This is a genomic window from Oceanimonas sp. AH20CE76, assembly GCF_039654065.1.
GTDB classification, from domain to species: Bacteria; Pseudomonadota; Gammaproteobacteria; order Enterobacterales; family Aeromonadaceae; genus Oceanimonas; species Oceanimonas smirnovii.
Genome location: NZ_CP155481.1, coordinates 1,107,107 through 1,332,165, shown reverse-complemented (window position 1 = coordinate 1,332,165; position 225,059 = coordinate 1,107,107). Strand labels below are relative to the sequence as shown.

221 protein-coding genes, 4 tRNA genes and 2 pseudogenes (2 of these 227 running past the window's edge) are annotated in these 225,059 nt (G+C 56.8%); 124 read left to right on the top strand and 103 right to left on the bottom strand.

What is annotated here, in order from left to right; genetic code table 11:
- Positions 1-300: the beginning of a diaminobutyrate--2-oxoglutarate transaminase gene (gene ectB / locus N2M06_RS06530; RefSeq protein ID WP_346351984.1), read on the bottom strand. 972 nt of this gene lie to the left of the window's left edge; 300 of the gene's 1,272 nt are visible here — the first part of the coding sequence; the start codon lies at positions 298-300; its stop codon lies off the left edge, out of view.
- A 61-nt stretch (positions 301-361) separates the two neighbouring features.
- Positions 362-868 (bottom strand): diaminobutyrate acetyltransferase, encoded by a 507-nt coding sequence (gene ectA / locus N2M06_RS06525; protein WP_019933957.1) that lies wholly within the window; start codon positions 866-868, stop codon positions 362-364.
- Positions 869-1,456: 588 nt separating this feature from the next.
- Here ectA and N2M06_RS06520 point away from each other — a divergent pair.
- The 7 genes from N2M06_RS06520 (at position 1,457) to N2M06_RS06490 (ending at position 6,459) form a co-directional block, all read left to right on the top strand.
- Entirely contained in the window at positions 1,457-2,323 is an 867-nt protein-coding gene (locus N2M06_RS06520; protein WP_019933958.1) for a hypothetical protein, read from the top strand.
- A 100-nt stretch (positions 2,324-2,423) separates the two neighbouring features.
- A complete protein-coding gene (locus N2M06_RS06515; protein WP_019933959.1) occupies positions 2,424-2,759 on the top strand; it encodes a DUF413 domain-containing protein in 336 nt (111 codons plus the stop codon).
- A gap of 97 nt (positions 2,760-2,856) precedes the next feature.
- Positions 2,857-4,272: an exodeoxyribonuclease I gene (sbcB, locus tag N2M06_RS06510; RefSeq protein WP_346351983.1), complete on the top strand. Its 1,416-nt coding sequence runs from the start codon at positions 2,857-2,859 to the stop codon at positions 4,270-4,272.
- 9 nt (positions 4,273-4,281) lie between these two features.
- Complete coding sequence (locus N2M06_RS06505; protein ID WP_317074671.1) at positions 4,282-4,620, top strand: CidA/LrgA family protein; 339 nt, start codon at positions 4,282-4,284, stop codon at positions 4,618-4,620.
- Complete coding sequence (locus N2M06_RS06500) at positions 4,617-5,306, top strand: LrgB family protein (protein ID WP_019933962.1); 690 nt, start codon at positions 4,617-4,619, stop codon at positions 5,304-5,306. The genes N2M06_RS06505 and N2M06_RS06500 overlap by 4 nt, the downstream gene beginning before the upstream one ends.
- Positions 5,307-5,321: 15 nt before the next feature.
- Positions 5,322-6,143 carry a cytidine deaminase gene (cdd, locus tag N2M06_RS06495; protein ID WP_317074672.1) on the top strand — a complete coding sequence of 274 codons (822 nt, stop codon included), beginning with the start codon at positions 5,322-5,324 and terminating at the stop codon, positions 6,141-6,143.
- A 79-nt stretch (positions 6,144-6,222) separates the two neighbouring features.
- Positions 6,223-6,459: a hypothetical protein gene (locus tag N2M06_RS06490; protein WP_019933964.1), complete on the top strand. Its 237-nt coding sequence runs from the start codon at positions 6,223-6,225 to the stop codon at positions 6,457-6,459.
- Positions 6,460-6,475: 16 nt separating this feature from the next.
- Here the strand turns inward: N2M06_RS06490 and recR are convergent, their stop codons facing one another.
- The 5 genes from recR to N2M06_RS06465 all read right to left on the bottom strand — a co-directional run bounded on the left by recR (position 6,476) and on the right by N2M06_RS06465 (position 10,781).
- Complete coding sequence (gene recR / locus N2M06_RS06485) at positions 6,476-7,081, bottom strand: recombination mediator RecR (protein WP_019933965.1); 606 nt, start codon at positions 7,079-7,081, stop codon at positions 6,476-6,478.
- 114 nt (positions 7,082-7,195) lie between these two features.
- Positions 7,196-7,525 (bottom strand): YbaB/EbfC family nucleoid-associated protein, encoded by a 330-nt coding sequence (locus N2M06_RS06480; protein WP_019933966.1) that lies wholly within the window; start codon positions 7,523-7,525, stop codon positions 7,196-7,198.
- Between the two features lie 38 nt (positions 7,526-7,563).
- Positions 7,564-9,774: a DNA polymerase III subunit gamma/tau gene (dnaX, locus tag N2M06_RS06475; RefSeq protein WP_346351982.1), complete on the bottom strand. Its 2,211-nt coding sequence runs from the start codon at positions 9,772-9,774 to the stop codon at positions 7,564-7,566.
- Positions 9,775-9,778: 4 nt separating this feature from the next.
- Entirely contained in the window at positions 9,779-10,324 is a 546-nt protein-coding gene (gene apt, locus N2M06_RS06470) for an adenine phosphoribosyltransferase (RefSeq protein WP_019933968.1), read from the bottom strand.
- Between the two features lie 64 nt (positions 10,325-10,388).
- Positions 10,389-10,781 carry a YbaN family protein gene (locus N2M06_RS06465; RefSeq protein ID WP_346351981.1) on the bottom strand — a complete coding sequence of 131 codons (393 nt, stop codon included), beginning with the start codon at positions 10,779-10,781 and terminating at the stop codon, positions 10,389-10,391.
- A gap of 132 nt (positions 10,782-10,913) precedes the next feature.
- On the opposite strand from N2M06_RS06465, the gene dusC reads away from it, so the two are divergent.
- The 3 genes from dusC (at position 10,914) to N2M06_RS06450 (ending at position 13,745) form a co-directional block, all read left to right on the top strand.
- A complete protein-coding gene (gene dusC, locus N2M06_RS06460; protein ID WP_346351980.1) occupies positions 10,914-11,861 on the top strand; it encodes a tRNA dihydrouridine(16) synthase DusC in 948 nt (315 codons plus the stop codon).
- 164 nt (positions 11,862-12,025) lie between these two features.
- A protein-coding gene (locus tag N2M06_RS06455) for an IS3 family transposase (protein WP_346351979.1) occupies positions 12,026-13,203 on the top strand; the annotation gives its coding sequence in 2 pieces (ribosomal slippage) (positions 12,026-12,317 and positions 12,317-13,203; 1,179 coding nt in all).
- 170 nt (positions 13,204-13,373) lie between these two features.
- Positions 13,374-13,745: a transcriptional regulator, TraR/DksA family protein gene (locus tag N2M06_RS06450; protein WP_346351978.1), complete on the top strand. Its 372-nt coding sequence runs from the start codon at positions 13,374-13,376 to the stop codon at positions 13,743-13,745.
- Between the two features lie 212 nt (positions 13,746-13,957).
- Here N2M06_RS06450 and N2M06_RS06445 read toward each other — a convergent pair whose 3' ends face one another.
- Complete coding sequence (locus tag N2M06_RS06445) at positions 13,958-14,995, bottom strand: porin (protein WP_346351977.1); 1,038 nt, start codon at positions 14,993-14,995, stop codon at positions 13,958-13,960.
- A gap of 276 nt (positions 14,996-15,271) precedes the next feature.
- On the opposite strand from N2M06_RS06445, the gene dinG reads away from it, so the two are divergent.
- Together dinG and N2M06_RS06435 are read left to right on the top strand one after the other, a co-directional pair.
- A complete protein-coding gene (gene dinG / locus N2M06_RS06440) occupies positions 15,272-17,326 on the top strand; it encodes an ATP-dependent DNA helicase DinG (protein WP_346351976.1) in 2,055 nt (684 codons plus the stop codon).
- Between the two features lie 119 nt (positions 17,327-17,445).
- Positions 17,446-18,081, top strand: coding sequence for a DUF2057 domain-containing protein (locus N2M06_RS06435; protein ID WP_346351975.1), 636 nt, complete (start codon positions 17,446-17,448; stop codon positions 18,079-18,081).
- 77 nt (positions 18,082-18,158) lie between these two features.
- Here N2M06_RS06435 and N2M06_RS06430 read toward each other — a convergent pair.
- The 4 genes and pseudogenes from N2M06_RS06430 to N2M06_RS06415 all read right to left on the bottom strand — a co-directional run.
- A pseudogene (locus N2M06_RS06430) lies at positions 18,159-18,254 on the bottom strand (DUF924 family protein); the annotation flags it as partial.
- A 143-nt stretch (positions 18,255-18,397) separates the two neighbouring features.
- On the bottom strand, positions 18,398-19,762 hold the full coding sequence (locus tag N2M06_RS06425; protein ID WP_346351974.1) for a YjiH family protein: 1,365 nt from the start codon (positions 19,760-19,762) through the stop codon (positions 18,398-18,400).
- A gap of 221 nt (positions 19,763-19,983) precedes the next feature.
- The gene (locus N2M06_RS06420; RefSeq protein ID WP_346351973.1) at positions 19,984-20,637 is read right to left on the bottom strand and encodes a thiopurine S-methyltransferase; all 654 of its coding nucleotides are present in this window, start codon (positions 20,635-20,637) and stop codon (positions 19,984-19,986) included.
- Between the two features lie 67 nt (positions 20,638-20,704).
- Positions 20,705-20,905, bottom strand: coding sequence for a DUF4250 domain-containing protein (locus tag N2M06_RS06415; protein WP_317074682.1), 201 nt, complete (start codon positions 20,903-20,905; stop codon positions 20,705-20,707).
- Positions 20,906-21,007: 102 nt separating this feature from the next.
- Between N2M06_RS06415 and N2M06_RS06410 the strand changes: the two genes are divergently transcribed.
- Positions 21,008-21,391: a cell division inhibitor gene (locus N2M06_RS06410; protein WP_346351972.1), complete on the top strand. Its 384-nt coding sequence runs from the start codon at positions 21,008-21,010 to the stop codon at positions 21,389-21,391.
- Positions 21,392-21,580: 189 nt separating this feature from the next.
- Here the strand turns inward: N2M06_RS06410 and hemH are convergent, their stop codons facing one another.
- From hemH to N2M06_RS06390, 4 genes are all read right to left on the bottom strand, one after another.
- Positions 21,581-22,549 (bottom strand): ferrochelatase, encoded by a 969-nt coding sequence (gene hemH, locus N2M06_RS06405; protein ID WP_346351971.1) that lies wholly within the window; start codon positions 22,547-22,549, stop codon positions 21,581-21,583.
- A gap of 69 nt (positions 22,550-22,618) precedes the next feature.
- Positions 22,619-23,263 carry an adenylate kinase gene (gene adk / locus N2M06_RS06400; protein ID WP_346351970.1) on the bottom strand — a complete coding sequence of 215 codons (645 nt, stop codon included), beginning with the start codon at positions 23,261-23,263 and terminating at the stop codon, positions 22,619-22,621.
- Positions 23,264-23,440: 177 nt separating this feature from the next.
- On the bottom strand, positions 23,441-25,357 hold the full coding sequence (gene htpG, locus N2M06_RS06395; RefSeq protein ID WP_346351969.1) for a molecular chaperone HtpG: 1,917 nt from the start codon (positions 25,355-25,357) through the stop codon (positions 23,441-23,443).
- Between the two features lie 168 nt (positions 25,358-25,525).
- On the bottom strand, positions 25,526-26,818 hold the full coding sequence (locus tag N2M06_RS06390) for an NCS2 family permease (RefSeq protein WP_346351968.1): 1,293 nt from the start codon (positions 26,816-26,818) through the stop codon (positions 25,526-25,528).
- Positions 26,819-27,115: 297 nt separating this feature from the next.
- On the opposite strand from N2M06_RS06390, the gene N2M06_RS06385 reads away from it, so the two are divergent.
- Genes N2M06_RS06385 through torD form a run of 4 tightly spaced genes read left to right on the top strand, consistent with a single transcriptional unit; the run spans position 27,116 to position 31,673 of the window.
- Entirely contained in the window at positions 27,116-27,283 is a 168-nt protein-coding gene (locus N2M06_RS06385) for a periplasmic nitrate reductase, NapE protein (protein ID WP_317074687.1), read from the top strand.
- Positions 27,284-27,329: 46 nt separating this feature from the next.
- Entirely contained in the window at positions 27,330-28,517 is a 1,188-nt protein-coding gene (torC, locus tag N2M06_RS06380; protein WP_346351967.1) for a pentaheme c-type cytochrome TorC, read from the top strand.
- Between the two features lie 10 nt (positions 28,518-28,527).
- Positions 28,528-30,999 (top strand): trimethylamine-N-oxide reductase TorA, encoded by a 2,472-nt coding sequence (gene torA / locus N2M06_RS06375; RefSeq protein ID WP_317074808.1) that lies wholly within the window; start codon positions 28,528-28,530, stop codon positions 30,997-30,999.
- Complete coding sequence (torD, locus tag N2M06_RS06370; RefSeq protein WP_317074689.1) at positions 30,999-31,673, top strand: molecular chaperone TorD; 675 nt, start codon at positions 30,999-31,001, stop codon at positions 31,671-31,673. Before torA ends, torD begins: the two co-directional genes overlap by 1 nt.
- 2 nt (positions 31,674-31,675) lie before the next feature.
- Here the strand turns inward: torD and N2M06_RS06365 are convergent, their stop codons facing one another.
- The 6 genes from N2M06_RS06365 to N2M06_RS06340 all read right to left on the bottom strand — a co-directional run bounded on the left by N2M06_RS06365 (position 31,676) and on the right by N2M06_RS06340 (position 37,836).
- The gene (locus N2M06_RS06365) at positions 31,676-33,583 is read right to left on the bottom strand and encodes an EAL domain-containing protein (RefSeq protein WP_346351966.1); all 1,908 of its coding nucleotides are present in this window, start codon (positions 33,581-33,583) and stop codon (positions 31,676-31,678) included.
- Positions 33,580-34,098, bottom strand: a complete 519-nt coding sequence (locus N2M06_RS06360; RefSeq protein ID WP_317074691.1) for a hypothetical protein — start codon at positions 34,096-34,098, stop codon at positions 33,580-33,582. The genes N2M06_RS06365 and N2M06_RS06360 overlap by 4 nt, the downstream gene beginning before the upstream one ends.
- A 140-nt stretch (positions 34,099-34,238) precedes the next feature.
- A complete protein-coding gene (locus N2M06_RS06355; protein WP_317074692.1) occupies positions 34,239-34,418 on the bottom strand; it encodes a DUF2256 domain-containing protein in 180 nt (59 codons plus the stop codon).
- A gap of 2 nt (positions 34,419-34,420) precedes the next feature.
- A complete protein-coding gene (locus N2M06_RS06350) occupies positions 34,421-36,364 on the bottom strand; it encodes a bifunctional metallophosphatase/5'-nucleotidase (protein ID WP_317074693.1) in 1,944 nt (647 codons plus the stop codon).
- A 38-nt stretch (positions 36,365-36,402) separates the two neighbouring features.
- Complete coding sequence (gene purU / locus N2M06_RS06345) at positions 36,403-37,272, bottom strand: formyltetrahydrofolate deformylase (protein ID WP_317074694.1); 870 nt, start codon at positions 37,270-37,272, stop codon at positions 36,403-36,405.
- A gap of 93 nt (positions 37,273-37,365) precedes the next feature.
- Positions 37,366-37,836, bottom strand: coding sequence for a GNAT family N-acetyltransferase (locus N2M06_RS06340; RefSeq protein ID WP_019933993.1), 471 nt, complete (start codon positions 37,834-37,836; stop codon positions 37,366-37,368).
- 158 nt (positions 37,837-37,994) lie between these two features.
- On the opposite strand from N2M06_RS06340, the gene N2M06_RS06335 reads away from it, so the two are divergent.
- Positions 37,995-39,245, top strand: a complete 1,251-nt coding sequence (locus N2M06_RS06335; protein ID WP_346351965.1) for a lytic murein transglycosylase — start codon at positions 37,995-37,997, stop codon at positions 39,243-39,245.
- Positions 39,246-39,419: 174 nt separating this feature from the next.
- Complete coding sequence (locus N2M06_RS06330; protein WP_346351964.1) at positions 39,420-40,805, top strand: L-cystine transporter; 1,386 nt, start codon at positions 39,420-39,422, stop codon at positions 40,803-40,805.
- A 38-nt stretch (positions 40,806-40,843) separates the two neighbouring features.
- Here N2M06_RS06330 and rarD read toward each other — a convergent pair whose 3' ends face one another.
- Positions 40,844-41,755 carry an EamA family transporter RarD gene (gene rarD, locus N2M06_RS06325; protein WP_019933996.1) on the bottom strand — a complete coding sequence of 304 codons (912 nt, stop codon included), beginning with the start codon at positions 41,753-41,755 and terminating at the stop codon, positions 40,844-40,846.
- A gap of 200 nt (positions 41,756-41,955) precedes the next feature.
- On the opposite strand from rarD, the gene N2M06_RS06320 reads away from it, so the two are divergent.
- The gene (locus tag N2M06_RS06320) at positions 41,956-42,801 is read left to right on the top strand and encodes a hypothetical protein (protein ID WP_346351963.1); all 846 of its coding nucleotides are present in this window, start codon (positions 41,956-41,958) and stop codon (positions 42,799-42,801) included.
- 49 nt (positions 42,802-42,850) lie between these two features.
- Positions 42,851-44,149 carry an EAL domain-containing protein gene (locus N2M06_RS06315; RefSeq protein ID WP_346351962.1) on the top strand — a complete coding sequence of 433 codons (1,299 nt, stop codon included), beginning with the start codon at positions 42,851-42,853 and terminating at the stop codon, positions 44,147-44,149.
- A gap of 76 nt (positions 44,150-44,225) precedes the next feature.
- Here N2M06_RS06315 and yiaY read toward each other — a convergent pair whose 3' ends face one another.
- Positions 44,226-45,377 carry an L-threonine dehydrogenase gene (gene yiaY, locus N2M06_RS06310; RefSeq protein WP_317074698.1) on the bottom strand — a complete coding sequence of 384 codons (1,152 nt, stop codon included), beginning with the start codon at positions 45,375-45,377 and terminating at the stop codon, positions 44,226-44,228.
- A 91-nt stretch (positions 45,378-45,468) separates the two neighbouring features.
- Positions 45,469-46,986 carry an aldehyde dehydrogenase family protein gene (locus N2M06_RS06305; RefSeq protein WP_019934000.1) on the bottom strand — a complete coding sequence of 506 codons (1,518 nt, stop codon included), beginning with the start codon at positions 46,984-46,986 and terminating at the stop codon, positions 45,469-45,471.
- Between the two features lie 214 nt (positions 46,987-47,200).
- Here N2M06_RS06305 and N2M06_RS06300 point away from each other — a divergent pair, with 214 nt between their 5' ends.
- Positions 47,201-48,904 (top strand): sigma-54-dependent Fis family transcriptional regulator, encoded by a 1,704-nt coding sequence (locus N2M06_RS06300; protein ID WP_346351961.1) that lies wholly within the window; start codon positions 47,201-47,203, stop codon positions 48,902-48,904.
- Here the strand turns inward: N2M06_RS06300 and N2M06_RS06295 are convergent.
- Positions 48,891-49,979: a methyl-accepting chemotaxis protein gene (locus N2M06_RS06295; protein ID WP_019934002.1), complete on the bottom strand. Its 1,089-nt coding sequence runs from the start codon at positions 49,977-49,979 to the stop codon at positions 48,891-48,893. The genes N2M06_RS06300 and N2M06_RS06295 overlap by 14 nt on opposite strands.
- Before the next feature lie 125 nt (positions 49,980-50,104).
- Positions 50,105-50,659 carry a L,D-transpeptidase family protein gene (locus tag N2M06_RS06290; RefSeq protein WP_019934003.1) on the bottom strand — a complete coding sequence of 185 codons (555 nt, stop codon included), beginning with the start codon at positions 50,657-50,659 and terminating at the stop codon, positions 50,105-50,107.
- A 318-nt stretch (positions 50,660-50,977) separates the two neighbouring features.
- Between N2M06_RS06290 and N2M06_RS06285 the strand changes: the two genes are divergently transcribed.
- Positions 50,978-51,529, top strand: a complete 552-nt coding sequence (locus N2M06_RS06285) for a hypothetical protein (RefSeq protein ID WP_317074701.1) — start codon at positions 50,978-50,980, stop codon at positions 51,527-51,529.
- Here the strand turns inward: N2M06_RS06285 and N2M06_RS06280 are convergent.
- Both N2M06_RS06280 and N2M06_RS06275 read right to left on the bottom strand, forming a co-directional pair.
- Entirely contained in the window at positions 51,526-52,596 is a 1,071-nt protein-coding gene (locus N2M06_RS06280; protein WP_019934005.1) for a hypothetical protein, read from the bottom strand. The two genes, N2M06_RS06285 and N2M06_RS06280, sit on opposite strands and share 4 nt — an antisense overlap.
- Before the next feature lie 538 nt (positions 52,597-53,134).
- Positions 53,135-54,136, bottom strand: coding sequence for a site-specific integrase (locus tag N2M06_RS06275; protein ID WP_346351960.1), 1,002 nt, complete (start codon positions 54,134-54,136; stop codon positions 53,135-53,137).
- A gap of 213 nt (positions 54,137-54,349) precedes the next feature.
- Between N2M06_RS06275 and N2M06_RS06270 the strand changes: the two genes are divergently transcribed.
- The gene (locus tag N2M06_RS06270; protein WP_346351959.1) at positions 54,350-55,621 is read left to right on the top strand and encodes an N-6 DNA methylase; all 1,272 of its coding nucleotides are present in this window, start codon (positions 54,350-54,352) and stop codon (positions 55,619-55,621) included.
- 30 nt (positions 55,622-55,651) lie between these two features.
- Here N2M06_RS06270 and N2M06_RS06265 read toward each other — a convergent pair whose 3' ends face one another.
- The 5 genes and pseudogenes from N2M06_RS06265 to N2M06_RS06245 all read right to left on the bottom strand — a co-directional run.
- Positions 55,652-56,311 carry an MAE_28990/MAE_18760 family HEPN-like nuclease gene (locus N2M06_RS06265; protein WP_346351958.1) on the bottom strand — a complete coding sequence of 220 codons (660 nt, stop codon included), beginning with the start codon at positions 56,309-56,311 and terminating at the stop codon, positions 55,652-55,654.
- Positions 56,308-57,432: a DUF262 domain-containing protein gene (locus N2M06_RS06260; RefSeq protein ID WP_346351957.1), complete on the bottom strand. Its 1,125-nt coding sequence runs from the start codon at positions 57,430-57,432 to the stop codon at positions 56,308-56,310. The genes N2M06_RS06265 and N2M06_RS06260 overlap by 4 nt, the downstream gene beginning before the upstream one ends.
- A 376-nt stretch (positions 57,433-57,808) precedes the next feature.
- On the bottom strand, positions 57,809-58,693 hold the full coding sequence (locus N2M06_RS06255; RefSeq protein ID WP_346351956.1) for a BRCT domain-containing protein: 885 nt from the start codon (positions 58,691-58,693) through the stop codon (positions 57,809-57,811).
- A gap of 64 nt (positions 58,694-58,757) precedes the next feature.
- Positions 58,758-59,225: a S24 family peptidase gene (locus N2M06_RS06250; protein ID WP_346352157.1), complete on the bottom strand. Its 468-nt coding sequence runs from the start codon at positions 59,223-59,225 to the stop codon at positions 58,758-58,760.
- Positions 59,226-59,237: 12 nt separating this feature from the next.
- Positions 59,238-59,471: pseudogene (locus N2M06_RS06245) on the bottom strand (helix-turn-helix transcriptional regulator); the annotation flags it as partial.
- Positions 59,472-59,631: 160 nt separating this feature from the next.
- On the opposite strand from N2M06_RS06245, the gene N2M06_RS06240 reads away from it, so the two are divergent.
- The 14 genes from N2M06_RS06240 to N2M06_RS06175 all read left to right on the top strand — a co-directional run bounded on the left by N2M06_RS06240 (position 59,632) and on the right by N2M06_RS06175 (position 68,290).
- Positions 59,632-59,883, top strand: a complete 252-nt coding sequence (locus N2M06_RS06240) for a hypothetical protein (protein ID WP_346351955.1) — start codon at positions 59,632-59,634, stop codon at positions 59,881-59,883.
- Between the two features lie 38 nt (positions 59,884-59,921).
- Entirely contained in the window at positions 59,922-60,458 is a 537-nt protein-coding gene (locus N2M06_RS06235) for a phage regulatory CII family protein (protein WP_346351954.1), read from the top strand.
- Positions 60,459-60,469: 11 nt separating this feature from the next.
- Positions 60,470-60,709: a hypothetical protein gene (locus tag N2M06_RS06230; protein WP_019934013.1), complete on the top strand. Its 240-nt coding sequence runs from the start codon at positions 60,470-60,472 to the stop codon at positions 60,707-60,709.
- Positions 60,706-61,128, top strand: a complete 423-nt coding sequence (locus N2M06_RS06225; RefSeq protein WP_346351953.1) for a hypothetical protein — start codon at positions 60,706-60,708, stop codon at positions 61,126-61,128. Before N2M06_RS06230 ends, N2M06_RS06225 begins: the two co-directional genes overlap by 4 nt.
- 55 nt (positions 61,129-61,183) lie before the next feature.
- Positions 61,184-61,423: a hypothetical protein gene (locus tag N2M06_RS06220; RefSeq protein WP_346351952.1), complete on the top strand. Its 240-nt coding sequence runs from the start codon at positions 61,184-61,186 to the stop codon at positions 61,421-61,423.
- Entirely contained in the window at positions 61,420-61,674 is a 255-nt protein-coding gene (locus tag N2M06_RS06215) for a hypothetical protein (protein WP_019934016.1), read from the top strand. Before N2M06_RS06220 ends, N2M06_RS06215 begins: the two co-directional genes overlap by 4 nt.
- Positions 61,667-61,936, top strand: coding sequence for a hypothetical protein (locus N2M06_RS06210; protein ID WP_346351951.1), 270 nt, complete (start codon positions 61,667-61,669; stop codon positions 61,934-61,936). Before N2M06_RS06215 ends, N2M06_RS06210 begins: the two co-directional genes overlap by 8 nt.
- Positions 61,933-62,193, top strand: a complete 261-nt coding sequence (locus N2M06_RS06205; RefSeq protein WP_346351950.1) for a hypothetical protein — start codon at positions 61,933-61,935, stop codon at positions 62,191-62,193. The genes N2M06_RS06210 and N2M06_RS06205 overlap by 4 nt, the downstream gene beginning before the upstream one ends.
- Positions 62,193-64,457 (top strand): replication endonuclease, encoded by a 2,265-nt coding sequence (locus N2M06_RS06200; RefSeq protein WP_346351949.1) that lies wholly within the window; start codon positions 62,193-62,195, stop codon positions 64,455-64,457. The genes N2M06_RS06205 and N2M06_RS06200 overlap by 1 nt, the downstream gene beginning before the upstream one ends.
- Before the next feature lie 32 nt (positions 64,458-64,489).
- On the top strand, positions 64,490-64,723 hold the full coding sequence (locus N2M06_RS06195) for a hypothetical protein (RefSeq protein ID WP_346351948.1): 234 nt from the start codon (positions 64,490-64,492) through the stop codon (positions 64,721-64,723).
- 44 nt (positions 64,724-64,767) lie between these two features.
- The gene (locus N2M06_RS06190) at positions 64,768-65,295 is read left to right on the top strand and encodes a DNA methyltransferase (protein WP_346351947.1); all 528 of its coding nucleotides are present in this window, start codon (positions 64,768-64,770) and stop codon (positions 65,293-65,295) included.
- Positions 65,296-66,120: 825 nt separating this feature from the next.
- On the top strand, positions 66,121-66,525 hold the full coding sequence (locus tag N2M06_RS06185) for an MbcA/ParS/Xre antitoxin family protein (RefSeq protein WP_346351946.1): 405 nt from the start codon (positions 66,121-66,123) through the stop codon (positions 66,523-66,525).
- Positions 66,522-67,211 (top strand): RES family NAD+ phosphorylase, encoded by a 690-nt coding sequence (locus tag N2M06_RS06180; RefSeq protein WP_346351945.1) that lies wholly within the window; start codon positions 66,522-66,524, stop codon positions 67,209-67,211. Before N2M06_RS06185 ends, N2M06_RS06180 begins: the two co-directional genes overlap by 4 nt.
- Before the next feature lie 14 nt (positions 67,212-67,225).
- Positions 67,226-68,290: a hypothetical protein gene (locus tag N2M06_RS06175; RefSeq protein WP_346351944.1), complete on the top strand. Its 1,065-nt coding sequence runs from the start codon at positions 67,226-67,228 to the stop codon at positions 68,288-68,290.
- A 19-nt stretch (positions 68,291-68,309) separates the two neighbouring features.
- Here the strand turns inward: N2M06_RS06175 and N2M06_RS06170 are convergent, their stop codons facing one another.
- From N2M06_RS06170 to N2M06_RS06160, 3 genes are all read right to left on the bottom strand, one after another.
- Positions 68,310-68,564 (bottom strand): ogr/Delta-like zinc finger family protein, encoded by a 255-nt coding sequence (locus N2M06_RS06170; RefSeq protein WP_346351943.1) that lies wholly within the window; start codon positions 68,562-68,564, stop codon positions 68,310-68,312.
- Positions 68,565-68,648: 84 nt separating this feature from the next.
- Complete coding sequence (locus N2M06_RS06165; protein WP_346351942.1) at positions 68,649-69,638, bottom strand: phage portal protein; 990 nt, start codon at positions 69,636-69,638, stop codon at positions 68,649-68,651.
- Positions 69,635-71,458 carry a terminase family protein gene (locus tag N2M06_RS06160; protein WP_346351941.1) on the bottom strand — a complete coding sequence of 608 codons (1,824 nt, stop codon included), beginning with the start codon at positions 71,456-71,458 and terminating at the stop codon, positions 69,635-69,637. The genes N2M06_RS06165 and N2M06_RS06160 overlap by 4 nt, the downstream gene beginning before the upstream one ends.
- A 176-nt stretch (positions 71,459-71,634) precedes the next feature.
- Here N2M06_RS06160 and N2M06_RS06155 point away from each other — a divergent pair, with 176 nt between their 5' ends.
- From N2M06_RS06155 to N2M06_RS06040, 24 genes are all read left to right on the top strand, one after another.
- The gene (locus N2M06_RS06155) at positions 71,635-72,525 is read left to right on the top strand and encodes a GPO family capsid scaffolding protein (protein WP_346351940.1); all 891 of its coding nucleotides are present in this window, start codon (positions 71,635-71,637) and stop codon (positions 72,523-72,525) included.
- Positions 72,526-72,534: 9 nt separating this feature from the next.
- The gene (locus tag N2M06_RS06150) at positions 72,535-73,590 is read left to right on the top strand and encodes a phage major capsid protein, P2 family (protein ID WP_346351939.1); all 1,056 of its coding nucleotides are present in this window, start codon (positions 72,535-72,537) and stop codon (positions 73,588-73,590) included.
- A 4-nt stretch (positions 73,591-73,594) separates the two neighbouring features.
- Positions 73,595-74,308: a phage terminase small subunit gene (gene gpM / locus N2M06_RS06145; RefSeq protein WP_346351938.1), complete on the top strand. Its 714-nt coding sequence runs from the start codon at positions 73,595-73,597 to the stop codon at positions 74,306-74,308.
- A 107-nt stretch (positions 74,309-74,415) separates the two neighbouring features.
- A complete protein-coding gene (locus tag N2M06_RS06140; protein ID WP_019934029.1) occupies positions 74,416-74,874 on the top strand; it encodes a head completion/stabilization protein in 459 nt (152 codons plus the stop codon).
- Positions 74,871-75,368: a phage tail protein gene (locus N2M06_RS06135; RefSeq protein ID WP_346351937.1), complete on the top strand. Its 498-nt coding sequence runs from the start codon at positions 74,871-74,873 to the stop codon at positions 75,366-75,368. The genes N2M06_RS06140 and N2M06_RS06135 overlap by 4 nt, the downstream gene beginning before the upstream one ends.
- Positions 75,365-76,072: a phage virion morphogenesis protein gene (locus N2M06_RS06130; protein WP_346351936.1), complete on the top strand. Its 708-nt coding sequence runs from the start codon at positions 75,365-75,367 to the stop codon at positions 76,070-76,072. The genes N2M06_RS06135 and N2M06_RS06130 overlap by 4 nt, the downstream gene beginning before the upstream one ends.
- A complete protein-coding gene (locus N2M06_RS06125) occupies positions 76,069-77,193 on the top strand; it encodes a DUF2586 domain-containing protein (protein WP_346351935.1) in 1,125 nt (374 codons plus the stop codon). Before N2M06_RS06130 ends, N2M06_RS06125 begins: the two co-directional genes overlap by 4 nt.
- Positions 77,190-77,645, top strand: a complete 456-nt coding sequence (locus N2M06_RS06120) for a DUF2597 family protein (RefSeq protein WP_346351934.1) — start codon at positions 77,190-77,192, stop codon at positions 77,643-77,645. Before N2M06_RS06125 ends, N2M06_RS06120 begins: the two co-directional genes overlap by 4 nt.
- Before the next feature lie 5 nt (positions 77,646-77,650).
- A complete protein-coding gene (locus N2M06_RS06115) occupies positions 77,651-77,854 on the top strand; it encodes a TraR/DksA family transcriptional regulator (protein WP_346351038.1) in 204 nt (67 codons plus the stop codon).
- Complete coding sequence (locus N2M06_RS06110) at positions 77,851-78,222, top strand: D-Ala-D-Ala carboxypeptidase family metallohydrolase (RefSeq protein WP_346351933.1); 372 nt, start codon at positions 77,851-77,853, stop codon at positions 78,220-78,222. The genes N2M06_RS06115 and N2M06_RS06110 overlap by 4 nt, the downstream gene beginning before the upstream one ends.
- A 9-nt stretch (positions 78,223-78,231) precedes the next feature.
- On the top strand, positions 78,232-78,852 hold the full coding sequence (locus N2M06_RS06105; RefSeq protein ID WP_346351040.1) for a hypothetical protein: 621 nt from the start codon (positions 78,232-78,234) through the stop codon (positions 78,850-78,852).
- Positions 78,770-79,021, top strand: coding sequence for a hypothetical protein (locus N2M06_RS06100; protein ID WP_346351041.1), 252 nt, complete (start codon positions 78,770-78,772; stop codon positions 79,019-79,021). Before N2M06_RS06105 ends, N2M06_RS06100 begins: the two co-directional genes overlap by 83 nt.
- Positions 79,018-79,281 carry a putative phage tail assembly chaperone gene (locus N2M06_RS06095; protein ID WP_346351042.1) on the top strand — a complete coding sequence of 88 codons (264 nt, stop codon included), beginning with the start codon at positions 79,018-79,020 and terminating at the stop codon, positions 79,279-79,281. The genes N2M06_RS06100 and N2M06_RS06095 overlap by 4 nt, the downstream gene beginning before the upstream one ends.
- A gap of 41 nt (positions 79,282-79,322) precedes the next feature.
- Positions 79,323-79,469: a hypothetical protein gene (locus N2M06_RS06090; RefSeq protein ID WP_166670299.1), complete on the top strand. Its 147-nt coding sequence runs from the start codon at positions 79,323-79,325 to the stop codon at positions 79,467-79,469.
- On the top strand, positions 79,466-81,607 hold the full coding sequence (locus N2M06_RS06085; protein ID WP_346351932.1) for a phage tail tape measure protein: 2,142 nt from the start codon (positions 79,466-79,468) through the stop codon (positions 81,605-81,607). Before N2M06_RS06090 ends, N2M06_RS06085 begins: the two co-directional genes overlap by 4 nt.
- Positions 81,597-81,923 (top strand): DUF2590 family protein, encoded by a 327-nt coding sequence (locus tag N2M06_RS06080; RefSeq protein ID WP_346351044.1) that lies wholly within the window; start codon positions 81,597-81,599, stop codon positions 81,921-81,923. Before N2M06_RS06085 ends, N2M06_RS06080 begins: the two co-directional genes overlap by 11 nt.
- Positions 81,920-83,104 (top strand): baseplate J/gp47 family protein, encoded by a 1,185-nt coding sequence (locus tag N2M06_RS06075; protein ID WP_346351931.1) that lies wholly within the window; start codon positions 81,920-81,922, stop codon positions 83,102-83,104. Before N2M06_RS06080 ends, N2M06_RS06075 begins: the two co-directional genes overlap by 4 nt.
- Positions 83,097-83,663, top strand: a complete 567-nt coding sequence (locus tag N2M06_RS06070) for a phage tail protein (RefSeq protein WP_346351930.1) — start codon at positions 83,097-83,099, stop codon at positions 83,661-83,663. Before N2M06_RS06075 ends, N2M06_RS06070 begins: the two co-directional genes overlap by 8 nt.
- Complete coding sequence (locus N2M06_RS06065; protein WP_346351929.1) at positions 83,660-85,621, top strand: phage tail protein; 1,962 nt, start codon at positions 83,660-83,662, stop codon at positions 85,619-85,621. Before N2M06_RS06070 ends, N2M06_RS06065 begins: the two co-directional genes overlap by 4 nt.
- Before the next feature lie 10 nt (positions 85,622-85,631).
- The gene (locus N2M06_RS06060; protein ID WP_346351928.1) at positions 85,632-86,183 is read left to right on the top strand and encodes a DUF4376 domain-containing protein; all 552 of its coding nucleotides are present in this window, start codon (positions 85,632-85,634) and stop codon (positions 86,181-86,183) included.
- Positions 86,180-87,070, top strand: a complete 891-nt coding sequence (locus tag N2M06_RS06055; RefSeq protein ID WP_346351927.1) for a hypothetical protein — start codon at positions 86,180-86,182, stop codon at positions 87,068-87,070. The genes N2M06_RS06060 and N2M06_RS06055 overlap by 4 nt, the downstream gene beginning before the upstream one ends.
- On the top strand, positions 87,067-87,633 hold the full coding sequence (locus tag N2M06_RS06050; protein ID WP_346351926.1) for a hypothetical protein: 567 nt from the start codon (positions 87,067-87,069) through the stop codon (positions 87,631-87,633). The genes N2M06_RS06055 and N2M06_RS06050 overlap by 4 nt, the downstream gene beginning before the upstream one ends.
- Positions 87,620-89,320 carry a hypothetical protein gene (locus N2M06_RS06045; protein ID WP_346351925.1) on the top strand — a complete coding sequence of 567 codons (1,701 nt, stop codon included), beginning with the start codon at positions 87,620-87,622 and terminating at the stop codon, positions 89,318-89,320. Before N2M06_RS06050 ends, N2M06_RS06045 begins: the two co-directional genes overlap by 14 nt.
- Positions 89,321-89,573: 253 nt before the next feature.
- Positions 89,574-89,903 (top strand): hypothetical protein, encoded by a 330-nt coding sequence (locus N2M06_RS06040; RefSeq protein ID WP_346351924.1) that lies wholly within the window; start codon positions 89,574-89,576, stop codon positions 89,901-89,903.
- A 15-nt stretch (positions 89,904-89,918) separates the two neighbouring features.
- On the opposite strand, the gene N2M06_RS06035 is transcribed toward N2M06_RS06040, so the two are convergent.
- The 18 genes from N2M06_RS06035 to N2M06_RS05950 all read right to left on the bottom strand — a co-directional run bounded on the left by N2M06_RS06035 (position 89,919) and on the right by N2M06_RS05950 (position 110,652).
- Positions 89,919-90,005: transfer RNA gene (locus tag N2M06_RS06035), tRNA-Leu, on the bottom strand.
- Positions 90,006-90,028: 23 nt separating this feature from the next.
- Positions 90,029-90,102: transfer RNA gene (locus N2M06_RS06030), tRNA-Cys, on the bottom strand.
- Between the two features lie 123 nt (positions 90,103-90,225).
- Complete coding sequence (gene pgsA, locus N2M06_RS06025) at positions 90,226-90,774, bottom strand: CDP-diacylglycerol--glycerol-3-phosphate 3-phosphatidyltransferase (RefSeq protein WP_026344700.1); 549 nt, start codon at positions 90,772-90,774, stop codon at positions 90,226-90,228.
- 47 nt (positions 90,775-90,821) lie between these two features.
- The gene (gene uvrC, locus N2M06_RS06020) at positions 90,822-92,651 is read right to left on the bottom strand and encodes an excinuclease ABC subunit UvrC (protein ID WP_317074703.1); all 1,830 of its coding nucleotides are present in this window, start codon (positions 92,649-92,651) and stop codon (positions 90,822-90,824) included.
- A 4-nt stretch (positions 92,652-92,655) separates the two neighbouring features.
- The gene (uvrY, locus tag N2M06_RS06015) at positions 92,656-93,297 is read right to left on the bottom strand and encodes a UvrY/SirA/GacA family response regulator transcription factor (RefSeq protein WP_026344701.1); all 642 of its coding nucleotides are present in this window, start codon (positions 93,295-93,297) and stop codon (positions 92,656-92,658) included.
- Positions 93,298-93,517: 220 nt separating this feature from the next.
- The gene (locus N2M06_RS06010) at positions 93,518-95,416 is read right to left on the bottom strand and encodes a SurA N-terminal domain-containing protein (protein WP_317074704.1); all 1,899 of its coding nucleotides are present in this window, start codon (positions 95,414-95,416) and stop codon (positions 93,518-93,520) included.
- Positions 95,417-95,529: 113 nt separating this feature from the next.
- Complete coding sequence (locus N2M06_RS06005) at positions 95,530-95,802, bottom strand: HU family DNA-binding protein (protein WP_026344702.1); 273 nt, start codon at positions 95,800-95,802, stop codon at positions 95,530-95,532.
- 165 nt (positions 95,803-95,967) lie between these two features.
- Complete coding sequence (lon, locus tag N2M06_RS06000; protein ID WP_346351923.1) at positions 95,968-98,319, bottom strand: endopeptidase La; 2,352 nt, start codon at positions 98,317-98,319, stop codon at positions 95,968-95,970.
- Positions 98,320-98,456: 137 nt separating this feature from the next.
- The gene (clpX, locus tag N2M06_RS05995; RefSeq protein WP_019934057.1) at positions 98,457-99,737 is read right to left on the bottom strand and encodes an ATP-dependent protease ATP-binding subunit ClpX; all 1,281 of its coding nucleotides are present in this window, start codon (positions 99,735-99,737) and stop codon (positions 98,457-98,459) included.
- A gap of 85 nt (positions 99,738-99,822) precedes the next feature.
- A complete protein-coding gene (gene clpP, locus N2M06_RS05990; protein ID WP_051089261.1) occupies positions 99,823-100,446 on the bottom strand; it encodes an ATP-dependent Clp endopeptidase proteolytic subunit ClpP in 624 nt (207 codons plus the stop codon).
- Positions 100,447-100,534: 88 nt separating this feature from the next.
- Entirely contained in the window at positions 100,535-101,845 is a 1,311-nt protein-coding gene (tig, locus tag N2M06_RS05985) for a trigger factor (protein ID WP_346351922.1), read from the bottom strand.
- A 220-nt stretch (positions 101,846-102,065) separates the two neighbouring features.
- Positions 102,066-103,046: a murein tripeptide/oligopeptide ABC transporter ATP binding protein OppF gene (gene oppF / locus N2M06_RS05980; RefSeq protein WP_019934060.1), complete on the bottom strand. Its 981-nt coding sequence runs from the start codon at positions 103,044-103,046 to the stop codon at positions 102,066-102,068.
- Entirely contained in the window at positions 103,039-104,004 is a 966-nt protein-coding gene (gene oppD / locus N2M06_RS05975; RefSeq protein WP_317074707.1) for an oligopeptide ABC transporter ATP-binding protein OppD, read from the bottom strand. Before oppD ends, oppF begins: the two co-directional genes overlap by 8 nt.
- 11 nt (positions 104,005-104,015) lie before the next feature.
- Positions 104,016-104,924: an oligopeptide ABC transporter permease OppC gene (oppC, locus tag N2M06_RS05970; protein ID WP_346351921.1), complete on the bottom strand. Its 909-nt coding sequence runs from the start codon at positions 104,922-104,924 to the stop codon at positions 104,016-104,018.
- A 7-nt stretch (positions 104,925-104,931) separates the two neighbouring features.
- Positions 104,932-105,852, bottom strand: a complete 921-nt coding sequence (gene oppB / locus N2M06_RS05965; protein ID WP_019934063.1) for an oligopeptide ABC transporter permease OppB — start codon at positions 105,850-105,852, stop codon at positions 104,932-104,934.
- Positions 105,853-105,933: 81 nt separating this feature from the next.
- Complete coding sequence (locus N2M06_RS05960) at positions 105,934-107,547, bottom strand: ABC transporter substrate-binding protein (RefSeq protein ID WP_346351920.1); 1,614 nt, start codon at positions 107,545-107,547, stop codon at positions 105,934-105,936.
- A 204-nt stretch (positions 107,548-107,751) separates the two neighbouring features.
- Positions 107,752-109,449, bottom strand: coding sequence for an NAD-dependent malic enzyme (locus N2M06_RS05955; RefSeq protein WP_019934065.1), 1,698 nt, complete (start codon positions 109,447-109,449; stop codon positions 107,752-107,754).
- Positions 109,450-109,569: 120 nt separating this feature from the next.
- Positions 109,570-110,652 (bottom strand): GGDEF domain-containing protein, encoded by a 1,083-nt coding sequence (locus N2M06_RS05950; RefSeq protein ID WP_019934066.1) that lies wholly within the window; start codon positions 110,650-110,652, stop codon positions 109,570-109,572.
- A gap of 41 nt (positions 110,653-110,693) precedes the next feature.
- Here N2M06_RS05950 and N2M06_RS05945 point away from each other — a divergent pair, with 41 nt between their 5' ends.
- Genes N2M06_RS05945 through N2M06_RS05925 form a run of 5 tightly spaced genes read left to right on the top strand, consistent with a single transcriptional unit; the run spans position 110,694 to position 113,250 of the window.
- Positions 110,694-110,831, top strand: coding sequence for a hypothetical protein (locus N2M06_RS05945; RefSeq protein ID WP_019934067.1), 138 nt, complete (start codon positions 110,694-110,696; stop codon positions 110,829-110,831).
- Positions 110,832-110,870: 39 nt separating this feature from the next.
- Positions 110,871-111,221 (top strand): ArsC family reductase, encoded by a 351-nt coding sequence (locus N2M06_RS05940; RefSeq protein WP_317074710.1) that lies wholly within the window; start codon positions 110,871-110,873, stop codon positions 111,219-111,221.
- Positions 111,222-111,237: 16 nt separating this feature from the next.
- The gene (dapE, locus tag N2M06_RS05935) at positions 111,238-112,371 is read left to right on the top strand and encodes a succinyl-diaminopimelate desuccinylase (protein ID WP_019934069.1); all 1,134 of its coding nucleotides are present in this window, start codon (positions 111,238-111,240) and stop codon (positions 112,369-112,371) included.
- Entirely contained in the window at positions 112,368-113,027 is a 660-nt protein-coding gene (locus N2M06_RS05930) for a M15 family metallopeptidase (protein ID WP_346351919.1), read from the top strand. The genes dapE and N2M06_RS05930 overlap by 4 nt, the downstream gene beginning before the upstream one ends.
- A gap of 10 nt (positions 113,028-113,037) precedes the next feature.
- Complete coding sequence (locus tag N2M06_RS05925; protein WP_317074713.1) at positions 113,038-113,250, top strand: hypothetical protein; 213 nt, start codon at positions 113,038-113,040, stop codon at positions 113,248-113,250.
- Between the two features lie 25 nt (positions 113,251-113,275).
- On the opposite strand, the gene N2M06_RS05920 is transcribed toward N2M06_RS05925, so the two are convergent.
- Both N2M06_RS05920 and bamC read right to left on the bottom strand, forming a co-directional pair.
- On the bottom strand, positions 113,276-115,630 hold the full coding sequence (locus N2M06_RS05920) for a DNA polymerase II (RefSeq protein ID WP_346351918.1): 2,355 nt from the start codon (positions 115,628-115,630) through the stop codon (positions 113,276-113,278).
- 144 nt (positions 115,631-115,774) lie between these two features.
- Positions 115,775-116,761: an outer membrane protein assembly factor BamC gene (gene bamC, locus N2M06_RS05915; RefSeq protein ID WP_346351917.1), complete on the bottom strand. Its 987-nt coding sequence runs from the start codon at positions 116,759-116,761 to the stop codon at positions 115,775-115,777.
- Positions 116,762-116,885: 124 nt separating this feature from the next.
- Here bamC and N2M06_RS05910 point away from each other — a divergent pair, with 124 nt between their 5' ends.
- Together N2M06_RS05910 and bcp are read left to right on the top strand one after the other, a co-directional pair.
- On the top strand, positions 116,886-117,434 hold the full coding sequence (locus N2M06_RS05910) for an ACT domain-containing protein (protein WP_346351916.1): 549 nt from the start codon (positions 116,886-116,888) through the stop codon (positions 117,432-117,434).
- On the top strand, positions 117,431-117,898 hold the full coding sequence (bcp, locus tag N2M06_RS05905) for a thioredoxin-dependent thiol peroxidase (protein ID WP_019934075.1): 468 nt from the start codon (positions 117,431-117,433) through the stop codon (positions 117,896-117,898). The genes N2M06_RS05910 and bcp overlap by 4 nt, the downstream gene beginning before the upstream one ends.
- Positions 117,899-118,180: 282 nt before the next feature.
- Here bcp and N2M06_RS05900 read toward each other — a convergent pair whose 3' ends face one another.
- Both N2M06_RS05900 and N2M06_RS05895 read right to left on the bottom strand, forming a co-directional pair.
- A complete protein-coding gene (locus tag N2M06_RS05900) occupies positions 118,181-118,597 on the bottom strand; it encodes a DUF6691 family protein (RefSeq protein ID WP_346351915.1) in 417 nt (138 codons plus the stop codon).
- Between the two features lie 2 nt (positions 118,598-118,599).
- The gene (locus tag N2M06_RS05895) at positions 118,600-119,019 is read right to left on the bottom strand and encodes a YeeE/YedE family protein (protein WP_346351914.1); all 420 of its coding nucleotides are present in this window, start codon (positions 119,017-119,019) and stop codon (positions 118,600-118,602) included.
- A 167-nt stretch (positions 119,020-119,186) separates the two neighbouring features.
- Here N2M06_RS05895 and N2M06_RS05890 point away from each other — a divergent pair, with 167 nt between their 5' ends.
- Complete coding sequence (locus N2M06_RS05890) at positions 119,187-122,132, top strand: EAL domain-containing protein (RefSeq protein WP_346351913.1); 2,946 nt, start codon at positions 119,187-119,189, stop codon at positions 122,130-122,132.
- A 50-nt stretch (positions 122,133-122,182) separates the two neighbouring features.
- Here N2M06_RS05890 and tkt read toward each other — a convergent pair whose 3' ends face one another.
- Positions 122,183-124,180 (bottom strand): transketolase, encoded by a 1,998-nt coding sequence (tkt, locus tag N2M06_RS05885; RefSeq protein ID WP_346351912.1) that lies wholly within the window; start codon positions 124,178-124,180, stop codon positions 122,183-122,185.
- Between the two features lie 224 nt (positions 124,181-124,404).
- On the opposite strand from tkt, the gene metK reads away from it, so the two are divergent.
- The 8 genes from metK to ruvX all read left to right on the top strand — a co-directional run bounded on the left by metK (position 124,405) and on the right by ruvX (position 130,398).
- Complete coding sequence (gene metK, locus N2M06_RS05880) at positions 124,405-125,562, top strand: methionine adenosyltransferase (protein ID WP_317074721.1); 1,158 nt, start codon at positions 124,405-124,407, stop codon at positions 125,560-125,562.
- Between the two features lie 380 nt (positions 125,563-125,942).
- Positions 125,943-126,479, top strand: coding sequence for a SprT family zinc-dependent metalloprotease (locus tag N2M06_RS05875; protein ID WP_346351911.1), 537 nt, complete (start codon positions 125,943-125,945; stop codon positions 126,477-126,479).
- Positions 126,472-126,942 carry a peroxiredoxin gene (locus N2M06_RS05870; protein ID WP_317074723.1) on the top strand — a complete coding sequence of 157 codons (471 nt, stop codon included), beginning with the start codon at positions 126,472-126,474 and terminating at the stop codon, positions 126,940-126,942. Before N2M06_RS05875 ends, N2M06_RS05870 begins: the two co-directional genes overlap by 8 nt.
- 67 nt (positions 126,943-127,009) lie before the next feature.
- Positions 127,010-127,717 (top strand): endonuclease, encoded by a 708-nt coding sequence (locus N2M06_RS05865; protein ID WP_346351910.1) that lies wholly within the window; start codon positions 127,010-127,012, stop codon positions 127,715-127,717.
- Positions 127,695-128,426: a 16S rRNA (uracil(1498)-N(3))-methyltransferase gene (gene rsmE / locus N2M06_RS05860; protein ID WP_346351909.1), complete on the top strand. Its 732-nt coding sequence runs from the start codon at positions 127,695-127,697 to the stop codon at positions 128,424-128,426. The genes N2M06_RS05865 and rsmE overlap by 23 nt, the downstream gene beginning before the upstream one ends.
- On the top strand, positions 128,423-129,370 hold the full coding sequence (gshB, locus tag N2M06_RS05855; RefSeq protein ID WP_019934084.1) for a glutathione synthase: 948 nt from the start codon (positions 128,423-128,425) through the stop codon (positions 129,368-129,370). Before rsmE ends, gshB begins: the two co-directional genes overlap by 4 nt.
- A 60-nt stretch (positions 129,371-129,430) precedes the next feature.
- Positions 129,431-129,985 (top strand): YqgE/AlgH family protein, encoded by a 555-nt coding sequence (locus N2M06_RS05850; RefSeq protein WP_346351908.1) that lies wholly within the window; start codon positions 129,431-129,433, stop codon positions 129,983-129,985.
- The gene (gene ruvX, locus N2M06_RS05845; protein ID WP_346351907.1) at positions 129,982-130,398 is read left to right on the top strand and encodes a Holliday junction resolvase RuvX; all 417 of its coding nucleotides are present in this window, start codon (positions 129,982-129,984) and stop codon (positions 130,396-130,398) included. The genes N2M06_RS05850 and ruvX overlap by 4 nt, the downstream gene beginning before the upstream one ends.
- Before the next feature lie 190 nt (positions 130,399-130,588).
- On the opposite strand, the gene N2M06_RS05840 is transcribed toward ruvX, so the two are convergent.
- Positions 130,589-131,179 carry a response regulator gene (locus N2M06_RS05840; protein ID WP_346351906.1) on the bottom strand — a complete coding sequence of 197 codons (591 nt, stop codon included), beginning with the start codon at positions 131,177-131,179 and terminating at the stop codon, positions 130,589-130,591.
- Positions 131,179-132,876: a PhnD/SsuA/transferrin family substrate-binding protein gene (locus tag N2M06_RS05835; RefSeq protein ID WP_346351905.1), complete on the bottom strand. Its 1,698-nt coding sequence runs from the start codon at positions 132,874-132,876 to the stop codon at positions 131,179-131,181. Before N2M06_RS05835 ends, N2M06_RS05840 begins: the two co-directional genes overlap by 1 nt.
- Before the next feature lie 138 nt (positions 132,877-133,014).
- Between N2M06_RS05835 and dsrO the strand changes: the two genes are divergently transcribed.
- The 3 genes from dsrO to N2M06_RS05820 are packed head-to-tail and all read left to right on the top strand — an operon-like array spanning position 133,015 to position 137,864.
- Complete coding sequence (gene dsrO, locus N2M06_RS05830; RefSeq protein ID WP_346351904.1) at positions 133,015-133,731, top strand: sulfate reduction electron transfer complex DsrMKJOP subunit DsrO; 717 nt, start codon at positions 133,015-133,017, stop codon at positions 133,729-133,731.
- Positions 133,732-133,747: 16 nt separating this feature from the next.
- A complete protein-coding gene (gene nrfD / locus N2M06_RS05825) occupies positions 133,748-134,803 on the top strand; it encodes an NrfD/PsrC family molybdoenzyme membrane anchor subunit (protein WP_346351903.1) in 1,056 nt (351 codons plus the stop codon).
- Positions 134,796-137,864 (top strand): molybdopterin dinucleotide binding domain-containing protein, encoded by a 3,069-nt coding sequence (locus N2M06_RS05820; protein ID WP_346351902.1) that lies wholly within the window; start codon positions 134,796-134,798, stop codon positions 137,862-137,864. Before nrfD ends, N2M06_RS05820 begins: the two co-directional genes overlap by 8 nt.
- A 335-nt stretch (positions 137,865-138,199) precedes the next feature.
- Here the strand turns inward: N2M06_RS05820 and N2M06_RS05815 are convergent, their stop codons facing one another.
- From N2M06_RS05815 to N2M06_RS05805, 3 genes are all read right to left on the bottom strand, one after another.
- Positions 138,200-139,231, bottom strand: coding sequence for an IS110 family transposase (locus N2M06_RS05815; protein WP_346350728.1), 1,032 nt, complete (start codon positions 139,229-139,231; stop codon positions 138,200-138,202).
- A 286-nt stretch (positions 139,232-139,517) separates the two neighbouring features.
- Positions 139,518-140,003, bottom strand: a complete 486-nt coding sequence (locus N2M06_RS05810) for a prolyl-tRNA synthetase associated domain-containing protein (protein WP_346351901.1) — start codon at positions 140,001-140,003, stop codon at positions 139,518-139,520.
- 4 nt (positions 140,004-140,007) lie between these two features.
- Positions 140,008-140,310, bottom strand: a complete 303-nt coding sequence (locus tag N2M06_RS05805; protein ID WP_346351900.1) for a putative quinol monooxygenase — start codon at positions 140,308-140,310, stop codon at positions 140,008-140,010.
- A gap of 74 nt (positions 140,311-140,384) precedes the next feature.
- Between N2M06_RS05805 and N2M06_RS05800 the strand changes: the two genes are divergently transcribed.
- Together N2M06_RS05800 and N2M06_RS05795 are read left to right on the top strand one after the other, a co-directional pair.
- Positions 140,385-140,786 carry a VOC family protein gene (locus N2M06_RS05800; protein ID WP_019934094.1) on the top strand — a complete coding sequence of 134 codons (402 nt, stop codon included), beginning with the start codon at positions 140,385-140,387 and terminating at the stop codon, positions 140,784-140,786.
- Positions 140,787-140,901: 115 nt separating this feature from the next.
- Positions 140,902-141,951, top strand: a complete 1,050-nt coding sequence (locus N2M06_RS05795; RefSeq protein ID WP_346351899.1) for a 3-deoxy-7-phosphoheptulonate synthase — start codon at positions 140,902-140,904, stop codon at positions 141,949-141,951.
- A 92-nt stretch (positions 141,952-142,043) separates the two neighbouring features.
- Here N2M06_RS05795 and N2M06_RS05790 read toward each other — a convergent pair whose 3' ends face one another.
- From N2M06_RS05790 to N2M06_RS05780, 3 genes are read right to left on the bottom strand one after another with little or no spacing between them, the layout of a single operon-like run.
- Positions 142,044-142,823: an ATP-binding cassette domain-containing protein gene (locus N2M06_RS05790; RefSeq protein ID WP_346351898.1), complete on the bottom strand. Its 780-nt coding sequence runs from the start codon at positions 142,821-142,823 to the stop codon at positions 142,044-142,046.
- Positions 142,810-143,826: a vitamin B12 ABC transporter permease BtuC gene (gene btuC / locus N2M06_RS05785; protein WP_346351897.1), complete on the bottom strand. Its 1,017-nt coding sequence runs from the start codon at positions 143,824-143,826 to the stop codon at positions 142,810-142,812. Before btuC ends, N2M06_RS05790 begins: the two co-directional genes overlap by 14 nt.
- Position 143,827: 1 nt before the next feature.
- Positions 143,828-144,607: a TSUP family transporter gene (locus N2M06_RS05780; RefSeq protein WP_346351896.1), complete on the bottom strand. Its 780-nt coding sequence runs from the start codon at positions 144,605-144,607 to the stop codon at positions 143,828-143,830.
- 123 nt (positions 144,608-144,730) lie between these two features.
- On the opposite strand from N2M06_RS05780, the gene msrA reads away from it, so the two are divergent.
- Together msrA and msrB are read left to right on the top strand one after the other, a co-directional pair.
- The gene (gene msrA, locus N2M06_RS05775) at positions 144,731-145,345 is read left to right on the top strand and encodes a peptide-methionine (S)-S-oxide reductase MsrA (RefSeq protein WP_317074740.1); all 615 of its coding nucleotides are present in this window, start codon (positions 144,731-144,733) and stop codon (positions 145,343-145,345) included.
- 2 nt (positions 145,346-145,347) lie between these two features.
- Positions 145,348-145,818, top strand: a complete 471-nt coding sequence (gene msrB / locus N2M06_RS05770) for a peptide-methionine (R)-S-oxide reductase MsrB (protein ID WP_317074741.1) — start codon at positions 145,348-145,350, stop codon at positions 145,816-145,818.
- Between the two features lie 2 nt (positions 145,819-145,820).
- On the opposite strand, the gene N2M06_RS05765 is transcribed toward msrB, so the two are convergent.
- Positions 145,821-147,326, bottom strand: a complete 1,506-nt coding sequence (locus N2M06_RS05765) for a RimK family protein (protein ID WP_317074742.1) — start codon at positions 147,324-147,326, stop codon at positions 145,821-145,823.
- A 138-nt stretch (positions 147,327-147,464) separates the two neighbouring features.
- Between N2M06_RS05765 and N2M06_RS05760 the strand changes: the two genes are divergently transcribed.
- The 5 genes from N2M06_RS05760 to N2M06_RS05740 all read left to right on the top strand — a co-directional run bounded on the left by N2M06_RS05760 (position 147,465) and on the right by N2M06_RS05740 (position 156,214).
- Positions 147,465-148,571, top strand: coding sequence for a GNAT family N-acetyltransferase/peptidase C39 family protein (locus N2M06_RS05760; RefSeq protein ID WP_346351895.1), 1,107 nt, complete (start codon positions 147,465-147,467; stop codon positions 148,569-148,571).
- Between the two features lie 216 nt (positions 148,572-148,787).
- Positions 148,788-149,228, top strand: a complete 441-nt coding sequence (locus N2M06_RS05755; RefSeq protein ID WP_346352156.1) for a hypothetical protein — start codon at positions 148,788-148,790, stop codon at positions 149,226-149,228.
- A 143-nt stretch (positions 149,229-149,371) separates the two neighbouring features.
- Positions 149,372-151,255, top strand: coding sequence for a PhoX family phosphatase (locus N2M06_RS05750; protein WP_346351894.1), 1,884 nt, complete (start codon positions 149,372-149,374; stop codon positions 151,253-151,255).
- Between the two features lie 288 nt (positions 151,256-151,543).
- The gene (locus tag N2M06_RS05745) at positions 151,544-152,599 is read left to right on the top strand and encodes an NADP(H)-dependent aldo-keto reductase (protein WP_317074744.1); all 1,056 of its coding nucleotides are present in this window, start codon (positions 151,544-151,546) and stop codon (positions 152,597-152,599) included.
- A gap of 126 nt (positions 152,600-152,725) precedes the next feature.
- Positions 152,726-156,214: an EAL domain-containing protein gene (locus N2M06_RS05740; RefSeq protein ID WP_346351893.1), complete on the top strand. Its 3,489-nt coding sequence runs from the start codon at positions 152,726-152,728 to the stop codon at positions 156,212-156,214.
- 9 nt (positions 156,215-156,223) lie between these two features.
- Here the strand turns inward: N2M06_RS05740 and N2M06_RS05735 are convergent, their stop codons facing one another.
- From N2M06_RS05735 to N2M06_RS05720, 4 genes are all read right to left on the bottom strand, one after another.
- Positions 156,224-156,964 (bottom strand): 4Fe-4S dicluster domain-containing protein, encoded by a 741-nt coding sequence (locus N2M06_RS05735; protein WP_346351892.1) that lies wholly within the window; start codon positions 156,962-156,964, stop codon positions 156,224-156,226.
- A 54-nt stretch (positions 156,965-157,018) separates the two neighbouring features.
- Positions 157,019-157,612, bottom strand: a complete 594-nt coding sequence (locus N2M06_RS05730) for a 4Fe-4S binding protein (RefSeq protein WP_346351891.1) — start codon at positions 157,610-157,612, stop codon at positions 157,019-157,021.
- A gap of 152 nt (positions 157,613-157,764) precedes the next feature.
- Positions 157,765-159,201: a PLP-dependent aminotransferase family protein gene (locus tag N2M06_RS05725; protein ID WP_346351890.1), complete on the bottom strand. Its 1,437-nt coding sequence runs from the start codon at positions 159,199-159,201 to the stop codon at positions 157,765-157,767.
- Entirely contained in the window at positions 159,176-159,733 is a 558-nt protein-coding gene (locus N2M06_RS05720; RefSeq protein WP_026344709.1) for an acyl-CoA thioesterase, read from the bottom strand. Before N2M06_RS05720 ends, N2M06_RS05725 begins: the two co-directional genes overlap by 26 nt.
- Before the next feature lie 205 nt (positions 159,734-159,938).
- Here N2M06_RS05720 and tyrR point away from each other — a divergent pair, with 205 nt between their 5' ends.
- Both tyrR and N2M06_RS05710 read left to right on the top strand, forming a co-directional pair.
- Positions 159,939-161,489 (top strand): transcriptional regulator TyrR, encoded by a 1,551-nt coding sequence (gene tyrR, locus N2M06_RS05715; RefSeq protein WP_019934110.1) that lies wholly within the window; start codon positions 159,939-159,941, stop codon positions 161,487-161,489.
- A 14-nt stretch (positions 161,490-161,503) separates the two neighbouring features.
- On the top strand, positions 161,504-162,307 hold the full coding sequence (locus tag N2M06_RS05710; protein WP_346351889.1) for an MliC family protein: 804 nt from the start codon (positions 161,504-161,506) through the stop codon (positions 162,305-162,307).
- Between the two features lie 33 nt (positions 162,308-162,340).
- Here the strand turns inward: N2M06_RS05710 and purU (N2M06_RS05705) are convergent, their stop codons facing one another.
- From purU (N2M06_RS05705) to N2M06_RS05685, 5 genes are read right to left on the bottom strand one after another with little or no spacing between them, the layout of a single operon-like run.
- The gene (gene purU, locus N2M06_RS05705; protein ID WP_317074749.1) at positions 162,341-163,207 is read right to left on the bottom strand and encodes a formyltetrahydrofolate deformylase; all 867 of its coding nucleotides are present in this window, start codon (positions 163,205-163,207) and stop codon (positions 162,341-162,343) included.
- A gap of 25 nt (positions 163,208-163,232) precedes the next feature.
- Entirely contained in the window at positions 163,233-163,862 is a 630-nt protein-coding gene (locus tag N2M06_RS05700) for a sarcosine oxidase subunit gamma (protein WP_317074750.1), read from the bottom strand.
- A complete protein-coding gene (locus N2M06_RS05695; RefSeq protein ID WP_346351888.1) occupies positions 163,852-166,884 on the bottom strand; it encodes a sarcosine oxidase subunit alpha family protein in 3,033 nt (1,010 codons plus the stop codon). The genes N2M06_RS05700 and N2M06_RS05695 overlap by 11 nt, the downstream gene beginning before the upstream one ends.
- On the bottom strand, positions 166,881-167,159 hold the full coding sequence (locus N2M06_RS05690) for a sarcosine oxidase subunit delta (RefSeq protein ID WP_346351887.1): 279 nt from the start codon (positions 167,157-167,159) through the stop codon (positions 166,881-166,883). The genes N2M06_RS05695 and N2M06_RS05690 overlap by 4 nt, the downstream gene beginning before the upstream one ends.
- Before the next feature lie 23 nt (positions 167,160-167,182).
- Entirely contained in the window at positions 167,183-168,442 is a 1,260-nt protein-coding gene (locus N2M06_RS05685; protein ID WP_346351886.1) for a sarcosine oxidase subunit beta family protein, read from the bottom strand.
- Positions 168,443-168,704: 262 nt separating this feature from the next.
- Between N2M06_RS05685 and N2M06_RS05680 the strand changes: the two genes are divergently transcribed.
- The 3 genes from N2M06_RS05680 to N2M06_RS05670 all read left to right on the top strand — a co-directional run bounded on the left by N2M06_RS05680 (position 168,705) and on the right by N2M06_RS05670 (position 172,853).
- Positions 168,705-169,754: a helix-turn-helix domain-containing protein gene (locus N2M06_RS05680; protein WP_346351885.1), complete on the top strand. Its 1,050-nt coding sequence runs from the start codon at positions 168,705-168,707 to the stop codon at positions 169,752-169,754.
- Between the two features lie 91 nt (positions 169,755-169,845).
- Complete coding sequence (locus tag N2M06_RS05675) at positions 169,846-170,595, top strand: transporter substrate-binding domain-containing protein (protein ID WP_346351884.1); 750 nt, start codon at positions 169,846-169,848, stop codon at positions 170,593-170,595.
- Positions 170,595-172,853 (top strand): ATP-binding protein, encoded by a 2,259-nt coding sequence (locus N2M06_RS05670; protein WP_346351883.1) that lies wholly within the window; start codon positions 170,595-170,597, stop codon positions 172,851-172,853. The genes N2M06_RS05675 and N2M06_RS05670 overlap by 1 nt, the downstream gene beginning before the upstream one ends.
- A gap of 127 nt (positions 172,854-172,980) precedes the next feature.
- Here the strand turns inward: N2M06_RS05670 and N2M06_RS05665 are convergent, their stop codons facing one another.
- Positions 172,981-173,868 (bottom strand): MBL fold metallo-hydrolase, encoded by an 888-nt coding sequence (locus N2M06_RS05665; protein WP_346351882.1) that lies wholly within the window; start codon positions 173,866-173,868, stop codon positions 172,981-172,983.
- 149 nt (positions 173,869-174,017) lie between these two features.
- On the opposite strand from N2M06_RS05665, the gene N2M06_RS05660 reads away from it, so the two are divergent.
- The 3 genes from N2M06_RS05660 to N2M06_RS05650 all read left to right on the top strand — a co-directional run bounded on the left by N2M06_RS05660 (position 174,018) and on the right by N2M06_RS05650 (position 176,662).
- Positions 174,018-175,007, top strand: coding sequence for a helix-turn-helix domain-containing protein (locus N2M06_RS05660; RefSeq protein ID WP_346351881.1), 990 nt, complete (start codon positions 174,018-174,020; stop codon positions 175,005-175,007).
- Positions 175,004-176,011 (top strand): GlxA family transcriptional regulator, encoded by a 1,008-nt coding sequence (locus tag N2M06_RS05655; protein WP_346351880.1) that lies wholly within the window; start codon positions 175,004-175,006, stop codon positions 176,009-176,011. The genes N2M06_RS05660 and N2M06_RS05655 overlap by 4 nt, the downstream gene beginning before the upstream one ends.
- A 99-nt stretch (positions 176,012-176,110) precedes the next feature.
- Entirely contained in the window at positions 176,111-176,662 is a 552-nt protein-coding gene (locus tag N2M06_RS05650; protein ID WP_317074761.1) for a cysteine hydrolase family protein, read from the top strand.
- Positions 176,663-176,827: 165 nt separating this feature from the next.
- Here the strand turns inward: N2M06_RS05650 and N2M06_RS05645 are convergent, their stop codons facing one another.
- A complete protein-coding gene (locus tag N2M06_RS05645) occupies positions 176,828-177,880 on the bottom strand; it encodes a diguanylate cyclase (RefSeq protein WP_346351879.1) in 1,053 nt (350 codons plus the stop codon).
- Between the two features lie 397 nt (positions 177,881-178,277).
- On the opposite strand from N2M06_RS05645, the gene N2M06_RS05640 reads away from it, so the two are divergent.
- The 5 genes from N2M06_RS05640 to N2M06_RS05620 all read left to right on the top strand — a co-directional run bounded on the left by N2M06_RS05640 (position 178,278) and on the right by N2M06_RS05620 (position 184,593).
- Entirely contained in the window at positions 178,278-179,657 is a 1,380-nt protein-coding gene (locus N2M06_RS05640) for a DEAD/DEAH box helicase (RefSeq protein WP_346351878.1), read from the top strand.
- A 572-nt stretch (positions 179,658-180,229) separates the two neighbouring features.
- Positions 180,230-181,057 (top strand): hypothetical protein, encoded by an 828-nt coding sequence (locus tag N2M06_RS05635; protein WP_346351877.1) that lies wholly within the window; start codon positions 180,230-180,232, stop codon positions 181,055-181,057.
- Positions 181,058-181,221: 164 nt separating this feature from the next.
- A complete protein-coding gene (locus N2M06_RS05630) occupies positions 181,222-183,681 on the top strand; it encodes a TIR domain-containing protein (RefSeq protein ID WP_346351876.1) in 2,460 nt (819 codons plus the stop codon).
- A 133-nt stretch (positions 183,682-183,814) separates the two neighbouring features.
- The gene (locus N2M06_RS05625) at positions 183,815-184,120 is read left to right on the top strand and encodes a chorismate mutase (RefSeq protein ID WP_125867756.1); all 306 of its coding nucleotides are present in this window, start codon (positions 183,815-183,817) and stop codon (positions 184,118-184,120) included.
- Positions 184,121-184,242: 122 nt separating this feature from the next.
- Positions 184,243-184,593 (top strand): DOPA 4,5-dioxygenase family protein, encoded by a 351-nt coding sequence (locus tag N2M06_RS05620; protein ID WP_346351875.1) that lies wholly within the window; start codon positions 184,243-184,245, stop codon positions 184,591-184,593.
- On the opposite strand, the gene N2M06_RS05615 is transcribed toward N2M06_RS05620, so the two are convergent.
- Both N2M06_RS05615 and N2M06_RS05610 read right to left on the bottom strand, forming a co-directional pair.
- A complete protein-coding gene (locus N2M06_RS05615) occupies positions 184,586-184,927 on the bottom strand; it encodes a DUF4112 domain-containing protein (protein ID WP_346351874.1) in 342 nt (113 codons plus the stop codon). The genes N2M06_RS05620 and N2M06_RS05615 overlap by 8 nt on opposite strands.
- Positions 184,927-185,085 (bottom strand): YqaE/Pmp3 family membrane protein, encoded by a 159-nt coding sequence (locus tag N2M06_RS05610; protein WP_019934131.1) that lies wholly within the window; start codon positions 185,083-185,085, stop codon positions 184,927-184,929. The genes N2M06_RS05615 and N2M06_RS05610 overlap by 1 nt, the downstream gene beginning before the upstream one ends.
- A gap of 233 nt (positions 185,086-185,318) precedes the next feature.
- Between N2M06_RS05610 and N2M06_RS05605 the strand changes: the two genes are divergently transcribed.
- The gene (locus N2M06_RS05605; protein ID WP_346351873.1) at positions 185,319-185,582 is read left to right on the top strand and encodes a DksA/TraR family C4-type zinc finger protein; all 264 of its coding nucleotides are present in this window, start codon (positions 185,319-185,321) and stop codon (positions 185,580-185,582) included.
- A gap of 178 nt (positions 185,583-185,760) precedes the next feature.
- On the opposite strand, the gene N2M06_RS05600 is transcribed toward N2M06_RS05605, so the two are convergent.
- Positions 185,761-187,752 (bottom strand): acetoacetate--CoA ligase, encoded by a 1,992-nt coding sequence (locus tag N2M06_RS05600; protein ID WP_346351872.1) that lies wholly within the window; start codon positions 187,750-187,752, stop codon positions 185,761-185,763.
- A 144-nt stretch (positions 187,753-187,896) separates the two neighbouring features.
- Between N2M06_RS05600 and N2M06_RS05595 the strand changes: the two genes are divergently transcribed.
- Together N2M06_RS05595 and N2M06_RS05590 are read left to right on the top strand one after the other, a co-directional pair.
- The gene (locus N2M06_RS05595; protein WP_346351871.1) at positions 187,897-189,264 is read left to right on the top strand and encodes a DEAD/DEAH box helicase; all 1,368 of its coding nucleotides are present in this window, start codon (positions 187,897-187,899) and stop codon (positions 189,262-189,264) included.
- A 111-nt stretch (positions 189,265-189,375) separates the two neighbouring features.
- Complete coding sequence (locus N2M06_RS05590; protein WP_346351870.1) at positions 189,376-190,233, top strand: LysR family transcriptional regulator; 858 nt, start codon at positions 189,376-189,378, stop codon at positions 190,231-190,233.
- Positions 190,234-190,263: 30 nt separating this feature from the next.
- Here the strand turns inward: N2M06_RS05590 and N2M06_RS05585 are convergent, their stop codons facing one another.
- The 6 genes from N2M06_RS05585 to N2M06_RS05560 all read right to left on the bottom strand — a co-directional run bounded on the left by N2M06_RS05585 (position 190,264) and on the right by N2M06_RS05560 (position 196,030).
- The gene (locus N2M06_RS05585) at positions 190,264-191,727 is read right to left on the bottom strand and encodes a sodium:solute symporter family protein (protein ID WP_346351869.1); all 1,464 of its coding nucleotides are present in this window, start codon (positions 191,725-191,727) and stop codon (positions 190,264-190,266) included.
- 197 nt (positions 191,728-191,924) lie between these two features.
- Complete coding sequence (locus tag N2M06_RS05580; RefSeq protein WP_019934137.1) at positions 191,925-193,136, bottom strand: M24 family metallopeptidase; 1,212 nt, start codon at positions 193,134-193,136, stop codon at positions 191,925-191,927.
- 200 nt (positions 193,137-193,336) lie between these two features.
- Positions 193,337-193,705: a diacylglycerol kinase gene (locus tag N2M06_RS05575; protein WP_317074774.1), complete on the bottom strand. Its 369-nt coding sequence runs from the start codon at positions 193,703-193,705 to the stop codon at positions 193,337-193,339.
- Between the two features lie 9 nt (positions 193,706-193,714).
- Positions 193,715-194,740: a PDDEXK nuclease domain-containing protein gene (locus N2M06_RS05570; protein WP_346351868.1), complete on the bottom strand. Its 1,026-nt coding sequence runs from the start codon at positions 194,738-194,740 to the stop codon at positions 193,715-193,717.
- Complete coding sequence (gene lpxH, locus N2M06_RS05565; RefSeq protein WP_346351867.1) at positions 194,737-195,465, bottom strand: UDP-2,3-diacylglucosamine diphosphatase; 729 nt, start codon at positions 195,463-195,465, stop codon at positions 194,737-194,739. The genes N2M06_RS05570 and lpxH overlap by 4 nt, the downstream gene beginning before the upstream one ends.
- Before the next feature lie 67 nt (positions 195,466-195,532).
- Positions 195,533-196,030 (bottom strand): peptidylprolyl isomerase, encoded by a 498-nt coding sequence (locus N2M06_RS05560; RefSeq protein WP_346351866.1) that lies wholly within the window; start codon positions 196,028-196,030, stop codon positions 195,533-195,535.
- Positions 196,031-196,185: 155 nt separating this feature from the next.
- Between N2M06_RS05560 and cysS the strand changes: the two genes are divergently transcribed.
- The 3 genes from cysS (at position 196,186) to N2M06_RS05545 (ending at position 198,501) form a co-directional block, all read left to right on the top strand.
- Complete coding sequence (gene cysS / locus N2M06_RS05555; RefSeq protein ID WP_346351865.1) at positions 196,186-197,565, top strand: cysteine--tRNA ligase; 1,380 nt, start codon at positions 196,186-196,188, stop codon at positions 197,563-197,565.
- A gap of 78 nt (positions 197,566-197,643) precedes the next feature.
- Positions 197,644-197,928 (top strand): hypothetical protein, encoded by a 285-nt coding sequence (locus tag N2M06_RS05550; RefSeq protein WP_019934145.1) that lies wholly within the window; start codon positions 197,644-197,646, stop codon positions 197,926-197,928.
- Between the two features lie 228 nt (positions 197,929-198,156).
- On the top strand, positions 198,157-198,501 hold the full coding sequence (locus N2M06_RS05545) for a hypothetical protein (RefSeq protein ID WP_346351864.1): 345 nt from the start codon (positions 198,157-198,159) through the stop codon (positions 198,499-198,501).
- Positions 198,502-198,560: 59 nt separating this feature from the next.
- Here N2M06_RS05545 and N2M06_RS05540 read toward each other — a convergent pair whose 3' ends face one another.
- Positions 198,561-199,388, bottom strand: a complete 828-nt coding sequence (locus N2M06_RS05540) for an ion transporter (RefSeq protein ID WP_317074784.1) — start codon at positions 199,386-199,388, stop codon at positions 198,561-198,563.
- Positions 199,389-199,403: 15 nt separating this feature from the next.
- Entirely contained in the window at positions 199,404-200,261 is an 858-nt protein-coding gene (gene folD / locus N2M06_RS05535; RefSeq protein WP_317074785.1) for a bifunctional methylenetetrahydrofolate dehydrogenase/methenyltetrahydrofolate cyclohydrolase FolD, read from the bottom strand.
- A gap of 147 nt (positions 200,262-200,408) precedes the next feature.
- On the opposite strand from folD, the gene N2M06_RS05530 reads away from it, so the two are divergent.
- Both N2M06_RS05530 and N2M06_RS05525 read left to right on the top strand, forming a co-directional pair.
- A tRNA-Arg gene (locus N2M06_RS05530) sits at positions 200,409-200,485 on the top strand.
- Between the two features lie 7 nt (positions 200,486-200,492).
- Positions 200,493-200,568, top strand: a tRNA-His gene (locus N2M06_RS05525).
- On the opposite strand, the gene N2M06_RS05520 is transcribed toward N2M06_RS05525, so the two are convergent.
- Genes N2M06_RS05520 through pspA form a run of 6 tightly spaced genes read right to left on the bottom strand, consistent with a single transcriptional unit; the run spans position 200,561 to position 204,938 of the window.
- Positions 200,561-201,202, bottom strand: a complete 642-nt coding sequence (locus N2M06_RS05520) for a tellurite resistance TerB family protein (RefSeq protein WP_026344717.1) — start codon at positions 201,200-201,202, stop codon at positions 200,561-200,563. The two genes, N2M06_RS05525 and N2M06_RS05520, sit on opposite strands and share 8 nt — an antisense overlap.
- A 53-nt stretch (positions 201,203-201,255) precedes the next feature.
- Positions 201,256-202,263 (bottom strand): TIGR01620 family protein, encoded by a 1,008-nt coding sequence (locus N2M06_RS05515; protein ID WP_346351863.1) that lies wholly within the window; start codon positions 202,261-202,263, stop codon positions 201,256-201,258.
- On the bottom strand, positions 202,260-203,663 hold the full coding sequence (locus N2M06_RS05510) for a YcjX family protein (RefSeq protein ID WP_346351862.1): 1,404 nt from the start codon (positions 203,661-203,663) through the stop codon (positions 202,260-202,262). The genes N2M06_RS05515 and N2M06_RS05510 overlap by 4 nt, the downstream gene beginning before the upstream one ends.
- Positions 203,660-204,055: an envelope stress response membrane protein PspC gene (gene pspC / locus N2M06_RS05505; RefSeq protein ID WP_317074789.1), complete on the bottom strand. Its 396-nt coding sequence runs from the start codon at positions 204,053-204,055 to the stop codon at positions 203,660-203,662. Before pspC ends, N2M06_RS05510 begins: the two co-directional genes overlap by 4 nt.
- Positions 204,040-204,273 (bottom strand): envelope stress response membrane protein PspB, encoded by a 234-nt coding sequence (pspB, locus tag N2M06_RS05500; protein ID WP_019934152.1) that lies wholly within the window; start codon positions 204,271-204,273, stop codon positions 204,040-204,042. Before pspB ends, pspC begins: the two co-directional genes overlap by 16 nt.
- Positions 204,273-204,938 (bottom strand): phage shock protein PspA, encoded by a 666-nt coding sequence (pspA, locus tag N2M06_RS05495; RefSeq protein WP_346351861.1) that lies wholly within the window; start codon positions 204,936-204,938, stop codon positions 204,273-204,275. The genes pspB and pspA overlap by 1 nt, the downstream gene beginning before the upstream one ends.
- A gap of 290 nt (positions 204,939-205,228) precedes the next feature.
- Between pspA and pspF the strand changes: the two genes are divergently transcribed.
- The 6 genes from pspF to N2M06_RS05465 are packed head-to-tail and all read left to right on the top strand — an operon-like array spanning position 205,229 to position 211,462.
- The gene (pspF, locus tag N2M06_RS05490; protein WP_346351860.1) at positions 205,229-206,221 is read left to right on the top strand and encodes a phage shock protein operon transcriptional activator; all 993 of its coding nucleotides are present in this window, start codon (positions 205,229-205,231) and stop codon (positions 206,219-206,221) included.
- 2 nt (positions 206,222-206,223) lie between these two features.
- Positions 206,224-207,822, top strand: coding sequence for an ABC transporter substrate-binding protein (locus N2M06_RS05485; protein WP_346351859.1), 1,599 nt, complete (start codon positions 206,224-206,226; stop codon positions 207,820-207,822).
- A gap of 2 nt (positions 207,823-207,824) precedes the next feature.
- On the top strand, positions 207,825-208,787 hold the full coding sequence (locus N2M06_RS05480; RefSeq protein WP_346351858.1) for an ABC transporter permease subunit: 963 nt from the start codon (positions 207,825-207,827) through the stop codon (positions 208,785-208,787).
- Positions 208,771-209,664 (top strand): putrescine export ABC transporter permease SapC, encoded by an 894-nt coding sequence (gene sapC / locus N2M06_RS05475; RefSeq protein WP_346351857.1) that lies wholly within the window; start codon positions 208,771-208,773, stop codon positions 209,662-209,664. Before N2M06_RS05480 ends, sapC begins: the two co-directional genes overlap by 17 nt.
- Positions 209,664-210,665 (top strand): oligopeptide/dipeptide ABC transporter ATP-binding protein, encoded by a 1,002-nt coding sequence (locus N2M06_RS05470; RefSeq protein ID WP_317074793.1) that lies wholly within the window; start codon positions 209,664-209,666, stop codon positions 210,663-210,665. The genes sapC and N2M06_RS05470 overlap by 1 nt, the downstream gene beginning before the upstream one ends.
- Positions 210,662-211,462 carry an ATP-binding cassette domain-containing protein gene (locus tag N2M06_RS05465; RefSeq protein ID WP_346351856.1) on the top strand — a complete coding sequence of 267 codons (801 nt, stop codon included), beginning with the start codon at positions 210,662-210,664 and terminating at the stop codon, positions 211,460-211,462. Before N2M06_RS05470 ends, N2M06_RS05465 begins: the two co-directional genes overlap by 4 nt.
- On the opposite strand, the gene N2M06_RS05460 is transcribed toward N2M06_RS05465, so the two are convergent.
- Positions 211,459-212,235, bottom strand: coding sequence for a glucose 1-dehydrogenase (locus tag N2M06_RS05460; RefSeq protein ID WP_019934160.1), 777 nt, complete (start codon positions 212,233-212,235; stop codon positions 211,459-211,461). The genes N2M06_RS05465 and N2M06_RS05460 overlap by 4 nt on opposite strands.
- Positions 212,236-212,246: 11 nt before the next feature.
- The gene (locus tag N2M06_RS05455; protein ID WP_346351855.1) at positions 212,247-213,560 is read right to left on the bottom strand and encodes a serine hydrolase; all 1,314 of its coding nucleotides are present in this window, start codon (positions 213,558-213,560) and stop codon (positions 212,247-212,249) included.
- A gap of 417 nt (positions 213,561-213,977) precedes the next feature.
- Here N2M06_RS05455 and N2M06_RS05450 point away from each other — a divergent pair, with 417 nt between their 5' ends.
- Positions 213,978-214,952 carry a calcium/sodium antiporter gene (locus N2M06_RS05450; protein ID WP_019934162.1) on the top strand — a complete coding sequence of 325 codons (975 nt, stop codon included), beginning with the start codon at positions 213,978-213,980 and terminating at the stop codon, positions 214,950-214,952.
- A gap of 158 nt (positions 214,953-215,110) precedes the next feature.
- Here N2M06_RS05450 and N2M06_RS05445 read toward each other — a convergent pair whose 3' ends face one another.
- On the bottom strand, positions 215,111-216,601 hold the full coding sequence (locus N2M06_RS05445; protein ID WP_346351854.1) for a CoA-acylating methylmalonate-semialdehyde dehydrogenase: 1,491 nt from the start codon (positions 216,599-216,601) through the stop codon (positions 215,111-215,113).
- 25 nt (positions 216,602-216,626) lie between these two features.
- Complete coding sequence (locus N2M06_RS05440) at positions 216,627-217,967, bottom strand: aspartate aminotransferase family protein (protein WP_346351853.1); 1,341 nt, start codon at positions 217,965-217,967, stop codon at positions 216,627-216,629.
- Between the two features lie 356 nt (positions 217,968-218,323).
- Here N2M06_RS05440 and N2M06_RS05435 point away from each other — a divergent pair, with 356 nt between their 5' ends.
- From N2M06_RS05435 to N2M06_RS05415, 5 genes are all read left to right on the top strand, one after another.
- Positions 218,324-219,202 (top strand): LysR family transcriptional regulator, encoded by an 879-nt coding sequence (locus tag N2M06_RS05435; protein WP_346351852.1) that lies wholly within the window; start codon positions 218,324-218,326, stop codon positions 219,200-219,202.
- Positions 219,203-219,364: 162 nt separating this feature from the next.
- Positions 219,365-220,786 (top strand): copper-containing nitrite reductase, encoded by a 1,422-nt coding sequence (nirK, locus tag N2M06_RS05430; protein ID WP_346351851.1) that lies wholly within the window; start codon positions 219,365-219,367, stop codon positions 220,784-220,786.
- The gene (locus N2M06_RS05425) at positions 220,786-221,562 is read left to right on the top strand and encodes a formylglycine-generating enzyme family protein (RefSeq protein WP_346351850.1); all 777 of its coding nucleotides are present in this window, start codon (positions 220,786-220,788) and stop codon (positions 221,560-221,562) included. The genes nirK and N2M06_RS05425 overlap by 1 nt, the downstream gene beginning before the upstream one ends.
- Entirely contained in the window at positions 221,522-222,058 is a 537-nt protein-coding gene (locus N2M06_RS05420; protein WP_346351849.1) for an SCO family protein, read from the top strand. Before N2M06_RS05425 ends, N2M06_RS05420 begins: the two co-directional genes overlap by 41 nt.
- A 150-nt stretch (positions 222,059-222,208) precedes the next feature.
- Positions 222,209-223,336, top strand: coding sequence for a methyl-accepting chemotaxis protein (locus N2M06_RS05415; RefSeq protein ID WP_346351848.1), 1,128 nt, complete (start codon positions 222,209-222,211; stop codon positions 223,334-223,336).
- An 80-nt stretch (positions 223,337-223,416) separates the two neighbouring features.
- On the opposite strand, the gene N2M06_RS05410 is transcribed toward N2M06_RS05415, so the two are convergent.
- Positions 223,417-224,043 (bottom strand): DUF480 domain-containing protein, encoded by a 627-nt coding sequence (locus N2M06_RS05410; protein ID WP_346351847.1) that lies wholly within the window; start codon positions 224,041-224,043, stop codon positions 223,417-223,419.
- Positions 224,044-224,224: 181 nt separating this feature from the next.
- Here N2M06_RS05410 and N2M06_RS05405 point away from each other — a divergent pair, with 181 nt between their 5' ends.
- On the top strand, positions 224,225-224,776 hold the full coding sequence (locus tag N2M06_RS05405; RefSeq protein ID WP_346351846.1) for a hydrolase: 552 nt from the start codon (positions 224,225-224,227) through the stop codon (positions 224,774-224,776).
- A gap of 191 nt (positions 224,777-224,967) precedes the next feature.
- Here N2M06_RS05405 and N2M06_RS05400 read toward each other — a convergent pair whose 3' ends face one another.
- Positions 224,968-225,059: the end of a sodium:alanine symporter family protein gene (locus N2M06_RS05400; protein ID WP_346351845.1), read on the bottom strand. Its footprint extends 1,330 nt past the window's final position; the window shows 92 of its 1,422 coding nt (coding positions 1,331-1,422); the start codon falls outside the window, past its right edge; its stop codon occupies positions 224,968-224,970.

Genomic DNA, 225,059 nt, shown 5'->3' with positions numbered 1-225,059 from the left:
ATGATCAAGGTCACGGGGCTTGAGAATAATGTCCTGCAGCGCACTCAGGAATTTGGCCTTGGCATCAGTATGCATATCCAGACCATGGGCAATGCCGTCATGCTGAATGTACTCGATCAGCGCTTCCTTCAGAGCCGGGTGGTTATGACCATAGTTGAGGGTGCCGGCACCGGCCAGAAAGTCCAGATAACGCTTGCCGCTGCTGTCGTGCAGCCAGACGCCTTTGGCCTGGTCAAACACCACCGGAAACGAACGGGCATAGGTTTGTACACTGGATTCCATTACATCAAAAATACTCATCACAACTCCTTAAAGTGCGATTTAAATCATTAAAAGCGAAAAATTCGAAGAAAAGTCAGGCTCAGGCCAGGGGAATGCGATAAAGGATCTCGCTCTTGCTCTCACCGCCAAAGTGGCGTTCCTGATCGAACAGCACATGGCGCACACCCTGATTGGCACCGCGTTCTCGGGCAACGCTCTCGAACAAGCCCCAGGAAGCGGCATTGTCGGGCGTAATGGTGGTTTCAATGCGGCGTACCCCCTTGCAGGCGTCGGCGTCGAGCAGATTTTCAAGCAGGCGACGGGCCAGGCCCTCTCCGCGGGCGCGTTTATCTATGGCTACCTGCCAGACGAACAGGGTGTCCGGTTCAGAAGGCTTGCGGTAGCCAGAGATAAACCCCAGCAGGGTGCCGTCATCCTCGTCTTCTGCCAGCATGCAGGTGTCGGCAAAATGCGAACACTGCAGCAGGTTGCAGTAAGTCGAGTTGGTATCCAGGGGCTTGCATCGGTCAATCAGGCGATTGACTTCACGACCGTCCGTGGCATTGGGGTGTCGCAGCACAAGTTGTAAGTCAACGGTTGTATCCATAATGATTGGCTTCAATCCCTTTTGGTTAGTGGGCTAATCAAAAAATTCCTTATTAACCTAACAAACCATCAAGCAATTGCAAGGCGAACTATATGAATTTAATTTGAATCGCATGCATTTTTAACGGCAGCAACAGTCCATGAAACAAACCTTTGCCAGCCGGTAAAAACGGCCTTATCCCCCGCCCTTAAAGGCCTGAACGGCACTTATTAAAACCATGAAACAAGCCTCTTTACGGACTTTACAAAAAAGTATAGAAATCACCAAAACACCGGCATGAGCGCCTATCATGAGGAACTTGCCACACTAAAAATTCATCTTCGCCCTCTGAAACAGACACGATTTCCCTGATCACCTTCCCATAAGACGCACCGATCACCAACCCAGCCTCATCAACGCCCGAAGCGTCACTTTTACTCACAGATCAAATTAAACAGCAGCTAAATTAGCCAAGCAGAAAACTCATTAGATCCCTAAGTGATACTCGCCAGATGCCGTCAGACCGATAATTTGAAAGCAAACCTTCATAACGTTAATCTTTAGCCTTGCTTCACATGCCATTCACACCGCCGGAATCATGAGTTACCCATGCTGAGATCATTGCTTGCCTTGCTGTTCGTCTGTTTCTCCTTGTCATCCTTTGCCGCCGACACGCCTGCGGAGGGTGAGGCCACCGAAGAAGTGCGTACCCGGCTTACCCCTTTTATGGAGCGCTATATGCTGGATGAGCTGAAAGCACTGCGTACCGAAATGGCCCAGTTCAAGGTCAACGTCAAAGAAGAAGTGGTACAAAAGGAGCTGAGCGTGGCCGACAAGGCCATGAGCTACGCCAACATCACAGTGACCTATTTCTTCTATCTGCTGGCCGGTGCCGCCTCTGTGCTGGCCATAGTGGGCTGGCAGTCTTTACGGGAACTAAAGAAGTCGGCACGAGATTATGTGGAAACCCAGATGAAACAGATCACTGACACGTATGAACGCAAACTTCGGCAGATTGAACGCGAACTGCAGCGAAAAACCAAAGTTATTGCAGAGAATTATCGGGAAATTGAACGCTTCCAGGAGGTGCACGGTCTCTGGTTGCGGGCCAGCCAGGAGCAAAGCCCCCAGGCCAAGATGGACATTTACGATCAGATACTGCACATCAAGCCCGGAGATCTCGACGCTCTCACCCATAAGGCTGATGCCGCACTGATGATGGACGAACGTCAGTGGGCACTGAGTCTGTGTAACCGTGTGATGCAGGTGGATCCGCAAAATGCTCATGCTCTCTATCAGCGTGCCTGTGCCCATGCCGGCATGGGGCATGAAGAGCAGGCCCTCAGCGATCTTGAACTGGCTGTGGAAAACAATCTGCACCTGCGTCATGTGGCAGCGGAAGACGAAGAATTTGAGCCACTGCGACAGCATCCGCGCTTTATCGAACTGACCAGCGACGCGACCGAAAACACATAAAACAAAATTGCACGAAACGTGAAAAAAATTGATTTTGCGTACTAGGCCTGAGTGCCATACTTTCCGCGATCATTAATGCCACGTTAGAGTGAGAGTGACCATGAGCTTTGAGTCAGCCAAGCCTTTTCAGGACTTTACCCACTTCCCCCGGGGGCTTCGCCGCTGCGGTGAATTTACCGTGACTGAAGCCCAGCTGCTGGAACAATGCGGCCATGCCATGCTGAGCCTTTATACCGGCCAGCGTGCGCCCATGACCGACGATGAGCAGCGCTTTGTAGAGCAGGTGCAGCAACAGGCAACCCCCGAGCTGCGCCACGCCAGAGTATGGATGAAATACCTTAAGGTGATCGGTCCGCGCCGGGTGCACCGCCTGTGCTCGCCCATGAGCACCGGCAACGACGATGACTATGAGCCGGCAGAAGACAGCGCCGACTGATGCTCTTCCCTCCCCTTGCCAAGGGGAGGTGTAACCCCTTGGGTTCCTGCTCAGAGTCACGCATAATGTCAGCAAATACAGCTACGTGCATATCACCATGAGCGAGCAGGTAAAGCCCACTTTCTACTTTTACGACTTTGAGACCGCCGGCATCAGCCCGGCCAAAGACAGACCGGTGCAGTTTGCCGGCATTCGTACCGATGCCGACTTTAACGAAATTGGTGAGCCGCAAATGTTTTATTGCCGGCTGCCTGCCGACTATCTACCCTCACCCGAAGCCACCCTGATCACCGGTATTACACCGCAAAAAGCCCAGCAGGACGGTCTGTGTGAGGCCGACTTTATTGCCCGCATTCATGAGCAGTTCAGCCAGCCGCAGACCTGCGTGCTGGGTTACAACAATATTCGCTTTGACGACGAAGTAACCCGTTACACTCTGTATCGCAACTTTTATGATCCCTACGCCTGGAGCTGGCAGCAGGGTAACTCCCGCTGGGATCTGCTGGATGTGGTACGCGCCTTTTATGCTCTGCGCCCCGATGGTATTCACTGGCCGGAAGACCAGGACGGCAAACCCAGCTTTAAACTGGAGCGCCTGACACAGGCCAACGGCATAGAGCATGGTCAGGCCCACGATGCGCTGGCAGACGTGCGTGCCACCATAGCGCTGGCCAGATTACTTAAACGAGCCCAGCCAAGGCTGTTCGATTACCTGTATGAGCTGCGCAACAAGCACAAGGTCAAGTCGCTGATTGACATTATCAGCAGCAAGCCGCTGGTGCATGTGTCGGGTATGTTTTCTGCCTGGCAGGGCTGTGCTACCTGGATTGCGCCACTGGCCTGGCATGCCAATAATGCCAATGCAGTCATTTGTGTGGATCTGGCCAGGGATCTGTCGCCGCTGGTTGACCTGAGCCCTGATGAATTGCGCCAGCGTCTGTATACACCCAACAACGAGCTGGGTGAGCTGCCACCGGTGCCGCTCAAGCTGGTGCATATCAACAAGTGTCCGGTGCTGGCCAAAGCGGCAGCACTGACCGAGCAACGCGCCGATGAGCTGGGCATAGACAGAACCCAGTGCCGAAAAAGCCTGGATTTACTACGACAGCACCCGGAAATAAGGGAAAAAGCCGAAGCCGTGTTTGCTGAAGGCAAGGAGTTTGAGCCGACGGACGACGTTGACACAGCCCTGTATCAGGGCTTTTTCAGTGATGCCGACAAGGCCGCCATGGCCATGGTGCGCAACGCCGCCCCTGACATGCTGGGCGAACTGCCGCTGTCGTTCAGTGACGAGCGTTTGCCCGAGCTGCTGTTTCGTTATCGGGCGCGCAACTATCCTCACACCCTGAGCGAGCAGGAATGGCAGCGCTGGCGGCTGCACTGTCAGGACAAGCTTTCGGCCCATGCCGAGGTCTATATGCACCGTCTGGAGCAGCTGGTGCTGGAGCATCAGGAAGATGAACATCAACTGGGTCTGCTGCAGGCAGTGGCCCGCTATGTACAATCCCTTTAAGATTTTACCATGACGCTTATTCGTGACTTTGCAGTCATCTTTGTTTGCCTGTTGATGGGCAAAGCCATTGCAGCCGTGCTGCCGTTTGCCTTTCCGGCCAGCATTATTGGCCTGCTGCTGCTGTTTGCGTTACTCAGCAGCAACTTGGTGCGCCTTGAATGGGTGCAGGCTGGCGGCCAGCTTATTTTGCGGCATATGGCGCTGTTGTTTATTCCGGTGGCAGCGGGTCTGCTCAGCTACGCCGATGTATTAAGCAAAGGCCTTGGCTTTATTCTGCTGGCAGCAGTGACCGGCCTGGTGCTTATTCTGCTGGCGGTGGGCTGGCTCTATCAGAGGCTGGCATCATGATGTTCTGGCTGGCCATTCCCGTTACCGTGCTGTGTTATCTGCTCACCCGCAAGCTGGCACGTCGTTTTAATAATCTGCTGATCAACCCCATCATGATACCGGCGCTGCTGATTATTGCGCTGCTGCTGGCCACCGACACCAGTCCGGCTGAATATGACGCCGGCACCAGACCGCTGGCGCTCTTGCTGGAGCTGGCAGTGGTGGCGTTTGCTCTGCCCTTATATCAGCAGGCAGCCAAAATTCGTAGCCGGCTGATGCCGATTTTGCTGTGCTGCAGCCTGTCGGTAGTGATTTCTGTGGGCACCACCTTACTGATTGGCGGTATTATTCATCAAAGTCCTGAACTGCTGGCCTCGGTACTTACCAAGTCCATAACCACGCCCCTGGCCATGAGCGTGAGTGAGTCCATGGGTGGCATTCCGGCCATTGCGGCAGGACTGGTAATTATTGTGGGCATGATGGGGGCTATTATCGGCTTTCCGCTGCTGCGGCTGGCAGGCGTTAACCATCCGGAAGCACAGGGGCTGGCCATGGGGGCCAGTGCTCATGCCATAGGCACCGGTGCCGCCGCCGAAGTAGGCAATACTCAAGGGGCCTTTGCGTCCCTCGCCATGGTAGTGTGCGGTATTGTCACCGCCTTGCTGGCCCCGCCGCTGTTTCACCTCTACCTTTGGTTCACAGGCTGACACCAGGAGGCGCAAATGATACAGATCGCATTGCAGCAAATGAGCATTATTGCCCAGCCCCGGCTGACGCCGGAGCAAGTAAAAGCCCTTGAGCATGCCACCGGCCTTGCAGGCGCAAGACTTGCACTGGCACTGCTGCCACAGGCCCGGCAACTGAGCCTGGCACCAGTATCGAATTTTGCGGTGGGTGCGATCGCCATGGCAGATTCAGGATACTGGTATTTGGGTGCCAATCTGGAGTTTGCCGGTCTTGCACTGCATTATTCCGTGCATGCGGAGCAGTCGGCCATTGGTCATGCGGCGCTGCATAATGAGCAACACATTCAGGCTGTAGTGGTCAGCGCCAGCCCCTGCGGCCATTGCCGGCAGTTTATGCAGGAGCTGAATCAGCCAGTCACCATTACTCTGCCCGAGGCCGAACACGCATTAAGCGAGCTTCTGCCTTATGCCTTTGGCCCGGCTGATCTGGGTATTGACGGCGGCATGCTCAGCCCAGAGCCGGGCACGCTGCACCACGCCAGTGACGACACACTCTTAAAGGCTGCCCTGCAGCAGGCCAACCTGAGCTATGCCCCCTATAGCCACAATCGTGCCGGCGTAGCCCTGCAACTGGCGGACGGACGCATTATCACCGGTCGCTATCTGGAAAATGCCGCCTTTAATCCGGGACTTGGCCCCATGCAGCTGGCACTGAGCCAGTTACAACTGCAGGGCGGCCAGCCCGAACACATTACTCGCGCCGTATTGGTGGAAAGCGCCGCTGGCATCAGTCAGTACCCGGGCGCGGCTCAGCTGCTGGCCGCCAGCAGTGCCGTTACCCTGGAACACGTTTCATAGACCAATGGCTAATGGCCGGCATCAGTATGGCCGGCCATACTCAGGCAACAAATCATTAACATCGGAGTGTAAGGGAATCATGCTCTGGCTGAAACTGGCTGAGCCGGCATTGCTGCTGGCAGGATTATTACTGGTATTGATTGGCACATGGCGCTATGGCCGGCGCAAGAAAGACTGGCTGGCATTGCCGCGTATTGTATTTAACCGCGCCAAGGATCTGACGCTGCAGGAATATCGCTGGCTGCGCTATGGCGGCATGCTGCTGTTTGCCGGCGTGTTGGTGCGCATTGCCAGCCTGACGTTTTATCCGATATAACACCCCCACCCGGCCTTCAGTCACTAAACGCCTTACGGCCCATAAAGGAGTGGCTGAGGGTGTTGCCGTCCACCAGCTCCAGCTCGCCGCCGATGGGCACACCGTGAGCAATGCGACTGACCGACACTCCGCGGCTGCGGGCAATATCGGCAATAAAATAGGCGGTGGCTTCCCCTTCCACCGTGGGGTTGGTGGCAAGAATAAGCTCGCTGAACGGCTCGGTGTCCAGCCAGGTTTCCAGTATATTCAGGCCCAGCTCTTCCGGGCCTACTCCGTCGAGCGGCGATAAATGGCCCATCAGCACAAAATAACGCCCCTGATATTGACCGGTCTGCTCTATGGCCACCACGTCTGCCGGACTTTCTACCACGCATAACTGACCACTCACCGCCCGCTTGGGGCTGGCGCAGATGGCGCAGACGGCTTCTTCGGTAAAAGTGCGGCACTGACGGCAATGGCCGATATTATCCAGTGCCTGCTCCAGCACATGGGACAGCTTGCGGCCGCCGGCACGCTGACGCTCCAGCAGGGCAAAGGCCATGCGCTGTGCCGATTTGGGCCCCACACCGGGCAACACCTGCAGGCTTTTGATTAATTCATCCAGTAACGGGCTGAAACGCATGGAAGACTCTTGAAAGATATTTGGAAGGGGAAAGGAAAGCTAGAAGCTGAAAAAATAAAACAGCGTGTTGAGACATCAGTGCTTTTCTTCCAGCTTCCGGCTTCAAGCTTTGTTTTAGAACGGCATTTTAAAACCCGGGGGCAGCTGCATGCCGCCGGTGAGCTCGCCCATACGCGCTTTGTTCTGCTCTTCCACCCGGCGCACGGCGTCGTTTACCGCGGCTGCCAGCAGATCTTCCACCAGCTCCTTGTCGTCTTCCAGCAGGCTGTCGTCCAGCTCTACCCGGCGCACAGAGTGACTGCCGGTCATGGTGACTTTTACCAGGCCGGCACCGGCCTCACCCACCACTTCCATCTGGGCCAGCTCTTCCTGCAGCTTCTGCATTTTATCCTGCATCTGCTGCGCCTGTTTCATGATATTGCCAAGTCCGCCTTTACCAAACATAGGTTGTTACTCTTTATTGATGGTGAATACAGTCACGCTTACTGCGCCATGGGCTCAATGCTGTCTGCATCCAGCTCGGCGGCAAAGCGCGAGATAAGGAATTGTACCGCATCATCGGCTTCAATTTCATCTCTGGCGCGCGCCCGGGCCGCCTGATATAACTGCAGCTCCACATCAGACGGCGTTTGTCCTTCTCCTCCCAGACTCACGCGAACGCTGATGCTGCGACCAAGATGCTGACTGACCAGCGCTTCAAGCTCGGCGCGGGTTTTATCATTAAGCAGATGCTTATGTTCAGGTCTTAACCATAACTGCCACTGATCACCCTGCTGCTCCAGCGTGCTGTGCATGGCCAGCTGGCGTAGCAGGCCGCCCAAAGGCAGTTCAGACACCAGTCTGGCCCAGGGATCGGTTGCCTGAGAAAGCAGCTCGGAGGGCTTCAGTGGCTCAGCTGCTTCTTTCCAGCTGGCCCTGGGTACAGATGGAGCCACCGCCTCGGGCTGAGCCGGAGCCGACGGTCTGGCGGCTGCGGGTACAGGTCTGGCCGCTGTTGCAGGCACCGGCCCTGAGACAGGCTCAGGCTCATCGCTCCAGGGCGGTGCGTCGTTATCGTCCCAGCTTATGTCTTGATAGGCATCCAGCGGCGGCAGCTCATTCCGGGGCTCGGGTACCACTTTTGCAGTCTGAGCCTGCACCGGCTTTTCTGTTGTTACCGGCGCTGGCCGCTCGGGTTTGGCCACCACTCGCGGGGCCGGCTTTTGCTCCGCTGCCGCTTCGCTGCGTTCCTGGCTCAGCAGCCGGTTACGGGTTTGCAGCAGACGACGAATGCGCGCCGCCTGCTCGGCAGCTTCATCCACCAGCGGCTCGGGCTCTACTGCAGGCAGCGGTGCCGACGCTGGTATTGGAGCAGACTCAGGTTTGACCGGATCTGGCTGTGCTTGCGCAACCGGCTGGCGCTCTTGTGGCGCAGCAGGCTGTTCCACCACTGTCTCAGACTGAGTGTCGGGCTGAATGGCAACTGGGCTGGTCACCTGTCCCATTTGCTCGGCCTGTTGCCAGATTTGTGCCTGCTCCTGTTCCAGCCGGCGGCTGATGGCCTCATCTTCGCTTGCCGGCAAGGCCGCCGGCTCAGGCTTTTTTAGCGGGGCCGGCTCCGCCTGAATGCCGGCGGCATCCTTGGGCACAAAGGCCAGAGTGCGCAGCAGTGTCATTTCCAGCGCCGAACGGCCATCCGGCGCAAAGGGCAAGTCTTTGCGGCCCTGCAGGCAAATCTGATAATAGAGCTGTATTTGATCCGGACTTACCAGCGGGGCAAGCCGGTTCAGCTCATCGGCATAAGGCACCCCTTGAGCCGGCACCACCTGGGCCAGTGCCAGCTGATGCCAGAAAGCAATCAGCTCCTTGTGCACATGGTCATAATCCGGCCCCAGAGTGGCCAGCTCGGCTACTCTGGCCAGCAAAGCGGCACCGTCGCCGGCTAATAATGCCTCCACCAGCGCCAGCAGCTGCTCCCGGTTAAGGTTGCCGAGCATGCGCTCCACTTCTGCCAGCTGCAGCCGGCCGTTGCCAAAGGCCAGAGCCTGATCGGTCAGACTTAATGCATCCCGCAAGCTGCCGTCGGCGGCGCGGGCCAGCGCGGCGGTGGCTTCTGGCTCAAAGTTCAGTTGCTCCTGCTGCAGAATATGCTGCAGCTGGCCGTCTATCTGACCGGGCTCCAGACTTTTAAGATGAAACTGCAAACAGCGGGACAAAATGGTAATGGGCAGCTTTTGCGGATCCGTGGTGGCCAGCAAAAACTTCACATGAGGCGGTGGCTCTTCCAGGGTTTTCAGCAGGGCATTAAAGCTGTGCCGGGAGAGCATGTGCACCTCGTCAATCAGGTACACCTTGAACCGGCCCCGGGCCGGCTGATATTGCACATTGTCGAGCAGCTCGCGGGTGTCTTCCACCTTGGTGCGGCTGGCAGCGTCTATCTCAAGCAGGTCAACAAAGCGCCCTTCTTCTATCTCCCGGCAACTGTCACAGCGGCCACAAGGATCAGCAGACACGCCGGTTTCACAGTTAAGCGCCTTGGCCAGCAGGCGGGCAATGGAGGTTTTGCCCACGCCACGGGTGCCGCTGAACAGATAGGCATGATGCAACCGCCCCTGCTCCAGGGCATTGATCAGCGCTGTCAGCACATGCTGTTGTCCCACCACGTCGCCAAACCGGCGTGGCCGCCATTTGCGGGCCAGTACCTGATAGCTCATGGGCTTAATGACCGTCAAACTCAACCAGACTGGTCACCCGCACACCCAGCTTGTTCAGCCGTTGCATGCCGCCCAGTGCAGGCAGACCAATCACAAAGGCGGCTTCCTGTACCTCACCGCCGCAGCTGCGCACCAGCTTAACCGCCGCTTCCACTGTACCACCGGTGGCCAACAGATCATCTATGATCAACACTTTTTCACCCGGCACAATAGAGTCAGCATGAATTTGCAGCGTGTCGGTGCCGTATTCCAGCTGATAAGACGCTTCTACGGTTTCCCGGGGCAGCTTGCCGGGCTTGCGGGCAGGAATAAAGCCCACACCCAGCGCCGCTGCCACCGGAGCGCCGAAAATAAAGCCACGGGCTTCGGTGCCAAGCACCTTGCGCACACCAGAATGGCGGTAGTGCTCTACCAGGGTGTCTATGGTCAGGCGAAAAGCTTCGCCGTCTTCCAGCAAACCGGTTATATCACGAAATATAATGCCGGGCTTGGGGTAATCGGGAATGGAGACAATACTGTTCGCGATAAGCTTAAGGGTGTCTTGTTTCATGGCGTATGGCTGCCTCATTAAACCCGGTTAACGCGGGCATGGCATGGAATGAAGGAGTGAAATCTTAGGGCCTCGTCTGATCCATTGCAACCATGCCAGGCGCGGGCACTGCCGGCAATCGCCACATCCAGCAGGCCAGTATCAGAAAGATGAGCACCAGCACCCCCCGCACCCACCACAAGGGGACCATATACACAGAAAAGGAAAAACTGATTGCCATTAACAGCAAAGCGCGACGTTTCACCTGAGGCCGCAGCCCTCTGTGTGTCTGCCAGTCGTGGATCAGGCTGCCAAACCAGGGGTGATTCACCAGCCAGGCATGCATTCGAGCAGAAGACTTACCAAAGCAACAGGCAGACAATAAAATAAACGGCGTGGTGGGCAACACCGGCAAAAAGGCACCTAATATTCCCAGCCCCAGAGCAATGGTGCCAAGCAGGGCAAATAAAAGTCGCATTGTGCTCTCCTGCCAGTTAAAACCCGTGTTTACTATAGCAAAAGTCGTTTTCAAACTCTCGCCTCACTGTCCGTCATGGCGCTTTTATCATGCCGGGGTTACACTGCCCGCTTTTGCCGGTAACTGAATAACATGCGTTTGATCCTGGCTCCGATGGAAGGGGTGCTCGACCATTTGATGCGGGACCTGCTCACCCGCCTTAACCCTTATGATTTATGCGTGACCGAGTTTGTACGGGTAGTGGACATGTGTCTGCCGGCGCGGGTTTTTCATCGGTTATGCCCCGAGCTGCATCATGGCTGCAAAACACCGTCGGGCACGCCGGTGCGTATTCAGTTACTGGGCCAGGACGCCAACTGGCTGGCAGAAAACGCTGCTCAGGCGATAAATCTGGGAGCCGGTGGTATTGATCTTAACTTTGGCTGTCCCGCCAAAACCGTCAACAAGCACAGAGGCGGTGCTGCCCTGCTGGCCGACAGCGAGCAGCTGTATCGCATTGGCCGGGCAGTGCGCGCCGCCGTGCCGGCCCATTTGCCGGTCAGTGCCAAAATTCGGCTGGGGCTGGAGCAGCGCGACCGTTATCTGGAAAACAGCCGGGCACTGGCAGAAGCCGGCATTACCGAGCTGGCAGTGCATGCCCGCAGCAAAAAGGACGGCTATCGCCCGCCGGCGTACTGGCCACTGGTGGCGGAGATTAGGCAGCAGCTGACTATTCCGGTGATTGTAAACGGCGAAATCTGGAACGCCGCTCATGCCCTGCAGGCGCAGGCAGAAAGCCAATGCAGCGATATCATGCTGGGCCGGGGTGCCCTTGCCCTGCCTAACCTGGCCGACATCATTAAAACCGGCACGGCTCCCCTGCCATGGAATGAAGTGATTGACCTGCTGCTCGACTACTCGGCACTGGAAGTGGAAGGTAACAAGGCCGTTTATTATCCCAACCGCATCAAGCAATGGCTGAATTATCTTAAGTTACAGTACCCGGAAGCACAGGAATTATTTACCACCATACGCACCCTCAAGCATACGGAAGAAATCCGGCGAGAGCTTGCGCAGCAAGCGCCCCTTCGGGAGCTATAAGCTGTCAGCTGTCAGTGGTGGAGTCTGAACGTTTTCGGGAGTGTCTGATACCAGGGCTTAGCCTGAAGTAAAACCACCAAATTTACAGGCACCATACAGTAACCTTCGTCTACGCCTGGACTGGCCCGAGAAAAGTAGACACCTTCATTTAATGAGAAGGTGTTATGAAATACAAACCCCGCCGTCGCTTTAGCGACACATTCAAACGTGAGGCCGTCGAGGCCTCGCTGTCTACCACCGAGACACAAGCTCAGTTTGCTGACAAACTTGGTGTTCATCCATCCCAATTACAGCGCTGGCGTAGAGAGTGGATCATGGCCAAAAAAGCATCTGATAAAGCAGTTGAAAACACCGGACCAGAAAAAAGCTTGCAGGAGCTGGAGCGTGAAAATGCTCGACTGAAGAAGCTGCTTGAACGAAAAGAGCTGGAGAACGAAATCCTAAAAAAGGCGCAAGAGTACTTCGCCAAGCACAGCAAGTAAGGTTTGCCTTTATCGAGGCCCAACGAAGTCAACGCTGGCGGGTCTCGATAATGTGTGAAGTACTCAATGTGTCACGAGCGGGATATTATCGTTGGCGAGCACGTCAGCATACTCCGGGAGAGCGTGCCATCAAGCGACAAACTCTGAAAACCTTCCTGCTCGAGCGAGCCAGGCAACTGAAGAATGTGCCGGGATATCGGAAGCTATGGCTGGACGCGCGGGATGCCGGATTCTGTTGTGGTAAAAATCAGGTGCAGCGGTTGCTACGAGACGCTGGTTATCGTTCATGCACGGCTCCTAAAGCAGGATATCAAAAGCCAGCATCATCCTTGCCTGTGTTGCCGAATCTGCTGAATCGCCAGTTCTCGGTGGGGTCAGCGAACCGAGTTTGGGTATCAGATATCACCCAAATCCGGTGCAGTGAAGGCTGGCTCTACATTGCTGCAGTCCTGGACCTGGGCACACGCCGCGTGGTGGGCCGAGCCATGGGTGCGATCAATAGCGCTCAGCTGGTGCTGGAGGCCCTTGAGCAGGCGTGGCAACAACAGCAGCCAGATGGGAAACAGCTGCTGTTTCACTCAGACCAAGGCAGCCAGTATCGGAGCGAAGAGGTGATGCGTTGGCTCAATAAACGGGGAATTACCATCAGCATGTCACGCCGAGGTAACTGCTGGGACAACGCCTGTTCGGAAAGCTTCTTCGCGCTGCTCAAGAAGGAGTGGACTCGCCCTCTGGGAATGCTCGGAAGAGACGAAATGGCAGATGAAGTCCGGTATTATACGGACGAGTATTACCCGAAAGTGCGGCGCCACATGGCGCTGGGAGGAATAACTCCCAATGCCTACGCAGCTGCCGCTTAACTTAAGTGTCTACTTTATCGGGGCCACTCCAGCCGATCTACTTACAGCTTAAAGCTGACAGCTTACAGCTCCCCGAAGGGGGCTGGCTTACGGCTTTCTGTTGATTTGCATCATGATGTTAACAAGTAGGCAGCCATATACTGACCGGCATATTCCACTGAATGGAAATCATGATGAGCAGCAAAACACAAAACGAACTGGAGCAACGGCTGCTGGCGGTGGCGGAAGACTGCCGCCAGCGCTTTTTGCATTCGGTAAACACGCTGGATGCCACTCTGGCCGCCAGGCTGGCTACTTTGCCCCCTGATGAATGGGCCGACGACGCCGCGCTGAGCGCCTGGCCCCAGCTGCAACCTCAACTCAAAAATCTGCGCCGGGTTGATGCCGCCCTGTGCCAATGGCAGCTGGGGCTTTATGGACTGTGCAGCGACTGCGAAGCGGAACTCACGCCGGCACAACTGATGGATGACCCATGCCGGCAACGCTGTGACAGCTGCGAACAGAAATATCAGAAAGCACAACATACCAGCTGGACGCTGTAAACCGCTGGGGACTGGGGACTGGGGACTGGGGACTGGGGAAATGGTAGGCGCCGCTTTAGCTGGTGCCCCTGCAGGCCACTGTATTTCAGGCCCGCTGCGCGGTCTTTTGCCGGCTAAAGCGGCAGCTACAGTTAGCGTTCCTGCCTGGTAAACAGGCATTAAAAAAGCCGGCTTTCGCCGGCTTTTTGCTTCTTTATCAACTAGTTAGCTGATTAGAAGTTATACTGAATACCCAGACCGTAGCGGTCATCACGACTAGTTCCGTCGTTTTTGAATTCATCGTCGTTGATTTCATATTCAGCATACAGCTTGGCTTTGGCAGTCAGGTCATACTGAACACCCAGAGTCCAGGCATCAATGCTGTCGAAGTCACGAACGTTGCTATCAGTTTCTTCATAAGAATACTGAGCCAGCAGGGTCCAGGCATCAACATTATAGGTACCGGTCAGTTCGAAACCTTTGGTATCTACATCGCCCTGCTCACGCTGGGTGTACAGACCGGAGAGGAAGAAACCGTCTACGGTGTAGCTGGCACCGGCAAACCAGGCATCGATAGAGTCATAGCTACGACCAGTATCAGCATCTCGACCACGTACATTTTGCTGTTCATAAGCGGCGTACACGCCCACACCTACCGGGAAGGTGTAGCCAGCAGACAGAGACCACTGGTTATCCAGTTCTTTACCATCTCCGCCTTTTTCGAGCTTGTAACCGTCAGAGAAAGCATAAGCACCACGCAGATCCAGACCGTTGGCAGCGTAAGAAACGCGAACCTGATCGTCTACCTTGTCGCTCAGCTCAAAAGTTTCACCGTAACCAGCGCGACCACCAAAGATGTTAAAGATATCACTCAGATACAGTACCTGAGCAATCGGATCCTGGCTGCGACCAAAGGTCAGCTCGGTAGTGTCCTGAAAACGGTAACCAGCCCAGGCGTAGCGGGTAGAGAGGCTGTCGGAGCCGGTGCCGGTGGCGTCATCGCCTTCAGCAACAACCTGCCATTCCAGCTTACCAATCAGGTCGATATCGTTGTTCAGTGCATACTCAACGTTAACACCCAGGCGTGCTTCACCTTCGCCACCGAAGTTATTCGCGGTTGCATCATCTTTTTTGAAACCCATCTCACCGGCTTCATACTGGATGCGGCCGTAGATATCTACCTTGGCACCTTCGTCGGAGTAAACGGTTACAGCGCTGGCAGAGGTCGCGAACAGCGCAGGAATGGTCAGTGCAAGAATCGTTTTTTTCATGATTTTATATGCCTACTGTAATTAAACACTAAGTCCTTGTTATTCCCTGTGTTAGCAACGCTGGCGTTACTATGGGCAGCAGACTATCACTGGTATTTTGACCTTGCAACAAAATCGCGGGAACTTTTTATGACAATCACACTCTTGTGCGCGCCAAAAAGTGTGATGCCAAGCACTTTTCAACAATTAACCACCACAGTCCGATATATCAGTGAAAACTGGTATATAAATACACAGGCCATATAATTGCCGCCGTGTTTTATACCGGAACTTTTCATGTCCAGCGTCCAATACCGCGCCCTTGTGCGGGCTAATTACCGTCAGTTAAGCCAATCCATTCAGGGATTTAAACCAAGACGCGAGCAAAACTTTCTGGTGGCGGAAATAGGCAAGGTACTGCTTGGCCATTACGACGCTGCCCGTCGTATTCTGGTGGCCGAGGCCGGCACCGGAATAGGCAAATCTCTTGCTTATTTACAGGCGGGCATTCCCTGGGCACGGCTCAATAATAAAACCCTGATCATTTCCACGGCGACCCTGGCCTTGCAGGAGCAACTGATCAACAAGGATCTGCCGCTTTTTCAGCCACACTGTCAGCCAGCATTTACCTTTACCCTGGCCAAGGGGCGTGCTCGTTATTGCTGCCGGCAGCGACTGCAGGACCTGGTGCAGGGCAAAAGCCAAATCAGCATGTTTGAGGCCGCCGACACCCTCACACCTGCCCAGCAAACCCAGCTGGCCGTGCTGTGGCAGGCACTGCAGACGGGTGACTGGGCCGGTGACCGGGACAGCTGGCCCGAGCCCGTGGAGAATGCGCTCTGGACCCAGATTCAGACCGAGCGCCACAGCTGCCAGCCTCAGCTGGGCCATAGCCAGTGTCCGTTTCACCTTGCGCGGGCCGAACTGGACAAAGCCGATGTCATTGTAGTGAATCATGCGTTGCTGCTGGCAGACTTGTCCATGGGGGGCGGCATTATTCTGCCCGAGCCGGAAAACTGCCTTTATGTATTGGATGAAGCCCACCATATTGCTCACATTGCCCGGGAGCAGGGCTCGGCCCGGCTGGGGCTGCGCAGCGCCCGGCGCAATCTGGAGCAGTTCAACAAGCAGGTGCCGCAACTGGCCGCCGCCCTTAACGACGACGGTCAAAACGCCGTTAACCGCACTCAGCAGGCGCTGCAGCAGCTTATTCCGTCGTTAACCGAGTTATATAAACAGCTGCAGTCGGCCCAGCGTGCCGGCGACTTAACCCCGGATGAACAGGGCTGCCTGCGTTTTGCCGCCGGCGAGCTGCCCGGGCTGCTGACACATGCCCTTACTGCCCTTAAGGATGAGCATAAACAACTGGCGCAGGGATTAAGCCGGCTGCAGAACGAGCTGGCCGAGGCACTTAAGCGGCAGCCCGGTAACAGTGCCGTATCTGCCGCCATGGCGGCGGTCAGCCTGCAGCAACTGCACACCGACGAGGCCGGCAGTCTGTGCGAGCTGATGCTGAAAGCCGTGGGCCCCAAACACACACCGCCGGCGCGCTGGCTGGAGCAAAGCAAGACCGACATTGTGTTGTGTGCCACCCCGCTGGCAGTGGGGCATCTGCTGGAGCAGTGGTGCTGGTCCCGGGCGGCAGCCGTGGTGATGGTCTCAGCTACCTTTACCGCACTGAACGATTTCAGCTATTTCCGCCGTTCTGTGGGCCTGCGTGCCGACGACGGCAGCCAATATCTCAGGCTGAACTCCCCTTTTGACTACGCTGGCTCAAGACTGATTATTCCTGCCCTTGGCTGCGAGCCGCAGGATGCAGGCTTTGATGCGTTGCTGAGTGAGGAAATTCCCCGCTGGATCAAAGGTGAAACCGCTACGCTGGTGCTGTTTTCTTCTTACCGGCAGATGAACGCGCTGGCAAAGACCCTGCGCGACAAGGGACACTCACTGCTGGTGCAGGGAGAAGCCGGCCGTCAGGCGCTGCTGGAGCTGCACCGCATGAAGTGCGATGGCGGTCAGCCCAGTGTGCTGTTTGGCACCGGCAGCTTTGCCGAAGGGCTGGACTTGCCCGGCCATTACCTGACCAATCTGATTATTACCAAGCTGCCCTTTGCGGTGCCCACCTCGCCGGTGGAAGAAGCCATGGCAGAATGGATAAGCTTAAGCGGCGGCAATGCCTTTATGCAGCTCACCGTGCCCGAAGCATCCCGCAAGCTGATCCAGGCCTGCGGCCGGCTGCTGCGTACCGAAACCGACCAAGGCCGCATTATTATTCTGGACCGGCGCTTGCTTACCCGCCGTTACGGCCCGGCACTGCTGAATGCCCTGCCGCCCTTCAGCCGGGAAACGTGAAGCCGGCGGTGCTTGCCAATTGCGTCCGGTATGAATTGTTGTCACAATTTACCGGTTTACTTAAGTGAAGATTCATTGATGAAACGCCCTCGCGGGCAAAGGCTCAGGAGCCCTGATTTATGACACTGCGTATTACCCTTGCCGCCCTGGCAACCGCCAGTCTGTGTTTTGGTGCCAATGCGGCCACCTTCAAGGCTGAGCAGCCTTATCAGATTTATCTGATTAACGGTGAAAAAACCGCCAACACCATTACCAAAGATATTCATGAAGTCACTTTGGCTGAAGGTAAAAATCAGATAGCCATTGGTTATACCAATGATTATTCCAACCGCTCTGAAGTACGGGTGCTGAACGGCGATCCCGTAATTATCGAGCTGGATAATGTGGCTGCCGATGCCGAGCTGACCATCGATTTCAACAAACCGCTGAACTATCAGCTGGCCCGCCAGTTCCTGCGTGAGCAACCCGAGCAGCTGACCGTCATCGACCAGCGCACCGGCCAGCCGGTTGAAGCAGACATTTCTACTATCCCCATGCCTGCCGGCCTGGACACTGCCGGTGGCATTCAGGAGCACCTGCGCCAAACCCGCCAGGCTTTTAACGGCCGCACCGAAGCTGCCGTGGCTGCCGCTCAGCAAAAGTTCGGTGATGCCGTGGTGGATGCCGATGCCATGGAAATGCTGCAACACTGGTGGAACGCCGCCGACGCCGACACCCGTCGTGCCTTTCAAATCTGGATGATCCAGCAGCAGTAATCGTTACCCCCTCCCCGCCTTTCCTTGGTCTTGGCTCCCTCCCCTTTTCAAGGGGAGGGTCGGGGTGGGGTTTGCAGTTAAAACCCCGATCCCGGCTGTTTGAGAAACGCCTGCTCGTCCGGGGTAGACTCGCGCCCGAGAATGACATTGCGGTGAGGGTATCGCCCAAAGCGCCGGGCAATGTCTTCATCCAGCGCCTTGCTCTTTTGCCACCACTGGGCCGGTTTTAATTCATCGAACCAGAAATCCAGTACATTCTGATACATAAGCGCTCCTGTTCAGCCTGGTGTCAGCCGAAGTATAGAGCGCCTTGTGCTCAGAATACCAAATGGGCCGCCAGCGCAATCACCGGCAGCGTCACCAGGGTGCGCATCAGAAAAATGACAAACAGCTCCACGATGTTTACCGGAATTTTGCTGCCCAGCAGCAGGGCCCCCACTTCCGACATATAGATAAGTTGGGTAACTGACAAGGCCGCAATCACAAAGCGGGTCATGTCACTTTCTATGGAGCTGGCCAGAATGGCGGGAATAAACATATCGGCAAAGCCCACCACTATGGTCTGGGATGCCGCCACCGCCTCAGGAATGCCCAGCAGCTCAAGCAGAGGAACAAAAGGCACACCCAGCCAGGTAAACAGCGGCGTGGTTTCGGCAATCACCAGTGCCAGGGTGCCAAATGCCATCACCACCGGCAGCACGCCCAACAGCATGTCCAGGGCATTGTGCACGCCGGTGCGGGCCACCTGCCCCAGGCTTTCTACCTTGCCGGCCCGGGCCAGCGCCAGCTGCACGCCATGACCCAGGCGGGAATAGCCTTCAGGAGTGACTTCGGCATTCGCCGGCCGGGCCTCACCATTAATAAAGGTGTCTTGTTTCCAGCACAGGGGCGGCAGCCGGGGCACTACAATGGCCGCCACCACGCCGGCCAGGCACACGGCCCCGTAAAAGGGCAGAAACATGTGCTCCAGCTTCACCTGGGCCAGCACCACCAGACTGAAAGTAATGGACACCGCCGAAAAAGTGGTACCAATCACGGCAGCCTCACGCTGGGTATAGTGATGGCCTTCATATTGCTTGCTGGTCAGCAAAATGCCCACACTGCCGTCACCCAGCCAGGAGGCCATGCAGTCTACTGCCGAACGGCCGGGCAGCCGGAACACTGGACGCATGATGCCGGTGAGCAGGGTGCCCACCAGCTCCAGCAGACCAAAGTCCAGCAATAACGGCAGCAACAGGCCGGCAAAAATAAACACCGAAAACAGTACCGGCAGCAGATCGTTCAGCACCAGACCGCCGGTATCACCGCTGTAAAGCAGCTGCGGGCCCACCTGAAACTGCACCAGCAGCACAAAAACAGCGCCCAGCAGCCGGCTTAGCAACCAGACCGGACGCACATTGAACAAGGTGTTCAGAAAGGCACTATTCAGGACACGGGCAGGCTTGACTATGGTAACAAACAGAGTGAGCAGAGCAGAAAATACAATCAGACCGGTGACCACAGCCGGCAACTGATCCGCCAGCGCGCCCTGCACGCTTTTGGCCAGCACCGCTATCATGATGGTGATGTCGCCCTGCCAGGCTACCGGCGTCATAAACAGCAAAATACCTGCCAGGGACGGTAGCAAAAACATCAGCCAGTTGCGTATGCCACCACTCTGGCCCGCCAGCGTTTTTTCCATGAATACTCCTTGCCATGTTGCTATGCAAACGGCAACCAATGCATAAAAAGACCAACATTTGCGCATAATACCGCACAGGATTAAGCGCGTAATGAATAGTTATTTTACAGATAAAGATTTCATGCTGAAAGCACACATCGGAATATTACACTAATAAAAACGCCAAAACGGGCTCTCAATCCCATTCTGTTAACCTGATCGCACACTGAATTAACAACTGCTTAGCGCCGAGTAAGCAAAAAACACAGTTCATCAAAATAGCTGCATTCACCTGAGGCCACCCGCCTGTGTTGCGCTCCGAGGCAGGTATGTTCCAGCAGGCTTATCTCAAAATAAGGTGCAAACAAGGCTCGCACATCCGCTTCCTTGACAGCAAACGGCGGTGTTTGATCTTCTTGAGCGTCGTGATCCACCGTTATCATCAATACACGCCCGTCACTTTCCAGCAATTCGGCCAGCTGTTTGGCATAAGCCGGGCGCATGGCCGGCGGCAGAGCAATCAGGGCGGCTCTGTCGTAGGCCAGTTTAAAGCTCAGGCCAAGATCGGCTGCCTTGAAAAAGTCGCCTTCATACAAGCTGAACGGCCCCTGCTGCCAGCATAAAAATGCTCCTTCTTCTTTGCAGGAAGGGGTTAAACCGGCATCGGTGAAAAAATCTTTCACCGCCAGCGGCGACAGCTCAAAGCCGGCCACCGCATGGCCCTGCTCTGCCAGCCAGCGCATATCCAGACTTTTACCGCACAGCGGCACCAGCACTTCATTACCAGCCTCGGCATCGGTGTGCTCCCAGCATTGTTGCAGGTGGGCATTAATGTCACTTTGGTGAAAGCCGATGCGGGCGGCTTGCCAGCGCTCGTGCCAGAAATTTGCGTCCATTGTGTTCTCCTGCCAATAAAAAACCGGACTATGTCAGTCCGGTGTCGTGAGTTCAAGCAACAGCCGCTTATTTGCAGGCACCCCGAAACTGATTGCTGTGGCTGTCGTAACGATAGCCAATCTGGGCCATGCGCGCCGCCAGCCAGCCACCGTCCAGTTCATAGCGTGACAAGAGTGCATCCAGGCTGTCGCATTCTATACGCAGCTTCTCATTGACTATGCTCAGCACCATATGAATATCCATGCGTTCCAGTTGGGTTTTATCCATTGCACCCTCCACAACTGTAAATTTATACAGTTAAATATTGACCAAAGCGCCCCACACGAATACTGTATATATAAACAGTAAAGCAACAGGCAGGGGCGAACCATGATGAACCTTTCATTAACCCGCAATCAGGCAGCACACAGCCGTACTTCTTCACGCAGTTGTGTCACCCACTCCACAGCCTCTCAGGCGGGCGAGCTGTCCCGGCTGGTGGCCCTCAGCCAGACCAGCACCGGCTGGATTGTGATTGCCAATGCACCCGGCCGGCTGTGCCGTAAAACCCTGGCTGCCACTGGCCTGAACCCTGCCCGCGTTATTGATGCCCGGCAGCTGAATGCCGCTCAGCTACAACGCGCGCTGGCCAGTCCTGCCATTGCCGCCGTGGTATGCTGGCAAGAGCAAGATGGAGCCTTTTTGCGCAACCGGCAAGCCAGCGGACGCCTTTTTGTGATCAGTCCGGCAGTGCCCGCCGGCACGCTGCACTGAGTATTTGACGGGCAATAAAAAACCGGCGCTGCAACGATGCAGCGCCGGTTTCAGGTTTTAACCAAAGTGTATCGCAATCGTAGACGCCGCTTTAGCTGGCGTAAACCTGGAGTCTTTAGGACCTGTTACACAGGCCCTGCCGGCTAAAGCGGCAGCTACAAGTTGCTTCCTTGGCAACAATCAACATCATCACACCAGCTCGCGGCGCACCAGATCCATCAGCATGCGAATATGGGCCGGATTGTCGTTCAGGGCCGGAATATAATGATATTGCTCGCCGCCTGCCTTGAGAAAAATCTCCTTGTTCTCACCGGCAATCTCTTCCAGGGTTTCCAGACAGTCAGCAGAAAATGCCGGGCAGATCACATCCAGCTTTTTAATGCCTTCTTTCGGCAGCTTTTCCATGGTTTTGTCAGTGTAAGGCTGCAGCCATTCTTCCCGGCCAAAGCGGGACTGAAAGGTAGTACGCCACTGGTGGGGCTCCAGCCCCAGCTCTGCGGCCAGCAGCTCTGACGTGCGATGACACTGCTGCCCGTAAGGGTCACCTTCGTTTTCAAAGCGCTTGGGAATACCATGGTAAGACAACAGCAGCATGTCGCCGCGGCCATGTTGCTCCCAGTGACTGCGCACCGAATCAGCCAGCGCCGAGATATAACCACTGAAATCATGGTAGTCGTGCACAAAACGCAGCGCAGGCACCAGCCGCTCTTTTTTCATCAGTTTGGCCCAGCTGTCAAACACCGAGGCCGTGGTACTGACGGAATATTGCGGATACAGGGGCAGCACTATCACTTTGCCGACGCCCTGCTCTTTCAGCTGTTGCCAGCCCGACTCGATGGACGGCTCACCGTAGCTCATGCCCAGCGCCACCGGCATGTCGATCCCTTCATCTTGCAGTGCCTGTTGCAAACCCGCCTGCTGACGCTTGCTCACCACCATCAGTGGTGAGCCTTCCGGCCACCAGATACCCTGATACAATTTGGCAACCTTGGGCGAGCGGAACGGCAGAATAATGCCATGCAATAACGGACACCAGAGTGAGCGGGGTAAATCCACTACCCGATAATCGTGCAGAAACTGACTGAGAAAGGCCTTTACCGCCACCGAGGTCGGCGCGGAAGGCGTGCCCAGATTCACCAGTAAAACGCCTGTTTTCACCTTGTTACCTGCCTTTTATCAACAACAAAAAGCCGGACCTTAACAGGTCCGGCTTATATCATAAAAGCGTTATGCCAAAATGTCAGTCAGCTCGCGGCTTACCGCTTCAACAGACTGGGTACCGTCTACCTTATGGTGTTTGGTACGACCGGCGTCGGCTTCTTGTTTGTAATAATCGATAAGCGGAGCCGTTTGCTCATGATACACCGCCAGACGCTTGCGCACGGTGGCTTCTTCGTCGTCGGCGCGGATCACCAGCTCTTCACCGGTCACGTCATCCTTGCCTTCTACCTTGGGCGGATTATAAACCAGGTGATAAACCCGGCCGGAGCCCGGATGCACACGGCGGCCGCTCATGCGCTTAACGATTTCTTCGTCGGGCACGGCAAACTCGAGCACATGGTCCACGTCAACACCGGCTTCCTTCATGGCATCGGCCTGAGGAATGGTGCGCGGAAAACCGTCCAGCAGAAAGCCTTTGGCACAGTCGTCCTGGCTGATGCGCTCTTTTACCAGACCAATAATAATGTCGTCAGACACCAACTGACCATTATCCATTACTTCCTTGGCCTTCAGGCCCAGCGGAGTGCCGGCCTTGATAGCGGCACGCAGCATGTCGCCGGTCGAAATTTGCGGAATACCGAACTTTTCCATGATGAACTGAGCTTGTGTTCCCTTACCAGCGCCCGGAGCACCCAGCAAAACGATGCGCATAACAGCGTCCTCTTTGTGATTAGTCATTCATAAATTGCGCCTGATTGTGGCACGACACCGCCATGGGAACAAGTAACAGCCCGGTCAGTTAGACCTATTGATTATATAAGCAGCAAAAAAAGAGACCGGTATCGCATTGATGCGATACCGGTCTTTCGAAAAGGCTTGCTTTGTCGGTTAACCCAGCAGCAGGCGGTTTACCCGTGCCACAAAGGCGGCGGGGTCTTTCAGGCCGCCCTGCTCGGCAAGCTGAGCCTGCTCCAGCAGCAGCCGAGACCATTCGTTGAACTGCTCGCCCTGCTCCAGACCTTCCAGCTTTTTCACCAGGCTGTGCTCGGGGTTCAGCTCCAGAATGTATTTCTGCTCCGGCACCGGCTGGCCGGCGGCGCGCATCAGCTTGATCATCTGGGTGCTCATGTCATGCTCACCGGCCACCACACAAGACGGTGTGCTGGTCAGACGATGGGTCAGACGTACTTCCTTCACCTCATTACCAAGGGCGGCCTGCACCCGCTCCAGCAGCGGTTTCAGCGCCTCTTTGGCTTCTTCCTGCGCCTTCTTGGTTTCTTCGTCGTCCAGCTCACCCAGATCCAGTTCACCCTTGGTGACAGAGACAAACTGCTTGTCCTGGAAGTCGCTCAGGTGGTTCATCAGCCACTCGTCTACCCGCTCCCACATCAGCAGCACTTCGATGCCCTTCTTCTTGAAGATTTCAAGGTGCGGGCTGTTGCTGGCGGCGGCATAGCTGTCGGCGGTGATGTAGTAAATCTTGTCCTGACCTTCTTTCATGCGCTCAATGTAGTCAGCCAGTGACACTGTCTGCGCATCGGAGTCGTTATGGGTGCTGGCAAAGCGCAGCAGGCCGGCAATCTGTTCGCGGTTGCCATAGTCTTCCGCCGGACCTTCTTTAAGGACATTGCCGAATTCTTTCCAGAAACCCTGGTATTTTTCAGCATCGTTCTTTGCCATCTGCTCCAGCATGCCCAGCACCCGTTTAGTGCAGGCCTTGCGCAACTGAGCGGTCACCTTGTTGTCCTGCAGAATTTCGCGGGACACGTTCAGGGGCAGATCGTTGGAATCGAGCACGCCTTTTACAAAGCGCAGGTAGGTAGGCATAAACTGCTCGGCGTCGTCCATGATGAACACCCGCTGCACATACAGTTTGAGGCCATGGCTCTGGTCGCGGTTATAAAGATCAAACGGGGCCTTGGCAGGCACATACAGCAGGCTGGTGTATTCCTGATTGCCTTCTACCTTGTTATGGCTCCAGGCCAGGGCATCCTGCCAGTCGTGAGAAATATGCTTGTAGAACTCCTGATATTCCTCATCGCTGATGTCGCCTTTGGCGCGGGTCCACAGGGCGGTAGCCTTGTTCACCTGCTCCCACTCGCCGTCAGTGGCGGCGGCAGTGATATTGCCGTCTTCGTCGGTCTGCTCGGGCTCGCCGTCCTTCCACATTTCTACGGCAATGCTGATGTGATCGGAATATTTGCCCACTATGCTGCGCAGACGCCAGTCATCGAGGAACTCCAGCTCTTCTTCCCGCAGATGCAGGATCACGTCAGTACCACGACCGGGCTTGTTGATATCGGCAACAGTAAAGCTGCCGTCACCGTCGGATTCCCAGCGCACGCCACGGTCGCTGCTGTCACCGGCGGCACGGGTTTCCACGGTGACCTTGTCGGCCACAATAAAGGCGGAGTAAAAGCCCACACCAAACTGACCGATCAGCTGAGAGTCCTTGGCCTGATCACCGGACAGCTGGCTGAAAAACGCCTTGGTGCCCGACTTGGCAATGGTGCCCAAGTGTTCAATCACCTCGTCCCGGCTCATGCCGATGCCATTATCGGAAATGGTCAGGGTTTTGTTGTCTTTATCGATGACCAGACGCACCCGCAGGTTGCCGTCATTCTCGAATAAATCACTGTTGGACAGCGCCTTGAAACGCAGCTTATCCGCAGCGTCAGCGGCGTTGGACACCAGCTCACGCAGAAAAACCTCTTTGTTGGAGTAGAGGCTGTGCGCCATCAGGCTGAGCAGCTGTTTAACTTCGGTTTGAAAACCATGAGTTTCGGTATGCACGGCTTCGGTCATGTTGATGTTCCTTGCTTGGTTTAACCTACAGCGAGAAAGATGGGGCCGGCAAAAAGGTTTTCAAGAGGGGAAAGGAAAAATCAGGGATTGGGGATTGGGGATTGGGGATTGGGGATTGGGGATTGGGGAATAATATGGCCGGGGACTTATCCCCGGCAACAGGCGCATTTATATGCCAAAGGCGAACTTGAGCGCAAACAGCATGGCCAGAGCCCATACCACCGGACTGACTTCACCGGCGCGGCCGGACAATACCTTCACACCCACATAGCTGATAAAGCCAAACGCAATGCCGTTGGCAATGGAAAAGGTAAAGGGCATCATCACCAGCACCACCACAGCGGGCACGGCTTCGGTAATGTCATCCCAGTGCAGAAGAGCCAGCTGGGCCATCATCAGTACGGCCACGTAGACAAGAGCGCCGGCAGTGGCATAAGCCGGCACCATGCCTGCCAGCGGCGAGAACAGCAGTGCAGCAATAAACAGCAGACCGGTCACCACGGCGGTAAGGCCGCTGCGTCCGCCCACGGCCACACCGGCTGTGCTTTCCACGTAGGAAGTCGTGGTAGAGGTACCCAGTACCGAGCCGGCAATGGAGGCGGTGCTGTCTGCCAGCAGAGCACGGCTCAGGCGCGGCAGCCGGCCTTGCTCATCCAGCAGTTTGGCCCGCTGGGCCACCGCAATCAGAGTGCCTGATGTGTCGAACAAGTCTACAAACAGAAAGGCAAAGATCACCGACAGCATGCCCACATTCAAGGCTCCGGCCAGATCCAGCTGCATGAAAGTGGGCATAATGGAAGGCGGTGCCGAAACGATGCCCTGATATTCCACATCGCCAAAGGCCAGCCCCAGACCGGTGATCACCAGAATGCCGATCATAACAGCGCCGCGCATGCCCCGCGCAGCCATGCCGATAATCAGAAAAAAGCCCAGCACCGCCAGGCCCGCCTGCAGTCCGGTAATATCACCCAGGCCCACCAGGGTAGCCGGGTTATCCACAATAATGCCGGCACTTTTCAGCCCCACCAGCGCCAGAAACAAGCCGATGCCCGCAGCAATACCCAGTTTGAGTGGCTGTGGAATGGCATTAATAATCCACTCCCGCACCTTAAATAAACTAAGCAGTACAAAAATACAGCCCGAGAAGAATACGGCACCCAGGGCACTCTGCCAGCTGTAACCTTCCGTCAGCACCACCGTATAGGTAAAAAAGGCGTTCAGGCCCATGCCCGGTGCCAGCGCAATGGGATAGTTGGCCGCCAGCCCCATAATAAAGCAGCCAATGGCCGCGGCCAGACAAGTGGCCACAAACACGGCACCGTAGTCCATTCCCGCTTCCGACAAAATGGCCGGGTTCACGAAAATAATATAAGCCATGGTCAGAAAAGTGGTAATGCCAGCCACCACTTCCTGGCGCACATTGGTGTTCAGCTCTTTGAGCTTAAAATATTGTTCAAGCATGGGGGGAGTAACTCTGAAAGGTGTTTAAAGCAAAATTATCGACCCAAACCACCGTCTTGGCAACGCCCACCAGGTTAACTGACCACGAAGACTGCAAATTTAAAGAAATAAATGCATATTCGCTGCATGGTAGCAACATCTTAAAAATACATGGTTTCAATTGAATTTAATTTTTCAAAATGGCACGGTGGCGGCCACAACCGGCTACCCTATTATTGATGATGATCAACACCGCCAGCACGCACAATGCCTATAATCGGACGAGGCTTCAGCACCCAGTAACAAGGTATTTCATTCATGACTAAACAAAATCCCGGACAAACGTCCACCAAAAAACGGGAATGGCTATCATTGCTGTTCATTACTCTGGTGTTTTTTCCTGTACTCAGCATTGTTTGCGTTGGCGGCTATGGCTTTGCCGTCTGGATGCTGCAATTAATTTTTGGCCCGCCCGGGCACGGCTGAGCCTTCATTTTTCTTTTAGTCACGATTCAGTAAAGCGAGCAGCATCATGAAAAAACTCATTTGCAAACTCTGGAATACCCTCAGGCGGCCTGCCGTGCATCTCAGCCTGGGCGCTGTCACCCTGGTCAGCTTTGTGGCCGGCATTATCTTCTGGGGTGGCTTTAACACCGCACTGGAAGCCACCAATACCGAAGAATTTTGCATCAGCTGCCACGAAATGCAGAATAACGTCTATCAGGAGCTGCAGGGCACGGTGCACTGGTCCAACCGCTCCGGCGTGCGGGCCACCTGCCCCGACTGCCATGTGCCTCACGACTGGACCGATAAAATTGCCCGCAAGATGCAAGCCAGTAAAGAAGTCTGGGGCAAGGTGTTCGGCACCATCGATACCCGTGAAAAGTTTCTGGAAAAACGCCTGGAGCTGGCTCAGCACGAGTGGGCGCGGTTTTCTGCCAATGGCTCGCTGGAATGCCGCAACTGCCATGACTACAACAGCATGAACTGGGATGTTATGTCGGATAAAGCCAAACGCTTTATGAAACCGGCCGCCGAGCGGGATCAGAGCTGCATCGACTGCCACAAAGGCATTGCTCACCAGCTGCCCGAGCAAATGACCTTCAAGGATCCGGCGCTGGATCAACTGGAGCAACGCGCTCAGGGGCTGAGCCCGGACAAAGGCGGACACTATTACACCGTGAAAGCCATTACCCTGTATCTCGACAAGGAGCTGACTCAGCCTGCCGGTGAACTGGAAGCCGCAAGCCCGGTGCAGCTGCAGGAAGAAAGCGGTGACAGCGTTAAATTGCTGGTGCCGGCCTGGCGCAAGACCCGGGGCTTTGGCCGCGTGCTGTATGAAGACTTTGGCATGAACATCACCAGTCTGGTACTGGATAAAGAAGTGGCCCAGAACAATGAGCTGGTGAAAGTGCAGGCTGAGGCCAAAATGGACGAGCTGACCGGCCTGCCCTGGGAGCCGGTGGAGATAGCACTGTGGGCCGAAAAAGGTGCACTGCTGCCGGAGGCGGAAGATCTCTGGGGCTATGCCCGGGATACTTACCGCACTGCCTGCAGCGTCTGCCACTCCCAGCCGGCCGAAGCCCACTTTGATGCCAACACCTGGCCCGGCATGTTTGCCGGCATGGTGGGCTTTACCAATATGGATGCGGACACTCAGGCACTGGTACTGAAATATCTGCAAAAGCATTCGTCCGACTACGCCGACGGCGCGCATTAAGGAGAGAGCAATAATGGCAATTTCAAGAAGACGTTTTCTTCAGGGGCTGGCGGCGGGCTCGGCTGCAGCCCTGATTGGCCCGGGCTTGCTGGTACGCAGTGCCGAGGCTGCGGTCACCGCCGAGGGCAGCTGGAAAATGGCCGGCTCCCACTGGGGAGCCTTCAAGGCGCTGGTAAAAGGCGGTGTGGTGACCGAGGTCAAACCCTTTGAACTGGACCAGCACCCCACCGATATGCTCAACGGTATTAAAGGACTTATTTATAATCCGTCACGCATTCGCTACCCCATGGTGCGGCTCGACTGGCTGAAAAACCGCCATAACAGCGACACCACGCAGCGCGGTGATAACCGTTTTGTGCGGGTTACCTGGGATGAAGCCCTGGACTTGTTCCATGAAGAGCTGGAGCGTATTCAAACCCAATATGGCCCCTGGGCGCTGTACGCCGGCGCTACCGGCTGGCGCCAGACCGGTCAGTTTCACAGCTGCGGCAGCCATATGCAGCGGGGTGTTAACCTGCACGGCAACTTCGTCAACAAGGTGGGCGACTACTCCACCGGTGCCGGTCAGGTGATCATGCCCTATGTGCTGGGCTCTACCGAAGTCTACGATCAGGGCACCTCCTGGCCGCTTATTCTGGAGCACACCAACACCCTGGTGCTGTGGGCCAATGATCCCTTCAAGAACCTGCAGGTGGGCTGGAACTGTGAAACTCATCAGTCATACGGCTATCTGGCCCAGCTGAAAGAAAAAGTTGCCAGCGGCGACATCAGGGTTATTTGCGTGGATCCGGTGCGCTCCAAAACCCAGCAATATCTGGGTTGTGAGCATCAGTATATTCATCCGCAGACCGATGTGGCCTTTATGCTGGGACTGGCGCATACCCTCTACGCCGAAAAGCTGCATGACGAGCAATTCCTCGGCACCTATACGCTCGGCTTTGAGCCCTTTATGGATTATGTGCTGGGCAAAACCGAAGACAAAGTAGAAAAAACGCCGGAGTGGGCCGCAGACATCTGCGGTATAGAAGCAGACGCCATTCGCGACTTTGCCCGCCAGCTGGCATCAAACCGCACTCAGCTGATGTTTGGCTGGGCCATTCAGCGCCAACAACACGGCGAGCAGCCCTACTGGGCCGGCGCCGTGCTGGCAGCCATGCTGGGGCAAATTGGTCTGCCCGGCGGCGGCATCAGCTATGCCCACCACTACAGCTCCATTGGCGTGCCCGGCACCAGCGCCAGCGCCCCGGGTGGCTTTCCCCGCAACTTGGATCCGGGCAAGAAGCCGGTGCACGACAACGAAGACTTCAAGGGGGCCAGCCGCATTATTCCCGTGGCCCGCTGGATTGACTGTCTGCTCGAGCCTGGCGGGAAAATTCAGTATAACGGCAGTGAAGTCACCTATCCGGATGTGAAAATGTGCGTGTTCAGCGGTTGTAACCCCTGGCATCATCATCAGGATCACAACCGCATGAAGCAGGCGTTTCGCAAACTGGAAACCGTGGTCACCATTGATTACTCCTGGAACGCCACCTGCCGCTTCTCGGATCTGGTGCTGCCTGCCTGCACCCAGTTTGAACGCAACGACATCGATATTTACGGCTCTTATGTGAAGCGCGGGCTGCTGGCCATGCACAAGCTGGTAGACCCCCTGTTCCACTCCCGCAGCGACTTTGATATTTTCACCGATTTGTGCCGCCGCTACGGCCGCCATGAGGAATATACGCAAGGGAAAGATGAACGCCAGTGGCTGATGCAGCTTTATAACGAGTGTAAAGACGCCAATAAAGACAATTACCCCATGCCGGAATTCGACGAGTTCTGGGAGAAAGGCTATGTGGACTTTGGCGAAGGGGAAAACTGGGTGCGCCATGCGGATTTCAGGAAAGATCCGGAAGTGAACGCCGTGGGCACTCCCTCGGGCTTTATTGAGATCAGCAGCCGTAAAATCGGCAGCTACGGCTACGATGACTGCAGGTCTCATCCCGTCTGGATGGAAAAAGCCGAGCGCTCCCATGGCGGTCCCGGCTCCGACAAGCATCCGCTGTGGCTGCAGTCGGTGCATCCGGATCAACGCCTGCACTCGCAAATGTGTGAGTCGGATGAATATCGCGAAACCTACACGGTGCAGGGACGGGAGCCCATTTACATCAACCCCGATGACGCCGCTGCCCGGGGCATTAAAGACGGCGATCTGGTGCGGGTGTTCAACGACCGCGGCCAGCTGCTGGCCGGTGCCCGTATTTCCGATCTTTACCCCACCGGGGTGGTGCGCATTCACGAGGGTGCCTGGTACGGCCCCACCGATGCCAGCATAGGGGCGCTCGATACTTACGGCGACCCCAACACCCTGACCCTGGATGTGGGCACCTCCAAACTGGCTCAGGCCCCCAGCGCCAATACCTGCCTGGTAGACATCGAGAAATTTACCGGTGACGTGCCCGCTGTCACTTCCTTTGGCGGCCCGCAAATGGTGGAGATTTAATGACACACTCTGTTGAGGCAGGCACTGTCCTGCCCTTTTTTTCCAGTGAACACTGGCAACGCCAGGCGGTGCTATGCCAATGGTTTTCAACGCTGATGTTCAAGGAGCCGGACGATGCCACGCTGGCCGCCTATCAGGCCGGTGATGCCGCACCTTTGCTGAACTGGCTGAGTGAAGACGGCCTGCAGAGCGAAGCTGGTGCCCTGCAATCGGCCATTGCCGGCCTGAGCGTGTTTGAGCACCCCAGGCTGGAGCTGGCGGCGGATTTTGCCACCCTGTTTTTAAGCGACGCCCGCCACAGTGCCGCACCCTATGCCTCCTGCTACCTCACCGAGCGCGGCGGCTTTATGGCCGAGCCCGCCCAGCGCATGGCCGCACGGCTGGAAAATGCCGGTGTTATGCTGCCAGCGGAAGTCAAGGAGCCGGCAGATCACCTGGCGGTGATGCTGGACTACCTGGCTGGCGGCTATCGTCAGCTGGCAGAACAGGACGCCAGTGCCGGGAGTGACACACTGAAAGGGATAGGTCAGTTTCTGGAACAGGAGCTGTGCAGCTGGCTGCCGGCATTTCATCAGCGTTGCCAGCAAGCCCGGGTTGCCAGTACCTTCTACCCTGCACTGGCCGGACTGATAACCGCATTTTGCCAAAACCGGCAACAGGAAACACGCACCTGAATTCAGCCGGCAGGAGTGTAGCGCTGCTGCCGGTTTTCCTGTAACCATACCGCCACTTTTTCTGCCGGCATGGGTCGTGCCAGCAAATAGCCCTGACCATGGGCACAGCCCAGCTGCTCAAGCCTGTCTCTTTGTCCTGCCAGTTCAATACCTTCGGCGGTGACCGCCATATTCAGGCTGTCGGCCAGCCGAATAATGGCATCCACCATATCCGCCGCACGCTGATCCGTGGTCAAGTCTGCTACAAAAGACTTGTCTATTTTCAGCTTGTTTACCGGCAGCTGACGCAAATGGCTGAAAGAAGAATAACCGGTGCCAAAGTCGTCCAATGCAATTTCCACGCCCAGCTTGCGCAGTGCAGTCAGATTATCCACCGAGCTGGCGGTATCCCACAGGCTGGTGTCTTCGGTAATTTCCAGCACCAGTGCTGACGCCGGCAACCCTACCCGCTGCAAAATGATATTAACGGTACTGGCCAGCTCACCGCTCATAAAAATTTCCGGACTGATATTTACATTTACTTTCAGGTAAGTGTGTCCCTGGCGATGCCACTCCCGCAGCTGCTGACAGGCCGTTAACAGCACCCACTGGTTCAGCACATGGGCCAGGCCATGATGTTCGGCAACCGCAATCACTTCCAGCGGACTGATTTGGCCATGTTCGGCAGAATGCCAGCGCAGCAGCGCCTCAAAAGACTCGATGCTGCCACCTTTCAGACAAAATATGGGCTGGTATAACAGTGTTAACTCGTCATTCTCAATGGCCAGCTGTAACGCCACTGCCAGCTTCTGACTACGCAGCCGCCGTTCATCCATGCCCTGCTCAAACAACTGAAACGATAATCGGGGGTTATGCTTGGCATAATACATGGCGGTATCGGCATGACTTAACAGGTCCGCCATGGAGACACCGTGCTCGGGATAAAGGCTGGAGCCAATGCTGGCTCTGGGCGACAAACAACCGTCGGGCAGACGAATGTCTGCCGACAGTGCTTTCAGCATGGCCTGTGCAAAGCGCTCGGCTTGTTCTCGCCTGGTATAGGGCTGTATCACCACAAATTCGTCGCCACCAAGGCGGGCAACATGGCCCTGCCCTTTCAGCGCCAGCCTCAAACGAGATGCCACCACCTTAAGCACCCTATCGCCCACATCATGACCCAGGCTGTCATTAATGGCCTTGAACCCGTTCAAATCCACCATATGCACCGCCAGCGTAGTGCCTTTGCGCTCGGCCTGTGCCAGCGCGCGGTTCATCATCTGATAAAAGTTAATGCGGTTGGGCAGACCGGTCAGCATATCATGATAGGCCATGTAGCGATTGCGCCGGTTTTCCCGAATCACCAGCCACAGCAGCAGAGCACCACTGACCAGCAATCCTCCCAGATAAATGGTAGAACGCAGTCGGATATCGCCGATAATATCCAGCTGTTGCTGTACATTGGCCCCGGAAAAGCTGTCCACATTAATTTCCCTGACCAGGTGACGATATGGCTCCAGCTCCTGCCTTAGTGCCAAAGCAGTCTGACGGTCATTATCAGCAAGCTGATACACACCGGGCTCCCATTGCTTTAACTGCTCAAAGAGCGCCGTCAGCACTGCCATGACGCCCGGCTGCTCACGCATGGGCCGGCTTTCTTCTCCCTCAATAAGGGTGTTCAGGCGGCTCCACAGCAACTCGAAACGCAGTTGCACATGATCAGCGCCTTTGGTGCCTGCGGCTAATGCGGTTAATGCGTGATCGAACTTCAGCACTTCCATTTCCAGCTCGGAACTGGCCCAGCCCACCGCCTTGATAGTAGACGAAACATAACCGACTACATCCAGATCCCGGTTGTAGCTGTAAATGGAGCTGACGGTAAACAACAGTGCGGCAACTGTCAGTACCACTATTTTGATTGAGTTTGAAATCACTGAATATCCAGCTGCTTTACCTGCCACACGAGCATTTCGTGATAGCGCTTGGTGTCATATTCAGAATGCTCCGACAGGGGTAACATCACCCAGAGCGGACCTTTATCCCGGACTGTTATGATTTCTCCGTCAAGCCGGGTGCTCAGCAGAAAGGGATGCTTGCGCACCATATTCATGCTGAGATCATTATGATAGTCATTCAAGGCAATAACGCGGACATTTTCTCCTTCAGCCCCGAGATAATTCAGCAAATCGCTCAACAGCACACCACTGAAGTGATGTTTTTGCCCGGTCCAGGGAGTACCGGTAAAAAAGCCATGCTGTGACAGCTGGTCCAGCATCTCGCGGTCAAATATTGCCTTTCCGTTGCTATTGGTGCGCTCAATATTACCGGTCACTGTCAGTATGACCGCCTGTTCAGGCCTGACCAATGGCTGTGCGGCCCACGCGGGCAATGCAGCGCAAAAAACCAGTAATAAAACAAGGCTAAAACTGAAAAGCGGATTGGTTTGCATAGTGTCATCCCTGTCGACTGTGCTGATGTTGTTATTATATCAAAGACTCAAAAGACTATAGTGCAGCACTGAGGATTCGAACATAAACAACAAGCAGCTTGCGGCCAGTACCACGTCCGGATCAGGCCTGGAATAGGCACCTAGCGCATACTTTTATCGCTGTCTGCTGTGTCAGCACCTGACGCAGCAGAGCGCTGCCGGCGACAGCGCTCTGAACAATATTTAACCTGCCCCCAATCTCTAGCCCATTTTTTTCGCCAGCTGAACGGCCGGCCGCACACCAAACAGGTTTTTTGCGGTAAATAGGGTTTCTTGTGCATGATTACAGCCGGTTCAGTGTTACTCCGGTTTCACGCAGCGGTCTTAGCAGTGGCTGCTGATCACGCACATATTCTACAAAGGCGCTGGCATCAGTATTGCATTTTACGCCCTGAGCCCGGCAATTCAGGGGCTGATTAATATAGTGCACTTGAATTGCTCCTCCCGCGGCTTTATCCAGGCGGGCAACCGGAAAAGCGGTTAACTGGCCATTAACCCAGGCCAGATCCGTTCTGTCAGTCAGTACCCGCTGGGCTTCATAGAGTGTATTCCAGCCGTCATTACCCGACGCACTGTAGCCGTTCATCACCACAGTATAACTGGCATTGGGATCCAGCCGTTGCCAGCCCGCGTCGGTATTTACTTCCAGTGAACGCAAAAAACCGGCGTCTTTACGGGTTTCATTAAACTCGTAACGCAGACCCGCCACATAGGGGAAGCGGCCGGTATGAGCACCTTCGGGCAAAGACGCATTAATGGTTTCCAGCAACAGTGCCGCTATTTGCCGGCCGGTTAATGACACCACACTGAGGGGGTTGGCAAAAGGCAGCAACTCTAAAGAGACATTGCCTTCTTTCAGCTCACCGGGTTCCAGGCTGGTGCGTACCGAGCCGGCATTGACCAGTGCAATATCCGCCTTGCGGCCGGCTACCGCCTGCACCTGAGGCGTGTTGATCCAGTACAGCTGGCTGGCTGCCACCAGAGGAGCAACCTGAGACTGAGTGCCATCTCGGGCTGGCAAGCGGCGGTGAGTTAACGTGGCCGGCACATGACCAATGACCTTACCGTAAGCCGCCATCAATGCTGGCCGGTATTGAGCATCAATATGCTCACGCAGTGCTTTATCTTCCTGCACTACGGCCAGACGCGGATCATTGGCAATCCGCCCGTTAAGCGCGGCTTGCTCGTCATCATTCAGCCGGCTGGCGTCAGTTCGACGAATATCCGTATAAAAAAGACCATCGGTAAGCAGGGTATTGTTACCTTCACAGCGGCTGACACGGCCGTCTTTGGTAAAAGTGACCGTTACCCGGCCCATGGCCTGAGCATATTGGCCTGCCTGCACCACACAGGTTTTAGCGCGGCCATCGGGGTTGGTAACCAGCCGGGCATAGTCAGGTTGCTTGCCCATGCCCAGATCGGAAAAATCTCCCAGCAGACTGTGGGAATGACCACCTACAATCACATCGATGCCATTCACACCGGCAGCCAGACGCTGATCCCGCTCCAGTCCAAGATGGGTAACCGCAACAATGTGCTTAACCCCCTGAGCACGCAGCGCATTCACCGTGCTCTGTGCCGCCTTGAGTTCCTGTTCAAACACCAGCTTGCCCGTGTTTGGGGCAATGTCCGGCATGTTTTCAAGGGTCAGTCCGATAATGGCAACCACAGGATCCCGGCCTGCATCCTCCATACTCTCAAGGCGCTCTTTATCGTTACCATCAAGGGAGTAAAGCACATAGGGCAGCAGCCCGGCATCTTTCAGTGCCGGGTCTGTACTGGTATCTATATTAGTGGCCAGCACCGGAAAGTTAACGCTCTGAATAAACTGCGTCAGTCGCTGGTTGCTGATATCAAACTCATGATTACCCAGCACCATGGCATCCAGCCCCAGCCGGCTCAGAATATCCGCATTCATGGCCCCCTGGTTCAGTTTGAAATAGCCAGTACCCTGCCAGGCATCGCCGCCATGAACAAACAGCAGCGGCTGCTGTTGCTGTTTGGCCTGCTCCCGCAGCGTATTAGCCTGTGTCAACAGCCGCGGATGACCGCCCAGACGAGTATAAAGCGGACGGCCGTCCAGGGTGATGGGCGCATCACTGGCATCAAAGTGAGCATGAGTGTCGTTAATATGTGCCAGTGTCAGTGTAAATGGCAGATCCGGCTGCTGACTGGCACAGCCGGACACCAACAGCGCCAGTGCGCCGGTCAGCAACCGTTTGTTCATTAATAAGCTCCCTGAATAAATAATGAGCGCAAGCGCGATCAGCTGGTAAACACCACGGTTTTACCCTGATGCAGAAACACCCTTTGTTCTATGTGATATTGCACCGCCCGGGACAGGGTAATGCATTCTATGTCTTTACCCTTGGCAATCAGCTGCTCGGGATAATGGCTATGATCCACCACTTCCACGCCCTGAGTAATAATCGGGCCTTCATCCAGCTCATTATTGATATAATGGGCCGTGGCTCCCACCAGTTTAACGCCCTTATCATAAGCCTGATGATAAGGGTTGGCCCCTTTAAAGCCCGGCAGCAGTGAATGGTGAATATTAATGGCACGGCCGGTCAGCTCGGCGCTCATGGCCGGGCTCAGCATCTGCATATAACGGGCCAGCACCACCAGATCTGCTTCGCATTCCCGTACTATGCTCATTACCTGGGCTTCCTGCTCGGTGCGGTTATCATCATTTACCGGCAGGTGATAATAGGGAATATGGTGCCAGTCGGCCAGCCGCTGTAAGTCGGAATGATTGGAGATAATGGCAGGAATTTCCATCGCCAGCTGCCCGGTGCGATAACGATACAGCAGATCATTCAGACAGTGATCCAGCCGTGACACCATCACCACCACATTGGGCCGGTATTGGCGGGCAGTAAGTTGCCATTGCATATCAAACCCTTCAGCCCGGGGCGCAAAGCCCGCCCTGAACGCGACTTCATCAAAAGCGTGCTCCGTGGGCGGACGAAATTCAACACGAATAAAAAAGTGGCGGCTCAGCACATCGTCAAAGGTCTGCATCTCCACCACATAGCAGCCCTGCTCGCGCAGATAGCGGGTGACTACATCCACGGTGCCCAGGTTGCCCGGGCAGTGAGCGGTAAGATAGTAGGTGTCTTTTGGCATGGCCACTGAAGGTTCTCCCGGTTTATAAATAACAAGCCGCCTGACGGCGGCGTTATTGTGCGGCAAAGCCAGGCGTTTCGCCAGCCGGGCAAGGGGCGTTCAGCCCAGCTTTTTTTCCATAATAAAACGGGTAAAGGTCAGCCCGGCTTTGCACACTTGCTGCTGGTCTATCAACACAAATCCCCGCTGCTCAAACATGGGGCGCGACAATACGCTGGCATCCGTCGTAAGACAATCCACGCCGCGACGACGGGCTTCCTGCTCAATTTCGCCGCACAAACGGCTTGCAAGCCCCCTGCCCGAGTGCTGCTCAAGCACATAAACCAGTGCCAGATAGTTATCGGGATTCAGGGTAGCAAAGGCCACGGGAATATTATGCAGCGTCATCACTCGAGTATAGCCACTGCGAATAAGGCGGCTGAAGTTATCCCGATAGAGGTAAGGAAACGCCGCCCACACCTGTACCTGCTCATCGCTGTATCCGCGTCGCCCCTGCCCCATCACGGCATCGTGATAAATCAGCTCCAGGCTGCTGAAATCGGTTTCCTGGTAGTCTCTGCTTAAATACATGACAACTCCGAATACAAGCTCACTCTTTGATAGTGCGCAAATATCATAACAAAGCCGGGTCAGCGGATCTGCGCCTGACCACGGATTTGCGCTATTCTAGCCACTTTCAATTATTTATCGATTCGATAAGCTGTTGCACATCAGTTTCACGGGAATAAATGATGCTAAAAACCACTCTTGCAGCCAGCCTGGTGACTGCCGCCCTGCTTGGCGGCTGTGCCAGTCATGCCAGCCCTTCACCACAACCAGCGTCTGACTTGCCCAACACCGCCGCTGCCACTCCCGCCGAGCAGCAGAATTTTGTTGCCTGGCGCGACGACTTTCGCCGCCGGGCCCTGGCAAAGGGGATTGAGCCATCCCTGTTTGATGCCGCTTTTACCAATATCGACCTGAATCAGCAGGTAATTAAACTGGATCGGGGTCAGGCGGAGTTTACCCGCCAGATCTGGGAATATCTTGATACTGCCGTCTCTGATACCCGTATCAGTACCGGTAAAAGCAAACATCAGACGCTGGCCCCGGTGCTGGCACAAATAGAGCAACGCTATGGCGTGGAAGCTGAAGTGGTGCTGGCGATATGGGGCATGGAAACCAACTATGGCAGCTATCGCGGCAATACGCCCACCATTGAAGGTCTGGCCACGCTCGCCTTTGAAGGTCGCCGCCGGGACTTTGCCGAAGCGCAGCTGATCGCCGCTCTGCAAATTCTGCAGGCCGGTGATGTGAGCGTAAAAGACATGCGCGGCTCCTGGGCCGGTGCCATGGGCCACACCCAGTTTATGCCCACCAGTTATCTGGAATACGCCCAGGACTTTGACGGTGACGGCAAGCGTAACATCTGGAGTGATGATCCCACTGACGCCCTGGCCTCTGCAGCCTATTATCTGTCCCGCTTCGGCTGGCAGGCAGGCATGCCCTGGGGACTGGAAGTCATACTGCCGGATAACTTTGACTATACCCGGGCAGATCAGCAAAACCGCCGGCCGGTATCCTACTGGCAGCAGCAAGGCATTAAGCAGGCAAACGGCCAGGCCCTGCCAGACATTGGCGAGGCGGCAGTACTGGTACCCGCCGGGGCCAAAGGCCCCGCCTTTGTGGTATTTAACAACTTCTATGTGATCAAGCGTTACAACAATGCCACCTCTTACGCCATGGGCGTAGGACATCTTGCTGACAGAATTGCCGGCAGCAGTGGTTTTAAACAACACTGGCCCCGCCACGAACGTGCCCTCAGCCGTACCGAAAAGCGCGAGCTGCAGCAGCGCCTTACCGAGCAGGGATTTAATACCAAAGGGACTGACGGTGTCATTGGCCCCAACACCATGGCCGCGATTCGGGCCTGGCAACAAGCCAAAGGCCTGACCGCCGATGGTTATGCCAGTGCCAGCCTGCTGGAGCGTTTGCGTTAACTGCTATTCGCGGAGTCTGACACCAGACCCCGCTTTACCAATGGTTATAAATTCTGCAAAAATACCCTTGTTACGCTATTTTTCATAAGCCATAACCAAACGGATTAACAGCACAGTGAATTGTGCTGTTAGCATTACTTGGTTCCCTATATTTTTCTGACATTTGGAGTCTTCATGCTGACCCTGCTCGTCAATCTGACGATCTTTGTGTTGCTGATGCTGGTTCTGGGCAAGCTGGCCCGCCGGGGTCAGTCCCTTTCCCGCCAGGTGCTTACCGGCCTGGTGTTTGGTGTGGCCGCCGGTTTTGCCATGCAGTTGCTGTACAGCGCCGATACCATCACCCGCACCCTGGAGTGGGTAAACGTGGTAGGTGCCGGCTATGTGCGACTGCTGCAGATGATCGTCATTCCGCTGGTGCTGGTGTCCATTCTGGGTGCCGTAGCCCGGCTGCATAACGCCACCTCACTGGGCAAAATCAGTGTAATGACCCTGGGCATATTGCTGTTTACCACTGCCATTTCGGCGCTGGTGGGCGTGTTCGTCACCTATTCCTTTGGTCTGAGTGCCGCCGATCTGGTGCAGGGAGCCCGTGAACTGGCCCGTGCCGAGCATCTGGAAGCCACCGTGGCCAGTGTGGCGGACTTGTCTGTGCCGCAACTGCTGGTGTCTTTTATTCCGCGCAACCCCTTTGCCGACATGACAGGTGCCAGCCCCACTTCCATTATTGGCGTGGTGATTTTTGCGGTGTTCCTGGGACTGGCCGTACTGACCCTGCTGAAAGACGAGCCGGACCTGGGCAAACGTGTGGTGGGCGGCATTGAAGCCCTGCAGGCCTTGATTATGCGGCTGGTGCGGCTGGTGATGAAACTGACCCCCTTTGGCGTAATGGCGCTGATGACCAAGGTGATTGCCGGCTCCAACCTGCAGGATGTGGTCAGTCTGGCCGGCTTTTTGGTGGCGTCTTACCTGGCTATTGCCATTATGTTTGTGGTGCACGGTGTGTTGCTGAGCATCGCAGGTGTCAATGCCAAGCGCTTTTTTACCAAGGTATGGCCGGTACTGGCGTTTGCCTTTACCAGCCGCTCCAGTGCCGCCACCATTCCGCTGAACGTGCAGGCGCAAACCCAGAAACTGGGCGTGCCCGAGAGCATTGCCAACTTTTCAGCCTCTTTTGGTGCCACCATTGGTCAGAACGGCTGCGCCGGCATTTATCCGGCCATGCTGGCAGTGATGATAGCTCCCACCATGGGCATTGATGTGCTGGATCCCTTGTGGCTGGCCACCCTGGTGGGCGTGATCACCCTGGCGTCTTTCGGCGTGGCCGGTGTGGGCGGCGGTGCTACCTTTGCGGCCCTGATAGTGCTGCCCATTATGGGCATGCCGGTGGCGCTGGCGGCCCTGCTGATCTCCATTGAACCGCTGATCGACATGGCCCGCACCGCCCTCAATGTGAACGGCTCCATGACCGCCGGCACCATCAGCAGCAAGCTGCTGGGGCAAACCGACGAAGCCGTGTTTGCTGCCGATAACGACAGCGAGCGGGCACCGACCACGGCCTGATAACAGGGTTAATAAAAAAGCGCCTGACGGCGCTTTTTTTAGGTCTGATGACGGGCACTTTGACGGAACGGATAGCGGCGAAAGGCCAGCATTTTGCGCACCCCTTCCAGGATCAGCAGCCCCACAGCAACCCAGATGGCAATAAAGGTCACCCACTCTTCATCGGCAATGGTTTCTCCCAGTACCAAAGACACCACCACCAACAGCACCGGCTCCACATAGCCTAACAGGCCAAACAGACTGAATGGCAGCTGACGGCTGGCAAGAATATAACAGGCCAGTGCCAGGGCGCTAATCATACCCAGACCCAGCACCAGAATATACAGCACCGGTCTGTCGGCAAAGGTGGCAAAAGGCGAGCCGGATGCCATCACAAACCAGGCCGCCACCGGCAACATCAGCAGCATATCGCACCAGAGGCCGCCCAGATTGTCGTTTCCGAGCCAGCGCCGCCAGACAAAATAGAGCGGATAACCAATGGCAACGACCATGGTTTCCCATGACACGCCGCCTGCATGCCAGAGCTCATTACCAACCCCGAAGGCGGCACAGGCCACCGCCAGCCACTGCAGCCGGCTGGGCCGCTCCTGATATAAAAACCGGCCAACCAGTACCAGCACCAGTGGCATCATAAAATAGCCGAGCGACACTGCCAGCCCCCGGCCATTAATGGGTGCCCACATAAAAATCCACAGTTGTACTCCCACCAGCGCCGAGGAGAGTGGCAGGCCAACCCAGATTACCGGACGGGTTTTCAGCTGAGCAAGCAGCGCAGTTACCAGTCGCCAGTCTCCACTGTACAGCAGAAACAGCCCCAGGCAGGGCATGGTCAGCAGCATGCGCCAGCCAAATACTACCTCTCCGCTCATGGGTGTCATCAGGCTGGCATAGTAATAAAGCAGCGCAAATAACACCGACGAAAACACCGATAATGCAACCCCTTTGGCCACTCACTCACCTCCTTTATTCATATAAGGATAAAAAATACGCGCGCAGCTTATCAGCTTTACGATGAAAGAATGACCTGATTTAAAAAATAAAAGCAGACATATTTATTGCTTATAATGCTTATTAACAGCAGGCCTTATTGATTAACAGTGCCTTTACAGAAACTTTGAAAGCCATCACTTTTTCAGGCAGGAGCCACATCATGCAGCGCATCATCATTACTCTGTGTTTATTACTGCTGACCGCCTGTGCCGGAGCCGGTGACCGGCGCTTGATGCTGATGCCGGTAGCCGGCTTTCCGTCTGACCTGCAGGAAAGCTCCGGCCTGGTGGCCCTGAACGGCGGTTTTGTCAGCCATAACGACAGCGGCAATACGGCCGAACTATTTATGCTTGACGGCAAAGGCCGGCTGCTCAGCCGCATGCCGGTGGCCGCCAGCAACCGTGACTGGGAAGACATTACTCAGAATAACAATACCCTTTATATTGCCGATACCGGCAACAATGGCGGCAAGCGCCGGGATCTGCGCGTGCTGGCGGTGCCGGTAAACGGCGGTGATCTCACAGAGTTGCCGGTCCGTTACCAGGAGCAGCACAACTTTCAGCCCCCCTCCCATCAGCATAATTTCGATGCCGAAGCCCTGGCCATGGTCAATGGCGAGCTCTGGCTGCTGACCAAACGCTGGCTGGATCAGCACAGCGCCATTTATCGTCTGATACCAGATTCACGGGCCACCGAAATCACCGAATGGCAGCGGCTGAATACGCAAATGCTGGTTACCGGTGCCGACTTTGATACCGCCAGCCAAACCCTGCTGCTGGTGGGATACAGCCGCAACCTGTGGGACAGACGTGCCTTTGCCTGGGTCTATCCGGTGCGTGATAACAGAGTGGCTGAAGCAGAAGGAGTCCGTTTTCGGCTAAACGAAACCGGCCAGTTTGAAGCCATCGCCCTGGGCAAAGACGGTCATTTGTATTTCACCCGGGAAGGCACAGGGCCACAGCTTTATAAAAGCCGGCAACCTCTGCAGGCACTCATATCTTACTGACCCATAAACAGGGCACTGTCATATCAGAGTCATAACAGTGCCATAGAGTGTGCTTATCAACAGCTACACTTCCATTAACGTTATGCTCACTCTTTCCGTCCCTGGCAGTCCTATCAACGAGCTGATTGCTGAACAGCGCCTGCGCCCCGTGTTTCAGCCCATTATTGACGTGCGGGCCCGGCGTATTTTGGGTCATGAGGCCCTGATCCGCGGCCCCGAAGGCCACGCCCTGGAAATGCCGACGGCGCTGTTTGCCGAGGCACGTCAGTCTAATCTGCTGTCGGAGCTGGATCTGGCCTGCCGCCGGGCCGCATTACTGCAATATCACCGGCTGGGCATGAGCGGCAGCCTGTTTGTGAATGTGAACCCCAATGTGCTGCTTGATCATCGCCATCCCAAAGGCTCTACCCGCCGTCTGGCTGAGGCGCTGAAAATCGCGCCCGAGCACATTGTAATTGAGCTGTCCGAGCAGGATGCAGTGCATGACACCGACGGCCTGAAAGCCGCGCTGACACATTATCGTCAGCTGGGCTTTCGTGTGGCCATTGATGATCTGGGTGCCGGTTATTCCGGGCTGAAACTATGGTCCGAGCTGCAACCCGACTTTGTAAAAATTGACCGGCATTTTATTCAGCGGCTGGATCAGGATCCCGTGAAGCGGGAATTTGTACAGAGCATAGTGGCGCTGGCTCGCAGCATGGACTCAAAAGTGATAGCCGAGGGCATTGAAACCCGGGCCGAGCTGGAGCAATTGCAGGCCATGGGCATATATTATTGCCAGGGGTTCTGGCTGGGCCGGCCCGCGGCCGAGCCCATCAGCGAGGTGCCCGGTTATGTGCCCAAAAGCACCGGTCAGTTGCTTTCGCATAGTCAGGAAACCATAGAGTGCCTGATCCGTAATGCCGTCGCCATGGATATTAATGACCCGCTGGAAAAGGCCTTTGAACGGCTGCGGGCTGATGACAGACTGCACTCCATTCCAGTACTGGCGCAGGGCATGCCGGCAGGCATGTTGCACCGCGCCCGGGTAATGGAGCTGTATTCCACTCCTTTTGGCCGGGCACTGTATGCCAATAAACCGGTGGCGCGGGCCATGGACAAACACCCGATCATCGTTGACCGGCATACGCCTCTGGAGCAGGTGAGTTACCTTATTACTGACGATGACAACATGGGCACCCATCAGCATTTTATTGTGACCAGCAACGGCCATTACCATGGCCTCGGGTCGGTGCGCGGTCTGTTACGCACCATGACCGAACAGCGTTTAATGCAGGCCCGCTATGCCAATCCGCTTACCCAGCTGCCGGGTAACGTGCCCATCTACCGAAAGATTGATCAGGCATGATAGCCAGGGGCGCAGTTTGCGGCCTCAATAAAAAAGCCGGGCCAACAGCCCGGCAAACAGTTTGCTAAACGCTTCTTCAGAACGCGGCTTTAAAAATACCCACCACTTCTTCATGAGTGGGCTGCACCGGATTGGTAAGACCACAGGCGTCTTTCATGGCATTGCTGGCAAGCTCGGCAAAATCTTCTTCTTTCACCTTGAGGTCACGCAGACCGGCAGGAATGCCCACCTGGCGGGCCAGACGCTCAATGGCCGCAATGCAACGATCAGCACCCTGCTCCGGTGACAGCCCCTGCACTTCTTCGCCCAGGGCAGCGGCTACCTCGGTCAGGCGCACCGCGGCTACCCGGCTGTTAAAGCGTTGCACATGAGGCAACAGCACGGCATTGCACACGCCATGGGGCAGGTCATAAAAACCACCCAGCTGGTGCGCCATGGCATGCACATAGCCCAGTGAGGCGTTGTTAAAGGCCATGCCCGCCAGCAACTGGGCGTAAGCCATGTTGTTGCGGGCTTCCATATTGCTGCCGTTTTCTACGGCATTGGCCAGGTTGTCACTGATCAGATTAATGGCCTTGATAGCGCAGGCATCAGTGATGGGGTTGGCCGCGGTAGATACATAAGCTTCCACCGCATGGGTGAGCGCGTCCATACCGGTGGCAGCGGTCAGCGAAGCCGGCATGTTTTTCATCAGGAAGGGGTCATTTACCGACAGCACCGGGGTGACGTGCTTATCAACAATGGCCATTTTAATATGGGTATTCTCATCGGTAATAATGCAGAAACGGGTAATTTCCGAGGCGGTGCCGGCGGTGGTGTTAATGGACACCAGCGGCAGCTGGGGCTTGGCCGACTTGTCTACCCCTTCATAATCGCGAATATCACCGCCGTTACTGGCCACCAGCGCAATGGCCTTGGCACAATCGTGAGGCGAGCCGCCCCCCAGAGAAATAACAAAATCGCACTGGTTCTGATTAAGAATGGCCAGACCCGCTTCCACGTTACCGGTAGTGGGGTTGGCCTGCACACCATCAAAAATACTGGCCTGAATATCCTTACCGGCCAGAGCCTGCTGCAGCTGACCGGCATAACCCAGCTCTACCAGCGGTTTGTCGGTCACAATCAGGGCATGACGAAAGCCCGACTCACTGACATGATTAACGGCCTGATCCAGGGCACCATCGCCAATCAGGTTGACCGAGGGCATAAAGAAAGTTGCTGTGCTCATGTTATTGCTCCTTGCCTGAGGCCTTGGCCTCTATCATTGTTGCTGATTAACAAGCCATGGCGGCACCGGCCTTGCGGTGCCGCATCATGGTTTAGAAGAAACCCAGGGGATTGCTGCTGTAGCTGACCAGCATGCACTTGGTGAGCTGATAGTGATCCAGCATCATTTTGTGGGTTTCCCGGCCGATGCCCGACTTCTTGTAGCCGCCAAAGGCGGCATGGGCAGGATAGGCGTGATAGCAGTTCATCCACACCCGGCCGGCCTGAATGCCCCGGGCCATGCGATAGGCGCGGTTCACATCCCGGGTCCAGACGCCCGCCCCCAGGCCAAACTCGGTGTCGTTGGCAATGGCCAGCGCGTCGGCCTCGTCCTTGAAGGTGGTAACTCCCACCGCCGGACCAAAGATCTCTTCCTGAAACACCCGCATGTTATTGCGGCCCTGGAAAATGGTGGGCTGAATATAAAAGCCGTTTTCCAGCCCGCTGATGGAGTTGGCCTGTCCGCCCAGCAGCATTTGTGCCCCTTCAGAGCGGCCAATTTCCATGTAGCCGAGAATTTTGTCGAACTGCTCCCGTGAAGCCTGCGCCCCTACCTGCGTCTCGGTGTCGAGCGGGTTACCCTGCTTGATTTCACGGCCCCGGGCCAGCACCCGCTCCATAAATTCGTCATAAATACTTTCTTGCACCAGCGCCCGGGACGGACAGGTACACACTTCCCCCTGGTTAAAGAAGGTAAGCAGCATGCCCTCAATGCATTTGTCCACAAACTCGGGCTCATGGCGCAGCACATCTTCAAAAAAGATGTTAGGAGACTTGCCGCCCAGTTCCACGGTGGACGGAATAAGCCGCTCGGCTGCCGCCTTGAGAATGTGCTGACCCACAGGGGTAGAACCGGTAAAGGCGAGCTTGGCAATGCCGGGGTGGCGCAAAATGGCTTCACCTGCTTCCGGCCCCAGACCGTTGACCACGTTGATCACGCCGGGGGGCAACAGGTCGCCAATCAGCTCCATTAATACCAGAATGGAGGCCGGGGTCTGCTCGGCGGGCTTGAGCACGGTGCAGCAACCTGCCGCCAGCACCGGGGCCAGCTTCCAGGCTGCCATCAGCAGCGGAAAGTTCCAGGGAATAATCTGCCCTACTACTCCCACCGGCTCACGAAAGTGATACACAGCCGTGGTGCCGTCCAGCTCGGCGGCGCTGCCTTCCTGTGCACGAATGGCGCCGGCAAAATAACGGAAATGATCCACCACAAGGGGAATATCAGCGGCCAGGGTTTCGCGCACCGCCTTGCCGTTATCCCAGGTCTCGGCCACGGCCAGCATCTCTTTGTTCTGCTCAATGCGATCGGCAATGCGCAGCATCAGGTTGGCCCGCTCCGCCGGCGGTGTGCTGCCCCAGCTGGCAAACGCCTGTGTGGCGGCTTTTACTGCCAGATCAACGTCGGCTTCGTCAGAGCGGGGCACTTCACAAAATACGGCACCATTAACCGGTGAGGTATTTTCCATATAACGGCCTTTCACCGGGGCCGTCCATTCGCCACCGATAAAGTTCTGATAACGGGGCTTGAAATTAACAATGGCACCGGCCTGGCCAGGTTGCTGATAAATCATATTGCTCTCCTTGCTGATAGTGTTCAGTCGTTATTTGTATTGCAAAGCCAATGCCAAATTTACATTTTAATAACAAAAGCAACGGCAAGCCTTATCCTTGAAGGCATTGCGGGTTACACTGATTATCACTGCCAGCCGGTTTAATGCCGGCACACTGTGGTAAAAGTGTACGGGTGTTCAGTGCAAGTGTTCAGTTTCCGGACAGGCGAAAATCATGACCATGCAATATCTGACTTTTGGCGAGCAGCCCACGGCGCTGCTGACCCGCTCCTGGCAACGCAGTCAGGGCTTTGGCTTGCAGCCACACTTTCAGGCAGATCCTGACTGCCTTACTCCCGCAGATTTGCGCCAGCAACAGCAGCGCCACCGGCATCTGTTAAGTCTGGTACAAAAGGCCATGCCCTTATTTGAACAATGGCAACAGGGCCGCGACTGCCGGTTGCTGTTTGCCGATGCCGACGGCACCATTTTGCTGAGCACCGGTGACAACCGCTTTTCTGCCCGTGCCCGCCGGCTGGCGCTGGCTACCGGTGCCCGCTGGCACGAGCAGACCATGGGCACCAATGCCATTGGTACTGCACTCACGGAGCAGCAGGAAGTATCCATTCTGGGTGAGCAACACTATATGCAGGCCAACCACAGCATCAGCTGCAGTGCCAGTCCGGTGTTTTCACCTACCGGTGAGCTGCTGGGTGTGATTGATATTTCCAGTGAAGCAAGCAAACACAGCGGTGATATGCTGATGACCGCACGCCTGATGGCCCTGACCATGGAAAATGCCCTGGTCAGTGAGCAGCAGGATGCCTGCTGGCTGCTGAACCTGGCCAATGATGCCGCCGGCCTGCAGCAACCCTGGTCAGCACTGATTGCCCTGCGGGAAGACGGCCGCCTGCTGGGGGCCAATCGCCGCGCCCGCCAGTGGTTACCCCGCCTTGATCCTGCCGCCCTGCTCAGTCAGCTGCGCCAGGGTGAGCTTACCCCCTGGGGTGATGGCATGGCACTGCTCAGCAGACGCAGCAGCCCGGGCCGCCCCCGCCCGGTGACACCGCCTTCCGCCGACCATGCCGCTCTTAAGTTGCTGAACCATGGCGTGCCCTTGTTGCTGCAAGGTGAAACCGGCACCGGCAAGGATCATCTGGTGCGCCGGCTGCACCAGCAAAGCCAGCGCGCCAAGGGCCCGCTGATTGCCGTTAACTGTGGTGCCCTACCCACCGACTTGATTGAAGCAGAACTGTTCGGGCACACCGCCGGTGCTTTTACCGGCAGCCACAAAGAAGGCCGCCCGGGCTACATCAGAGCAGCACATCAGGGTATTTTATTTCTGGATGAAATTGGCGAGCTGCCGCTGCCGGCACAAACCCGGCTGTTACGGGTATTACAGGAAAAAACCGTGGTGCCGCTGGGCTGCCATCAGCCGGTGCCGGTAGACTTTTGCGTGATTGCCGCCAGCCATAAAAACCTTGAGGTCATGGTCGCCGACGGGAGTTTCAGGGAAGATTTGTACTTTAGGTTAAACGGCTACAAGCATACCCTAACGCCGCTGCGCGAGTATACCAGAGCCGATTTCGAGGCGCTGACCGCACAGCTGTTGCGAGAGCTGCACGGCCCTGACATCAGGCTGGCTGAGGGCATAATGGACAAGCTCCATGCCTGCCCCTGGCCGGGTAATATTCGTCAGCTCAGGCAGGTGCTGGAGGTAGCGGGGATCCTCGCTGATGGCAGGCAGATTGAAACTCATCACCTGCCTGAGTTGCCGGTTGTCAACGTCACGGGCCAAACGGCCGGCCAGGATCTGAAAACCACCACCGAGCAGCGCATTCAGCAGGTGCTGAACGCCTGCAACGGCAACATCAGCGAGGCTGCCCGACAACTCAATATCAGCCGCACCACGCTTTACGCCCGGCTCAAAAAGCGCTGATCACTTCAGCACCCAGCGTTTCCAGTCTGCGGGTCACCAGCAGGCTGGCAGATTCCATTTCCTGCAGGCAAGCCAGACCCTCTTCAACATTGCCTGCGGCAAACGCCTGCAGGGCCTGCGCCCCCTGCTGATGCACCTGCTGATGGCTGCTTTCCAGGCTGCGGAAAGATGACAGGTGGCTGTAAAGGCGCGCTCCCCGTCCTTCGTAATACCATTTGCCCAGCCGGCATTCATGATGCGTGGACACCGGATCATCAAACTGATGTTGCTCAATACGCTGATAAATATCACTTTTCCAGACTGCATGATCGAGTTTAACCGCCTCCAGAAATGCCACTGCAGCATTGCGCTGAATGACCTGCCGCATGGCTTCGGCCTGAGTGACGACTTCCCGGGTAACATCATCAATTTGCTGTGCTGAAGAAGCAATTTCGTTTGTACTGGTAACAGATTCATTGACCGACACATGAATAGCCCGGCTTTGTTCCAGCACTTTTTGCACCAGCGTATTGATGTTGCCGCTGGCCTCATGAGCCTTACTGGCCAGGTTGCGCACTTCATCCGCGACTACCGCAAACCCCCGGCCCTGCTCGCCGGCCCGGGCCGCTTCAATGGCAGCATTCAGCGCCAGCAGATTGGTTTGTTCGGAAATTTCCTGAATGACGGAGACAAAGTTACTGATCTGACCAGCCGTATCGGTAAGAATGGCGGCACTTTCCGCACTGTGTGACACCTCACTGTGGATCACAGCTGAACGCTGTTTCAATACATCCGTTGCCTGATAAGTTTGTTCAAAGACGCCTTCCATGGCCGTCAGTTTTTCACGCTCCTCCAGCAGGCTTTCCGCATTGGTGACCATGCCGGCACGAATAGCCTGCAGCATATCACTGCCTTTCAGCGCCGCCTGTGTCAGACCACGGCAGCTGCGTTGCTCTCTCTGTACCTGAGCCAGCTCTTCACGCAGTCCGGCCAGCTCGCTTTCCCGTGCGGCAATACGGGTTTCATACTCTGCAACCTGGGCAGCCAGCTGCTGTTCCAGATCCTGCACCCGTTTTTTTATTTTTGATGCAAACATTCTGTCTCCTGAGTCCTTTTGCCCGCATATTAAGCAATAGCAGGCAGGTGCTTACCAGCATGCACATGCCATTAAGCAAATTATTTTAGTCACCTGTGTGATAGCCGAAAGCTTAGCACCTGAAATCAGATATCCTGATTACGCGGAAAACGGGCAAACTCTTTGGAAATATTCGCATACAGCTCCACCGCCCAGCGAGGAAGATTGGCCGCAAAGCCATTTAATGGCTCCCGGCGCGGATCGTGAGGCGCAATCACCACTGAGGTGTTTTCCACGCCAATCTGATTGACCAGCACAAACAGCTCTTCAATGGCAATATCACCCACAGCCAGACACCCCACCGACTCGGCTTTGCCGTGAATATAAATATCACCACCCGGATCGGTTCGCCCTTCCTTGGCGGCGCGCATTAGATCGTAAGAATTGGGATAATTAAGCCGCATCGACAGATGAAAACGGCTGTTAGGGTTAAGATGGGTAATACGATAAATGCCCTCGGGCACCTGTTTGTCACCTTCACGCAGCTTGGGACCGGGGCCGCCACTGGCCTTGCGCACCGGGTAGCTGCGAATAAAAGTAAAATTTTCACCCTCATTGCGGGCCCACAGCTCCAGGGCTTTTTCTTCCTTGGTGGCCAGCAGAACTATGTCTTTGGGCGGATAGCTGACTTCGGCACGCATGAAGTAGGGCCTCATGCGAACCTCAGCCAACGCCCCATATGACGCAACTACATTTTCTATTGATCCATGGTTATAGCTGAAAGCGGTACCAGACATAAGTAAAGTGGTTAAAAAAAGGCTTGGCGCGACAAAAGTGGACATAAAGCGCATAAATAACAGTTAACTCTTGGTGACTTCCTGCTTCAATAATAGCCTGAGCCGCTGCCGCTTGTAACCATGTGAGCACAATTTTACAGCATAATTTGTTTCACTACGTCGCCGGGGCCACACTTATTCAGCAAACTTGGGTTATGGTGCCCGCTCACTCAGAGGTTAAACATGCAACCATTACTTCGGATCTGGCCCCTGCTGCTGCTTACCGGCTGCGCTCAAATGCCCTCTTTGCTGCAAGACGCCTCCGCACCGATAAACGAAAACAGCCCGGGTGTCAGCATTACTCAGAGCAAGCCACCCAGGCTGGCCGCCCTCACCTTTTATGCAAAAACGCCTTATAGCCAGGATCAGGCAATGCAGTGTGCAGAGCAACTGATGCAACCTCAAAGCAGTGACGAGCCGGTAATTCGCTATGCCGGCCGCGACATGCTTAACGCCAGCGGCATCATAAGCAACAACACCCGGCTTTATGGCGTGCTGCCGGTGCAGGACTATATACGCTATGAGCTGACCCTGCTGGAAAAGGTATCCGGCACCACCTACCATTTTCGCCGCATTGAGCTGTCCCGCTTTGATCCCATGGGCATTAACAGCCAGCACTACGCCGCCCTGCCACCCAGCGGCAGCAAAACCGAGCTGGTGCATCAGCAGCTAGAGGCGCTGTTTAAGGAAATGGATGCGTGTATTGCCGGGAGTAATAAATCTCCACTCAGTTAACCGTTTTCTGCCAGCCATTCTTCAAATGCTTCCATTACATGGCTGCTCAAAAGATGGGAGAAGGCTTCTTTATCACCCAGATAAAGACAATGTCTGATCATTGTGTATGGGTTTAGCGTTTCACCTGTGTTTTTATTTTCAAAGAACTCTTTGTACTTTTTGACTGTGGCTATGTTTTCCCTTAAGTAGAAATTAAACTTGCCACGGGTAATGCCTTTCTTTAGTGAAACAATTTCTTCAGTAAACCCGTCTACCTTGTGTGGTTCAAAGTAGAAATCCGGGAAAAAGTGGTTAGCAATTTTCAGGAAACTGAATGCATTCAGAATGTAGGTTTTGGTTTTAGAGTTTGATTCACCTACCTGAACAAGGTCAGTTTCTTTGGCAATTTGTTCTTGAGTTAAATCTTCAGCCTGCAGTATCGCTTCTGTTGCGTTACGAATTTCACGAAACTCCCGATCTGCCACTTCAAACAATGCTGCCAGCGAATTAATTCTTCTCTTCAGAGAGTTGGGAATGGATTTCTTATACTTAATCTTATGATCAAGCACGCTCCATGAATCCTGAATTATTGTCCTGATTTGGATCTCAAAACCAAAGTCAAAAAACTTGGAATACTCGGGGAGTGTTCTTCTCTGCTCGTTCAACTTCAGATCAAGGTGCAGACCTTTATACCCGAAGTAATTTTCAGTGCTTTCAATCTGGGCTATCTTGTCTGTAATATCAACTACTTCAAAGTGCGCGCACAGCAGATCTTTTATCTTCTCAATATCATCTTCATACAAGCAGACTACTCGAACTCCTATCAGGTCTGATATATGGTCAATGATTCTGTACTCATGATCTTTTTCTTCCAGGGCAGCTCTGTACTTACTGCTGAATTTCTTTATAGATTCATTTCTTTCTTTAACGCGACCTTCTATTTTAGATATCGTTATGTCGCTAGAGTTTCTTATCAGTGAATTAATCAAGGTAACAAATGAATTCATGGCTCCATCTAACAAGTCATAGTTTTCGTTGTAGTAATCACGAAACTCTTGCTTTGCATTTTCAAAATTTAAAGATGGCATTTATTAACCTCGAACTGCTAACACACTAACACTACATATCCATTGTTTATTTGAACTTAAAAAAACAGATACTCCTTATGTTGCTTCGTTATTCATACGAAGCGATAAAACATGTAAAAAGCAGGCTACCCGTTAATGACAGCATTCTTCTTCTGCCCTTACAGTCACACACAGTAATGAGTAACATCAAACAGGGTACTGCTCCAATTGCCACCTAGTATGACTCAAACAGATGAGGTTTTCGAGTGCAGGGAAGCTGTTTGCCCTGCTGAAGAGAAGATGCCGATTTTACAGGCTCTGCCGCTGAAGTGGTAACTGCAGGAATGCTGAGTACGTATATCACTGAAAGCGATAAAAAGAGGAAGAATGGTGCCCGGAGCCGGACTTGAACCGGCACGCCCTTACGAGCGAGGGATTTTAAATCCTTTCAGCCTCATTTAAAATCAATCACTTACAATAAAATCAACAACTTATAAATTCAGCAAGGCACAAAAAATGGCAGCAAACTAAAAATTTGCTGCCATTTTGCTGCCACTTTTCAGAGCTGATGCAGGGTAAGCGGATTGAGCTTTACCGCGTCTTCCAGGTGATTTGGCGCAAAGTGGGCATAACGCATGGTCATGGTGATCGTCGAGTGCCCGAGGATGCGCTGCAGCACCAGAATATTACCGCCGTTCATCATGAAGTGGCTGGCAAAGGTGTGCCGCAGCACATGGGAGCACTGCCCGTCCGGCAGCTCCAGTTTGGCACGAATCACGGCGTCGCGGAATGCCTCGTAGCAATCCTTGAACAACCTGCCCCGCCGCCGGGGCAGCGAGGCGAACAGCTCGGGGGAAATGGGAATGGTGCGGTTGCGTTTGCCTTTGGTTTTGATAAACGACACCCGGTAGGGCGAGAGCTGCGACTGAGTGAGCGTTTCCGCCTCCGACCAGCGGGCACCGGTGGCCAGGCAAATGCGCACCACATGGTAAAGGTCCGGGTTCTGGCTCTCCTTGCAGGCATCCAGCAGCCGGACAATCTCTTCCTGGTACAGGAACGCCAGCTCCGACTCGCTCACCTTGTAGGTACGAATGCCGTCCAGCGGGTTGGCACTGTCCCACTCCCCCAGCCGCTTCAGCTCGTTGAACACCGCCCGCAGGTAAGCGTGCTCCCGGTTCACCGTGGTGGGTGTAACCGGCCGGGTGTTCTCGTCGCCGGCCAGCCGGCGCTCCCGGTAGCTGGCGAAGTCTTTCGCCGTGAATTCGGTGGCCACCGGATCACCCAGGGCATTCACCAGGTGATTGAGCTTGGAAAACCGACTGGTGCCGTCGGTCAGGCTCTGGCCGTGCAGGCCATACCAGCGGTCCACCAGGTCGCTCAGCCGCCGCTCTTCCTGCTCGTCGGCCTGGTTCTGCCAGGGCTTGTCTGCCGAGAGCAGGTGCCGTTCAAATGCCATGGCCTCGCCCTTGGTGGTGAACAGCCGGCGGATCCGCCGGCCGTCCCGCCCTTCCGGGAATACCTGAGCCTGCCACTTGCCAGAGGGTAATTTTCGTACAGCCATGAGTTCTGCCAGTTACTGCAATATACTGATATTATATACAGTTATATTTGACGCGCATGTATAAGGCAGCTCTTGATTCACACGAACTTTTTACCCCTACAGTGCTATACGTACACCAGAACAAGGCAAAGATGTAAGGAGCAAAATGGCCTAGGGTATGCTAGCATCTTCTGGTTTTTCGCAAGCATCGCAGTTCTTCACTAAGACATTGAAATGAATCAACTTTATAAGCACAACAACAGCTTAAAAAGCCTCTTCTCAAACCTGTCCTCGGGCTCGGCTGTGGCTGAGCTGCAGCAGCAGGTAAACCTCGATTGTATCGATCAGGTCCTGCGAGAAGCGTTAAGCATCGAAGACATGCGCCAGGCAGGCTCATTTTTTACTGGTGACGAACTTGCTACAGAAGCAGTAAATGGATTCACGTCAGATATCACATTAGCCTCTGCTGTCTTAGACCCTACTTGTGGCGCAGGTAACTTGCTTATCGCATGCTCCAGAAAGCTGCCTGTAGACAAGAGCCTTACTGCCACATTAGAAAAATGGGGCAATGTTTTGTATGGCTATGATCTCTACGACTCATTTGTAGAGGCAACCAAACTTCGTATTATCCTGGAAGCAATACATAGGGGCGCGATTCCCGACTGTAGTCTAGAAAATGCAGCTAGCTTGCTAAATAATATCAGGGTCACTGATGCTACAGAAATAACATCTGAAGAATTATTAGACATTACTCATCTAATAATGAATCCACCATTCTCTATGTGGGAAATGGAAAACAGCAAAAACTGGAATGCTGGAATAGTCAATGCTGCAGCTGTCATTTTTGAGCACTATCTAGACAGGCTTCCACCAAAATGCCAGGTTAGTGCAATATTGCCTGAGGTACTCCGCTCTGGCACTCGTTATGAGAAGTTGAGACACTACACCAGCGAGCGGCTTACAGGATCAGTTCAGTTAAAAGGCCAATTCAACTCAAAAACAGATGTAGATGTTTTTACTCTGCAAGGTGTTCTAACCAGATCAAATAGAAGTATTGATTGGAGAACCAGTGGCCGTATTGCGGAGAGTGTACTCAACGACTACTTCGAGGTTTCTGTTGGACCATTGGTAGCATATCGCTCACCAGAGGAAGGCGAACTTCACCCATACATTCATTCTAAAAATCTACCTCAATGGGAGATTGTAGAAGAATTTACAGAACACCGTAGATTCACAGGGCGTGTTGTAACTCCACCTTTCGTTGTTATTCGCAGAACGTCACGGCCTTCCAGTAAATATAGAGCATTAGGCACTATAATAAGTGGTAATACTCCTATAGCCGTGGAAAATCACCTCATCATTATAAAGCCTCGTTCAAACACATTAACGGACTGTGAAAGATTAACTGAAACATTAATGTCGGAGAACACAAACGGTTTCTTAAATGAAAGAATAAGGTGCAGACACTTAACTGTTGGTGCTGTAAAAGAAATACCTTACCCATAAGTAATACGCCCAGAATACCTGGGCGTATTTTCATTTAAACAATTGGGCCTTAAGATATTCTTGGTTAGAGGCTGCATTTTTTATCATATTATGGAATGTGCTTATCATTTTAATTAGCTCATCCTGCAACTCTTCGTAGACCCTGAACAGCGTTTCAGTATCGCACCGCTCTCCATGTGCTACTTTATTTCTATGCTGAAGCATAACTTCATCAATAAAATTATCTTTTAGTTCAAATTTGCTTGTATCCAGCCCCAACCTTTGCAATATCTTAAAAAGCACTCCAGATTTCAAATTTGATTCTGTATCAACTACTTTTTTTTCATCAACAGCAAAGTTCTTCTGAAGCCCACTTACAATAAAGTCATGAAGGCTCTTTTGAGACTCATACTTATGTATTGAAAAATCTTTCCCGCATTCAGCAGCAATACCAATATGTACAAAGTTATCTTTCAGCTTATCATAAGATATCCCTTTACTTTTCAAGTAAACAAGATAAGCTTCAGCAGCTAATTTTACATGCCCTTCCCAATGAGAGTAAAGAAGAGGAATCGCACCTCTTATCACTATATTTCGCTCGTGATTTCTTAGTCTTTCCACAAGGAATTTAAGTGTAGTAAACTCCCTCTTTCTCCACGCTAGATCCTCATCAAGAGTATCATCTAGCTCTTGAAGACATCTTATTTTCACCGGAATAACTCCTGTCCAATCTCTCCCATAACAACAATGCGTTCGAGTGGACGTGCGCTTTTCTCTTGTGTTTGTATAAATCTTTCATGTTTAGTCAAGTCAATAGAAGCTTTCTGTATTTTTTCACACAATGTAGCATCAAAAATTACTTGTGGGTTTTTCTCTAAATACTTAGAAAGTCCACTACTTAAGGCTTCAAAAACAGCAATGGAAACTGCGCCTTTGTGAGCGGCTTTATCGTGATTATACTTTTTAAAGCTTCGTTCTTCCAATGCGAGGTTCATGTATTCGAAGGTTTTTCTGAAAACCTCACTCTCATTATCATAATCCAAAACCGCACTCTCAACGCTAAATATTCTGTTTAATTCAGCATTAAGGTATGGATTCACATCAGTATGCTCTTTTCTTAAAGAGTCACTCAGATGTCGCTGCACAACAAATCTAAATGCAAGCTCTTGATCGTAACACTCTTCTTTTTGCTTATCAGATATTGGTATAGTAGAAATAAAATTATCATCTTCAGCCAACTTTTTAAGCCAAAAGTAAGCTTTGTTGTTTACCATCAACAACATACAGTTCCTGACTTCCTGATCTGAAAGTCTGGACCCACCTGTATTTAAGCGCTGAAATAGCTCAAACTTAGTATCTGACTCACTTTCTCTCTTTATAATTTTTATATCTAGCTTCTCACGCTTAAAAACCCGCTTAACCTCAATATCAATTTCGCTTTCTGGATCATGAGGATCTGACCATACTTTACCAGCAAGTGATGGTAGGTATTTAGTTGCCTGTAACCGGAGTGGTTTAACTACATTTTTATTTTCATCTTTAAGAACTCCCAAAAATGAAAAAATAGTTGACAGTCTCTGCAGCCCATCAACTACATCCCATACTCCATCATCTCGCTGAGAAACAAATATAGAAGGAAGTGGAATACCGAGTAGAACTGACTCAATCAGCCTACTCTTTTGCTCTTCACTCCACCTATATACACGCTGAAACTCAGGATGTATTTCTATCTCGCCATCCTGATACAAGTTAATTACTTCACCAATAGACATTGGATAAGAGTCTGTGTGCACTTGTAAACGTGCTTTATCAATTTCTTCTCTAAGTGACATAAAACTACTCACAAAAAAATAAAATTTTATTTATCAAAGAGCACCGATCATAATTGGCTTGTTATCTTCACATTCAGAGAGCTCTTCAGCTTTAACGATATAGAACATAGCAGTTTTACTAAATGCTCTGATTCTTTTACCACAGCACTGAGATGTGAAATCAAGAATTCCACTGAATGGCTCTTTACTCAATTCAACCATGATAGGATCTAGGTCACCTAAGCTATTGGTACAATATGGGCAATTCATCAAACTATCCTCATGTATAAAATTTGTTAATACTAATTAGAACTCTATTATTTCAACCTAAACCTTCTCCCCATTAGCCAAGCTGACGATGCGCATGCACCGGGTTTGCTGCTTTTGACCTATATAGCTAGCTAGTCGCTCCAGCAATCCCCCGCCAGGTTTCCTCGTTGATTATCTTGAGCTGCTGCCCTTCGCTTCGGGCACGAATGGCGGCCTCTATCTTTCGGCCGTGGCTGCTGAACTTCCAGTCACGGCTGGCGATGGTGCCGATCACCAGCAGGTTGAGTGATTGGGTTACGTTTTTGCTGATGGTCATGCCGGCCTGGATTGCCAGTTTTTCCTGTTGTGTGCGAGGGCCTGACATGAACTTGCCGGAGAAGCACACCTTCAACCCTTCCAAGGGACCATCAAAGTCCTGATCGGTGCAAAACTCGGTTGAAAGACCACAGGCAAGGCCGGTTTCGAGAAAGCGCTGACCGGTGACATTGTGCACCAGTTCTTTGAGGTCTTCCCGTTCTTCATCGGTAATCACCCCGTCTTCCAGAATATGGTTCACACGCTCTGCGACAAGGTTGCCAGGCCAGGTGCTTAGCAGTTCTTTGTTGGTATTAAGCAGTTCATTAAGTGCCAGAACTTCCTGTTCGGAAACTACACCATCGGCAGAAATACCTTGCAGGAAACCAAAGAACTGATTGATGAGCCCGGCTTCGTCCAGGCCAATCGGCCCACCGTACTCAAGTACATCGGTAACAAGGCTGGTCAGGTCGTCCATTTCGTCCTGAGTGATGATGCCATCTTCCAGTATGTCGGTGATCAAGTCCTGGATATCGAGGAAGTCACCGTCTTGCTTGAAGTCGCTGTCGGTGCGCAGCCAAGTATCAAGGAAGAGGATTTCCGCTTCGGTCAATTCTTTGTCGGCGCTCAGGCCAGACAAAATGCCGTGTAAACCAAGGAGGTGTTTTTCTTTGTTGCGGCGATAGCTAAACGCCTTGGGAACTTCGTGCAATTCCATGCTGTTCTCCGTGCTCATGGCAGCTTTTAGCTGCTTCAGTTTTTTGTTAGGAATATTAAAAAGGTTAAATTTTTTTACCCGTCCACCTGGCGATGATGCGTATGTCGTCGGGTTTGTTGCTTTGGGTCAGGTGGATCTCCCGGTAGGCCGGGTTGTCGCTTTTGATGTAGAGACCGCCCATCAGGTCGGACTGCAGGCGTTTGATCAGGAGCTGGCCGTTAAGGCGGAGCACGTACACACTGTCGGGCAGATTTTCTACTGCGTCTTCGGGCAGCATTTCTACCAGCGGGGTGTCGCCGTCTTCCAGGGTCGGGCTCATAGAGTCACCCTGCACTTTGAGCACAGCCAGGCGTTTGCCAGAAAGGCCCTGGTCTTCCAGCCAGGCGGTGGAGAACGGTACCCGGGCTTCCAGGTGATCCCATTCGTTATGAGCACCATTGCCGGCAGAGACAAAAACGTCGTAGCTATCGACCCAGACAACACCTGAACCCACCCGCTCACTATTGAGCGCACCAGCAACTTCCAGAGACATAGCCTCGCCTTTACCAGTTGCCAACCACATCAAATCGGTGCCGGTTGCATCACAGATACCCATCAGCAAATCCATGCTGGGGACACTCTGACATTTCAGGTACTTAGTAATTGCCGTAGGCGAAACCCCGCATCTACGCGCAAAAGAACGCACCGACTCGTCCCCAACAACTTGCTGGAGCCGATCGGCAAAGGCTTGCTGATCAAAGCTACTAACCAACGTCCTGCCATCACTAGAGTGAGTCATTGATCACACCTGAACTCTGTAGAGTGAATTTATTGACACCCATTGATTGCAATAAGGCGCAGCAATCGCTATCTTTAGGGTGCACAACGCAACCACCTGAGTTCACCAAAACATGCAGGTGGTACCGATTAAGCGCAATAACACGCAATAGGTGTCAATTATGACTCAAATAGCTATCCATTTCGACACACCCGTGGTCAGTGTTGACCGCTTTTGTGAGCTCTCGGGCATGACCAAGGCCACGGTGCAACGCCGTATTGAAGAAGGCCGCATTCCGGTTATGCCCAAACAGGGCAAGCGGGAGGTGGTCATGGTCAACCTGATGGCACTGGCTATGCTGGGTGCCGAGCACTTCAAAGAACACGTGGCACCGCGCAAGCCGGGCCCCAGGTCGCGCCGCCCCCAGGCTTAAACCCCACGCTTATTCAACCACGCAAAGGATGCCAACAAATGTTTAAGCCTCATTTGAATAAATACGGCACCGAGTTCCCCCACTGGGAATCTGCGGTTGCCCGCTTTAAGGCCGACCATAACCAAAGTGAAGTTGCCCGCGGCATGAACATCAAGCCGCAGCTGTGGATTAACAAGCTCTCACCCGAGCAAAACGGCGAACCCACGGTAAAAAACGTGATTGCTGCCGCGCGGGTAACCGGGGATCACACCCTGGTGCACGGCCTGCTGCTGGAGCTGGATATGGCCGGCATTGCTCTGCCCAAGAGCAACCACAAAGGCAACGAACTGCCACTTACCAGCCAGGCACTGGAGATCACCGCCACCGCCGGCGAACTGGCACGGGATGCCATCGGCGCCCAGCAAGCCGGCCGGGTGTGCCAGCAGCGACGCGACAACGCCGTGAGCAAGGCCACCGCCATGATGGGTGCTCTCGCCCTGTTTGTGCACAACGTAGAGAGCCGCTTTCACGCCATTCCCGGCATGACGGTCGCCATGGACACACTCACCACCAGTGCCGTGCCTGGAATTTCTTGAGGAACCACGCCATGACCATGATTAACACCGCCCGCCTGCTGCGGGTACACGCCCCGCTTTGCACCCCGGCACTGCGCCCGGAGGTGATCACCCATCGCAGCCGCCCCGGCTTTATTGAATGCCAGGATGGCAGCTGGATTGTGTTGCCTGTTCAGCACAACAGAAAGCAGCGCATTAACCGCCGTCGCCGCCTGTGGGACTGGATAAAACAAGTGCTGGGTAACGAAGCCACCACCGGAGGTGCCGCATGACTGCTTTTCACCCTATCACTCAGCCAGCCGGTGAACTGGCCATTAACCATATGCGCCACTTGCTGAAGCGCTGCCGCATTGCCAGCTGGTGGAGCCAGCAACCCAGAGCCGTGCGTGAAGGGTTGTGCCGTGCCGCTGCGCTTAAGCCGGCAGCGTATTGGAGCAAGCCACTGGAAACCATGAACGATGCCGAACGCGAAGCCATACGCCGCGCCGTGGTGGCCCTGAAAGACGCCCTTGCCGGCTTTACCGCCACCGACCGGGGCGAATGGCTGCATGTGGCGGACTACAAACGCCCGGACAGCGACGAACAAAAGATGGAAGCAAAACAGGAAGCCGAGCGGCGACATGCCCTGCAGCAGCAGGCGCTGATGATTGAGCAGCGGGCGGCAGAAATAGCAAAGGCCGCCCAGCGGTAACTGAAGCGGCCTTTATAAGGTGTGTATCCACGCCAATGAATAACACGGAGTAACTATGACACAGCTTAATGCCATTAGCCAGGTAGCCAACGGCTACCTGAACGAATTCAACCGCTTGGCCCGTCAGAACCAGGCCGCCGGCATGGAACTTCAAACCGAATGTGCACTGGAAGCACTGGCCGAAGTGGCGCACCGCTGCGGATATAACGCCCTTTATGAGCAGATAACAGAGCGCAAAAATGCTCTATGGCTGCATGCCCCCATGGCCACTATCACCGCAGGAGGTGCCGCATGACCCGCCACATGACCCGCTCAGAAATGGACGGCCTGCTTATCTTGATGCTGTTTTATGAGGCCCAGCGTATAGCCGCCATTAAAGATGCCCAGTTCTGGCAGCGCCGTGCCGACGAAAGCCGCCGCGCCTGGCTGCTGGATCAGGCCTTTGTAGAGCGTGAGGAAGCCGGCCTGTGGATGCAGGACGCTGAAAAATGGCAGCAGCACATTAACGATATCAAAGCCCGTTTGCTGGAGACCTGCCATGACTGAGCGTGAATTGTTCCGCCGCTTTTATCGTGCTGCTCGCCTTGATGCTCAAACCGGCATTGCAGACATAGAGCTGCGCCACGTTATTACCGAAGACGCCATTGACAGCGGGTTCAGCCCCGCAACTATTCTTCAGATCCGTGCCGCCGCCCTTAATGCCAGCATTAACGCCATGCTGCCCGTGCGTGAACCCAGTAAGCAGAGCGTGGCCATTCAGACCATGGTGTTCACCTTTGGCCGAGTGACCAAGGGGGTGAATGCATGAAAGTGAAAGACCGCAAGCTGAACGCCACCGACCACCTTCGCGCCCATTGGCGGCAGGCCAAGGCCGATTTTTGGCGGCACTGGCGGGAGTGCTTTGAGAAGAAGGCCGACCGGGCCCGGCTGCTGCTGGACCTTGGCACCATTCGCTCCATTTACTGGCAGGCACTGGGCCAGGGCATTTTGCCGGTGGCCCGTGCCATCAGCGCCTGGTGGCGCAAAACCGCCGAACTTCACCAACTGGGCAACACCGTAATCTGATGACCTTTGCTTTTGCTAACCATGCGGCCGATGTGGCCGCTCTTTTTGCGCCTACCTCAAACGCCCACCGGGTGGCCGGCATTGATGTAGACGGCCAGCTGTACCAAGAGCACTTCCAGCAAGAGAACCTTAAGTGGGTTGAAGGCTTTCTGAGCCAGGTGGAAGATTACGCCGCTGGTGCCCTGTTCGCACATTACCAATACCGGCTTAAAAAAGGGCACAAGCCCTCTGGTGTAAACACCTGGCTGCGGCACGCCGTGGCCAAAATCAACGAGCACGCCGCCCGCTTTCCCCTGCCTCTTCGCATGATCGCCAACGAGCTTAACCGGGCCAGCATTGCCCGGCAGTGGGCCAATGCCGTAGCCGTGATCATTCAGGAACAAACCCTCAACTTTACTCAGCAGGTATCGGCCCGGGAATTGCTGAAAGCCGCCATGGAGCCGGCCAACCGCTGGGGCATTTCTCCGGTGCTGCCGGTGTTCAAAGGCGAAGCCACCGATGCCCAGCTGGACATGGCCGCCAGCGCCCTCGCCCGCCTGCAAGATCCGGAATGGTGGAAACGCCAGATCACCAAAGCCTGGCGGCGATACACCGAACATGTGGCCATTCTGGTGGGCAAGGTGCGCCGGGGCGTGAGCGCTTATGTATCGCAGCGGGCATTCAAAGATCATCAGGCTCGCAAAAATGCCAGTGCTGCCTGGCTCAAAACCATGTATGCCATCAACGAAGAGCTGGAGCTGGAAATCCCACTGGCCGAGGCGGTGAAGTCCAGCGTGTCCAATCCAGAGATCCGCCGCATGGAGCTGATGGTGCGCATGCGCGGGTTTGAGGACTTGGCCGAAGAACAAGGGCTGGTGGGCGAGTTTTATACCTGGACCGCGCCCAGCAAGTACCACGCCTGGACGGTGGTGGATAACCGCAGAAAGGCCAAGAACGGCGAGAAGCTGGAGAACTGGGTAAAGACCATTTCCAACAGCAAATACCAGGGCTACACCCCCCGCGAAACCCAGGCTTACCTCTCCGCCCAGTGGAACAAGGCCCGCGCCAAGCTCGACCGCCTGGGCGTGCGCCGCTTTGGCTTTCGGGTGGTGGAGCCGCACCACGACGGCACCCCGCACTGGCACCTGCTTATTTTTGTGCACCCCAGCCAGCGCCGGCTGCTGCGCTCGGTGCTGCGCCAATACGCCATTGAGCACGACCGGGAAGAGCTGGGCAAAAAAGGCTATCGCGCCCGCTTCGACTGGAAGGAAATCAAAAGCGAGCTGGGCAGTGCCACCGGCTACATCGCCAAGTACATCAGCAAGAACATAGACGGCTTCAAAATGGACTGGGACGAAGAATCCCAGGAAGACGCCGCCACCTCGGCCACCGCCGTGGGTGCCTGGGCCAGCCTGTGGAACATTCGCCAGTTCCAGCAAATTGGCGGCCCCAGCGTGGAGGTGTGGCGGCAGCTGCGCCGGCTGCGCAGTGCTACCCAAAACCCCATTATGGAGCCGGCCCGCCAGGCCGCCGACCGGGCCCGCTGGGCCGAGTTCGTCACCGCCATGGGTGGCATTGATGCCCAGCGCAAAGACCACCTGATCAAGCTTGCCCACATTATTCAGCCTGCCGCCAGTAAATACGGTGAAGACGTAGCCCGGTTGTTTGGCCTGCGCACAGCCGACGTCACCATCAGCGTAAACGGCACCACCACAGGGGTAATGGTGGGTGTGTCCGAGATCCAAACACGGCACCAGGGCTGGACCTTGTCACGGACTGGTCTTGGCAGTTCAAGCGGCGGCAGCCGCGCCCCTTGGAGTTCTGACAATAACTGTACGGAGGATCAAAAACCGGCAGGCAACGATCCGCTCAGCCGTGAAATGGCCCTGCTCGGCCTGGACGAGCAGGACAAAGAACGACTGCTGACCGGTGCAGTTATCGAAATTGATGGTTTATTCATCAGCATTCGTAACGGCAGCCTCAACACCAGTCGCCAGCGGCCAGGGCTTTGGCGCCCGGAAGACCCTGTTGCCATAGCGGAGGCCAACGAGTTCGCCGAACTGGAGCACGAACGCACCCGGGAACTGGCCGCTCAATACCGGCTGCAGGTTGCCCAGCTACTGGATAACGGCGGCAGCATCAAGGCCTGGATGGCCGGCATTCCCGAGCAGCACCTGCCGCTTGCCTTGAAGCAGGCCGACATCCTGCTCGACAAGATTGAAAGAGAAGCCCGCCGCACACAGCGCCCCGAGCCTATGTGCCACGAAGACGACTTTACCAACTGAATGAACGACCTTTGCCACGGGAGTAAGCAGCCATGACGCAATACCGTATTACCCAGCACGCCGTGCAACGCTATCGCCAGCGCCGCTGCCGGCACCCGCTCTACATGCCTGCCGACCTTAAACGGGCCCGGCCAGCCACCAAGGGCCGCCTGCGCAAAATCGGCCGATGGCCCCGCAGTGGCCAGCGCCTGCTGCTCACCCAGGACGGCTTCGCGTTCGTCGCCGCCGGCGCGGTGATCGTGACGTGTTTTCAGTTGGGTGCATAAGCCCATGATTTGTTTTAGTATCCCTGCCCGAAAAGGAGATAGCTATGAGCAGTACCAACGGCAATGTTTTGCCACGAGAGTCTTACCCAACACCACAATCCGTTGTATCAGCACTGCTCTCTCGCCTTGAAGTGAGAGACAACGACCACTTCCTTGAACCTTGCCGGGGAACTGACGCTATCTGGAGTCATATCGCGTTGCCAGAGCCACAGAAGCACTGGGCAGAAATAGAAATGGGGCGTGATTATTTGACGACGTTTTTCCAACGCAAGATGGACATTATCATCACCAACCCGCCTTTTTCTTTGACGGAAGCATTCATTGAGAAGTCGCTCTCTGAGCTCAGTGATAACGGAACCATGGCTTACCTGCAGCGAGTGAACTTTCTGGGTAGTAAGAAGAGAGTGCCATTCTGGCAAAAGGTAGGGTTTCCCGATAAATCACCCATTATCGTACCCAGACCAAGGTTCGTTGGCGGAAATTCAGATAGCTGCGAATACGCCTGGTTTATATGGGATAGAGGAAACCGGTTTAATATAGACAAAGGTCTGAGCCACCTGTTATGTGATTAATCGCACAAAAATTAAACTGTACCTGTTTAATGATGGACTCTCACAACTACTAACACGGAGATAAACATATGTCAGGTACTTGTGGGAGTTGTCAGCGTCCATTGAATGACTCCATCACCATAGAAGATCACCCATCCGGAAAAATTAAGAGTTGTCCCCAGTGCTCGAGCAATGAAGGCAAGCATGTTTTTTATGCTTATGACTCTTTTGGCATGAGGACCATGGAAGATGGCAGCACCATAGTGCAGTCTTGGTGCCCAGGCTGCAGATCCAAAACCAAACCACACTCAGAGCCAGCCGACATCTGCTGACCATTTCAGGGGCGCACCAGGCGCCCTTTTCACCATTGCCTAAAGGCATGACATGACCAAATCAATTATGCTCAGCGAATTGGTTTAGATTTCAACAAAAGTAGAAGGCCCTTTGCTGCCGTTTTGGACCTCCTTCATGGACTGCTCGGCAAGAGTGTCGAGAACGTACTCAGGTACCTGGGAGACAAGCTCAGGTGTATGCTCGGCCTTCCGCTGCAGCGGGGTCTTGAAGCACCTCACACGGGCCTTGTGGGTCTTAAGCATTTTTCACCTATAAAAATCAGCAACTTATGGTTATAGAAACCATTGAGTCAATCTTAATGCAAACCCATGTTTAGTGCCAATATACCGTAATAAGTAGCCAGTAATGCAGCAAGTGCCCTCCAGAATCGTGACATGTCACAGCAAAACAAGACTGTTCATTTATGGACAAATTTACTAAAGTAAACCTAAGTTGACCAACACCACAGCGCCCCAGGATCCTCCCAGGGCGCTACGCATACAGGAGGGTGGTATGATGTCTCAAGCGTTACCGGCCCAAGGAAATCATGGCGTTGACCACAGCAAGGCACTCCCGGTCGTGTTCCGAATCCTGGATAAATGGGACTGTGACACCAAAGAGCAGTTGGCCCTACTGGGCATTAACTCACGTTCAACATTGAACAAGTACAAGGCTGCACATGGCGGACTTCGTCTAAGCCCGGACACCCTGGAACGGATGAGTTACATCCTCAACATCCATAAGAGCCTGCGCATTCTGTTCACTGCCGAAGACAGCGTCTATGGCTGGGTACGCAAACCCAACCAACACCCCTTCTTCGCCGGCAGAAGCGCCATGGAGGTGATGGTGGGTGGAAAGGTGGCTGACCTGTACGAGGTATCCAAACGGCTGAGTGCCTGGCGTGGAGGAACGGCGTGAGCGAAGAGCTTGAGATTGCCCAACTGCAGGGCCAGGAGTGCTACCGACTGATCCCGAGCAAGTACCCGCCCATTGATCTGTACGAAGACGTGGCCACCGCCGACGAACTGGAAGCCGTGTACGCTGTAGAGGCCATGACCAATCCGCGACTACTGGAGCAGGCTGGTGATCTGAACTTGGTGCCTAAAGAAGATTGGCTGGTGAATATCCCCCATGCCAGTTATGCCATGGCCGCGTTCACCCATATCAATCCGGAGGGAGCGCGTTTCACTACTGGAGACTTTGGCGGTTATTACTGCGCCCCTTCCCTGGACACGGCAATAAAAGAAACCATCTACCATCAGGAAAGGCTTTACGGGTACACCAAAGAGCCCGCTCAGCGCATTCAAATGCGCTCACTGTTCGCCCGCTTCACTGCGGACCTGGTAGACATCACCGACCAACAACACCTTTCATCCAACCTCTACCACCCCACCGACTACAGCCACAGCCAGGCCTTTGCCAGCGAGCAACGTAGTAATGGGAAGGATGGCTTGATGTATCGTTCGGTCAGGCATGCCGGACATGACTGCTTTGTACTGTTCAGACCCAGGCTGATCACGGAAATCTGCCAGGCCAAGCACTTTGAATACTGTTGGAATGGCAATGCAATAACAAACGTACTTGAAGTAAAATTACACAAATAAAAATAGAGATGATTATGAGCACGGATGAAAAAAACAACAACCCTATAGAACCTTTGAAAAATATAGGTGTATTCTTTGGGGCTGCCACTCCTATATCAATAGTTCTTGGCAGTTTACTTATGTATATTTACCTTTCAAAAAATAATGTAAATACATATTTTATTGAAGTAATATCCACACCTAGCATGCTAATAGCTTCTTCTATATACATAGGTATATTAATGCTTTTATCTGGCGTTATATTCTCTTGTAACTTTATATTTAAACAGGAGTTTAAAATAGGCAAGAAAAGCCTTTATGAACATCTAAAACACCACCACGAAAAGGGAAACAAATTAGAAGTCAAAATTTTAAATTTCTTTTATTCATCCCTTTTAGTTGTAGCTATCGCCATGACACCACTATTCAGAGTTGAATATGGAAAGGCAATTATAACTGTAGCGTTAATTACAATATCCATTGCAAGTTCAATCATAAGCCTTTGGGTTTTTGAAAAGAACAAAAGAATACCCTTTAGTAAATACCTTAACTCTTACTTTTCATTTAGTGGTCCTCTTATAAAAAACTGGTGGACACACGCCTTATTCTTCTTTTTGATTTCAGTAAATGTATTCTCAATTTTCTTATTAATAGCCTACGTACCAAAATCGGAAAAAGTTGAAAGCGTCCTGGGTGGGTACTATTTCATTCTTGCCACCCTAGTAATAACTATCATCATATATGCAGTTAACTACATATATATAATCTCCAATAAAAAAGTCACTGCATATGTAACAGTTTCATTATTAATTTCAATGATGGTGGGAAAAATTCACTTTGACGATAATGACAAGGTATTTAGAGATGCACTAATGATCAATGAAAACAAAAAAATAATCATCTCAAAAAAAATACGAGATGAGCTATCATTATCTTCAGTGTCAGAAGAATACAAGCCATCCAGTCTCTTCACGATAAGTTATAAAAGCGTGATAGTACCAACGAATGAAAACTTTATTATAAAGACAAATGATAACTCAATCGTGAGTCTTCCTAAATCACAAGTGATTGGTGAAATTACCTATAGTACGAAGAATTGAATTCAATAAAAAAGGGCGCTCATCGCGCCCCTTCCAGTTCCCTCAGTAAATCCCGTTGTGCCCCCGGCGGCAGTGCCCTCACCAGCTGGAACGCCATTTGGCTGGTGGTCTTGGCGCTGGGGTTCAGCGTATGCCGGTAACCAACACTGGCCACCCAGGTGTGGCCGCACTCGGCCTCATTACACTGGCAATACAGTTCGGTGTAGTCCGGGCTCAGGCGGTTGGTTTTGGTGATCCGGCCCTTGCTGCCGCACTCTCTGCAGTAAACGCGCATCTGTAAATTCCCCCCGATTAAACATGCACCCATGATAAATCATCCGGCCGCGCATGGCACCCAAACCACTGTATTTTCATCCAGTTATTCCAGCACAAATTCCAAGGCCAGCCGGGCCGGAATATCCGGGTCCGAGTTCACTTCATCAGCAATCAGCTCACACAGCGGCAACACCTCGTTGCGGGTATACACAATGTCGGTCTTTTCCGGGTCGCCCAGGCCAGCGGCGTTGCTCGGGATAATGCCCGCCTGCCCCGGCGGGAACCGGTGCGCGGTGAGCACGTCTTGGGCGCTGATGTTCTTGATGCGGTCGAAGTCGTCTTTGGTGGCAATGTCCCCCACCGGGATCAGCTTCACCCCGTCCGGGTTACCGTTGGGAATATTGATAAACAGGCTGCGGAAGTTGCCCACCCCTTTGGAGCTTTGGATCTTGGCTTTCAAATCTTCTTCCTGCGTTTCGCTCAGGTTCGGGTCGGTGGCGTAGAAGATAAAGCCCATGTGCGCCCCGTTCTGGTAGTAGCGCCTCCGGAACAAAGTAGCGTCCCGGTTCAGCAGCGCCGACTGGATGCCGCCGAGGTAATCCGGCAGGCCGTAAATCTGCTGCCGTGGGTCATACTGCGACAGATAGATCACATCGTCCTGCCGGTAATGCAGCTGCTCATTATTGGCCCGCAACAGCCGAAAGTCGCCGCTCTGGTGCCGGCGCAGATACATAGACGGCAGCGGATGCAGCCGCACCACCCGGCCCAGGCCGTTACGTATCTTCAAAAAGGCAGCGTCACCGAACTGGATCAGATCATGCACAAAGGCCTGCATTTGCCGGCGCTTCAGCCCGGCCCCGCCCTTAAAGCGGCCGGCCACCATATTGCGCCGGGCATAAATCAGCGCCCCGTGGTGGGCGTTGGTGTTGGCAATCTGGGCCAGCCCCTGCCGGCTGATGGGCGTGCTCCAGTAGTCGGCATAATGGTCATAAAACAGTTCGGCGTAATCGGTCAGCCAGCGGTTGGGCTCTATCGCTTCCGGCTCGCCAAAACTAAAGGCGATCAGATCTTTGGATTGGTTGGGTTCGCTCATGTTTGAATAGCCCAGGTTGAAGTGCGTTTGTTCGTATGGTCCAGCGGCTCATTGATCACCGCATGAGAAATGGCAAAGAAGTCATCGGCGTGGCCGGTGGTGGCGTCCCGCCCGGCCTTAAAGGTCATGGCATTGCCGCTGCCTGTGGTGGTGCGCTTGATGGCCATAAAGGCCAGCGGAATATCTTTCAGCAGCCGGTCCCAGCTGATGCGCCCCGCCTCCACCACGTCGATCATTTTCAGCACAAGGCGGTTTTTGCTCTCTACCGAGTAGTGAATGGCATGGGCCTCGCGGGGGAACTTGGTCTTAAGCAAATCGAACACCCCAGCACCGATGCCGGTAATGTCCACGCCGATATAAGTCACCCGATAGCGTTTAAATATCTTGGCGATCTCCGCTACGTGGTGCTGAAAGTTCAGGCCTCGCCAGCGATGCCGCTCCAGCACCCGGAACGGCTCACCGCTGAGCAGCGGCGGAGCCACCACCACCAGGGTGGCGTTATCGCGGGTGCGGCTCGGGTCATAGCCCAGCCACACTTCCCGGGTGCCGAACGGCCGGGCCGCTCTTGGGTCGAAGTCTTCCCACAGTTCGGTGTCGACCCCGCACCCTTCCAGCTGGCCAAACTTGAACACGCTGGCTTCGTCGTCCACGAACTCGCACATGAACAGGTTACGGAATACCTCGTCGGCGTATTCGTCCCGCAGCTCGTCCACATCAATCAGGTTGCAGCCGCTGGCCACGGCATCCTCCACGGTAATGGCATAGCGCCATTGCCGGTCCGGGCATACCCGGCCGCCGTCGCGGTAGTCATCCAGTGTGGGGAATTCCACGTCTTTGCGGCTGTCTTTGCCGTTCTTCCAGTCGTCACCGGTCCAGAAGCCATAGGCTGGGTGCGCCTTGGCCGAGGGCGTGGAGAAGTAGGTTTTACGCCAGCGGGTTTGGGTGGCCATGGCCGACGCCACGTTGGAAAGTTTGGTAAAGTTCGGGATCCAGAAGTATTCGTCTATGTAGACGTTGCCAGACCTGGACTGGGCGCTGTTGGAGTTGGTGGAAAGAAAGTGCAGCTCAGCGCCGTTGCTTAAGATTATCGGGTTGCCCGACAGCTCTACGTTCAGGAACTCCCGGGCAATATTAATGATGTAGGAGCGGAACACCTCGGCCTGGGCACGGGTGGCCGACAGAAATATCTGGTTGCCACCGGTGATGGCAGCGTCTTCCAGCGCCTCGCCGGCAAAGTAATAGGTCATGCCAATCTGGCGGCTTTTCAGAATATTGCGGGTGCGCGGCACCTCCGGATCGTGCATGGCCTCGCGGCAGCGCAGCTGATAGCCAAACAGGGTATCCAGAAACGGCTGAAAATCCTCCGGCAGCAGCTCGCCCACGTTGTTTTTGGCGGCCTTGCCTTTTTTACCCTTGCCACCCCGAGCCTGACCACCCCCTTTGCGACCGCGCCGTAGCTCTGGCAGTTCGTCGGCCGGCACACCGGCATCAATGGCCGCTTCCCGCTCTTTCAGCCCCACTTCCTTTTCGCGCAGCTGCAGCAACTCTTTCTTCAGCCGCACATGCTGGCTGATCAGCCGGTCCAGTTCGTCCAGCTCGGCCTGGCTCTTTTTCTCCCGGTTCAGCAGCAGCTGCACCCGCAAGGCAATGGCATCCTCCAGCTGAATTTCCGACAGCAGCGAATCCCAGGCGTATTTTTCCACCCACTGATACACCACCCGCACCGAGTTCAGGCTGAGTTCCTGGGCAATTTCCCGGGGCAACCAGCGCTTTAAATACAGCCCTTTGGCGGCGTTGCGGATTTCTTCTGAGTAAGCCATTGCGTTCCGTGGTCATGATGAATGCGGCCATCATACCCACCCGGACACACCTTCTATGCCCCTGAAATTCCTAGAAATTCCGATAATTCAAAAATCGGAATTGAGCGGAACCGCGGCAGATGAAATTGCCGCCGCAAGGCCCTAGCCTGTCGCCATCACAGAACACGAGCAGGCAAATGAAACCCGATTCACGGTTACGCACAGGCTGGATTTGCATTGCCACCGAAGGCAACAGCGTTGACGGGCGTTATATCTCCCGCGACTGGCTCACCGACATGGCCGAGACCTACGACCCCGACCACTACACCGCTGTTATCTGGCCGGACCATTATCGCTGGTCAGCCATGGGCAGTGTTGAAAGCCTCAAAGCCGAGGAAGTAGACGGCAAGATGAAGCTGTTCGCCGTACTGCGCCCGAACCGGGATCTCATCTATTACAACCAGATCGGCCAATACCAGTTCTGCAGCATTGAGCCCAAGGAGCAATTCGCCGGCGGCGATAAAACCTATCTGATAGGTATGGGCGTGACCAGCGAGCCCGCCAGCACCGGCACCACCCGCATGCAGTTCAGCACCAATGGCAAAGAGCACAACAAGCTGATTGGCCAGAGCGAGCCGTTCAGCCTGAAAGAGCTGGCCGACCGTGAGCAAGAAGTGGGTATGTTCAAAAAGTTTACCGCCTGGCTAAAAGGCCAAGAGCAAGAGCCCCCTGCCACCACCGATAACACCCCCGAGGATCCAGAAATGGACAAAGAACAGTTCAACAAGATGCTGAGCGCAATTGAAGGCATCGCCACCAAACAGGGCGAGCTGGAGACCAAAATTGAAGCCTTCAGCAAAAAAGAAGAGCCGGCCCCGGCCAAAGAGCCCGAGAAGAAAGACGAGCCCGAGCAACCCGCCACCAACGGCATCACCGCCGAGCAGTTCACCAAACTGCTGAATGCCGTAGAAGGTGTGGCCAGCAAGCAGGGCGAGCTGGAAACCCAGTTCTCCAGCCTGCTGAAAGAGCAGCCCGGCCAAATCCCCGGCGGCGCCCCCGCTGGCGGCGACACTTATCACCTGGTTTAAGGAGCAAGCATGAGCCAGATCCTCACTGCCCAGGCCGCCGCCATGCTGAAGCAATATTGCTCCCGGCTGGCACAGGGCTATGGCATCGATCCCCAGAGCCTGGGCCAGCAGTTTTCTGTCACCGGCCCGCAAGAAACCCGCCTCCGCCAGGCGCTGCTGGAATCCGTCGACTTCTTGAACCGCATCACTATCGCCGACGTGGACCAGATCAAAGGCCAGGTGGTGGACATGGGCATCAGCAGCATCCACTCGGGCCGCAAGGCCTCAGGCCGCTTCATCAAAGAAGTGGGCGTGGGTGGCCACAGCTATGAGCTGACCGAAACCGACTCCGGTGCCCTGTTGCCCTGGTCTACGCTGGCCGTCTGGGCCAACGCCGGCAATGAAGGCGAGTTTCTGCGCCTGGTTAACGAGTTCATTAACCGCACCTTTGCGCTGGATATGCTGCGCGTCGGTTTCAACGGTAACTCCATTGCCGCCAATACCGACCCGGCCAAAAACCCGCTGGGCCAGGACGTAAACAAGGGCTGGCAGCAGTTGGTGAAGGAGTGGAACGGTGGCTCCCAGATTATCGGCTCTGCCCAGGACAAGGTGTATTTCGACCCCGATGGCGGCGGCGACTACAAAACTCTGGACGCCATGGCCTCTGACCTGATTAACAGCACCCTTGATCCGGCGTTTCGCAGCGATCCGCGCCTGACCGTAATGGTAGGTGCCGACTTAGTGGCCGCCGCGCAGGGCCGGCTGTATCAACAGGCCGACAAGCCCAGCGAACAGGTGACCGCGCAACAACTGGCCACCAGCATCGCCGGCCGCCCGGCTATCACGCCGCCCTTCTTCCCGGGCTCCCGAATGGTAGTGACCATTCCGGCCAACCTGCACCTGTACACCCAGCGCGGCACCCGCCAGCGCAGTGCGGCTCACAACCAGGATCGTAAGGGTTTTGAAAGCCAGTACTGGCGGATGGAAGGTTACGCCGTGGGCGAATACCGCGCGTATGCCTCTTTTGATGAGTCAGGTATGGAGATTGGCGCAGCTCCAGCCACAGATCCGGCACCGGCAGGCTAACTGAATGAGCACTCCGGCCCAGCGTCATCGTGACCGGCACCGCGCCCGGCAGGCGGCAGAAAACGCTGCCGACACCGGCCAGGCCACCGGCGACATTGCCCACAGCCTGCACCTGCAGCTGCTGGCACTGGAGCAGGACGAAAAGCGGCTGAAGACGCTGGATCGCATCAGCGACAAGGTGGCCCTGAAGCGCGAGCTGCTGCCCAAGTACCGCCCCTATGTGGAGCAGTACCTGGCTGCGGAAAAGAGCCACCAGAACCCGCTGTTCGCCACGCTCATCGTCTGGTTGTTTGACCTGGAAGAGTTCGAGCAGGCACTGGACTGGGCCGAAGTGGCCATTGCACAAGGCCAGCACACGCCCACCCGCATGAAGCGCGACTTCCCCCACTTTGTGGCGGATACCGTGCTGGAGTGGGCCGAGCAGCAGGCTGCCGAGGGCCAGGCCGTAGAGCCCTATTTCAGCCGGGTGTTTGCTCATGTGGCCAAAGACTGGCGGCTGAACGAAAAGCTCACCGCCAAATACTTCAAGTTTGCCGGGCTGCTGCTGTTGCGCGACGCCACCGGCGAGCCCAGAGCCAGCGCCGTGAGTGACCCGGATGTGCTCGATAAAGCCGATGCCCTGCTGGCAAAGGCACACGAATGGGATCCGGTGGGTGCCCAGGTAAAAACCCACCGGGCCAGAATTGCCATGCGCCTGCGGGCGCTTGAGCAAGACTAGCTCCACGCCGCCGCGCCCCGGCGGTGCGGGAACAGCCAAGGCCATGCCTTAAACGCTGTTGCCCAACACCGTGGCCAGGGGCGCACCTATTAACCAAGAGGGCTGCCATGTTCAGCGGAAACAGCACCGATTATCAGCAGAGCACCATCACCAACGATGGCTTCTGGCCCGACATTGAAGTGGGCGACTTTGAGCGCGACCGCGCCATGCCCGCCGATCTGCAGCCTGCCACCGTGGCGGCGGCGGTGCTGTCTGCGGTGGCCCAGGTCAACCTTGAGCTGGTGTTTACCAAATCAAGGCTGCTGGCCGAGGGGCACGGCAATGCCGCCGCCGTGCCCGGCCCTTCCGTGGGCACCCAGAACATGCTCACGGCGCTTTATCGCCAGGCGGTGTTTGCCCGTGCCAAGGCCGACCTGGTTACCGAGGCCGGCAGCCTGAGCCAGCGCGACACCGGCAACAATCAGGCCACCCAGAGCGGTGATGTGCGGGCCGCTCTGCTGGCCGAAAGCCAGCAGCATATTCGGGCCATCAAGGGCACTCACCGCTGCGGGATTGAATTGCTATGAGCCAGGGCTACTACCTGCACCAGCTGAGCACCGCCATCAAGGACGTGCTGCCGGCCAAGTGCCGTAAGGATTTTGATGCCTGGATGCAGAACGGCACCCTGCAGCTCACACCCAAGGATGGCGGCACCGGTGTGGAGCTGGCCCGGCTCAACTACCAGGCGGTGTTTATGGTGGAAGACCTGCCGTTCCGCGAACTGGATCCGGCCGTGGTGCTGGCCACCGTGGCCGCCTGGCTGCAGGACTTTGATGCCGACCGCGAACGGCTGGAACTGCCCGACCCGGATTATGACGTGGAGCCGATCGACGAGCACAGCGCCGACCTCACCATCAGCGTGCTGTTTTCCGAGCCCCTGCTGATGGTGCCCGACGCTGCTGGCCCCATCCGCTACGGCGGCGAACGCTACCGCCTGGCCCCCTATGAGATCTGGGTGGCGGAGTACGGCAAGTTGTGGGTGAACGAAAACGGCCCCTGGCCGCTGGGAGGGGAAGCGTGATCCGGTTCGATGTAAGGGACGTTCTTTCAGCCGCTCAACTATTGAAGTTGTATGAAATGCCGCCCGAAAAACAAAAGCGGTTTGTATGGCGTGTTGGTAACGAATTAAAGAAAAGCGCAGCAAGAAATATACGGCAACAGAAGTCGCCTGATGGAAAAAAGTGGGAACCAAGAAGACGCAAGCAAAAAAAAGGTAGCCCCAAAAAAATGTTGACTGGGCTGATAGACCTGCTCGTTGTGAAAGGCGAAGACAAGCATTCGACGGTTGGGTTTAGAAAAAGCGAAACATTGCCCGTAAATACCGGCGTTTTAGCAGCGTCACACCAACAGGGAATGACAACGACCCACACACCTAGCAAAGCACGAAGAGATAACGCACGTAAGGGCGACCAGCCAGCATTTGCGACTAAGCACCAAGCTAAGCGATTACGCCTGCTGGGTTACAAGCGTAGGGGAAAGCGCGGCAATTACATCAACGCCTCCTCTAAATGGATTCAGGAAAACGTGACATACCGGCAGGCCGGTTTTCTGCTCAGAGAACTAAAAAATGAGTCACCCAAAAAAAGCTGGCGTATCGAGTTGCCAGCCAGGCCATTTCTCGGAGCCACCGAAGCTGAGCGCGCCAAAATCATCCGCCGAGTTATGAAAGGTATTGATTACGGCTGGAACGTGAAGAAACAACAAACTAAAGGGGCAAGTTCATGATCCCAAGAATTGATGTCAACAACCTGAACCAGATGCAGGGCCCCACCAACGAGGTGGAACGCCACTTCCTGTTTGTGGGCCAGGCCACCAAGAACAACGGCAAGTTGCTCTCCATTAACACCCAGTCAGATCTGGACGACTTGCTGGGCATTGAAGGCAGCCCGTTAAAAACTAACCTGCAGGCCGCCATGCAGAACGCCGGCCAGAACTGGAGCGCCCACGCCCACGTGCTTGCCCTGGCCGAAGACTGGACCGACGCCGTGCTGGCCGCACAAAAGGTCGCATCCTTTGAGGCGGTAGTGCTGCTGGAGCCGGTGACCACCGCCGAGCAGATTAATGCCGCCCAGGCCCTGCGCAACCAGCTGATTGCCACCTGGGGCCGCTGGCAATTCATGATCCTGGCCACCAACGGCATTGTGACCGACGGGGTGGATGCCCAGGACTGGCCCGCCTATGAAGCCGACATGGTCGCGCTGGCCGATGGCATTGCCGCCGACGGCGTCATGCTGGTGCCCCAGTTGCACGGCAACAATGCCGGCGTCATGGCCGGACGCCTGTGCAACCGCGCGGTGACCGTGGCCGATACCCCCATGCGGGTGAAGACCGGGGCTGTGGTCGGCCTGGGCCCGGCACCAGTCGACAGCAACGGCACCGAACTGAGCCTGGCCACCCTGCAGACCCTGGAAGCGGCCCGCTACTCCGTGCCCTGGTGGTTCCCGGATTATGACGGCGTGTACTGGGCCGACGGCAACCTGCTGGACGTGGAAGGCGGCGATTATCAGGTAGTGGAAAACCGCCGGGTGGCCGACAAGGTGGCCCGCAAACTGCGCATTCGCGCCATTGGCCGCATTGGTGATCGCCAGCTCAACAGCACCCCGGGCAGCATTGCCGCCGCCAAGCTCTATTTCATGCGCGATCTGCGGGTCATGAGCAAGTCGGTCACCATTGCCGGCATCACCTTTCCCGGCGAGGTCATGCCCCCCGACGACGACGACATTGCCATTGAATGGCTGAGCAGATACGAGGTGTCCATCTATGTCATGGCGCGCCCCTACGAATGCCCCAAGAAAATTGGCATCAACATCATCCTTGATCTCAGCAACCCGGGAGACAACCAATGAGCCGCCGCATTTCCGGTATGAACTTTGACGTGGAGATCCTTGGGGTCATGGTTCACGTTGAAAAAGCCACCCTCACCATCAACGACAGCACCGCCATTACCCAGACCCGTGGCATCACCGATGGCTATGTGGACGGCGACGTCACCGCCGACGTGGAATACGAGTTCGACACCAAGAACTTTAACCTACTGAGCGATGCCGCCCGCCGGGCCGGCAGCTGGCGGGGCATTGAGCCCCACGATGCGCTGTTCTACGCCAAGGCAGACAAGGAAGAATTCCGCATTGAAGCCTTCGGCATCAAGCTGCAGATCTCCGACCTGCTCGACATTGACGGCAAGGGCGGCAGCAAGCAGGTGCACAAGATTAAGGGCTTTGTCACCGATCCCGAGTTCGTGCGCATCAACGGCGTGCCCTACCTCTCCGCTGACGATACCCGTCACCTGATTGGATAACCGCCATGGATGCCATTGACCGCGCCAATGACACGAGCGACTGGCTGCTGGCCCAGCAGCTGGCCGCCCAGACCGGCCACCACTGCACCGCACCCAGCCGCCACCAGTGTGAAGAGTGCGACGACCCCATCCCCGAGGCCCGCCGGGTAGCCCTGCCCGGTGTGACCCTGTGCGTGGGCTGCCAGACCCTGCTGGAGAAAAGACGATGAACCAGACCCCCTTTGAAAACCTGCACTTCGCCCGCCGTGAGTTTGCCTGCAAATGCGGCTGTGGCTTTGATGCCGTGGACGCCGAGCTGCTGGGCGTGCTGGAGCAGCTGCGTAAAGACCTGGGCAACCGCCCGGTGATCATCACCAGCGCCTGCCGCTGCGACATTCATAATCGCCGGGTAGGCGGTGCCCGCAACAGCGTGCACAAGCTGGGCAAGGCCGCCGACATTCGTGTGAAAGGCCTGCTGCCGGCGCAGGTGGCCGACTACCTGGAACGCGCATACCCGGGCCGGTATGGCATTGGCCGTTACGCCACCTTCACTCACATTGACGTGCGTGAAACACCGGCACGCTGGGGCAAGAACTAAGGAGCCGCCATGAGCGACTGGAAAGACATTGCTACCACAGTGGGCCGCATTGCCGGCACCGTGGCCCCGCTGCTCACCGGCCCCGCGGGCGTGGCCGCCACCATTGGTGCCCAGATTGCCGGCGTGCTCGGCACTGATAGCCGACCCGATGCCGTACAGCGTGAGCTGGTGCAAAACCCCGAGGCCGCCTTAAAACTGCAGCAGTGGGCCCATGAAGAGCGGGAGCAGATCCGCCAGTACAACCTCAGGCTGGTGGATATTCAGCTGCAGGAAACCGAAATCTTTCTGGGCGACGTGCAGAACGCCCGCAAAGAGCATAAAGAAAACACCATGCCGGCACGGCTGACCATTGCGCTGGCGGTCATGGTGGTGGCCCTCACCATCGGGCTGATGGCCATGCCGGTGCCTGATGGTTCCAAAGACGTGGTGTTCTATCTGGCCGGCCAAATCGTGACCGCTTTCCTTGCCGCCGTCACCTACTGGGTGGGCAGCTCCCGGGGCAGCGCGGAAAAACAAAAACAAATCGACCGCATTGCAGGAGGCCACCTTGGGGCAAGTACCCGACTGGCTGGGCGTGGGGATCTCACTGGGGCTGCTACTGGCCGCCGTGCTGACCCCTATTCTCAGTAGCCTGAGCGGCAAGGTACACAAGAATCAGGTCGACAACGCCAACCTGCGGGCCCATGTGGCAGAGAACTACGCCACCAAGCCCGAACTGAAGGAAAGCGTCGACCGCATTGAAAAGCGCATAGACGACGGTTTTACCCGTCTCGACAAAAAACTGGAGAACATCAAATGAGCAAGCAAATCATCACCCTGACCGTGAACGGCACCGATCTGACGTTTGAGCCCACCACTCAGGCCTACAACAAGTACATCAACGAACTGACCATGGATGACAAGGTCGCGCCGGCACACAACTACCTGAACCGGGTAGTCACCGCCGACAGCAAAGACGCCCTGGCCAAGCTGCTGGCCCTGACCGGTGCCGGCCTCAAGATTGCCGCAAAGGTAAATGAAGCGTTCGTCCCCGAGCTTGAGATCAGCATAAAAAACTGACCCGTCGGGTTAACGCGATAGAGGGCAACCAACTGGAGCAGGTGCTGGCACTGCGCCGCCACTACCTGCCCCACGAACCCGACGATGAAGAAGCCCTGGCACGGGCCATCTGGCTCGACAAGCAGCATTGGGACAACACCGGCAACGCCATCGCAACCGGCATAGCAAAGGCATTTAACGGCACATGAAGCACCTGGAACAATTAATGCTCACGGTGAGCCTGGTCGACAAGGTCACCCGGCCCATACAAGGCATTAACCAGCAGATCAGGGAAACCGGAGAGCTGGGCCGCCAGAGCATGGACCGCATGATCAGCGGTGCTGCCGGCCTCGCCGCCTCCGGCGTGGCGCTGTATCAGGCACTGATGCCCGCCATTGAAATGGACAATGCTCTGAGTGAGGTGAAGTCCCTGGGCGTGGCCGAGCAGGATCTCGATAAGCTCAGCCAGACTGCCACCGACTTCTCCATTGAGTTCGGTAAGTCGGCCACCGAGTTTATCGGCGCGGCGTATGACATTAAGTCTGCCATGGGCGATCTCACCGGCGATGAGCTGGCCGGGATCACCAAGTCGTCCGCCGTGCTGGCCGCCGCCACCAAGGCCGATACCGCCACCGTTACTGCCTACATGGGCACCATGTATGGTCTGTTCAAGCAGCAGGCCGATGCCATGGGCCGGGATAACTTCGCCGCCATGGTCGCCGGCCAGACCGCCCAGGCGGTGGAGTCTTTCAAGACCACCGGGGCTGAAATGAGTGCCGCCTTTACCAGCATCGGTGCCGCCGGTACCGCCGCCGGCATTGCCATGAACGAGCAGATGGCGGTGCTCGGCACCCTGCAGGCCACCATGTCCGGCTCGGAAGCCGGTACCAAATACAAGGCATTTCTGGCCGGTATTGCCGGTGCCCAGGACAAGCTCAATATGAGCTTTGTGGACGGCAACGGCAACATGCTGGGCATGGTGCAGATACTGCAAAAGCTGAAAGACAAATTCGGCGACACCCTGACCGTGGCGGAATCGGATGCCCTGAAAAAGGCCTTCGGCTCTGACGAAGCCGTGGCGCTGATCAAGCAGATGATCCCCGACGTGGACGGCCTGGCACACAGCATCGACAACGTGGGCAAACAGACCGGCATGGACAAGGCCACTCAAATGGCCGGCACCATGACTGACCAGTGGGAACGGCTGGAACAAGTCTGGTTTGCCCTGCGTGCCGGCGCCGGGGCCAGCGTGCTGCCCACCATCAATGCGGTGGTGGGCTCCATCGTGGATGGCATGGCCGTGCTGGTGGAATGGACCGACATGTTCCCCCACCTGACCGAGGTGGTCACCTGGGTGGCTCTGGGCATTGGTGGCCTGACCGCCGTTATGGCTGCCTGGAGTGTCATGTCCGGCATCGCCGCACTGGCCATGGGGGCCGTGAGCTGGCCCATTCTGGCCGTGGTGGCCGCCATCGCCGCGCTGATCTGGCTGTGGGAGCCGCTTTCTGCCTTCCTCGGTGGATTTATCGGCACCCTGGCACCGGCCTTGGGCCAGGTGTTCGAACCCTTCGGCGACATTCTGGGCGCAATCGGCAACGGCATCGCCTGGTTGATTGACCTCTTTGGTCTGGCGGGTGAAGGCCTGGATGGCATGGGGCAAGGATTTGTCACCATGCAGGGACTGGGACAGGCCGCCGGCACCATTATCGGTACTGTGTTCAAGCTGCTGATGGCACCGCTGTGGGCGGCCGGCAAGGTGGTGCAGTGGGTACTGGAAAAACTCAACCTGATCCCCGGCATCGACATCGACCTGGGCAGCAGCATGGAGCTGCCCGAACTGCCCAAGGAGACCCAGCAGACCACCCAGAACATTAACCACAATATAGCGCCGCTGCCGGCCGAGGTGCCGCAGGTAACCCAAACCGTGAGCCGCGCCTATCACGACGATCTCGACTTCGAGTTTCCGCCCGCCACTCAGGAAGTGAACCGGGTATATACCGGCGGTGCCCATGTGGGCGGCTCCATGATCAACACCAACGAAGCGCTGATGCCCGCACTGGTGCCCGGCTCTCCCCTGGCCAACACCCCGCAAACCCAGCCGCGCTTTACCGACACCCCGCAAGTGAAAAGCGATCAGCTGATGGCCGGCATTAACGAGCAGCTGCGTACTACCCGCACCCCCGAGTCGGTGCAGTCGCCGCCGTCGCCCCTGATGTCACAGCTGGCCAAAGTGGCTAACCAGAACAACGGCAAAACCGTGCACTTTGGCGACGTGTATATCAAGAACGAACAGGGCATGGATCCCGCCACCCTGGCCGAATGGGAGGAACTTCAGCATGGCTTCTGACCGCAAATACATCGACCTGCTGGTGGAAGACGGCGGCCTGGTGCTCGACGCCGGTGCCCAGCCGGTGACCACCGACAACCGCCACAGCATAGGGCAAGACATTAAACATGCCGTGCTGGAGTCCGGGCTGGCCCGGGCGCTGATTGGCGAGCGCAGCCCCACCCTGCGCGCCGACGTACGCACCCAAATCCGCATTCTGGTGGAGCAGGACACCCGCATTGTGCCCGGCACCGCCGAGGTGCGCGAAGAGGCCGCCGACCGCTACCTGCTCACCGCCCGCACCTATGAATTCGGCGAACTGGAGGTGACCCTGTGAACGCCCGCCCAAACGTAGACTTTACCCGGCTGATTGCCGCCGAGGGCATTCCCACCACCACCGAGGCCCTGGAGCTGGAGCTGGCCCGGGCAGTGGAAGCCGCCGGCTCCATCATCACCAACGACAGCCGCATGTCGCCGTTCTGGCGGCTGCAGCGGGCCATTGTGGTGAAACCGGCCATGTGGCTGCTCAACACCCTGCTGGTGGGCCATGTACTGCCCAACAGCTTTGCCGCCACCGCCCGGGGCTACTATCAGGACCTGAAAGCCTGGGACGTGGGGCTAGAGCGCAAGGCCGCCAAGGCCACCCGGGGCCTGGTGGAGTTCTTTAAAACCGACCCGGCCACCGCCGTGACCATTGAGGCCGGTACCAAGGTCACCACAGAGCGCATCAACGGCCGCAGCTACACCCTGGCGGTGGTGGCCAGCGTCACCATTCCCGCCGGCATGGCCAGTGGACTGGTGGTGTGCGAAGCCACCGAGGCCGGCAGCGCCTGGAACCTGCCCGCCGGTTACTTCTGTATTTTGCCCACGGCGGTAAACGGCATTGAGCGGGTAGCCAACCCGGTGGACTGGATCACCGAGCCCGGAGACGACGAGGAAGACGACGATGCCCTGGGCCTGCGCATTCAGAACCAATATTCAGTGGTGGGGCGCTATCACATTGATGCCGTGTATCGCTCCATGCTGGCCGCCGTGGCCGGCATTCGCTCCGACAACATCTTTTTCGAGCACGACGCCCCGCGCGGGCCGGGTACCGCCAACGCCTACATTCTGATGGAAGTGGGTGCCACACCTCAGGTCCTGCTCGACAAGCTCAACACTCATGTGAGCCACGACGGCAATCATGGCCACGGCGATGATCTGCAGTGCTTTGCCCTGCCCGACACCCAGCACGCGATTACCCTGGATATCTGGCCCCGCGCCTATCTGGGCGATCAGGAAAAAGCCCTGCTCAAGGCCAATGCCGAGGCCATGATACGCGCAGCTTTTCGGGAGACCGCTGATTACTCCGGCATTACCCGTACCAAACCCTTTGGCCGGTTCAGTTTCAGCCGTCTGGGGGCCGAGCTGCATGCCGCCCTGCCCGACATCGACACTCTGGCCTTTGGTCAGACCGATATTGACAGCGCCCGAAGCATTCCGCGCCTGTCTTCACTTACGGTAACTCTGCATGGATAAACATCGGCAACAGGCCCCGGAGCTGCCCGAACACACCGCCCCCTGGTGGATGGACGGCCGCGAGCAGCGGGAGCCGCATTTTCTGAGCAAGGGGCTGAACGGTTTCTGGCGCAAGGCCTGGCACTGGCTGCTGTTCCCGTTGCGCCAACTCGACCCGTTGGAATGCAGCGAGGCCATACTGGACCTGCTGGCCTGGGACCGAGGCATTCAGCGCTTCAGTAACGAACCGCTGAGCCTGTATCGCAAGCGGGTGAAATACGCCTTTGCCAACGCTCAAGACGCCGGCGAGGCCGCCGGCTTCAAGCGCATCTTTGAGCGGCTGGACATTGGCTGGGTGGAGCTGCACGAACGCCAGCCAAACCAACCCTGGGACGTGATCACCATTGAGCTGGCCGACACCGAGCTGGCAGCCAACCAGCAACTGCTGAACGTGCTGATCCAGCACTACGGCCGAACCTGCCGCCGCTACCGCTTTCAGGTGGTATATCCGCACCCCCTGCGCCTGCACGCCGCCCGATTCAGCGGCAGTTATCAAGTATTTGGAGCAAAATTAGGATGAGCCAAACCGCCATTACTCTCGCTTTTGAACAGCACCTGGCAGAGCTGCAGCTGGGTGGCCAGCCGGTGGTGCCCGACGAGTTTGTGCTGGCCTACCTGCCGGGGCTGGACCTTAACACCCCTATCGACCGCGCCGCCGGCCTGCCTCCGGCCGGACAGATAGTCCACCGCCAGCCGGTGGATCAGCGCGGCAAGGTCAACGCCAACGGCGTGGCCTACTCCATCATCATGGACACACGGGTGGGTGACTTTACCTTTAACGCCATGTATCTGGTGCATAAAGCCAGCGGAATGGTAGCCATGGTGGTGCACAAGGTCGATGAAGATAAGCTGGCTAACCAGGGCCACAACCAGCCAGGCAACAGCCTGGTGAAGTCCATGCTGATGGAATATCAGGGCGCTGCTGAGGCCACCAACACCCATGTGGATGCCGGCACCTGGCAAATCGACTTTACCGCCCGTCTGATGGGACTGGATGCAGATATTCGTCTGCAGGCTCTCGACCATTACGGCAAGATCGCCTTTATTGACTCCGGCTTTGTCGTGACTCCCGGTCAGGGCGGGAATGAGTTTTTGGTAGCCCCGGGCCTGGGCTACATTGCTGGCTTACGCACCGAGCTGAGCAGCGTGCAGTCTGTAACCGTATCCCAGCGCCCTGCTGTGCTGTATGCCGATGTATACCACGCCGGCACGCTGCTCTCGGACTGGCATACCCATGTGGAAATAAAGGCCAGCAGCACACCGCTCACCGATTACACAGACGAAGCCGGATATCCCCATTATGTGGTCCCGCTGGCCAGCCTCGCCGCCAACGGCACTGTCTCTGATCTGCGCGGTCGCGGCGGCCTGTGGTGGCATGAGCACCGCCCTGATGCGCATACAAAAGACCAGGTAGGACTCAGCAAGCTGGAAAACTGGAGCTGGAGCCACAGCTACACCGACGCCACCGGCGGTGCGAGCAAATACGCCAGCGGCAAGGCCGTGGCCGATGCCTATAACGCGCTGAACAGCGCCAAACTGGACAAAACCGGCACGGCAGCGAACGCGGCCAAACTCAATGGTCAACTGGCAAGTTATTACCTTGAATGGAACAACCTGACAGGCAAGCCGGCTACCTTTCCGCCATCCAGTCATGCTCATTCCTGGAATAGTATCACCGGCAAGCCAGCCACTTTCCCACCCTCAGGCCACAATCATGACGAGCGGTATTTGGGAAAAACTGCCAAAGCGGCTGATTCAGCCAGGCTGAACGGCGCAATTGATTCGGAAAACAGCACAGGCAGCACTATCGTCAAACGTAGTAGTAGCGGCGACATTAACGCCCGCCTGTTTCGCTCTGAATATGATACTACCAATGCCTCCGTCAATTTCATTATGACGCAGGTGGATACGGCAGGTAACAACTACATTCGCCCCACCACCCCAGAACAATTCCGAGCTGGCGTGACCGATTCGTATTACTTAGGTAAAACCGCCAAGGCTGCCGACTCAGACAAACTGGACGGACAGCACGGCAGTTATTACCGCGCCTGGGGAAATATTACCGGCAAGCCAGCCACTTTCCCGCCCTCAGGCCATACCCACGACGACCGCTATTACACCAAATCTCAGAGTGACGGACGCTATCTGGGAAAAACAGCTAAAGCAGCTGATTCAGACAAACTGGATGGTCAGCACGGCAGTTATTACAAGCAAAATGATGTTTATACCGGTTCGAATCATGCCAACACATCATTTCCAATAGGACACATTTTAACGGCGTGGGTACATACCAATTATGCAACAGATAACCTTAACAAAACCTGCAAGCTTTACCTGAATACAGGCAATTATGGCACCTATGCTTCAGATTGGTACGCAGGATACAGAGGAGCCGCATTGCCAGGAACATGGGTATATCGGGGATATGGTGGTACGCCCGGCGGGATATCTGGTGGGATTTTTCAGCGAATAGCATAAGGAAAAGCAAATGCACGTAATTGGACAGCCTGTATGGGGCAACGCCAAGCAAACCTATGTTGTGCTCACCATGGAGTCGGCTGAATTCGGTGAAATTGAATTTGTTGCCGATCCTACTGACTGCGTTGAACGTGGCCGAGAGCTATACGCCCGAGCCTTGGCGGGAGAGTTTGGTGAAATTCTGCCGTTTACAGCTGAGCAGCCTCCAATTTCTGAGGTTCTGACTACTAAACACACCCAAATCAACCAGTGGCGCGATAGTCAGGAACAAGCCCCGGTAGAGCACAACGGCCACCGCTGGGATGCCGACCCCACCAGCCGCGCCCGTATCGAGTCGGTGCTGCTGGCCGGTGCCATGCCGCTGGATTACTGGACTGATGCCGACAACACCGACCGCCCCATGACCCTGGAGCAGCTGCGCGCGCTTTATGCCGCCATCGTGCAGCAGGGTGGCCGCATTCACGACCGCCAACGGCAGATGAAAACCGAAGTCGCCGCCCTCACCACCATTGAAGAAGTCCAGGCCTACCCCGTTGGCTGGCCCATCGAGGAGCCGGCATGAGCTGGAGCCAACGCACCCTGACCTGGCCGCCGAGTGCGGCCAGTATTGAAACCGCCGCCGGCACCGTGCTGGCCACACTACCCGCCGCTCAGCAGCAGGCAATCAGTGCCCTGAACAGTGCTGCCGGCGCTGTCGGCTTCAAGCCCCATGCCCTGAGCACCGAGGCCGCCAGCCTGCTGCACCTGCGCGACCAGCTCAACCAGCTGCTGGTCAGCGGCCAGCGCATTACCGTGACCCCCTACGACCACGACGTAGGCAGCAGGGAACAGAGCGGTCATTATCTGGCCCCGGGTAACGCTGCCAAGCGCCTGGCCGACAAGCTGCAGGACGGCACCGACCCGCACCGCCCCCAGGGGCAGCTGCAGGTGCTGGGCCTGCTGGTGACCGCCGCCACCCTGGGCGAGTTCGCCAATGCCCTGGAAAGCCTCACTCGCGTGCTGCCCATCCCGGAGCTGTGCACCTGTGCCCGCCGGGCTAAGGCCGAGCTGCAGCATGACCAGACCCGCATGCAAACCCCAAGCACCGCCCTTACCCCCAAGTGGGTACCAGGCCGGCACAACGCCGCGCCCCTTCGTCCGGCTGCCGCTGCTTTAGGCGCGCAACTGGCGCAGCTGGAATCTCTTGCAGCCGATGCACAGACCCCCGTGGCCAAACTTACCGCTCTGGCCGCCAAACGAGCCGACTGGCTCAGCCGGCAGCAGCAGGCCCTGAACGACCTTAAGGCCGGGCTGAGCGGTAACTTCTACACCCTGCAGGCCAGCGGCACCCCGGGCACCGTAGCTGCCGGCCTCACCGGCGGCCTGCCAAGCTATGAGCGGGCATATACTGCCGCCGTGCTGCTGGCTTCAGACCAACCTCTGACGTTTTTCAAGGAGCTGCTGCCATGATAGCCCTCGACGGCGAACTGCTGCGCATCAAGTCTCCCCGCATCACCCTGAGTATGGAATTCAAGGAAAAGGACACCTCCGGACAGACTTCCGGCACCAACGGTGCCGAACAGGGTGAAAAAGGCAAGGAGTTGCAAATCACCGGGCTGATCCCTTTCAAGGATCCCATGGCCCTGGCACGCCTGTTTGAACTGGCCCAGGACAAGGGCGACGGCAACGCCCGCAAAATCTACCGCATCGGCTGCGAACTGGCCGAGGCGGTAAAAATCTACCAGGTGAAATTCGCCGGCCGCATCATGGCCCCCGAGCAGGAAGGACTGCTGGCATGGCGTGTGTCCTTCACCCTGCGCGAGCACCTCTCGGTACCCGAAAAGCGCGAACAACGCGCCCCTAAACCCGAAGCCACCATTGCCCAGAGCACCGAGGGCACCACACCGGTACAGCCGCCACCCGCAGAGGGAGAGGAAAAGCGAGAACTGAGCAGGGCTGAAAAAGTGTTGAAGTACCTGGACGACAAAGTAGCCGGTAAAAAGAAGGAAGAAGAACCAGATGAAACTGAATAAACGCATCACCATTAACGGCGAAGAACGTCATCTGGTAAGTGATAAATGGATGCTGGAGCTGTCTTCCGCAGGGCGCGGCTTTGTCACCGTGCAGGGCAGCGTACAGCCCAACACCCTGGTACTCTTCGACATGGGCTATGGCACCACCCTGCACCGCTGGTTTACCGGCATCGTTACCCGGGCCGAGCCCGCCGACAACGGCCACAGCCGTCTGCTGGTAAAGGAGCTGTCATGCGCCTTGGGATTCAGGTTTACCATGAGCCAGCAGCACGCCACCTTTCGCAGCGTGATCACCGAGCTGGCCGAAGAGACCGGGCTCAATTTTGTGCTGCCCGATGCCGAATACGTCGATACCCCCATCCCCAACTTTACCACCGCCGGTACCGGTGCCCAGTTGCTGCAAAACGCCGGTCGCGCCTTTCAAATCCCCGAGTTCTGCTGGTACCAGCAACCCGACGGCAACATTTACGCCGGCAGCTATCAGCACTCCCACTGGCCTTCCCGCCCGGTCACCCTTGAAGCCGAGCTAACCAGCCAGCAGGCCGGCGGCAACAGCCTTACCATGCTGGTGTCACCCGTCATGCGCCCCGGAGCCCTGGTGAACGGCCACCGCATCACTCACCTTGAGTTCGACGGCACCAACATGACCCTGCGCTGGCAGGGCAAGCAGAAAACCGCCCAGCAGCGGCAAATGGAGCAGAGCTTTCCCGAGCTGGCCGCCGGCTTTCACCTGCCGGTGTTCGGCCGAGTAGTGGCCGCCGCCGACACCGCCCAGGCCGGTGAGCTGAACGATCCGTTCCGCCCCCGCTACGCCGTGGACGTGCAGCAGCTGGACGAGAACGGCCAGCCCGACGACGAAGTGCCCGTGTTTAAGGCCGTGCCCGTTCCCGTGCTGTTCGGCGGCCCCGAGCAGGGCCAGTTTCAGTACCCAGTGGAAGGCACCCTGGTAGAGCTGGGCTTTGCCTTTGGCCGAGCCGATCAGCCCTTCATTCGCACCGTGCTGGGCAGCGGCTGGTCACTGCCCGATATTCAGCCCGGCGAGCAGCTCACTCAGCAACGCGGCGAGGTGTATCAGCGCACCGACAACGCCGGCAATCACACCCTGGCCACCGACCAGAGCATTCACCACATTGCCGCCCAGCTCACCCAGCAGGCCGACAACTACCAGGGCGAGTTCGGTAACCACCACACCATGGTGGCCCAACACAGCACTGAAGACGTGGCCGGCCGCAAACTCATAGAGGCATTGGGTGCCATAGAACTGCTGGCCGGCGACGACCTCACCCTGGCCACCCTGGCCAACCTGCAGCAGGTGGCCGCCGGCGAGCGGGTGGACGTGACCGGTGCCGACTACCAGCACAGCGTAGGCGGCAACAGCACCACTACCATCACCGGCGATGAGCAGCGCACCACTCAGGGCAACACCACCGAGCACACCACCGGCACCCGCAGCAGCACCGCCAAAGCCCAGGTGATACAGGGCAGCAGCATCGTGCTAGGCAACGGCACCCACAACATGCTGGCCCTCATGATCAGCATGATGGCCGAGGTACAAAACGCCCTGCAGAAGCTCGACAACCACACCCACCCCAACCACAACACCCCGCCCAACGTGCAGGGCCAGGTAGCCGGCCACGCCGGCAACGTGGACACCATCAAGGGCAATCTGCAAAGCTTCACCGGCTAAGCCCCACACACCCACCCAGGCGGCCCACAGCGGCCGCCTTCTTGTATCCGCACCCCACCAGCACCAGACCGACGCCGCCACGTAAACCGTCCACGCACGCGCTCACCCCACGGAAACCGCGCTCCTCCGCGCCCGCCTTCGCGCTTTGCGTCATAAAAATTATGAAATTCTGCGGGTGTGCAAAACCAACCGCCAACCCTCGCTGTTACAGGGATCTGCGGGGGATCTGAGGATCTGCAACCAATGAAGGAAATTGCACGAAAATGAAGGAATTAGAGCGCTGGCAGATCACCGGCAGGATCAGCAAACCCGCTCACCGCCTGACGTTCGCGCCGTTTACGTGGAGAAAAAGAAAATGGTAATTAATGCAGAGCAAAATCAGTTTTTGCTGCAATGTCAGTCACAGAAAGAGGTTCAGACCAAACTCGCATCACAGAAAAATTTCAATCAACTTCAATCAAGTTATGAAGCTGAAAAGACACGAAAAGAAAATTGCTGGAAAAATTCTGCTGCCACTTTGCTGCCATTTAATGCAACTTGGTGCAGTTTGAAATCTGGGGGAAAGTGCTTAAATCGTTGCTAAGTGCTTGATTTATAATGGTGCCCGGAGCCGGACTTGAACCGGCACGCCCTTACGAGCGAGGGATTTTAAATCCCTTGTGTCTACCGATTTCACCACCCGGGCGTAGACGTTTTCGAGATAGAATATGGAGGCGCGTTCCGGAATCGAACCGGACTAAACGGATTTGCAATCCGCTGCATAACCACTTTGCTAACGCGCCATGCATGTCTTTGATATGGGCAGCATTTTAATGCTCGCTGCCGCCCAGTCAACTGGTTTTACACTTTTTGCAGCTGTTCGCATACTTTTTATGCGCAAATGCGGTTTTACCGGCAATTCGTCGCTACTCGCTGCGGGTCAGGTCGTTCCAGGCAGCTTTAAAGTAATCATAGGCAGAGAACAGAGTCAGACCGGTGGCCACATACAGCAGCACATAGCTGGCCCACACCATATAAATGCTCTGTTGCCAGATAAGGCCAATCAGTGCCAGCATCTGAATGGTCGTTTTCCATTTGCCAATCCAGCTTACCGCCACCCGTGAGCGTTCACCAATGCCAGCCATCCACTCCCTCAGCGCCGAGATAATAATCTCGCGGCTGATCATCAGCATGGCCGGAATGGTTACCAGAATACTGCTGTAGTCATCCACTATCAGCACCAGGGCAGCCGCTACCATTACCTTGTCGGCAACCGGGTCGAGAAAGGCACCAAAAGGCGTGCTTTGCTTGAGCTGGCGGGCCAGAAAGCCGTCCAGCCAGTCGGTCGCGGCAGCCACGGTAAACACCACTGCTGCCCAGAAGTATCCCCACTCAACGGGCAGATAAAACAGCACAATGAAGATGGGGATCAGCAAAATGCGAAAGAACGTCAGAGAATTAGGGACATTTATCATTGTTATTCAAACCAAGGGAGATGCAGCTACATGGTGCATGATGAGACTCAGTGATGCAACGCATCGTGTATCTTTTCTGCCAGTGCTTTGCTGATGCCGGGCACTTTGGCCAGCTCTTCCACACTGGCCCGTTTTACTTCCTGCAAACCACCCATGTATTTCAGTAGTGCCTGCCGGCGTTTGGCCCCTATACCGGGAATGGTTTCCAGGCTGCTGGTGACTCTGGCCTTGCCCCGCTGGGCACGGTGACCGGTAATGGCAAAGCGGTGAGATTCATCCCGAATATGCTGAATAAGGTGCAGCGCCGGCAAGTCGGCCGGCAAATGCCGCTCTTCATGCGTCTGCCCCATGATCAGGGTTTCCAGCCCGGGCTTGCGGGTAACGCCCTTGGCAACCCCAATCAGTACCGGCTTTCTGGGGCTGTCGGCCAGGACATCAGCCATCACACTTTCTGCCTTGCTGAGCTGGCCCAGGCCGCCGTCAATAAAGAGCACATCGGGCAGCGTGTCGGGATCCGCCCCGTCAAAGCGTTTATACAGGGCCTGCTCCATGGCGGCATAGTCATCGCCGGGCGTAATGCCGGTAATGTTAAAGCGGCGATAATCGCTTTTGCACGGGCCGTCTTTGTCAAATACTACACAGGACGCCACGGTTTTTTCACCCATGGTATGAGAGATATCGAAACACTCCATGCGGGCAATATCGGGCATGGCCAGCACGTCCTGCAGCTGCGCCAGACGCTGACGCTGAGTGCTGCGGTGAGCCAGCCGGCTGGCCAGGGCCGTCTCTGCATTGGTGCAGGCCAGCTTGACAAAGCGGGCCCGTTCACTGCGCACGGCACTGCGCAAACGCACCCGGCGGCCATAGTGCTGAGTCAGGGTATCGCTGAGCACGGTTTCATCGGGCAAAGTGCGGTCCAGCAGTACTTCTGACGGTGCTTCCCGGCCGTTAATGCCGGAAAGATAAAACTGCAACACAAAGCTTTGCAGGATTTCCTCGGCGTCGGTATCCGGGGCCATGCGCGGAAAATAACTGCGCCCGCCCAGCACCTTGCCCTGACGAATAAACAGCACCTGCACACAGGCCTGGCTACGCTCCACGGCAAGGCCAATGACATCGAGATCGTCAAGCACATTGCCACTGACAAACTGCTGCTCCTGCACCCGGCGCAGCGCCTGCAGCTGATCGCGAAAGCGGGCCGCATCTTCAAAACGCAGCTCACCGCTGGCCTGCTCCATACTGTCGGCCAGATCCGTCAGTACCTGCTGGTTCTTGCCCTGCAAAAATAACCGGGCCAGCTGCACCTGATGGGCATATTCTTCATCACTCACCAGCCCTGTTACACAGGGGCCGGCACAGCGCTTGAGCTGATAAAGCAGACAGGGCCGGCTGCGATTGGCATACATGGTGTCTTCACACTGGCGCACCGGAAACAGCTTTTGCATCAGATGCAGGCTTTCCCGTACGGCAGCACCGTTAGGATAAGGGCCAAAGTATTCGCCGCGCTTCTTGCGGGCACCGCGATGAATGCTGATGCGCGGATGGGCATGATCGGAGATCAGAATATAGGGGTAAGACTTGTCGTCGCGCAGCAGCACATTGTATTTGGGCAGATACTGCTTGATCAGGTTGTGCTCAAGGATCAGCGCTTCGGTTTCGGTGTGGGTCACCGTCACCTGCACATCACAAATCTGGCGTACCAGAGCACGGGTTTTCTCGCCACTCACATTGGTGCGAAAATAGGATGACAGCCGCTTTTTCAGGTTTTTGGCCTTGCCCACATAGATCACCACACCGCCGGCGTCATACATGATGTAAACACCGGGCTGATCAGTGACTACCTTAAGAAAGGCTTTGGCATCAAAGGGCTGACTCATAAACCTAGATTTTCTCGGCGTCGAGCATACCGTAGCGAATGGCCAGGTGGGTCAGCTCCACATCACCATTAATATTAAGTTTACTGAACAACCGGTAACGATAGCTGTTCACGGTTTTGGGGCTCAGGTTCAACTGCTCGGAAATATCCGTTACTCGCTGGCCGCGGGTGATCATCAGCATGATCTGCAGCTCCCGCTCCGACAGTTCCTTGAACGGGTTTTCCTCATTGGAGAACTGACTCAGGGCCATGCGCTGGGCAATTTCCGGTGACAAATAACGCTGGCCGCTGTTCACCAGCCGAATGGCATTGATCATTTCTTCCGGCCCGGCACCCTTGGTCAGATAGCCGGCGGCACCTGCCTGCATGACCTTGGTGGGGAACGGGTTTTCAGTGTGAATGGTCAGAACAATGATTTTGATGTCCGGATTAAAACGCAGAATTTTGCGGGTGGCTTCCAGGCCGCCAATACCGGGCATATTCATGTCCATTAAAATCACGTCAGGATGATGCTCGCGACACCACTGCACGGCTTCTTCGCCACTTTTGGCCTCGCCGGTCACCTTCATTCCCTTGACGTCTTCTAAAATGCGTCGGATCCCTGTGCGCACTAACTCATGGTCATCAACCAGGAATACGTTTATCAAAGCTGTTCTCCGACTGCTTGTGGCCTGCTTAGCATATATCAATTGGCTATGCTTCGCATTATAACGAAAAAACGCAGGCATTGGCCTGCTGGAATATCTTAAGTATCAAATCGGCGCGAACTTGGCAACTCACCGGCTCACAAAGCAAATAAAGTATGGCCGCAGTAAAAACAAAAACAGACGCCGAAGCGTCTGTTTTTAGTCATGGATATTGGCCGGCTCAGAAGAAACTGTCGTCTTCGCTGTCCAGCTGGCGATACTCAATGTCGGCTGCCGCTTTGAGGGCATTGATAAGGCTCAGGTAGTCACGCTGTCCTTGTACCCTGCTCTGTCCCTGGCGCACCAGTGCCAGCTCGTCAGAAGGGGTTTCAGGCGTATTTACCTCGTCCAGACGCAGCACCGCAATGTCACCGCCAACCAGAGACACTGTGCTCAGGCTGGGCTCTTCATCAGGTGCCGGCATGGCAAACAGGGCATTGAGCAGTGCCGGATCCTGGGCGCTCTCACGGGTAACCTGCTCAAGCCGGGTGCTGTTCAGCTCACGCTCACTCAGCCAGTTGTCGGCACTGCCTTCACGCCAGGCCTGCTCCAGCTCGGCTGCCGCCTGCTGCGCCAGTTCGCCGGCCTTGTCCTGCAACGCAAGCTCGGTGGCCTCGGCTTTCACTTCTGCAAAGTCACGCACCGCTGCCGGCCGGTAGTCAAGCACTCGAATAACGACCGCCTGATTGGTATCCAGCTCAATAATGTCGGAGTTCATACGCTGCTCACGCAGCTCAACAGAAAAGGCTTTGTTGATCACCCGGGTGTCATTCAGCTGTTCCGGCAGCTCGCCGGCAGCCACAAAGTCGGTAGACGCTATGGTCAGGCCCAGTTCTTCAGCCGCAATATCCAGCGAGTCGGGGAATTCAAAGGCCAGCTCCGCCAGACGCTGCTCACGCTGATAGAAGTCGTCACCAGCCTGCTCCTGAGCCAAACGCTCGGCAATGCTGTTTCGCACTTCGTCCAGGGGTTTTACCTGAGCCGGGCGAACTTCAAGCAGCTTGATAATGTGCAGGCCAAAGTCGGTTTCTACCACACCGGAAACATCGCCTGTTTCTGCCAGAGCAAAAGCGGCATTATCAAAGGCCGGATCCAGAGTGCCCGCTTCCATCCAGTCCAGCTCGCCGCCTTTTTCACCGGTAAAAGTGTCATCAGACTCGGTTTCAGCCAGCTCGGCAAAGTCTTCACCGGCGTTCAGGCGGGACAGGATGCCGTCGATTTTTTCAGCGGCATCATCACCTTTATTGACCATGATATGGGCCACGCGGCGCTGCTCCGGCTGAGTGTAACTGGCCTGGTTAGCAGCGTAATAATCTTCAATCGCCTGCTCGTCAATATCCGCCGCCGTCACTGTGCCTGCATCCAGCAGCACATAGTTCAGCTTCACTTGCTCAGGACGCTGAAAACGCTCTGGGTGAGCCTCATACCAGGCTTTTGCTTCTTCTTCACTGACGGCAGCACTGGCCTCGAATTGCTCAAGCGGTAAACGGACCAGGGTAGCGCTGCGCTGCTGGTGAGTCAGACGGTCCAGCAGACCGGCTTCGCTTTCCAGCGAAAAGGCAGAGCCTACCACCGCATTCAATAACATCTGGCGGTTCAGATCCTGGCGAATGCTGTCACGCAGCTGCTCCGGGCTCAGATTATTACGGCTTAGCAGCTGCAGATAACGCTCGTTGTCAAACTGGCCGTCTACCTGAAACTCGGGCAAAGAGCGAATGGCATTGCGCACCTGCTCATCGCTGGCACGCAGCTGCAAATCATCAATTTTCTGGTCAATCAGGCGCTGCTCAATCAACTGCTCCAGCACAGAGCGGCGAATTTGCGCCACATAGGCAGGATCGGCCAGCAGCTGGCTGAACTGCTCGCCCAGCTGACTCTGCAAACGAGCGCGCTCGTTGCTGTAGGCATTTTCCAGTGCCTGAGCAGAAATCTCATCGCCGTTAACCACAGCCGCTATCTGTCTGGCAGGCTGAGTCACATAGCTGCCCACCCCCGCCAGGGCAAAAGACAGTATGATGGCACCCAGAATGATCTTGGAGGTAGTGCCCTGAGCACCTTCTCGCAGTTTGTCAAAAAACATAAGTTGTTATTGCTCCCGATGGCGGCAGGCCGCCAGTACCGAAAAAAAAGCGCACCACCGGATGCGCCTTGTTCGGAGTCAGTGTGGCCGGCAGTATTGCCGGCGTGCTGATATCAGTTAACGGCGTCTTTCAGGGCCTTTCCGGCTTTGAATGCAGGTGTTTTGGCCGCGGCAATCTGAATGGTGGCACCGGTTTGCGGGTTGCGGCCGGTACGGGCGGCGCGCTCACGCACTTCAAAAGTACCAAAGCCAACCAGAGAGACAGACTCACCATCTTTCAGAGTTTCGGTGATCGCTTCCACGAAAGCATCCAGTGCACGGCCGGCAGACGCCTTGGTGATGTCGGCGCCATCGGCGATTCTGTCAATCAGTTGAGATTTATTCACGGTCATTCCCCTTCATTTTATATTTGGCGTTGGTCGGATGACACAACCCTGTTATTTGAGTCTGATGACAGGGCTTCATCCCGACCCTGTCATCACAAGCTTTCCAAGGCTACTGCGACTCTCGGCTACTGACAAGCCTCAAACCGCAGCCGAGAGCGAAAAACCTCAGGCAGATGCCACGGTAAAGCCTTCCGGCGGCTGTTCCAGGGCCAGTTCCAGCACTTCCTCCACCCAGCGCACCGGATAAATGTCCAGATCGCCTTTGACGTTATCGGGAATTTCTTCCAGGTCACGCTCATTTTCTGCCGGGATCACCACCCGCTTGATGCCACCACGGTGGGCCGCCAGCAGTTTTTCCTTAAGGCCACCAATGGGCAGCACTTCGCCGCGCAGGGTTATCTCGCCGGTCATGGCCACATCGGCGCGCACCGGGTTGCCGGTGAGGCTGGACACCAGAGCGGTACACATGGCAATGCCGGCACTGGGGCCATCTTTGGGCGTGGCACCTTCGGGCACGTGCACATGAATATCCCGCTTCTCGTAAAAGTCGGCGTTAATGCGCCACTTTTCGGCGCGGGAGCGTACCACCGTCAGGGCCGCCTGAATGGACTCCTGCATCACATCGCCCAGGGAGCCGGTATAAGACAGCTTGCCCTTGCCCGGCACGTTGGCCACTTCAATGGTCAGCAGGTCGCCACCCACTTCGGTCCAGGCCAGTCCGGTTACCTGACCTATCTGATTGCTTTCTTCTGCCTTGCCATAGTCAAAGCGAATAACGCCCAGATAATTTTTCAGGTTGTCACCATTAATCACGACCTGTTTGATATCTTTATTAAGCAGAATTTCCTTCACCGCCTTGCGGCACAGCTTGGAAATTTCCCGCTCCAGACTACGCACCCCGGCTTCCCGGGTATAGTAGCGAATAATGCCGATAATGGCAGAATCTTCCACTACCAGCTCATTTTCTTTCAGGCCATTTCGGCTGATTTGCTTGGACAGCAAATGTCGTTTGGCAATATTGAGCTTTTCGTCTTCGGTGTAGCCGGACAGCCGAATCACTTCCATTCGGTCCAGCAGCGGCCCGGGTATGTTCATGGAGTTGGAGGTGGCCACAAACATCACATCGGAAAGGTCATAATCCACTTCCAGATAATGATCGTTAAAGCTGTGATTCTGCTCCGGATCCAGTACCTCCAGGAGGGCGGAAGACGGGTCACCACGCATGTCCGACGACATTTTGTCGATTTCGTCAAGCAGGAACAGCGGGTTGCGCACGCCCACCTTGGCCATTTTCTGAATCAGCTTGCCGGGCATGGAGCCGATATAGGTACGGCGGTGACCGCGGATTTCCGCCTCGTCACGCACGCCGCCCAGCGCCATGCGCACATATTTACGACCGGTGGATTTGGCAATGGACTGCCCCAGCGAGGTTTTACCCACACCGGGCGGACCCACCAGGCACAAAATGGGGCCTTTAATCTTGTTGGTCCGGCTCTGTACCGCCAGATATTCAATAATGCGCTCTTTGACCTTTTCCAGGCCATAGTGATCCGCGTCGAGCACTTCCTCGGCCTTGGCCAGGTCTTTTTTCACCTTGGACTTTTTCTTCCAGGGTACCGACACCATCCAGTCGATATAACCACGCACAACCGTGGCTTCTGCCGACATGGGTGACATCATTTTCAGCTTGGCAAGCTCGGCCTCGGCCTTTTGCTTGGCCTCGTCGGTCATGCCGGCGTCTTCAATTTTCTGCTGCAGCGCTTCAAATTCGTCGGGCACATCATCCAGCTCGCCCAGCTCTTTCTGAATGGCCTTCATCTGCTCATTCAGGTAATACTCACGCTGGCTCTTTTCCATCTGCTTTTTCACGCGGGCGCGAATGCGGCGCTCCACCTGCAGCAGATCCATCTCCGACTCCATCATTGCCATCAGGTACTCGAGGCGTTCACTGACCTCAACAATTTCCAGTACCTTCTGCTTGTCTTCCAGCTTCAGCGGCATGTGGGCAGCCATGGTGTCCGCCAGACGGGCAGCATCTTCAATGGCCGACAGCGAGGTCAGCACCTCGGGCGGAATTTTCTTGTTAAGCTTGATGTAGCCTTCAAACTGGGTGATGGCAGAGCGCACCAGCACTTCCTGCTCGCGCTCGTCCAGAGCCTGGGTGGCCAGATACTGGGCTTCAGCCACAAAGTAGCCGTCTTCTTCCCGCAGCTGCTCGAGCTGAGCCCGCTGGGCCCCTTCTACCAGTACCTTGACGGTACCATCGGGCAGCTTGAGCATTTGCAGTACGTTGGCCACAGTGCCCACCTGATAGACATCATCCGCACCCGGATCGTCGGTGGACGCATCTTTCTGGGCAACCAGCAGTACCTTCTTGTCCTGCTCCATGGCTGCTTCCAGGCAGCGAATGGATTTTTCCCGTCCTACGAACAGCGGGATCACCATATGAGGGTAAACCACCACGTCACGGAGAGGCAGGACGGGAGTTTCGATGCGTTCGGAACGCTCTAGGGTCATAATGTCCTCTCGGCTTGAATGCAAAGTATTAGCGCTTGGATGAGTATATGGGGGCAGGATCGCAAGATTCAATCACAACACCCGCAAAAACGAAAAAAGGGGCAAAAAGCCCCTTTTTCAGCTCAAAAAAGCCGCATTCAGTCGCCGGAAGCAGCCTGGCTGTCGCCTTTCTCATAAATGAGAATGGGATCAGACTCACCTTTGATCACGGTTTCGTCAATCACCACCTTGGAAACGTCGTCCATGGACGGCAAATCATACATGGTGTCGAGCAGTACAGCCTCTACAATGGAGCGCAGGCCCCGTGCCCCGGTCTTGCGTTCCATGGCCTTACGGGCAATCGCACGCAGGGCGTCGTCACGAAACTCAAGCTCGACATCCTCCAGAGAGAACAAGGCACCATACTGCTTGGTAAGGGCGTTTTTAGGCTCAGACAGGATCTGCACCAAAGCCTCTTCGTCCAGCTCGGTGAGGGTTGCCACCACCGGCAGACGCCCGATGAACTCGGGGATCAGGCCATACTTCACCAGATCTTCCGGCTCTACCCGGGTGAAGATATCACTCAGGCTGGATTTCTGATCCCGGGATTTCACCTCAGCACCAAAACCAATGCCGGTGCCCTTGTCCATGCGCTGCTCAATGACCTTGTCGAGACCGGCAAAAGCACCACCACACACAAACAGGATTTTGGAAGTATCTACCTGCAAAAATTCCTGCTGCGGATGCTTGCGTCCGCCCTGGGGCGGCACAGAGGCTACCGTGCCTTCAATCAGTTTCAGCAATGCCTGCTGCACGCCCTCGCCCGACACGTCCCGGGTAATGGACGGGTTATCGGACTTACGGGAGATCTTGTCGATTTCATCGATGTAAACAATGCCACGCTGGGCTTTTTCCACATCGTAGTCGCACTTTTGCAGCAGCTTCTGAATAATGTTCTCGACATCTTCGCCCACATAACCGGCTTCGGTCAGGGTGGTGGCATCGGCCATGGTAAAGGGCACGTCCAGCAGACGGGCCAGGGTTTCCGCCAGCAGGGTTTTGCCCGAGCCGGTAGGACCAATCAGCAGAATGTTGGACTTGCCCAGTTCAACGCCGTCGGCACCGGTGGCATTGCGCAGCCGCTTGTAGTGGTTGTATACCGCTACCGCCAGCACTTTTTTGGCATGATCCTGACCAATGACATAATCGTCCAGATGAGCACGGATTTCATGAGGCGTGGGCAGGGCATCGCCCTCACGCTTGGGTGAAATATCCTTGATCTCTTCCCGAATGATGTCTTCGCACAGTTCGACACATTCGTCACATATATAGACGGAAGGGCCGGCGATCAGCTTGCGCACTTCATGTTGGCTTTTACCGCAAAAGGAACAGTACAGCAATTTGCCGCCGTCCCCTTCGCCCTTGCGTTTGTCTGTCATTCAGTCACCTCGTGTGGATGCAGCGCGGGGTGTCACCCTGTTCGGGCCTCTACTGCACAGTGTACAGCACCCCGCCCCGCTTTGCTCAGTCGCGCTTGAGAAGCACCTCGTCAACCAGGCCGTATTCTTTGGCCTGTTCCGCTGACATAAAGTTGTCGCGGTCGGTATCGCGCTCGACCACCGACAGATCCTGGCCGGTATGCTCGGCCAGCAGCCGGTTGAGCTTTTCCTTGATATAGAGAATTTCCTTGGCGTGGATCTGAATGTCCGACGCCTGCCCCTGAAAGCCACCCAGGGGCTGGTGAATCATCACCCGGCTGTTGGGCAGGGCAAAGCGCTTGCCCGGTGCACCGCCGGCCAGCAAAAACGCTCCCATGGAGCAGGCCTGTCCCATGCACACAGTGCTGACGTTAGGCTTGATAAACTGCATGGTATCGTAGATGGACATGCCCGCAGTCACGGAGCCACCCGGAGAATTGATATACAGATAAATGTCTTTTTCCGGATTTTCTGATTCCAGAAACAGCAGCTGGGCGCAGATCAGGTTGGCCATGTGATCTTCAACCTGACCGGTCAGAAATATCACCCGCTCCTTCAGCAGCCGCGAGTAAATATCGTAGGAACGCTCACCCTTGGCTGTCTGCTCCACCACCATGGGGATCAGGGCGGCCAGAGGGCCGTCCGTCATCGGATTCTGGTTGTTCGACATAAAATTTGTGTCCCTAAAACAAAATGGCCCGAGTGCACTTACACTGGGGCCATTATACGCAAGAGCTTGATGCTTAAGTCAAATGATCTTAAGCGCCCATACCCGGCTTGTTCATCACTTCGTCAAAGGAAACCTGCTTGTCGGTCACCTTGGCCTGAGACAGCACAAACTCGATAGCCTGATCTTCTACCGCCAGGCTGCGCACGTTTTCCAGCAGCTGGGGGTTGTCGTTGTAGTAAGCCACCACTTCAGACGGATCTTCATAGGCAGACGCCATGGAGGTGATGATTTCCTGTACCTTGGCGTCGTCAGCCTTGATCTCATTGGTCTTGATCAGCTCGCCCAGCACCAGACCCACGCGCACGCGACGCTCGGCCTGATCCTTGAACAGTTCAGCAGGCAGCTCAGGCGCATTTTTTGCGTCCAGACCACCAAACCGCTGCATGGCCTGCTTGCGCAGCGTGTCTACTTCACTGTTGATCAGAGACTGGGGCACTTCTACCTGGTTCTGCTCCAGCAGACCGTCAATCACCTGCTCTTTCACGGACGCTTTCAGGGCCTGAGCCAGTTCGCGCTCCATGTTTTTGCGTACTTCGGCTTTCAGGCCGTCAACGCTGCCGTCGGCAATGCCAAAGCGCTTCACGAACTCTTCGGTCAGTTCGGGCAGCTGCTGGGCTTCTACCTTGGTCAGGGTGATGGCGAAGCTGGCCGGCTTGCCTTTCAGGTTTTCGGCGTGATATTCCTCGGGGAAGGTCACTTCAATGGTGAACTCGTCGCCGGCTTTCTTGCCCAGCAGACCGTCTTCAAAGCCCGGGATCATGCGGCCGGAGCCCAGTACCAGCACGAAGTCATCGGCCTTGCCGCCTTCAAACTCTTCACCGTCTACAGAGCCCACGAAGTTCATGGTCACGCGGTCGCCGTCTTCGGCGGCGCGGTCGGCTTCGGTCCAGTCGGCGTGCTGCTTGCGCAGGGTGTCGATCATATTGTCCAGATCGGCATCGGTCACTTCGGCCTGCGGCTTCTCAACGGCTACGGCGTCCAGACCTTTTACTTCCACTTCCGGATACACTTCAAAGGTAGCGGTAAAGGTGAAGTCTTCGCCGGTCTTGATCGGCGTCGGCTCCATGGTGGGCATGCCCGCCGGGTTGAGCTTTTCGCTCATTACGGCTTCAAAGAAGTTGCGCTGCATCAGCTCGCCGGCCACGTCGGCTTCAACGGACGGACCAAACATTTTCTTGATAACGGTCAGCGGGGCTTTACCGGGACGGAAGCCGTCAATACGACGGGTTTTGGCCAGCTGACGCAGACGGCTGTTCACTTCACCGCTTACCTGATCGGCGGGAACAGTAATGGTCAGGCGGCGCTCCAGGCCCTGGGTCGTCTCTACAGAAACTTGCATTCTTTTACCTCAATGTTCTTCAGCACAGCGGTGCTGACCCTGTGATATGTGAAACAGCCCGGGCTGCTCCTTGGATCCTGATGAAGACTCGGTCTTCGCTAAAAACAGACGCGGCATTATAACGGTGCTGTTTGCCAGCGTCGAGTAACGAAAACGCTCCCTGGCCAAGGAATATGGGGCTAAAATGGTGCTTTTCAAGGCGTTTGCATGTTTTTTACCATCAAGTCGCCTTAAAACAGGCCACCTTGTGTTCGGCCGCTCCCATCAGGCGAGGCATGGACTGCCCGCATGCTTCATCTGCCAGCGGACAACGGGTGCGGAACACACAACCCGACGGCGGACTGAGTGGTGAGGGCAATTCCCCTTCCAGCAACGGTACCGACTTGGCCCTTTCTGCATCGGGATCCGGCACCGGCACGGCGCTGAGCAGTGCCTGCGTATAAGGATGCTTTGGAGCCTTATAAAGGGCGTGCTTGTCGGCCAGCTCAACGCCATGGCCCAGATACATCACCAGCACTCTGGTCGAGATATGGCGCACCACCGACAGATCGTGAGCAATAAAGATCAGCGCCAGCCCCATTTCCCGCTGCAGATCTTTCAGCAGATTAATGACCTGGGCCTGCACCGACACATCCAGTGCCGAAACCGGCTCGTCACAGATAATCAGTTTGGGCTTTAATATCAGCGCCCGGGCAATGCCAATGCGCTGACACTGGCCGCCGGAAAACTCATGGGGATAGCGGTTAATCAGGTTGGGCAGCAGCCCCACCCGCGCCATCATGGCTTCTACTCGCTGGCGCACTTCGGCCTTGCCAAGTTTGGGATAATAGGTATTCAGCGGCTCGGCAATAATGTCGCCCACCGTCATGCGCGGATTAAGCGAGGCCAGCGGATCCTGAAAGATCATCTGCATGTCCCGGCGCACTTCACGCCACTGACTGTCAGACATACCGTTCAGCTCCCGCCCCAGCCAGCTCACACTGCCGCCTGTGCTGTGCACCAGACCAATAATGGCCCGGGCCAGAGTGGACTTGCCACAGCCCGACTCTCCCACTATCCCTAAGGTTTCGCCGGGAGCCACCTCCAGGCTGACGCTGTCCACCGCTTTTAATTGCTGTGGTGCCTGCCAGGGCCAGGATTTGTTGGCACGCACGGCAAAGTGCACCTTCAGATCATTCACTTGCAGCAAGGGCTCAGTCATGGCTCACCTCCAGAAAACAGGCGCAGCGGCGGCCGGCGGCGGTATTGACCAGGGGCGGTGTCTGCTCACGGCAGCGTGCAAACACATGGGGGCAACGCTGCTGAAACGGGCAGCCTGGCGGCAGCCGCAGCAGGTTGGGTGGATTGCCGGCAATGGTATGCAATGTCTCACTATTACCATCCAGCCGGGGAATGGCCTGCAGCAGCCCCTGAGTGTAAGGGTGCTCCGGCTGATAAAAGAGCTCCCGCACCGCTCCGGTTTCCATGGTGCGACCCGCATACATCACCAGTACTCGATCACAACTGCCCGCCACCACGCCCAGGTCGTGAGTAATCAGAATAATGGCGGTGTTGAACTCGGTTTTCAGCTCATTGAGCAGACTCATAATCTGGGCCTGCACCGTCACGTCCAGCGCCGTGGTGGGTTCATCGGCAATCAGCAGTTTTGGCCGGCACAAGAGTGCCATGGCAATCATCACCCGCTGGCGCATACCGCCGGAAAACTCATGAGGATAACGGCCCATGCGATCCCGCGCTTCGGGTATTTTTACCGCCTCCAGCATGCGCACCGACTCGTTAAAAGCCTGCTGCCGGCTTATCCCCTTGTGCAGCACCAGCACTTCCATCAGCTGCTCGCCCACTTTCATGTAGGGATTGAGCGAGGTCATGGGGTCCTGAAAAATCATGGCAATTTCTTCGGCGCGAATGCGGTTCAGTGCCCGCTGAGACAACCCCAGCAACTCTTTGCCCTGATAGCGCAGGCTGCCACTGGTGCGGCCGTTTTTGGCCAGCAACCCCATAATGGCAAAGGCAGTCTGACTTTTGCCTGAGCCCGATTCCCCTACAATTCCCAGGGTCTCGCCGGCGTTGAGTGAAAAACTCAGATCATTGACCGCGACCACCTGCCCTTCCGGAGTAGCAAACTCCACCCTCAGAGCATCGACATTAAGCAGTTCCATACCAGCCTCCGTCAGCGGTCGCGGGGATCCAGGGCATCACGCAGGCCATCCCCCAGAAAGTTAAAACAAAACAGGGTCACCACCATAAAACCGGCAGGGAACAGCAGCTGCCAGGGGGCCACTTCCATCGACTTGGCGCCTTCATCCAGCAGAGCCCCCCAGCTGGTCATGGGCTCCTGTACTCCCAGCCCCAGAAAGCTGAGAAACGACTCAAACAAAATCATGCCCGGCACCAGCAGGGTGGCGTAGACCACCACTATGCCCAGCACGTTGGGCACGATATGGCGCACAATAATGCGAAACCGGCTCACGCCGCACACTTCGGCGGCCTCGATAAACTCCCGGCGTTTCAGGCTCAGGGTCTGGCCGCGCACAATCCGCGCCATATCGAGCCAGCTGACCGCACCAATGGCAAAGAAAATAAGCCCGATATTACGGCCAAAAAAGGTCACCAGCAGGATCACAAAGAACATAAAGGGAAAGGAGTACAGAATTTCCAGTATGCGCATCATCACCCTGTCGGTGCGCCCGCCCACAAAGCCGGCGGTGGCCCCGTAAAGGGTGCCGATCACCACTGCCACCAGGGCACCGAGCAGGCCCACCATCAGCGAGATGCGCCCGCCCACCAGGGTACGCACAAATAAATCCCGCCCCAGGGAGTCGGTCCCGAAATAGTGACCACTGGCCAGCTCAGGGGCCGCCATCATGGCCCCCCAGTCGGTGTCGTCATAGGCGTAATCGGAAAAAGCAGGTCCGGCGATCACCAGTACCGTCATCAGCAATAGCATAAGCAGGCTGGCCAGCGCCGCCCGGTTTTGCAAAAAGCGACGGCGGGCATCGGCCCACAGCGAGCGGCCCTTGACCTCCAGCTCATCGGCAAACTGGAGCACGGCCGCGGTTTTATCCTTGGTGGTAACCATGAATACCTCAGTAACGGATTTTGGGATCGATCAGGGCGTAAAGAATATCGACCACCGCATTAAAGGTGATGGTAAGCGCCCCCACCAGAATGGTGAGTCCCAGCACCATGGAGTAGTCCCGGTTCAGGGCACCGTTAACAAACAGCTGACCGATACCGGGCAGACCAAAGATGGTTTCTATCACTACCGAGCCGGTAATGATGCCTACAAAGGCCGGCCCCAGATAGGACACCACCGGCAGCAGCGCCGGCCGCAGGGCATGGCGCAGCAGAATGCGCGACATGGGCAGCCCTTTTGCCCTGGCGGTACGAATAAAGGGCGCATTCATCACTTCTATCATGGCACCGCGCATAATGCGGGCAATGGCGGCTATGTAGTGCATCATCATGGCGGTCACCGGCAGCACCAGATATTGCCAGCCACCGCCCTGCCAGCCACCCGCGGGCAGCCACTTAAGCGCGATGGAAAAGGCCAGAATAAGCAGCGGTGCCAGCACAAAGGAAGGGATCACCACCCCCAGCATGGCACCGGACATCACCATATAATCCACCCAGCTGTTTTGCCGGAGCGCCGCTGTCATGCCGGCTGCCACACCAAATAGCACGGCCCCGGCAAAGGCAAACAGACCAATGCGGGCCGATACCGGCAGCGCCTGTGCCACCAGATCGTTTACGGTAAAGTCCCGGTATTTAAAGGACGGCCCCAGATCGCCCTGCGCCAGATTGCCCAGATAAGTGAAGTACTGCTCCATCACCGGTTTGTCGAGGCCGTATTTGGCTTCGATATTGGCCATGACTTCCGGCGGCAGGGCCCGTTCCGAGCTGAACGGGTTGCCCGGCGCAAAACGCATCATAAAAAAGGAGATGGTGATCAGCACCAGCAGGGTGGGAATGGCTTCCAGCACCCGCCTGAGGATGAATTTAAACATGGGTTAACCTTTAGGGAAGCACCAGCAGCATGAAGAAAACGTAAGTTGGGACGAGTCCCAACCTGATTCATCAGGGCGCGATTACTTCGCCTTGATATACATATCCTTGCTGTAGAGGTTATCCAGCGGGTTATCAGGGTAGCCACCCACTGTGGGCTGCACTAGCCGCGCTTTTACATACTGATAAACCGGCGCTATGGGCATGTCTACCGCCAGAATTTCCTCGGCCTGAGCATAAAGATCGTTGCGGGCGCTTTCATCAGTGGCCAGGCGCGAGGCCGACATTAGCTTGTCGAACGCGGGGCTGCTGTATTTGCCGTCGTTATTGCCATGGCCGCTTTGCATCAGATCCAGCATGCTGGACGCCTCGTTATAGTCGGCAATCCAGCCGGCCCGGGCCACGTCAAAGTTCCCTTGAGTTTTGGTGTCGAGGTAGGTTTTCCACTCCTGATTAACCAGCTCCACTTCCACCCCCAGATGCTTTTTCCACATGGAAGCAATGGCCACCGCCACCTTGCGGTGATTGTCGTTGGTGTTATAGAGCAATTCAAAGCGCAGCGGATTGCTCTTGCCGTAGCCAGCGGCTTCGATCAGCTCACGGGCTTTTTCATCCCGTTGTTGCTGGCTCCAGCCGGCCCAGTCCAGTGCCGGCGGGGTAAAACCGTCGACTACCTCTGGGGCCAGGGTGTAGGCGGGAATTTCCCCCTGCCCCATTACCTTATGGGCAATAATGTCACGGTCGATGGCATAAGACAGCGCATTGCGCACCCGGGCATCATCAAAGGGCGGTTTCTGGGTATTGAACACATAGTAGTAAGTGCCTACATAGCCGCCCACGCGAATAGCATCGGGGTGGCTGGCCTGCAGCCGCTTGAAGTGCTCCAGCGGAATTTCATAGGTCATGTCCAGCTCGCCGGACAAAAACCGGTTCATTTCGGCGTTCTGGGACGCGATGGGCAAAAAGGTGACTTCTTCCACCACGGTGGCGTTGTTATTCCAGTAATGAGGGTTGCGCTTCAGCTCTATGCGCTCGTTCACCACCCAGTTTTTCAGCTGGTAGGCACCGTTGGATACCATATTGCCCACCCGGGTCCATTCATCACCGTATTTTTCTACTGTGGCCCTGTGCACCGGATAGGTGGAAGTGTGAGACAGCATGGACACAAAATAAGGCACCGGACTGGCCAGGGTGATTTGCAGCGTGTGCTCATCCAAGGCTTTTACGCCCAGCTCACTGGCGGGCTTGTCGCCGTTGACCACCTCAGTGGCGTTAACAATGGTGGCTTTTTCCAGATACCAGGAATAGGGGGACGCGGTATTGGGATCCACTGCCCGCTTGAAGGCATATTCAAAGTCGGCGGCAGTGACGGCATCACCGTTGGACCATCTGGCATCCTTGCGCAAATGGAACAGATATACCAGGTTGTCGTCGGTTTCCCAGCGCTCGGCTACGCCGGGCACCACTTCGCCGTTGGGGCCGGAATTGACCAATGCTTCAAACAGGTCTCTCAGTACATTGGCCTCGGGTACGCCTTCCACTTTATGCGGGTCAAGGGATGCAGGCTCGGAGCCATTGCCTCGTACCAGTTGCTGAATATCGGCAAGCTGAGTGCCTTCGGGCACAACGGCAGCATAAGCAGGCAATGCCGGCAGGGTGGCAAGCGACAGGGCAAGCAGGGATGTTTTCAGCGTCATGATTCTCTCCTTGAGTGAGCGCAACAGGCTCAGTGGTCCTGATTTCAATTCGGTTATAGCATGACAAAATTCCAAAATAAACGAAACAACTGGTTTACATCACCAATATGCTGGCCATATCCAGAATGAATAAGAGCCAGAGGTAAACAAAAAAGGCATGCCGAAGCATGCCTTTTCACCGTTATTCAATATAAGCCGGCGTGATCAGAAAGAAACGCGGCGATACTGGCGGTATTCCGGAGTCCAGTAGTTGAACTCAATGGCCTTATCCAGCTGCTCATCGGAAATCTGCAGCGCATGGCCCTGCAACTGAGCGGTTTTGGCAACCATTTTGGCAATCTGGCGGCTTACCTGCTGAATCTCGCCCAGCGGCGGCAGCAAGGCACCTTCACCATTTTTCGCCAGCGGCGAGCAGGCGGCCAGAGCACGGCTGGATGCCATCAGCATGGCATCGGTCACCCGCTTGGCACCACAGGCCAGTACTCCCAGACCAATGCCGGGGAAGATGTAGGAGTTATTGCACTGGGCAATCTCGTACAGAGTCCCTTTGTACTCTACCGGTGCAAAGGGACTGCCGGTGGCGACCAGCGCCTTGCCGTCGGTCCAGTTAATGATCTCTTCCGGCGTGGCCTCAACCCGGGAAGTGGGGTTGGACAACGGGAAGATAATGGGACGCTCACAGTGGGCGTGCATGGTCTGCACCACTTCCTTGGTAAACAGACCCGGCTGGCCGGAAACACCAATCAGAATATCGGGCTTGGCGTTCTGCATCACTTCCAGCAGCGAGATATTGTCACCGGCCACGGTCCAGTCCTGCAAGTTCTCCGCAGACTGGGCCAGCGGGCGCTGAAAGTCCACCAGGTTAGGCATATTGTCGGTGAGCAGACCAAAACGATCTACCATGTAGACCCGCTCACGGGCCTTGGCATCAGACAGGCCTTCGGCCTTCATCTGCGCCACTATCTGCTCGGCAATACCACAACCGGCGGAGCCGGCACCCAGGAAGGCAACCTTTTTATCGGACAGTTTGCTGCCGCTGGCCTGACAGGCAGCAATCAGTGAACCCAGGGTCACGGCGGCAGTGCCCTGAATGTCATCATTAAAACAGCACAGCTCGTCTTTATAACGGTTCAGCACCGGCATGGCGTTCTTCTGGGCAAAGTCTTCAAACTGCAGCAGTACGTTCGGCCAGCGACGTTTCACTGCCTGAATAAAGGCATCGACAAATTCTTCGTATTCCTCGCCGGTGACCCGCGGGTTGCGCCAGCCCATGTACATGGGATCTTTCAGCAGCTGCGGGTTATTGGTACCCGGATCCAGCACCACCGGCAGGGTATAAGCCGGAGAAATGCCGCCACAGGCCACATACAAAGACAGCTTGCCAATGGGAATGCCCATGCCGCCAATGCCCTGGTCACCCAGGCCCAGAATACGCTCGCCATCGGTAACCACAATCACCTTAACGTTACGCTTGGTGGCGTTTTGCAGAATGTCGTCGATATGGTCTTTATCGGCATAAGAGATAAACAGACCCCGGGCGCGACGATAGATATTGGAGAACTCCTCACAGGCCTGACCCACAGTCGGGGTATAGATGATGGGCATCATCTCGGTGAGGTGATCTTCTACCAGACGATAAAACAGGGTTTCGTTGGTATCCTGAATATTGCGCAGATAGATGTGTTTATCGAGATTATTCTGAAACCCGCAGTACTGCTTGTAGGCCCGCTCGACCTGCTCTTCGATGGTTTCAATATTATTAGGAAGAAGACCGTCCAGGTTAAATGCCAGCCGTTCTTCCTTGGTGAACGCACTGCCCTTGTTCAGCAAGGGAGTTTCAAGCAGCGCAGGGCCAGCATAGGGGATGTAAAGGGCACGTTTGTCCTGATGGTCTTGGGGCATAGACATCTCGCTTAGTTATTTTTCCGCAGGAAAGTCATGAGTGGTAATTACAGTACGGGGGCTTGGCAAGCAGTATAAGCCAAGCCTCGTATACAAACCACCACTCAAAGGGCTTATTAATCACGCCGCCGCTTGTATACAGTTACGACCACTGCGTTTAGCCTCATACAACGCCTCATCGGCCCGGTTCAGCAACTGCTGCAGTTCACTGTGATGATCGCCCTGCACCACACCGGCACTGAGAGTCACGGTAATTTCTTCCTCACCCAGCGGATTTTCTACCGGCTGGGATTCGACTGCCAGGCGTAATGTTTCGGCCTGGCGTAATCCTTGCTCCAGCGGTGTATCGGGCAGCAGCACCATAAACTCTTCCCCGCCATAGCGGGCCATGATGGCCTCTGAGCCAAAAATATCTCCCAGGGTGGTGGCTACTCTTACCAGCACTTCATCACCCATCAGGTGGCCATATTCATCGTTGATGCGCTTGAATTTATCCAGATCGAACAGAATAAGCGTAAATGGCTTGCCCGGCTGCTCTTGCTGAACCTGCTCCAGCTGACGAAGAAACAGCCGCCGGTTCATTAAGCGGGTCAGCGGATCCCGGGTAGACTCCCGGTATAAATCCAGCAACATGCGTAACTGACCGGCCTGCACCCAGATCATGGCCAGACTGAAACAAATCAGCAGCCATAATCGATCCAGTAGTGCACCGTTATTCAGACTGCGGGAATCCAGCCAGTAATCCGTTGCCAGTACACAGACAATCACCATCAGTGCCACTCTCAGACCGGACTTGACCGGCAGCGGCAGCACACTCAGCAGTGCCAGCAGAAAATAAGGAAAAGCAATATAACCGATGGGAATGGGCGTGCCGTCGCGAAAGCTCCACAAGCTGACAAAGTTAAAAATCAGCAACACGCCCAGCAGAAAATAAAGGGAAGCAAACATCCAGCGCCGGTTCAGCTTGCATAAATAGCTGAGGGGTAGCAAAGGGGTCAGCATGGCACCGGTGATCAGCCTGATTTTCCAGATCAGCTGAAAGTGTGCCGAATCCAGTACCCACCAGTCCACCGCAATCCAGCCGGCAATGCCACCAATCAATAACATCACCAGCCAGCGAAAACGAATGGCCACAAAGCCGATACGCGTCAGTTTAAAATCACCGGAGTGATAGCTGTCGCTCCAGTATTCCTTGAGTTCCAAGCCTTTCCCCTCTTTTGTTAAGGCAAAGCGAATGAAAAGCCATGCAAGACAATATCAGCCTTACTGATATTGCAGCGGCGGTGACGGAATTCGAAAAAACGCTAACACTACCCAAAGCAGCCGCCATGCGCCAGCGGATTTTCACCATTATCCGGCCCGGTTGCAGCCTTGGGTGTTAAGTGACAAAATTCCGTTCACCCTTTCAGGAAGACAACATCATGACCGTGATTCTTTACGGCATCAAAAACTGCGATACCGTCAAAAAAGCTCGCAAGTGGCTGGAACAGGCCGGCGTAGACTACCACTTTAAAGACCATCGTGCTGACGGGCTGGATCCGGCACAACTGGACCACTGGCTGAGTGTGCTGGGTCATGAGGCGCTGGTCAACAAGCGTGGCACCACCTGGCGGGCGCTGAGCGATGAACAAAAAGCCATGCTTGGCCCAGATACCGCAGCCGCCCTGCTGCTGGCCAACCCTGCCATGATCAAACGCCCGCTGCTGAACATTGACGGCGAGCTTCATCTTGGTTTTAAACCTGAGCTGTATGCCAGCTTGTTCAACCAATAATACGTTAAGGAAAAACATGACTGACTCTGCCGTGCTGGCACTCACCAAAGATCTGATTAATCGCCCTTCGGTCACGCCTGAAGACGAAGGCTGCCAGGAACTGATGGGAGAGCGCCTGGCCAAGCTTGGCTTTAATCTGGAAACCATGGTGTTTGAAGACACCACCAACCTGTGGGCCCGCCGCGGCACCGAAGGCCCGCTGTTCTGCTTTGCCGGCCACACCGATGTGGTGCCGCCGGGACCGCTGGATCAGTGGCACACGCCTCCCTTTGACGCCACTGAAATTGAAGGCTATCTGCATGGCCGGGGTGCCGCCGACATGAAAGGCTCACTGGCCGCCATGGTGGTGGCTACCGAGCGCTTTGTGGCCCGCTTTCCCGATCACAAGGGCTCTATTGCCTTTTTGATCACCAGTGATGAAGAAGGCCCCTTTATTAACGGCACCACCCGGGTGGTAGACACCCTGGAAGCCCGTAACGAAAAAATTACCTGGTGTCTGGTGGGCGAGCCTTCCTCCACTCATGAAGTGGGTGATGTGGTGAAAAACGGCCGCCGCGGCTCCCTGACCGGCGATCTGACCATTAAAGGGGTGCAGGGTCATGTGGCCTACCCGCACCTGGCCGACAACCCGGTGCACAAAGGCTCACCGGCGCTGGCTGAACTGGCTGCCATTGAGTGGGACAAAGGCAACGATTACTTTCCGCCCACCAGCTTTCAGATTGCCAACATTCACGCCGGCACAGGGGCGTCAAATGTGATTCCGGGCGAGATGAAGGTACAGTTCAACTTCCGCTTCAGCACCGAGCTCGACGAAGACAAGATCAAGGCGCGGGTGCACAGCATTCTGGACGCTCATGGCCTGAATTATCACATTGACTGGTTGCTGAACGGCAAGCCGTTCCTGACCGACACCGGCGATCTGCTCACCGCCACCGTGGGTGCCGTGCAGGCAGTGCGCCATCAGGCACCGGCACTGCTGACCACAGGGGGCACCTCAGACGGCCGCTTTATTGCCCAGACCGGCGCGCAGGTGATTGAGCTGGGTCCGGTCAATGCCACCATTCACAAGCTCAACGAATGCGTGAAAATTGCCGATCTGGAGCAGCTCACCGATATGTATGAAGGCATTCTGGAGCGCCTGCTGGCATGATCAGCGACTGCCTGCTGGGCCTGAATGAAAGCCATCTGGTGCCCCTTGCCGAGCCGGGCCACCGGCTGCAACCGCAAGCCAGAGACGCCTTTGTGGCCATGCAGGCAGCGGCGGCCGGTGCCGGCTTTACCCTAGCGCCGGCGTCCAGCTTTCGTGGCTTTGCGCGCCAGCTTGCCATCTGGAACGGCAAGTTTGACGGCAGCCGGCCACTGCTGGATGAAGACAGCCGCCCGCTCAATGCCCTTGCGTTATCAGAGCCTGAGCGTATTCATGCTATCTTACGCTGGAGTGCCCTGCCCGGCACCAGCCGGCATCATTGGGGCACGGATCTGGATATTTACGATCCAACCCTGTTGCCTGCCGGCGGTAAACTGCAACTGGAGCCCTGGGAATATGAGCCGAATGGCTATTTTTATCCCCTCAGCCAATGGCTGAATGCCAATATGCACCGTTTTGGCTTTTATCTGCCTTATGCAGTGGCCGGCAGTATCGGGGCCGAGCCCTGGCACTTAAGCTATCAACCGTTGTCTCAGCGTTATCAGCAACAGCTGACTCCTGCTCTGCTGGCACCGGCTTTAGCGGCTCAGCCCATCAAGGGCAAGCCGCATATTCTTAATATGCTGGACGAACTTTTCGCCCGTTACATTTATCAATGAGGAATTCACCATGAGCACCTGGCTCTGGATTACCCTGCCCCTGCTATTCGTGGTGGGCCTGTTTGTCAGCGCCCTCAAGGACACCAAACAGGTAGAGAAAAGCGTGCAGAAAAACCGCGACAAAATGAAACTGCGCGAATGGAAAGACGAAGACGAGCAAGACGAAGACTGGGGCGTGCCTCCGGGGGAATATCATCCTGAAGATAAAAAAGACAGGGACTAGGGACTGGGGACTAATCCCTGCACGTTCAGAACAGCCCCAGCTGGCGGCCGGTAATGCCTTCAAAACTAAGGCCCACAAAAGGCAGAATGGCATCGGCTACCGGCTTGAGTTGTTTGTCCACATAGTGCTGATAATCAATGGCCGACTGCCGGTATTCTGCCGGCTCCGGGCCATTAACCGTGATCACATAAGCCACCACACCCGCACGCTGATAGCGTAACGGCCTTCCCAGCCTGGCATTATGCTCGTCTGCCAGCCGGGCGGCGCGTACCTGAGGCGGCTGGGATTTCACATACTGCGCCAGGGGCCGGCGCAGCCGCTTGCGATACACCAGCTCTTCGTCACGCTCTCCGCTCAGTATCTCGCTCAGAGTGCGTTGTACAAGATCGCCCGGGTTTTCATCATTGAATACCAGCCGGAATAGTTCGGTCTGAAACGCCCGTGCAAGTGGCGTCCAGTCGGAGCGCACTGTTTCCAGCCCTTTGAACACCAGTCCCGCTGCACCCTGTTGCAGCCGCAGCCCGGCATAACGCTTTTTGGAACCTTCTTCCCGCCCGCGAATGGTGGGCATAAAAAAGCGGGAAAAATAACTTTCAAACTGCAGCTCCAGATAACTGTCCAGCTGCAGCTCCTGTTGCAGCCAGCCCTGCCAGAGCGCATTCACCAGCGCCGCCAGACGTGTTCCTTCACGACTGGCCGAGGCTTCATCATGGTCCCCCTGCAGCCACACAAACACAGAGTCAGTATCTCCATATATAACCTTATGGCCTTGCTGCTCAATGCAGTGAGCACTTTGCTGCATAATCTCATGGCCGCGCAAGGTAATGGATGAGGCCAGCCGGGTATCATAAAAACGGCAGCCACCGGAGCCGAGCACGCCGTAAAAGGAGTTCATCAATATTTTAATAGCCTGGGAGCGGGGCTCATCTTTACTGCGTTTGGCCTGATCACGCTCATGCCATAGACCGGCAATAATGTCGGGCAAAAAATGATGAGTACGGGAAAAGCGTGCTCCCCGAAAACCCGGAATGGCATCGTGTTCGGTCAGACCGGTGATCAGCCCCAGCGGATCAATACGAAAGGTACGAATAATGGACGGATACAGGCTTTTAAAATCGAGCACCAGCACATGACGATAAAGTCCGGGGTGTGAGTCCATCACATAACCGCCGGGGCTGGCCAGCCCGCCGCCTGCCGGCAGGTTGGGGGCGGCAAAACCGGCCCGGTGCAAGTGGGGCAGATACACCTGCACAAAGGCCGCCACCGAGCCACCGACGCGGTCCAGCTCAAGGCCGGTCAGCCGGCTGCGCAGGCGCAAGAAGTCGAGCACTTGCGTGTGTTCAAAAATATCCCACACCAGGCGGCAGTCTTCCAGGTTGTAGGCGGCAAGTTTGGGCTTGTTGTGGCGAAAGTCGCGCATTATGGTGCCAAGGCGGTCGGCCACATTCTCGGTTTGCTTGCCACGACCCAGCAGGGCTTGCGCTACCGACTCCAGACTGAAGCTGTCAAACTGATAACAGGCGGTTTTAAGGGCTTCTATGCCGTCGATGGCCACCCTGCCCGGCAGAGTGATAAATACCTGACCGGTATGGGCGCGCTCCCGCACAAAGGCGGTTTCTCCGCCCCGCCCCAGCCTGAGCCGAAGGCCATGCAGAGCCGCCCGCTTTAACAGCAGCCGAAGATCAAAGGCGACCAGGTTCCAGCCGATGAGAATATCGGGATCGTAACGATTCAGCTCCTCTTCAAGGGCCTGCAGCAGTGTCCGCTCATCCTGTACCCAGCGTATATCGGTTCCGGTATCGGTTGTGGCGGGCTCGGACGCACCAATCATGATCACACGGGCAAGCCCGCCGCCATACAGGCCCACGGAATAGAGTTCACCCTTACCCGAGCACTCCACATCCAGCGATAACACCCGAAAACGCGGTTGCCAGCTGCCGGCGCGAAGCCGGGCATTATCCACCTGCTGTATGCCCTGATGCTGACGGACCTGGCCGGTAAATTCCACACTGCCGCGAATAAACCGGCTGAAAAGGTAGCGCTCATGAGGCCTGAAATCGTACTCCAGCACCTCTGTGCCGGCGGCCTGCAGCCGTTGCACAGCCTGAGCCTGGCTGCTTATGGTATTGAAATAAAGGACTGCCAGCGGCTGGTGGGCAAAGTTTTTCAGACCGGGTTCAGCCCATTCATACTCAACCCCTGCCAGTGCCGTTTCTGCTTGATTCCGTTCCGCTACCGGCACCATCAGTAACGCCCGCTCGCCACGCACCGTCAGCCGTGCCGGCCCGTCTGGTGTGCACAGCCAGTAGTAAAGTTCGGTATGGCCATGGCGATCCCGACTGTGGCGGGTCAGCACAAAGCCTTGCTTAATGGGGTTCATTCTGTTGAGGGATTGGGGAATAGTGACTGGGGAATGGGAGAACAGCGGCATCACATTCAACACCGCTGCCCGTTTTTTAAGCCTTGGCTTTCAGGCAACACCACTTACAGCTGACAGCTTACGGCTGACAGCTCCCCGAAGGGGTTATCGTGCCAGATCCGCCCGTTCAAAGGCGGGCATCAGCGTGGCAGCCAGCTCGCTCAGCACCTCGGCAGCGACCGGCTCGCGATCTTTGTTACTCAGGCTCAGGCTGGTGCGGTTACCCAGATCCCCCAGCTGAATGCGGTATTCCTGTTCAGGAATATTCAAGGCCGGCAGGTTAAGATCCTGCCAGTCTCCCTTGCTCAGACCGTCAAACTCCACATCCACATAACCCAGCGCCTGCTGGCGGTTACTGATATCAAAACCCAGCTTGGGCAGCAGTACTATCAGTCGCTTCCAGGTACGGTCGTAGCTCTGCACCGACACCAGGCGCTGCTGCTGACTGTCCAGAGTCAGGCTGATGGGGCTTTGATCCAGCAGCTCCTGCTGGCGGCTCAATGACTGCTGATAAGACAGCGAGAAGGCATTGAGCATGGAGGCCTCGGCACGCTGACGGTCTTGTAACAACGCATCGGCACCCTCGGTGGCCTGCACCTGCACGGCCACGGCCCGGCGCACCGGATCCGGCATCAGCTGCCAGCTGAATTGCTGCTCGGGTGCACCTATCACCTTACCACTGCTGGTAAAGCCATTGTTCACGCGGCTGTGTTTAGCATCGGTGGCATCAAAAAAGTCGGCCAGCGCCTGACTGAGCTGCTGCTCCAGCGGCTGATCCAGCTGCTGCTGATAAAACCAGAGGCCTGTGCCGTCTGCCATGATTTCAGAACCTCTCACCAGCGGCAGCACCTGAGTAGGGGGACGTATATCCAGGCTCTTGCCGGTGGCACCGGAGGTGCCGTTTTCGGGAATCACATATTCGGTATTGAAGCGTGGCGCTTCCAGCCCCTGAGGAATCATTAACGGAGCACTGCGTAAGGTCTCGCTTTCATAATCAAAGTCACGGTTAGCCTGGCTGCGGGTTTCCGGGTTACTGCAGCCGGCCAGCACGGTTACGGCCAGCAGGCTTATCATCATTGTTGGTGCTTTCACGCTTGATCCATGCCCTTAAGTTTACTTGGTTCGGCCCTACCCTAATACAAGACGGGCACTGGAGCCAACCGGCTTTTATGCTAACATGCCGAATCTTACCATTCTCATGATTCCCGGACAGCCGATGACCCATCATCTTGTGGTGACCGCCATAGGCGAAAACAGAGCAGGCATTGTTAATGAAGTGGCCCGCCATGTTTCCGATTGTGGCTGTAATATCGTAGACAGCCGGCTGGGTATCTTCGGCAATGAGTTTACCTTTATTCTGCTGCTGTCGGGCAGCTGGAATGAGATCACCCGGCTGGAAACCACATTGCCGCTGTTTGGGCAGAGCCAGCAGCTGATCACCATGATGAAACGTACTCAGGTGCTGAGCCAGCCCAGTTATGTACTGAGCGCCGATGCTGAAATCATGCTGGCCGATCGTCCGGGCATAGTGAATCGCTGTACTCAGTTTTTCAGTGATATCGGCTGGGATATTCAGGCCATGCAGAACCGAACACTGACCGGAGAGCTAAGCGGCCTGTTTCAGGCCCATTTTCAGCTCAATCTGCCAGAGCAGCTGAATGATGAACAGGCCACCACGACTTTCAACTCGCTGTGCACAGAGCTGGACTGCAAGCAGCACAGCTTTCGTTTAAAACGCAAACCAACCACAGGAAGCAGCAAATGACTTATCTGCAGGAAGGCTCGCAGGCACCGGCCTTTACCCTTTGTGATCAAAACGGCCAGAACGTAAGCCTGAGCGATTTCAGTGGCAAGAAAGTTCTGGTGTATTTTTATCCTAAAGCCATGACGCCGGGCTGCAAGGTGCAGGCTTGCGGCCTGCGCGACAGCCGTGCAGAGCTTGAGAAGCTCGGCGTAGTCGTGCTCGGGATCAGCCCGGATCCGGTGGCCCGGCTGAAAAAGTTTGAAGAAAAGGATGAGCTGAATTTCACCCTGCTGTCTGATGAAGACCATGCTGTGGCCGACGCCTTTGGCGTCTGGGGGCCCAAAAAGTTTATGGGCAAGGAATATGACGGCATTCATCGCATCAGCTTTCTGATTGACGAAGCCGGCACCGTCGCCCGGGTGTTCAACAAGTTCAAGACCAAGGATCACCACGAAGTGGTGCTGGAGCACCTGAAACAACTTTAAAGCTCGAAGCGAGCGCAATACGAAGCAACAGCGCGGTTGCGCTTCACGCCACGCTTCGGTAAAGGCCACTCACTAAAAAAGCCTGCTGCGAACATAACTAATGTTCGGTCAGGCTTTTTTAATTCGTCATGGCGAGCAAAGCTCGCCCCATGCCGTCCATGGCATGTGACGGTCGGCTTCGGCAATCCCCATGCTGCTTCGTGCAATATCGGCGTTGCCTGCTTGCTGCCTGTCAGCAAGGTTGGCAATGAGCGTAGCGAATCCCAACCTGGTAATTGAATTTTATGCTCTTTGCAGCCGGCCAACGAGAAAGAACCCCGCAAGCATGGCGGCGACAAACAGACCGGCTTGCCATTGCAGACTGCCGAGCATGCCCATTGCAGGCCCCGGACAAATGCCGGCCAGGCCCCAGCCAATACCAAACAAGAGTGCGCCCAGCACCAGCTTATAATCAAAACGCGCCGGCGGCACCTTGGGCAGAGGCTCGCCCAATACACACTGAGTACGGCCCTGCTTTTTCCACCACCAGTAACCGGGCGCAAACACGGCAAGAGCACCGCCCATCACCAGCGCCAGACTGGGATCCCACTGGCCGAATACATTCAGAAAGCCCAGTACCTTATCCGGGTTCATCATACCTGAGAGCAGCAAACCCGCGCCAAACAAAGCACCCGACAGCAATGCAACCAAATGCAACATGATTAACCTCCCAGGCCCAGCAGCGTAACAGTGGCAATGCCCGCTGCCATAAACATCAAAGTGGCAATAATGGAGCGGGGTGATAACCGGCCCATGCCACAAATGCCATGACCGCTGGTGCAGCCATTACCCAGCCGGGTGCCAATACCCACCAGCAGGCCCGCCAGCAGCAGTCGCCAGGGCGAGTATTCCTGCAGTGAATAGGCTTCGGCCAGATCCAGGCCAAATATCAGCATAGGCACAGCCACCAGACCGGCCACAAAAGCCAGCCGCCAGCCTTTATCAGACTGAGAACCGATGCCGGCCACTATGCCGCTGATACCGGCAATACGTCCGCCTACCAGCAGTAATATCAGTGCAGCCGAACCAATTAACAACCCGCCACCCAAGGCACTGAGCGGCGTAAAATTAACGATGGTCATCACAATTTCCCGATTATCGACGTACTCCCAATAATACAAGACCAAATTAAATTAGCAAAATCTTATTTAATAAGAAAGCTGCCGTCTTTGGTAATGCTTTACAATTACTTCCATCAGTTACACCATAAGGTCTCCAGCCGGCTTATCAGTACAAGGACGCAATAATAATGTCACTGCCTGCGCTACCTCAGGCCAAGCACAATTCGTGCTTTTTCAGACTGGACTCCCGCTGCCATCTTTACCCCCTTACGCCACTGCCGGCCGGACTTGTCTTTCGTGGTGCTGAGCTGCAACCAGCCCTTGGCCAGCAAGATGCACAGCGTCTGGAACAAGTACTGGCTCAGGGACAGGCCAGCTACTTATTACTGACCGTAGCGGGTCAGCGCTGGCAATGTCATCTGGCACCAGTGGATGCCGGCCACTGGTTACTGAGTGTTCGTCTTGGTGCCCGCGAGCAGACTGACCGGCTCGGGATCCTGGAATGGCAGCTGCAGCATCAGTGGCACACTTCCTCCCAGGACGCTATCGCGCAACTGCCCGAGCTGCTGGATCTGCTTACCAGCGAACTTCAGCCTGACCGCATTATTTTATGGCGTCATTACGACACAGAAGAGCTGCTGCGCCCGCTCTACAGCCAGGGCCTGCCCTTTGCTCTGCAGCCGGTGCGGGCCGATCGCCGTTACTGGCGCACCCTGCACCAGCGTGGAGGACTCAGCTTCAGCAACTGCGCCGAGCAGCCGCTGCTGGGGGCCTTTGATTATCTGGCCGGTGACGGTATTCGTCATCGGCTGGATGTTCCCCTCCCCTTCAGTACAGGACCGGGCGGCCTGCTCAGTCTGGAATATACCCAGCCTCACACCGCCATACCCGCCGCCACCATGCAATTTGTGGCCGCGCTGGCCGGAAAAATTGCCGGCGTGCTGGAGCAGACGCCGGTTCTGCCTTCATCCCGGCTGTGTGCCGACGACATGATGACCCGGCTGATGCCACTGCTGTGTCAGTACACCGGACAGGATTTTTTTAACCAGCTGATGCTGCAGCTGGCCAGCCTCACCGGTGCCGGCATGGTACTGGCCGGCTTGCAGCACCCTGCTGCCGAGCGGGTCCATGCCATTGCCTGTTATCGCCAGGAACAGCTGCAACCGGCCTTTCATTATCATCTTGAGGGGACTCCCTGCGCTTTCAGCCGGCAGCAAGGGCATGATATCTGTATTTATACGCGGGACCTGGCGTCTCGTTTTCCTGAAGACAAGATGCTGACCGAGCTGGGCTTTGAAGCCTATGCAGGATTATCAGTCAGCGATCAACAGGATCAGCCTCTCGGCATTCTGGTGCTGTTGTTTGCACAGCCTCTGGAAAATACCAACTGGCTCAATAACCTGCTTACCCGGCTCAAGCCTCGTATTACTGCCGAGTTTCGCCATCGCAGAGATCAGGAAAACCTGATGGTGGCTGCGGCCGCTTTTGAAACCCGGGAAGGTATCTTTATTGCCAGTGCCAATATGCTGGTACAACAAGCCAACCAGGCGTTTGGCCGTATGTGCGGCACAGAGCCGGAAACCTTGGTGGGTACTCCCGTACAGTCTTTACGTCATAACGCGCCGGGCATGACAGATACCAGCACCATCATGGAAACACTTCGCAGCCAGGGCTGGTGGCAGGGTGAACAGTGCCTGGCCCGTACCGATGGCCGTGCGCTGCCGGTTATTCTGCGGATTTGTCAGATGCAGGATGGCCTGGGCATTACCCATTATGTCTGCCATATCGATGATATTTCCGAGCAAAAAGCCAACCGCGACCGCATTGAAAAAATGGCCTATTTCGATGAACTGACCGGCCTGCATAACCGGCGCTTTATGGTTGAGCACATCAGCCATACCGTGGCACTGGCCGAGCACGAGTCCAGCCGGGGTGCCCTACTACTGCTGGATATTGATGATTTCAAGAACATCAATGACTCACTCGGCTACCTGATTGGCGATCAGTTGTTGCTCAGGGTGGCCGAGCGACTACAAGGCTTCAGTGAAAAATATGACGATGTCAGCCTGGCGCGCATGGCCAGCGACGAGTTTGTGCTGTTGCTGCCCCGGCTGGGCCATGGCTTTTCTGCCACCAAAACCCGGGCCGAGCAGCTGGCCAATGCCCTGCAGGAGCTGTTTGCCATTCCCTTTGAGCTGAACGGGCTGCGCCTGCATGTCAGCATCAGTGCCGGTATCAGTCTGTTTCCGGCCACCGGTGTAGGGCTGGAGGAATATCTGCGCCAGGCCGACACTGCCACTCACATGGCCAAACGCATTGCCAAGGGCAGCCATGTGTTTTTCAGTCCGGAAATGGCAGAAGAGGTACAGGAGCGGCTGCGGCTGACCAACGATCTGCAGCAGGCGCTAGTCAATAACGAGCTGGTGCTGCACTTTCAGCCTCAGGTGCAACTGACGGATCAGGCTGTGGTGGGGGCCGAAGCCCTGCTGCGCTGGCAACCGCCGGGCAAGCCGCTGGTGCCACCAGGGCACTTTATTCCGGTGGCAGAAGAAACCTCACTGATTTGCGACATCGGCAACTGGGTATTGCAACAGGCCTGTGAACGGCTGCAGCACTGGCACCAAAGCGACACAGGCCCGGCTCGCTTGTCGGTAAATATCAGTGCCCGGCATTTTCACAGTGCCGACTTTGTGGCCCGGCTGGAAAGCCTGCTGCAGCAATATCCGGCCTGCCGCAACCGCCTTACCCTGGAGGTGACCGAAGGGGTGATTCTGGAAAGCCTGAGCGAAAGCCGCACCCGCATGATGCGCCTGAAACGACTGGGCCTTAATCTGTCCATTGATGATTTCGGCACCGGTTACTCTTCGTTTGCCTACCTCAAGGAGCTGCCGGTAGACGAGCTGAAACTGGACAGATCCTTTATTCGCAATGTAGACAGCAACCCGCGAGACAGGGCCATTATTACCTGCATTCTGGAGCTGGCTCGCGAGCTGGACATGACAGTGGTGGCAGAAGGGGTAGAAACCGAATCCCAGCACAACCAGCTGCTGGCCATGAATTGTCCGTCCTGTCAGGGCTTTTTGCTGGCCTGCCCCATGGAAGAAGCAGACATGATGCACTGGCTGGCGCAATAACGAGCATAAAAAAACCGGCTTTCGCCGGTTTTTTTATTTATTGTCAGTGCTTAACCCAACAGGGTCTCGGCCTTCTCCACCACGTTTTCCACGGTGAAGCCAAACAGCTTGAACAGCTCACCGGCCGGGGCCGACTCACCAAAGCTGGTCATGCCGATGATGTCACCACCAAAGCCTACGTACTTGAACCAGAAGTCCTTGATGCCGGCTTCCACTGCCACCCGCCTGGTCACGGCGGCAGGCAGTACGCTTTCGCGATATTCGGTGCTCTGGGCATCGAATACATCAGTTGACGGCATGGACACCACGCGCACGGCACGGCCCTTGGCAGTCAGTTGCTCGGCGGCAGCCATGGCCAGCTCCACTTCGGAGCCGGTGGCAATCAGAATAAGCTCCGGGGTGCCGGCACAATCGCGCAGCACATAGCCACCCTTGGCCACGTCGGCCAGCTGGGCGTCGGTGCGCTCCATCTGACCCAGGTTCTGGCGGGAGAAGATCAATGAGGTAGGGCCGTCTTTACGCTCAATGGCGTGTTTCCAGGCCACGGCAGACTCCACCTGATCACAAGGACGCCAGGTGCTCATGTTGGGAGTCAGACGCAGGGAGGCGATTTGCTCTACCGGCTGGTGAGTGGGGCCGTCTTCACCCAGACCTATGCTGTCGTGGGTATAAACAAAGATGGAGCGCTGCTTCATCAGGGCAGCCATGCGCACCGCGTTGCGGGCGTATTCCACGAACATCAGGAAGGTACCGCCGTAGGGCACAAAACCGCCGTGCAGGGCAATGCCGTTCATGATGGCGCTCATGCCGAACTCACGCACACCGTAGTGCAGGTAGTTACCGGACGCATCCTCAGCACTGATGGCCCTGGAACCCTTGTGCATGGTCAGGTTGCTGGGTGCCAGATCAGCGCTGCCGCCCAGCAGTTCAGGCAAAATGGCACCAAAGGCGTCAAGGGCGTTCTGGGACGCTTTACGGGTGGCGATCTTGGCCGGCGCAGCCTGCAGACCCTTGATAAAGTCAGCGCTCTGCTGAGCCCAGTCGGCGGGCAGCTCGCCGTTCAGACGGCGCTTGAGCTCGGCGGCAAGCTCCGGGAACTCGGCAGCGTAGGCATCAAATTTAGCGTTCCAGCCTGCTTCCAGCTCGGCACCTTTGGCCTTGGCATCCCACTCGCCATATACCTCGGCAGGGATTTCAAAGGGAGCATGGGTCCAGCCCAGCTGCTTGCGGGTGGCGGCGATTTCATCTTCACCCAGGGGGGCACCGTGGCAGTCGTGGCTGCCGCCCTTGTTGGGCGAGCCAAAACCGATCACGGTCTTGCAGCAGATCAGGGTCGGACGGGAAGTATCGGCACGGGCGGCCTCAATGGCGGCAGCCACGGCGGCGCTGTCATGGCCGTCTACGGCAGGAATGACCTGCCAGCCGTAGGCTTCAAAGCGTTTGGGAGTATCGTCGCTGAACCAGCCGTCCACGTCACCGTCAATGGAGATGCCGTTGTCATCCCAGAAGGCAATCAGTTTGCCCAATCCAAGGGTACCGGCCAGAGAGCAGGCTTCGTGAGAAATGCCTTCCATCAGGCAGCCGTCACCCAGGAAGGTGTAGGTGAAGTGATCCACTACGTCATGACCGGGCTTGTTGAACTGAGCCGCCAGCGCTTTTTCAGCAATCGCCATGCCCACGGCATTGGTAATACCCTGACCCAGCGGACCGGTTGTGGTTTCCACGCCCGGCGCATAACCATACTCGGGGTGACCCGGAGTCTTGGAGTGCAGCTGACGGAACTGCTTGAGATCGTCGATGGACAGCTCGTAGCCGGACAGGTGCAGCAGGGAATACAACAGCATGGAGCCGTGGCCGTTGGACAGAATAAAGCGGTCGCGGTCAGCCCAGCTGGGGTTGGCCGGGTTGTGTTTCAGATAATCACGCCACAACACTTCGGCGATATCCGCCATGCCCATGGGAGCACCAGGGTGACCGGAATTGGCTTTTTGTACGGCATCCATACTGAGTGCGCGCACGGCATTGGCCAGCACTTGACGAGAAGGCATCGACATCTCCTGAGAAGTTCTTTATTGGAAGGATGAATAAAACGGCGGCCATTGTCCCAAAGACGGGGAAAGGGCGCAAATTATTCTCCCGCCACCGACAGCCGGCACATTTTTCTGGCAATCATGCCCTCGCCTATCTAGAATAGCCGTCCAGATGTTAATACCGCCATTTGTGCGGCTATTGGCAACGCCAAATTCATTACATTTTCAGGAAGCGAAGTAACATGGCCAGACTGTTTACCTCCGAGTCCGTGTCCGAAGGTCATCCCGACAAGATTGCCGACCAGATCTCCGATGCGGTCCTCGACGCCATCATCAAGCAGGATCCCAAAGCCCGCGTGGCCTGCGAAACGTTTGTCAAAACCGGTATGGTGATTGTGGGTGGTGAAATCTCCACCAGCGCCTGGGTTGATATTGAAGAGCTGGTGCGCCGCACCGTGCGCGACATTGGCTACACCAGCTCGGAAATGGGCTTTGACGGCGAAAGCTGTGCCGTGCTCAACGCCATTGGCAAACAATCTCCCGACATCGCCATGGGCGTGGATCGGGAAGACAAGGACCCCTACGCTCAGGGTGCCGGCGACCAGGGCCTGATGTTTGGCTACGCTTCCAACGAAACCGATGTGCTGATGCCCGCCCCGGTCACCTACGCTCACCGTCTGGTCAAGCGCCAGGCCCATGTGCGCAAGGCCAAGGAGCTGCCCTGGCTGCGTCCGGACGCCAAGTCTCAGGTCACCTTTATCTATGACGACGGCAAGCCCGTAGGCATAGACACAGTGGTGCTGTCTACCCAGCACAGCCCGGACATTGATCAGGCCACCCTGCGCGAAGCCGTGATGGAGCTGATTATCAAGCCGGTGCTACCCGCCGAGTGGCTGAGCAAGGACACCAAGTATCACATCAACCCCACCGGCCAGTTCATCATTGGCGGCCCCATGGGTGACTGTGGTCTGACCGGCCGCAAGATCATCGTGGACACCTACGGCGGCATGGCCCGTCACGGTGGCGGTGCCTTCTCCGGCAAGGATCCGTCCAAGGTAGACCGTTCTGCCGCATACGCTGCCCGCTATGTAGCCAAAAACATAGTAGCTGCCGGCCTTGCCGACCGCTGTGAAATTCAGGTGTCTTACGCCATCGGCGTGGCCGAGCCTACCTCCATCAGCGTGGAAACCTTCGGCACCGGCAAGGTATCGGAAGAGGTGCTGGACGCGCTGGTGCGCGAACACTTCGACCTGCGCCCCTACGGTCTGATTCAGATGCTGGACCTGAACCGTCCCATCTACCAGGCCACCGCCGCCTACGGCCACTTCGGCCGGGACGAGTTCCCCTGGGAAGCCACCGACAAGGCCGCCCTGCTGCGCGACGCCGCCGGCCTGAAGTAAGCATCAAGGGGAAGCATTCGCTTCCCCTTTTTTATTCGCTTGCAGAGCCATGCACCATCGTCGGTCAAAGCGCACTGCTTCGCCGGCACGCCGTGAATACCTCCATGTAGGCTCCGTTGCGCCATCCATGGCGCAAAGGGCACGGCGAAGCAGACACCCTTTGCCCTCCTATCTTCACTCGGAGCTGACTGACTGCAAACAGACAGCGCCGATGTTGCACGAAGCAGCAGTGGGGATTGCCGTAGCCGACCATAAAATGCCATGGATGGCATTTTCGAGCGTTACATGGAGGTACTTGAAGCGTGTCGGCGGAGCGCAACCTCGCTGATGTTTCGCAGTGCGATCCCTTTTGGCAACGTGTGTAAGCTCGGAGCCAATTTATGGCTTACCGTTATACAAATATGAAACTCGACGATTCTCTTTTTCAGCAAGTTCAAGACAAAGTCACCGAGTGCCTGACCCTGGCCGCCCGCCACACCGGCCGGGAATTTGATCCGCCACAGGTGAGATTCAATCAGCGCGGCCGTATTGCCGGATCCGCCTGGCTGGAGCGCTGGGAGCTGCGTTTTAATCCGGTATTACTGGCCGACAACGCCGAGGCGTTTCTCGCGGAAATCGTGCCCCACGAGGTGGCTCACCTGGTGGCCTTTGCCCTGCACGGCAAGGTGAAGCCCCATGGCCGGGAATGGCAAGGCATCATGACCAACGTGTTTGGCCTGGAGCCCCGCACCCGGCACAAGCTCAACACCGAAAAAGCCTCGCCGGTTTTTACCTACCAATGCAGCTGCCGCATTCACAAGCTCAGTTTGCGCCGGCACAATAGTGTCAGACGCGGCCAAAAACGCTATCAGTGCATTCACTGCAACCAGCCGCTGGCCCCTGTGACCTCAAAAGTAAAAGGAAAATCCCATGATTAAACCCGGCGATACCCTGCCCGATCACGACTTCACTTTCGTTACCGACAGCGGCAAAAGCACCACCAGTCTGCACGCTCTGCTGGCAAATAAAAAAGCGGTCATCTTTGCCGTGCCCGGTGCCTTCACCCCCACCTGCTCGCAGGCTCACTTACCGGGCTATGTTACTCTGGCAGATGAATTTCAGGCCAGAGGCGTGGCGCTGCTCTGCCTGTCGGTGAACGATGCCTTTGTGATGCGCGCCTGGCAACAAAGCCAGAACGCAGAAGCTATCACCATGCTGGCGGACGGCGACGGTGCCTTTACGCAAGCGCTGGGTCTTGCCAAAGACACCGGCGGCTTTGGCGGCCTGCGCGCCCAGCGCTTTGCCCTGCTGGCGGAGAACGGCGTAGTCACCCAAGTGTGCGTGGAAGCCCCCGGCAAGCTCGACGTCTCTTCCGCCGACGCCATGCTCAGGCTGGTTTAATCCCCTTTTCCCGGCCCCGCCGCCGGTGGTAAGCTTGCGCGCACAAACAACATAACAATACTGAGTCGTGCGCTATTTTATTCTGTTTCTGAGCCTGTGCTCCTCACTGGCTTATGGCGAAGCCTTGTCGTTTCGCCAGGCCAAAAAAGTGGCACCGGAAATATACAAGGATCACCCCACCACCTTTTACTGCGGGTGCAACATTCAAACACAAGGCAAAAAACTGGTGCCGGATCTGGCAAGCTGCGGCTATCAGGTACGTAAACAGGAGCGCCGGGCCAACCGCATTGAGTGGGAGCATGTGGTGCCCGCCTGGGAATTTGGCCATCAGCGTCAGTGCTGGCAGCAGGGCGGTCGCAAAAACTGCACCAGTAAGGACACGCTGTTCAAGCAAATGGAAGGCGACCTGCATAACCTGGTGCCGGCCATCGGCGAAGTGAACGGTGATCGCTCCAACTACCGCTTTTCTGAATGGAACGGCAAGCCGGTGCAATATGGCCGTTGCCAAATGCTGGTAGACTTCAAGGGGCGCAAAGTACAACCGCCGCCCGGTGAAAGCCGCGGTGCCATTGCCCGCACCTATCTCTATATGCAGCAGCAATACCGGCTGAAAATTGCTTCGCAGCAGCTTAAGCTGTTTGAAGCCTGGAACCGGCAATATCCCGCCAGCAACTGGGAATGTGAACGGGATCACCGTATTAACCGGGTTCAGGGCAACCATAATCCCTTTGTTCAGGAGCAATGCAAACACTATGCGTATACCCCGAATCCATGAGCCGGGTGAGCTTGTCAGCGGACGAGAGCTGAGCCTGTCTGAAGACGGTGCCAACCATGTGGGCCGGGTACTGCGTATGCAGCTCGGCCAGGCACTGGTGCTGTTCAACGGGCAAGGTGGCCAGTATGCCGCCGAGATTATCGAGGCCGGTAAAAAAACCGTGCGAGTGCGCATTGGTGAGTTCAGCGCCGACGACGTGGAATCGCCGCTGCATTTTCATCTGGGTCAGGTGATCAGCCGCGGTGACAAAATGGAATTCACCATTCAGAAGTCAGTGGAGCTGGGCGTGAATGTGATCACGCCGCTGTTTTCCAGCCGCTGTGGTGTCAAACTGGGCGGCGAACGTCTTGAAAAGAAAATTCAGCAATGGCAAAAAATCGCCATTGCTGCCTGCGAACAGTGCGGCCGCAACCGCATTCCCGTCATACGCCCGGCCATGGCGCTGGAACACTGGCTGGCAGAAAATACTGATGAGCTCAAGCTCAACCTGCATCCGCGTGCCGAATACAGCGTCAACACCCTGCCCGCTCCCGAGCACGGTGTGCGCCTGCTGATTGGCCCAGAAGGCGGGCTGTCGGACGAAGAAATTGTCGCCGCCCGCGATCACCACTTTATTGATATACTCCTTGGCCCCCGGGTGCTGCGCACCGAAACTGCCGCACTCACTGCCATTACTGCCCTGCAATGCCGATTTGGAGATCTCGCATGACCATTAAACTGGGAATCGTGATGGACCCTATCCAGTCCATTACCATCAAAAAAGACACCAGCTTTGCCATGTTACTGGAGGCCCAGCGCCGGGGCTATGAACTCTGGTATATGGAAATGAGCGATCTCAGTCTGCGCGACGGCGAAGCCTATGGCCGTATGGCACCGCTTACCGTAAAAGAAGATGCCAGTCAGTGGTACACCCTGGAAGCGCCCACACTGGCCCCGCTGCACAGCCTGGATGTGATCCTGATGCGCAAGGATCCGCCCTTTGATACCGAGTTTATCTACGCCACCTATCTGCTGGAGCGGGCAGAAAGCGAAGGAACGCTTATCGTCAACAAGCCCCAGAGCCTGCGTGACGCCAATGAAAAGCTCTACACCGCCTGGTTTGCCGAGCACACGCCCAGCACCCTGGTCACCCGCAGTGCTGCCGACATTCGCGCCTTTCACGCCGAGCACAAAGACATCATCATGAAGCCCCTCGACGGCATGGGCGGTGCCTCCATCTTTCGCGTAAAACAAGACGATCCCAACCTGGGCGTGATCATTGAAACCCTCACCGAGCACGGCAGCCGCTATTGCATGGTGCAGACCTACCTGCCCGCCATTAAAGACGGCGACAAACGGGTACTGGTGGTGGATGGCGAGCCGGTGCCCTATTGCCTGGCGCGCATTCCGCAGGGCGGCGAGACCCGTGGCAACCTGGCCGCCGGCGGCCGGGGCGAAGCCCGCCCCTTAAGTGACAGCGACCGTCGCATTGCCGAAGCGCTGGGCCCGGTACTCAAGGCCAAAGGACTTATCTTTGTGGGGCTTGATATTATCGGCGACAAGCTCACCGAGGTGAATGTCACCAGCCCCACCTGTGTGCGGGAGATTGAGGCCGCTTATCCGGTCAACATTACCGGCATGCTGATGGACGCCATTGAAAAACGGCTATCCTGACAGTAACACTCACTGCGCCGAGGCAGGTAACCGCTTCGGCCTGAACCAAACAGAGAGATCATGGATTCACTGGAACACCATTTTCTGATTGCCATGCCCAGCCTCAAAGATCCTTTTTTCGCCGGCTCGGTCACTTATGTTTGCGAGCACAATGAAGAAGGTGCCATGGGGCTGGTGATCAATATTCCGGTTGATATGCAGCTGCACGAGTTGCTGCATCAGCTGGAGCTGACGCCCGAGGATATACCCGAACTGGATCAGCCTGTATTGCAGGGCGGTCCTGTGGCTGCTGACCGGGGCTTTGTGCTGCATACGCCGGTGGAAGGGTTTAATTCCAGTCAAATGCTGGCCGACGACCTGATGGTTACCACGTCACGGGATGTACTGGAAACCCTGGGCACCGACGACGCGCCGGAGAAATATCTGGTCACGCTGGGTTACGCCGGCTGGACCCCGGGCCAGCTGGAGCAGGAGCTGGTGGAAAACAGCTGGCTGACGGTGCCCGCCGACAGCAGCCTGATTTTCGATACCCCCATCGGTCAGCGCTGGCATCAGGCCATTGGCCGCCTCGGCATCGACTCGCGCCAGCTGTCTTCCCAGGTAGGTCATGCATGAGCCGGACTCTGTTGGGCTTTGACTATGGCCTGAAAAGCATCGGCGTGGCGGTGGGCCAGGAGCTCACCGCCACCGCCCGGCCGCTGCTGGCACTCAAGGCCAGTGATGGTGTACCCAACTGGGAGCAGATTGAAAACCTGCTGAAAGAATGGCAACCGGCACTGCTGGTGGTGGGGCTGCCGCTCAATATGGACGGCACCGAGCAGGACATCAGCCGGCGCGCGCGCAAGTTCGCCAACCGGCTGCATGGCCGCTTCGGCCTGCCGGTGGAATTACAGGACGAGCGCCTGACCACCACCGACGCCCGTGCCCGCCTGTTTGAAGCCGGCGGCTACAAGGCCCTGGGCAAGGACGCCGTGGATGCGGTCTCGGCCCAGTTAATTCTGGAGTCCTGGATGACAAGTAAGCTGTAAGCCATAAGCTTTCAGCTGTAAGTAGCTGCCGCTTTAGCCGGCAGGGCCTGTGTAACAGGCCTTAAACACACAGGCGTCTGCAGATTTGGTTTGTAGGCCGAGCTTTATGCTCGGCAACCCAGATTTATTTGCCGCGTATAAAACGCGGCCTACCATTCCCTCATCCCTGGTCACTATTCTCTGCCCTCGCCTATTCCCGGCCTTGCGCCAGCTGCCAGCAGTAGAGCAGCTCGGCCATATTGGCCGCTTCCAGCTTGGCCATGGCGGCGGCACGGTGAACCTCAACCGTGCGCACGGCCACGCACAGGCTTTCAGCAATGGCTTTGTTGGTCAGCCCCTGGGCCACCAGACTCACCACCTCATGCTCCCGGGCCGACAATCGAGCCACCCGTTGCCGGGCGTCAGCCTCGGCCCTCAGATCGGCGGCGCACTTGCTGGCCCGGGCCAGCACATCCGCCAGACGGCGGGCATCCACCGGTTTTTCCAGAAAGTCCACCGCGCCCAGCTTCATGGCTTTCACCGCCTGAGGCACATCACCGTGACCGGTAAGTAAAATCACCGCCACCGGACAACGACGGCGGTTCAGCTCAGCCAGCACCTCCAGCCCGTCCATCTCCGGCATGGCCAGATCCAGCAACAACACTGCTTCCGTATTATCGCCCAGCTCTTTCAGAAAACGGGCAGGCTCGGTCCAGCCCTGGCTGTCATGGCCCATGGCCTTTAATAAAAAGCCGTTGGCGGCCAGCACCTTGGGATCATCATCCAGCAGATATATGCGCATTATTGCTCCTTTGGCAAAAACAGTTCGGCCCTTGTGCCCTTTCCCTGATTGGCCAGCATCAGTCTGCCGCCCAGCCGGCGGGCCAGCCGGTAACTCACCATCAGGCCAATGCCCATGCCATGAACACGACTGGCGGGCAACGTATGACCCAGCGCTTCAATCACCACGGGTGAAACACCACCGGCGTTATCCTGCACCACAAACTTCCAGCCCTCTTCTTCAGCGCTGGCCTGCAGCCGCAGCCAGCCGCCCTGTTGCCGACGTTCAAAGGCATCCAGGCTGTTACCCAGCAGGTTGGACAATATCTGCTCCACCGCCGGCTGTACGCTCAGCAGCTGTCCGGGCTCTGCGCTGATGTCAATGCGAACGCCGGCGGCACCGGCTCTGGGAGTAATACGCTCGGCCAGCTCCCGGCACAGTGCATCGGGCGCAAAGGCTTCCGGCCCGGGCAACGGCTGACTGGCCCACTGACGAAAACGCCGAATGATATCGGCTCCGCGCTCGGTTTCTTCAACAATATGGTTAAATACCTCCCGGCTGTTTTGCTCGGCGGTCATCAGCTCCCCTGCCTGGGCGTAGGCCTGAATGGCCGACAGCGGCTGATTCAGCTCATGGGCCAGCCCCGTGGCCATTTCTCCCAGCAAGGTGGCCTGGCGGGCCCGGGCCAGCTCCTGCTCTCTGCTCTGAATAAGACGGTGCAGCCGGTCTCGCTCATCAGTGCGTTTGATCAGCAAGCGGGTTACCCGCACATGGTGCAGCGCAATCACCAGCAATATCAGCATCAGCCCCGCCAGCCATTGCCAGTAGCCCAGCAGCACATGGCGCAGCGTGTGCCAGGGCGGCTCGCTGCTTTGCCCCAGCTGCCAGCCGCGCAGCAATTGTTCTACCTCGTCCAGCCGAATGGGGGCTCCCCACAGGGCCTGCTGGTTGTGCTGCAAACTCAGCAGTGTCTGCGTTATATCACGCAGCAGCTGCTCGTCGGTCACATTCACAGCAGCAAAGCTCCAGCCCGGATACAGCGGCGTGGATCGTACGCAGGGTGAGCTTGCCTGTAACATCAGGACGCGAAAATCGCCAGTGTTCACTAATCCTTCTTCTGCCATTTGTTCCAGCGTGCAGGCCGGTACCATGGCCGCATCCAGAGCACCATCACGCAGCAAGTATATAAGCGCATCCACGGGATAGCCGCGAAACTGCAGGTTCAGGGCCGACAGCGCCACCCCCTGACGGCGCAGCTGCTCGGCCGCCAGCAAATAGCCGCCAAAGGCCTGCTCATGCACCGCACCCACGCGTTGCCCGGCCAGCTGATGCACAGTGCTGATATCACTGCCAGCGCGCACCAGCAGGGCAGACGCCACGCTTTCCCGAGCCGAGCCAAAACGCGGATCCAGATAAGATGCCAGCCAGTTCAGCCCATGGCTGCGATTCAGCACATAATGAGCCGGGTTGGTCACCACAAAATCAAGTGCTCCTTGTGTCAGCTCATCATTCAGCTGCTGCTGGGTCAGAAACACGCCGGTAAAACGATGCGCCGGCAGAGCCCGGTTCAGACTGTCAAGCACAGGCTGCCATTCTGCGGCCGCTCTGGCTTCACCCCGGTAAGCCAGAAAACCGATACGATAATCGTCTGCCCTGAGCGGAAAACACAGCACAAGTCCTGCCAGCAACAGGCTGACTCCCTGAAAAAAATGTCTCATTCGGGCCATTACCTAGTTTGGTATCAAATATAACTTGTCCTGGATCAAGACCATGCCGTTATTGTGGAAAACCACAATAGAGCCATTGCCCCCCTCAGCAAGACAATAGCCTTAATTCCTGATTCAAGGGAGTCTGTGATGGACGCCAGCAAACGACAGTTTCTTAAACAGTTAACCGGCCTCACCGCCGGTGCCAGTCTTATTCCTGTTACTCAGGTACAGGCCACACCGGCTGGCAATGGCAAACGCTATGGCATGGTCATTGACCTGCGCAAATGCATTGGCTGCCAGGCCTGTACCGTCAGTTGCAGCATGGAAAACCTGCCGCCGGTAGGTCAGTTCCGTACCACGGTACAGCAATACGAGGTGGAGATCGAAAACCACGATATCCCCACTCAGGTGATGTTGCCCAGGCTCTGCAACCACTGTGCCAACCCACCCTGCATTCCGGTGTGCCCTACTCAGGCCACTTATCAGCGCGACGACGGCATTGTAGTGGTAGACAACCAGCAGTGTGTGGGCTGTGCCTACTGCGTGCAGGCCTGCCCCTACGACGCCCGCTTTATTAACCACGATACCCAGACCGCCGACAAATGCACCTTTTGCGTGCACCGGCTGGAAGTGGGTCTGCTGCCCGCCTGTGTGGAGTCCTGCGTGGGCGGTGCCCGGGTGATTGGTGATCTGAACAACCCTCACAGCCAGGCCCGCCAGCTGATGGCCGAGCACGCAGACGATATCAAGGTGCTCAAGCCCGAGCAGGGCACCAGCCCGCAGGTGTATTACATCGGCCTGGGTGACGAGTTTCTGGAACGCATCGACGGTCAGCCGGGGCTCTGGTCTCCGGCTCACGCCTGACCATAAGGGGCTCACCATGATTGAACTGTTAACCACCCATGCCGAAGCGCCCTGGCTGCCCTGGGCCGTGCAGTATTTCTTTTTTATCGGCATTGCCGCCAGTGCCGCCCTGCTGCTGCCGCTGGCCATGAACGCCAACAGCAGCTGGCACCCCTGGCGCGACCGGCTGGCACTGGTGCTGGGCATCAGTGCGCTCACAGGGCCGGTTGCGCTGCTTGCCGACCTGCACCAGCCCGCCCGTTTCTGGCACTTTTACACGCAACTGACTCCCAGCTCCTGGATGTGGCTGGGCGCGCTGATTTTGCCGGTGTTTGTGACGCTCGCACTGGTGATCACCGTCAGCCTGCTGCGCACGCACCTCGAATTTAAACAGCCCTGGATCAACCGCTGGCTGAACCTGCCTCTCTGGCCAAAAGGCCGGGTGCTGAACGCACTGGCCTGGCTGTGTGCCATCTCGGCACTGGGCATTCTGCTCTACACCGGTATGGAGATCATGGTGGTGCGCTCCAGGACGCTGTGGCATACCGCCTGGCTGCCGGTGAACCTGCTGCTGACCGCGCTGCTGGCGCTCACCGGCCTGCTGATGCTGCTGGAGTGTCTGTTTCCGCGCGGGCAAGACGCTGCCCTGTTGCGCCGGACTCTGATCGCCGTGCTGGCCGCCCTCACCGCAACCGTATTGCTGTGGGCCCTCACCGGTCAGTGGCAAAACGGCGACTCCTGGCGAGAAGCGCAGCGGCTGTTTACCCACTTTCCGTTCTGGCGGCATCTGATGCTGCTGTCGGTGGCCGGCGGCATGGTGCTTTGGGGGCTTGCCGCCCTGCGCCTGAACCGCCCGCTGTCTGTTTTTGACCTGCTGCCCGCAAGTCTGGCCATGCTCTGTGCCTGGGGCTTTCGCTGGGTGGTGCTGATGAACGTGCAGACGGTACCCAAATACGGGGCCGGTCTGTATCACCTCGACCCTCAACTGCTTTCTTCCGCCGGCGTAATTGTGGCCGGCACTCTGGGCCTGTGGCTGGCGCTGGCCGGCGCAGTCTGGGCCCTGCTGGATAATTCAGGAGTCCGCCATGGATAAAAAACGACGCGCCCTGTTACAGGCGGGCATGATTGCCGGTGGCACCGGCGCCTTTGCCCTCGGCTATGCCACCCCGGTGAGCAAGGCGGTAAAGGGGCTGGTTAACGGCACCAGCGGGGTGCCCACCAACGACCGGATTGCCGGCAACGCCCTGGCCCCGGAATTTATGATCGACCCCGCCGGCGAGCTGGTGATGGCGGATGATCAGGTGGTGAGCCCGGTGCAGTGCTTTGGCTGCTGGACCCAATGCGGGCTGCGCGCCCGGATCGATACCGCCAATAACCGCGTACTGCGCATTGCCGGCAACCCCTATCATCCGCTGTCCAACCCCAGACCGCCGGCCCAGGAAACGCCGGTGCGTGAGGTGTATACCGGCCTTGCCGGAGAAGCCGGCATTGAGCAGCGCTCCACCGCCTGTGCACGGGGCGCGGCGCTGGCCGAGCAGCTGCAAAGCCCCTACCGGGTCACCCAAATTCTGAAACGGGCCGGCAAACGCGGCGAAGGCAAATGGCGAACTATTTCCTTTGAGCAGCTACTGCAGGAAGTGACACAGGGCGGCGATCTCTTTGGTGAAGGCCATGTAGACGGCCTGAATGCCATTCGCGATCTCGACACGCCGGTGGATGCCGCCAATCCCGAGTTTGGCCCCAAGGCCAACCAGCTGCTGGTGACCAACGCCGGCGACGAAGGCCGGGACAGCTTTCTCAAGCGTTTTGCCTTTAACAGCTTTGGCACCCGCAACTTTGGCCACCACGGCGGCTACTGCGGCTTTGGCTATCGTGCCGGCGCCGGTGCCGTGTTCAACGATCTGAAAAAGTTCGCCCACGGCAAGCCCGACTGGGATCACACCGACTTTGTGCTGTGCATCGGCACCTCGCCGGCACAGGCGGGCAACCCCTTTAAACGCCAGGGCCGGCAGCTGGCCGCCGCCCGCAGCGACGGCGGCCTGGACTATGTGGTGGTGGCCCCTACCCTGCCCAACAGCATCAGCCGGCTGAACGACGGCCGGGGCCGCTGGGTGCCCATCAAGCCCGCCACCGACGACGCCCTGGCCTTGGCACTGATGCGCTGGCTGATGGAAAACGACGGCATTAACGCCACCTATCTGGCTCAACCCGGACCCGAAGCCCAGGCCAAAGCCGGTCAGCCCAGCCACAGCAATGCCACCCATCTGGTGCTGCAGGCACCGCATCCACAGGCCGGCCGTTTTCTCACCGCCGCCGATCTCGGTATGGGCGATGCCAATACCCTGCTGGTGGTGAATGCCGACAACGGTGAACTGATGGCTCACTCCAGCGGTCGTCCTGCGGCCCTGTGGGTGGATCGGGAAGTGCACATCAACGGCGAGCCGGTGCAGGTGAAATCGGCGCTGCAGTGCCTGAAAGAATCCGCCTTTGCCCATTCCATAGAAGACTACAGCGCCCGCTGCGGCGTGCCGGTCAACATTATTGAAGGGCTGGGCCGGGAGCTGAAACGCCATGGCCCCAAGGCGGTGATTGATGCTCACGGCGGCATGATGAGCGGCAACGCCTTTTACACCGCCATGGCGGTGATGACCCTGAATACCCTGCTGGGTAATGTGAACGCCAAAGGCGGGCTGGCGCTGGGGGCCGGCGGTGTGGCGGCAGTGGAAAACGGCCCCCGCTACAACTTGGCCGAGTTTGAAGGCATGGTGGCCCCCAAAGGGCTGTTTTTGTCCCGCAACCGCTTTGCCTATGAAAACAGCAGCGAATATCAACGTAAGGTCGCCGCCGGTGAGGACCCCTATCCGTCCAGAGCGCCCTGGTTTTCGTTTTCCTCGCCTTTGCTCACCGAACATCTGGCGGCGGCCTTTGCGGGCTACCCTTATAAGCTCAAGGCCTGGATCAGCCATATGACCAACCCGCTCTATGGCATCGGCGGCGGCCAGGCATTTTTGGGTGAAAAACTGAAAGACCCGAAAAACCTGCCGCTGTTTATTGCCGTGGACGGTTTTATTAACGAAACAACGGCGCTGGCAGATTACATAGTGCCCGACACCCTCACCTATGAGAGCTGGGGCTTTACCAAACCCTGGAGCGGTGTACCCCAGGCCGCCACCACGGCACGCTGGCCGGTGGTAACCCCGACCACGCCACGGCTTGCCAACGGCGACTATCTGGGGCTGGAAGCCTTTATTATTAATCTCGGCAAAACCATGGGGCTGCCGGGCTATGGTGACAATGCCATTCGCGATCATAAGGGTGAGCTGCACGGCCTGCATACCGGTGCGGATTTTTATCTGCGCGCTGCCGCCAACCTGGCCTTTGCCGGCACGCCGGTGCCCGATGCCAGTGCCGACGATCTGGTACTGACCAACGCCGCCCGGTTAATGCCACTGATAGACAATACCCTGACACCGGAAGAGCGGCGCAAGGTGGGCTTTGTGTTCAGCCGGGGCGGCCGTTTTGCCCCCTTTGAGTCGGGCTGGCAGGGCGAGCTGATGAACAAGCGCACCAAAGACAGTTTGTGCATCTGGAACCCCACCATCGGCACCAGCATTCATTCCATGACCGGCGAACGGCTGTCGGGCTGTGCCGCCCTGTATGAGCCGCGCTTTGCCGACGGCAGCCCCATGCGGGAACACTATTCCGAAGCCGAGTGGCCGCTGCTGGTGACCTCTTACAAATCGCACCTGATGAGCTCTTCCAGTATAGGGGCCGAGCGGCTGCGCATGATCCACCCGGAAAACCCCATCAGCATTCATCGCAAGGATGCCGAGCGCGCCGGCATTGTGCACGGTCAGGGGGTGCGGGTGAGCACGCCGGGGGGCAGCGTGGAAGGCATTGCGCTGGTGCGCGACGGCATTATGGAAGGGGCCATCGCCATTGAGCACGGCTATGGCCACACCGAGCTGGGTGCCCGGGCCCATGTGATTGACGGCGAGGCCACGCCGGTTAATCCACGGCTGGGTGCCGGCGTGAACCAGAACGCCCTAGGGCTGATGGATCCCACCCGCAAGGAAGTGGCCAACGTCTGGCTCGACTGGACCAGCGGTGCCGCCGTGCGCCAGGGCCTGCCGGCGAAAATAGAAGCGATTTAAACCAGGCGGGAACCGGAAGCCGTGCGTAACGAAGCATCAGTGGGGTTGCACTACCCCGACACGCTTCGGTGAATGCCACTCACCAGTAAAGCCTGCTGCGAACATTCACTGGATGTTCGGTCAGACTTTACTGGTTCGTCACGGCGAGCAAGCTCGCCCCATGTACGCTCGAAAATGCATCTGACCGCCATGGATGGCGGGAATGCCGAATATGCAGGAGCAACTTTTCGGCCATGGCATTTAATGGTCGGCTTCACAATCCCCACTGCTGCTTCTAGCAACGCCGACGTTCACTGCTTCAAGTCACCTGTAGATACCATCTCTCATAACCGGCCTCAAGCGCTCACTTGCATGCTTGCTTGAGGCCGATATTCCTGCTGGTGCTTGATAACTCCATAACAAATTTGCACCAGCTTGCGCATCGCTGCGCCCAGCGCCTGCATCTTGTTTTTACCTTGCTTTAGCAGACGTTGCTTTTGATCCTTTATATCCAGGTTATGTGTGCCAGCAACGACCGCAGCCATGTACAACTTGGCCCTCAGCCTTGCCGGACCTGACTTGCTGAGTCTGGTGCAGCCCTTGAACTTGCCCGATTCCACCTGCCGGGGGATCAGGCCGAGGTAGGCGGCCACCTGCTTGGCGCTGACGAAGACCCTGCCGGCAAACAAACAGGTCATTTCACGGGATACCACCGGGCCAACTCCCTTGATGCTGCTGAGTAGCCGGCGGTTTTTACGCAAGGGAGGATGGCGATCGATGTGATCGTCAATTTCCTGCTCCAACGCTGATATTTCCTTCTGTAAGGTATCCAGCACGTTGTTAATTGACTCCAGCACCCGAGGGGAGGTGTCAGTTTGCTCACAGGCTTCCAGGCGATTCAGTTCGCGTTGGTGATCCTTCTCCAGGGCATCCAGACGTCGTAAAAGACCTTTCAGATGGCGAACTTCAGGTGCTTCCGGTTCCCACAACGTAAGCTGGCCAGCATTGCTTTGGGCCATGCCGTAGTGGGCCAGCATGAGGGCGTCCAGCTTGTCTGTTTTGTGCACCAAGCCAATGGCTCGAGCATACTGCTTGGCTTTGCCCGGGTTGGCGACCATGACCTTAAATCCTTGTTGATGAAGGAAATAAGCCAGATTTTCGTGATACACGCCGGTGGCTTCCAGCGTGATGAGAATATGTTGAGGCTCTGCTTTGGTGTTCTTGAGCACCCAAGCTGCCAATACTTCAAAGCTTTGTTTTTGGTTCTTAAAAACTTTGGTTTTAACCTTGTTGCTGGCTGTATCGCGAAGCCAACCGACATCTAACTTTTCCTTGCTGACATCAATGCCAATATGCGAAAACATCTCTCTATAGCTTCCCTTGTTCATGCAGCCTCACCTGTGTATGTTCAGGGGGCTTGGATACCATTCAGCGTCATTGAGAAGTGGAAGCCAGGGCCTTATCTACATATCAGCATTAGACACTAAGGCCCGGCACAGGCTCACTGGCTTCCTTATGATGGCTGGTAGCTAACCACCCATCATTGAGAGATACAAGGCCCGGTTTTAACGCGGTTGCAAACCGGGCAGCAGTGCCACATAACGCACGGTTTGCCCCAATAAATTGGGGCCTACAGGCAACACCACCAGTCCCTGTTCCCTGCTCCCCAATCCCTCAAACAGAAGGCACCGGCAGCCAGACCGGCGTATGGCCGGTTTGTTCGGTAAAGCGCTGCAGATCGGCCCGGCTCAGCAGCACGGTGGCGGTGTTGCGCAACGGATGGCAGTGAAAGTCGTCGCCGTCTCGCAAGTCTTCATCCAGCCACAGCTCCACCTGCTGCTGCGCATCATTCACCAGCGCCAGCACGGAGACATGGCCAGGGGCCACGCCCAGATAACGGTCCAGCCGCTCGGCCGAGGCAAACCCCAGCCGCGACCAGCCCTGCTGGCGAGACAGCGCCTTGAGATCCACCTGCTTGTCAGGCGGGGTCAGCAGAAGCGCGTGCTTGCGGCCATAATTGTCCCGCAGAAACAGGTTTTTCAGCCGGGTGCCGGGCCGGTTCACCAGCAGGCGGTCGGCATCGTCACTGGTGTGCAGCGGCGGGTGTTCAATCAGCGGCGGGGTAATGTGCCAGTCCGCCAGCCGGGCCATGATATCCATGCACTTAACGCTCCGGGTTCACCGCCAGCACGTCGGCACGGATCACCGACTGCTCGGCAATCAGATCGGTCACTACGGCGCGGCTGGCCTTGTAGTGCGGGGTTTCCTTGTGGGCCGCCAGGGCCGCTTCGTCCTGATAGATTTCATAGAGCCAGAACAGCTCAGGATCGGCTCTGTCCTGCAGCACATCAAAGGTATGGCAGCCGGGCTCGTCGCGCACGGACGCAGCGGCGTTGGGCAGCATGGCGTCAAGAAAAACCTGAGTGGTGCCCGGTTTCAGCTTGGTTTTGACAATAATTGAATACATTGTAAACTCCAATTGTTTAAGTAAATTCAACAAATAGTACACAAATATCAGTACGAGTTCCAAGGAGCCCAGCAATGGAAAGACCCGGTCGTTTTAACGGCATGCGCCATATCGCTTTTACCATGCCCAATCTGGAAGAGTGCGTCCAGTTCTACACCGAGATCATGGGCATGGAGATCCTCAACCGCGCCAGCGATAACCTGGTGTACCTCACCTGCGGCAACGACAACCTGTCTCTCGGCCGTTCCGATCTGCCTGCCAGCGGCGTGCAGAGCATGGATCACTTTGGCTTTATCGTGGATACCAAGGAAGAGCTGGAAGAATGGTTCAAGTTCTTCAAGGCCAAGGGCGTGACCATGCTGGATCAGCCCCACGATCACAGAGACGGTGCCCGCAGCTTTCATATTACCGATCCTGCCGGCAATGTGATCCAGCCTATTTACCATCCGGCTATCTCAGGTCAGCGTTTCAGCTAAGCCTGAAAGTCAGTTAATGGCATAAAATTTTAAAGCCGTGGTTTTCCCTGCCACGGCTTTTGGTTATGTTAGGGGCATTGTGCTGTTGCACGCTATTATTCAAGCAGGCCCTACCATGCCCACCCCCACCGACGAACTGCGCAGCCGCCCGCTGTCCACGCTAATCACTCCGCACCAGCTGAGCGAACGCTACCCGCTGACCGATGCCATGGCCAATACGGTCACTCAAGCCCGCGCCGAGATTGAAGCCATTCTCACCGGCCAAAGCCACAAACTGCTGGTGATTGTCGGCCCCTGCTCCATTCACGACCCGGCGGCAGCGCTGGCTTACGCCGAGCGGCTGGCCGGGCTTAACGCCCGCTACGCCGACAAACTGTGCATTGTGATGCGTACTTACTTTGAAAAGCCGCGCACCATAGTGGGCTGGAAAGGGCTGATTAACGACCCGCACCTTGACGGCAGCTTTGATGTGAACACCGGCCTGGCGCTGGCGCGCAAGCTGCTGTGCGACATTAACGCCCTGGGCCTGCCCACCGCCACCGAGTTTCTGGATATGGTGACCGGCCAGTATATTGCCGACTTGATCAGCTGGGGAGCCATAGGCGCGCGCACCACAGAGTCTCAGGTGCACCGTGAAATGGCCTCGGCGCTATCCTGCCCGGTGGGGTTCAAAAACGGCACAGACGGCAATATTCAGATTGCCCTGGATGCGGTGCGCGCTGCAGCTCATGGCCATATTTTCGGCTCTCCCGACAAGCACGGCCAAATGAGCATCTACCAGACCGACGGCAACCCCTACGGCCATGTGATTTTGCGGGGCGGCAAAACGCCCAACTATGATGCTCAGAGCATCAATGACGCCGCAAGCCAGCTCAGTGCTCTGGGTCTGCCCCCCAGGCTGGTGGTGGACTTAAGCCATGGCAACAGCCAAAAGCAGCATCAGCGCCAGATAGAGGTTGCAGAAAACATCGCCCGCCAGCTGGAAAACGGCAGCCGCCATATTGCCGGTGTCATGATTGAAAGCTTTATTGAAGCAGGCAAGCAGAACGCAGAGCCAGGCCAGCCGTTGGTATTCGGCCAAAGCATTACCGACGCCTGCCTCGGCTGGAACGACAGCGAGCAAGTGCTGGAGCGGCTGTATCAGGCGACCCCTGCGGAGAGCTGAAAGCGGGAAGCGAAAAGCTGGATGCTTGAAGTGCCCGTAGGTTGGGATGAGCAACGCGAATCCCAACGCAAAATGCACGGAAAGCGCGGTGGTTATCCAGTCCCTATTCCCGAGTCCCCAATCCCTGTCATTTCAGGTAAAAGCAACCGTTGCCCGTCCTGCTCCAGCAACCTGACTTTCACCTCAAACACTTCGGCTACCAGCGTTGGGGTGAGCACCTCGGGGCCACCGCTGGCGACCAGCCGGCCCTTGTGCAGGCACCAGATATCGTCCCCAAACTGGGCGGCCAGGTTGATATCGTGAATGGAAGCCACCACCGTCAGGCCCTGCTCCGCATAGTGGCGCAACAGCCGCAGGGTGGCCAGCTGGTGCTGCCAGTCCAGGCCCGCCAGTGGCTCATCCAGCAATAACAACTGCGCCTCCGGGTTCAGCGCCGGCGACACCTGCAGCAGGGTCTTGGCGATCAGCAGGCGTTGCTGCTCACCGCCGGACAGCGCCAGCAAAGAACGACCATACAGAGTGTCCAGCTTGAGATAAGCGCTCAGCCGCGCCATTTCTTCACAGGCGGCTTCGCTCACTTCACCCTGCACGCCCAGCGCCAGCAGCTCATAACCTTTTAATCCTGCCGGCAGCACAGAGTGCTGCACCAGCATGGCCCGCCGCCGCGCCAGCTCCGCCAGATCCAGTGTGTCCAGCAGTTCGCCATTCAGCCGCACCTGACCTTCAGCGGTAACAAGGCCGGCGGCGGCCAGCAACAGGCTGGACTTGCCGCTGCCATTGGGGCCCACCAGCAGGGTCAGGCGGCCGGCCGCCAGCCGCCCGCTCACCGGCCCGACTCTGTGTTCAACGGTTAATTTATCAAGCGTCAGCATGGCGTTTTACCAGTAACCAGACAAAGACAGGTGCTCCCAGCGTGGAGGTCACGGCCCCGATGGGCAGCTCACCGGTGATCAGCGTCTGGCGCGCCAGCACATCCGCCAGCACCAGCAGGGCCGCGCCGGCCAGGGCCGAGGCCGGCAGCAAAAAACGCTGCCGGCCACCGGCCAGCAAGCGCAGCAAATGCGGCACCACCAGCCCCACAAAGCCGATTACACCCGCCATGGCCACACTGAAGGCGGTGAGCAGGCACACCGCCAGTACCAGTTTTGGCCGCAAAGCTTGAGCATTCAGCCCCAGCAAACGGGCCTGCTGTTCACCCAGGGCCAGTAAGTCGAGCTGGCGACCCTGACGCACCAGCCACAGCAGCGCCACCATGGCCGGAACCCACCAGCCCCAGGACAGCCGCTGACCATAACCCAGGCTGCCCATCATCCAGAACAGAAAGGTACGCATGGAAGCGTCGTCGGCCAGATACAGAAGCCAGGTGAGAATGGCATTGGCAAAAATGCCTACTGCCACACCAAACAGCAACAGGCCGCTCTGGCCCAGCCGGCGGCGGGCCAGCAGCAACAGCAGCACAGTCACCACCAGAGCCCCGGCAAAGGCCGCCAGCGATACCCCCCAGTGGGGCAGCTGCCAGCCCAGCCAGCCCGCCAGCGACAGGGTTAACACTGCCGCCAGACTGGCACCGCTGGAAATGCCAATCAGGCCCGGCTCCGCCAGCGGGTTATGCAACAACACCTGCAGCACGGCACCGCACAACGCCAGACTGCCCCCCACCAGCACCGCCAGCAGGGTGCGCGGCAGGCGCAACTGCCAGAACACCTGCTGCTCCAGCGCCGACACCGGCCGCCACAGCACATCCAGCCCCACGCCCACGGCGCCGGACTGCAAACTGAGCAACACGGCTCCCAGCAACACCAGCACCAGAGCCAGCAGCCAGCGCCGGTAGCGAAGGTGCTGGCGGCCCAGCAGGCCCTGCAGCGCTTTGCTCACCTCAGCCCACCCAACTGAACAGCTGCGGATATTGCTGCCACAGCAGCCGCGCCGACATGATCAGTGATACCGTCACCAGCATGGGGCGAATAATGCGGGTGCCTTTGGTCACCACCATATTGGAGCCAAGACGGGCACCCAGAAACTGGCCGCCGGCCATGGCCAGACCGGCAATCCACACCACCTGGCCGCCCAGTATAAAAAACAGCAGCGAGGCAATATTGGAGGTGAAGTTCAGCACCTTGGTGTGCGCCGTGGCCTTGCCCATGCTGTAACCCGCCAGAGCGATAAAGCCCAGTGCAAAAAAGGAGCCGGTGCCCGGGCCGAAAAAGCCGTCATAAAAGCCCACACCTGTGCCCACTATCAGGGCAAAGGGAATAATGCTCAGGCGGCGGCTTCGGTCTTCATCGCCGACGCTGGGTGAAAACAGAAAATACAGGGCAAAGGCCGCCAGCAAAAACGGCAGCACCTTTTCCAGTATGGAAGCATCAATGCGCTGCACCAGCAGGGTGCCCAGCATGCTGCCTACAAAGGTACAGCCAATGGCCCACTTCATATTGCCCCAGTCAATCAGGCCGCGGCGAAAATAGTAAAACGAGGCCGAAAAGGAGCCAAAGCAGCTCTGCAGCTTGTTGGTGGCCAGTGCCATGGTGGGCGGCATGCCGGTGGCCAGCAGCGCCGGCACGGTAATCAGGCCGCCGCCACCGGCAATAGCATCAATAAAGCCTGCCAGCAGCGCTGCCAGCGCCAGCAGCCCCAGGGTCAGTAAATCCAGTTCCATGATATGCAGGACTCAAAACAATAAAGGTGCCAAGATTAACAGGATGCGCGCTCACGCAACAGTGAGCCTTGCCCCGACCTTTGGCTATGGTAACGTAGACGACAGTTCAACAAGGAGAACCCCATGAGTAACGAGGTTCTGGGTCTGCTGCCCAGCGATTTTCCCGATATTGACGACAGCGCCTTTCGCAACACCGGCGAGCGCAGCATTACGCTGGCCGGCGGCTGTTTCTGGTGCACAGAGGCCGTTTACCGCCAGCTCGACGGCGTGATTGATGTGCTCTCCGGCTATGCCGGCGGTGAGGCGCAAGACGCCAACTATGACGCTGTCTGCACCGGCACCACCAAGCATGCCGAAGCCATTAAAATCAGTTATGACAGCGCCCTTATCGGTCCGGGCACCCTGCTGAAGGTCTTCTTTGGCATCGCCCACGACCCCACCCAGCTTAACCGCCAGGGCAACGACACCGGCACTCAGTATCGTTCGGCCATTTTCTGGCAGGACGAGCAGGAGCGGGATCTGGCAGAAGTCTATATTGCGCAGCTGGAGCAGGCGGGCGCTTTTAACCAGCCCATTGTTACCAGCCTGGAGCCATTGGATATTTTCTATCCGGCAGAAGACCATCATCAGGACTATGCCGCCCGCAACCCCAATCAGCCCTACATTGCCGCCGTGGCTCAGCCCAAGGTGGCCAAGGTGCATCATTACTACAAACACAGGTTGAAAAAGGACATCTGACCATGGCCCAGACTCCCAGCCCTTATGATCTTTCTCCGCCGAGCGAAACCCAGCTGCAGGCGCTGGCGGAGCAGCTCAGCCCTGAAGAGCGCCGCATTCTGCTGAGCCAGGGCACAGAGCCGCCCTTTTGCGGCGGCCTGCTCGATAATCATGAAGAAGGCAGCTATTTCTGCCGGCTGTGTGCCCTGCCGCTGTTTTCTTCCGCCTGCAAGTTCGAGTCGGGATCCGGCTGGCCCAGCTTTTATGCGCCCTACCATCCGGATCATATTCGCGAGCTGGCCGACATGAGCCACGGCATGCGCCGGGTAGAGATCCGCTGCGCCCGCTGCGACAGCCATCTGGGTCATGTGTTCCCCGACGGCCCGCCGCCCACCGGGCTGCGCTATTGCCTGAACTCCGCCTCACTGGACTTTAGTGCCAACGGCGAGCCCAAGCCGGATCCGCTCAGGCGGGGCGAAACCAGCTTTTTATAAGCCTAACGGCCGTCGCGCCGGCTTTTTCGGGCCGCGACGGCCTCTCTGTCTTTTTCAAACCGGCGCACAAAATCTTCTATTACCATGTCGTAGAGCCGGTCTTTCAGAAACACGTCTTCCACCCCATGGTCAATATTGGGGTTGTCGTTTACCTCTATTACCGCCACCCGGCCCTTGCCTTCCTTGATGTCCACGCCATAAAGACCATCGCCAATGGGCTTGACCGCCTTGAGGGCGGCGTTAATTACCATGGGCGGTGCCTCATGGGTGGGCAGAGTGACAAAGCCGCCGGAGTCGGCTTCCTTGCCGTCGTTATGACGGTAGATTTGCCAGTGCCCTTTCACCATAAAATACTTGCAGGCAAAAATGGGCTGATGGTTAAGCACGCCAATGCGCCAGTCAAACTCGGTAAAGAAATACTCCTGAGCCAGCACCAGCGCAGAAGCATTACGCAGCTTGGTCAGGGTTTCGGCCAGTTGCTCCCGATCCGCCACCCGGTACACGCCCCGTGAAAACGCCCCGTCGGGAATTTTCAGTACCAAAGGATACCCCAGCTCACTTTCAAGCCACTGGGCGGCGTCTTTCTGCTTCGGGTTTACCATCAGGGTTTTGGGCGTGGGCACCCCGTGCTTGGCAAAGCTTTCCGCCAGAAAAATCTTGTTGGCACAGCGCAATATGGAGGTAGGCGAGTCAATCACCACCAGACCTTCGTGCTCCGCCTTCTGGGCAAAGCGAAAGGTATGATGATCGATGGCGGTGGTCTCGCGAATAAAGAGGCCGTCATATTCCGCCAGCCGCTGATAGTCTTTGCGGGTGATCAGCTCCACATTCACACCGGCCCGCTCGCCGGCCCGCTCAAAGCGCTTGAGTGCGCCGGCATCGGAGGGCGGCAGGGCTTCATTGGGGTTCACCAGCACCGCCAGATCATAGCGATAGCGTTTGGCAGAGCGGGGCTTGCGCCAGATAATGCGGGAGTACTTGTCGAGGGCATCGGCAAACTGATCTTCTTCCTGCCCGCTCAGCTCTGCCGGTGACAGGGTCGCCAGACCGCTCAGCTCCCAGCGGCTGCGACGCTTGAAGGTCAGCTCCAAAATAGGACAGGGCAGCCGCTCAAACAGCTCCCGGCACAGGCCTTCCAGCCCGGGCACGGCGCTTTGACCAAAACAGCTTTTTACCTTTATTTTTGTGCCGGTGCCGGGCTCACCATAATGCGCATCCAGCGCTTCCGACACACCGTTAAAGCCAAAGGCAAACAGCCCCTTGTTACGCAGGTTATTCAGGGTAGACACAGAAGGGATCACATGCTGCCCCCGGGCTTCCGCCAGCAGCGAGCAGTAATACCCGTTGGACAGATACTTGCCGGTGCGGCACAGATTAATTACCCGGGTTCGCGGCGCATTTTTTACCGGCGGCTGTTTCAGGTAGGTCTGAAAATCCACCAGGTTTTCACTGGGAAAATAAGGTGCCCAGGCGCTCAGTTCGTCCACCACCAGAACCAGTTGTGTCATTGAAAATTCCCTTGCTCTACAAACCGTTGTTATGCGTCCTACTCTAAGTTCAATCGGCCGTGAATGCAGTGAAATTTTCTCGCCGCGAGCCAAAAATTATCGTATGTTGAAGCACGCCTCTCCTGCTCCGAGTGCCTTATGTCTGCGCCTGTTATCCGCTCTGCCCTGCGTTCCGATCTCACCGCTCTGCTGGCCCTTGAATCCCGTTGTTTTGAGCAGGACAAAGTGAGCCGGCGCAGCTTTTTACGCTTTATCGACCACCCGCAAGATGTGCTGCTGGTCGCCGAGCAAGACACTGCCCTGCTGGGCTATATACTGGTGCTGTTTCGCCGTAACACACAGCTGGCGCGCATTTACTCCATTGCTGTGTCTCCCGATGCCAGAGGCCTGGGGCTGGGCCGGGCCCTGATTGAACAGGCCGAAGCGGCGGCACAAACACAACATGCCGTTTTTATGCGGCTGGAAGTGCGCACCGACAACACAGCGGCGCAGAACCTCTATCAGCAGCTGGGCTACCGGCAGTTCGGCGTGTATCACGACTATTACGAAGATCATCAAAGCGCCCTGCGTTACCAGAAGCGCATTCATCATTACCACCCGCTGGCGGGCAGCCGCACCGTGCCCTATTACCGCCAGACCACGGAATTTACCTGCGGGCCCGCCTCCCTGATGATGGCACTGAGCAGCCTGGATCCGAGCCATAAGCCCGAGCCGGATCTGGAGTTACAACTGTGGCGCGAGGCCACCACCATTTTCATGACTCAGGGTCACGGCGGCTGCGGCCCTCACGGGCTGGCGCTGGCGGCCCACAAGCGTGGCTTTGCGGTGGAGCTGGTGCTGAATCAGGACGGCCCCCTGTTCGTCAACAGTGTGCGCAGCCTCAACAAAAAACAGGTGCTGGAGCGGGTGCACCGGCAGTTTCTGGCCAATCTGGCCGAGGCAAGCATTGCGCCCCGCTATGAGCACTTTACTATTGAGCAGCTGGAGCAGGGCCTGGGTCAGGGCCGGCTGCCGCTGGTGCTGATCAGCACCTATCATCTGGACGGGCGCAAGGCACCGCACTGGGTGCTGGTGTGCGCCATGGACAAGGAGTTTGTTTATATTCACGACCCGGATATTGACGAATCCGCCGGCGAAAGTCCGGTAGACAAACAATATCTGCCCATTGCCCGCACCCGCTTTGACAGGCTGGCCCGCTATGGCCAGAATGCCCTGCGCGCCCTGGTGTGGGTAGCCAACCGGTAAGCATGGGTCAGGACCTGTCGGTCAGCTTTGGTCGCCACCTCAGCAGAAAAATACAAAAATAGCTAATAAATACAAACACTTACATAAAAACAAAATTCAAACGATACCATCCCCGGTCTTGCCGGCTCCCCTTCCCTTCCTTAAAAAAGCCGCTATCTTGCTCATCAGGTTTAACTGCTGAGTGAGACAGCCATGCTTAAAAAGACCTGTGCAATTATGATGCTGCCGATGCTGATGGGCATCAATACGGCCACGGCCGGCGAGTCGCTCAATACCATTATTGGTGGTGGTGCCGGCGGTGTGGCTGGTGCCCTGCTGGGCAAACAGATGGGTGGCGACACCGGTGCCTTGGTGGGTGCTGCATTGGGTGGGGCTGCCGGCGGTGCCGCCACTGCCAACCGGGGCAACAAGAACGAAGCCGCCCTGGGCGGTGCCGTGGGTGCCCTTGGTGGTGCCGCTCTGGGCAAGAACGTGGGCGGTGACAGCGGCCAGCTGATCGGTGCCGGTGTGGGCGGTGCGGCCGGCTCGGCCATGGGCGCCCGCTCCGGTGACGGCCACCGCGAGGTGCATCATCACTATCATGGCAAGCGCAAGCACTACTACAAGCACAAGCGCAAACACCGCCGTGACTGGGATGACGACGACTGGGACGATTAAGCACACGCAAAGGGCTGCCATTCGGCAGCCCTTTTTTCATTACACGTCACCACACTGTCATATTATTGTTATCACACTGTCACCACGGCTCGTCAGCATACTCGGCAATATTATTAACATGCTGTGAGCAAAGGAAAAATACAATGTCGAGTCACTCCCGTGAACAAACACCCGAATTTACTCAACTGGTAGAAAAAAGCCTGAGCCGCCGTCGCTTTCTGGGCGGTGCCGCGGCGTTGAGTGCCGCCGCCTTCTTTACCGTCTCGCCCTTGTCCCGGGCAGTCGCCGCCGCTACTCAAAGCAGCCCCCTGATGGGCTTTGAGCCGGTTGCCGCCAGCACCGAAGACGCCTTTATTGTGCCCAAAGGCTATAAGGCAGAACGACTGATCTCCTGGGGTGACGCCCTGTTTGGCTCTGTGCCCGAATTCAGCGATAGCGATAATAACGCTCAGGCACAGGCCGGTCAGTTTGGTGACAACAACGACGGCATGAGCTTCTTTGCCATCGACGATAACAACGCCATTCTGGCGGTAAACAACGAATATTGTAATTACGAACTCATGTTCCCCCATCAGGGCGACAACATGAGCGCCGAAGATGTTAAGTATGCTCAGGCGGCCCATGGCGTGTCTGTGCTGACCCTGAAAAAAGATAACGGCCGCTGGCAGCTGGTAAAAGACGGCAAATATAACCGCCGTATCGATGCCAACACGCCCATGGCCATCAGTGGCCCCGCCAGTGGCCACGCGCTGCTGAAAACCGCCGCCGATACCAAGGGCGAGCAGGCCCTGGGCACCTTTAACAACTGTGCCAACGGCATGACTCCCTGGGGCACCTACCTCACCTGTGAAGAGAACTTTCACGGCTATTTCGGCCATACCGGCAACGGTGAGATTCCGGCCGCCATGGTCCGCTACGGCATCAGTGCCGAGGGTGGCCGCTGGCAGTGGCATCAGCACGATGCCCGCTTTGATCTGGCCGAAAATCCCAATGAGCCCAACCGCTTTGGCTGGATAGTGGAAATTGATCCGCACAACCCCGAATCCATGCCGGTGAAGCGCACCGCCCTGGGGCGTTTCAAGCACGAAAACGCCGAGCTGGTGGTGGCCGACAGCGGCCACCTGGTGGTGTATATGGGCGATGATGAGCGCGGCGAGCATCTGTACCGCTTTGTCAGCAAAGGCAAATACAACCCCGACGACATGGCGGCCAACCGCAACCTGCTGGATGAGGGTACCCTGTATGTGGCCAAGTTTCATGAAGGTGAAGGCGGTGAGCTCAAGGGCAAAGGCGAGTGGCTTGAGCTGAGCTTTGGCAAAAACGGTCTGACGCCGGAAAACGGCTTTGCCAGCCAGGCCGAGGTGCTGATCCATGCCCGCCTGGCTGCCACTCAGGTGGGTGGCACCACCATGGACAGACCCGAGTGGGTGGCTGCTCACCCCAGCGAGCCGGTGGTGTTCTGTACTCTGACCAACAACAAGAACCGCGGTATCAAAGACAATCAGCCGGTTGACGGCCCCAACCCCCGTGCCGAAAACCACTATGGCCAGATAGTGCGCTGGCGTCCGGAAAACGGCCAGCACACCGCTGCCGGCTTTGACTGGGATCTGTTTGTGCTGGCGGGCAATCCCACAGTACACCAGGGCAACCTCTATGCCGGCTCGGCCAATATTACCGCCGACAATATGTTCAACAGCCCAGACGGCATCGGCTTTGATAAAGGCGGCCGGCTGTGGATCCAGACAGACGGCAACTACTCCAACAGCGGTGATTTTGCCGGTCAGGGCAATAACCAGATGCTGTGCGCCGACCCCGACACCGGCGAAATCCGGCGCTTTCTTACCGGCCCGGTGGCCTGCGAGATCACCGGCCTGGCCTTTACTCCGGATCAGCGCACCCTGTTTGTGGGCGTACAGCACCCGGGTGAAAAGCTGGCCAAATCGCACTTCCCCTTTGGCGGTAACCGCACTCCCCGCTCCAGCGTGATGGTCATCACCCGCGAAGACGGCGGTGTTATTGGGGCTTAAGAGCAAGGGAATAGGGAGTGGGAAGCAGGAAGCATCAGTGCGGTTGCACTCCGCCGACACGCTTCAAGCACATCCATGTGACGCTCGGCAAATGTCATCCATGACATTTGACGGTCGGCTCCGGCAATCCCCACTGCTGCTTCGAGCAACACTGGTACCGTCTGAAAGCAGGTAGTTTGCAGGCCCGGGTTTATCCCGGGCAATTCGCTCCCCGAAGGGGGGCCGTGATCTTCCGCACATTTTGCTGGTATCCTGTTGCCAAAACAGAAGCAAACTGTGGGGAGCGCAATGCAGTACAGAAAACTGGGTAACACCGATATTGATGTCAGCCTGATTGGCCTGGGCACCATGACCTGGGGCGAACAGAACAATGAGCCCGAGGCGCATGCTCAGCTCGACATGGCACTGGATCATGGCGTCAATCTTATCGACACCGCCGAGCTCTATCCCATTCCGCCCCGTGAACACACCCAGGGCGCTACCGAAACCATGATAGGAAACTGGCTGGCCGCCCGGGGCAACCGCGACAAGGTGGTGCTGGCCACCAAGGTGGTGGGCCGGGCCCACGATCCCAAGCGCCCATCCTACTTTCGTGACGGCAAGCCCATGCTTGACCGGGCCAATATTGTCAGTGCCCTAGACGACAGCCTGCGCCGGCTGCAAACCGATTATATCGACTTCTATCAGCTGCACTGGCCCGACCGTCAGACCAATATGTTTGGTCAGCTCGGCTTTGAGCAGCTGAGTGAAAGTGATGCCGATACCGTGCCCATTGCCGAGACTCTGGCGGTGCTGGATGAGCTGGTAAAAGCGGGCAAAATCCGCCATATCGGCCTCTCTAACGAAACGCCCTGGGGCGTGCATCGGTTTCTGCTGGAAGCCGAGCGCCACGGTTATCCGCGCATTCAGGGCATTCAGAATCCCTACAACCTGCTTAACCGCACCTATGAAGTGGGCCTGTCGGAGTTTTCATTGCGTGAGCAGGTGGGCTTACTGGCCTACTCGCCGCTGGCCTTTGGCATGCTCACCGGAAAATATGAACACGGTGCTCAGCCCGAAGGAGCCCGGCTGACCCGTTACAGCCGCTTTCAGCGCTACAACGGTGCCAGCTCACGGGCCGCCACCAGTGCCTATGTGGCCCTGGCCAAAGAACATGGCCTTACCCCCACACAGCTGGCTCAGGCTTTTGTGAATACCCGGCCCTTTGTTACCAGCAATCTGATTGGTGCCACCAGCCTGGAGCAGCTCAAGGAAAATATCGACAGCGTTCACGTCGAGCTTACCGATGAGTTGCGACAGGGCATTGCCGATATTCATCAGCAATACCCCAATCCGGCCCCCTGAGCCATCAGACCGGCAGGTAACCTGAGGCCACCTGCCGGCATAAAATTATTACGCCCGCCCTGCGCCTCTTTTGCTGCCGCTTGCTAATCTTTAGAAACATTCATAAATCAATCACCAGCAGCGACCATGTCACGACTCAGCACCTTTGCACTGCATTCCCTTTCATGGCTTGTACTGGCCGCAGGGCTGGCTTTTACCTCTGTCGTGGCCCTTAACCTGAAACAGCATCAGGATGAAAATACCAGACAGGCATTTTCCGCACTGGCCGGTCACATTACCCTGGAGCTGCAAAAACGCATAGAAAGCGTTGCTGTCGTAACCCGCAGCAGCGCGGCTCTGTTTCACGCCTCAACCAGGGTAACACCTGCAGACTGGCAGCAATTTACCAGCCGGTTACAGTCTGGCAAGTCACTTGATGGCATCAATACACTGGGGTTTGCACGCTTTATTCAGGATAAAGATCCTGATATTACCAACGTCTCCATCACACCCGCTGGCAGGCGAAATCACTATGGCTATGTGCTCTATCAAAGTCAGCTGGATAACCTGCAGCAGTTCAGGGCAGGCCAGGATCTGCTGACTAAGGTGCCGCTGCGGCTGGCCATGGAGCGGGCAGCAGATACGGGAAAAACCATTCTTTCCAGCCCGTTTGGCAACAATGCCGCCATTATGCTGACCGATGCGGTTTTTAATAAAGCATCCTCTCCCGCTGCAGGTTTGTATGGCTGGGCTTTTGCGACCATTAATATCAGTAGTTTGATCAGCAACATCATGGATTCCCTGACCGCTGAAGACACCCGATGGTTAAGGCTGCAGCTGTATGATGGCAACTCGGCATCCCCTGCATCGCTGATTTATCAGCAAGGTGAAGTATCAGCACCTGAGGCTTTGTTACAGCAACAGCGCGTTATCGACCTGCACGGACATCAGTGGCTGTTGGTACTGGAGCAGCAAGGGCCAGTGGCTGCCGGCAACTATCTTGCAGCCATCATCACACTGGCTGCCGGCCTGACATTAACCCTGCTACTGGTCCTGTTGCTGCGCTCTTCGCTCAACAGCCGCTTGCAGGCCACCGAGCTGGCAGAGCAGCTGTCAAAGGATATTCGGCATCGCGAAGTCAGGTTCAGCAAACTGGAAAACCGCCTTAACACCATTGCCAGCCGTGTTCCCGGCATGATCTTTGAGTTCAGCCTGCACAACGGCCATACCCGTTTTCCCTATGCCAGCGATGGTATTCGCGAGCTCTTCGGGGTGCACCCTGAACAGGCAGAAAAGAATGCCGGCCCTGTCTTTGATGCCATTCACCCTGATGATGTTGAAAAAATGGCCAGCAGCATGCATGCGTCTGCCAGCACACTCACTCCCTGGCGTCACGAATTCAGAATTAAAAACAAGGACGGACGCATCCGCTGGTTACAGGGTGACGCCCTGCCCCAGCGTGAAGCAAACGGTGGCACCAGTTGGTGTGGCGTGATCACCGATATCAGTTATCGCAAAGAAGCAGAGCTGGCACTTAAGGCTGCTAACAATCAAAGCCGCCACTTTCGTGAGGCGCTGGATCATGTCTCTTCATTTATCTATATGAAAGACAGCCGCTTTCGCTATATTTATGCCAACCGAGCGGCGCTGGAGCAGTTTGGCTGCAACAATAACACGCTGCTTGGCGGTCAGGATGATCAGTTCTTTTCGGCTGAGATGGCACAGCTGCTGCGTGAGTCCGACAACCGGGTGCTGTCCGGTGAGTCGATCTCGGAAGAAGTAGAAGTCACCGGTAAAGATGGCCGGCACATTGTGTATATGGACGTCAAAACGCCCATCTATGACGATATAAACCAAAAAGAGATCATTGGCCTTATTGGCATTCGCACCGATATCACCCTGCTGAAAAACAGCGAGCAACAGCTGCGACAGCTGGCCCACTTTGATCCGCTCACCAAACTGCACAACCGCGTATTGCTGTCGGACCGGCTGAGTCAGGCCATGAGCCAGGCACGCCGGCATCAGCAGTGTCTGGCCATTGCCTACCTTGACCTGGACGGCTTCAAGGCCATTAACGACACCCATGGCCACGAGGCCGGAGACTATCTGCTGATGACAGTGGCAGCCCGTATGAAAGACGTGATCCGGGAAGGGGATACGCTGGCCCGGGTTGGAGGTGATGAGTTTGTGGCCATTCTGCTCGATCTCAAGGACTCTCACCACTGCAAGCCCCAGCTTAACCGCCTGCTGCAGGCGGCAGCCACACCCGTCAACATGAACGGGCTGGAGCTGAACGTCACCGCCAGTCTGGGGGTCACTTTTTATCCACAACCTGAGGAGCTGGAACCAGAGCAACTGTTACGTCAGGCTGATCAGGCCATGTATCAGGCCAAGCTGTCGGGTAAAAACCGCTATTATCTCTTTGATACCGAACAAGACAGAGACATGCGCACCCATCACGAAAACCTGGATCATGTGCGCCATGCACTTCACCATGGCGAGTTTGTGCTCTATTACCAGCCCAAGGTCAACATGCGCAATGGTACCGTAGTGGGCGTTGAAGCCCTGATTCGCTGGCAGCATCCTGCCAGAGGGCTCTTGTCTCCGGCACACTTTTTGCCAGCCATTGAAGAACATCCGCTGGCCATTGAACTGGGCAACTGGGTCATTGATGCCGCGTTGCAGCAAATCAGGGAATGGATCAATCAGGGGCTGACTCTGCCTGTCAGTGTTAATATCAGCGCCCGTCAGCTGCGACAAAGCCACTTTGTAGAGCAACTGCAAAATCTGCTGGGACACTATCCCGATATAAATCCGGCCTTGCTGGAGCTGGAGATACTGGAAACCAGTGCCCTGGGCGATCTGGCACAGATATCGGAACGGCTGCATCAGTGCCGCCGGCTTGGCATTGGTATATCACTGGATGACTTTGGGACCGGTTACTCTTCACTGACCTACCTCAAACAGCTGCCGGCGGGCATGGTCAAAATAGATCAGAGTTTTGTACGTGATATTCTTGAAGATCCGGAAGACCTGACCATTCTCGATGGTGTTATCAGTCTGGCCCGGGCCTTTAATCGCGACGTGATTGCCGAGGGCGTGGAAACCATACAACATGGCGACATGTTATTGCGCATTGGCTGTGATCTGGCACAGGGCTATGGTATTGCCCGTCCCATGCCTGCCGCCGGACTTGCCGCCTGGGTAAACAGCTGGCAGCCGCCTTCACACTGGGCTAACCTTCCCAGAACCGACAGAAACCGGCTGCCTCTGCTCTACGCCAGCATTGAACACACCGCATGGATTGAAAATATTCGTATCGCATTACACCAGCCAGGTACTCCATGGCCAACGCTGTCAGCAGAGCAATGTCGTTTTGCAGCCTGGTACCGGCAATGCTCAGCGGCAGAGCAGCAGCCGCTGAGTTACCTTGAGGAGCTGCACCAACAAGTGCACGAACTGGCCGGCCGGCTGCATGCAACTCATCAGGCCGGTCATACGCAGCAGGCATCAGAGCAGCTTCAGCAACTGTGTCAGTTGTGCCAGCAGCTGAACACTGAGCTGGAGCGGGCATTAACACCTGCAAGCCACACCCGGCACCCGGCCGGCACACGCCCCAGATTAAGAACCGTCTGAGCTGCTGCCTCAGGGAGCAAGAAAGCGGCTGTCGGTACGCACCTGATACCGCTCAGTGGAAGCCACAAACACCAGAGTGCGTGCAGGTATACCCGGCACAGGTGCCGCCAGAGACAGGGTGATCGGGATTTCCATGACGTTTCCCGGAACCAGAGTCACCCGCTGGGGGCCGTGCCAGACCGGATTATTCAGCCCTTCCACCGCCAGTACCACCTGCTGCTCATACTGACTCTTGTTGGCAAGTTTCAGCGTAAAGGTATTTTCAATACGGCCATCCAGTGCTTCACGATAGAGCTGCTGCCGGTCACGAACCACCTCCAGAGCCAGGGGCGTGCGGCTGGCCACTGTCAGTACCAGCAGCGCCAGTAATGCCACCGTAAACGCACCATATCCCAGTATTTTGAGCCGGGAGCGTGCGGCTTTGCGTCCTGCCAGCTCATTCTCGCTGGCATATCCGACCAGTCCGGGTTCATACCCCATTCTGGTCATGGTCTGATCGCAGGCATCAATACAGGCACCGCAATTAATACACTCATATTGCAGGCCGTCACGAATATCGATACCGGCCGGACACACCTGCACACACAAGCCGCAATCAATGCAGTCACCCAGCCCCTGCGCCCGGTGATCACTTTTGCGCGCACGGGGTCCCCGCTGCTCTCCCCGCGCAGCGTGATAGCTTGCCGTCAGCGTATCGGCATCGAACATGGCAGACTGAAAGCGCGAATAAGGGCACATATGAGTGCACATTATGGTTCGCATCCACCCTGCATTAAGGTAAGTACAGAGCGCAAACAAGGTCACTCAGAATACCGGCCAGGGCGCGGCTGACAGCGTCAGCAGCCCTTTTGCGAGTTCACCGGCAGGCGTGAAGTACGCCACAAAGGTAAAACCACTCAGAAATGCAATCAGCAGCCAGACAAGATGTTTGCTGCCTTTACGCAAACATGAATCAAGCGTGGCCGGCTGCTGATCCCGGTGCCGGCGCTGATTGGCACTGCCTTCCAGTTTTTCTTCCACCCATATAAACCAGAACGTCCAGACCGTTTGCGGGCACAGGAAACCACACCATACCCGGCCCAGCCAGGCCGTCACAAAAAATAAGGCAAAGGCTGCCACCATCAGCAGCAGCGCCAGCAATGTCAGATCCTGTGGCCAGATGGTCATGGCGAACAGATAAAAACGCTGGGCTTCCCAGTCAAGCAATATGGCCTGCTGACCATTCCATTGTAACCAGGGGCCGAGCAAAAACAGTAACATCAGGCCCCAGCCAAGCCGACGCCGCAATCGCTGCCAGCGGCCCTGCTGCGCGCGCACATAAATATGGCCCTGATCACGAGGACGAGGCGTTTCGGTACATACTCTGACGTCAATGCGGGAAGAGGAAGTGTCGTTCATAAAGCTCACTTGCGTTGTGGTTTACGGCCCTGATGCGGCCGGTCAATAACGCAGTAAAACATGGCTGACAGATGCCGGACATAAACAGTCACAGCCACAAAAACGATAACAGTTCATGCCGGGCAACCGGCCAAAACCATAACAGTATGCGGTCAGCAGCCTGAAATAAGCGCTCTGATCAAGACAGACAAACGGCCAACGGCCGCTTCTGTACGGGAGTTCCAGGGCAGCGACACATTCAGCCTGAAACAATGCCGGAACTGCTCACCGGCGGCGAACATACGGCCGGGAGCAATGGTAATCCCTTCCGCCAGGGCAAGGTGATAAAGACGGGTTGCATCCATACTCTCCGGCAGGCTCAGCCATAAAAAGTAGCCGCCAGTGCCGGGATCTACTCTGACCTGCGCCGGCAGCAGCTGACACAGGGCGTCATAAAACCGTTGCTTACGCTGTTGCAGCACTCTGCGTAACGTACGCAGATGCCGGTCGTAATGGTGGGATGCAAGATAGTCAGCCAGAGCCAGCTGCATGGGCGCGCTGGTAGACAGGGTACTCATCAGTTGCAGACGCTGAATATCCGGAGCCCGCTTTCCTGCCGATACCCAGCCAATACGCAGCCCCGTGGCCAGGGTCTTGGAAAACGAAGAGCAGTGCAGCACACCCGGGTCCTGCGCCCGCAGGGGTAATGGTGCTCGCTCGCCATCATAGAGCTCCATATATACATCATCTTCAATCAGCGGCACCTGATGCTCACGCAGCAGTGCCAGCAGCCGGGAGCGGGATTGTACCCCCAGACTGACACCCAGCGGATTCTGACAATGGCTCATCAGCCAGCAGGCTTTTACCGGATAACGGCCAAGGGCATCGGCAAGGGCATCAAGATCCAGGCCGGCAGTCACGTCTGCCGGCACCGCCAGCGCCTTCAGCTGCAAACGCTCAATGGCCTGCAGAGCACCATAAAAGGCCGGTGCTTCTACCACCACCCAGTCTCCCGGCCGGGTGAGTGTCTGCAGGCTGAGGTTCAGCGCTTCCAGCGCACCGGACGTAATCACTATCTCTTCCGGCGTTACCTCCATGCCACGGGCGGCATAGCGGCGCGCAATGGCCCGGCGCAGTTCAGCACAACCCGGCGGCAGCACCAATTGCTGATCCGGTGTCAGATGCCGGGCAACCCGGCCGAGAGAGCGGGCCAGCTGCTCCTGAGGAAACAGTGACGCATCGGGAAACGCCGAACCAAAGGCCACACAGTCCGGTCGTTGGCCGGATTGTAAGACATTGAAAATGAAAGCATTAACATCCACCGCCTCGGCGGCATGCAGCGCCGGACGGGCCAGGTTGGCAGGGCTGTGCTGGCACGGAGCAACCCGGTAACCGGACTGGGGCTGCGCCAGGATCCAGCCCTGACTTTCCAGCAGCTGATACGCATTTAATACCGTCATCAGACTGAAGCCGGATTGCTTCACTGTCTCCCTGAGCGACGGCAGCTTATCACCGGGCTGCCAGACGCCGTTTTCAATCTGTCCCTGCAACTGCCGGGCAAGACGGCGGTACTTGCTGGTCACTTCACAGCGCCAGCCGGCAGTTTTCACCTTCCAGCTCAGCCATTTCCTGATCCAGACTTAGCGACTGGCGCAAATCAGCCACTTCCTGCTGATGGGCACGGCGCAGTTTTTTACGCAGTTTACCCATCACAAAGCGACGTATTTCCTGCTCGTCTTCCAGCACCAGGCCCGGCACAGCACTGGGCTTGCGGGTCTTTTCATCCAGCGCCACCATGGTGAAATAAGAGGTGTTGGTATGCTTGACGATACCCTGCTTAAAGTCTTCCGATACGACCTTGATGCCCACTTCCATCGAGCTTTTGCCCACATAGTTAACCGAGGCATACAGCGTCAGTAACTCGCCCACTTCCACCGGATTTAAAAAGTCCACCGAGTCGACCGAGGCCGTCACGCAATAGCCCTTGGCATGGCTGGCAGCACAGGTATAGGCGATTTTGTCCATCAGTGACAGAATAATGCCTCCGTGAACCTTGCCGCCAAAGTTGGCGTAAGAAGGCACCATCAACTCCTTGAGGATCACCTGGGACGACTTGACCGTAGAAAAAACCGCTTCACTCATTACTTCACCTGACATACTGACTGTTTTTTATTAAGAATACGTGCCACCGGCGCGCAGGATGGCAAGCATGGACGAGCCAGCCCCTCAGGTAAACCACACAAGCCGCTAAAAAACGGATTAATCACGTTTTACTACGACTTTAGTCGCTTGCAACAACAAGTGTAAGGTATTATTTACACCTATTGCCTCTTTACCGGTATAACGCATGCGCCTGAAAGTAAACTGTGAAGACCGCCTGGGCCTGACCCGGGAGCTGCTGAATATTCTGGTGGAGCACCGCATTGATTTGCGCGGCATCGAAATAGACATCAGTGGCATCATCTATCTTAACTTTCCCGCTCTCGACTTTGCCGAGCTGCAACATTTGATGCCGGCCATTCGGCGTCTGCCCGGGGTGCACGATGTGCAGACCATTACCTGCATGCCTTCAGAGCAGGAGCACAATGCCATTTCTGCCCTGCTTAAAGTGCTGCCCGATGCCGTGGTGGCGGTGGATATCAAGGGTCGTATTACCCTGGCCAACGACGCCGCCTGCACTTTGCTCAACGCCCCCCAGGCCGAGCTGTTGCAGCAACCCCTGGGGCCGCGTCTGAAAGGCGTTTTTGTCAGCCGCTGGCTGGAGCAGGACAAGCCTCTGCCCCTGAGTGAGCGGGTCACCATTGACGGTGAACCCTGGCTGGCAGATTTTCTGCCCATTTGGGTGAAGGAAGAATCTGGCGGGCAAAGTCTGGCCGGTGCTGTGGTGGTGTTCAAATCTGCCTGGCGCATCGGTCAGCACTTCAAGGCCATGCGCCACCGTGAAACCGGTCACTTTGACGATTTTATTGCGCACAGCCCGGCCATGAGTGAACTGTTAAACGAAGCCCGCCGGCTGGCGGTGCTGGACGCCCCCCTGCTGATCTTGGGGGAAACCGGCACCGGCAAGGAGCAGCTGGCCCGCGCCTGCCACAAGGCCAGCCTGCGCGGCGAGGGCCCCTTTATTTTGCTCAACTGTGCTGCCATTCCCGATGACGCTGCCGAAAACGAGCTGTTCGGTTATGCGCCCGGTGCCTTTGGCAATAACACCAAAGGCAAGCGTGGTGTGCTGGAGCAGGCCAACGGCGGTACTCTGCTGCTGGATGAGATTGGTGAAATGTCACCGTTACAGCAACGCAAGCTGCTGCGTGTGCTGCAGGACGGCGTATTCCGGCGGCTGGGCGATGAGCAGGAAGTGAAGGTGGATATTCGAGTGATCTGCACCAGCCAGCAGGACCTGGCGGCTCTGGTGGAAAACGGTCAGTTCCGTCAGGATCTGTTCTACCGGCTCAACGTGCTCAACCTGCGGGTGCCCTCACTGCGGGAGCGGCAAAAAGACATATTGCCCATGGCCCGGCACCTGTGCACCCGCTATGCCGCCGCACTGGAGCGTTCTCAGCCCAGAATAACCCCAAAGCTGGCCGACTATCTGCAGCACTATCCCTGGCCCGGCAACGTGCGTCAGCTGGGTAACTGTTTGTACCGGGCCATTTGCCTGCTGGAAGGAGACGAGCTGGATGTGGGCGACTTGTCCCTGCCCGAGCATAACAGCCTGCCGGAGCTGCATGCCCTTTGTGACGGCTCCCTGGATGACGCCATGAAAGGGTTTGAGCGCCTGCTGCTGGAGCGGCTGTATCCGGAATATCCGTCCAGCAGGCTGCTGGCCAAACGCCTGGGCATCTCCCATACTGCAGTGGCCAACAAGCTCAGAGACTATGGAATAGGCAAGCATAAAAAATAACGGTTCACGGAGTCATGATGAAATTCATTTTATTACTACTGGCGATACCGGCCCTGTCGGCCTGCGCCCAGCAGGCAGCCCGGCCTGCAACCCCCTTGTGCTCGCCCGAATGGGCTCAATGGGTAGAGCAACGAGTGCAGACCAGCGACGGTCAGGGCCATGGCCCGGATATCGGCTCCGATGAATGGAAGTCGGTGGTGGAATTCCGGCTGAATATTCGTGGCAAGGCCAGTGTGCCCGGGCGCGATACTCAGGCCTGGTGTGAATATATTGACGGCATAGTTAAACAAGGACCGTCCTTCTCCTGTGAGGCGGTTACGCCCGGCAGCACGGAAGAAATGATCTGCAACGACGCCGGCCTGGCAACGCAGGACCGGCAGCTGGCAGAGGTCTATGAGCAGGCACAGGCCAAGGCGGCCGATGAACACCCGCCTACCCTGAAAGCCAGCCAGCGCGGCTGGATCAAGGGCCGCAATGAATGCTGGAAAAGTGCAGACCAGCGTACCTGTGTGCGGGAGCAATATCAGCTGCGCACTGCTGAGCTGCAGGCCCGCTACCGGCTGGTACCGGCCCGCGGGCCTTTTGCCTTCAGTTGCAACGGCAATCCGGCCAATGAGGTGGTTATCACCCATTTTGACACCGAGCCCGCGACACTCATCGCAGAATACGGCGACAGCGTATCACTCATGTATGTGCAGCCCAGCGCCAGCGGCAGCCGCTATGAAGGCCGTAACGAAAGCTTCTGGGAGCATCAGGGGGAAGCCACCGTCCGCTGGGGATACAAGGCTCCGGAAATGACGTGTGTAATAGCACAATAAGCAAACCGGCCTGCTGATGCAGGCCGGTTAGTGTCAGCTGCCCAGTACCACCGTCTTGCCCCGGTACATAAACACCCGTTTTTCGATGTGATACTGAATGGCCCGGGCCAGGGTCACGCATTCTATGTCGCGGCCCTTGGCTACCAGCTCTTCCGGATAGTGGCTGTGATCCACCGCCTGCACCCCCTGAGTAATAATGGGGCCTTCATCCAGCTCGTTATTGATGTAATGGGCCGTGGCCCCTACCAGCTTCACTCCCTTGGCATAGGCCTGATGATAAGGCTGAGCGCCCTTGAAGCCGGGCAGCAGAGAGTGATGAATATTGATGGCGCGGCCCGCCAGCTTGTTACACAAATCCGGGCTTAATACCTGCATGTAGCGTGCCAGCACCACCAGCTCGGCATTGGACTCCTGCACAATTCTCCACAGCTGCGCCTCCTGTTCCGCCTTGGTATCAGGCGTAATGGGCAGGTGGTAATAGGGAATATGATGCCAGTCGGCCAGCCGCTGCAGATCCGGATGATTGGAAATGATCGCCGGAATTTCAATGGCCAGCTGCCCGGTACGATAGCGATAGAGCAAGTCGTTCAGGCAGTGATCAAATTTCGACACCATGATCACCACATTGGGCCTGTGGCTGCGCTCGCTCAGTTCCCAGTCCATGGCATACTTTTGTGCCCGGACGGCAAAGCCGTCGCGAAAGGCGGCTTCATTAAACTCGCCCTGCTCGGGCCTGCGAAACTCCACCCGAATAAAAAAGTAACCGGCGCGGGCATCGTCAAAGGTCTGCATGTCCGCCACATAACATTGTTGCTCATACAGATAACCGGTCACCGCATCCACGGTGCCCAGCCGGCTTTCACAGCTGGCAGTAAGAATAAGCGTGTCGTGCTGCTTCATCTTGCTCCTCCCTGAGTCAGAACAGTTACTTCTCGATCACCAGGCCGTATTCCCGGCTGGCATCCTGCAACCACATCCACACATAATCAGCAAAACTGCGGCGGATCACCAGCTCAAAGCTGTCGGCGCCGGTGCGGCGCAGCAGCGCCGAGCTCTTGGCAAATACCGTGCCCACGCACTTGCCGGTGGGGAACCTGGACGGATGAATGTCGTAGGGGCACGACTTGCGAATCACCATTTCCGCCTTGGGGCCGGACAGCGCTATCACGGTCTGGCCGCCGCTGACGTCGGTAATGGCATAGTGACCCGACAGTTGCTCACGCAGCGCCTGCTGCAGCGGGCCTTCCTGCCCGCCTTCGGTGATGATCAGCCACTCATCGGGCGACAGCCACTGCACCAGTGCCTTGCTGCTCTCGGCAGACTGGCAGGCCTGAGTAGGCAGCGCCACACCCAGCACTTTTTCCACGGTGCGGGCAAACAGCTCGTTGCCTGCATTGCCCCGCAATACCAGGTGTCCCATAAAGGCCTTTTCACGCAGCACCACCTCGCCTTGCTGATCCTGACTGGCCAGGGCGTCGAGATTGGCATGATACAGCGGGGACTCTACCCGCACCTGCTGTTGGGTATCAGTGATTTTGGCGGTGTTATTCAACATGCTGACGCTCTCCTTTGGGATCATAGAAAACAGTGCTGGTGATTTCGGCTTCCAGCACGCGGCCGTCCGCCAACGGGCAATATACGGTGTCGCCCATTCGGTTCAGGCCGTCCTTGACCACGCCCATGGCAATGTTGTGGCCCAGATTGGCACTGTAATAACTGGATGACACATGGCCCACCATGGGCATGGGAATGGCATGGTTGGGGTCCAGCACTATCTGGGCACCTTCCGGAATTACTGTGCTGGCTTCCTTACACTTCAGGCCCACCAGCTGCTTGCGATCGGTGCGGGCCGTGTCTTCCCGCGCCCAGGAACGCTGACCAATGTAGGGGAACGGCTTGTTCTTGCCCACGCACCAGTCCATGTTCAGATCCTGCGGGGTCACAGAGCCGTCGGTGTCCTGACCCACAATGATGAAGCCCTTCTCGGCCCGCAGCACATGCATGGTTTCGGTGCCATAGGGGGTAATATTGAACTCGGCCCCCGCCTCCATCAGCGCCTCCCACACATGCATGCCGTAGTTGGCCTGCACGTTCACCTCAAAGCTCAGCTCACCGGTAAAGGAGATGCGGAAAATACGTCCTTTCACGCCGGCAATGGTGGCATCGCGCCAGGTCATAAAGGGAAAGGCGTCGCGGCTCAAATCCACGTCTTCACACACCTTTTCCAGCACTCTGCGGCTGTTGGGGCCGGATACCGTCATGGTGGCCCAGTGATCGGTGACCGAGGTGAAATACACTTCCAGCTCCGGCCATTCGGTCTGGTGCCACAGCTCCAGCCACTGCAGCACACCAGCGGCACCGCCGGTGGTGGTGGTCATCACAAAGTGCTCATCGCTGATGCAGGAGGTCACCCCATCGTCAAACACCATGCCGTCTTCTTTACACATCAGACCATAGCGGCAGAAACCGGGATTGAGCTTGGCCCAGGCGTTGGTGTAGATGCGCTGCAGAAACTCCCGCGCGTCCTTGCCCTGAATGTCGATCTTGCCCAGGGTGGAGGCATCGAGAATGCCCACGCTGGTCCGGGTGGCCACACACTCGCGGTTCACCGCCTGGTGCATGTCTTCGCCCGCCTTGGGGAAGTACCAGGGGCGCTTCCACTGGCCCACATCCTCAAACTCGGCACCGTTTTTCACATGCCAGGCATGCATGGCGCTGAACCGGGCCGGATCGAACAGGTGACCCGCATTGCGTCCGGCAAAGGCCCCCATGGTGATCGGGGTGTAGTTGGGACGGAATACGGTGGTGCCGGTTTCCGGAATGCTCTTGCCCATGGCATTGGCGGCAATGGCCATGCCGTTGATATTGCCCAGCTTGCCCTGATCGGTACCAAAACCCATGGCGGTGTAACGCTTGATATGCTCGATGGACTCAAAGCCTTCGCGCACAGCAAGCTCAATGCCGGCGGCGGTCACGTCGTTCTGATAATCCACAAACTGCTTGGGCGCACGGCTGTTAGCACGGCTGTGAGGCACCAGGAACAGCGCCTGAGCCCTGTCTTCCCGGGGATCCGTGGTGTTAATATCAGCATCGGTCACCTTGGCAGAAATCTCACCGTAACCAGTGGCCACGGCGGCCTCACGGCCTGCCTTCAGGCCCTCGGCCAGCACGGCAGACAAACCATAAGTACCCTGCACGCCCCCTGCCAGCAGTTGCTTCTGCACGGTGTCGCCGGGCACAAAGCCAATAATATCGGCGTTCCACACCGGACGGGATCCGGTGTGAGCCGTCAGGTGCACCACCGGGCTCCAGCCGCCGGAAGTGGCAATGGTGTCACAATTAAGCTGCAAGGCACTGCCGGCAACGCGGCTGCCGTCGCTGGTGATGGGCGCGACTTTGGCCCCGTTCACCCGCTTTTTGCCGGTGGCTTCAATCAGACCATGGCCGGTATAAATCTTTACACCCCGGGCCTTGAGCTGCTGATAGCGGTCGCCGCTCGGGTTGGCGCGGCTGTCTACCACCGCCACCAGCTCACGGCCGGCGTCCAGCCAGTCGAGGGCGGCCTGATAGCCGTAATCGTTACAGGTCATCAGCACCAGTTGCTTGCCCGGTGCCACGCCGTAGCGGTTGACATAAGTGGACAACGCGCTGGCCACATAGCAGCCGGGCAGATCGTTGTTGGCAAACACCAGCGGCCGCTCCTGGGCACCGGTGGCCAGAATAACGCGGCCGGCACGAATGCGGTGCAGTCGCTGACGGGTCTTGCCGGATACCCGCTCACCCAGATGATCGGTGCGCCGCTCCATCACGGTCACAAAGTTCTGATCGTAATAACCGGCAGCGGTGCTGCGGGGCAGCAGGGTCACATCGGGCAGATTTTCCAGCTCCTTTACCGCCGCTTCTGCCCAGGCCGCCGGAGCCTGACCGTTAATTTGCTGCGTGCTGTGCAGCAGGTGGCCGCCGAATTCGTTCTGCTCGTCTACCAGAATCACCCGCGCCCCTCGGCGACCGGCCGCCAGGGCCGCGGTCAGGCCGGCGGCACCGCCGCCCACCACCAGCACATCGCAGTGATGATTGAGCTTATCGTAGGTGTCCGGATCCCGCTCTTTCGGCACCCGGCCCAGGCCTGCGGCCTTGCGGATCAGGTGCTCGTATTTGGGCCACATGGACTGCGGGTACATAAAGGTTTTGTAGTAAAAGCCGGGGGGCATCATGCTGCCGCCGAGCTTGCCTACCATGCCCATCAGATCCTTTTCCACATTCGGCCAGCCGTTGGTGCTGGCGGCGGTCAGGCCGTCGTAGAGTTCAGCCTGAGTGCCGCGCACATTGGGGATCATGGTGGCTTCGCTGCTGCCTACCTGCAAAATGCAGTTGGGCTCATCGGAGCCGGCCGCCATAATGCCCCGCGGGCGGGAATATTTGAACGAACGGCCTACCACGTCAACGCCGTTGGCCAGCAGGGCCGAGGCAATGGTGTCTCCGGCCAGGCCTTCATAGCGCTTGCCGTTGAAAATAAAGTGGAACGGCTTGCCGGCATCTACCCGGCCTCTGCCCTGAATGCGGTTTTGCTGGCTCATGACTGGCCTCCTTGCTCACCTATCTTGTAGGTTTCCTTGAATTCATAGGTCACGGTATGCCGGGTGGCGTTAAAGAATTTGCGGCAACCGGCGGCGTGGTACCACATCTCCTGATGCAGGCCACGGGGGTTCTTGCGCAAAAACAGATACTCGGCCCATTCTTTGTCATTCAGCGCATTGGGATCCGCGGGGCGGGCAATATGCGCCTCGCCGCCGTAGTTGAATTCTTCTTCTTCCCGGTGTTCGCCGCAGTGCGGACAATAAATGTAAAACATTGTCTCTCTCCTTGATTCGGCAACTAGTGGGCAACGCCGGCTGCACCGTGCTCGTCAATCAGATGGCCGGTGGTAAAGCGGTCCACGTTAAAGGGTTTGGCCAGTTCGTGGGGCTCGTCATTGGCAATGGTGTGAGCGAACACGTTGCCCGAGCCCGGGGTGGCCTTGAAGCCGCCCGTGCCCCAGCCGCAGTTGAAATAGAGGCCCTTGATATGGGTCTTGGAAATAATCGGACAGGCATCGGGGCAGGTGTCCACAATGCCGCCCCAGGTGCGGTTCAGACGTACCCGGCTGAAAATGGGGAACATTTCCACAATGGCCGCCATGGTTTCTTCCACCACCGGGAAGGAGCCGCGCTGGCCGTAACCCAGGTAGCTGTCGATGCCGGCACCGATCACCAGATCCCCCTTGTCGGACTGAGACACATAGCCGTGCACGTGGTTGGACATCACTACTGTGTCGAGAATGGGTTTCACCGGCTCGGAGACCATGGCCTGCAGCGGGTGAGACTCCAGCGGCAGCTTCATGCCCACCATATTGGCCATCACGCCTGAGTTACCGGCGGTCACGCAGGCCACCTTGGGTGCCCGAATAAAGCCGCGGCTGGTGTCTACGCCGGTGACGGCACCGTTTTCCCGGCGAATGCCGGTGACTTCGGTCTGCTGGATCAGATGCACGCCCATGGCGTCGGCGGCGCGGGCAAAGCCCCAGGCCACGGCGTCGTGCCGGGCGGTGCCGCCACGGGGCTGCCAGGACGCGCCCAGTACCGGGTAACGGGCATTTTTGGAGCAATCCAGAATCGGCACCAGCTCCTGCACGTCCCTGGTGTAGAGCACTTCACTGTCGATGCCGTTCAGCCGGTTGGCGTTCACCCGGCGCTCGATGTCGCGCATATCCTGCAGGGTATGCCCCAGATTAAGCACGCCGCGCTGGCTGAACATCAGGTTGTAGTTCAGCTCCTGAGCCAGCCCTTCCCACAGCTTCATGGAGTGCTCATAGAGCCAGGACGCTTCGTCCCACAAATAGTTGGAGCGCACTATGGTGGTGTTACGGGCGGTGTTGCCGCCGCCCAGATAGCCCTTTTCAATCACCGCCACATTGGTAATGCCGTGCTCCTTGGCCAGGTAATAGGCCGTGGCCAGACCATGCCCGCCGCCGCCCACAATAATCACATCGTAGCCTTCGTGCCTGGGCGTGGGGTTCTGCCATACCTTCTGCCAGTTCTCGTGGTGCGTGAGGGCGTGCTTGAGCAGACCAAATCCTGAATATGGTTGGCTGAACATGTTAAAACCTCCGTGTATCTGCAGCTGTTGCGTTAAGGGCATACTACTGCCCTCCCGCCAGCAGCAGCTGCCTGCCTGCGGCGCAAAGCTGCGTATTTGCGACAAAAAATCACATTTGCGCAACAAGTGTGAAACGGGCGTCGCTTTGCCGCTGCGGCACGGCCAAAGAGTGCAATGGTGGCTCCGGCGGGGTAATATTCAGCGAATACGCAGTTACCAATAGTCAGTCGCTTGTCACCGAAGCGCGCAATCACATAAAAACATGTCTCAAGCCAGTGAAAAACGTCACTTCAGCCACCGGCTGCGTGACACCAACAGCGCCTTTCTGCCGGCTCGTTCGCCGGGCAGCGCACCGGTGCGGGTGGGTTTTGTGCTGCAGCCACATTTTTCCATGATGGCCTTTACTGCCGCCGTGGATGCACTGGTTACTGCCAACCTGGTGCAGTCCACCCCCCTGTTCAGCGTGTCCAGCTATGGCCTTCATGGCACCGCCGTTACCAGTGATCTGGCCATTGATATTGCCACCAGCCACGCCCTGGCCGATCTGCCTCTGGACGGTGACGAGGCGCTGGACGTGCTGGTGGTATGTGGCGGTTTTCGTTGCGACCTGTCGGAACAACTGCTGCTGACCCGCAAGCTGAAGCTGGCCAACCGGCGGGAAAAAGTACTGGCAGGCCTGTGGAACGGTGCCGTGGCCCTGGCCCATGCCGGCACCCTTAATCAGCACAGCTGCGCCATTCACCCGGACAACCACAGCTACGCCAGAGAGCGCTTTCCGCAGGTGAAGGTATCCAGTCAGGCCATGGTGGTGGATGAACGCATTCTGACCAGCGCCGGCCCCAGCAGCGCCCTGGAAATGATGCTGATGCTGATAGAGCGGCTGCATGGCCGGGATACGGTGCGTGCCATTCGTGAAATATTAAGCAGTGACCGCCTTGCAGACAGCAGTGAAACCCGGCTGGCGCTGGCCGAGCATGACACTGCCCTGCCCGAGGTATTACGTAATTTGCTGCGACTGATGAACAGCAACATAGAAGAGCCACTTGGCATAGCGGAGCTGGCAGGCTATGTGCAGCTGTCGCGCCGGCGGGTGGAGCGGCTGTTTCAGACCCACCTGCAAACCACCCCGTCCCGTTATTATCTGGAGCTGCGTATCACTCAGGCGCGGCGGTTGCTGCTACAAAGCGATGCCAGCATTGCCAACATAGCGGTGGCCTGCGGCTTTGTCAGCTCCACTCACTTCAGCCATTGCTTCAAGGACTTTTTTGGCGTGTCGCCCAGCCAGGCCAGACAATTACGCCATCGGGCCTGACCCCTGTCATCACCACGGAAAGATAAATGAATATCAGTATGCAAAACAGGAAAGGATATGACGTGAACGGCTGTGTCAGAGCGGTATTGTGATGTTGATGTTTTTCTCGCTGTTACTGTTTATTCCGGCACTGGCCCTTGCCCAACCCGCAGTGATCACCGCCTGCGGCCACCCGGAAACACCACCCGTTTCCTGGGAGCAAGACAACGAGCTGACCGGCATTGCTCCTCACCTGGTTCGCAAGCTGCTCTCAGAGCAGGGCTATCACCTTAATATGCGTGTATTTGGCAACTGGCAGCGCTGCCAGCTGGCAGCCCGCCGGGGCCAGGTAGACCTGCTGGTTGCTGCCTATAAAACGCACGCCCGGGAGCGCAACTTTGTCTTCAGCCACACCCCCATAGTGGCGGATCCTGTGGTACTGTTTACTCATTTCGGCAACGGCAGCCGCAGCCCTTGGGATCTCGGCAGCAACACCCTGGGCATGTTATTCGGTGACAGCTTTGGCGACCACTTTGATCAAAAAGTCCGCCGTCATCCTCATGTGGAACGGGTGTCTACCGGCAAGCAAAATTTTCACAAGCTGGCGATGGGCCGTATCGACTACATGCCCATTGGCCTGATTACCGGCCGGTTGCAGGCACAAAAGCTGGCGCTGGCAGACAGAGTGCAGCCCCTGCCGGCGTTGCTCACACTGGAGTATTATCATCTGGCCGTGCCCAAAGGCTCAGTGCTTGAGCCCTTGCTGCCGGTGCTGTCGGCCCGGCTGCAGGAACTGGCCGAAGAACACTATATAGCGCGTATTACGCCTTTTTATGAACGCAAATACCTGGATGCCCCCTGATGAGTACCTTGCTGAGCATGCTGCCCCGCTCCCGCCGGCGCACCTTGAGTTTTCGCCTGTTCTGGCTGGTGATAGGAGTGAGCCTGTGCTTTACCCTGCTCTCCACCACGGTTCAGGTATGGCTGGATCACCGTAAAATCAGCCAAGACATGAACGAGCGCCTGGCACTGATTGAAGACAGCTATCTGGAAGGACTGTCTCAGAGCCTGTGGGATCTCAATTTGCCTCAGGCCATGCTGCAGCTCGACAGTATGCTCGACATGCCTCATATGGCCAGCCTTACCGTGACCGGAGATGGTCTGGCGCAGCCGCTTACGCTTGGCCAGCGCCTGAGTAATGACAGTGTTAACCGCCACCGCTTTGAGCTGATTTATCCCAGCCCGGCCCTTGGGCCGCAGCAGGTGGGCCAGCTGGAAGTGGCATTCAGCAAGCAAAGCATTCGTCATCAGCTGTTTTTGCGGGCCCGTACCATTTTGCTGGGTCAGTCGTTAACCGTGCTGCTGATTGCACTGAGCCTGATGCTGGTATTTCGCCGGCGGGTCACCCGTCATCTGGAGCGCATGGCCCGCTATGTGGAGCAGATTGGTGAGGGCCGCCCCGATGCCGCGCCCCTTAACCTGGCCCGCAGCCGGGGGGAGCTGCCCGATGAACTCGACACCCTGGTCGGTGCCATCAACACCATGCGCCAGTCGGTGGAGCGTCGCCAGAGCGAGCTGCAACACGACAAGAAAAAACTCGAAGCCCTGGTCGACAAACGCACACAGAACCTGCGTCAGGCCAAGGAAGAGGCAGAAGCCGCCGACAGTGCCAAATCCCGCTTTATTGCCAATATGACTCACGAGCTTCGCACCCCCATGAACGGCATTCTGGGCACCCTTACCCTGCTTAAGCCGGCCATGGAACACCGCGCCGAAAAAGGCCTGATAGATACGCTGCAACACTCGGCAGATCACCTGCTGATGCTGCTGAACGACGTGCTCGACTATGCCGCACTGGAACAAGGCCCGCTGCCGGAAGATCCTGCGCCCTTTGCCCTGAGCGAGCTGCTGGAAAGTACCATTGCCATGATGCAGGGCTATGCCGGCGCCAAACAGATCCGGCTGCGGCTCAATGCCCCCGATTCCTTGCCCTGGCTCCTGGGCCATGCCGGCCGGGTGCGTCAGGTGCTGATTAACCTGCTCTCCAACGCCATCAAGTTTACCGAAGAAGGCGGCCAGGTACGGCTGGCGGTGCGCCCGGTAGGCAAGGGCTGGCAGTTTGTGGTGGAAGACAACGGCATTGGCATTGCCAGCGAACAGCAACACCGCATTTTTGACCGCTTTACTCAGGCCGATGAGAGCATCAGCCGGCGCTATGGCGGCACTGGCCTGGGGCTGGCCATTTCCCGCCGGCTGATTGAAGCCATGGGCGGCACTCTGAACCTGGACAGCGCGCCCGGTCAGGGCAGCCGGTTCAGCTTTACCCTGCCGCTCACCAGGGTGGCTCCCCTGTCACAAGCCCAGCACACCGAGCTGGCTGCCCTGCCCAGCCTCAGCCTGCTGCTGGTGGAAGACGTGGCCATTAACAGAGGCATTCTCACTGCGCTGCTGGAGCAGCATCACCATATTGTCAGCCAGGCAGAAAGCGGCGAGCAGGCGCTGGAAATGGCGCGCATGCAGGCCTTTGATGCCATTTTAATGGACATGCACCTGCCGGGCATGGATGGCCTGGAAACCAGCCGTCAGCTGCGGGAACAAATTACCGGCCTGAATCAGGACACGCCCGTAATTGCCCTCACCGCCAGCGTGACTCCGGAAGACATACGCCGCTATCTGGATGCGGGCCTGAAAGCCGTGGTGGCCAAGCCGGTACAATGGCCACGGCTCACTCAGGCGCTGGCCAGGGCCATGGACATAAAACTGCAGCCGGAGCTGGCGCTGGATCAGCCCCTGCTGCAGGAGCACCTGCGGGTGCTGGGCCGAAGCCGGCTGCTGGCCATGGTAAAAAGCTTTGCCAGTGAGCTGCCCGCCAGAACCGCCGAGCTGCACCGCGCCATAGAAGACGAAGATCATCACGAGCTGGCCCGGCTGGCCCACCGCCTCGGCGGCACCGCCGGCATGCTGGCGCAAGACCGGCTGGCCCAGGCCCTGAATGAGCTGGAGCAGGCCGCCAAAGCCCAGATACCCTTCCAGCAGCTGCCGATCACCGCCCTGGAGCGGGTGATTCGGGACACCCGCAAAACCCTGGTGGTGCTGTGCCAGCGGCTGGAGCGTAAGTAAATAGTTACCAATGGATACCCATAACGTTATGCCCGCGAAGGCGGGCACTCAGTGCATATGACAAGCTAATACACAACACTGCTCTGCAGAGCCGGCAATAGCAATCAAGTGGGCGGCTCCCTTCAGATTAAAATATCAGCGTTTCGCCGTCTGTCGGGATCTCAATCCGCTGCTCCAGCTCCTGCTCCCGAACATAACCGCTAAGCTCGTCGCGGGACTGGCCCATATGGTTGATGGCATCCATATGCACCGCCACCACGGTCGCCTCGGGCGCTTGCTCGGCCAGACGCACCACGTCTTCCTTGCCCATGATAATGGCACCGTCATAGCCGTTAAGACGCGCATAGCCGGCATTCGCCACCACCACCTGCGGGTGGTACTCGGCCAGTGCCTGGCCGACCTCATTACGCCAGATGGTATCCCCCACCAGATACAGTGTTTCGTGCTCCGGTGCTTCAAAGACCACCCCCATGGCATCGCCAAGGAAACCGGCCAGCTCGGGGCTGGCAAACATCTCATCGGTGCCGTGCTGGCCACCGGTCCGGCTGAGGGTCACGCCACCGAACTCGGCGGTGTCAGCAAGAATGCGTACGTCGGTAAATCCCTGGGAGCGGATTAGCTCGGCATCGGCCTCATGCTGAGTAAACAACGGAATATTCTTGGGCAACAGCGCCTGAGCCGCGTCATCCCAGTGATCCAGATGGGTGTGGGTCACGATGATGGCGTCCACGTCGCCAAAGACCGCTTCCGCCGGCATCGGCAACTCAACCAGCGGATTGCGCAGGTGGCTGCGATAGGTGCCTTCAAACCCCGGGTAGGTTCCCTTTTTCGCCAGCATGGGATCGATCAGAAAGGTCGTGTCAGCATAGGTGATTTTCACCGTGGCGTTGCGAATGAGCTGTACCTTTACCTCACCGTCTTGTGCCCTCATGGCGACGGATTCATGGGCAAAGGCACCCTGGCCGGCAAGCCCCAGGGCCAGGGCGATAGATGTGACTAACGTTTTGATGTGCATGATACGACTCCTGTAATGGTGATTCGCCCCCGGCGGTACCGGGAAGCGATTTGAACGCAGCCAGTGTGCCGGGAGACGCCGGAGCGCACCATTGACCTGAGTGACAATGTAAGATAGTTTTGGGCCATTCACCTACCCCGAGGAAATCCATGCCTTCCACCCGCATTGCCGTGCTCGTCTTTGAAGGGGTCAGCCTGTTTCAGCTCTCCATCCCGGCAATGGCCTTCGGTGCCGTCAACGGGCCGGCAGACTTTCCCCGTTATGAGGTGCGCTACTGTGCCCAGCAGCCCGGCGCGGTCCGCAGTGATCAGGGGCTGGTTGTCCAGGTGCAGGACGGGCTGGAGGCCATGGACGAAGCCGACATCATCATAGTGCCTGCCTGGGACAAGCCGGAAACCCCGGCCCCGGCCGAGCTAACATCGGCCTTGCGCCGGGCCCACCAGCGGGGCGCCCTGGTAGTGGGGCTTTGCCTGGGCGCCTTTGTTCTCGGCGATGCCGGCCTGCTCGACGGCCGCGAAGCCACCACCCACTGGATGGCGAGAGAGCTGTTTGCCCAGCGTTTTCCCCACACCCTGTTCCGGCCAGAGGTGCTGTATGTTGCGGACGCTAACGTGGTGACCTCGGCAGGTACCGTGGCCGCCATCGACTGCTGCCTGCAACTGGTGCGTGAGCGCCATGGTGCCGACGCGGCCAACCGCATGGCCCGGCTGCTGGTCACCCCGCCGCACCGTCAGGGCGGCCAGGCGCAATACATTGAACGGCCGATTCCCCAGCTCCACAGCGAAAACCGCCTGCCCGGCGTACTGGAATGGGCCCGCGCACATCTGGCCGAGCCGCTTTCGGTCGACCAGCTGGCCGGGGTGGCCATGATGAGCCGGCGCACCTTTACCCGGCGTTTTCGTGAAGCAACCGGCACCACTATCGTCAAGTGGCTCAATACCGAACGGGTGGCCCGGGCACAACAACTGCTGGAAACCACCGAACTGCCCATCGAATGCATTGCCGCGGAAGTCGGCTTTGGCACGCCCCTGTCTTTGCGCCAGCAATTCAGCGCCCAGCTGGGTACCTCGCCGTCGGATTACCGGCGCACCTTTTGCCTGCGCCGGCAGGCCGGCCATCAGGAATCCCGTCACCCATGAGCGAAACACCCCAGACCGAGATTGGACTCATCCTGTATTCAGGGGCTCAGCAGTCGGCCGTGCTGGGGCTGACCGATTTGTTCGGCATGGCCAACCGCATAGCCACCGGCCACGGCCAAAACAATGCGCCGATATTGCGTATCAGCCACTGGCAGGCGGAGGCCGCAGCCGCCGCGCCGCACCGAGTGTTTGACAGCAGCCCGGGTACACTGCCGGTCACCCCGACGGCGCTGATCCTGCCGCCGACCTTGGGCGAGCCGATGACCGCGGAAACATCCGCCCCACTGGCACGCTGGCTGCGCGACCAGCATGCCGGGGGAGCTATCCTCGGCTCGGTGTGCGCCGGGGCCTTTGTGCTGGCCGCCACCGGCCGAGTGGACGGCCGACGGATCACCACCCACTGGACCTATGCCGAGACACTGCAACAGCGCTTTCCAAAGGTGCGGGTAGATGCCGACCAAATGCTCATCGACGACGGCGATATCCTTACCGCCGGGGGCCTGATGTCCTGGACCGATCTGGGCCTGCGGCTGGTGGATCGCCTGCTCGGCCCCGGCGTGATGCTGGAAACGGCCCGCATGCTGCTGGTAGACCCGCCCGGCCGCGAACAACGTTACTACAGCGTATTTTCTCCTCGTCTCACTCATGGCGATGCCGCCGTGCTCAAACTACAGCACTGGCTGCAGGCCACCGGTGCCAAAGATATGGCCCTGACAACCCTGGCCGCCCGGGCCGGGCTGGGAGAGCGCACCCTGTTACGCCGGTTTCAGAAAGCCACCGGCATGACCACCACCGAATATTGCCAGCGCCTGCGGGTAGGCCGGGCACGGGAGTTGCTACAGGTTGGCGGTACCACCATAGAGCGGGTGGCTTGGGAAGTAGGCTACGGCGACACCGGTGCCTTTCGCAAGGTGTTCACCCGTCTCGTGGGCCTGGCCCCCGGCGAATATCGCCGCCGTTTTGGTACCGGGCAGGCCTGCGGGAAACAAGACGGCACTGATTGACTGAATGTCGTTATCACCCCGCAAATTGTCGCCAGCGACACTGTCCTCCTCATCCGCAGACAAGCACAATAACCTCTCCATTCATCAGGAGACTGCACCATGAAGCAACGCGGACTGATCGTGATCGATCTGCAAAATGAATACCTGCCCACCGGCAAGCTGCCCCTGACCGGGATTGAAGCGGCAGCGGCGAATGCCGTCAGGGTAATTGCCGATGCCCGCGAGCAAGGCATACCGGTGTTTCATATTCGGCATGAGTTCGCCAACGGCGAAGCCCCTGTTTTCGTGCCCGGCACCGACGGCGTGAACATCATGTCTGACGTAACACCGGCCGAAAACGAACCGGTTATCGTCAAGAATTACGTCAATTCGTTCCGCGACACCGATCTCAAGCAACAGCTCGAGGCCCGTGAGATTGAAGAGGTGGTCATTATTGGTGCCATGAGCCACATGTGCGTGGATGCCGGCGTGCGCGCCGCAGCCGACATGGGCTACCCGGTCACCGTGGTGCACGATGCCTGCGCCACGCTTGACCTGGAATTCAATGGCGTGACCGTGCCTGCGGCCCAGGTTCACGCCGCCATGATGGCGGCGTTCGAGTTCGGCTACGCCACCGTCGTCTCAACCGACACTTATCTGACCCGAAGTTGAGTAACTGCGGAGAAATAAAAGCCCCCACTCCCATCAGCAGAAACGGCAGCAGGGTAATGAGGGAACCCCCGACATAGCTATCAGCGGCGGCCGTTGTCGTCCCGGCTTTCAATCTGCACCCCGGCGTTATGGAATTTATTGGAATGGCGAATAGCGCGACAGCCACTATGCCCGCAAGCGTGCTTCCGACTTCAGCTCTGGGGTAGCGCCTCGCGCTGATAATGGCGGTGCTTGTGGGCGTACATCTGGTGATCGGCCAGGTTCAGCAGAGCCTGCGCCGTGGTGCCGTCTTGCGGGTACAGCGCCGCCCCCATGCTGAAGCCGCAGCGCCTGGTCGTTAATTGCAAACGCAGGTGCCATGGCCGCCTCAATGCGCGCAGTGGCTTGCGCCACATCCTTCGGCTGCGCTATCTGGGTCAGCAAAATCACAAACTCGTCTCCGCCCATGCGCGCCAGGGTGTCTGAATCCCGCAACAGGGGCTGAATGCGCCCGGCCACCTGCTGCAGCAGGCAGTCTCCCGCCTCGTGGCCATGGTCGTCGTTGACCTTCTTGAAGCCATTAAGCTCGATAAACAGCACGGCCAGCGGCACCCCGGTGCGTTGTGCCAGGGCTATGGCCTGTTTCAGGCGTTCGTGCAGCATATAGCGGTTGGGCAGGCCGGTGAGGCTGTCGTGATGGGCCAGATACTGCATTTTCTCTTCGGCCGCCTTGCGCCCCGAAATATCGGTCACCATGTTCAGGGTGGCCGGCTCGCCCTGCCAGACAATGGCGACCCCGCTCAGCTCAATGGGATAACTGGTGCCATCCTTTTTCAGAAACAGGCTTTCGTAGCGCTGGGGGGATGGCTCGCCCGCCAGCCGGCGCAGGTGGTTTGCCAGCATCACCTCACGGGCCGAAGGGTCGATCAGCGGCATAAAGGTGGGCAGCGCACGCAACTCGGCCTCGCTGTAGCCGGTCATCTCGCACATGCGCGGGTTCAGGTAAACCAGCCGCCGGCTCTGCACCACCACTATGCCCTCATGGGCGGTTTCTACCAGGTAGCGAAAGGAGTCTGCCCGCTCGCGTACATTCTGCTCCACGCCATCATGACGGCTTGCCGCCCGCCGATGACGCCAAAGAGACCACGCACAGCCCCCGGCCAGCACCAGCAGTGCGACCACTGCACTCCAGGCCAGATACGGACTGACCAGGTAACCTGCTTCCGTGCTTACTATCATGCCCGACACCCTATACCTCATCCCTGTTCGGTCGTTTTCCGTGTACAGCACCAATGGATTCAAATGTGCCGAAACCGGGTAAGCTTATCCGCTGTCAAAGGCAGGTGCCATTGATAAACATCAAAAACTGGCGTTAATGCCTGAAAAACAAGCGTGAAGCAGCTGGCCGGTGTGCCGACGAGAAGACCCGGCAAACCGGGATATCTTTCCTGCAAAAGCCCTCATCATTGAACTGGTTACCATTTCTGCTTCACTCCAAATGCAGTTCACCGCTCACGAACAGTCAAAAAGCGCAAAAAACAAGCAAAGATCACAATTAACCCTCTCCCCCGAGGGCAAAATAACGTATATTCCAGCCTCGATTTTTTGACTGTAGCGACACTACAGAGGAACTCTTATGCAATTTTCATCTCTGGATCTGGCCCCCGAGCTGCAACAGGCACTCGCAGACTGTGGCTACAGCGAAATGACTCCGGTTCAAACCCAGGCCGTGGTGCCCGCCCGCCGCGGCAAGGATCTGCAGGTAACGGCGCAAACCGGCACCGGCAAAACCGCCGCTTTTGCCCTGCCCGTGCTGCAGCGCATGACAGACAACCCCAGGGCTACAGTGGAGCGCCGCCCCCGCGCGCTTATTCTTACTCCCACCCGAGAGCTGGCCGAGCAGCTGGCAGACAACATTACCGCCTATGCCAAATATCTGCCCATCAGCGTGACTGCGCTCTATGGCGGCGTAAAAATGGGCGGCCAGGCCAACAAGCTGCGTGCCGGTACCGATGTGGTGATCTCCACCCCCGGCCGGCTGATGGAGCACATTACTCTTGGGAACGTGGCCCTGACCGACGTGGAGTTTGTGGTGCTGGACGAAGCCGACCGCATGCTCGACATGGGCTTTATTACCGATGTGCTCAAGCTGATGCAGCTGACCGCACCCAAGCGCCAGACTTTGCTGTTTTCCGCCACCACCTCGCCGGCGGTAAACGAGCTGGCCCACAAGGTGCTGCACAACCACCAGCAAATTCGCGTAACCCGGGTAAACAGCACCGCCGATACCGTGCGCCATGCGGTATATCCGGTGGAAGAAAACCGCAAAATTGAGCTGTTTGAACAGCTGCTGGATGAACAGAACTGGTTTCAGGTGCTGGTGTTTACCAGTACCCGGGAGCAGGCCGACCGCCTGCTGGCCGGACTGAAAAAGCGCAAGGTGGAAGCCGCCGTATGCCATGGTGACAAAAGCCAGGGCAGCCGCCGCCGTGCCATTGCCGACTTTAAATCCGGCAAGCTGCAGGTGCTGATTGCCACCGAAGTGGCCGCCCGCGGCCTGGACATTCAGGGCCTGGAGCAGGTGGTGAACTTTAACCTGCCCTACCTGCCGGAAGATTATGTTCACCGCATTGGCCGCACCGGCCGCGCCGGCGCACCGGGCAAAGCCATTTCCTTTGTAAGCCGGGAAGAAGAACAAACCCTGGCCCGCATTGAAAAACTCATTGGCGCGCCCATCAAGCGCATTAATAAAGCCGGCTATGAAGTCTCCAACCGGGACGTGCTGCTGAAAAAGATCTCCCGCAAGGTACTCTCCGGCCGCACCAATAAAAGCACCGCCACCACCATAGAGCTGGAAGGCAGTAACGACGGCCACAACACGCCCAAAAGCAACCGCACCGACAGCAGCAAAAAACGCAACCCCAGCCAGGTGCTGCTGAAAAAAACCGGCCAGCAAAAAGCCGGCCCCAAGAAAAAGAAACTGCGCGGCAAACGCGCCGAGCGGTTCTCCCGCTAAGCGATATCAGAGCCGGCCACATTGGCCGGCTTTTTACTACCCTGCCAGTCACTCCTGTGAAGGCAAAAACCCAGGCAAACACTCAGAAAAACCATCACTACACGCCCATTTCTCGCAAAACAGCATTTCCGCATTGCTTTTTCAGACTCATACGACAAAATACCAAGCTTCAACAAGGGTTTCAGGCATGCGCTTACGCCTCAGCAACAGTGATGGGCGGTAGCGTTGGCCGGCTCTGGTAAAAAGCCTGATTTTTGTACAGTACATTTTTAACATGCAGCCGGCCATGCTCATATTGCTGCGCTAGCATGCTCAAAAATAACGGCCGTTTGGTAAAAACTTAAGTTAGATCATGAAGTTACATACCTAACATTTGGAGATAATGAGCAAGGCCTGAACAAATATGAGCATGCTCATTTTTTACACAACCACAAGGCTTAATGTTTGTTATTTAAGCAACAAAATCAGTTACTTGAACGGGATGCTCGCTAAATCAGCAAAGAACAAATATGAGCGCGCTCGTTATTAAAATGTTAGCTTTCAAATAGGAATATTTGCCACAAGGAGTAATCATGGCTTCCCCTAAAATAATAAAGTTCAAAATCTCGTACCACCATGGTGATGCTAATGATGGCCGACTAGATATGTACGATGCTTCTGTATCACTCCAAGGTTTTGCAAAAGCTCTGTCAATCACAACACATGCGTTGCTGAACGAAGGAGAGGTAAAAAAGCACGGTAACAAGGTTAGTGGTGCAAAAATTTATATTCATCCATCACGAAAAGGTAGCTTTGAGGAACTGATAGCTATTGCGGTTGAGCATCCAATTGCTACCTCTATCGGCACTAGCATCGTCGCAAACGTGTTCTATGATCTACTCAAGTGGACATGGTCTAAAACGTTAGAACTAGATTACTCCCCTGAAACTCCTCATGTTAAGAGACTCGATGAACGGATTGAGCCATTTATAGGCGAAATGGAAGAAGCCTTAGAAATACCTTTAGAGCAGGCACATAAACCAATTAAGCAATGTGAAGATATGGCTATAGTCATAAAGAGGCAACAGGTCGGCAATGTAATTAGACTCGATTCTCAGACACTTAAGAGTGTTTCTATTAGAACAAATCCAAATTTGGAAACCGGAATTGTCGGCAATGTAACTCGTTACAATATATTATCCCCGTTTGGTAGGTTTTATGATGATGAGCTGGAACGCACTGTATCCTTTAAACTAGAAGATGAAGTTACTTCTGCTCAAAAACAACTGCTCACGTGGTCAATGCATCATGCGCAAAATGGTAATGGCGGTAAAATTAAGTTAAACGTGAAGCGGGTAACTTCAGCAAAAGGCGTATTAAAACGATACTTAATTTATAAGGTTGAATCGGCAGAAAGCTAACAAACCACTCAAGGCTCTCGCTTCGCTCGCTGGGACAGTAACACGTAGGCTCTGTCGCTTCGCTCCTAATTTTAGCCTACGTATTACTGCCCCTTAGTGGGGCGTTGGGCGACAAAGCCCCGCTTGATACCCTACAGGCACAATGATGCGAAGGACACCCAGCAATGATCAAATGCTTTCTTTCCCATAGTTCTTCCGATAAAGAACGTTTCGTTCGACCCGTTGCTTCCAAGCTTCATCGGGAAGTGCGCATCCTTGACGAAGATACATTCGAAGCAGGAATGCCGCCCGCAGAAGAAATTGCAAGTGCGCTTGACGAAACGGCCCTTTTCGTAATCTTCTTGTCCTCGAAAGCGCTAGACTCAACCTGGGTACAGGATGAGTTAGCAGCCGCGAAATCACTATTTGATGCATCCAAACTGGAAAGAATTTATCCGATCATCATCGAAGACGGCCTAACACATCTAGATTCGAGAATACCTGAATGGATGCGTGAAAGTCTTAATATCCAGCCGATATTAAAGCCGAGTATTGCTGCGCGTAGAATCAGCTCTCGATTGATAGAGATCTCTTGGCAGTTTCATCCGCGACTCAGAGAGCGTGCTGAAATCTTCGTTGGACGCAACGATCTAATCGGCCAGTTTGAGGAACGCATGGACGATTTCTCTGCGCCGACTCCGGTAGCGGTCATTGCGTCTGGATTAAGCGCGATTGGTAGAAAGAGCTTATTGCGACACTCACTCAAGAAATCCAACATCGTACGAGCGTCGTTCGAGTTCCCATCTGTCGTACTTGCGCAGTTAGATAGTATCGAAGACCTCGTGTTAAAGACATTAGACCTCGGCTTGGTCAACTTGTCTTCAAAAGATTTCGGTTTGCGCGCAAGTGTGGAAGAGAAAACCGAATTCGCCATCCGCATGTTCCGCGAAATTTCTCAGGAGAGGGAGAGGATTTTAATTGAGGACCAAGGCGTCTTGGTTCAACCCGACGGTCAATTGGTTGACTGGTTTTCAGAGATTATTAATGGGCTTGCCGATGAATCGTTTCTTGTCTTTGCTGTGGCCAGCCGTTACAGACCTCTTGGATCTCTTAATCGATTGAACCCATTGGCTTTCTTCGTGCACGTTGCGGAGATGGATAAGTCGGAACGTGACGGGCTCATGGTTCGCTATTCGAGATTTTCTGGCCTCGATCTCAACAGAGACGACTATTCATTTTTTTCCGATATTCTTACAGGCTATCCGGAGCAAGTGCTGTTTGCAGTTGACCTAATCAAAGATCATGGCCTGTTCGAGGCAAAAAAGAATTCACATACTATTCAGCAATACGGCTCCGATAAAGCCAAGGTTGTGCTAGAACCGTTTCAAAAAGACCATAAGGCTCTGAATTTTATATACCTATTAAGCAGGTTTGAATTCGTTAGCTACGAAGTGCTATTCGACATTGTCAATGAGAGCGACTACGGAGAGCTGCTAAGAGATTTGTTGTCTTCGTCCATCTGCGAAAGGATTGGCAGCTCATCGGATTATATTCGTGTAAACGAGGTAATCCGCGACTACATCAGTCGAAATAGATTCGGTTCGGCGACCGGCTTTGAGGCGGCACTCGCGAATCACGTAAAGTCGTTCGTAGAGCGCTATGAAGATGAAGAAGCGGATATTTCTGACTATATTCTCTCCGCTCAAGAAAGCCTAAGAGGTGGAGGAGCAATTCCGGAAGAGCTAATCATACCTTCAGTATTTGTAAAGACAATCAAGCGGCTCTATGACGAAGATAGAAAGTACGCAGAGGCCATATTACTGGCAGACCGAGTATTATCTCGTGAGGAATCCCTCCATACAAACACGATAGATCATGTTCGCTTTATTAAGTGTCAATGTCTTGCTCGCCTGAGAAAGAATAGTTTTTTCGATGAAGTTAGAAAGGTTCCTCAGCCGAACAGAGCTTTTTTGTATGGATTTTATTACCGTTTGTCTGGAGATGTAGCTAGAGCAGAGGAAAACCTTAAGCGGGTCTTGGAACAGAAGCCGCGGGACCCGCGTGCTATCGGCGAGCTGGTCTTAGTCTATATGCAGGCGGAGGAGTATCAGCTGGCTTTTGATCTCGCTCGTGACAACTACTACAACCGGCCGGGAAACCCAATAAATGCGAATAACTACCTAACGTGTTTGATGGCGCGGGACTGGACGCCTGAGTGTCGCAAGGAAATTGAAGAAGTCATTTCCCACCTCGAAATCGACCCTTCGGATCGGGCGCGTGAAATGGTTGCTTCAGCAAGAGCACGTGTCCTCGCTTACTTTGACGGTGACCGCTCTGCAGCTATGACTTCAATTGAGCAAACGATTGCCGAGTTTTCCGAGGTAAATTATCCGTTGCTAACGAAAGCTGATCTTGCGGTTCACTTTGCGGACATTGATAGACTCAGGGAAGCCGTACGCGCTCTCGAAAATACTACTGGGAAGTACGCCCAAACGTACCGTTCAGTGGTCAAGTTCAAATCGATTCTACTTGCCATGGAGGGTCGGGCGTCAGAGGCGCGTAGCCTTATCAAGAGGGAGCTTCCTGGTTTGAGTAGTGGTACGCTGGCACGACTGAGCGAGCGGATAGAAAGCTATTCGAAGTAGTGTGCCTGTGATGTCGCCCAACAAATCGCTGCAGGTGACGTTTGACCCGCCGCCCATTTTGCTTCCGCAAAATGTTCGTCGCCTCAAATGCCCCTGAGCTTAGGCGTTATGGCTCAAAAGCAAGGAGTAAAAATTGAACAAAGCAGTAACTTGCAGTTCTCTTGAGGAAGTTCGCTCGAACATCGACGTAATTGATCGCAAGATCGTAGCTTTAATCGCTGAGCGCGGTGGCTTCGTCATGCAGGCAGCGCGTTTCAAGAAATCCACCGATGACGTTAAGGCGCCGCAGAGAGTTGAGCAGGTCATCTCTAAAGTTCGAACGCTTGCTCATGAACTGGATGCTAATCCCGATGTGGTTGAGGCTGTTTATCGTGCAATGATTTCTGCTTTTATAAATGCTGAGCTTGTCGAGCATGCTTCACTTACAAGCAATACTTGAAAGCCATAACAAGCGCCAGCACATCGCGCCTGCGGCGCTGGACTCGCAACAAGTTGCTCGCCCGTGTGGCGGGCGTTACCCCTTCCTCAATAAGAGGATAAGCCTGCCAGAGTGAAACTCATATGATCAACCCCAAACGCCCAATAAATAATCACGACGCCTACCACGCCCATATCTATTTCGATGCAAGCACACTGGCGTTTGCCACTGCCCTGTGCCAGCGTATTGCCAAGGAGTTTTCACTGGAAGTGGGCCGCATTCATCAAAAGCCGGTGGGGCCGCACACTCTGTGGAGCTGTCAAGTGAAGTTCACTCATGCCGACTTTGATCGGTTTATTCCTTGGCTGGATCGGTATCGGGGCGAGCTGAGCGTGCTGGTGCATGCGGATACCGGCGATGATCTGGCGGATCATACGACTCATGCTTACTGGCTGGGTGATTCGGTTGAGCTGAATTTAAGTATATTCAGATAGACTCAAAGTGCTTTTTAATCAGCCGCACATTACGCTTGTTGGCTTTAAAGGCGAAGTCGAACAGATCCCCCAGCAGGGGAATGCTGCCGATCAGCACTTCCAGCAGTATGTTAAAGCCCATGCGCGCCAGCAGGGTGAATGGCAGTTTCATGCGGGCAGCCTTCAGCAATATGTAGCCCGAGAAAGCCGCTCCGGCCAGGTCCCCTACCCCGGGCACCAGGCCGATAATGCCGTCCAGGCCAATTCGAAAACCGCCGGGCAGGCGTATGGTGCTGTCCAGCAGCCAGGCCAGGCGGTCTAGTTTTGCGCGGGTTTGCTGGGTGTTCCCGCCCATTATTTTTTGGCAATCACCCACACCGCATGCACTATGCCGGGAATGTAGCCGAGCAGGGTCAGCAGTATGTTAATCCAGAAGTGCTTGCCCAACCCTACCTGCAGAAACACGCCCAGTGGCGGCAGTAAAATGGCAATAAGAATTCGAATCAGATCCATGTGGCCTCCTTTGATTAGCTTTTCAAGTTAAGCCTTAGGGCAGCCATTAAGCAACTGCACACCAGCTGTTTGCCATGTAAAACGGTTTCATACGGACACCTTATGTCGCAGCCGGAGTGGCCTGCTCTGCATGCCATATTGAGCCAAGCGTTTTGCCGCCCGGCGCACGGCGCGATTTCGTGTTCGGTGCCATTATGGTTATGGTGAGCATAACTACATCACAGGAGGTCATCATGGCAGGTGGATGGTCACGGGATGGAGCCGTGCAGGATCAGATAGACGCCAGTGTGGAAGACGCGGTGCAGGATGCGCGCAGCCGGCTGAATGCCGGCGACAGCCTGAGCCATTGTGAAGAGTGCGATGCGCCCATTCCCGAGGCCAGGCGCAAGGCGGTGCCCGGTGTGCGGCTGTGCATTGAGTGCCAGAGCAAGCAGGAAAAGCATCGTAGCAGCAGCGGCATTAACCGCCGCGCCAGTAAAGACAGCCAGCTGAGGTAGCAGCGTGAAGCATCAGTGCGGTTGCACTCCGCCGACATGCTTCGAGCCCATCCATGGGGCGCTCGGCAAATGCCATCCATGGCATTTGACGGTCGGCTCCGGCAATCCCCACTGCTGCTTCATGCAACATCGGCGTTGTCTGCTCGCTGCCAGTCAGCACCGAGCTTGCCGGACAAGCTCAGGCCAGCAGGCCGGCCTGTTGCAGGCATTGGCGAATGGCATCCAGGGCACCCGGATTGGCCAGGGCGTCGCGGTTGTCGCTGCTGCTGCCGCCATTGAGCATGCGAGCCACTGCCAGCTCTACCTTTTTGCCGCTGCGGGTGTAGGGAATGTCCGGCACCTGCACTATGTGGCGGGGCATGTGCCGGGGGCTGGCACCGGTGCGAATGCGCTGGCACAGCAGCTTGCATTCTTCTTCCGAGAGCCTGTGATCCGCCACCACCAGCAGCACCACTTCCACGTCACCGTTTATCTGCCGGCCCGCCACCAGGCTGTCTTTAATGTTGGGGGCCAGCTCTACCTGACGGTAAATTTCGGCGGTGCCGATGCGCACGCCGCCCGGATTAAGGGTGGCGTCGGAGCGGCCGTAAATCACAGCCCCGCCCTGTTCGGTAAAAGCCACAAAGTCACCGTGGGCCCATACTCCGGGAAAGGTGTCAAAATAGGCGGCGCGGTAGCGCTCGTTGTTGTTATCCTGCCAGAAGCCTACCGGCATGCAGGGCAGCGGCTGGCGGCATACCAGCTCGCCCCGGCCGTCGGTCACCTCGCCCTGCTCGTTCATGGCCACCACATCTACTCCCAGAAAGCGGCACTGAATTTCTCCCCGGCGCAACGGCAACAGAGGGCAGCAACCCACAAAGCAGCCGCAAATATCGGTGCCGCCGGCAATGGAGCCCAGCAGCACCTGACCGGGCAGTGTACTGTACACCCAGTCGTAGTCTTCCGGCAGCAGCGGCGAGCCGGTGGAAAACAACACTCGCATCGCTGTTAAATCAAAACGCTCACCGGGTTGCAGCTGCGCCTTGCGGCATTCCGCCAGAAAGCGCGCACTGGTGCCGAAGTGGGTTGCCCGCTCCTGCTCCGCCAGCGCCCACAGCCGGTTCATGTCCGGGTGAGCGGCGGCACCGTCTACGGTCACCAGAGTCACGCCGGCCAGCAGCGCCGAGGCCTGCCAGTTCCACATCATCCAGCCGCAGGTGGTGTAATACATCAGCCGGTCGCCGGCGCTCATGTCACCGTGCAGCACCAGCTCCTTGGCGTGGTTTACCAGCATGCCCGCCGCCCCGTGCACTATGCATTTGGGTTTGCCGGTGGTGCCCGAGGAATAAAGAATATAAACAGGATGATCCGCCGGCAGCGACGTGAAAGAAGGCTCACTGCCCTGCCCTTCGGCCAGCGCCACAGACCAGTTGGTCAGGTTGGGCACATTCAGGCTGCCGGTGTTCGGCAGGCTGTTAATGCCAAGCACCGCCTTTACACTGGGCAGCCCCTGCACCACACGGGCAAATTCGTCCCGCCGGTCATACTGCTTGCCGTTGTAGTGATAGCCGTTTACCAGCAGCAGCACTGCCGGCTCTATCTGACCAAAGCGGTCGATAATGGCGTCGGCACCAAAGTCCGGCGAGGCCGAGCTCCATATTGCTCCCATGCTGGTAGCTGCCAGCATGGCCACCAGTGCCTCGTAACCGTGAGTGACCACGCCGGCCACTCTGTCGCCGGGCTTTACGCCCCGGGCGCGCAGCCAGGCTTCCAGTGCGCCCGTGTCGCGGCGCAAATCGGCAAAGTCATAACGCTGCGGCGGGCCGTGTTCTCGGTGGCATACCACGGCCTCTTTATTGGCCAATGCTCCGGTACCATGGCGCAGCAGGTTGGCCGCAAAGTTCATGCGCATGCCCGCAAACCATTCGGCCCCGGGCATGCTGCGCCGGCCCAGCACCCGCTCGGCCGGCTGCTCATAACGCAGGCCGCAAAAGTCCCACACCGACTGCCAGAAGGCCTCGGGCTCGCGCACCGACCAGGCATGCAGGGCCTGATAGTCAGTAAATTTGCCCAGCCCCCGGCCGCTCAGCCAGCGCATGTATTTGGCTATCTGGCTGTGCTGCAGCAGCGGTGCCGGCGGTGTCCATAATATCTGGTTCTGCTCCATTAACGACTCCTGCTCAGTCAGCATACTCCTTTCAGTGTATGCGCTGGCTGTGTGGGCGCATCAACAATACAAGCGCTCCGCTTTCTTATACAATATGCGGCAATCATGCCGGCCGCCTGCCGGACACTTCTTTTTCCGAACTTTTCCCGAACTTTGCGGAGCAGCTACTTGGCGCAACATAACGACACTTTTCGTGATTTTGGACTGGATATTCGACTGATCCGGGCACTGGACCATCAGGGGCTGGAACACCCCACCGACATTCAGCAAGAGGCCATGCCGGTGGTAATGGCCGGATTTGATCTGCTGGCCTCTTCCAAAACCGGCTCGGGCAAAACCCTGGCCTATTTGCTGCCGGCACTGCAGCGGCTGATGAAAAGCCGGGCTCTGAGCAAGCGCGATCCGCGCGCGCTGATCCTGGCCCCCACCCGGGAGCTGGCCCGTCAGGTCTATGTGCAGCTGCGCTCCCTGTGCGGCAGCCATTTCAATATTGCCCTGCTGCTGGGCGGTGAAAACTTCAACGATCAATTAAAAGCCCTGCGCCGCCAGCCCGATGTGATTGTGGCCACCCCGGGCCGACTGGCCAACCATCTGGACTCCCGCTCGCTGATGCTGAACGGCCTGGAGCTGCTGATCCTGGATGAAGCCGATCGCATGCTGGACCTGGGTTTTTCCCCCCAGCTGGAGCGCATTCATCAGGCCGCGGATCATCGTCGCCGCCAGACCCTGATGTTTTCCGCCACCCTGGACCATGCCGAGACCAACGCCATGGCCGCCAAGCTGCTGAACGCGCCCAAACGGGTGGCCATTGGTGAGGCTCATGCAGAACACAAAGACATAGAGCAGCGTTTTATGCTGGGCGATCATCTGGATCACAAGCAGGCACTGCTGGACCATCTGCTGGCCAACGAGGCCTATCAGCAGGCCATTATCTTTACCGCCACCCGGGCCGATACCGAGCGTCTGGCCGAACGCCTGCAACAACAGGAGCTGGCCACGGCGGCGCTGCACGGTGACATGAGCCAGGCCGAGCGCAACCGCATTATGGATGCCTTTGCCAAGGGCCAGTACAAGCTGCTGATCACCACAGACGTGGCCTCTCGCGGGCTGGACTTGCTGCAGGTATCGCTGGTAATTAACTTCGATATGCCCAAGCAGCCGGAAGAATATGTGCACCGCATCGGCCGCACCGGCCGGGCCGGAGCCAGCGGCGCTGCCATCTCGCTGGTAGGCCCCCGCGACTGGGACGCCTTTAAACGGGTAGAGGCCTTTTTGCAGCGGAATATCAGCTTCAGCCACATTGAAGGTCTGCAAGGCAAGTTCAAGGGGCTGCGGCCGGTGCGCAAGGCTCAGAGCAAGCCAGGTGGCAAAAAACCTGCACCCTACAAAGGTAAAAAAGGCCAGGGCCCGGCCAGAGCAGCCGCCAAACCCGCTTCACCCAAACGTCCGGCCGGATTTACCGGTGGTCAGGGCCTGGGCTCCGCCGACGGCTTAGCGCCGCTCAAGCGCAAGAAGCCAAAACCCGAGCAGGAATAATGTTCAGGTAAATCAAGGGCCGGCATTCGTTTTGAATACCGGCCCTTTTTTATTTATTAAATAAATGTTAAAAACTGCATTATTAGTTTTGTTAATAGCGTGCCTTCACGAATGAAGAACCTGCCAACGGATTTGCTGCGCACCTTTGTTACCATTAATCAGCTGGGTGGCTTTACTCAGGCCGGTGAACGGCTGGGCCGCTCTCAGCCGGCAGTCAGTCTGCAGATGAAGCGGCTGGAAGAGCTGCTGGGCGTAAAACTGTTCAACCGTGGTCAGGGCCTGCAACTGACCGAAGAAGGCCAGCTGCTACTGACCTGTGCTCAGCGTATGCTGGAGCTGAACGATACGCTGATTTCCCGCCTGAGCACCCCTAGGGTGAGCGGCGCTGTGCGCCTTGGCATTCCCAACGATTTTGAGGTGTCATTTCTGGCCACCACCCTGGGGCGCTTTGCGCAGGCGTATCCGGGAGTCACCCTGGATGTAAGCAGCGATATCAGTGCCACCCTGCTCAATGATTATAAAAAGGGCGCTTACGATCTGGTGATGGCCATAGAGGAAAGCCGGCCCGAGCGGCCTCAGCTGACCGACTACATTACCGAGCCGCTGGTGTGGGTGCGCAACACTAATATGCTGCTGTCGGCCGACCAGCCGTTACCGCTTATTCTGTATCCCAAGGGATGTTTGTACCGGCGTACCATTATTAATGCACTGAACAAAGCCAACCTGCCCTGGCGGGTGGTATACAGCTCGTCCAGCTTGCTGGGCATTCAGTCGGCCATAAAGGCAGGTCTTGGCATTAGTGTGCTGTCTAAAAGCACTGTGCCTGAAGGGCTGGAAGCTTCATCCAGTTTTGCTCACTGCCCAGATCTGGGCACGGTTTCCATTGGTTTTTGCTACAACAACAGCAGCCTCAGCCCCGCGGGCCAAATGCTGCTGGATTATCTTAAGCAGGGGCTGAACGCCTTGTAGGCCGGGGATAACCCCGGCCTTGCAAACCACTCAGTAGCTGCGGGCCACGGCCCCGCTAGGAGCGGATTGGGTGATTTTACTCACCGCCACATACATCACCGTCGACGCCAGACAGCCATAGAGTGGCCCTTCCACCCAGCCCACCTCGGTAAACAGCAGAAAGCTGCCGCTGGTGACCAAGCCGGTGAACATGGCCGCCAGGGCACCATAGCCGTTACCCTGCCAGAAGGACGAGATAAACACTGGGCCTATCATCACCGCCAGCAGGGTGCCGGAGCCGAGAATGCCCAGCCAGGACAGCATAAAGGGCGGTGCATACAGCATCATTAAAAAGCCCACCAAGCCCAGAATGGCCACCCAGATGCGGTTTATCCACAAAATGCGGGCACCGGAGGCCTTGCTCTCGGGAAACAGCGCAGTGCGCAGATCGTGAGACGCCGCACTCGATACGGTGTGCAGCAGCGAGTTGGCGGTGGACTTCATGGCAAACAGAATAAACAGGGTAATAATGCCCGCCAGCGCCGGATGCAGAAACTTGGCCAGATACACCGGCATGGCCTGATCCGCTTCCGCCAGCTCAGGGTGCGCCACCCGCACATACATGCCCACAATGGGCACCAGACTCAGCAAGCAACCCATGGGTGCCACCCAAATGGCCACATGGTGCATCTTCACGCTTGGCTTGAATGCCAGAAAACGCACCGCCATGTAAGGCAGCACAGCGGTAAACAAAAAGGCGTAGGGCAGCACCAGAAATACCGAGCCCTTGCTGTCGCCGTAGGGATCCGAGGTGGTAGGGTTGAGCAGCTCGGGATCAATGGCATTGAGCCTGTCTATCATGTCGGTAAGGCTGATATCGGTAAAAATCTGCACCATCATCACCAGGGCACCTATGCCCATGCCCGCCACCATCAGGGTATCGGTCCAAGCCACGGCAGCCAGGCCGCCCAGCATGGTGTAAAGGATGATCACCGAGATCATCAGCAATGCGCTTTCGGTCAGGGTAATGCCCAGCCAGGACGCCCCCAGCAGCCCTACCGCCTTGATCTGACTGGTAAGAAACACCAGCAGCAGCACTATGGTGATCACCGCAGCCACACCTTTTACCAGCCGCTCCAGTTTCTGGCCGCCGCCATGCACCTGAGACACATATTCCGGAATGGTGCAGCTGCCCAGCTCATCGGCGCGCCGGCGCAGAAAGTGAGCAAAATACAGCACAGCAATCACCATGGCCGGCGCAAAAAAGAAATTGCCCAGCACTTCCACCGAGCCAAACTCATAGGCCACGCCGGGCGATCCCATAAAGCCCCAGCCACTGAAGCCGGTGGCCACTATGGTGCCCGCCCCCACAAAGGGGCCCAGGCTGCGGCCAGCCACCAGAAAGCCGGTTTCATCGCTGTCTTTAACTACCCGGTTGGACAGCCAGCCGATCAGGATCAAAACACCGAATGAGCCCAGCAACAGGGCCCAGTTTAAAAATGAATAGTTTTCCATCACAAATTCCCTTTGATGTTTTACGGATTAGCGGCAGGGCTTGCGCACATATTCCCGGTAGACATAGGCCAGGGCGGCCCAGGCAAGAATGATGGCGTTAAGAAAGGCAAACCACTCCATGGTCCAGGATTCAATCAACATAATTTCTACCTCCTAAAACAAAGCAGGCCCACCCTTGCGAGCGAGCCTGCTGTTCATCAGCCCTTGATGATGTTGTGTTCGGGGCCGAAGGGGAAACGAGTGATGTTCTCTACTCCGCTTTCACTGATCACCAGAATATCGTGTTCACGATAGCCACCGGCACCGGGCAGGCCTTCCGGCAGCATGATCATCGGCTCCATGGAGACCACATGCCCCGGCTCCAGCACGGTTTCAATGTCTTCACGCAGCTCCAGGCCTGCCTCGCGGCCGTAGTAGTGACTCAGGGTGCCAAAAGAGTGGCCGTAACCAAAGGTGCGGTACTGCAGCACATCGTGCTCGGCAAAGATTTCGTTCAGCTCGGCGGCAATGTCGCAGCAGCGGTTGCCGGCCTTGATCAGCTCTAACCCGCGACGGTGCACCTTGCAGTTGATTTCCCACAGCTCCAGATGACGGTCGGAAACGTGCTCGCTGAACAGGGTCCGCTCCAGCGCCGTGTAGTAGCCACCGATCATGGGGAAGGTGTTCAGGCTGAGAATGTCGCCGGCTTCAATTCTGCGGCTGGTCACCGGGTTGTGGGCACCGTCTGTGTTAATGCCTGACTGGAACCACACCCAGGTGTCCATCAGCTCGGCATGGGGGAAGGTGCGGGCAATTTCGCGCACCATGGCCTGAGTGCCGGCCAGCGCCACTTCGTATTCCGGCACGCCCACGCCAATGGCGTCACGAATGGCGGCACCGCCCACATCGGCTACCCGGGCACCCTGCTTGATAAGCGCAATTTCTTCCGCCGACTTGATCATGCGCATCTTCATGGTGGGCAGGCCAATGTCCACGAACTCGGCGTCCGGCATGGCGGCCTTGAGCTTGTCGAGGTTCTGCAGGCTCAGGTGGTCAAATTCCACCCCCACCCGGCGGGCACCGCCAATCAACTGTTGCACACCACGAAAGAAGTTGTCTTTCTGCCAGTCGGTATATACCAGGTTGTCACCCAGGGCGTTGCGCCGGTAAGGCTGACCGCCGTCTATGTTAGCGGTAATGGTGGTGTGAATGTCCTGGGTCACCGCCAGACCATAGTCCCGGCCAAACCGGCAGTACACAAAATCACTGAAATAGTTGATGTTGTGATAAGAGGTGAACAGTACGGCGTCTACATCGTTGCCGGCCATGTACTGGCGCAACTTTTGCTGGCGGGAACGCATTTCCGCCTCGGAAAACATGCCGCGGACTTTTTCACCGTTGGGAATGGTCAGGGTGTTGGGCATCTGCATGATAAGGTTCCTTCCTTCTGGCTTGGTAACAGAGTGGTTAACTGCGCACCGAAACTGGCTGATAAGCGCATGACCCTGATGCTAGAAAGAAAGCGGCCATAACAGAAATGAATAGTTCAAATCCGGCCATTTACCTTGTTAATGCTTTGTTATTAATTTTACCGGTGTGCCACTACCAATACCGCTAAACCCGATCTTCCTCACAAAAAATGATGAGTCAGCACCAAGATCCACACTAATATGGCCAGCAACAATGTGATCAGCACCGCCGCCGAGGCGGTATCCTTGGCCCGGCCGGACAGCTCGTGATGCTCGGGGCCGATGCGGTCGACCACGGCCTCAATGGCAGAATTGAGCAGCTCCACCACCAACACCATGGCAAGGCTTGCTACCAGCCAGAGGGTATGAGCCAGCGGCAGCTCCAGCCAGAAGGCAAAGGGCACCAGCACCAGCGCAATCCACACTTCCTGACGAAAGGCCGCCTCGTTTTTATAAGCACTCACCAGCCCCTGGCGGGAATAGCCCAGGGCCGCGATGATCCGTGTCAATCCGGTTTTGCCCGGTTTCATATCATTTCCTTAGGAATCCTGAGCCAGTCGCAGCCTTGCTACTTCGGTAGCCTGATGTAGTTTCTGCTTTAGTACTTCAAGCGGTGGTAACACTGTGAGATATTCAGCCACATGAATGCCCGACTTATCCAGCTCCAATAGTTCAATTTGCTCCTGCTTCTTGCTGCTGCAAAGGATAATGCCAAGTGGTGGCAGCTCACCTTCTTCCTGCTCGTATTTCTGCAGCCAGCGAAGGTAAAGCTCCATTTGGCTTTTGTGGGCATGTTTGAACTTTTCTGTTTTCAAGTCGATGGCAACCAGCCGTTTCAATTTGCGGTTATAAAAAAGCAGGTCAATGTAAAAGTCATCTTCATCAATCTGAATACGCTTTTGCCTGGCAACAAAAGTGAAACCAGCCCCCATTTCCAGCAAAAAGTTTTCAATGTCTCTTAAAATCGCATCTTCAAGATCTTTTTCCAGATAGCGATCGTTCAGATCAAGAAAATCAAGTAAATAGGGGTCTTTCAATAACAAGCTTTCGTTGAGCTTACCTTGACCACGTAAGGTGCTCAGCTCAGCCCTGATAGTTTCATCTGGCTTCTTTGAAATGGCGGTACGCTCAAACAACATGGAGCCAATACGCTGATCCAAAGTGCGGGTTGACCAACCTTCGGTAATGGCCATTTGAGCGTAAAAGTCACGCTTCAGGGGATCATCTATATAAATCAATGCCTTAATATTGGTCCAGCTCAATTGTCTCCGCAGTGCAGAGACAATTTCAGCATCCTTTATGCTTTCGGCAAACTTCATGCAATGGCGAAGTTGTTGCTTGCTCCACCCTCTGCCAAATTGTGTGGTAAGCCGCTCAGCCAGTTGGCTGATCACCTGTTTGCCATATTCAGCACGCTCGCCTTCCAGAACTTCCTGATTAATACGCTGGCCCACATGCCAATAGAGCAAGGTAAGTTCGCTATTCACGGCAACAGCGGCCCGTTGCCTGGCCTGACTGATTAAGGCAATAATATCCTGCTCAAAAGGTTGGAACGGAACTGTCATTTACTTTCCTCCAGCTCACGGCTCTGCAGCTCAGCACACTCGCGCGTTACTCGCAGCACGCTGCCCTGAGTGTACCAGTCGCCCAGCACAATGCGCCGGGCCGGCCGGCCGTTCAGCTCAAGATCGTGAATGGCGGGTCTGTGAGTATGACCGTGGATCAGCCGCTGCACCCCGGCCTTGCGCATTTGTCGCTCCACCTCGCCCTGGTTCACATCCATAATGGTGATGCTTTTATCCTGCTTGGACTCGGCACTTTTGCCGCGAATGCCGTCGGCAATGCCCAGCCGCTTTGTCAGTGGCAGGCGCAAAAACAGCCACTGCAGCCAGCGCCAGCGGGTAATACGGCGATAACGCTGATAGCCGGCATCATCAATGCACAGGGTGTCGCCGTGCATAATCAGGGTGGGCGTGCCGTAGAGATCAATTACCTTGTGCTCGGGCAGCAGCGTCATGTTGGCCTCGGCGGCAAAGCGCCGGCCTATCATAAAGTCCCGGTTGCCGTGAATGTAATACACAGGAGCACGGCAGGCCCTGAACGCCGCCGCCACTTGCCGGTTCAGCTCGCTGGGTTCGTCGTCGCCCACCCAGAATTCAAACAGATCCCCCAGCACATAAAGGGCATCGGCCTTCGATGCTTCCGTTTCCATAAAGGCCAGAAAGGCCGCCGTAATATCAGGGCGGCCGGGGCTTAAGTGCAGATCGGCAATAAACAGGGTATGGGGCATAAAAAAATCCGGATTCAGACACAACAATGCCCGCCGTAGCGGGCATTGCAACACACGCCGAGGTAACTTATTCGCTGACGGTCACGCCGGTGATCAGCACATCATCTACCGGCACGTCCTGATGCATGTAACCGCGGGTGCCGGTAGCCACGCCCTTGATCTTGTTCACCACGTCCATGCCTTCGCTCACTTCACCGAACACACAGTAGCCAAAGCCCTGAGTGGTGGCGGACTTGAAGTTCAGAAAATCGTTGTCGTTCACGTTAATAAAGAACTGAGCAGTGGCGGAGTGCGGCTCCATGGTACGGGCCATGGCGATGGCGCCTACCTTGTTGGTCAGGCCGTTGTCGGCTTCGTTCTTGATGGCCGCGCGGGTTTCTTTTTCTTCAAAGCCCGGGCCGTAACCGCCGCCCTGAATCATGAAACCGTCAATCACCCGGTGGAACAGGGTGTTGTCGTAGTGACCATCGCGGCAGTATTGCAGAAAGTTGGCAACGGTTTCCGGTGCCTTGTCGGCAAACAGCGTGAGAGTAATATCGCCGTAGGTAGTGTGCAGTGTAACCATGTTCATATTTCCGAGTGTTAAAGTTCAGATGCCGAGTTTAGCGCAAGCGACGGCGTTAGCGAACCCCCGACGCTGCCGCACTTGCACCCGCTGGCCATAAACGGTTCAATACGGCAGACTTTATTGACCATTCACCACCACCAAGACACTGAAACATGCTGAAAATATATAACTCGCTTACCCGTCAAAAAGAAGAATTCAAACCCCTGGTGCCCGGCAAGGTCGGCATGTATGTGTGTGGTGTCACCATTTACGATCTCTGTCATATCGGCCATGGCCGTACCTTTGTGGCCTTTGATGTGGTTACCCGCTATCTGCGCCATGCCGGTTACGACCTGACTTTTGTGCGCAATATCACCGACATTGACGACAAAATCATTAAACGCGCCGCCGAAAACGGCGAAGACTGGCAGGCGCTGACCGAGCGCCTGACCGGCGAAATGTATAAAGACTTTGACGCTCTCAACATTGCCCGGCCCGATATCGAGCCCAAGGCCACCGGCCATATTCCTGAAATCATTGAAATGGTGGAAACCCTGATCAAAGACGGTCATGCCTATGTGGCCGACAACGGCGATGTGCTGTTTGAAGTGAACAGCTTTGCCGAGTACGGCCAGCTCTCGGGCCAGAACCTGGAGCAACTGCAGGCGGGTGCCCGGGTGGAAGTGGAGCAGACCAAGCGCAATCCCCTCGACTTTGTGCTGTGGAAGCAGTCCAAGCCCGGCGAGCCGAGCTGGGAGTCGCCCTGGGGGCCGGGTCGTCCGGGCTGGCACATTGAATGCTCGGCCATGAACGGCAAGCATCTGGGCAAACACTTCGACATTCACGGCGGCGGCTCGGATCTGCAGTTCCCCCACCACGAGAACGAAATCGCCCAGAGCTGCTGCGCCAATCACAGCCCCTACGTCAACACCTGGATGCACTCAGGCATGGTGATGGTGGATCAGGAGAAAATGTCTAAGTCGCTGGGCAACTTCTTTACCATTCGTGATGTGCTGGAGCATTACGACGGCGAGACCATTCGTTACTTTTTGCTGTCGGGCCACTACCGCAGCCAGCTCAACTACTCGGACGAAAACCTGAAGCAGGCGCGCACCGCCCTGGAACGGCTCTATACCGCACTCAGGGATCTGCCCGAAGCGCCTGCTGCCGGTGGTGAAGAGTTTGTTACCCGCTTTAATGCCGCCATGAACGACGACTTCAACACCCCCGAAGCCTACTCGGTACTGTTTGATCTGGCCCGGGAAATCAACCGCCAGAAAGGCAAGGACGACGCAGTAGCCGCCGGCCTGGGTGGCCGCCTGCGCGAACTGGCCGGTGTGCTGGGCCTGCTTGCTCAGGAGCCCGAAGCCTTTTTGCGCGGTGACAGCGGGGCTGACGACGAGGTGGCCGAGATTGAGCGCCTGATCCAGGCCCGGCTCGACGCCCGCCAGAGCAAGGACTGGGCCGCCGCCGATGCCGCCCGGGACCAGCTCACCGCCATGGGCATAGTGCTGGAAGACGGCCCGGAAGGCACCCGCTGGCGCAGAAAATAACCATTGACGGTTGAAATTAATTTTAAAGGCACCCATGTGGTGCCTTTATAGGTTTAATAAATACAACTGGAGTCTGCGATGAAAAAATTAACCTTGTGTGTATTTGGTGTGTTTTTGGGCCTGCTGTCCGGTTGTGATACGCAGGGCCCCGGACCTGCTGCCGATGTGGGCGATCATATTGATGAAGTGGTAGAAAACGGATTTCATTCCGAGGCAGCTCCTGTCCTGCCTGCAGAAGCCCAACCCGAGCCTGAGGTTATTGAGCAGCAGAAAAAACATCATCAAGAGGTTGTGGAGCAGGCATCTCAAGAGGCAGAGAATAAGCTCAACGCCATTCTCGACGCCACTGCCGAACCAAAATAACTCACTTAAAGACAGACTTCGTCATATGATGAACGGGCGTAGTTAATTTCATTGCGTCAGTCTATTTCGCTTTTTCCTGTTAACTTTTGATTTAAAAAGAGTTTTAATGGAAAGCGGCAGCATTAATGGAATTGCATGGCTATTGCTGTTGTCGGTCATGAGCTATTACTGTTTATGTCAACACCAAGCGGATGTTCCGCACCTTGCAAAAAGAACAGGGAGAAAAATATGAACAAGTCACTGCTGAATGTTTTACTGTTTACCTCCGTTGCCACCTTTGGCCTTGCCGCCTGTGATAACCAGGGCCCCGCCGAGCAAGCCGGCGAAAAAGTGGATAATGCCGTAGAGCAGGTTCAGGAGCAGGCCGAGCAAACCGCTGACGACGCTCAGGAAGCCCTGGGTATGGAAGAACAAGGCACACTGGAAGAGCTGGGTGAGTCTGCGGATGAAACCCTGGACAACGCCGCTGCTGCCGCTGAAGAACAGGCCGACGCTGCCGGTGACGCCCTGAGCAACGCCGCTGACGAAGCCGAGCGCAAAGTAAATGAACTGATGGAAGACAGCGAGCAGTAAGCACAACGCTGCATCGAAAACCAAAAGGGAGCCCATGGCTCCCTTTTTTATATTCACTTTCATGCTTCACTGACACTCTGCGGCTCCAGCTCGGCCCCGCAATGATTGCAGAACTTCGCATCCCGCTCATGGCCACTGCGATCGCACTGCGGGCAGTGCCGGCGTGAGTACTCCTTGCGCATTTCCCGGCCAAGCTCGGCGGTAATAATACCGGTAGGCACGGCGATAATGGCGTAGCCCATCAGCATGGTTACGGCAGCGATGCCGCGGCCCAGCCAGGTTTGCGGCGTAATGTCGCCAAAGCCGACCGTGGTAATGGTGACAATAGCCCAGTAGATGCTGGTGGGAATGCTGGTAAAGCCATTCTCCGGCCCTTCCACCACATAGAGCAGCGAGCCGAACAGAGTCACCAGAATAAACAGAGTGCTGAAAAATACCAGTATCTTGCGCCGGCTCTGATTCAACGAACGCAGCAGCAAATTGGCTTCATCCACATAACGCAGCAACTTGAGCACGCGAAATACTCTGAGAACCCTGAGCAGACGCACCATCAGCAAAAAGCTGGCACCGGGCATTAAAATGGCAAGATAGGTAGGCAACACCGCCAACAGGTCGATAATGCCGTAGAAGCTGCGCAAATATCCCAGCCGGCTCTGGGCGCAATAAACCCTCAGCACAAATTCCAGCGTAAACAGCAGGGTAAAGGCCCATTCCAGCCAATAAAGCACAGGGCCATATTGCGCCCGTATGCTGCCGATGGAATCCAGCAACAGCACCACCATGGACAGCAATATGGCCAGGATCAGAGCGAGATCAAAGCGTCGCCCGGCGGGAGTTTCAGTGCCAAAAATAACGGTATAAAGAACATCCTTGTTCAACCATTTCATTCAGGCACTCCTGCATTAATTGTCGTGATAGCGCTCGCAGGCGATGAGAGTATTTTCAATCAGTGACGCTACCGTCATCGGGCCCACACCACCGGGCACAGGAGTGATGTAGCCGGCGCGCTCGGCCGCCACGGCATATTCCACATCGCCCACCAAGCGGCCGTCTTCCAGCCGGTTAATACCCACATCAATCACAACGGCACCGGGCTTGATCCAGTCGCCGGGAATGAAGTTGGGCTTGCCCACGGCCACCACCAGCAGATCGGCCCGGGAAACCTGAGCCTGCAGATCGTCGGTAAAACGATGACAGGTAGTGGTAGTGCAGCCCGCCAGCAGCAGCTCCAGGGTCATGGGGCGACCTACTATATTGGATGCCCCCACCACAACGGCATTCAGGCCGTGGGTTTTAATGTGGCTGCGCTCAATCAGGGTCATGATGCCCTTGGGCGTGCAGGGGCGCAGGGCCGGAATGCGCTGGGCCAGACGGCCTACGTTGTAGGGGTGAAAGCCGTCTACATCCTTGTGCGGATGAATCCGCTCCACCACCAGCGTAGAATCAATGTGTGCCGGCAACGGCAGTTGTACCAGAATGCCGTCTATGGCCGAGTCTTCATTCAGCTCGTCAATCAGCTCAAGCAATTGCTGCTCTGTGGTTTCGCTGGGCAAGTCGTACGACTTGGAGATAAAGCCCACTTCTTCACAGGCACGGCGTTTGCTGCCCACATATACCTGAGAGGCAGGGTTGGCTCCCACCAATATTACTGCCAGGCCCGGGGCCCGTTTTCCGGCGCTTTTACGGGCAGCCACGCGCTCGGCCACCTGATTGCGCACCGCCTGTGCAATCGCTTTTCCATCGATTATTTGAGCTGACATCTGCGTTATTTCTCACCTTTATAAACCTGCGGCAATTGTCGCATTTTTTCAGGGGTTTGATAAGCAACCCCCAGTGCGATAAAGCCGTTGACCATGGGGTCTCAAGCCGGTATTATGCCGCCCCGTTGCCTGCCATGCAGACAACATGCGCCCTTAGCTCAGCTGGATAGAGCATCCGCCTTCTAAGCGGATGGTCGCAGGTTCGAGTCCTGCAGGGCGCGCCATTTTGCGGTGACCGTAGCTCAGTTGGTAGAGTCCCGGATTGTGATTCCGGTTGTCGCGGGTTCGAGCCCCGTCGGTCACCCCAGTTCCTGTTTTGCCTGCTGCTCCAGATGTGCCACCAAATCACCCGGTAACTGCAACCTGTGCGCCAGCGCTTCCAGCCATACCCGCTCCGATGCTTCATCGGGATCCATCACCAGCCGTGATGCCAGATACAGCTCTGCCGCCTGCTCAGGCCCTTTTGCCGAAGCGACAATGTCATTAATGCTGATCTCTGCCGAGAGCATATCGAACACCAGTGCCTTTTCATCGGCAGCCAACCCCAGTTGCTCTACCTGCTCAAAAATCCGTTGCTGCTCGGTGGCATCCACATGACCATCGGCCTTGGCTGCCCCTATCATGGCGCGCATCAGCGACAACTGAAACGGCTCACCGCCGGCGGCCGGGGCCGTGGGTGAAAAGCGCGGATCCACTCGCTGAAAATCCTCCCGCTGCACCGGTGCCGCCTGCTCGGGCTGTTTGCCCTGCTGCCAGCTCTGGTAGGCTTTCCAGGCCATCACGCCCGCTGCCGCCAGACCGGCATATTTAATGCCACTGCCGGCCATTTTACGGCCCTTTTTACTGCCCAGCACGGCCCCGAGAATGCCACCGGTGGCTGCCCCTTTGCCAAAGCCGGACGAGCCGCCCAGAAACTTTTTCATCAGTTTTTCTGCATCCATTACGCTTCTCCTGTTTTTTGCTGACATGTTGGGACGTGACTAATCCCCAGTCCCTATTCCCCGTGTTTATCACTGCGACTCAGCAATTTAGCCACCTTATCCACCAGCGCCCGGCGTATGCCGCCCAGCTGTTTTTTCTCGTCCCCCTGCCAGGGCACAGGACGGCACAGGTCCATGGTTTGCAGGCCAAGGCGGGCGGTCAGCAAGCCGGCCCCCACGCCCTGCCCGGCCCGGGCCGATAGCCGGCCGGCCAGCTCCAGCCCCAGCAAGTCCATGCCGGCGTCCATGGCTGCTTCCGATACGCCTACATAGAGCATATGATGCAGCACGCTTTTCAGCAGCCGCAGCCGGCTCAGTGCGCCCAGGCGAATGCCGTAGCACTGAGTAATGTCTTCAATCATTTTCAGGTTGCGCCACAGCACCAGTAACATGTCTACCGCTGCCAGGGGGCTGGCCGCCACCATCACCGCCGCCTCACCGGACCACTTCAGTACCCTGGCTCTGGCCTGCCGGTCCTGTGTGGCCAGCACCTGCCGGCTGTAAAGGCTCAGCACTTCGTTGTTCTGCTCGTCACCGGTCAGCCCTGCCTGCCATTTGGCAAAGGCATCGCTGTGCTCCAGGCCGCTGGCCCGGGCCAGCTGTTCACAGAAACCCTTGGCCTGACCATGGCCGTCTGTGCTTAACAACTGCTCGGCCTGCAACCGTTGTTGTGATACCCGCTCCAGCTGGCGCACCCGCACCAGCTCGCGCCACAGACTGCCACCGGCGGCCAGCGCCAGCAGCAAGAGTGCCACACTCCAGGCCGCCCCCAGCCACTGGCTTTCCTGCCAGGTCTGCCACAAAGAAATGCCCGAATGCACCAGCAGCAGAGTGATGATCAGACTGACCGCAGTCCACCACAGCCGGTGCCGGCGTTTGGGTTGCAGCACCACGGCCGGGCCCTCGAGTGGCGCATCGGCTTCCAGAAAATCGTCATCGTTAAGTGTCTGGCTGCCCCGCAGCGGCTCGCTTTGGTTGGTATTCAGGGGCTGGTCAAGGATCACTTTGCTCTTCAGGCTCACGTGAGTTTGTCTCCCAGTAAAAAGGCCAGCGCCCGATCCAGGCGCAAATGAGGCAGCGGTTGCTCCGGCTGCCAGGGCGGCGGCGCAAAACCGGTAAAGTCAAAGCCCTGGTGTTGCCAAAAGGCTGCGTCGGGCACAGTGTCTGGCACCTCGCCCGGATACAGGGTCACCGGCTCGCCGTTATCCAGCCGGTGGCCCTGCAGGGCGGGAATGGCCTCACCGTTATGGCTTACTTCTCCGCTAGTGGTGGCCTTGATCGAGGCCAGCGCCAGGGTTTCTATATCGATGCCGGACAAGCGGGCATGACGGTGGCCGCCGCGCACCAGTGTGGCCAGCAACCGGGTTAAACGGCCATGCTGATCCGGCGTGAGATGATCCGCCTTGGTGGCGGCAAACAGCAGCTTGTCGATGCGCGGCGCAAACAGCCGCCGCCACCAGCCGGTTTTGCCGTAATCAAAGCTCTGCACAATGGCGTTTATCGCCCGGCTCAGATCGGCAAAGCTGTCGGGGCCGTGGTTCAGGGCACTCAGGCAGTCCACCAGTACTATCTGGCGATCAAAGCCGGCAAAATGATCCCGGTAAAAGCCGGCTACCAGATGTTTTTTATAATGCTCAAAACGGGTTTCCATCATGCCGTAATGGTGCTGCTCGTTCAGCCCTGCCGGCACCTCACCCCACACCCAGGGCACAAACTGCAGCATGGGCGCACCCTGATATTCACCGGGCAGAATAAAGCGGCCGGGCTGCACCAGATAGGCTCCGCATTCGCGCTTGATGTCGTGCAGCCACTGAGTGTAAGCCGCCGCCAGCGGGCCCAGTACGGCGTCATCGGCGGGGCTGTCGGGGGCAATGGCTTCGCCGGCACTCAGCCAGCCTTGTGCCAGCCCGGCCAGCGCCGGCGTTTGCAGCAGCGCACGCTGCTGGGCGCTCCATTGAGCGTAGTTCATGGACAGCAAGGGCAAATCAAGCAGCCATTCACCGGGGTAATCCACCAGCTCAAGATACAGGGTAGCGGTATCCTGCAGCCGGCGTTTAATCCGGTTTCTGGGGCAATAACGAATGGCCAGGGTCATTTCACTGATGCCGCGGGTGGGCTCGGGCCACACCGGCGGCGTTTGCGCCAGCTGGCCAAGCGCTGCCTCATAACCAAAGGCCGGCACATGATGATGCCGGCCCGGCACCCGCTGGCTGCCCAGCACCCGTCCCTCTGCCGCCGGCGGCCAGTGCGGCAGCCGGGCGTCCAGCCCGGCGTGCTCAAGCTGATTTACCAGGCTGGTAATAAAAGCGGTTTTACCACTGCGGCTGAGCCCGGTCACGGCAAGCCGCAGGCGCTTGTCCAGCCCCCGCTGCACCCAGGACTCCGCCTTGTTGCGCCACTGGCGCAGAGCTGTATTGCTCATTTATCCTCGCGCAAGTCGTTAAATTGTCGTCGCAGACGAAACTCACCGGAAGTAATTAACCGCTCCATGGTGGCCACCCGGCCATTCAGCCGCTCCAGCCGCTGCTCCAGCCGGGTCAGCGCCTCCTGGGGGGCCAGCCCCGAGCGCCAGCCGGCGGATTTGACATGCTCTCTGCCGGTATCGGGCTGCTGCTCATGAGGCATATCATCCAGCAGCAGCCAGGCGGCAATATAAAGTACCAGTGTCATAAAGCTGGTAAACAGCAAACCGGTAATGGCCAGCACGCGAATCAGCCAGGGTTCCACTTCCAGCCGGCGGGCAATGCCGGCGCACACGCCTCCCAGCTTGCCGTTGCGTTTGTCGCGGTACAGATTAATTAACGTCGACGCCATTCGGGCACCTCCTGATCCAGCAACCGCTCCAGGGTTTCTACCCGCTCGGCCAGCTGTTCGGACTGTTGCAGCGCCTTGTCGAGGCGCTGACGGGCATTGTCGTCCAACCCTTCATCGAGCCGGCGCTTGCTGCGATAGTGCAGCACCAGCCACACCGGCACCACCAGAAACAAAAAGATATTTAACGGGGCCACCAGGGCCCAGGCCAGTTCGCTCATCACTGCTCCTTGGTGTTATTCATTTTCGCCTTGAGCCGTTCCAGCTCCTTGCTGATGGTGTCGTCCACTTCCAGCTCGGCAAACTCCTGCTCCAGCCCCTTGCTCTGACTATAAAGGTCGGCGCGGGCTTCCAGCTCGTCAATTTTGCGCTCCATGCGATTAAATTTGTCGATGGCTTCCGAGTTTTCGCTGCGACGCACCCGCTCTTGCACATTAATGCGGCTTTGGGCACTTTGCTGGCGCAGCTGCATGGCCTGCTGGCGCGCACGGGCATCACCCAGTTTGGCTTCCAGCCGGCTGATGGCATCGGTCAGTTTGGCCATGCTTTCTTCCACCAGGCCGCATTCCTGCTCCAGAGCGGTGAGCAGCTCGCTCTGCTTTTTCTTTTCCAGCAGCGCGGCCCGGGCCAGATCTTCCCGCTGCTTGGTCAGCGCCAGCTCGGCCTTGCCCTGCCACTCCTCCACCCGCTCGCGATGGCACTCAATCTGGCGCTGCAAGTCCTTTTTCTCGGCCAGCATGCGGGCCAGGCTGGAGCGCTCGCGTACCAGCTCGTCTTCCATCTCCTGAATGATCAGCCGCACCATTTTTTCCGGGTCTTCTGCCTTGTCGAGCAGCGAGTTGAGGTTGGCATTAATAATATCGGCCATTCTTGAAAAGATGCTCATTGCCTGTCTCCTGTGGAGTATTGATAACAGACTTTACCTATCAAGTTCCGTGCCAGCCATCAAAACGAGAGTAACACTCTGTTTTTAAACATAAATTACTTTCCACACAAATGTGACGCCTGGCAGAAAATGGTTAAAAAGGCTATTATTTGGCAAATTTCGCCGCGTGTATATTAAGTGGCCTCTGCAGATCCGGCTTTTGGCTTGCCCCAATAAATTGGGGCCTACAGTGGGCAGTCATTCCGGCCTTCACCGGAATGACTGCATAAAGGCATAAAGGCAGTAAAAATATGAATAACGAACTGATTGGTCAGTCCAACGCCCTGCTGGAGGTACTGGATGAAGTTTCCCGGCTGGCACCGTTAAACCGGCCTGTGCTGGTGGTGGGCGAGCGCGGCACCGGCAAGGAGCTGGTGGCGCACCGGCTGCATTATCTCTCTGCCCGCTGGCAGCAGCCCTTTGTGTCCATCAACTGCGCCACCCTGGCAGAAAGCCTGCTGGAAACCGAGCTGTTCGGCCATGAGGCCGGTGCCTTTACCGGCGCACAAAAGCGCCATGTGGGCCGCTTTGAGCGGGCCGACGGCGGCACCCTGTTTTTGGATGAGCTGGCCACCACCAGTCCTCGCGTGCAGGAAAAGCTGCTCAGAGTCATTGAATACGGCGAATTTGAACGGGTGGGCGGCAACCAGCCGGTGCGGGTCAATGTGCGTTTACTGTGCGCCACCAATCAGGACTTGCCCGCTCTGGTCAAAAAAGGCGAGTTCCGGGCCGATCTGCTTGATAGACTGGCCTTTGATGTGATTACATTGCCGCCCCTGCGGGCCCGTGATGGGGATCTGCTGCATCTGGCCGAGCACTTTGCGGTAACATGGTGCGCCGAGCTGGGCCACAGCCTGTTTGCCGGCTTTGGCCCCCTTGCCCGCCGCCAGCTGCTGGAATATCACTGGCCGGGCAATGTGCGCGAGCTGAAAAGCGCGGTAGAGCGCAGCCTGTGTCGCCAGCGCCAGCCTGAACAGCCGCTGGAGCAATTATGCCTGGATCCCTTTGCCTCGCCCTGGCAGCCAAAGGCTGAACCAGAACCGGATCCCGCTCCGGCACGCCGGTGGCCGCTGGATTTAAAAGCGCACCTGGCCACCGAAGAGCGCAGCCTGGTGGAAGAGGCGCTGAAGCAGGCCCGTTATCATCAGCGAGAAGCCGCCAGTCTGCTGGGGCTGAGTTATCATCAGTTGCGTGGTTTGCTGCGCAAACATGCCGTGGTCACAACGGCCTCACAAAAGGACTGAACATGCGTTACTGGCTATGCTGGCTGATTGCCCTGCTGCTGGCAGGATGTGATGACAGTGACCAACAACTGGTAAAGGAAAGCCTGCTTTACTGTGCAGAAGGTGCGCCTTTTACCTTTAACCCGCAACTGGCCGCGTCCACTCAGACTCTGGATGCCACCGCTCATCAGCTTTACGACCGCCTGCTTGATATCAACCCCGACAACCTGCAACCCATGCCGGCCCTGGCCACTCACTGGGAACGAAGCGAAGACGGCCTGCACTATCGCTTTACCCTGCGCCCGGGGGTTCAGTTTCACACCACGCGCTGGTTCACCCCCACGCGGCCACTGAATGCCGACGATGTAGTGTTCAGCTATCAGCGGCTGATCAATAACAATCATCCTTTTCACAGCCTCAGCGGCGGCCATTACCCGTTTTTCGACAGCATAGGCCTGAGTGAACTGGTCACCGACGTGCGGGCCCTTGGCCCGCGGCAAGTTGAATTTGTGCTGAGCCGGCCCAATGCCTCTTTTATTACCAGTCTGGCTACCGACTATGGCGTAATTTTGTCGGCAGAATATGCCGCTCAGCTGCTTGAAGCCGGCACGCCCGAGCTGATAGATCAGAAGCCCGTGGGCACAGGGCCTTTTTATCTGGCCCAGTACCGCATCGACGACTTTATTCGTTATTACCGCCATTCAGGCTACTGGCGGGGCAATGTGGCGCTGAATCAGCTGGTGTTTGATATCACACCCAAATCGTCCAAACGGCTGGCCAAGCTGCTTACCGGCGAGTGCGATGTGATGGCGCATCCGGGGGCCAGTCAGATATCAGTGATTAAGCAGCACAAAGAGTTGGTGCTGGATCAGGCCACCGGTATGAATGTGTCTGTGCTGGCGCTGAACACCCAAAAAGCCCCCTTTAATGATGTGCGGGTGCGTAAGGCGCTGGCCCTGGCGCTGTCGCGCGATGATATTTTGCAGGCGGTATATTTTGGTATCGGCTCTCAGGCCGAGTCGGTGCTGCCACCGGTATCCTGGGGTTATGATCCCAATATTTTAATGCCTCTGCCCGATGCAGAGCGCGCCCGCTGGCTGCTGGAACAGGCAGGCCTGCAAAACGGCTTTACCATGACGCTGCTGGTGCCGGCCGGCAGTCGCAGCTATAACCCCGACGGCCTGAAAACCGGCCAGCTTATTCAGCGCCGGCTGGGGGAGCTGGGCATTACCGTGCGGCTGCAAAACCTGGAAGAGCAAATTTTGCGCCGGGAGCTGCAGACCGGTGAGCAGGATGCGGTGCTCACCGGCTGGTCGGCGGATAACCCGGATCCCGACAATATGCTGCATAACCTGCTCAGCTGTCAGGCCATTGCCGGTGGCACCAATGCCAGCCGCTGGTGTAACCCGCTGTTTGAACATCAGTTGTCGGCCGCGCTTACTGCCCCCACCTTAAGCCAGCGCATCGGCTTTTATCACAACGCTCAGGAAATTGTGTATCAGGATATGCCGCTTATTCCCCTTAATCACACCCTCAAGCTGCAGGCTCACCGGCACAATGTAAAAGGCCTGCAACTGCAGCCCTATGGCGGCGTGGTGCTTTACCGGGCATACAAGGAGTAGCCATGCTGATTTACTTGCTGCGACGTTTAAACCTGCTGATAAGCACACTGGTGTTGCTGACGCTGATTGCCTACGGGCTGGAGTTCCGGCTGCAGCAGCAGGGCGACAACGATTTCTGGCACGGCTACTGGCGTTTTTTACAGGCACTGATGGCAGGTGATTTCGGCATTTCCAGTGCCACCGGCCTGCCGGTGCTGGGGGCACTGGGGCAGTATTTTCCCGCCACCCTGGAGCTGTGTCTGGCCGCCTTTATTATCTCGCTGGCAGTGGGGGTCCCCCTGGGCACACTGGCGGCCATTCGTCAGGGCCGCTGGCAGGATACCCTGATCATGACCGGCACTTTGGTGGGCTATTCGGTACCGGTGTTCTGGCTGGGGCTGCTGCTGGTCATGCTGTTTTCCCTGCATCTGGGCTGGTTGCCGGTATCGGGTCAGCTCAGCCTGCTGTATGAAATTCGCCCGGTCACCGGCATCATGACCATAGACACACTGCTCACCGAGCATCCTCACCGCTGGGAGTCGTTTCTCAATGCCCTGCGCCATCTGGTGCTGCCGGCACTGGTGCTGTCCATCGTGCCCACCACCGAAGTGATTCGCCAAATTCGCAGCGCCCTGCTGGAAGTGCTGAAGCAAAACTATATTCGTGCCGCCCTGACCAAGGGCTTCAGCGACACCCATGTGGTGCTGCGCCACGGCCTGCGCAATGCCTTTCCTATGGCCATTCCCACCCTGGGGCTGCAGTTCGGTACTGTGCTGACCTCGGCCATGATGACCGAAATTGTATTTGACTGGCCCGGGCTGGGACGCTGGCTGGTTACCAGTATTTCCCTGCAGGACTATGCCGCCATCAAGGGCGGCACCCTGGCCATTGCTACCTTTACCATAGTGGCCAGTGTGGGCATGGATATTCTCTCTACCCTGATCTACCCCAGCAGAAGGAAAGCCATTTATGCCAGCCAGGGCTAACATCTATCCCGAGCTGCAGGTGCGCTCCCCCCGGGAGCGGGCCTGGCAGCTGTTTCGCCAGAACACTCTGGCCATGATCGGCCTGTGGGGGTTGGGTATTTTATGCGTCTTTACTCTTATCGGCCCCTGGCTGGCACCTTATGCCCCTTACGAGCAGTTCAGTCAGGTACTGCTGCTGCCACCGTCCTGGTCTGATCATGGTAATGTAGACTTTTTTCTCGGCACCGACGATCTGGGCCGGGACATGCTGTCACGGCTGATCAATGGTGCCCGGCTGACCTTTGGCAATGCGGTATTGATTGTTGCCGTGGCCATGCTGTTCGGTACTGCCATCGGTATTCTCGGCGGCATGAGCCGGGGCCTGAAGGCCAGCATTCTCAATCATCTGCTCGATACCCTTTTGTCCATTCCGTCTTTGCTGCTGGCCATTATTTTTGTGGCCATTCTGGGGCCGGGTCTGTTCAACACGCTTATCGCCATTACCCTGGCCCTGATCCCGCAATATATTCGCGCCACCTACAATGCGGTGTCGGAAGAAATGCAAAAGGAATATATCACCGCCATTCGTCTCGACGGAGCCAACGCCTGGCGCATTCTGCGCTTTGGCATAGTGCCCAACTTAAGCGATACCCTGATAAGCCAGACCACACGGGCACTGTCGGCGGCCATTCTGGATATTACCGCCGTGGGCTTTCTTGGGCTGGGTGCCCAGCCGCCAAGGCCGGAGTGGGGAGCCATGTTGTCGGATGCCATGGATCTGGTGTTTCTGGCTCCCTGGACCGTGACATTGCCGGGGCTGGCCATACTGTTCAGTGTGCTGGTGGTCAATATGGTGGGAGAAGGCCTGCGCCAGGCCATTAATGAGGTAATGGACTGATGCCGCTGCTGGATATTCGCAATCTTACCATTGAAATTGATACGCCTCAGGGTATGGTCAAGGCGGTAGATAAATTCAGCCTTACCCTGGCCCATGGCGAAATTCGTGGTCTGGTGGGCGAGTCGGGCTCAGGCAAGAGCCTGGTGGCCCAGACCATCGCCGGCATCGACAGAGACACCTGGCGGGTGACCGCCGATCGCATGTATCTGGATAACGTGGATCTGCAGAGTCTGTCGTCCAAAGAGCGCCGCTTGCTGATGGGCCGGGACATGGCCATGATTTTTCAGGAGCCGGCCGCCAGCCTGGATCCGTCCGAAAAAATTGGTGCCCAGCTGGTAGAAGCCATTCCGTCCCGCAGTTTTCGCGGCAAATGGTGGCAGCGCTGGCACTGGCGGCGCAATCAGGCCATTGGCCTGCTGCACCGGGTGGGTATTCGGGATCATAAAATGATCATGAACGCCTATCCGTTTCAGCTCTCCGATGGCGAATGCCAGAAGGTAATGATTGCCATGGCCATTGCCAACGAGCCCAAACTGCTGGTGGCCGACGAGCCCACCAACGCCATGGAGGCCACCAATCAGGCACAGATATTCCGGCTGCTGGAACGAGTGAACAAACTCTCGGGCACCACCATTTTGCTGATTGGCAACGACATCACCAGCTTTGCTCAGCTCACTCACAATATTACCGTCATGTATTGCGGTCAGGCGGTAGAGTCGGGCCCGCGGGATCAATTATTGTCCCGGCCTCATCATCCTTATACCGATGCCCTGCTGCGCATGATGCCGGATCTGGATGGCACCCTGCCCCACAAGTCCCGGCTCAATACTCTGCCCGGCGTGATTCCGCCGCTGCAGAGCCTGCCCATTGGCTGCCGGCTGGGGCCCCGCTGCCCCCGGGCCCAGCGCCACTGCGTGGTGGCCCCGCCCCTGTCGCGCTACAAGGGCCAGAGCTACTATTGCCACTTTCCTCTTAATATGCCGGAGGGCAAGAAGAAATGAGCCAGGCACCGCTGCTGAAGGTAGATAACCTGAGCAAGGTTTACGTGAACCATACCGGACTGTTTCGCAAGACAGTAAAAACTGCTTTCTATCCGTTGTCATTCACGCTGGAGCGGGGCCAGACCCTGGCGCTGATGGGCGATGCCGGCTCGGGTAAAAGCAGCCTGGCCAAGGTGCTGGCGGGGGTACTGCCGCCCACCCAGGGCAGCATTTTTATCAACGGCGAAAAAATTGAAGCCCATGACTATAAAAAGCGCTGTCAGCTTATTCGTATGATTTTTCAGGATCCCAACACGGCGCTTAACCCCCGCAGCCGCATTGGTCAGATCCTGGAAGCCCCGCTGTTACTGAACACAGCGCTTGATGCCGAACAGCGGGAAACCCTGATCATAGACACACTGCGCATGGTGGGCCTGCTGGCAGAGCACACTCACTTTTATCCGCAAATGTTTTCTACCGGACAAAAACAGCGGGTGGCCCTGGCACGGGCGCTGATCCTCTCCCCCAATATTATTGTGGCGGACGAGGCCATCTCCAACCTGGATATTTCGGTACGCTCGCAGATCATCAACCTGCTGCTGAGCCTGCAGGACGAGCTGGCGCTGTCTTATGTGCTGGTGGCCAACGATCTGGGGGTGGTACGCCATATCAGTGATCAGGTGATCCTGATGCACGAAGGCAATGTGGTGGAAGCGGGCCCCAGCCACAAGGTGCTGAACAACCCGCAAAGCGAGCAGGCAGAGCGCCTGCTGCAGAGTTATAACAACGAATACCGCTGGCAGCCAGCCACCGGTTAATCCAGGGTCTGCACCCCGCCACCGTTTACAAACAAAGTCTGGCCGCTCACCCAGCGAGAAATGGGTGCCGCAAAGTAGAGCACGGCACCGGCAATGTCTTCCGCCTCGCCCAGCCGCTTGAGCGGCGTGTGTGCCAGCATGCTGGCCTCAATTTCCGGGGTCAGCACCGAGGCCAGTGCATCGGTACGCACAGCTCCCGGGCCCACGGCGTTCACGCGAATGCCCGCTGGTCCGTAGTCAAAGGCCAGGTTGGCGGTCATATGGTTAATGGCAGCCTTGGACGAGGCATAGGCACTGATGGCCGGACTTTTGTTGATGGAGCTCATGGACGACATATTAATGATGGAGCCGTAGCCGGCGTTTTCCATGTGCGGCGCACACAGCTGGGCCAGCCGCCAGTTGCTGAACACATTCAGCTCAAAAGTGCGGGCAAACTGCTCCACCGTAAGGGTGGCAGGGCTTTCACGGCCGGCACCGCCGCCGCCCACATTGTTCACCAGAATATTAATTTGGCCGTATTCCGCCAGCGTCTTATCCACCAAGGCGACCAGCTCTTCGTCTTTGGTGACGTTGCAGGCCAGCGCCAGCGCCTTACCACCTTCCTTGCGAATTTCTTCTGCAGTGGCTTCAGCCGCTTCCAGCTTGAGATCCGCCACCACCACGCTGGCACCAAACGCCGCCAGCATTTTGCTGCAGCCCTTGCCAATGCCGTTGGCACCGCCGGTAATAATGGCCACTTTGCCGCTCAGATCAAATAATTCAGCAGGTTTCATATGTGCTCCTGTTATTGAGTTTTAACCGACATCAGATGATCGGCCACCGCCTGATAGGCCGGAAGTGAATAGGGATCGTTTGCCCCGTTGGCCGCCACCGGATGGGACGCAAAGCGCACCAGCACCATTTCCGCGGCGGGGTCGATATAAATGGTCTGACCATGTACGCCCCGGGCAGCAAAGGCACCATTATCGTTGTGGGTTATCCACCACATATTGCGATAGGACCAGTCTTTCAGCTTATCAAAACCGGCTTTGGCAAAGGCTGCCTGACTGCCCCCCCGTTCAATATCTTCAATGGCGGCAGCCGGAATAATCTGCTCTCCCTGCCAGCGCCCCTTATTGCGCACCAGCTCACCAAAGCGAGCCATATCCCGCAGGCCGGCACTCAGGCCACCGCCGGCAAAGGGCGTGCCCAGCTCATCTACCTGATAATAAGCGCTCTGCTCCATTCCCAGCCGTTGCCAGATACGCTGAGACAATTGTTCGGCCACCGACTGACCCGCTACCCGGGCAATTACCCAGCCGAGGGCGTCGCTGTTCACGGTTTTATAGCCAAAGGCATCACCATGCTCACCCTGCTTTTGTACGCCGGTCAGGTATTCAAAGTAGCCTACCGGGCCGGTATAGCCATCCGGCTTGGGCCAGGGGCTGCCGGCGGCGGAGTATTGCCATACTTCGGCATTGGGGTCGGCATAGTTTTCGCTGTATTGCAGCCCTGTGGTCATGTCCATTAACTGGCGCACTGTGGCATCACCAAAGGCCGACTCCGTCAGCTCCGGCACATAGTCCGCCACCCGCTTGTTCTCATCCAGCTTGCCTTCCGCCACCAGAATCGCCGCCAGCAAACCGGTAAACGACTTGGTCACCGACATGGCGGCATGCTGGCCATCTTCTTTCAGGGCACCAGCGTAGCGCTCATACACCACATCACCTCTGTGCAGAATAATGAGGCCATCGGTGTAGTTATGATCAAAGGCCTCGGCAAAGGTCATGGGCTGGTCACTGCCCCAGGGCATAAAGCGCAGGGTGTCGATAACCGGATCCGGACGATAATTCAGCGCCACCGGCGCTTCCAGCCCGCGCGACACATTCACTGTGGGTGAAAACTCGCGCATGTGCGCCACACTGTAACGCAGCGCCGGAAACTCGAAAAAAGAGCCGTCGGCAGCCCGCAGCCGCTTATCCGCAGGTGGCGGAAAACCCTGCATCCAGCCCAGCTTGCCGGGGTCGCTGTCTTCTGCCGACAGCGGTGTTTCTGCCGCCACTGCGGGCAAGACCAGTGCGGCACATAAAAGCCCCGCTGAATAAATGTGTCCGGTCATTATGTCTCTCCGAAAATACAAGCTTGTTCGGGTCAGTATAGACACAGCCACCCTTGAAACAGAACGCAAAGCGCTCATTTTGGGCAGGACGGAGAACGGAGGTAAATGGGCGGGAATGGGTGAAGAGCCCGGCATTATCGCCGGCTCTTTTCATCTTGGCGGCAAGCTGTCACAATACGCTCAATCTTGAGGGAGTAATCGTTCGGCACCCAGCCGAAACGGCTGTCAACAATCTCTGAGCAACAAGCTTATGGCAGTCGTGTCCGTTTTGGATTGATGAGACTCGAGACGCAACCACTCACCGGGCGGGGAGTGTTTACGTCTCGTGTGAATCGGTCCCGCCCTGAAGAGCCCCTTTATGAATGTGTTTAGCCCGTCAGTTTTTCTGTTTACCCCTGCCGATAGGGGGAGCTTGCCATGCTGATGTCTGTTGCAGCCATTGTATTAGGCCTTGCCGTGCTGGTGTGGAGTGCCGATCGTTTTGTGGACGGTGCCTCGGCCACGGCTCGTTATGCGGGTATGCCGCCGTTGCTGATTGGCATGGTGATAGTGGGTTTTGGTACCTCAGCACCGGAAATTGTGGTGTCGGTTATTTCCTCGCTGGAAGGTAATCCCGGGCTGGCACTGGGCAATGCTTATGGCTCCAATATTGCCAATATTGGTCTTATTCTGGGGATAACAGCACTGATCAGCCCTATTGCCGTGCATTCTCAGGTGCTGCGCAAGGAGCTGCCCATTTTGCTGCTGATCACCCTGCTGTCGCTCAGTTTACTGTGGAACGGTATGCTGGCGCGCACTGACGCCATGATGTTGCTGGTGGTGTTTGTGTTGCTGATGGCCTGGAGTATTCGCCAGGGGCTGCAAAGCGGTAAAGACAGCCTGGCCGCAGAGCATGAAAAGGAGCTGGACGAAAATCTGATGAGCCTGAAAATGGCAATTTTCTGGCTGGTAGCCGGCCTGATACTGCTGATTGTGAGCTCCCGCTTTCTGGTATGGGGGGCGGTGAATGTGGCACAGGCCTTTGGGGTGAGTGACTTGATCATTGGCCTGACCATTGTTGCCATTGGGACGTCACTTCCCGAGCTGGCATCGTCCATTGCCGCCATTCGCAAAAATGAGCACGATCTGGCACTGGGTAACGTGATTGGCTCCAACCTGTTCAATACTCTGGCAGTCGTGGGCCTGGCCGGTGTCATTCATCCGCTGGAAGTGATGCCGGAAGTGATCACCCGTGACTTTGTGGTAATGATAGTGCTGACACTGTCGGTATTTGTGCTTGGGTTCGGTCTCAAGGGCCGGCAGGGCCGGATTAACCGGCTGGAAGGGGCCTTTTTGCTGGCCGTGTATGTGGCTTATTCCGGCTGGCTGGCCAGCAGTGTGATAAGCGCGTAAAAATAGGTAAAGCAGCCTTAACGTCATTCCGGTACTGAATCCAGTTCTGCATGAAATTGAGTATGACGCAGAAAAACAGGCTCTATGTGATGGGACTCCGGGGCAAGCCCGGAGTGACTTGACACTTATATTGCGCGCCATTCCCCACTCCCTGCTCGTCAGAGACTGGGAAAAGTAAAGTCGGAGGCCTGATGGCTGGCCCGCTCCGGCCACTTTTGGGTAATGGTTTTGCGCCGGGTATAAAAACGCACCGCATCCGGGCCGTAGGCGGCCAGGTCACCAAACAAAGAGCGCTTCCAGCCGCCAAAGCTGTGGTAAGCAACCGGCACCGGCAGGGGTACATTAATGCCCACCATGCCCACTTCAATTTGATCCCCAAACAGGCGGGCCGCTTCACCATCGCGCGTAAACAAACAGGTGCCGTTGCCATATTCATGAGCATTAACCAGATCTATGGCCTCTTCCAGGCTGTTAACCCGCACCACACACAGCACAGGGCCAAAAATTTCTTCCCGGTAAATGCGCATCTCGGGCGTCACCCGATCAAACAGACAACCACCGATAAAATAACCATTTTCATGGCCCGCCACGGTCACACCCCGGCCGTCCACTGCCAGCTCTGCCCCAGCCTGAATGCCGTCTTCTATATAGCCGGTAATTTTATCGAGATGCTCTTTGCTTATTACCGGCCCCATATCGTGCCCCCGCTCTGTGCCCGGGCCTATGTTCAGCGCTTTAATCTTATGGCTCAGCTTTTCGGTAAGCGCATCCGCCACCGCATCCCCTACACACACCGCCACCGAAATGGCCATGCAGCGCTCACCACAAGAGCCATAGGCTGCCCCCATCAGGGCATTGACCGCATTATCCAGATCCGCATCCGGCAGCAGCACCGCATGGTTTTTGGCCCCGCCCAGCGCCTGCACCCGCTTGCCGTTGGCGCTTCCCTTGGCATAAATATGCTCCGCCACCGGGGTGGAGCCAACAAAGCTGATGGCTTTAACATCTTTGTGCTCCAGCAACGCATTTACCGCATCACGCCCCCCCTGCACCACGTTAATCACACCTTTGGGCAGGCCGGCCTCTTCCAGCAATGCGGCAATCAGCAACGAAGAAGACGGATCTTTTTCCGAGGGTTTAAGCACAAAGCAGTTACCGCAGGCAATGGCCATGGGAAACATCCACAACGGCACCATGGCCGGAAAGTTAAACGGCGTAATGCCCGCCACCACGCCCAGCGGCTGAAAATCGGACCAGGCGTCAATGTCCGGCCCCACATTACGGGTGTATTCCCCTTTTAGCAGGCCGGGCACACCACAGGCATATTCCACGTTTTCCATGCCCCGCTGCAGCTCACCCCGGGCATCTTCCAGGGTTTTGCCATGCTCTTCAGCAATCAGCCGGCAAATATCATCCGCCCGCTCTTCCAGCAGCTGCAAATAGCGAAACATGACTCTGGCACGCTTGGCCGGCGGTGTATCGCGCCAGGCCGGAAATGCCGCTTTCGCCGCCGCCACCGCCTGGCTCACCGTATTGACATCGGCCATGGCCAGCTGTGCACACACCTCCCCCGTGGCCGGATTGAAAACGTCCTGAGTGTGCTCGCTTATGTGCCGTTCGCCGTTGATCAGATGAGGAATGGTGTTCATGGAAAATCCTTGTTTTGAGTTCGATTCAAATCAATACGCCCGCTACCGCATTAAACAGCTGCTCCAGCTGGTCGGGGGTAGAGATAAAGGGCGGGCCAAATTGCAGGGTATCGCCGCCAAAGCGCACGTAATAACCCGCCTGCCACAGCTGTATTGCCAGCTCCATGGGCCGGCGCGCCGGTTCGCCCGGGTAAGGTGCCAGCTGCACCGCACCAGCCAGGCCGCAGTTACGAATATCAACCACATGAGGCAGCCCCTTGAGCCTGTGTATCTGCTCCTCAAATGTGGGCATAAGCTGTTTCACCCGGGCGGGCATGTCTTCTTCAGTCAGCACACTCAACGACGCCATGGCCGCAGCACAGGCCACCGGATGGCCGGAATAGGTATAACCGTGGGCAAACTCCACCATATAGCCCGGCCCGGGCTGCTCCATAAAGGCCTGATAAATATGCTCTTTGGCAATGACGGCACCCATAGGCACCACGCCGTTGGTCAGCTGTTTGGCCAGGTTCATGATATCGGGCACCACGCCAAAGAAGCCGGCACCAAACATCTCGCCCATGCGGCCAAAACCGGTGATCACTTCATCAAATATCAGCAAAATGTCGTGTTCATCGCAGAGTGTGCGCAGCCGCTGCAAATAGCCCACCGGCGGCACTATGACTCCCGCCGAGCCCGACATGGGCTCCACGATGACGGCGGCAATGTTTGAGGCATCATTCAGTTCAATCAGTTGCAGCAGCACATCGGCCAGCTCAGCCCCCTGCTCCGGCTGGCCACGGCTGAAGGCGTTTTCCTTCAGCAGGGTATGAGGCAGATGATCCGCATCCAGCAGCTGGCCATAATGTTTGCGGTTGGGGCCCATGCCGCCCAGGCTGGTGCCACCCATATTCACACCATGATAGCCCTTGGCGCGGCCAATCAGCCGGGTTTTCTCCGGCTTGCCTTTGGCGCGCCAATAAGCCCGCGCCATTTTCAGGGCGGTGTCGGCACATTCCGAGCCGGAGTTGGTAAAAAACACGCGGTTCAAGTCTGCCGGTGCCATGGCTGCCAGCTTCTCCGCCAGCTCAAAAGCCAGCGGATGCCCGGTCTGAAAACCGGGAGCATAGTCCAGGGTATGCAGCTGCTGATGAATAGCCTCAATGATTTTGGGGTGCTGATGGCCCAAGCCGGTGCACCAGAGCCCCGAGAGGCTGTCGAACAAGCGGCGGCCATCCACATCGGTAAAATAAGCACCCTCGGCCCCGGCCACCAGCCGGGGGGCTGCCTTAAAGGCCCGGTTACCGGTAAAAGGCATCCAGAATGCATCCAGGTTCAGCTGCTCACTCAGCTGCGGTTTGCTGACGATATTTGCCATGGTATTCATCACCACCTCATCCATTCATTCTGAACTTATCTTTGCTGCCGGTATTGTTGGGATTCGCTTCGCTCATCCGCAACCTACGCCAGAGCCAGGACCGATGAAATAGGTTGGGACGAGTCCCAACCTTCCGGCCGGCTGACAACGCCGATATTGCACGAAGCAGCAGTGGGGATTGCCGAAGCCGACCATTAAATGCCATGTATGGCATTTTCGAGCGACCCATGGAGGGGCTTGAAGCGTGTCGGCGTAGTGCAACCGCACTGATGCTTCGCCCTTAGCTCCGTGCCCTTATCTTGGTTGCAGTTACACACTTGTTAAATATAAACTTTGTGAACCTCAGTTAAGGGAATGCTGAACCAATGGCAAATATAAAAACACTGGGTCAAATCAGCGATTTTGAGCTCAAACTGCTTCGGGTGTTTCGCACCGTGGCGGCCTGTGGCGGCTTTGCTGCCGCCGAGGTGGCGCTGGGCATCAGCCGGGCGGCCATCAGCATGCAAATGGCGGATCTGGAAAAGCGGCTGCAGGTAAAGCTGTGTCAACGCGGGCGCGCCGGCTTTGCCCTGACCGATGAAGGAAAACGGGTGCTGGAAGCCAGCGACCGGCTGTTTGGCGCGGTGGAGTACTTCAGGGCCGAGCTGAACGATCTGCACCGGCACTTGCGGGGCACTCTGATCATTGGCATTACCGACAACCTGGTGTCTCATCCGGGCATGAAAATTACCCATGGCCTGGCCGCCCTCAAGGCCAAAGGCCCGGAGGTGCACATTGATCTGCGTATGCAACCGTCCGACGACATAGAAATGGGCGTGCTCGACGGCCGGCTTAATGTGGGTGTGATCCCTCAGGTCAGGGAGCTGCCGGGGCTGCATTACTCCCCGCTTTATGAAGAAAGCAACTGGCTTTATTGCGCCGATTCACATCCCTTGTTCAATGCTCAAAACATCAATACCGAAGGTCATGAAGTGGTGCAGCCGCGCTTTCAGCAGGCAGCCGAGGCCGCAGCCCTCTATGCAGGGCACACCACGGGTGCCCATGCCAACGATCGGGAAGGTATTTTATTTCTGGTGCTGACCGGTTGTTATCTGGGCTATCTGCCCGAGCACTATGCCGCCCCCTGGGTGGCCGCCGGCCGGCTGAGACCCTTGCAACCGGGCTTTACCACCCGCTTTTGCGTCATTACCGCCCGCAGCCGGCGCAGCAACCTGGTAGTCGATACTTTTCTCGCAACGCTCTAGACATCACATGCAGCCAAGTTTGCCGGGAGTAAATCCCGGACTACAAACCACGCCAAACAACCGCTGGCTTTATTGATCCAGATCAGCTCTATTTGACGACACAAGATACAAACTTGCATCTGAGATACAAATAACATCAGCACTCAGTGCAGGGAGTATCACATGAAGCCACGTAAGCTTGTTGCCGCCCTCAGTCTTGCATTTGCCTTTTCCGCTCAGGCCAGCCAGTTGCCGGTAGAAGAAGCCATGCTCACTTCCCCTCCCATAGTACCGCCGCCCATCACCCGGGATCATGCCGCCAAAGTGGTGGTAAAAATGGAAACCGTGGAAAAAGTAATGGAAATTGCCGATGGTGTGGAATATATGTTCTGGACCTTTGGCGGCTCTGTGCCCGGTCAGTTTCTGCGGGTGCGCGAAGGGGATGAAATTGAATTTCACCTCTCCAACCACCCCAGCTCCAAAATGCCCCACAACATAGACTTGCACGCTGTTACCGGCCCCGGCGGTGGCGCGGCCTCGTCCTTTACCGCTCCCGGCCATACTTCTGTGTTTAACTTCAAGGCGCTGAATCCGGGCCTGTATGTGTATCACTGCGCCACCGCCCCGGTGGGCATGCACATTGCCAATGGCATGTATGGCCTGATCCTGGTGGAGCCTAAAGAAGGCCTGCCGCCGGTGGATCGGGAATATTATGTGATGCAGGGTGACTTCTACACCAAGGGCGAGTACGGCGAGCAAGGCCTGCAGTCCTTTGATATGGACAAGGCCATTCGCGAGCAGGCCGACTATGTGGTGTTTAACGGGGCCGTGGGTGCCCTTAACGGCGACAAGGCGCTTACTGCTAACGTAGGTGAAACCGTGCGCCTTTATGTGGGCAACGGCGGACCTAACCTGGTCTCTTCCTTCCATGTAATTGGTGAGATTTTTGACCGGGTCAATGTGGAAGGCGGCACCGCCATTAACGAAAACGTGCAAACCACTCTGGTGCCCGCCGGTGGTGCTGCCATGGCCGAGTTCAAACTGGATGTGCCCGGCAACTTTATTATGGTGGACCACTCCATTTTCCGGGCCTTTAACAAGGGGGCCCTGGGCATGATGCAGGTCAGCGGGCCGGAAGACAAAGTTATCTATTCCGGCAAGGTGGCCGAAAACGTCTATCTGCCCGAAGGCTCGGCGGTGCAGGTAATGCCCAACGATCATCCCAAGCTGGTGGCCAAGTCCAAGGCAGATCAGCTGCTTTATGGCAAACGGGTGTATGAAGCCAACTGTCAGGCCTGTCACCAGAACGAAGGTCAGGGCATTCCCGGTGCCTTTCCTCCGCTGGCCACCTCAGACTTTCTTAACGAGGATCACAGCCGTGCCATCGACGTGGTGCTGCACGGCCTGAAAGGCCCCATCAAGGTCAATGGTCAGACCTACGACAGCATAATGCCGGCCATGCGTCTGTCGGACGAAGACACCGCTAACGTGCTCACCTATGTGCTGAACAGCTGGGGCAACGAAGGAGGCGAAATCACGCTCGATGACGTCGCCGAACGCCGCGAAAAAGGGGAAACCATCATCATGGAAGGGAGTGCCCACTAATGAGCATGGCGCTGCTGCTGAGCATGGCATTGTTAACCCCCATGGCGGAGCTGCCCGCCGGCGAGGTCAGGCCGCTGTACCTGAGCAAAGACAGCCCGCTTACGCAGGTAGCGCCCTTTCAGCTTGATGTGACTCCGGTTACCAACCAGCAATTTGCGGCCTTTGTGGCCGCTCATTCACAATGGCAGCAGGGCCGGCCCATGGCCCTGTTTGCCGAGCCGGCCTATTTACAGCACTGGCCCGGCCAGATCCCCTCACCGGAGCAGGCGCAACAGCCGGTTATTTTTGTATCCTGGTTTGCCGCCGATGCCTACTGCCGCGCACAGGGCAAACGGCTGCCCACAGTAGCGGAATGGGAATATGCCGCTCAGGCGTCCCAAACCGCCGCTTTTGGTGCCACCGAGCCCGGCTTTACTCGGCACATTCTCAACTGGTATGCCCGCCCCGCCACCGCCAGGCTGAGCGCCGTGGGCCAAAGCCCTGCCAACTACTGGCAAGTTCATGATCTGCACGGTTTGGTGTGGGAATGGACGCAAGACTTTAACTCGGCGCTGGTAACTGGTGAGTCCCGGGGCGACAGCAGCCTGGATCAGGGCCTGTTCTGCGGCTCCGCCTCTGCCGGCAGTGCCGATCCTTCCGACTATGCCGCCTTTATGCGCTACGGCTTTCGTTCCAGCCTGAAAGCCACCTACGCCCTGGGCAACCTGGGCTTTCGCTGTGCCAAGGAGATATCCCATGAAAACCTTAACGCTGCTGTTGATGCTGTTCAGCCTTAATACTTTGGCCGCCCTGCCCGGTGATTCCTTGTATCAGCTGAATGATCAGTGGCAGAACCACCATGAAAAAACACTAAAACTGCAAGACATGGCAGGTAAAAAGCAACTTTTTGCGTTTATTTACACCGACTGTGCCACCGCCTGCCCTGTTATCGTTTCTGACTTAAAACGTATTCAGCAGACGCTTACACCGGCACAGCAGCAACAACTGGGGTTTGTGCTGGTGTCACTCACGCCCGGCGCAGACACGCCCAGGGTCATGGCGCACTTTGCCCACAAGCGCGAGCTGAATGAACACTGGACCCTGCTCAGCGGCAACGATAATCAGGTGCGCACCCTGGCCATGGCGCTCAACATCAAATATATGGGGCTGGCCAACGGCGAACTGGCTCACTCCAACACCATCACCGCCCTGGACGAGCAGGGCCGCCTGCTGTTTCAGCAAAACGGCCTGCCCGGCGGGCCCGAGGCAGTGATTGAACGAATGGGGCTTTGAAATAAAAAATAAAAGGGGTCGGAGTCATTTTTCAAAAATGACTCCGACCCCTTTTTTCAAAAAAAAGACGTGCATCAAAATATTGCATGCAGGATACTCCTTTTATCTCAACGGCCACGCCAAGGGCCGTGATCATCAGGGGAGCACATCATGATGTTTACACGTCACCGCCGGCAACTGGCCGAACTGGAGGCGCGTTGCGCCCGGCAGCAGGCCGAGCTGGAGCAAGGGCAACAGCGGCTGACCGGGCTGGAGCAGGAAAACCACGAGCTGCGGGAACGCCTGGCCGCCGCCGAGCGGCGTCAGCGCCTGGGTCAGGGCGTGTTTGCCAGCATGGCCGGCTTTGGCCAGTCGCTCGACGGCCTTTGCTCGTCCTTCGCCAGCCTGGCCAGCAACCTGGATCAGGAACAGACCACGGCGGTCAGCGCCGCCGGCCAGTCGGACCAGGCCCGGGCCCGGCTGAGCGGCATGGCAGACAACCTCAATGCCCTTGCCGGTACTACCCGCACCACCGCAGCCGGAGTGGAACAACTGTCACACCAGGCCGAGCAGATCGGCCGCATTGTAGAAATCATTCGGGAAGTGGCCGAGCAGACCAACCTGCTGGCGCTCAACGCGGCCATTGAAGCGGCACGGGCCGCCGAAGCCGGCCGAGGCTTTGCGGTGGTGGCCGACGAAGTGCGCAGGCTGGCCGAGCGCACCGGCAACGCCACCACCGAAATCGCCGCCCTGGTGGGCGCCATTCAGGGGGAAACCCAAAGCACCCGCAGCGCCATGGCCGAAAGCACCCGGCTGGCGGAGCTGTGTGCCGGAGAATCGGACGCCGCCGCCGAGGACATGACCCGCCTCAGCCAACTGGCGCACCATATGGAGCAGGCGGTGGTGGATGCCGCCCGGCTGTCGACCGTGGAGCTGGCCAACATAGAGGAATTGCAGCTCAAGCTGGAGGTGTACAAGGTGTTCATGGATCAGTCCAGCATACGGGCGGAGCAAATCCCGGACGAAACCCAGTGTCGCCTGGGCCAGTGGTATTACCAGGGCGAAGGCAAGGCCCTTTACGCCGGCCAGGCCGATTACCGGGCGCTGGAAAGCCCGCACCAGGCCATGCACAGAGGCGCACGAGACGCCATCCGCCACTATTATGCGGGCGATCACGACCGGGCTCTGCAGGCCCTGCAACAGATGGAGCAGGCCAACCTGAGCGTGCTGCGCGGCATAGAAGGCATGCTGGCCCCCCTGCGCGAACCGGAGCGGGCCGCGCCGCGCCGGGCGGCCTGATCATCGCCTGCAAAAAAAGGGGTCGGAGTCATTTTTGAAAAATGACTCCGACCCCTTTTTCAGACCCCTTTTTCAATCACTCAGGACTCGTAGCGCTCGAGCCGCTGCTGCAGACGCATCACCTCCGCTTCCAGTTCGGCAATGCGCGCCAGCAGCTCGGCCTCCCGTCCCGATGCCGGGGCCGCAGCCACCGGCTCACTGACCGGTACGTCGCCAAACAGGTGGGCATAGCGCGACTCCCGCTTGCCGGGCTGGCGTTCCAGCTTCACCACAAAGGGGCCTTTTTCCATCAGGCTGGTCAGGCAGGCATCCACCTCGCCGACGTCACCGAAGGCATGCAGCCGGGCACAGCGGCTGCGCAGCTCTCCCGGAGTTTGCGGGCCACGCAGCAGCAGCTCGCAGATGATGGCCAGCTCACCGTCATTGAAGTGCAGCTCGCCAAACTCGGTATTGCAAAAACGGTGCTGATACTTTGCCGCCCGGGCATTAAAGCCCGCCACATTGTTCACCAGCCGCCGTGCACCCAGGTTATTCAGTACCGACTGCACTTCGCCTTCACTCAGGCTCATCACAGGATCTCGATTGCTTTTCTGGTTGCAGGCGTTAATCAGAGAATTCAGCGTCAGCGGATAGACATCGGGGGTAGATACCTGCTTCTCAATCAGGCAGCCAATAACACGTTGCTCCAGGGCAGAGAGTTTTTCCATAACCGGGCTCCTTGTGTTCGTTTGTTACCAAATTACCTGACAATCAAAAAAACACCAATGTTTTCCGCCACTAAGCTGCTGGTCAAAAAACTGTCGTTCTGTTCAATGCGTGCGCCAACAGGCTTTTTATTCCGGCTGATTCCGGCATACTTTACGCAGTTGTTACAAAAAGGAGGCATTCATGCTGATGCAACCCGAAAAGGCCGCTTTGCTGGTCGTTGATATTCAGGAAAAACTGGTCCCTGCCATTCATCAGGGTGACCAGCTGGCCGCCCGGGCCAGCTGGCTGATACAGGCCTGTCAAATACTGAATATTCCCACCCTGTTCACCGAACAATACCCCCGTGGCCTGGGCCATACTCTGCCCACGCTCACCAGTCTGGTCGAGCGCCCGGCGGTTTCCACCAAAGTGCATTTTTCTGCGGTGGCCGGCGGCTGTCTGCCCAGAGAATGGCAAAACCGCAGTCAGATCATTGTGTGCGGCATGGAAACCCATGTGTGCGTGCTGCAAACCGTGCTCGATCTGCTGCAAAACGGCAAAAACGTCTTTGTAGTAGCCGATGTGGTAGGCAGCCGTACTGAAGAAAATCGTCAGCTGGGTCTGGAGCGTATGCGCAACGCCGGTGCCCAGATTGTCAGCCGTGAAATGGTGGTGTTCGAACTGATGCAACAAGCCGGCACCGACACCTTTAAAACCATCAGCAAACAGTTTTTGGTCGGCGACCAGCCCTGACCCCTTCGGGGAGCCATAAGCTGTCAGCTGTAAGTGGCAAAAATTGCAGGTTCTGAGCTGTACCTGTAAACAGTGTATGGCTGCTGGATGGCTCCGGCCCGGAGGCCGGAGCACATGGGAAGGCCGTAGCAACATTCCGCAGCCGGCTTCATGTTGAAATTCGCTGCGCTCATTGCCAACCTTCCCCAATATTACTTCTTGTCCCAGATCCCTTCTTCCAGCTGGCTTTTCAGCTCGGGATATTTGGTCACATCAAAGGTGGGCAGCCGGCCCAGCTTGCGCT

What these genes read in the sequence shown, in the direction of transcription:
- ectA (WP_019933957.1), bottom strand. Translation starts at nt 868, where the DNA reads ATGGATACAACCGTTGACTTACAACTTGTGCTGCGACACCCCAATGCC.
- N2M06_RS06520 (WP_019933958.1), top strand. Translation starts at nt 1,457, where the DNA reads ATGCTGAGATCATTGCTTGCCTTGCTGTTCGTCTGTTTCTCCTTGTCA.
- N2M06_RS06515 (WP_019933959.1), top strand. Translation starts at nt 2,424, where the DNA reads ATGAGCTTTGAGTCAGCCAAGCCTTTTCAGGACTTTACCCACTTCCCC.
- sbcB (WP_346351983.1), top strand. Translation starts at nt 2,857, where the DNA reads ATGAGCGAGCAGGTAAAGCCCACTTTCTACTTTTACGACTTTGAGACC.
- N2M06_RS06505 (WP_317074671.1), top strand. Translation starts at nt 4,282, where the DNA reads ATGACGCTTATTCGTGACTTTGCAGTCATCTTTGTTTGCCTGTTGATG.
- N2M06_RS06500 (WP_019933962.1), top strand. Translation starts at nt 4,617, where the DNA reads ATGATGTTCTGGCTGGCCATTCCCGTTACCGTGCTGTGTTATCTGCTC.
- cdd (WP_317074672.1), top strand. Translation starts at nt 5,322, where the DNA reads ATGATACAGATCGCATTGCAGCAAATGAGCATTATTGCCCAGCCCCGG.
- N2M06_RS06490 (WP_019933964.1), top strand. Translation starts at nt 6,223, where the DNA reads ATGCTCTGGCTGAAACTGGCTGAGCCGGCATTGCTGCTGGCAGGATTA.
- recR (WP_019933965.1), bottom strand. Translation starts at nt 7,081, where the DNA reads ATGCGTTTCAGCCCGTTACTGGATGAATTAATCAAAAGCCTGCAGGTG.
- N2M06_RS06480 (WP_019933966.1), bottom strand. Translation starts at nt 7,525, where the DNA reads ATGTTTGGTAAAGGCGGACTTGGCAATATCATGAAACAGGCGCAGCAG.
- dnaX (WP_346351982.1), bottom strand. Translation starts at nt 9,774, where the DNA reads ATGAGCTATCAGGTACTGGCCCGCAAATGGCGGCCACGCCGGTTTGGC.
- apt (WP_019933968.1), bottom strand. Translation starts at nt 10,324, where the DNA reads ATGAAACAAGACACCCTTAAGCTTATCGCGAACAGTATTGTCTCCATT.
- N2M06_RS06465 (WP_346351981.1), bottom strand. Translation starts at nt 10,781, where the DNA reads ATGCGACTTTTATTTGCCCTGCTTGGCACCATTGCTCTGGGGCTGGGA.
- dusC (WP_346351980.1), top strand. Translation starts at nt 10,914, where the DNA reads ATGCGTTTGATCCTGGCTCCGATGGAAGGGGTGCTCGACCATTTGATG.
- N2M06_RS06450 (WP_346351978.1), top strand. Translation starts at nt 13,374, where the DNA reads ATGATGAGCAGCAAAACACAAAACGAACTGGAGCAACGGCTGCTGGCG.
- N2M06_RS06445 (WP_346351977.1), bottom strand. Translation starts at nt 14,995, where the DNA reads ATGAAAAAAACGATTCTTGCACTGACCATTCCTGCGCTGTTCGCGACC.
- dinG (WP_346351976.1), top strand. Translation starts at nt 15,272, where the DNA reads ATGTCCAGCGTCCAATACCGCGCCCTTGTGCGGGCTAATTACCGTCAG.
- N2M06_RS06435 (WP_346351975.1), top strand. Translation starts at nt 17,446, where the DNA reads ATGACACTGCGTATTACCCTTGCCGCCCTGGCAACCGCCAGTCTGTGT.
- N2M06_RS06425 (WP_346351974.1), bottom strand. Translation starts at nt 19,762, where the DNA reads ATGGAAAAAACGCTGGCGGGCCAGAGTGGTGGCATACGCAACTGGCTG.
- N2M06_RS06420 (WP_346351973.1), bottom strand. Translation starts at nt 20,637, where the DNA reads ATGGACGCAAATTTCTGGCACGAGCGCTGGCAAGCCGCCCGCATCGGC.
- N2M06_RS06415 (WP_317074682.1), bottom strand. Translation starts at nt 20,905, where the DNA reads ATGGATAAAACCCAACTGGAACGCATGGATATTCATATGGTGCTGAGC.
- N2M06_RS06410 (WP_346351972.1), top strand. Translation starts at nt 21,008, where the DNA reads ATGATGAACCTTTCATTAACCCGCAATCAGGCAGCACACAGCCGTACT.
- adk (WP_346351970.1), bottom strand. Translation starts at nt 23,263, where the DNA reads ATGCGCATCGTTTTGCTGGGTGCTCCGGGCGCTGGTAAGGGAACACAA.
- htpG (WP_346351969.1), bottom strand. Translation starts at nt 25,357, where the DNA reads ATGACCGAAGCCGTGCATACCGAAACTCATGGTTTTCAAACCGAAGTT.
- N2M06_RS06390 (WP_346351968.1), bottom strand. Translation starts at nt 26,818, where the DNA reads ATGCTTGAACAATATTTTAAGCTCAAAGAGCTGAACACCAATGTGCGC.
- N2M06_RS06385 (WP_317074687.1), top strand. Translation starts at nt 27,116, where the DNA reads ATGACTAAACAAAATCCCGGACAAACGTCCACCAAAAAACGGGAATGG.
- torC (WP_346351967.1), top strand. Translation starts at nt 27,330, where the DNA reads ATGAAAAAACTCATTTGCAAACTCTGGAATACCCTCAGGCGGCCTGCC.
- torD (WP_317074689.1), top strand. Translation starts at nt 30,999, where the DNA reads ATGACACACTCTGTTGAGGCAGGCACTGTCCTGCCCTTTTTTTCCAGT.
- N2M06_RS06360 (WP_317074691.1), bottom strand. Translation starts at nt 34,098, where the DNA reads ATGCAAACCAATCCGCTTTTCAGTTTTAGCCTTGTTTTATTACTGGTT.
- N2M06_RS06355 (WP_317074692.1), bottom strand. Translation starts at nt 34,418, where the DNA reads ATGCACAAGAAACCCTATTTACCGCAAAAAACCTGTTTGGTGTGCGGC.
- N2M06_RS06350 (WP_317074693.1), bottom strand. Translation starts at nt 36,364, where the DNA reads ATGAACAAACGGTTGCTGACCGGCGCACTGGCGCTGTTGGTGTCCGGC.
- N2M06_RS06340 (WP_019933993.1), bottom strand. Translation starts at nt 37,836, where the DNA reads ATGTATTTAAGCAGAGACTACCAGGAAACCGATTTCAGCAGCCTGGAG.
- N2M06_RS06335 (WP_346351965.1), top strand. Translation starts at nt 37,995, where the DNA reads ATGATGCTAAAAACCACTCTTGCAGCCAGCCTGGTGACTGCCGCCCTG.
- N2M06_RS06330 (WP_346351964.1), top strand. Translation starts at nt 39,420, where the DNA reads ATGCTGACCCTGCTCGTCAATCTGACGATCTTTGTGTTGCTGATGCTG.
- N2M06_RS06320 (WP_346351963.1), top strand. Translation starts at nt 41,956, where the DNA reads ATGCAGCGCATCATCATTACTCTGTGTTTATTACTGCTGACCGCCTGT.
- yiaY (WP_317074698.1), bottom strand. Translation starts at nt 45,377, where the DNA reads ATGAGCACAGCAACTTTCTTTATGCCCTCGGTCAACCTGATTGGCGAT.
- N2M06_RS06305 (WP_019934000.1), bottom strand. Translation starts at nt 46,986, where the DNA reads ATGATTTATCAGCAACCTGGCCAGGCCGGTGCCATTGTTAATTTCAAG.
- N2M06_RS06300 (WP_346351961.1), top strand. Translation starts at nt 47,201, where the DNA reads ATGACCATGCAATATCTGACTTTTGGCGAGCAGCCCACGGCGCTGCTG.
- N2M06_RS06295 (WP_019934002.1), bottom strand. Translation starts at nt 49,979, where the DNA reads ATGTTTGCATCAAAAATAAAAAAACGGGTGCAGGATCTGGAACAGCAG.
- N2M06_RS06290 (WP_019934003.1), bottom strand. Translation starts at nt 50,659, where the DNA reads ATGCGTGCCGAAGTCAGCTATCCGCCCAAAGACATAGTTCTGCTGGCC.
- N2M06_RS06285 (WP_317074701.1), top strand. Translation starts at nt 50,978, where the DNA reads ATGCAACCATTACTTCGGATCTGGCCCCTGCTGCTGCTTACCGGCTGC.
- N2M06_RS06280 (WP_019934005.1), bottom strand. Translation starts at nt 52,596, where the DNA reads ATGCCATCTTTAAATTTTGAAAATGCAAAGCAAGAGTTTCGTGATTAC.
- N2M06_RS06275 (WP_346351960.1), bottom strand. Translation starts at nt 54,136, where the DNA reads ATGGCTGTACGAAAATTACCCTCTGGCAAGTGGCAGGCTCAGGTATTC.
- N2M06_RS06270 (WP_346351959.1), top strand. Translation starts at nt 54,350, where the DNA reads ATGAATCAACTTTATAAGCACAACAACAGCTTAAAAAGCCTCTTCTCA.
- N2M06_RS06260 (WP_346351957.1), bottom strand. Translation starts at nt 57,432, where the DNA reads ATGTCACTTAGAGAAGAAATTGATAAAGCACGTTTACAAGTGCACACA.
- N2M06_RS06255 (WP_346351956.1), bottom strand. Translation starts at nt 58,693, where the DNA reads ATGGAATTGCACGAAGTTCCCAAGGCGTTTAGCTATCGCCGCAACAAA.
- N2M06_RS06250 (WP_346352157.1), bottom strand. Translation starts at nt 59,225, where the DNA reads ATGTCTCTGGAAGTTGCTGGTGCGCTCAATAGTGAGCGGGTGGGTTCA.
- N2M06_RS06240 (WP_346351955.1), top strand. Translation starts at nt 59,632, where the DNA reads ATGACTCAAATAGCTATCCATTTCGACACACCCGTGGTCAGTGTTGAC.
- N2M06_RS06235 (WP_346351954.1), top strand. Translation starts at nt 59,922, where the DNA reads ATGTTTAAGCCTCATTTGAATAAATACGGCACCGAGTTCCCCCACTGG.
- N2M06_RS06230 (WP_019934013.1), top strand. Translation starts at nt 60,470, where the DNA reads ATGACCATGATTAACACCGCCCGCCTGCTGCGGGTACACGCCCCGCTT.
- N2M06_RS06225 (WP_346351953.1), top strand. Translation starts at nt 60,706, where the DNA reads ATGACTGCTTTTCACCCTATCACTCAGCCAGCCGGTGAACTGGCCATT.
- N2M06_RS06220 (WP_346351952.1), top strand. Translation starts at nt 61,184, where the DNA reads ATGACACAGCTTAATGCCATTAGCCAGGTAGCCAACGGCTACCTGAAC.
- N2M06_RS06215 (WP_019934016.1), top strand. Translation starts at nt 61,420, where the DNA reads ATGACCCGCCACATGACCCGCTCAGAAATGGACGGCCTGCTTATCTTG.
- N2M06_RS06210 (WP_346351951.1), top strand. Translation starts at nt 61,667, where the DNA reads ATGACTGAGCGTGAATTGTTCCGCCGCTTTTATCGTGCTGCTCGCCTT.
- N2M06_RS06205 (WP_346351950.1), top strand. Translation starts at nt 61,933, where the DNA reads ATGAAAGTGAAAGACCGCAAGCTGAACGCCACCGACCACCTTCGCGCC.
- N2M06_RS06200 (WP_346351949.1), top strand. Translation starts at nt 62,193, where the DNA reads ATGACCTTTGCTTTTGCTAACCATGCGGCCGATGTGGCCGCTCTTTTT.
- N2M06_RS06195 (WP_346351948.1), top strand. Translation starts at nt 64,490, where the DNA reads ATGACGCAATACCGTATTACCCAGCACGCCGTGCAACGCTATCGCCAG.
- N2M06_RS06190 (WP_346351947.1), top strand. Translation starts at nt 64,768, where the DNA reads ATGAGCAGTACCAACGGCAATGTTTTGCCACGAGAGTCTTACCCAACA.
- N2M06_RS06185 (WP_346351946.1), top strand. Translation starts at nt 66,121, where the DNA reads ATGATGTCTCAAGCGTTACCGGCCCAAGGAAATCATGGCGTTGACCAC.
- N2M06_RS06175 (WP_346351944.1), top strand. Translation starts at nt 67,226, where the DNA reads ATGAGCACGGATGAAAAAAACAACAACCCTATAGAACCTTTGAAAAAT.
- N2M06_RS06170 (WP_346351943.1), bottom strand. Translation starts at nt 68,564, where the DNA reads ATGCGCGTTTACTGCAGAGAGTGCGGCAGCAAGGGCCGGATCACCAAA.
- N2M06_RS06165 (WP_346351942.1), bottom strand. Translation starts at nt 69,638, where the DNA reads ATGAGCGAACCCAACCAATCCAAAGATCTGATCGCCTTTAGTTTTGGC.
- N2M06_RS06160 (WP_346351941.1), bottom strand. Translation starts at nt 71,458, where the DNA reads ATGGCTTACTCAGAAGAAATCCGCAACGCCGCCAAAGGGCTGTATTTA.
- N2M06_RS06155 (WP_346351940.1), top strand. Translation starts at nt 71,635, where the DNA reads ATGAAACCCGATTCACGGTTACGCACAGGCTGGATTTGCATTGCCACC.
- N2M06_RS06150 (WP_346351939.1), top strand. Translation starts at nt 72,535, where the DNA reads ATGAGCCAGATCCTCACTGCCCAGGCCGCCGCCATGCTGAAGCAATAT.
- gpM (WP_346351938.1), top strand. Translation starts at nt 73,595, where the DNA reads ATGAGCACTCCGGCCCAGCGTCATCGTGACCGGCACCGCGCCCGGCAG.
- N2M06_RS06140 (WP_019934029.1), top strand. Translation starts at nt 74,416, where the DNA reads ATGTTCAGCGGAAACAGCACCGATTATCAGCAGAGCACCATCACCAAC.
- N2M06_RS06135 (WP_346351937.1), top strand. Translation starts at nt 74,871, where the DNA reads ATGAGCCAGGGCTACTACCTGCACCAGCTGAGCACCGCCATCAAGGAC.
- N2M06_RS06125 (WP_346351935.1), top strand. Translation starts at nt 76,069, where the DNA reads ATGATCCCAAGAATTGATGTCAACAACCTGAACCAGATGCAGGGCCCC.
- N2M06_RS06120 (WP_346351934.1), top strand. Translation starts at nt 77,190, where the DNA reads ATGAGCCGCCGCATTTCCGGTATGAACTTTGACGTGGAGATCCTTGGG.
- N2M06_RS06115 (WP_346351038.1), top strand. Translation starts at nt 77,651, where the DNA reads ATGGATGCCATTGACCGCGCCAATGACACGAGCGACTGGCTGCTGGCC.
- N2M06_RS06110 (WP_346351933.1), top strand. Translation starts at nt 77,851, where the DNA reads ATGAACCAGACCCCCTTTGAAAACCTGCACTTCGCCCGCCGTGAGTTT.
- N2M06_RS06105 (WP_346351040.1), top strand. Translation starts at nt 78,232, where the DNA reads ATGAGCGACTGGAAAGACATTGCTACCACAGTGGGCCGCATTGCCGGC.
- N2M06_RS06095 (WP_346351042.1), top strand. Translation starts at nt 79,018, where the DNA reads ATGAGCAAGCAAATCATCACCCTGACCGTGAACGGCACCGATCTGACG.
- N2M06_RS06085 (WP_346351932.1), top strand. Translation starts at nt 79,466, where the DNA reads ATGAAGCACCTGGAACAATTAATGCTCACGGTGAGCCTGGTCGACAAG.
- N2M06_RS06080 (WP_346351044.1), top strand. Translation starts at nt 81,597, where the DNA reads ATGGCTTCTGACCGCAAATACATCGACCTGCTGGTGGAAGACGGCGGC.
- N2M06_RS06070 (WP_346351930.1), top strand. Translation starts at nt 83,097, where the DNA reads ATGGATAAACATCGGCAACAGGCCCCGGAGCTGCCCGAACACACCGCC.
- N2M06_RS06065 (WP_346351929.1), top strand. Translation starts at nt 83,660, where the DNA reads ATGAGCCAAACCGCCATTACTCTCGCTTTTGAACAGCACCTGGCAGAG.
- N2M06_RS06060 (WP_346351928.1), top strand. Translation starts at nt 85,632, where the DNA reads ATGCACGTAATTGGACAGCCTGTATGGGGCAACGCCAAGCAAACCTAT.
- N2M06_RS06055 (WP_346351927.1), top strand. Translation starts at nt 86,180, where the DNA reads ATGAGCTGGAGCCAACGCACCCTGACCTGGCCGCCGAGTGCGGCCAGT.
- N2M06_RS06050 (WP_346351926.1), top strand. Translation starts at nt 87,067, where the DNA reads ATGATAGCCCTCGACGGCGAACTGCTGCGCATCAAGTCTCCCCGCATC.
- N2M06_RS06045 (WP_346351925.1), top strand. Translation starts at nt 87,620, where the DNA reads ATGAAACTGAATAAACGCATCACCATTAACGGCGAAGAACGTCATCTG.
- pgsA (WP_026344700.1), bottom strand. Translation starts at nt 90,774, where the DNA reads ATGATAAATGTCCCTAATTCTCTGACGTTCTTTCGCATTTTGCTGATC.
- uvrC (WP_317074703.1), bottom strand. Translation starts at nt 92,651, where the DNA reads ATGAGTCAGCCCTTTGATGCCAAAGCCTTTCTTAAGGTAGTCACTGAT.
- N2M06_RS06010 (WP_317074704.1), bottom strand. Translation starts at nt 95,416, where the DNA reads ATGTTTTTTGACAAACTGCGAGAAGGTGCTCAGGGCACTACCTCCAAG.
- lon (WP_346351923.1), bottom strand. Translation starts at nt 98,319, where the DNA reads ATGACCCTAGAGCGTTCCGAACGCATCGAAACTCCCGTCCTGCCTCTC.
- clpX (WP_019934057.1), bottom strand. Translation starts at nt 99,737, where the DNA reads ATGACAGACAAACGCAAGGGCGAAGGGGACGGCGGCAAATTGCTGTAC.
- clpP (WP_051089261.1), bottom strand. Translation starts at nt 100,446, where the DNA reads ATGTCGAACAACCAGAATCCGATGACGGACGGCCCTCTGGCCGCCCTG.
- tig (WP_346351922.1), bottom strand. Translation starts at nt 101,845, where the DNA reads ATGCAAGTTTCTGTAGAGACGACCCAGGGCCTGGAGCGCCGCCTGACC.
- oppF (WP_019934060.1), bottom strand. Translation starts at nt 103,046, where the DNA reads ATGACTGAGCCCTTGCTGCAAGTGAATGATCTGAAGGTGCACTTTGCC.
- oppD (WP_317074707.1), bottom strand. Translation starts at nt 104,004, where the DNA reads ATGGAACTGCTTAATGTCGATGCTCTGAGGGTGGAGTTTGCTACTCCG.
- oppC (WP_346351921.1), bottom strand. Translation starts at nt 104,924, where the DNA reads ATGGTTACCACCAAGGATAAAACCGCGGCCGTGCTCCAGTTTGCCGAT.
- oppB (WP_019934063.1), bottom strand. Translation starts at nt 105,852, where the DNA reads ATGTTTAAATTCATCCTCAGGCGGGTGCTGGAAGCCATTCCCACCCTG.
- N2M06_RS05960 (WP_346351920.1), bottom strand. Translation starts at nt 107,547, where the DNA reads ATGACGCTGAAAACATCCCTGCTTGCCCTGTCGCTTGCCACCCTGCCG.
- N2M06_RS05955 (WP_019934065.1), bottom strand. Translation starts at nt 109,449, where the DNA reads ATGCCCCAAGACCATCAGGACAAACGTGCCCTTTACATCCCCTATGCT.
- N2M06_RS05945 (WP_019934067.1), top strand. Translation starts at nt 110,694, where the DNA reads ATGCAAGACAATATCAGCCTTACTGATATTGCAGCGGCGGTGACGGAA.
- N2M06_RS05940 (WP_317074710.1), top strand. Translation starts at nt 110,871, where the DNA reads ATGACCGTGATTCTTTACGGCATCAAAAACTGCGATACCGTCAAAAAA.
- dapE (WP_019934069.1), top strand. Translation starts at nt 111,238, where the DNA reads ATGACTGACTCTGCCGTGCTGGCACTCACCAAAGATCTGATTAATCGC.
- N2M06_RS05930 (WP_346351919.1), top strand. Translation starts at nt 112,368, where the DNA reads ATGATCAGCGACTGCCTGCTGGGCCTGAATGAAAGCCATCTGGTGCCC.
- N2M06_RS05925 (WP_317074713.1), top strand. Translation starts at nt 113,038, where the DNA reads ATGAGCACCTGGCTCTGGATTACCCTGCCCCTGCTATTCGTGGTGGGC.
- N2M06_RS05920 (WP_346351918.1), bottom strand. Translation starts at nt 115,630, where the DNA reads ATGAACCCCATTAAGCAAGGCTTTGTGCTGACCCGCCACAGTCGGGAT.
- N2M06_RS05910 (WP_346351916.1), top strand. Translation starts at nt 116,886, where the DNA reads ATGACCCATCATCTTGTGGTGACCGCCATAGGCGAAAACAGAGCAGGC.
- bcp (WP_019934075.1), top strand. Translation starts at nt 117,431, where the DNA reads ATGACTTATCTGCAGGAAGGCTCGCAGGCACCGGCCTTTACCCTTTGT.
- N2M06_RS05900 (WP_346351915.1), bottom strand. Translation starts at nt 118,597, where the DNA reads ATGTTGCATTTGGTTGCATTGCTGTCGGGTGCTTTGTTTGGCGCGGGT.
- N2M06_RS05895 (WP_346351914.1), bottom strand. Translation starts at nt 119,019, where the DNA reads ATGACCATCGTTAATTTTACGCCGCTCAGTGCCTTGGGTGGCGGGTTG.
- N2M06_RS05890 (WP_346351913.1), top strand. Translation starts at nt 119,187, where the DNA reads ATGTCACTGCCTGCGCTACCTCAGGCCAAGCACAATTCGTGCTTTTTC.
- tkt (WP_346351912.1), bottom strand. Translation starts at nt 124,180, where the DNA reads ATGCCTTCTCGTCAAGTGCTGGCCAATGCCGTGCGCGCACTCAGTATG.
- metK (WP_317074721.1), top strand. Translation starts at nt 124,405, where the DNA reads ATGGCCAGACTGTTTACCTCCGAGTCCGTGTCCGAAGGTCATCCCGAC.
- N2M06_RS05875 (WP_346351911.1), top strand. Translation starts at nt 125,943, where the DNA reads ATGGCTTACCGTTATACAAATATGAAACTCGACGATTCTCTTTTTCAG.
- N2M06_RS05870 (WP_317074723.1), top strand. Translation starts at nt 126,472, where the DNA reads ATGATTAAACCCGGCGATACCCTGCCCGATCACGACTTCACTTTCGTT.
- rsmE (WP_346351909.1), top strand. Translation starts at nt 127,695, where the DNA reads ATGCGTATACCCCGAATCCATGAGCCGGGTGAGCTTGTCAGCGGACGA.
- gshB (WP_019934084.1), top strand. Translation starts at nt 128,423, where the DNA reads ATGACCATTAAACTGGGAATCGTGATGGACCCTATCCAGTCCATTACC.
- N2M06_RS05850 (WP_346351908.1), top strand. Translation starts at nt 129,431, where the DNA reads ATGGATTCACTGGAACACCATTTTCTGATTGCCATGCCCAGCCTCAAA.
- ruvX (WP_346351907.1), top strand. Translation starts at nt 129,982, where the DNA reads ATGAGCCGGACTCTGTTGGGCTTTGACTATGGCCTGAAAAGCATCGGC.
- N2M06_RS05840 (WP_346351906.1), bottom strand. Translation starts at nt 131,179, where the DNA reads ATGCGCATATATCTGCTGGATGATGATCCCAAGGTGCTGGCCGCCAAC.
- N2M06_RS05835 (WP_346351905.1), bottom strand. Translation starts at nt 132,876, where the DNA reads ATGAGACATTTTTTTCAGGGAGTCAGCCTGTTGCTGGCAGGACTTGTG.
- dsrO (WP_346351904.1), top strand. Translation starts at nt 133,015, where the DNA reads ATGGACGCCAGCAAACGACAGTTTCTTAAACAGTTAACCGGCCTCACC.
- nrfD (WP_346351903.1), top strand. Translation starts at nt 133,748, where the DNA reads ATGATTGAACTGTTAACCACCCATGCCGAAGCGCCCTGGCTGCCCTGG.
- N2M06_RS05820 (WP_346351902.1), top strand. Translation starts at nt 134,796, where the DNA reads ATGGATAAAAAACGACGCGCCCTGTTACAGGCGGGCATGATTGCCGGT.
- N2M06_RS05815 (WP_346350728.1), bottom strand. Translation starts at nt 139,231, where the DNA reads ATGAACAAGGGAAGCTATAGAGAGATGTTTTCGCATATTGGCATTGAT.
- N2M06_RS05810 (WP_346351901.1), bottom strand. Translation starts at nt 140,003, where the DNA reads ATGGATATCATGGCCCGGCTGGCGGACTGGCACATTACCCCGCCGCTG.
- N2M06_RS05805 (WP_346351900.1), bottom strand. Translation starts at nt 140,310, where the DNA reads ATGTATTCAATTATTGTCAAAACCAAGCTGAAACCGGGCACCACTCAG.
- N2M06_RS05800 (WP_019934094.1), top strand. Translation starts at nt 140,385, where the DNA reads ATGGAAAGACCCGGTCGTTTTAACGGCATGCGCCATATCGCTTTTACC.
- N2M06_RS05795 (WP_346351899.1), top strand. Translation starts at nt 140,902, where the DNA reads ATGCCCACCCCCACCGACGAACTGCGCAGCCGCCCGCTGTCCACGCTA.
- N2M06_RS05790 (WP_346351898.1), bottom strand. Translation starts at nt 142,823, where the DNA reads ATGCTGACGCTTGATAAATTAACCGTTGAACACAGAGTCGGGCCGGTG.
- N2M06_RS05780 (WP_346351896.1), bottom strand. Translation starts at nt 144,607, where the DNA reads ATGGAACTGGATTTACTGACCCTGGGGCTGCTGGCGCTGGCAGCGCTG.
- msrA (WP_317074740.1), top strand. Translation starts at nt 144,731, where the DNA reads ATGAGTAACGAGGTTCTGGGTCTGCTGCCCAGCGATTTTCCCGATATT.
- msrB (WP_317074741.1), top strand. Translation starts at nt 145,348, where the DNA reads ATGGCCCAGACTCCCAGCCCTTATGATCTTTCTCCGCCGAGCGAAACC.
- N2M06_RS05765 (WP_317074742.1), bottom strand. Translation starts at nt 147,326, where the DNA reads ATGACACAACTGGTTCTGGTGGTGGACGAACTGAGCGCCTGGGCACCT.
- N2M06_RS05760 (WP_346351895.1), top strand. Translation starts at nt 147,465, where the DNA reads ATGTCTGCGCCTGTTATCCGCTCTGCCCTGCGTTCCGATCTCACCGCT.
- N2M06_RS05755 (WP_346352156.1), top strand. Translation starts at nt 148,788, where the DNA reads ATGATGCTGCCGATGCTGATGGGCATCAATACGGCCACGGCCGGCGAG.
- N2M06_RS05750 (WP_346351894.1), top strand. Translation starts at nt 149,372, where the DNA reads ATGTCGAGTCACTCCCGTGAACAAACACCCGAATTTACTCAACTGGTA.
- N2M06_RS05745 (WP_317074744.1), top strand. Translation starts at nt 151,544, where the DNA reads ATGCAGTACAGAAAACTGGGTAACACCGATATTGATGTCAGCCTGATT.
- N2M06_RS05740 (WP_346351893.1), top strand. Translation starts at nt 152,726, where the DNA reads ATGTCACGACTCAGCACCTTTGCACTGCATTCCCTTTCATGGCTTGTA.
- N2M06_RS05735 (WP_346351892.1), bottom strand. Translation starts at nt 156,964, where the DNA reads ATGTGCACTCATATGTGCCCTTATTCGCGCTTTCAGTCTGCCATGTTC.
- N2M06_RS05730 (WP_346351891.1), bottom strand. Translation starts at nt 157,612, where the DNA reads ATGAACGACACTTCCTCTTCCCGCATTGACGTCAGAGTATGTACCGAA.
- N2M06_RS05720 (WP_026344709.1), bottom strand. Translation starts at nt 159,733, where the DNA reads ATGAGTGAAGCGGTTTTTTCTACGGTCAAGTCGTCCCAGGTGATCCTC.
- tyrR (WP_019934110.1), top strand. Translation starts at nt 159,939, where the DNA reads ATGCGCCTGAAAGTAAACTGTGAAGACCGCCTGGGCCTGACCCGGGAG.
- N2M06_RS05710 (WP_346351889.1), top strand. Translation starts at nt 161,504, where the DNA reads ATGATGAAATTCATTTTATTACTACTGGCGATACCGGCCCTGTCGGCC.
- purU (WP_317074749.1), bottom strand. Translation starts at nt 163,207, where the DNA reads ATGAAGCAGCACGACACGCTTATTCTTACTGCCAGCTGTGAAAGCCGG.
- N2M06_RS05700 (WP_317074750.1), bottom strand. Translation starts at nt 163,862, where the DNA reads ATGTTGAATAACACCGCCAAAATCACTGATACCCAACAGCAGGTGCGG.
- N2M06_RS05695 (WP_346351888.1), bottom strand. Translation starts at nt 166,884, where the DNA reads ATGAGCCAGCAAAACCGCATTCAGGGCAGAGGCCGGGTAGATGCCGGC.
- N2M06_RS05690 (WP_346351887.1), bottom strand. Translation starts at nt 167,159, where the DNA reads ATGTTTTACATTTATTGTCCGCACTGCGGCGAACACCGGGAAGAAGAA.
- N2M06_RS05685 (WP_346351886.1), bottom strand. Translation starts at nt 168,442, where the DNA reads ATGTTCAGCCAACCATATTCAGGATTTGGTCTGCTCAAGCACGCCCTC.
- N2M06_RS05680 (WP_346351885.1), top strand. Translation starts at nt 168,705, where the DNA reads ATGTCTCAAGCCAGTGAAAAACGTCACTTCAGCCACCGGCTGCGTGAC.
- N2M06_RS05675 (WP_346351884.1), top strand. Translation starts at nt 169,846, where the DNA reads ATGTTGATGTTTTTCTCGCTGTTACTGTTTATTCCGGCACTGGCCCTT.
- N2M06_RS05670 (WP_346351883.1), top strand. Translation starts at nt 170,595, where the DNA reads ATGAGTACCTTGCTGAGCATGCTGCCCCGCTCCCGCCGGCGCACCTTG.
- N2M06_RS05665 (WP_346351882.1), bottom strand. Translation starts at nt 173,868, where the DNA reads ATGCACATCAAAACGTTAGTCACATCTATCGCCCTGGCCCTGGGGCTT.
- N2M06_RS05660 (WP_346351881.1), top strand. Translation starts at nt 174,018, where the DNA reads ATGCCTTCCACCCGCATTGCCGTGCTCGTCTTTGAAGGGGTCAGCCTG.
- N2M06_RS05655 (WP_346351880.1), top strand. Translation starts at nt 175,004, where the DNA reads ATGAGCGAAACACCCCAGACCGAGATTGGACTCATCCTGTATTCAGGG.
- N2M06_RS05650 (WP_317074761.1), top strand. Translation starts at nt 176,111, where the DNA reads ATGAAGCAACGCGGACTGATCGTGATCGATCTGCAAAATGAATACCTG.
- N2M06_RS05645 (WP_346351879.1), bottom strand. Translation starts at nt 177,880, where the DNA reads ATGATAGTAAGCACGGAAGCAGGTTACCTGGTCAGTCCGTATCTGGCC.
- N2M06_RS05640 (WP_346351878.1), top strand. Translation starts at nt 178,278, where the DNA reads ATGCAATTTTCATCTCTGGATCTGGCCCCCGAGCTGCAACAGGCACTC.
- N2M06_RS05635 (WP_346351877.1), top strand. Translation starts at nt 180,230, where the DNA reads ATGGCTTCCCCTAAAATAATAAAGTTCAAAATCTCGTACCACCATGGT.
- N2M06_RS05630 (WP_346351876.1), top strand. Translation starts at nt 181,222, where the DNA reads ATGATCAAATGCTTTCTTTCCCATAGTTCTTCCGATAAAGAACGTTTC.
- N2M06_RS05620 (WP_346351875.1), top strand. Translation starts at nt 184,243, where the DNA reads ATGATCAACCCCAAACGCCCAATAAATAATCACGACGCCTACCACGCC.
- N2M06_RS05615 (WP_346351874.1), bottom strand. Translation starts at nt 184,927, where the DNA reads ATGGGCGGGAACACCCAGCAAACCCGCGCAAAACTAGACCGCCTGGCC.
- N2M06_RS05610 (WP_019934131.1), bottom strand. Translation starts at nt 185,085, where the DNA reads ATGGATCTGATTCGAATTCTTATTGCCATTTTACTGCCGCCACTGGGC.
- N2M06_RS05605 (WP_346351873.1), top strand. Translation starts at nt 185,319, where the DNA reads ATGGCAGGTGGATGGTCACGGGATGGAGCCGTGCAGGATCAGATAGAC.
- N2M06_RS05600 (WP_346351872.1), bottom strand. Translation starts at nt 187,752, where the DNA reads ATGCTGACTGAGCAGGAGTCGTTAATGGAGCAGAACCAGATATTATGG.
- N2M06_RS05590 (WP_346351870.1), top strand. Translation starts at nt 189,376, where the DNA reads ATGAAGAACCTGCCAACGGATTTGCTGCGCACCTTTGTTACCATTAAT.
- N2M06_RS05585 (WP_346351869.1), bottom strand. Translation starts at nt 191,727, where the DNA reads ATGGAAAACTATTCATTTTTAAACTGGGCCCTGTTGCTGGGCTCATTC.
- N2M06_RS05580 (WP_019934137.1), bottom strand. Translation starts at nt 193,136, where the DNA reads ATGCAGATGCCCAACACCCTGACCATTCCCAACGGTGAAAAAGTCCGC.
- N2M06_RS05575 (WP_317074774.1), bottom strand. Translation starts at nt 193,705, where the DNA reads ATGAAACCGGGCAAAACCGGATTGACACGGATCATCGCGGCCCTGGGC.
- N2M06_RS05570 (WP_346351868.1), bottom strand. Translation starts at nt 194,740, where the DNA reads ATGACAGTTCCGTTCCAACCTTTTGAGCAGGATATTATTGCCTTAATC.
- lpxH (WP_346351867.1), bottom strand. Translation starts at nt 195,465, where the DNA reads ATGCCCCATACCCTGTTTATTGCCGATCTGCACTTAAGCCCCGGCCGC.
- N2M06_RS05560 (WP_346351866.1), bottom strand. Translation starts at nt 196,030, where the DNA reads ATGGTTACACTGCACACTACCTACGGCGATATTACTCTCACGCTGTTT.
- cysS (WP_346351865.1), top strand. Translation starts at nt 196,186, where the DNA reads ATGCTGAAAATATATAACTCGCTTACCCGTCAAAAAGAAGAATTCAAA.
- N2M06_RS05550 (WP_019934145.1), top strand. Translation starts at nt 197,644, where the DNA reads ATGAAAAAATTAACCTTGTGTGTATTTGGTGTGTTTTTGGGCCTGCTG.
- N2M06_RS05545 (WP_346351864.1), top strand. Translation starts at nt 198,157, where the DNA reads ATGAACAAGTCACTGCTGAATGTTTTACTGTTTACCTCCGTTGCCACC.
- N2M06_RS05540 (WP_317074784.1), bottom strand. Translation starts at nt 199,388, where the DNA reads ATGAAATGGTTGAACAAGGATGTTCTTTATACCGTTATTTTTGGCACT.
- folD (WP_317074785.1), bottom strand. Translation starts at nt 200,261, where the DNA reads ATGTCAGCTCAAATAATCGATGGAAAAGCGATTGCACAGGCGGTGCGC.
- N2M06_RS05520 (WP_026344717.1), bottom strand. Translation starts at nt 201,202, where the DNA reads ATGGATGCAGAAAAACTGATGAAAAAGTTTCTGGGCGGCTCGTCCGGC.
- N2M06_RS05510 (WP_346351862.1), bottom strand. Translation starts at nt 203,663, where the DNA reads ATGAGCAATACAGCTCTGCGCCAGTGGCGCAACAAGGCGGAGTCCTGG.
- pspC (WP_317074789.1), bottom strand. Translation starts at nt 204,055, where the DNA reads ATGGCGTCGACGTTAATTAATCTGTACCGCGACAAACGCAACGGCAAG.
- pspB (WP_019934152.1), bottom strand. Translation starts at nt 204,273, where the DNA reads ATGAGCGAACTGGCCTGGGCCCTGGTGGCCCCGTTAAATATCTTTTTG.
- pspA (WP_346351861.1), bottom strand. Translation starts at nt 204,938, where the DNA reads ATGAGCATCTTTTCAAGAATGGCCGATATTATTAATGCCAACCTCAAC.
- pspF (WP_346351860.1), top strand. Translation starts at nt 205,229, where the DNA reads ATGAATAACGAACTGATTGGTCAGTCCAACGCCCTGCTGGAGGTACTG.
- N2M06_RS05485 (WP_346351859.1), top strand. Translation starts at nt 206,224, where the DNA reads ATGCGTTACTGGCTATGCTGGCTGATTGCCCTGCTGCTGGCAGGATGT.
- N2M06_RS05480 (WP_346351858.1), top strand. Translation starts at nt 207,825, where the DNA reads ATGCTGATTTACTTGCTGCGACGTTTAAACCTGCTGATAAGCACACTG.
- sapC (WP_346351857.1), top strand. Translation starts at nt 208,771, where the DNA reads ATGCCAGCCAGGGCTAACATCTATCCCGAGCTGCAGGTGCGCTCCCCC.
- N2M06_RS05470 (WP_317074793.1), top strand. Translation starts at nt 209,664, where the DNA reads ATGCCGCTGCTGGATATTCGCAATCTTACCATTGAAATTGATACGCCT.
- N2M06_RS05465 (WP_346351856.1), top strand. Translation starts at nt 210,662, where the DNA reads ATGAGCCAGGCACCGCTGCTGAAGGTAGATAACCTGAGCAAGGTTTAC.
- N2M06_RS05460 (WP_019934160.1), bottom strand. Translation starts at nt 212,235, where the DNA reads ATGAAACCTGCTGAATTATTTGATCTGAGCGGCAAAGTGGCCATTATT.
- N2M06_RS05455 (WP_346351855.1), bottom strand. Translation starts at nt 213,560, where the DNA reads ATGACCGGACACATTTATTCAGCGGGGCTTTTATGTGCCGCACTGGTC.
- N2M06_RS05450 (WP_019934162.1), top strand. Translation starts at nt 213,978, where the DNA reads ATGCTGATGTCTGTTGCAGCCATTGTATTAGGCCTTGCCGTGCTGGTG.
- N2M06_RS05445 (WP_346351854.1), bottom strand. Translation starts at nt 216,601, where the DNA reads ATGAACACCATTCCTCATCTGATCAACGGCGAACGGCACATAAGCGAG.
- N2M06_RS05440 (WP_346351853.1), bottom strand. Translation starts at nt 217,967, where the DNA reads ATGAATACCATGGCAAATATCGTCAGCAAACCGCAGCTGAGTGAGCAG.
- N2M06_RS05435 (WP_346351852.1), top strand. Translation starts at nt 218,324, where the DNA reads ATGGCAAATATAAAAACACTGGGTCAAATCAGCGATTTTGAGCTCAAA.
- nirK (WP_346351851.1), top strand. Translation starts at nt 219,365, where the DNA reads ATGAAGCCACGTAAGCTTGTTGCCGCCCTCAGTCTTGCATTTGCCTTT.
- N2M06_RS05425 (WP_346351850.1), top strand. Translation starts at nt 220,786, where the DNA reads ATGAGCATGGCGCTGCTGCTGAGCATGGCATTGTTAACCCCCATGGCG.
- N2M06_RS05420 (WP_346351849.1), top strand. Translation starts at nt 221,522, where the DNA reads ATGAAAACCTTAACGCTGCTGTTGATGCTGTTCAGCCTTAATACTTTG.
- N2M06_RS05415 (WP_346351848.1), top strand. Translation starts at nt 222,209, where the DNA reads ATGATGTTTACACGTCACCGCCGGCAACTGGCCGAACTGGAGGCGCGT.
- N2M06_RS05410 (WP_346351847.1), bottom strand. Translation starts at nt 224,043, where the DNA reads ATGGAAAAACTCTCTGCCCTGGAGCAACGTGTTATTGGCTGCCTGATT.
- N2M06_RS05405 (WP_346351846.1), top strand. Translation starts at nt 224,225, where the DNA reads ATGCTGATGCAACCCGAAAAGGCCGCTTTGCTGGTCGTTGATATTCAG.